Genomic DNA, 230686 nt, shown 5'->3' with positions numbered 1-230686 from the left:
GCGGCGCAGCGTCTCGCGAAGGGCGTCGGCGGACGACAGGCGGGGCTTGGCCGCCGCGTGGACGACCGCGTCCACCCAGCCCTCGACGAGCGCGAGAGCCGTCTCCAGGCGGGCCAGAGCGGCCTTCTGCTCGGGGGTGTCCTCCGGCTGGAACATGCCCTGCTGGAGCGCTTCCTGAAGCTGCTCAGGGTTCTGCGGGTCGAGCTGGCCGACCACGTCCTCCAGCTTGGCCGTGTCGACCTTGATGCCGCGCGCATAGCCCTCGACCGCGCCGAACAGGTGCGAGCGCAGCCACGGCACGTGGGCGAAGAGCCGCTGGTGGGCGGCCTCGCGCAGTGCGAGATAGAGCCGGACCTCGTCCTGGGCGATGCCCAGGTCCTTGCCGAACGCCTCGACGTTCACCGGAAGGAGGGCGGCCTTGCCGGCCGGGCCGAGCGGCAGGCCGATGTCGGTGGAGCCGACGACCTCGCCCGCGAGCACGCCCACGGCCTGGCCGATCTGCTGGCCGAACATGGCGCCGCCCATGGAGCGCATCATCCCGATCAGCGGGCCCGCCATGGCCTGCATCTCCTCGGGCAGCACGTCACCCATGGCCAGGCCCACGCGCTCGGCGACCGGGTCGACCAGTTCCTTCCACACCGGCAGGGTCGCCTCGACCCACTCGGCGCGGCTCCAGGCCACGGCCACACCCGAGCCGGACGGCAGCGACGTCGCGTCGTCCAGCCACAGGTCGGCGAGGCGGACCGCCTCCTCGACCGCCCCGCGCTCGGCGGGGCCGACGCTGGCGTCCTTGGTGCCGTCCGACGTCCCCCGGGAGACCGTCTGGCGGGCGATGTCCTTGGCCATGTCCCAGTTCACCGGCCCGCCCTCGTACGAGAGCATCTGGCCGAGCTGCTGGAACGCGGCGCCCAGGTCGTTGGGATTCATCGAGCCGAACATCGCGGCGAACGGGTTGTCACCACCGGGGCCGCCCGCGCCGGGCAGACCTCCGAAGCCGAATGGGTTCCCAGGGCCACCACCTGCACCCTGTCCCCCTCCGGGGCTGTCCTTCTTCTTGCCCTCGTCGCCGTTCTCCGGCTCCTCCGGCGGAAGGCCGAATCCGAATGGGGTGTCACTCACGGGATTCCTCGGCTCGTCAGGCCGCCGGTACTGTTCCGGCGGCGGCTGCCTTACAACACCACCCAGCGTAGACACCGTGACGGGATCGGGCCTCAGTGCTTCGCCGACTCATGGCCTGCGGCAGGATGGATGCCACCTGGTACGTACGCGTCATTCGCGTACCTACTGAAGACAACCGCTGGAGACGCCTGGTGAGTTCCCCAGATCCACAGGTTCGCGCAGCGCGAAACCTTTCTACCCCGGCCCCCGTCCGAGGGCCCGTGGTCGCCGTCACCGGCGCCGCGTCCGGCGTGGGCGCGCTCCTCACCGAGCGCCTGGCCGCGTCCGAGGAGATCAAGCAGGTCGTCGCCATCGACGAGCGCCGGGGCGAGTGCGCCGCGGCGCAGTGGCACATCCTGGACGTGCGGGATCCGGCCATCGCGGAGAAGCTGCGGGGCGCGGACGTCGTCGTGCACCTCGCGCTCGATCTCGACCTGGAGACCGACGCCGCGGCCCGTACGGCGTACAACGTACGCGGCACGCAGACCGTGCTGACCGCCGCCGCGGCGGCCGGCGTCCACCGTGTCGTGCTCTGCACGTCGGCGATGGTCTACGGAGCGCTGTCCGACAACGAACTGCCCCTCTCCGAAGACGCCGAATTGCGCGCCACCGCGGAGGCGACCGGCGTCGGCGACCTCCTGGAGGTCGAGCGACTCGCCCGGCGCGCGCCGAAGGCCCACCCCGGTCTGAACGTCACCGTGGTGCGGCCCGCCGTCCTGGTGGGCGGCACGGACACCGCGCTCACGCGGTACTTCGAGTCGCCCCGGCTGCTCGTGGTGGCGGGCTCGCGCCCGGCCTGGCAGTTCTGCCACGTCGAGGACCTGTGCAGCGCCCTGGAGTACGCCGTCCTGGAGAAGGTCGAGGGGGAGCTGGCCGTCGGCTGCGACGGATGGCTGGAGCAGGAAGAGGTCGAGGAGCTCAGCGAGATCCGGCGCATGGAGCTGCCCTCGACGGTGGCCCTCGGTGCGGCGGCCCGGCTGCACCGGATCGGTCTCACTCCGTCTCCGGCCGGTGACCTCGCGTACACGATGTACCCGTGGGTGGTCAGCGTCAGTCGGCTGCACGACGCCGGATGGCGGCCTCAGTGGACCAACGAGGAGGTGCTCGCGGAGCTCCTCGAGGAGGTCGCGGGGCGCCGGACCGTGGCGGGACGCCGGCTCGGCCGCAAGGACGCGACGGCCGCGGGTGCCGCCGGTGCGACGGTCGCGCTCCTTGGCGCGGCGGCGGTGGTGCGACGCGCGCGGAAGGCGCGGCGCAGGATCTGAGACTCACCGCGGACCTGTAGAGAGCTCCAACGCGGCACGCGCGCGTGCCGGGCGAAAGCGCTATTCCGTGATGTCCGTGCCGTGCGGCACCATGGCCGCATGGCACGCACCACGAACGACCACCCCGGCGAGCAGGCCGCACAGGACCCGATCCGGCTCCTGGCGATCCGCGACGCACCGCTCTCCCTGGACGAGGTCTTCCGGGCCGTCGGCGACGACGCGGCGGGGGGAACGGCGCTCTTCGTGGGGACCGTGCGCAATCACGACGGCGGAGCGGACGTCGACGAGCTCGGCTACTCCACGCACCCGACGGCCGAGGCCGAGATGCGCCGGGTGGCCGAGAAGGTCGTCGCCGAATTCCCGGTCCGCGCCCTGGCCGCCGTGCACCGCGTCGGCGACCTGGCGGTGGGCGACCTCGCGGTCGTCGTGGCCGTCTCCTGTCCGCACCGCGCGGAGGCCTTCGCCGCCTGCCGCAAGCTGATCGACGACCTCAAGCACGAGGTGCCGATCTGGAAGCACCAGCGTTTCTCGGACGGGAAGGAGGAGTGGGTCGGCGCCTGCTGACCCACTGCTCCCCGGCGTGGAGCCAGTTGGCCCAAGAGCCTCCGGTTGCGTAACCCGACCCCTGGCGTGAGCGTTGACGAAGCGGATGGTTAATCTGCTGATCTGTCAGTTGTGCTCGCTCAAGGGGTCGGGAGGTCGACATGGCGTCACTCGCCTGGTTGCTGATTCCGTTTGCGGCAGCTGTCGGTGGGGGTCTCTGGGCAGGCTGGGCGGCGCGTAACCGCCGGTCCGGCAAGACCGGGGACAACAACGAACTCAACGGCTACGCGGCCTTCCGCGAGGCGATGGAGAAGTCCCGCACCGGCACGTGACCCCGCGGGCCCGCGGCCGGCGAAAGGCCCGCCGGCCCCGTACGGACTGGCCCCAGCGGTGCACTGACAGGCAGGTCCCGTACTGTCGTTCCATGCCACGCCGCACCGCGACGATGCTCGCCTCCACCCTGATGCTGATCGCGCTGCTCTGCGCCGGAGTCCTCATCAAAGTGCCGTACTCGGTGATGTCCCCGGGCCCCACGGTGAACACCCTCGGCGACCACGGCGGCGAGCCGGTGCTGCAGATCTCCGGCCACAAGACCTACCCGACGTCCGGTCACCTCAACATGACCACGGTCCGGGTCACCAGCGCCGACTACAACATGAACATCGCGGAGGCCGTGTACGGCTGGCTGGCCCACGACAACATCGTGGTGCCGCACGAGACCCTCTACCCGAACGGCAAGACCGAGCAGCAGTCGAGCCAGGAGAATGCCGAGGAGTTCAGCCAGTCCCAGGAAGCCGCCAAGGTCGCGGCGCTGGGGGAACTGGACATCCCGGTCAAATCCCAGGTCGTCGTCTCCACGGTCTTCAAGGACAGCCCCGCCGAGGGCAAGCTCCACGCGGGTGACGTCATCAGGAAGGTCGACGGCAAGCCCGTGAAGGAGATGACGGACGTCTCCAAGCTGGTCACCAAGCACAAGCCCGGCCAGGACGTCGTCTTCAGCCTGGTGCCCGTCAAGGAGGCGGCCGCCGCGGAGAAGGCGGGCAAGGAGCCGACCCGGACGGAAGACGTCAAGATCACCACGGAGAAGGCGAAGGACGGCCGGGCGGTCGTCGGCATCGAGGCGGGAACCGATCACACGTTCCCCTTCACCATCGACATCAAGCTCGCCGACGTGGGCGGCCCCAGCGCCGGCCTGATGTTCGCGCTCGGCATCGTGGACAAGCTGACCCCCGGCGACCTCACCGGCGGCAATTTCGTGGCAGGCACCGGCACCATCGAGGTCGACGGCAAGGTCGGCCCGATCGGCGGCATCCAGATGAAGACGGTCGGCGCGCGCGCCAAGGGCGCCGAGTACTTCCTGACGCCGAAGGACAACTGCGCCACCGCCGCCGAGGACGTCCCGGACGGGCTCACGCTGGTCAAGGTGGACACCATCGACGACGCCGTCGACGCCCTCAAGGACATCCGCAAGGGCGACACCGCCGACCTGCCGCAGTGCACGGTGAAGAAGTAGCGGACGCACGTACGCGGGTGGGGGCGCCCCCACCCGCGTACGCGGACCGTCAGTCGGCGAACGTGGCCGACAGCGCCTCCGCGAGCCCCGGAACCAGGTCGGCACCGGTGAGGACCTCGGTCGGCGAGTCCTTCTCGCGCAGCCGCAGGGCGGACTCGCGCGCACCGTCACGGAGCACCGCGACCGTCATGCGGACCTCCTGGCGGTCGGGGTGCTCGGACACCCACTTCGCGAGCTCGGCCTCGCCGAGCCCGTCGGGGACCGACGTCTCCGCGGACGGCGGAAGCATCAGGCGCTCCACCGTGAGGGCGCAGCCCGCCACGGCGTCCGGCCAGGCGATGGTGCCGAGGAACTCGTCCAGCGGCTTGCCCGCCGGGATCTCCTCCTGCTCGATGGGGGTCAGACCGGGTTCTTCGGGGGAATTGTCGAGGCCGAGCTGAGTGGCGAGGCCGGGTTCTTGGGTACGCAGTCGCGCCGTGTCGACGAGCGCGAAGAGGCGCGCGGGCTGGTCCCAGCCGAGGCCGGACGCGTACTCGTCGATCTCGAGCACGGCACGGGTGAGGGGGCTCGCTGCCATGGGAGTGTTGGACATGGTCACAATCCTGCCTCGTTAGTCCCGAGAAACGGGAACCGAGTAAAGCGTAGGTAAGTTGCATAGGTGTGGGTCCACGATCACAGGGCCCTGACGGACCAACAGAATCAACATCGAACTTCGAGGTGCGCACCTTGGCTTTCCAGATGCCGGACCGCGGCGGAGGCCCGACGGGGCCACGGATCAGAGTGGGCCGACCGTCCCGTCGCGTCCGGACCCTGCTCATGACACTGGGCATCCTGGCTGTACTCGCCATGGTGTTCGTCATGTTCGCGGGGTTCTGGACGGACTGGCTCTGGTACCGCTCGGTGAACTATTCGTCGGTCTTCACGACGACCCTGTGGACCAAGATCGGCCTGTTCTTCGTCTTCGGCCTCCTGATGGCGGCCGCGGTCGGCCTGAACATCTGGCTGGCGCACCGGCTGCGCCCGCCGCTGAGCGCCATGTCGATGGAGCAGCAGAGCCTCGACCGGTACCGCATGAGCATCGCGCCGTACAAGAAGTGGCTGCTGCTCGGCATCGCGACGCTCGTCGGCCTGATCGCGGGCGCGTCGGCCGCGGGCCAGTGGCGCACGTGGCTCCTGTGGGTGAACGGCGTCTCCTTCGGCCAGAAGGACCCGCAGTTCAAGCTGGACGTGTCGTTCTTCGCGTTCGACCTTCCCTGGTACCGCTTCCTGCTCGGCTTCGGCTTCGCGGCCACGGTGCTGTCCCTGATCGCCGCCGCCCTGACCCACTACCTGTACGGCGGGCTGCGCATCACCAGCCCCGGCGCACGGGCCACGGCCGCGTCCACGGGGCACCTGTCGGTGCTCCTCGGCGTCTTCGTGACGCTCAAGGCCGTGGCGTACTGGCTCGACCGGTACGGCCTCGCCGTGAAGTCCAGTGACTTCAAGGCGACGGGCGACTGGACGGGTCTTCGCTACGTGGACGCGAACGCGTACCTGCCGGCGAAGACCATCCTGTTCTGCATCGCCGTCATCTGCGCCCTGCTCTTCTTCGGGACGCTGTGGCGGCGCACCTGGCAGCTGCCGGTCATCGGCTTCGGTCTGATGGTCCTTTCCGCCATCCTCATCGGCGGTCTGTACCCCGCGATCGTGCAGAAGTTCCAGGTCTCGCCGAACGAGCAGGCCAAGGAAGCGCCGTACATCAAGAAGAACATCAAGGCGACGCGCGACGCGTACGGCATCAACGGAGTGAAGCCCGAGGACTACAAGGGCGCGGGCAAGGCCGACGAGGACCCCAAGAAGAAGCGCGAGGACGCGGACTCGGCAGCCAACTACCGGCTGAACGACCCGAACATCGTCTCGCCGACGTTCCAGCAGCTGGAGCAGGAGCGCGAGTACTACCGCTTCCCGACGACCCTGGACGTGGACCGCTACAACGGCCAGGACACCATCGTCGGTCTGCGTGAGCTCAGCCTCGACAAGCTCGAGAAGCGCAACTGGATCAACGACCACTTCGCCTACACCCACGGGTACGGCATGGTCACGGCCAAGGGCACGGAGACCAAGAAGGGCTCCAAGGGCGCCCCGGACTTCACGAACTACGGCCTGCCGACCGCCGGCAACCTCGGCGAGTACGAACAGCGGATCTACTACGGCGAGAAGACCACCCAGTACTCGATCGTCGGCGGGCCCCAGAAGGAGCTCGACTACGAAGAGGACGGCGGCGGCCAGAAGACCTACAGCTACAAGGGCGACAGCGGGGTCAACCTCTCGAACCCGATCAACCGCGCCGCCTACGCGGTCTCCTTCGGAGAGCCGCAGATGCTGTACTCGGGCGCGATCGGCGAGGGGTCGCGGATCCTCTACAACCGCACTCCGAAGGAGCGCGTCGAGTCGGTGGCGCCGTGGCTGACCATCGACGGCGACACCTACCCGACCGTGGTCAACGGCAGGATCCAGTGGGTCGTCGACGCCTACACGACCAGCAACGGCTATCCGTACGCGTCGCGGACCACGCTCGGCGACACGACGGCGGACTCGCTCTCCGAGTCCGACGACCAGCGCGCCGTGGTGGCCCAGCAGAACCAGGTCAACTACATCCGCAACTCCGTGAAGGCGACCGTCGACGCGTACACCGGAGAGGTCAAGCTCTACACCTGGGACGAGAAGGACCCCGTCCTGAAGACCTGGAAGAAGGCGTTCCCGGACACCGTCAAGGACAAGGGCGATATCCCCAAGGCCCTGATGGACCACCTGCGCTACCCCCAGGACATGTTCAAGGTGCAGCGCGAGCTCCTGACGCTCTACCACGTCACGGACGCCGGCCAGTTCTACAACGCGAGTGACGCCTGGCAGGTGCCGAACGACCCGACGAAGAAGGACAACAGCGCGGTACCGCCGTACTACTTGTCCATGAAGGCGCCGGGCCAGGCGCAGCAGCAGTTCTCGCTGACGACGACGTTCACCCCCAGCGGGCGCCCGAACCTGCGCGCCTTCATGACGGTCGACGCCGACGCCACGAGCAAGAACTTCGGCACGATGAAGCTGCTGAGAGTCACGGGCGACGTGGACGGCCCGGAACAGGTCCAGAACAAGCTGAACTCGATGACGGAGGTCGGCAACTTCGTCCGGGACATGAAGGGCGCCGACTCCGACGTCCTGTACGGAAACCTGCTGACCGTGCCTCTGGACGACGGGTTCCTCTACGTCGAGCCCGTGTATGTCCAGGGACGTAAATCGGCGTATCCGCTCCTGAAGAAGGTGGCGGTGTCGTACGGCACGGAGACCGCGTTCGCGGACTCCCTGAGCGACGGCCTCAACCAGGTCTTCGGCGCCGACGGGACCACCAAGCCACCGGCCGACGACACGGACGGCACGGACGAGCCGACCGAGCCGCCCAAGTCGAGCGACCCGACGGTGCAGGCGGCCCTGGACGACGCCCAGACGGCGTTCGAGGACGGGCAGCAGGCGCTGAAGGACGGCGACTGGGAGGCCTACGGCAAGGCGCAGGAGAAGCTCGAGGAGTCCCTCCAGCGTGCCGAGGACGCCCAGGCCAAGGCGGCCGAGGACGGCGACAAGAAGGGCGACAAGAACGCCGACGCCGACAAGAGCGCGGACAAGGACGCGGACAAGAGCGGTGACGGGGACGCGTCCGGGGACGGCGACAAGAAGGGCGGCTGACCAGCGGCGAAACACCTCCCCGCGCCGTGGTACGGTTACATCACAACGGCGCGGGGTGGAGCAGCTCGGTAGCTCGCTGGGCTCATAACCCAGAGGTCGCAGGTTCAAATCCTGTCCCCGCTACTAGAAGACGAAGGCCCGGATCCTTATCGGATCCGGGCCTTCGTCGTGTGTGTCCGGGGCTGTCGCGGCCGTGCGCTGGTCTGTGCGAACCGTGCTCCGCGCGGGGGGAGTTGGGAAATCTGTGTTTGACTTATCTCTCTGTGGGCATGTCGACAAAACGCTGAAGTGACCTCACTGGCTGCGGTATACCAGGTGTACCCAGGTTGCAGGTGGTGCGACGATGGACGTTATGGGGGACAAGGCAACTCTGTTGGAGACAGGGCGGTTTGTGCAGCCGGCCGACCGGGAGGATCCCGGGGCGGCCGCCGAGGAGTTGCGCCATCGGCTGGCCGCCGAGGCCGGAGACGTCGACGCGATGAGCGTCCTCGGAAGCCTTCTGCTGCGCCGCGGTGATCTCGACGGGGCCGAATCTCTGCTGCGCGCGGCGACCGCCGAGGGCGACCGCGCCGCCGCCAACAACCTCGGAGTCCTCCTGCACCAGCGCGGGTACGCCGACGAGGCCGCCGGCTGGTGGCGGGTCGCCGCCGTCGCCGGTTCCGCCGCGGCGGCGCACGCGCTCGGACGCCACCACCGCGAGCGCGGCGACGAGCCCGCCGCGGAGTACTGGCTGCGGCAGTCCGCCGAGCAGGGCCACGCCCTGGGCGCGTACGCCCTCGCCGATCTTCTGGAGCACCGCGGTGACGTCGGCGCCGAGCGCTGGATGCGGGCATCGGCCGAGCGCGGTCACCGCGAGGCCGCGTACCGCATCGCGCGCGCCCTGGACCGGCGTGCCACGGCCGAGCGCGCGGACACCAGGACCCCCGCGAAGGCCGACGCCGAAGGCGCACGTTCCGCCGCCGCCGAGGCCGAGCAGTGGTATCGCCAGGCCGCCGCGCGCGGACACCGGCGGGCCGCGCTGCACCTCGGCGCGATCCTGGAGCAGCGCGGCGAGCTGAAGGAGGCGGGACGCTGGTACCTGAACTCCGCGAAGGACGGAGAGGCCCGTGCCGCCTGCGCCCTCGGCTTCCTGCTGCGTGACGCGGGCGACGAGGAGAGCGCCGCCACGTGGTGGCTGAAAGCGGCCAGGGACGGCGACGGCAACGCCGCGAACGCCCTGGGCGCGCTGCACGCCGAGCGCGGCGAGACCCAGACCGCCGAGCGGTGGTACAGGGCCGCCATGGACGCGGGGGACGTGAACGGCGCGTACAACCTCGGCCTGCTCTGTGCCGAACAGGGGCGGACCACGCAGGCCGACCAGTGGTACAGGCGTGCCGCGTACGCCGGTCACCGCGAGGCCGCCAACGCCCTTGCCGTGCTGCTGCTCCAGGGCGGCGACGCGGCGGGCGCCGAGCCGTGGTTCTCCAAGGCCGCCGAGGCGGGCAGCGTGGACGCGGCCTTCAACCTCGGGATTCTCTACGCGTCCCGTGACGACGACGACTCGGCCCTGCCCTGGTACGAGCGTGCGGCCGCCGCCGGGCACACCGAGGCCGCGCTCCAGGTCGGCACGGCGCGGCTGCGGGAGGGCGACGAGCAGGAGGCCGAGCGGCATCTGCGGTGCGCGGCGGGCGGCGGCAGCGCGGAGGCGGCGTACCGCCTCGGCACGGTGCTCGACGCGCGGCGGTCCGCCGCGGGCCCGCCCGCGCTCGGGGAGCCCGCCGCGGAGAAGACCGAGTGCGAGGAGTGGTACGAGCGGGCCGCACAGCAGGGGCATCGGCGTGCGCAGGTGCGGGTCGGGATGCTGGCCGCGGGGCGCGGGGATGTCGTCGAGGCGGCTCGGTGGTACCGCCTCGCGGCGGACGCGGGGAGCCGGAACGGGGCGTTCAATCTGGGATTGCTGCTTGCGCGTGAGGGCAGTGAGCCCGAGGCGGCGCTGTGGTGGACGCGGGCCGCTGACGCCGGGCACGGGCGTGCGGCTCTGCGGCTTGCGCTGCTTTACGCTCGGCGCGGGCAGCTGGTCGAGGGGCAGCGGTGGGCGTCCCGTGCCGTGGAGCTGGGGCCGGCTGAGGTTTCGGAGCGGGCGGCGCGGTTGCGCGAAGCGCTTCAGCAGGAGCTGACTGCTTAGCCCCTGCTGGTTCCCCTGGGGCAGCTGCGCCACGCCTGCGCTTGTGCCGGCTTGCTGTCGCGGGGCGGGGGCGGGTGCGGCTCGGTGGGTGGGCACAGCAGGCGGGCGGAACGGATTTGCGCTGGTCGTTGCGATTGACGTACGGTTGCAACACAACGGCGCGGGGTGGAGCAGCTCGGTAGCTCGCTGGGCTCATAACCCAGAGGTCGCAGGTTCAAATCCTGTCCCCGCTACTAAAGGCCAGAGGCCGGGAAGCATCAGCTTCCCGGCCTCTGGTGTATGTCCGGCAGCTATCCCTTGCGGCCCACCGCCTCCTCGTGCAGCTTGTGGCTCACCGCCGGGCCTGAGCTGAAGCTCTACGCCCCCGCGCAGCTCGGGCACGTGCCCCTGTACGTGACGTCCGCGCCCTCGATCGTGAAGCCGAAGCGTTCCGAGTCGGGGAGGCTGCTCAGCGGGTTGCCCGTGGGGTGGACGTCGCGGATCGTGCCGCACTGCGCGCACACCAGGTGCTGGTGAGGGCGGTGGGCGTTCGGGTCATACCGCTTGGCCCTGCGGTCCGTCGAGACTTCGAGGACCTCGCCGAGGGTCACCAGCTCGCCCAGGGTGTTGTAGACGGTCGCCCGGGAGATCTCGGGGAGCTTGTCCACGGCGCGGGCGTGCACCTCGTCCGCGGTCAGGTGTACGTGATCCCCGTCGAGGACCTCGGCCACGACGCGTCGCTGCGCGGTCATGCGCCAGCCGCGTCCGCGCAGGCGTTCCAACAGGTCGCTCATGAAAACCAGCCTAGCAGGCGAAGAGGCTAACTCCCGACCCTGTGTGACTTTGGATATTTACTTGACTTAGACAATGTCTATCGTAGGATCAGATTCAGCGGAGGCCGGGGCACCGGCCGAAGCCAGGGGCAACGCCTAAGGACAGGACTTGCAGGAAATGACGCAGGAGGCGCACGTGACGCAGGGACCGCTCACCACGGAGGCCGGAGCCCCGGTCGCCGACAACCAGCAAAGCGAGACCGCGGGCCTCGGCGGACCGGTGCTCGTGCAGGACCAGCTCCTCCTGGAGAAGCTCGCCCACTTCAACCGCGAGCGCATCCCGGAGCGCGTCGTGCACGCCCGCGGCGCGGGTGCGTACGGCACCTTCACGCTCACCCGTGACGTCTCGCAGTGGACGCGGGCCAAGTTCCTCTCCGAGGTCGGCAAGCAGACCGAGACGTTCCTGCGTTTCTCGACCGTGGCGGGCAACCTCGGTGCGGCCGACGCGGTGCGCGACCCGCGCGGCTGGGCGCTGAAGTTCTACACCGAAGAGGGCAACTACGACCTCGTCGGCAACAACACCCCGGTCTTCTTCATCCGGGACGCCATCAAGTTCCCCGACTTCATCCACACCCAGAAGCGGGACCCGTACACGGGCTCGCAGGAGGCGGACAACGTCTGGGACTTCTGGGGCCTCAGCCCGGAGAGCACCCACCAGGTGACCTGGCTCTTCGGCGACCGCGGCATCCCCGCCTCGTACCGCCACATGGACGGCTTCGGATCGCACACGTTCCAGTGGAACAACGAGGCCGGCGAGGTCTTCTGGGTCAAGTACCACTTCAAGACCGACCAGGGCATCAAGAACCTCACCCAGGACGAGGCCAACAAGCTCGCCGGTGAGGACCCCGACTCCCACCAGCGCGATCTGCGCGAGTCGATCGAGCGCGGCGAGTTCCCGTCCTGGACCGTGCAGGTGCAGATCATGCCCGCGGCGGACGCGGTGACCTACCGCTTCAACCCGTTCGACCTCACCAAGGTGTGGCCGCACGCGGACTACCCGCCGATCGAGATCGGCAAGCTGGAGCTCAACCGCAACCCGGAGAACGTCTTCGCCGAGGTCGAGCAGTCCATCTTCAGCCCCGCCCACTTCGTGCCCGGCATCGGCCCGTCCCCGGACAAGATGCTCCAGGGCCGTCTCTTCGCGTACGGCGACGCCCACCGCTACCGCGTCGGCATCAACGCCGACCACCTGCCGGTGAACCGCCCGCACGCCACCGAGGCGCGCACCAACTCCCGTGACGGCTTCCTGTACGACGGCCGCCACAAGGGCGCGAAGAACTACGAGCCGAACAGCTTCGGCGGGCCCTTCCAGACGGACCGGCCGCTCTGGCAGCCCGTCCCCGTCACCGGTGCCACCGGCAACCACGAGACGCCCCGGCACGCCGAGGACAACGACTTCGTGCAGGCGGGCAACCTCTACCGCCTGATGTCCGAGGACGAGAAGGGGCGCCTGATCGACAATCTGTCGGGCTTCCTCGCCAAGGTCTCGCGCGAGGACATCGTGGAGCGCGCCATCGACAACTTCCGCCAGGCGGACGGTGACTTCGGCAAGCGCCTCGAAGCCGCGGTCCAGGCCCTTCGCGGCTGAGATCGCTTGCCGTAGGGAGAAAGGCGGGCCGGGCCCCTTCGGGTCCGGCCCGCCTTTCGTTCACGCGGTGAGGCTCGGCACGCCGCTCCTGCCCGGTGCCCAGCAGCGGATGATGTCGCGGACCGAGACGATGCCGGCGGGTTCGTTGTCCTCCAGGACGATCAGGTGCCGGAAGCCGCCGTGCGACATGGCGTCGGCCGCTTCCTCCAGGGTCCAGGACGGGGTGGCGAAGACGACTTCGGTCGTGGTGTGGGTGCCCGCGGTCTCGGTGTCGGGGTTCTGCCCGAGGCCCAGCGAGATGAGGACGTCGCGCTCGGTCAGGATTCCTAGGGCGGTGTCGGCGTCGAGGACGACGGCCGCGCCGACGCGGCGCGTCGACATCAGCCTGGCCGCCTGGCGCAGTGTGTGGGCGGGACCGATGGTGAGGACCATCGTGCTCATGGCGTCGCGGACGAGCATGGGCTTGAGCCACCTCCTGAGTGGACCGCAAGAGAAGCGATTCACAAGTTCACAAGTGGGGGGACTCTCAGAGTCGCAGCCATGCGGGTCGTCAACAAGGGGGCGCGTGCTGCCGGTTCAGGGCGTGTGCGTGGAGGGACGCGCGGGGGCGTGCGCCTCAGTAGCGCTGGTTGAGGTAGCCGAGCAGCTCGTCGTGGAGCAGGCCGTTCGACGCGGCCGCGTTGCCGCTGTGCGGGCCCGGAGCGCCGTCGAGGCCGGTGAAGGTGCCGCCCGCCTCGGTCACGATGATCGCGGTCGCCGCCATGTCCCAGAGCGAGAGCTCGGGCTCGGCGCAGATGTCGACCGACCCCTCGGCGACCATCATGTACGGCCAGAAGTCGCCGTACCCGCGGGTGCGCCAGACCGCGCGCGTGAGGTCCATGAACCCGTCGAGGCGGCCCTGCTCCTCCCAGCCCGTGAGCGAGGAGTACGCGAAGGACGCGTCCTGGAGCCGTGCCACCTTCGAGGCGTGCAGCCTGGTCGCGGAGGTCAGGCTGCGTCCGGTGTACGCGCCGGCGCCCTTCGCGGCCCACCAGCGCCGCCCGAGCGCGGGCGCCGACACGACACCCACCACCGGCTGGTAGCCCCCTTCGCCCGCCTCCATCAGGGAGATCAGCGTGGCCCAGACCGGCACTCCGCGTACGTAGTTCTTGGTGCCGTCGATCGGGTCGATCACCCAGCGGCGCGGCCCCGTGCCCTCGACGCCGAACTCCTCGCCGAGGATCGCGTCGCGCGGCCGTCCCCGCTTGAGGTTCGACCGGATCAGCTCCTCGGCCGATTTGTCCGCCTCGCTCACCGGCGTCATGTCCGGCTTGGTCTCGACCTTCAGGTCGAGGGCCTTGAACCGGTCCATCGTCGCGGCGTCGGCGGCGTCCGCGAGGACGTGGGCGAGACGCAGATCATCGTGGTAGTCGGGCATGAGTGAACAGTATCGATCCCGTTGTGGCTGAGCCACAGCGCCGTATGTCCGCGTCATCGCGGGACATGACGTATCCCGTGCGAGGTCGCGCCGGAGCTATTGACACCGCCTCCGAGCACGTCAACGCTGGCCGCAGAGCCGCTTCGGCCCCGGGAGGCGACGATGCCTGCAGCACGGGAATCCTTACTGGACGCGGCCGCCACGGCGCTGGCACGCCGGCCGTGGCCAGCAGTCCGCATGGTCGATGTCGCGGCCACCGCCGGGGTGTCCCGGCAGACGCTCTACAACGAGTTCGGCAGCAAGGACGGCCTTGCCCGCGCCCTGCTCCGGCGCGAGAGCGACGCCTATCTGCACGGCGTGGAGAGCGCGTTGGCCGTCGAGGGCGGTCCGGTGGACCGGCTCGCCGCCGTGAGCGCCTGGACGATCGCCGCCGCGCGCGGGAACGAACTCACGCGCGCCATGCTCACCGGCTGCTGGGGCGAACGCCTGCCCGCGCCGACCAGGCCGGGAGTCTCCGCGTCGCCCGTACCGGCACAGCGTCGCGCGGACGCGGGCGTCCCGTCGCCCGCCGAACTGCTCGCCCTCGTCCGGGACAAGGCGGTGAACGCGCTCGACGGCAGGGCCCGGCCGAAGGACACGGAGGAGTTGGCCTTGGCGTGCGAGAGCGCCGTGCGGATGGCGTTGTCGTACGTCGTCGCGCCCTCGCCCGCGGGCGAGGATGCCGTGGAGCTGGTACGAGGGGTCCTCGGGCGCTGGACCGGCGCCTGAAAGGTCCCCGTCGACGGCCCCTGAGGGGCCCGCGTCACCGGCGGGTCAGTGCGCCGAGCCCGACAGTTGGAGGCCGATGACGCCGGCGATCACCAGCGTGATGGAGACGATCTTGAGCGTGGAGACCACGTCGCCGAGGAAAACCATTCCGTAGATCGCGGTGCCCGCGGCGCCGATGCCCGTCCAGACCGCGTACGCCGGACCCACGTCGAGCTTGCGCAGCGCGAGTGTGAGCAGACCGAAGCTGCCGAGGGCGAACGCCGCGAAGGTGATCGTCGGCCAGAGCCGGGTGAAGCCGTGCGAGAGCTTGAGGCAGACCGCGAAACCGGTCTCCAGGAACCCCGCGACGATGACCAGCAGCCACGCCATGTATCTGCCTCCCGCATCTGTACGTCCGGTGACCGCTTCGCCTCGCTTGGTACGGGCTTGGCGCAGGCTTGGTGCGATTATGCCTTTGCCGCGCCGCCCAGGGCGCAAACAACGGTGAGGTCAGTCGCCCTCGCGTCGCTCACGGGTCGCCAGGAGCCTGCGCAGCGAGTAAAGACGCGCGGGGTCCGCGTGTCCCTCCGCCACCCACGCGTCGAGAGCGCAGTCGGGCTCGTCGTGGCTGCACGCGCGCGGACACTCCTCCGTCCCCGGCACCAGGTCGGGGAAGGCGAGGATGACGCGGGACGGGTCGACGTGGTGCAGGCCGAAGGAGCGCACGCCGGGCGTGTCGACCACCCAGCCGCCGGACGAGCCCGCCAGCGGCAGCGCGAGCGCCGACGTGGTGGTGTGCCGGCCGCGGCCCGTGACGGCGTTGACGTGCCCGGTGCTGCGCCTGCGCTCCTCCGGGACCAGGGCGTTGACCAGCGTCGTCTTGCCCACACCGGAGTGCCCCACGAACGCGGTGATCTTGCCGTCGAGCACCTCGTGCACCCGGGCGAGCTCCGCGTCGTCGGTGAACTCCTCGCGGCTGGTGACGACGTAGGGCATGTCGAGCGTGGAGTAGGTCTCCAGGATCTTGTCGGCGGACGCCAGGTCGGACTTGGTCAGGACGAGGAGCGGGGTGAGACCGCCGTCGTACGCCGCCACGATGCAGCGGTCGATCAGGCGCGTGCGCGGCTCCGGGTCGGCGAGGGCGGTGACGATGGCCAGCTGGTCGGCGTTGGCGACGACCACCCGCTCGTACGGGTCGTCGTCGTCGGCCGTCCGCCGCAGGACCGACGTGCGCGGCGAGATGCGCACGATGCGCGCGAGGGTGTCCTTCTTGCCGGAGAGATCACCGACGAGCGAGACGCGGTCGCCCACCACGGCGGCCTTGCGGCCCAGTTCGCGGGCCTTCATGGCCATCACGATCCGGTCGTCGACCAGGACGGTCAGGCGGCCACGGTCGACGGTGAGGACCATGCCGTCCGACGCGTCCTCGTGCTTGGGCCTGATGTGGGTGCGCGGGCGGTTGCCCTTGCGGTTGGGGCGGACGCGGATGTCGTCCTCGTCGGGGTTCTTTCCGTAGCGGCGCATGTTCTGGTTCCGCCCGTCAGTTCCCGAGCATTCCGGTCCAGAGGTCGGGGAAGTCGGGCAGCGTCTTCGCCGTCGTCGCGACGTTCTCGATCTGCACGTCCTCCACGGCCAGGCCGATGATGGCGCCTGCGGTGGCCATGCGGTGGTCGTCGTACGTGTGGAAGACCCCGCCGTGCAGTCGGCGCGGCCGGATGTGCAGGCCGTCGGCGGTCTCGGTGACGTCGCCGCCGAGACCGTTGATCTCCTTGGTGAGGGCCGCGAGGCGGTCCGTCTCGTGCAGTCGCAGGTGGGCGACGCCGCGCAGGGTCGAGGGGGAGTCGGCGAGGGCCGCGACGGCCGCGATGCCGGGGGTGAGTTCGCCGACCTCGCTCAGGTCCACGTCGATGCCGTGGATCGAGCCGGAGCCGGTGAACACGAGACCCTGCGCGGTCAGTTCACAGGAACCGCCCATCTCGGTGAAGATCTCCCGCAGCTTGTCGCCGGGCTGTGTGGTGTGCGCGGGCCAGTCCGGGATCGTCACCCGGCCGCCGGTCACAAGGGCGGCGGCCAGGAACGGCTGGGCGTTGGAGAGGTCAGGCTCGACGGTCAGATCGCGGCCGAGCAGGGCGCCGGGGGTGACCCGCCACACGTTCGGCTCGCCGCCCGACTCCGGGGTGTCCACCTGGGCGCCGACCGCGCGGAGCATGTCGACGGTCATCCGGATGTGCGGCATGGAGGGCAGGGCGGAGCCGGTGTGACGCACCTCGACACCCTGGTTGAAGCGCGGGCCCGAGAGCAGCAGGGCGCTGACGAACTGGGAGGACGAGGAGGCGTCGATCTCGACCGGGCCGCCGTCGAGGGCACCGCCGCCGTGCACGGTCAGCGGCAGCGCGCCGCGACCATCGTCGTCGATACGGGCGCCGAGCGCGCGCAGGGCGTCGATCACGCCGTGCAGCGGACGCTCGTACGAACGGGGGTCGCCGTCGAAGCGGATCGCGCCGTCGGCGAGGGCGGCGACCGGGGGCAGGAAGCGCATGACCGTGCCGGCGTTGCCGACGTCGACCGTGGCGGGACCGTGCAGGCCGGAGGGGATGATCCGCCAGGCCTCGCCGGAGCCGTCCGGGCCGACGCCTTCCTCGATGCCGACGCCGAGTGCGCGCAGGGCGCCCGCCATCAGCAGAGTGTCGCGCGAGCGCAGCGGTCGGCGCAGCCAGCCGGGCTCGGCGGCGAGGGCGGCGAGGACGAGGCCGCGGTTGGTGACCGATTTGGACCCGGGCACATGGACCGTCGCGGCGACGGCTCCGCTCGCGTGCGGGGCTGGCCAGAGGGTGTCGTGCGCTGGGTTTACGGTCATGCCCAACACTTTAGTGGCTCACGGTTACGGCGCAGGCGCGCTGCTCAGAGGCCGAGCAGCCAGCGCCCGCCGCCTATCAGTGAGCACAGTGAGACGGCGTGGAAGAGGAAGAGCCACATCCCCGCGGGGACGTGCGTGAGCCGGGAGAGCTGGTCCGCGTCCGAGTCGCCCGCACCGCCGCGCCTGCGCTTGGACTGGAGCTCGAAGGCCGGACGTACGCCGCCCAGGAGCAGGAACCACACCGCCGCGTACGCGAACGCCGCCTGCACCTGCGAGCTGGTCAGCCAGGAGACGAGCAGGAAGGTGCCGCCGGTGATGATCATGGTGAGGGCGCCGTACGCGTTCCGGATCATGACGAGCATCACGAGGAGCAGTGCCGTCGCGATCCACAGGAACGCCGTGATGTGGTCGGCGGCCAGGAGTGCGGCGCCCGCCAGGCCGAGCAGGGGCGGCGCGGTGTAGCCCGATGCCGCGGTGAGGATCATGCCGAGACCGGTGGGCTTGCCGCGGGAGACGGTCAGGCCGCTGGTGTCGGAGTGCAGCCGGATGCCGTCGAGGCGGCGGCCGGTGAGCAGGGCGACCAGGCCGTGGCCGCCCTCGTGCGCGATGGTGATGGCGTTGCGGGCGACCCGCCAGATGCCGTGCGGGACGACGACGGCGAGGGCGACGAGGCCGGTGGCGATCACCAGCCACTCGTCGGGGGCCGCCTGCGTGCCGAAGACCCGGTCCCAGAGGTCGGTCAGGCTGGCGTTCGCGGTGACTTCCGTTGCGTGGGCCATTGTCTGGACCGGCTCCTCTGGTCGTACGGGGTCTGGCAGTCTGGCACGTATGTGCGGACGGTATGCATCGAGTCGTAGGCCCGAGGATCTCGCGGGAATTTTCGAGATCGAGAAGTGGGAGCCGGAGGAGGCGCTGGCGCCCGACTTCAACGTGGCTCCCACGAAGGAGGTCTACGCGGTCCTCGACCGTCCTGTGAAAGACGCGGAAGACCCCCGCCCGGTTCGCCAGCTGCGCACGCTCAAGTGGGGGCTCGTCCCGTCCTGGTCCAAGACGCCCGAGGGCGGCGCCCGGATGATCAACGCCCGCGCGGAGACCGTCCACGAGAAGCCCTCGTACCGCCGGGCCTTCGCCACCCGCCGCTGCGTCATCCCGGCCGACGGCTACTACGAGTGGGTCACCGGCACCGGCGAGCGGGAACTCGAGGTCGAGGGCAAGAAGAAGCGCCCCCGCAAGCAGCCGTACTTCGTGACGCCCGCCGACGGCTCGGTCTTCGCGATGGCGGGGCTGTACGAGTTCTGGCGCGACAAGACGCTCCCCGACGAGCACCCCCTCGCCTGGTGGGTGACGTGCACGGTGATCACCACGGAGGCGGAGACCGCGCCCCTCGCCGTCGCCCCGGAGGAAGGCCCGCGCTCGCTGCACGACATCCATCCGCGGATGCCCCTGATGCTGACGCCGGACCGCTGGGACGCCTGGCTGGACCCGTCGCGCACGGACCCCGAGGACCTGCGGACGCTCCTGGAGCCCCCGCCGCACGGCCTGATGCGGGCCTACCCGGTGTCGACGGCCGTCAGCAACGTCCGCAACAACGGGCCGGAGCTGCTCAAGGAGCTGGACGGCCCCGAAGAGGGCACACTCTTCTGACGTGACCAAGAGCGAGATCGTCGAGACCGACGCCGGTGAGGCACGCATCACCTGGCACCCCGCCCCGAAGGGCAAGGCCCGCATGGTGCTCGCCGTGAGCCACGGCGCAGGCGGCGGCATCGAGGCCCGTGATCTGCGGGCCATCGCCGCCGCTCTGCCGGCGCACGGCGTCACTGTCGCCCTCGTGGAGCAGCCCTGGCGTGTGGCGGGCAAGAAGCTGGCGCCCGCGCCGAAGACGCTGGACGTGGGCTGGCGCGGCCTGTGGCCCGCTGTGGCGAAGCCCGGCCTCCCGGTGATCGCGGGCGGCCGCAGCGCCGGAGCCCGCGTCGCGTGCCGCACCGCCACCGAACTGGGCGCCGCCGCCGTGCTCGCCCTCAGCTTCCCCCTGCACCCTCCGGGCAAGCCGGAGAAGTCCCGCGCGGACGAGCTCCTCGGCGCCGGGGTGCCGACCCTCGTCGTGCAGGGCGGCAACGACCCCTTCGGGAAGCCCGCCGAGTTCCCCGCGGGGACGTACGAGCTGGTGGAGGTTCCCCACGGCGATCATGGCTTCGCTATTCCCAAACGCGCCGGCACCGGGGAGGCCGAAGCCATGACGCTCATCACGGACGGTGTCACGCGGTGGGCGGGAATGTTGGATGCGTGACCTCTGTTGTGCCGAACAGAAGCTAAACGCTGTTGGTACGAGAGGAAGTCAGCCGCATGGGTTCGACCATCTGCCCGGCTCGCTCCAGCGCCCCTGACCTGGAATGGACGGTGCTGAGCGCGCCCAAGGCCGCCCCTGTTCGGGCGGCGGCGGGACCGGATCGTCGTCTATCCTCCGATTCGAGTGGGACTGCTTTCGGTTCCATCACGTCTTTGGAGGAGGTGGGTCCGGTCACTGGGACCGACGCAGAGGCCGAGCACGGCCAGGCGGAGCGACCCGACGGAGGCGCCGAGACATCGGCGGAGCGCACGGCCCGCTTCGAGCGGGACGCCCTGGGCTTCCTCGACCAGATGTACTCGGCGGCGCTGCGCATGACGCGCAACCCGGCGGACGCGGAGGACCTGGTGCAGGAGACCTACGCCAAGGCGTACGCGTCGTTCCACCAGTTCCGTGAGGGCACCAACCTCAAGGCCTGGCTGTACCGCATCCTCACCAACACGTTCATCAACTCGTACCGCAAGAAGCAGCGCGAGCCCCAGCGCAGCGCCGCCGAGGAGATCGAGGACTGGCAGCTCGCGCGTGCCGAGTCGCACATGTCCACCGGTCTGCGCTCGGCCGAGTCGCAGGCGCTCGACCACCTGCCGGACTCGGACGTGAAGTCCGCCCTCCAGGCGATCCCCGAGGAATTCCGCATCGCCGTCTATCTCGCCGATGTCGAGGGCTTTGCGTACAAGGAGATCGCGGACATTATGGGGACACCCATCGGTACGGTGATGTCCCGGTTGCACCGCGGCCGTCGCCAACTGCGCGGCATGCTCGAGGACTACGCCCGTGACCGCGGCCTCGTCCCCGCCGGCGCCGCCTCAGAGTCGTCGAACGAAGCGAAAGGCTCAGGCTCATGAGCTGCGGAGAGCCGCACGAGACGGATTGCAGTGAAGTCCTGGACCATCTGTACGAGTTCCTGGACCACGAGATGCCGGACAGCGACTGCACCAAGTTCGAGACGCACTTCGAGGAGTGCTCTCCGTGCCTGGAGAAGTACGGCCTGGAGCAGGCGGTCAAGAAGCTCGTGAAGCGCTGTTGCGGTCAGGACGACGTGCCGACGGATCTGCGTGCCAAGGTCATGGGCCGCATCGATCTGATCCGTTCGGGTGAGGCCGTTCCCGAGCACGACGTGACCGTGGAGACGGTGACCGCCGAAGGCGGTGTGCAGGCCACGGGCCTGCGGGCCAAGGAAGCCTGAGCGCACGGTAGTTGGACGGCGGCAGGTCGTGACGGAAGTCCGTCACGACCTGCTTTTTTCTGTTCGCCTTCACTCGTACGTGCCAACTTTCGCCGGGGGCGCTCGGAGCGGGGGGCGGCCGTTCTAGTCTCCGGACGTGTCACGGGGGGACACGGGGACACGGGGGAGGAGACAGTGCCATGCGGTCCATCGCTCCATGGGCTCGGGCCTACATCCTGTGCGTCGCCCTGGCCGGTGCCGCCTGCGCCGCGCCCGCCCTGACCTCGCACACGCAGTGGGGCGCGCTCGGGCTCCTCGCCGGGCTCTACGCGGGATGCGAGCAGGCCTCGCGGTGCCGGGTCATCGGCCGCCGCGGACCGAACGGCCTCGGCACCTTCTTCCCCGTCCTGCTCGCCGCCGTCTTCCTGCTGCCGCCGGCCGCGGCCGCGCTCGTCGCGGCGCCGGGAGCGCTGCTCGCCGGCGTCGAGCGACGTCCCCGATGGGTGCGCAAGGTCTGGCGCGCGGCCCAACTCGCCGTGGCCGCCTGGGTGTCGGCGCGGGTGTACGGAGGGCTCGGCGGGCTCGACGCGGTGGCCGCGCCCGATTTCCCGTACGCGCTGCTGCCCGCGGGAGCGGCCGTCGTCGCCTTCTCCGCCGTACTGACCGTCCTGGACGGCGGCATCCTGGCCACCGCGGAACGCGTGCCGGTACAGACCGCCTGGCGCGGCCTGTTCCTGCGGTCGTTCGCGCCGGTCGCCGTGCACGGCCTCGCCGGCCTGATGATGGCGGTCCTCTGGCGCAGTCCGTACGGGCCGCTCGCCGCGCTGCTCGTACTGCTTCCGATGGGCATCTCCTGCTGGGTCTTCGCGCAGTACCACCGGCAGCGGGCCGCCCACCAGGCCACGATCCGGGCGCTCGTGCAGGCCGTCGACATCAAGGACCGGTACACCCGCGGGCACAGCGAGCGCGTGGGGCACGCCTCCGTGCTGATCGCGCGGGAGCTGGAGATGGCGGACGAGAGGGTGGAGAGCCTGCGGTTCGCCGGAATCCTGCACGACGTCGGCAAACTCGGCGTACCGACCCGGCTGCTGCGCAAGGACGGGCCGCTGACCCCCGAGGAGCGGCGCGTCATCGAGCTGCATCCCGAGTACGGACACGAGATGGTCCGGGGCATCGGCTTCCTCGGAGAGGCGCGGGCGGCGATCCTGCACCACCACGAGCGGATGGACGGCAGCGGGTACCCCTACGGGCTCGTGGGGCAGCAGATTCCGGAGTTCGCGCGGGTGGTGGCCGTCGCGGACGCGTTCGACGCCATGACGTCCACCAGGTCCTATCGCCGGGGCCGGCCCGTCGCCGCCGCTCTGGCCGAGCTCTCCAAATGCGCGGGGTCCCAGTTCGACCCCGCGATGGTCGCGGCGTTGCAGCGGGCCCTCGACCGGCACGGGTGGCACCCGGCGGTCACCTCGGACACCGCCGGGGTGGTCCCCGGGCCCCGCCTCGGGGCGTCCGGTGTTCCCGCTGCCCCCGGGGCGGGGACGCGGTGAGCGCCGCTCTGCGCGGGGGAGACCCCGGTCGCCGTGCGGAACGCCTGCCCGCGACGGTGAGCGTCCTCGTCTACGGCTCCGCCGGGATTCTCACCCTCCTCGCCCTCTGCTGGACCCTCTGGCACGGCGTGGCCGAAGGCGGGGTCGCGCTTGCCTTCGGCGGGCTCGTGGCCGTGGGGGAACTGGCCCGCCTCGGGGCCGGAGGGAGAGACCGGGAGCCCGCGCCGCTCGGAGCGGCGGGCGCGCTCGCCTACGCCCTGCTCGGGGAGGTCGGCGGGCGGCCCACGCACCACGGCGTGCTCCAGGTGATCGCCGTCGTGGTCGCCGCCGCGCTCGTCGGTGCCGTACCGCACGTGGCGCTCGGCAGGGGCTGCGCCCGCGACCACGTGGCGCGGCGCGTCCTCACGGTCGGCTTCGCCGCCGCCTGCTTCCAACCGCTCTACAACGCGGGGAAGCTGGAGGATTGGGTGGGGCACGGGCCGGGCTTCGCCGTCGTCATCGTCGCGCTGCTCGTCCTGACTGCCCTCTGCGACGCGGTGCTCGCCGCCGCCATGGCGTACGCCCGCACCCTTCCCCATGGCCGCAAGGGCACGGGAGGCGCCCCCATGCCCTTCGGGCCGATCCTGAAGAACGAGCTGCGGGCCATGCTCGGCATCGGTTCCGCCGTCTGCGCCACGGGGGCCGTGATGGCGCTCGCGGTCGCGGTGGCGGGGCTCTGGGCGCTGCCCGTGTTCAGCCTGCCGCTGCTCCTGACCCAGCTGTCCTTCGGGCGGTACGCGGCCGTGCGGACCACCTACCGGCAGACCATCGCCTCGCTGGCCAGGTCCACCGAGATCGCCGGATACACCCCGCAGGGCCACGCGCGCCGCGTCGCCGCGCTCAGCAGCGCCGTCGGGCGTGAGCTGGGTCTCTCCCCGCCCGACCTCGCCGTCCTGGAGCACGCGGCACTCATGCACGACATCGGGCAGCTCTCCCTCGTCGACCCGATGCCCGCGGGCGCGACCGCGGCTCTGCCGGAAGCGGAACAGCGGCGGATCGCGCTGCTCGGGGGCGCCGTCGTGCGTCAGACGGGGGTGAACGGCGACGTCGCCGTGGTCGTGGAGCGGCAGGCGGACCCGTATCGCGAGCAGCCGCTCACCGCCCGTATCGTGCGTGCAGCCAACGCGTACGACGAGATGGCCAGGGGAGAAGGTCCGGGAGGCCCTCTCAACGCCCTGGAGCGGCTGCGGCTCGGTACCGGCCGCGACTACCAGCCCGAAGTCGTGGAAGCCCTGGCTCGGGTGCTTTCGCGGGGCGGTCATAGCTTGCCGCCGGTTGGGTAACCCATGGGTAATGAGCGGCCGTCCGACCGTACGTGGTTGGATGCGAAGAGGGCCCTCAGGGCACATCGGAACGCAGGAACTCAAGTACCGGCAGGCGGGAATCGTGAGGATCTTCGGCAAGGGACGGCACCGGCCCTCCGCCTCATGGCGGCAGGCCACCGACCGCGCCTTCACGCTGATCGGCGACGGGCGGTACGAGGACGCGGGCGCGCTGCTTACCCGCGCGGCGGATCTCGAGCCGTGGCTCTCGGAGTCCTGGTTCAATCTCGCGCTGCTCCACAAGTTCCGGCACGACTGGGAGCAGGCGCGTGCCGCGGGCCTTCGGGCCGTCGCGCTGCTCGACCGGTCGGCCGGCGCCCCCGACTGGTGGAACGTGGGCATCGCCGCCACCGCCCTTCAGGACTGGCCGCTCGCCCGGCGCGCCTGGCAGGCCTATGGCCTGCGGGTTCCCGGCGGCGTCGCCGCATCGGGGGAGCCCACGGGCATGGACCTGGGCAGCGCCGCCGTGCGCCTTTCGCCCGAGGGGGAGGCCGAGGTGGTGTGGGGGCGCAGGCTGGACCCCGCCCGCGTCGAGGTGCTCTCCATCCCGCTGCCCTCCTCCGGGCGCCGCTGGGGCGAGGTCGTGCTGCACGACGGCGTCCCGCACGGCGAGCGGACGACGGGGGCCGGGGACTCGTATCCCGTCTTCGACGAGATCGAGCTGTGGGCGCCCTCACCGGTCCCCACCTGGGTGGTCCTCCTGGAGGCCGCCACCGAGGACGACCGCAACGCCCTGGAGAGACTCGCGGCGGACGCGGGCTTCGCGGCGGAGGACTGGTCCTCGTCCGTGCGGCTGCTCTGCCGGATGTGCTCCGAGAGTCGCATGCCGAGCGACGAGGGCGACGGCGAGCACCTGGACCCGCACGACCACAGCGAGCCGGGTCACCCCGGGCCGCTCGGCCACCGCAGTCCCGGCGCCCTGTGGGTGCCCGAGCGCGAGTGCGGCATCGCGGCGCCCGCCGCACTGGTGCGCGGGCTGCTCGACGGCTGGGTCGCGGACAGCCCGGACTCCCGTGACTGGCGGGATCTGGAAGAGGTCTGCTGACTCCTGGCCGTAGGCTGTACCGGCACATCTCTCGTGGTTTCCCAGGAAGGCGTACGTCGGACAATGGCGCAGGACACTGAGCAGCAGGCCTCGGGCGGGGTCCTCCCCGTGGACGACGAGGGCTTCGTCATCGACACGGAGGACTGCGAGGAGCGGGAGACGGCCTGGCGCGAGCGCGGCACGTCCCGGCCCATCACGGTCGTCGGCAACCCCGTGCTGCACAAGGAGTGCAAGGACGTCACCGCCTTCGACGCCGAGCTCGAGCAGCTCGTCGCCGACATGTTCGCCAGCCAGCGGACCGCCGAGGGCGTGGGCCTGGCCGCCAACCAGATCGGCGTCGACCTGAAGGTCTTCGTCTACGACTGCATGGACGACGAGGGCAAGCGGCACGTCGGCGTGGTCTGCAACCCCGTGGTGCGCGACCTGCCCGCGGAGCGGCGCCGCCTGGACGACTCGAACGAGGGCTGCCTCTCCGTGCCCACGGCCTACGCCGAGCTGGCCCGCCCGGACTACGCCGAGGTGACCGGGCAGGACGAGAGGGGCAACCCCGTCAAGGTGCGGGGCACCGGCTACTTCTCGCGCTGCCTCCAGCACGAGACCGACCACCTGTACGGCTACCTCTACATCGACCGCCTCTCCAAGCGCGACCGCAAGGACGCGCTGCGGCAGATGGAAGAGGGCACCCCGCGCTACCCGGTCGTCTCGAACGACTGAGACCACCCCAGACACGCGCGCACCGCGAGCCACCTGCGGCCCCCTGACGGCAACTCCCTGCCGTCCGGGGGCCGTTCGCATTGACCGGTCAGTTGTGCGAGCAAAACAGGCTTGTGATGATCCATAATCAGTCACACAGGGGGACTTTTTCGGCGTTGGGGGGTAGTGAATGGCGCAAATCTGTTCCCTGAACGGTCAGTTGTGGTGCTGAATGGAAAGCGCGGGGAAACGCAACGGCGCGCGCCCGGTACGGCGGGAGGGGCGTGCGTCGCCAGGCGGCTGAGAGGGGCTCGTTCGTGCCTGCATATTCATTTGGCACTTCACCGACACAGCCACAGACACCGGCGGTCTCCGTGCCGCCGGCGTTGGCACTCCCGGTGATCGAGGCAGATTTTCCACGACGGCTACATCCGTATTGGCCGAAGCTTCAGGAAAAGTCCAGGACATGGCTGCGCGAAATGCGACTCATGCCCCCGGACAAGGTGGAGCGCTACGCCGACAGCCTGTGCTACACGGACCTGGTGGCCGGCTACTACATTGGCGCGCCGGATGAGTTGCTCAGCGCGATAGCCGACCTCAGCAGTTGGTTCTTCGCGTGGGACGACCGGCACGACCGCGACTCGGTGCACGGCAGGGCGGTGCAGTGGCGGCGCCTGTGCCGGGGCCTGCACGAGACGCTCCGGGCGCCCCGGCAGCAACTGCACCACCGTGACCCGCTGGTCGCGGGGTTCGCCGACTGTGTCCTCAGGTTGTACTCGCAGCTCGGTCCCAGCTGGAACGCCCGGTTCGCCCGGCACTTCCACAGCGTGATCGAGGCGTACGACCAGGAGTTCAGGAATCGTAGGACCGGCACGGTCCCGACGGTCGAGGCCTACATCGAGCTGCGCAGGCTGACGTTCGCGCACTGGGCGTGGATCGACCTGCTCGAACCCACGGCGCGGTACGAGCTGCCGAGGGAGGTGCGGAAGCATCCGGCGTACCGGCGGGCCGCGCTCGCCACGCAGGACTTCTCCGCCTGGTACAACGACCTGTGCTCACTCCCCAAAGAACTCGCGGGAGATGAGCTGCACAATCTCGGGATCAGTCTGATCCAGCACGAGGGGCTTTCGCTCGAAGAAGCCGTTGCGGAAGTGCACCGCCGGGTTACCCGATGCATATCGGATTTCCTCGCGGCGGAAAAGGACGTACTGCGGCTCGCTGGTCAGCTGGCGGACGGAAGTGTGCAGGGAAAGAAACTCTCGGACGCGGTGAAATCCTGCGTCTTCAACATGCGGAACTGGTTCTCTTCCGTGTACTGGTTCCATCATGAATCCGGCCGCTATCGGGTGGACAGCTGGGACGACCGATCGATTCCTCCGTACGTGAGTGACGTGGGGATCAGCGAAACAGGAATCAGTGACGTGGCCGAAATTGAATTGGTAGGTGAGGAATGAGCGTCGAATCCGTCATACCCGCGACAACTCCCCCGCTCGTCAGCGGCGGCGCCCCGCTCATCGGCCATGCCTGGAATCTCGTGCGCGACCCACTCGGCTTCTTCGCCGCACTGCGGGACCACGGTGATCTCGTACGCATCAGGCTGGGGCCCAAGACGGCGTACGCGGTCTGCGACCCCGAGTTGGTCGGGCAACTGCTGCGGAGCCCCGACTACATCGTCGGAGGGCCGCTCTGGGACACCCTGGAGGTCCTCCTCGGCAAGGGCGTAGCGACCAGCAACGGCAAGGTGCACCGGCGGCAGCGGCGCATGATGCAGCCCGCGTTCAAGCGCGAGCGGATCGCGGACTACGCCAAGGTGATGGAGGAGGAAGCCCGCGCCACGGCCGCACGCTGGGGTCCGGGCGAGACGGTGGACATCGGCTCCGAGATGTTCCGCACGGCCGTGCGCGTCATCTCGCGCTCGCTCCTGGAGGTCGAGGCGATCGGCGAGAAGGCGGACCGCATCGCCGAGGCGCTGCACACCGTCTTCGAGGGCCTCTACCGGCGGATGGTCCTCTCGGTCGGGCCGCTGTACCGCGTGCCGACCCAGGGCAACCGGCGCTTCCAGAGCGCGCTCGCCGATCTGCACGCCGTGGTCGACGAGATCATCGCGGCCGGCCGGGCGGAGGGTTCGGACCGGGACGACCTATTGGCCGAAATGCTTCGGGCGCGCGATGAATCGGGGCAGCCGCTCAGCGATCAAGAAGTCCACGACCATGTGGTCTCCCTCATCGTGGCGGGCGCCGAGAATATCGCGTCGACCCTGGCGTGGACGTTCCATCTGCTGGCCGAGCACCCCGAGCAGGAAAGGCGATTGGTTGAAGAGGTAAATTCCGTCGCGCCGGACCGGGAGATCACATTCGGCGACCTGAAGGACCTGCCGCACACGCGAAATGTCGTCACCGAGGCCATGCGCATACAGCCGGCCGCCTGGATATTCACTCGCCGGTCGGTCGGCGAAACCACCCTCGGCGGCTATCGCATTCCGGCCGACGCCGACATCGTGTACAGCGTGTACGCGATGCAGCGCGATCCGCGTTCCTTCGAGCAACATCTTCGGTTCGACCCGGACCGCTGGAATCCGGAACGTGCGCAAGACGTGCCGGAGTTCGCGATGATGCCGTTCGGTACCGGTAACCGCAAGTGCCCGGGAGACCATTTCAGCCTGGCCGAACTCGCCATCATCCTGGCGACGGTGGCCCCGAAGTGGCACCTGGCACCGGTCGCGGAGACCGACGCGGACACGAAGATCGGCATCACCCTGCAGCCGAAGAAGCTCGTTCTGCGGGCCGAGCGGCGCTGACGGCCGCTGGACCGCGGAAGGTGCGGCGATAGGCGTTCGGTGTGGTGCCGAGCGCCCGCAGGAACTGGTGGCGCATCGCCGCGGCGTTGCCGAAACCGGCGCGCCCGGCGATGGCGTCCACCGTCTCGTCCGAACCCTCCAGCAACTCCTGGGCCAGCAGCACCCGCTGTCGCAGAAGCCAGCGGTAGGGCGTGGTGCCCGTCTCCTGCTGGAAGCGGCGGGCGAAGGTGCGCGGCGACATGTGCGCGCGCTCGGCGAGCCGCTCGACCGTGATGTCCTCCGCGTCCAGATGGCGCTCCATCCAGGCGAGGACCCCGCCCACGGTGTCGCACTGCGTGCGCGGCAGGGGCCGCGCCACGAACTGGGCCTGTCCGCCGTCACGGTGGGGCGGAACGACCATGCGCCGTGCGATGGCGTTGCCGACCTCGATGCCGTGCTCCTGGCGCACGATGTGCAGGCAGGCGTCGATCCCGGCGGCGGTGCCCGCCGACGTGATGACCGGGCCCTCGTCCACGTACAGGACGTCGGGCTCGACTCTGGCGCGCGGATACCGCACCGCGAGCTCCGTGGAGTGCCGCCAGTGGACGGCACAGCGGCGGCCGTCGAGCAGCCCCGCGGCGCCGAGCACGAAGACGCCGGAGCAGACGGACAGGACGCGGGCCCCGCGGTCCACCGCGCGGCGCAGGGCGGCAAGCAGCTCCTGCGGAAAGTCGCGCTGTGCGAACGACTGACCTGCGGGAACAGCGATGAGATCGGCTTCTTCGAGCCGGTCGAGGCCATACCGCGTGGTGATCGTGAACCCCGCGTGATTGCTCAGGGCTCCGCTCTCCCCGGCGACCACCGCGAAGTCGTACACGGGCAGTCCCGCCTCGCTCCGGTCGAGGCCGAACACCTCGCAGACGACGCCGAGTTCGAAGGGATTCACGCCGTCGAGCAGCACGACGGCCACGTTTCTCAGCATGCTCGCCAGTGTGCCGCAGGGCTGGCAGTAAGTCGATGGTGTGTGGCAGTCCTGCCACTGCCGCGTCGGTCCGGTGCGCAGGACAGTAAGGGACATGAACGCAATCCTCGATTACGCGACCGTCCTGACCGTCCTCCTCCTGCTGGCCGCACCCTCGCTCGTCGGGTACGTCCACGACCGCCGGATCGACCGCGAGCTGCGGGAGGCGGCGACCGCCGCCGCCCGCAGCCCCGAGAGGCTAGAACTCGTCGTCGAAGGAGACCGAACCCTCGACCGCGACCTGGTAGGCCGAAGGACGCCGCTCGAAGAAGTTGGTCAGCTCCTGGACACCCTGGAGTTCCATGAACGAGAACGGGTTTGACGAGCCGTAGACCGGCGCGAACCCGAGCCGCTGGAGCCGCTGGTCGGCGACGCACTGAAGGTACTCGCGCATGGAGTCGGTGTTCATGCCGGGCAGGCCCTCACCGCAGAGGTCGCGCGCGAACTGCAGCTCGGCCTCGACGGCCTCCTTGAGCATGTCCGTGACCTGCGTCTGGAGCGCGTCGTCGAAGAGCTCCGGCTCCTCCTTGCGGACGGTGTCGACGACGTCGAAGGCGAAGCTCATGTGCATCGTCTCGTCACGGAACACCCAGTTCGTGCCGGTCGCGAGTCCGTGCAGCAGACCGCGCGAGCGGAACCAGTAGACGTAGGCGAAGGCACCGTAGAAGAAGAGGCCCTCGATGCACGCGGCGAAGCAGATCAGGTTCAGCAGGAAGCGGCGCCGGTCCGCCTGCGTCTCCAGGCGCTCCAGCTTCTCGACCGAGTCCATCCACTTGAAGCAGAACTCGGCCTTCTCGCGGATGGAGGGGATCTCCTCGACCGCGTCGAATGCCGCCGCGCGGTCCTCCGGGTCGGGCAGATAGGTGTCGAGCAGCGTCAGATAGAACTGGACGTGCACGGCCTCCTCGAAGAGCTGGCGGCTCAGGTAGAGCCGGGCCTCGGGGGAGTTGATGTGCTTGTAGAGCGTGAGCACCAGGTTGTTGGAGACGATCGAGTCGCCGGTCGCGAAGAACGCGACGAGGCGGCCGATCATGTGCTGCTCGCCGGGCGACAGCTTGGCGAGGTCGGCGACGTCCGAGTGGAGGTCGACCTCCTCCACGGTCCAGGTGTTCTTGATCGCGTCCCGGTAGCGCTCGTAGAAGTCGGGGTAGCGCATGGGACGCAGGGTCAGCTCGAAGCCCGGGTCGAGCAGGTTCTTCTCGCTGTTGGTCGTGGAGCTCATTACTGGCAGGCCTCGCAGGACTCGGGGTTTTCCAGGGAGCAGGCGACGGCTTCTTCGGCCGTGGCCTGCGCGGGTACGGGGGCGGCGGGAGCGGGTTCGGCTTCGGCGGTCTTGCCGGCCGCCGCGCGGGCGATGCGGGTCGCCGGGCGCGAACGCAGGTAGTACGTGGTCTTCAGGCCCTGCTGCCAGGCGTAGGCGTACATCGAGGAGAGCTTGCCGATGGTCGGCGTCTCCAGGAACAGGTTCAGGGACTGTGCCTGGTCCAGGAACGGCGTACGCGCGGCGGCCATGTCGATCAGACCGCGCTGCGGGATCTCCCACGCGGTGCGGTACAGCTCGCGCACCTCGGCGGGAATCCAGCCGAAGCCCTGCACGGAGCCGTTGGCCTCGCGCAGCGCCTCGCGGGTCTGCGCGTCCCACACGCCGAGGCGTTTGAGCTCCTCCACCAGGTAGGCGTTGACCTGGAGGAACTCACCGCTCAGCGTCTCGCGCTTGAAGAGGTTGGAGACCTGCGGCTCGATGCACTCGTAGACGCCCGCGATGGACGCGATCGTGGCGGTCGGCGCGATGGCGAGGAGCAGCGAGTTGCGCATGCCGGTCACGGCGATGCGTTCCCGCAGAGCGGCCCAGCGCTCCGGCCAGGTCAGCTCGACGCCGTAGTGGTCGGGGTGCAGGACGCCGCGCGCGGTGCGGGTCTTCTCCCAGGCGGGCAGGGGGCCACTGCGCTCGGCGAGGTCGGCGGAGGCCTCGTACGCGGCGAGCATGATGCGCTCGGCGATGCGCGTCGAGAGCGCACGGGCGGCGGGGGAGTCGAAGGGCAGCTTCAGCCGGAAGAAGACGTCCTGGAGACCCATCGCGCCCAGGCCGACCGGCCGCCACCGGGCGTTCGACTTACCGGCCTGCTCGGTCGGGTAGAAGTTGATGTCGACCACGCGGTCGAGGAAGGTGACGGCGGTGCGGACGGTCTCGTCGAGCCGCTCCCAGTCGATGTCACCGGCGGCCGTGTCCACGAACGCGCCGAGGTTCACCGAACCCAGGTTGCAGACGGCCGTCTCGCCGTCGTCCGTGACCTCCAGGATCTCCGTGCAGAGGTTGGAGGAGTGGACGGTGTGGCCGGGCTCCGCCGTCTGGTTGGCGGTGCGGTTGGCGGCGTCCTTGAACGTCATCCAGCCGTTGCCGGTCTGCGCGAGGGTGCGCATCATGCGGCCGTACAGGTCGCGGGCCGGGATGGTCTTGCGGGCGAGCCCGGCGGCCTCGGCCTTGCGGTAGGCGGCGTCGAACTCCTCGCCCCACAGGTCCACGAACTCGGGCACGTCGGCCGGCGAGAACAGCGACCAGTCCTGGTCGGCGGCGACCCGGCGCATGAACTCGTCCGGAATCCAGTGCGCGAGGTTGAGGTTGTGCGTGCGGCGCTGGTCCTCGCCGGTGTTGTCGCGCAGCTCAAGGAATTCCTCGATGTCGGAGTGCCAGGTCTCCAGGTAGACCGCGGCCGCGCCCTTGCGCCGCCCGCCCTGGTTGACGGCGGCGACGGAGGCGTCCAGCGTCTTCAGGAACGGAACGATGCCGTTGGAGTGCCCGTTCGTGCCGCGGATCAGCGAACCGCGGGCACGGATGCGGGAGTACGAGAGGCCGATGCCGCCCGCGTGCTTGGAGAGGCGCGCGACCTGGTGGTAGCGGTCGTAGATGGAGTCCAGCTCGTCCAGCGGGGAGTCGAGGAGGTAGCAGGAGGACATCTGCGGGTGGCGGGTGCCGGAGTTGAAGAGTGTCGGCGAGGACGGCAGGTAGTCCAGGCGGCTCATCAGGCGGTACAGGGAGGCGACCTCGTCCACCGAACGCGTGCTGTCGTCCTCGGCCAGACCGCTCGCGACGCGCAGCATGAAGTGCTGCGGGGTCTCGATGACGTGCCGGGTGATCGGGTGGCGCAGCAGGTAACGGCTGTGCAGGGTACGCAGTCCGAAGTAGCCGAAGCGGAAGTCGGCGCCGTCCTCGATGGCGGCGTCCACGAGACTGTCGAGGCGCTCGGCGTGATCGGCGACGAACGCGGCGGTACGGTCCGCGATCAGCCCCTCGCGGTGCCCGACGGCCACCGAGTCGGAGAAGCCGCGTACGCCCTGCGACGCGGCCTCGTCCCGGATCGAGAGGGTGAGGAGCCTGGCCGCCAGCTGCGAGTACGTCGGGTCCTCGGAGATGAGCCCGGCGGCAGCCTCCGTCGCCAGCTCCCGCAGCTCCGTCACGTCGGCCCTGGCCGAGCGGCCCCGCAGCGCGGCGGCGGCGACCCGGCCGGGGTCGGCGTCGGGGAGATCGGCGGTGAGTTCGGTCAGGGTGCGCAGCAGCGCGGTCCCCGGGCCGTCGCCGGTCTGCTGGCCGTCGCCGGTCTGCTGACCGTCGGTGGCCTGCCGGCCGTCGGTGGTCTGCGCTGACGCAGGTTCGGCTGGCGCGATGGTCACGTGGAGCACTCCCTCGCTCGGCTCAGGGCCTTGGGGAGGGGTGAGTGACACACGGGGGCCCGCCCCGGGCAGGGCTGCGCTCCGCGTCCACCAGCCCATTCCACGAGGCCCGGACGTCGTCGGCGCCCGTACCGGTCGGAACGGGCGCGCTGTCGGCAGGTCCTCGGACTCACGAGCACGACAAATGCGCACTCATACACCGTTGCGGGACAGTTCCGGACTTGCACCGGATTCCCCTGCGGCGACAGCGAGCACGAGCATACATCTTGTGCTGGCTCTGGGAGTCGGCCCCACATCTTGTGTCGGCGCGTGTATCCCCTAGGGTGGCGCCGAACTGATGGGCGACCAGGGGGAGACGGCGTGCGAGGGCGAGTCGCGGGCTGTGCCGCGTTGTCGCTGGTGCTGCTCACGGGGTGCGGGGACGGCGGCGCGAAGGCGGAGACGAAGCCCGCGCGGCCCCCGACCACGGCGGCCGGAGTCGACGGAGAGGCGGATCCCGGCAAGGTCTTCACGGACGGCGAGCTGAAGGCGGCGCTGCTCCCCGCGAAGGCGATCGGGGCGAGGGCCAGGGCGTACGACGTGACGTCCGGCCCCTCCAATCCGTACCAGGGGGGCGGTGACTGGGGCACCTGTGAGCCCGGCAAGGAGGCGCACGAGCAGCTGCTGCGCTTGCGGGGGCCCAGCGCGAGCCACACCGTGCGCCCGTTTCCCGGGGCGGTCGAGGACGAGCATCCCTACGTCCACGAGTCCCTGCTCTCCATGACCGCCGAGCAAGCCGGGCGCCACATCGAATTGCGCCGGCAGCTCAACAAGGCGTGCCCCCGCGTCACCGTCGACACCGACGCGGCCCCCGTCGAGGAGCACCACGTGGCCGAGAGGTTGCCGGATCTCGGAGACGAGGCACTCCTGGAGACCTCACGGACCGAGGGCGGCGACGAGTACGACGGCAGCCTTCCGCGCTACGACGTCGAGGTGCGGGTCGGCGGAGTGCTCGTCAGGGTGTCCGCGGGGACCGACAAGGACCTGACGCTCACGTCCGCCGCCCGGGCCGCGGCCAGGGTCCGCACGGAGCTCCACCGGGCCGGGTGAGCCCCACGCACGACAGCGGGCCGCCGGATTCCTCCGGCGGCCCGCGTCACGCACTTACAGGAACAGACTCAGTGCCCGCCCGGCGCTCCCGCCGTGGCCGGCGGCAGCTCCTCGACGACGCCGGGGTCGCCGACGTCCGCCGTGTAGTCGCCGGGGGAGGTCTCGTCGATGCCGTCAGGGGCCTTCATGGCGCGCAGGACGAAGGTGAGGACCACGGTGACCACCACGTTCAGGACGAACGCCGTGAGGCCGATGTAGCCGATCTCGCCGATGCCGGGGATCTCCTTGGACGAGCCGCCGAAGTGCTTCTGCGTCGGCGAGGCGACACCGTACGCGGCGACCGTTCCGTAGACCATGCCGACCGCCCAGCCCGCGAGCAGTGCCCAGCGGTGGAACCACCGGGTGAACAAGCCGCCGACCAGCGCGGGCATCGTCTGCAGGATCCAGATGCCGCCCAGGAGCTGGAAGTTGATCGCGACCGTCTTGTCCATGGTGAGGACGAAGGCGAGCGCGCCGACCTTCACCAGGAGCGAGACCAGCTTGGAGACCTTCGTCTCCTGCTCGGGCGTCGCGTCCGGCTTGAGGAAGTCCTTGTAGATGTTCCTGGTGAAGAGGTTCGCCGCGGCGATGGACATGATGGCGGCCGGGACGAGCGCGCCGATGCCGATCGCCGCGAACGCGACGCCGGTGAACCAGTCGGGGAACATGTTCTCGAACAGCTGCGGGATCGCCAGCTGGCCGTTCTCGACCTTGACCCCGGCCGCGATCGCCATGAAGCCGAGCAACGCGAGCAGACCCAGCATCAGGGAGTAGAGCGGCAGGATCGTGGTGTTGCGGCGGATCACGTCGCGGCTCTTGGAGGAGAGCGTCGCGGTGATCGAGTGCGGGTACATGAACAGCGCGAGCGCCGAGCCGAGCGCGAGCGTGGCGTAGGTCCACTGCCCGGTGTGCCCCGGCGCGAGACCCGCGACGGGCTTGCCCGCCGCTTCGTTGGCCGCCGAGAACTTGTCGTTCGCCGCCTGGAAGATGCTGTCGAAGCCGCCGAGCTTGATCGGGATGTAGATGATCGCGACGGCGATGACGAGGTAGATCAGACCGTCCTTCACGAACGCGATCAGCGCGGGGGCGCGCAGACCCGACGAGTACGTGTACGCGGCGAGCACCGCGAACGCGATCAGGAGCGGCAGGTCCTTGATGAACCAGTTCGTGTCGGGACCGCCGCCGACGCCCATGACGTCGAGCACGGCCTGGATGCCGACCAGTTGGAGCGCGATGTACGGCATCGTGGCGAGGATGCCGGTGACCGCGACGGCCAGGGAGAGCCCCTTCGAGCCGAAGCGTCCGCGCACGAAGTCGGAGGTGGTCACGTACCCGTGCTTGTGCGAGACGGACCACAGGCGCGGCAGGAAGGTGAAGATCAGCGGGTAGACGAGGATCGTGTACGGCACGGCGAAGAAGCCGGCCGCGCCCGCCGCGTAGATCGCCGCCGGGACGGCCACGAAGGTGTACGCCGTGTAGAGGTCGCCGCCGAGCAGGAACCACGTGACCCAGGTGCCGAACGAACGGCCGCCGAGGCCCCATTCGTCCAGGCTCTCGGTCTCGGCCTTGCGCCAGCGCGCGGCCAGGAAGCCCATCGCAGTGACGGCGGCGAAGAAGAAGATGAAGACGGCGAGGGCGATGCCGTTGACGCCGCCCGTGTCCGCTGCGAGCACGTTCATCGGGTCGCACCCCCCTGGCCCTGCTCGGCCTTGCGGGCGCGCTGGTCACGCTGCCACAGCTTGTAAGCGATCATGGTGAGACCGGTGGAGACGAGCACCCACAGCATCTGGTACCAGTAGAAGAACGGGATGCCTATGAAGGTCGGGTCGATCTTCGCGTAGGAGCTCACCCAGAGCATCGCCACGAACGGCGCGACGAGACACAGGGCAATGACCACGCGGACCGGCGTGATCACCGGTCTGCTCACTTCAGGCGCATCTGACACTTCGCGGCTCCGCTCCCTCGCTTATCCCACCTTTAACGTGCGGGAAATCTAAGCGAGAGGATTGATCTATGGAACCCCTGTCCGGATACCGGACGAGCCCGAAGTCCCTGCTCAGCAGCAGCGGAACCCCTGCCGGGGATCCGCCTCCTGCCGGTCCGTCCGCATCCGCTCGAACTCCCGCCGAGAAGGGATGGATGTACCGGGATGCGTCTTCCGCGTATGGGCGACGTAGCGGTCGTACGCGGACTCGTCGGTCAACTCCCGTGCGTACCACCGCACCCAGCGCAGTCCGCGGAGCACCCACGTCATGACGGGACCCGCTCGTCTCCGGAGTCCCTCGCGGCCGCCGCGGCCAGTTCCGCCTTCTCCTCCTTGGTGGCGATGAGCCCGGCGGGCGCCGTCAGCTTCGACTCCACGTACTTGGCCTCGCTGAGCTTCGACGACTGGGGGTTGCGGATGTGCTTCACGCAGATCCGGGCCGCGTCCGCGATCACGACGACGATGAGCAGGGCGAGCGCGGCCGAGAGGACGCCGTCCACCGTGGAGTTGGTGACGACGGTGTGCATGTCGTCCATGGACTTGGCGGGCGGCAGGATCTTGCCGTCGTCGATCGCGTCCCGGTAGATCGAGCGCTGCTTGAAGAAGCCGACGCGCGGATCGCTGGAGAACACCTTCTGCCAGCTCGCGGTGAGCGTCACCGTGGCGTCCCAGGCGAGCGGAACGCCGGTGATCCAGGCCCACTTCAGGCGCCCGGACTTCACCAGGAGCGTGGTGCAGACGGCGAGCGCGACCGCGGCCAGGAGCTGGTTGGAGATGCCGAAGATCGGGAAGAGCTGGTTGATCCCGCCGAGCGGCTCGTGGACGCCCACCCACAGGAAGTAGCCCCACAGGCCGGTGACGACCGCGCTCGTGATGATGAGCCCCGGCTTCCAGCTGACCTTCTTGAAGGGCTTGTAGACGTTCCCGAGCATGTCCTGGAGCATGAAGCGGCCCACGCGCGTGCCCGCGTCGAGCGCGGTCAGGATGAACAGCGCCTCAAACATGATCGCGAAGTGGTACCAGAACGCCTTCATGGAGTCGCCGGTGACCTTCGAGAAGATCTCGGAGACGCCGACCGCGAGGGTGGGCGCGCCGCCGGTGCGCGAGAGCAGCGAGGACTCCTCGACGTTCTTGGCGGCCTGCGCGAGGTCCTCGGGGGAGATGGAGTAACCGAAGTTCGCGACCGCCTGCGATGCGGCCTGGACGTTGTCCCCGATGACGCCGGCGGGCGCGTTCATCGCGAAGTAGAGCCCGGGGTCGATGACGCTCGCCGCCACGAGCGCCATGACCGCGACGGACGACTCCATCAGCATGGAGCCGTAGCCGATCATCCGGACCTGCGTCTCCTTCTGCACCATCTTCGGCGTCGTGCCCGACGAGATCAGCGCGTGGAAGCCGGACAGGGCCCCGCAGGCGATGGTGATGAAGACGAAGGGGAAGAGCGACCCGGCGAAGACGGGCCCGTCGCCGCGCGAGGCGAAGTCGGTCACCGGGTCCATCTTGAGCGTCGGCAGCGTGAAGACGACGCCGAGCGCGAGCAGCAGGATCGTGCCGATCTTCATGAAGGTGGAGAGGTAGTCACGCGGCGCGAGCAGCATCCACACCGGCAGGATCGATGCGATGAATCCGTACGCCACCAGCCAGATGACCAGCGTCGACGGCGCGAGCGTGAACGTCTCGGCGAGGGACGACTCGGCGACCCAGCGCCCGGCGACGAGCGCGAGGAGCAGCAGCGTGATCCCGATGAGGGAGACCTCGCTGACCCGCCCTGGCCGCAGGATCCGCAGGTAGAAGCCCATGAAGAGCGCGATGGGGATGGTCATCGCGATGGAGAAGGTGCCCCACGGCGAGTCGGCGAGCGCGTTGACGATGACGAGGGCGAGCACCCCGAGCAGGATGATCATGATGGCGAACGCGGCCAGCAGCGCGGCGGCCCCGCCGAAGGGGCCGATCTCCTCGCGTGCCATCTGGCCGAGCGACTTGCCGTCGCGCCGCGTGGAGAAGAAGAGGACGACCATGTCCTGCACGGCGCCCGCGAAGATCACCCCGACGATGATCCAGATCGTGCCCGGCAGGTACCCCATCTGCGCGGCCAGTACGGGCCCCACCAGCGGACCGGCGCCCGCGATCGCCGCGAAGTGGTGGCCGAGCAGGACGCGCCGGTCGGTCGGGTGGAAGTCGATGCCGTTGTTCAGGCGCTCGGCCGGGGTGGCCCGGTTCTTGTCGACCTTCAGGACCCGGTCGACGATGAATTTGGAGTAGAAGCGATAGGCGATGGCGTACGAGCCCAGGGCCGCGGCCACCATCCAGGCCGCCGACACCTCTTCGTCGCGCGCGAGCGCGAGCACGGCCCAGCCCGCGGCGCCCACGAGGGCGACGAGGGTCCAGATGACGATGGATCGGGGATTCGCTGTGCGCACAGGCTCGCCTTCCCGTTCATCATGCGATGACGGGAGGAACGTAGAGCAGCACGGTTCCCCGGCGCCAGACCCCGGAAGAGTCCTTTGAGGGGAGTGGGTCAGTCGGTGGGGCGCTTGAGGCGTGCCACGAACTTGTAGCGGTCGCCGCGGTAGACCGAGCGGACCCACTCCACCGGCTGACCGCCGCCGTCCAGGGAGTGCCGCGACAGGAGCAGCATCGGCAGGCCCACGTCGGTGCCGAGCAGACCGGCCTCGCGGGGGGTGGCGAGGGAGGTCTCGATCGTCTCCTCGGCCTCGGCGAGATGGACGTCGTAGACCTCGGCGAGCGCGGTGTAGAGCGAGGTGTACTTGACCAGGGAGCGGCGCAGGGCGGGGAAGCGTTTCGCCGAGAGGTGCGTCGTCTCGATGGCCATGGCCTCGCCGTTGGCCAGGCGCAGCCGCTCGATCCTGAGCACCCGGCCGCCGGCACTTATGTCGAGCAGCCCGGCGAGGGTGTCGTCGGCGGTGATGTAGCCGATGTCCAGGAGCTGTGAGGTGGGTTCCAGGCCCTGGGCCCGCATGTCCTCGGTGTACGAGGTGAGTTGCAGCGCCTGGGAGACCTTGGGCTTGGCCACGAAGGTGCCCTTGCCCTGGATCCGCTCCAGGCGGCCCTCGACGACCAGTTCCTGGAGGGCCTGGCGGACCGTGGTGCGCGAGGTGTCGAACTCGGCGGCCAGTGTGCGCTCAGGGGGGACCGGGGTGCCGGGCGGCAGCGTCTCCGTCATGTCGAGCAAGTGCCGCTTCAGGCGGTAGTACTTGGGCACGCGCGCGGTGCGGCCGACGGCCGGGGACGCGCCCGCGTCGGTTCCCGGACTGCCTGCTTCGGTGTCCATGCTCCCACCCGTCTCCCGGCCGCCACCCCTCAACGACGCGCTGCGCGCGGCACGCTGGTTCGGCTCCTGTGCTGCTGCCGTCACCGGCTCCTCCGTCTGTCGCGGCTCACATGGTGGCACGTACCGGGCCGGGCTTACCGTGCCCGCTCAGGTGTCGGTCCGGTAACGGACCTGAGAGCCCTTCTTATACACCCTTGACACCCCTAAAGGTCTAGGCCAAGCTCCCCGTACTGGTCTACACCATTAAAGACCAGGTTCCAGTCCCACGGGCAGATCTCGGTCCATTTGGTCGCTGCGGGTGGGGGGTTGACTGGCGCATCCCTTGAGGAGGGTGACGTGAAGCGCAAGCTCATAGCGGCCATCGGTGTCGCGGGCATGTTGGTCTCGATCGCGGCCTGTGGCAGCGACGACAAGGACGACGCGAAGACCGGGGCGGACGGCTTCAAGGGGGAGACCCTGACGCTCTGGGCGATGGACGGCTCCACGCCCGACGGCTGGACCAAGGACGTCAAGGCCGCCTTCGAGAAGAAGACCGGCGCCAAGCTGAAGCTCGAAGTCCAGCAGTGGAACGGCATCCAGCAGAAGCTGACCACCGCGCTCTCCGAGGAGAACCCGCCGGACGTCTTCGAGATCGGCAACACCCAGACCGCCGCGTACGCCAAGACCGGCGGACTCGCGGAGCTCGGCGACCTGAAGGAAGGGGTCGGCGCCGACTGGACCGAGTCGATCAACACTTCCTCGGTCGTGGACGGCAAGCAGTACGCCGCCCCGTGGTTCGTCCTGAACCGCGTCGTGATCTACAACAAGAAGGTCTGGGCCGACGCCGGCATCAAGGACACCCCCAAGACCCGCGCCGAGTTCCTCAAGGACCTCAAGACGATCGGCTCCAAGACCGAGGCCGAGCCGATCTACCTGCCGGGCCAGAACTGGTACCACTTCGTCGGCCTGACCATCGGTGAGGGCGCCGAGCTGGTCAAGAAGGACGGCGACAAGTACGTCTCCAACCTGAGCGACCCCAAGGTCGCCAAGGCCATGAAGACGTACAAGCAGTTCGCGGACCTCTCCAAGGCCCCCAAGAACAAGGACGAGGCCACCCCGCAGCAGGCCGAGGTCTTCGCCAAGGGCAAGACCGGCGCCTTCATCGGCATGAGCTGGGAGGCCGCGACCGCGATCAAGGCCAACCCGAAGATCGAGAAGGACATCGGCTACTTCACGATCCCCGGCGCCACCGCCGACAAGCCCGAGGGCGTCTTCCTCGGCGGCTCGAACCTCGCCGTCGCCGCGACCAGCAAGAAGCAGGAGCTCGCCAAGGAGTTCCTGAAGATCGCGCTGTCGGACAAGTACGAGGGCGCGCTCGCCAAGGAAAGCGGCGTCATCCCGAACAAGCAGGCCCTGGAGTCCAACCTCAAGGGCAACCCGGCCGCCGAGGCCGCGGCGCCCGCCACCGCCGGCGGCGGCACGACCCCGCTGATCCCGGAGTGGGCCGCGGTGGAGAACCCGCCGAACCCGATCAAGAACTACATGACCGCGGTGCTCAACGGTAAGTCCAACGACGAGGCCGCCGAGCAGGTCGAGGGCGAGCTCAACAAGCGCCTGTCGCAGAAGCAGTAAGGACGCGCTCCTGCCGGGGTTCCCGGGTCCGGGGTCGGTGACGACCCCGGACCCCGTGCCCCGGCTCAGCGCTGCGTTCCGCGATGCCCACGAAAGAGATGGCGAAGCATGACCGTGCAGACCGAACGGCCGCCCTCCGGCCCGACGGAGGATCTGAAATCGGACAAACGGCCGGCGGATCCGGGTAAGCCCCGCACGGGGGCCCGGTCGCTCGCCCCCTACCTGCTCCTGCTCCCCGCGCTCGCGGCCACCCTGCTGTTCCTCGGCTGGCCGCTGGTCAACAACGGGATCCTGTCGTTCCAGAACCTCAACATGAGGCAGTTCATCCTCCACCTCACGGAGTGGAACGGGATCGACAATTACAAGGAGGTCCTCAGCGGGGCGGACTTCTGGCGGGTCACCGGCCGCTCGATCGCGTTCACCGCGGTCAACGTCGCACTGATCATGGTGATCGGCACCCTGATAGGCCTGCTGCTCGCACGGCTCGGCAAGCGGATGCGGACGTTCCTCCTGGTCGGTCTCGTACTCGCCTGGGCCATGCCGGTCATCGCGGCCACGACCGTCTACCAGTGGCTGTTCGCCCAGCGCTTCGGCGTCGTCAACTGGGTCCTCGACAAGGCCGGCTGGCACTCGATGGCCGACTACGACTGGATGGGCAGCCAGTACTCCACGTTCTTCGTGGTCATCGTGCTGATCGTCTGGATGTCCGTCCCCTTCGTGGCGATCAACCTGTACGCCGCGACGACGGTGATCCCCAAGGAGCTCTACGAGGCCGCGTCGCTCGACGGCGCCGGAGCCTGGAAGGGCTTCACGAACGTCACGCTGCCCTATCTGCGCCCCTTCCTCTACGCGACTACGTTCCTTGAGATCATCTGGGTCTTCAAGGCGTTCGCGCAGGTCATGGCGCTCAACGAGGGCGGCCCCGACCGGCTCACCGAGATCCTGCCCGTCTACGCCTACATCGAGGGCATGGGCAACCAGCACTTCGGCATGGGTGCGGCCATCGCGCTGCTCACCATCGTCATCCTGCTGGCCCTGACCGCCTTCTACCTGCGGATCGTGCTCAAGCAAGAGGAGGACGAGCTGTGACGCGCACTGCTTCGTCGAGGTTTCGCCGCATCTGGCCCAACGCGGTGGCCGTCGTACTCTTCGTCGTCCTCGTCTTCCCGGTCTACTGGATGTTCGCCACGGCCTTCAAGCCGACCGGCGACATCATCAGCGAGAACCCGGTGTGGATCCCGACCGACGTGACGTTCGAGCACTTCAAGACGGCCGTGAACGCCGACCACTTCTGGACGATGGTCGGCAATTCCCTCACCGTCACGCTGCTCGCCGTGGTGTTCTCGCTGATCATCGGCCTCGCGTCGGCGTTCGCGCTCGCCCGGATGCGGTTCAAGGGCCGCAAGGGCTTCATCATCGGCTTCATGCTGGCCCAGATGGCGCCCTGGGAAGTCATGGTCATCGCGATCTACATCATCGTGCGTGACGCCGACATGCTGAACAGCCTGATTCCGCTCACCCTCTTCTACATGGTGATGATCCTGCCCTTCACGCTCCTGACGCTGCGCGGCTTCGTCGCCGCGGTGCCGCGCGAGCTCGAGGAGTCGGCGATGGTCGACGGCTGTACCCGGATGCAGGCGTTCCGCCGGGTGATCCTGCCGCTGCTCGCGCCGGGCCTGATGTCCACCTCGCTCTTCGGCTTCATCACCGCCTGGAACGAATTCCCGCTCGTCCTTGTCCTCAACAAGGAGGCGGAGGCCAAGACGCTTCCCGTCTGGCTGTCCGGCTTCCAGACCGCCTTCGGCGACGACTGGGGCGCCACCATGGCCGCCGCCTCGCTCTTCGCCGTCCCGATCTTCGTCCTCTTCGTCTTCCTGCAGCGCAGGGCCGTCAGCGGTCTGACCGACGGTGCCGTGAAGGGATAACCGCCATATGACGACACTCACCAGCCCCACCGACACTCTGACCCGCAACGCCCTGACTGTGCTGCAGCCCGGCTTCGTCGGGACCAGCGCGCCGGACTGGCTGCTCCGCAGGATCGGCGAAGGGCTCGCCTCGGTCGGCCTCTTCGGCCGCAACATCGCCTCGCCCGAACAGCTGGCCGCACTTACGGCGCAGTTGCGCGCCGAGTGCGACGACGTCCTGGTCGCCATCGACGAGGAGGGCGGTGACGTGACCCGCCTGGAGGTCCGCTCCGGCTCCTCCTTCCCCGGCAACCACGCGCTCGGCGCGGTCGACGACACGGAGCTCACCCGTGACGTGGCCGCCGAGCTGGGCCGCCGGCTCGCCGCGTGCGGCGTCAACCTCAACTGGGCGCCGTCCGCCGACGTCAATTCCAACCCGGACAACCCCGTCATCGGCGTACGCTCCTTCGGCTCGGACCCGCTCCTGGTGGCCCGGCACACCGCCGCGTACGTCGAGGGGCTGCAGTCCGCCGGCGTCGCGGCCTGCACCAAGCACTTCCCCGGGCACGGCGACACCGCGGTCGACTCGCACCACGCCGTGCCGCGCATCGGTGTCGACCCCGAGGTGCTCCGGGCACGTGACCTCGCGCCGTTCCGGGCCGCGATCGCCGCGGGCTCGCGCGCCGTGATGAGCGCCCACATCCTCGTCCCGTCCCTGGACGCGGAGTACCCGGCGACGCTCTCGCGCCGCATCCTGACGGGCATCCTGCGCGAGGAACTGGGCTACGACGGCCTGATCGTCACCGACGGCATGGAGATGCAGGCCATCTCCGCCACGTACGGCATCGAACGCGGCAGCGTCCTCGCCATCGCCGCGGGCGCCGACGCGATCTGCGTGGGCGGCGGTCTCGCGGACGACGACACGGTGCTGCGGCTGCGTGACGCGCTGGTCGGGGCCGTCCGCTCGGGCGAGCTCTCCGAGGAGCGCCTCGCCGACGCGGCCACGCGCGTACGGGCGCTTGCCCACTGGACTTCGGTGTCGGGCGCGGCCGAGCGTTCGGGGGGCGCGCCCGGCACCGAGATCGGCCTGGTCGCGGCCCGCCGCGCCCTGACGGTCACCCGGGGCGAGTCCTACACGGCGCCGCTCACCGAAGCGCCGTTCGTCGCGGCCTTCACCCCGATGGCCAACATCGCGGTGGGGGACGAGACCCCGTGGGGCGTGGCCGCCGAACTGGCCCGCCTGCTCCCGGGCACGGAGACGGGCAGCTTCACGGGTGCCGACGCCGGTGCGCTGGCCCTCGCGGAGGCGGGGGAGCGGCGCGTCGTGGCCGTGGTCCGCGACGCCCACCGCCACGCGTGGATGACGGAGGCCCTGAACACGCTCCTGTCCGCCCGCCCCGACACGATCGTGGTCGAAATGGGCGTCCCCCAGTCACCCCCGACGGGCTCCCTCCACATCGCGACGCACGGCGCGGCAAGGGTCTGCGGCCTGGCGGCGGCGGAGGTCATCACGGGGGCGTAGGAAGCGCCCCGTAAGGGGCGCGGGGAACTGCGCGATCAGCCCCCACGCACCCGCGGAGAAACAACAAACGGAAGGTGCCGGGCGCCCCAGTAAAAGGGGCACCCGGCACCTTCGCGCAACCTACAGACCCTGCCAATCAGGCTTCGCCGCATACGTGGCCCGGAAGTACTCCCCGAGCTTCAGCTTGGACGCAGCCGCCTCGTCCACGACGACCGTCGCATGCGGGTGCAACTGCAGAGCCGAGGCCGGAACCACCGCGGCCACGGGACCCTCCACCGTCGCGGCCACCGCGTCCGCCTTGCCCTCACCCGTGGCGAGCAGCACCAGATGCCGGGCCTCCAGGATCGTCCCGATCCCCTGGGTGATCACGTGGTGCGGGACCTGCTCGATGTCCCCGTCGAAGAAGCGCGCGTTGTCCACCCGCGTCTGCTCCGTCAGCGTCTTGATGCGCGTACGCGAGGCGAGCGAGGAGCACGGTTCGTTGAACCCGATGTGCCCGTCGGTGCCGATCCCGAGGAGCTGGAGATCCACACCGCCGGCCGCCGCGAGCGCCTTGTCGTACGCATCGCAGGCGGCCTGGACGTCCTTGGCGGTGCCGTCGGGCCCCATGAAGGACTTCTCGTCGAGCCCCAGCGGCTCGACGACCTCGCGCAGCACCACGGAGCGATAGGACTCGGGGTGCCCGGCGGGCAGCCCCACGTACTCGTCGAGCTGGCAGATCCGCGCCCGCGAGGCATCCACGGCACCGGAGGCGACCTTCGCGGCAAGGGCTTCGTAGATGGGCAGCGGGGTGGATCCGGTGGCGACACCGAGCAGGGCGTCAGGCTTGCGGCGCACCAAGGCGGCCATGGCCTCCGCGATGAGCTCGCCGCCTGCCTTGGCGTCCGGGACGATGACAACTTCCACGCTGGGCCTGCCGATCTGGAGAGGGGACTCACGGAGTCAATGTGGTATAGACCAATCTAGCAGAGCCGGCCCGCCTCCGCCCGGAGAGAGAAAGAGACGACAACAAACATCTGCCGACGCGTAGACACAGGTGAATGGTCTAGTCCACAATGCGTTGGTAAAGCATCCGTCCTTCCCGCACAGGAGGGCGGACCGAGGAGCCGGCACTCTCTGCCCTGACCGTGTCGGATCCTCCGACCGGCCGTCCGGTACCGCACATTCCGGTGGTCGGTGTTCCTGAAGGGCTGCGGTGCCGTGGGCGGGTTGAGGGTCCCGTCCTGGCGCCGCGGCTCGTCGGGAAGGCGCCGGGGCCCGCCGCGAATCTCCCGGAGCGGCCCCGCCGGACCCGCCAGGTACGCTCGCACACGTGCCCTCCATGAACGACCTCGTCCGCCAGCACACCGCTCTCGGTGACTCCGATCTCGAGTGGCTGCACCTGCTGGTCTCGGAGTGGCAACTGCTCTCCGACCTCTCCTTCGCCGACCTCGTGCTGTGGGTTCCCACCCGCGACGGCACCCGCTATGTCTCCGTGGCGCAGATGCGGCCCAACACCGGCCCCACCTCCTACCAGGACGACATGGTCGGCCACCTCGTCCCGCGCGGCCGGCGCCCGCTGCTCGACGCCGCCCTGGACGAGGGCCGCATCGTGCGCGAGGGCGACCCCGAGTGGCGCGAGGAGGTCCCGGTGCGGGTCGAGTCCATTCCCGTACGCAGGGAAGGACGCGTCCTGGGTGTCATCGCCCGCAACACGAACCTGCTCACGGTGCGCACTCCTTCGCGCCTCGAACTGACCTACCTCCAGTCGGCGTCCGACTTGGCCCAGATGATCGCCGCCGGCTCCTTCCCGTTCCCCGGCCAGCAGGTCGACATGGACGCGTCCCCGCGCGTGGGCGACGGCCTGCTCCGCCTCGACGCCGACGGCATCGTCCAGTACGCGTCACCGAACGCGCTGTCGGCCTACCACCGCCTCGGCCTCGCCGCCGACCTGGTCGGCCACCACCTCGGCACGGCGACGGCCGAACTCGCCCCGTCCCGCGGCCCGGTGGACGAGGCGCTGGCCAAGGTCGCCAGCGGCTGGGCGCCCCGCGAGTTCGAGATCGAGGGCGGTGACGGAGTGATCCAGCTCCGCGCGATCCCGCTCAAGCCCAAGGGCCCGCGGATCGGTTCGCTCGTACTGCTGCGCGACGTCACCGAACTGCGTCGCCGGGAGCGGGAGTTGATCACCAAGGACGCGACCATCCGGGAGATCCACCACCGGGTGAAGAACAACCTCCAGACGGTGGCCGCTCTCCTTCGCCTCCAGGCGCGCCGCATCGACTCCGTCACCGGCCGTGAAGCTCTCGAAGAGGCCGTGCGCCGCGTGGGTTCGATCGCGATCGTGCACGAGACGCTGTCCCAGAATCTGGACGAGCGCGTGGAGTTCGACGAGATCGCCGACCGCGTCCTCGCGATGGTCGCCGAGATCTCGCCCGGCAAGGTCACCGGCCGGCGTACCGGACGCTTCGGCATCCTGGACGCCGAGGTCGCGACCCCGCTCTCGATGGTCCTCACCGAGGTCCTGCAGAACGCCCTGGAGCACGGCTTCCAGGAAGGCGACACCGGCACGGTCGAGGTCTCCGCCGTACGCGGCGGCACCAGCAAGGACGGGCGTCTCCTCATCACCGTCCAGGACGACGGCGTCGGTCTGCCCGAGGGCTTCGATCCGCACCGCTCGGGCAACCTCGGCCTGCAGATCGTCCGCACCCTGGTCGAGGGCGAGATGGGCGGCACGTTCGACATGGTCCGGGCTCCGGAGCGCGGCACACAGGTCGTCCTCGACATCCCGGTACGCGGCGACAAATAGCGCACTCGCGTACGAGAGATCGCGAGCGCTCACGAGAACTCGCGGACGGAAACACCGCATACGCAAAGCAGTGAGCCCCGGACCTAAGTGGTCCGGGGCTCACTGCTCACGTTGCGTTGCGCATCGGGGGTACTGCGCGGCTGCGGCTCGGGGGCGGGAGATGCGTACTCGCTGTACGCGCCGCCGGGCTCAGGCTCGTGGGGGGCGTGAGCGTCAGGCGCTGGCCTGGCGTGCACGGTTGCGAGCGGCGCGGCGCTTCATTGCACGGCGCTCGTCCTCGCTGAGGCCACCCCAGACGCCGGAGTCCTGGCCGGACTCGAGCGCCCACTGCAGGCACTGCTCCATGACGGGGCAGCGGCGGCAGACGGCCTTGGCTTCCTCGATCTGCAGCAGCGCAGGACCGGTGTTGCCGATGGGGAAGAAGAGCTCGGGGTCTTCCTCGCGGCAAACGGCGTTGTGACGCCAGTCCATGGCTGCTACCTCTCCTTGGTATTACATGCAAGTTGCTTGTGAATGTGAACGCTTTCACGAATCCCTCGACAACGGAAGGGACTTCCGTCACAAACGCGACGATGTCCTATGTGTTGAGGAGGGGGTTCTGGCTCTCTGTGGGGCCGATGTTGCGGGCCGTCCCGATCGCCATGTAGAGATTCGCAAACCTCGGCGGCGGATACAACCCCTTCCGGGAAGTTTTTTTTGATTCCTCAGTGTCGACTGGGTCACAGCCGTACTTCCATGGGGTGGAGCCTGGCCTAAACGTTCGAGTGAAAGGACTTTGGGCCCTTCTACTCACACAATCACACGCAGTGCACGGCGTACGCCTGTGAACGTCACGCTCGTGCGCAGTCCCAGGTGGTCGCCGTCCATCTGAAGGGGCAGCGGCACCTTCGAATGCAAGGTGAAGTCGGTGAGGTCATGGAGCGTAACCGCGTGCTTGCCGTGAGGTCCGCGATCGGGCGTCGAGGTCAGGAGCTGGGTGCCGTAACGGGCCACCGCGCCGGTGGACAGCTTGCTCAGTCCGAGCACATCGAGGCCGGTGTCGAAGGAGGCCCGCGGGGACGCGTACATCGGACGATTGCCCAGGTAGGTGTAGGGAGAGGTGTTGCAGACTATGGAGAGCACGAGGTCGGTCACCGGGTCCTCGCCGGCCCGCTCCAGCGTGATCATCCCGTGTCTGCGGTGCGGCTCGTCGAGGAACTGACGGAACACCTGGCGCAAATAAAGCGCGTGGGTGGACCGCTTGCCGCGTTCCCTCTGCTGTTCGACCCGGCCCACCACTCCGGCGTCGAAACCGAAGCCCGCGGCGAACGTGAACCAGCGCGCGGGGACCGCTTCGTCCTCCGTGCCGGGCGTTCCCGACACCCGGCCCAGGCTCACCGTGCGTTCGCTTCCCTCACGCAGCGCGTCGAGCAGGGCGCCGGTCGCCTCCACGGCGTCGTTGGGCAGACCCAGGGCGCGGGCGAAGACATTCGTGGAGCCGCCGGGGACGACCGCCAGGCGGGGCAGCCGGTCCGGGTCGGGCCCGTTGTGCAGCAGGCCGTTGACGACTTCGTTGACGGTGCCGTCCCCGCCGAGTGCGACGACGAGCTCGATGTCCTTGCTCTCCGCCGCCTGTCTGCCGAGGTCCCGGGCGTGACCGCGGTACTCCGTGGTGACCGCCTCGAGTTTCATCTCGCTCGCCAGCGCATGAATCAGTACGTCACGCGTGCGCGCGCTGGTGGTGGTTGCCGCCGGGTTGACCACAAGAAGTGCACGCATGCGAAGCAGGGTACCTAGCTGTCCTGAACTGGCCTAGACCGAGGGGGTCGGACCGGGGGCCGGTCCGCGGACACGCACAGCTACCCTGCAAGGGTGAGTACTGAGCGGAACCCCACCCCCGAAGCCCCGGAAACCGGCCCGCGGCCCGGACGTCTGACGGCCGCGGCGGCCCTCGCCGCGCTGGAGGGCGTCGCGCTCATCGCCGCCGGTGTCTACATGCTCGTCATGGGTCTCGCGGGTGATCCCGACAACCCGGAACAGGCCACCACGGGCGGCGTCACGCTGATCGTCCTCGCGCTGCTGCCGCTGCTCGCCGCCCGCGGCCTCCTGCTCCGCCGCGGCTGGAGCCGGGGGCCCGCGATCATCACGCAGATCATGGCGCTTCCGGTGGCCTGGCAGCTGTTGCAGGCCGACAGCATGGCCATCCCGGCCGGTATCGCGCTCGCCGCCGTCGCGGTGGCCGCGCTCGTCCTGCTGGTCAATCCCGCCACCACCGAGGCCCTCGGCATCCGGGGGCCGGGGAACGCACAGGACGGCGGGAAGTAGCCGTCCGGCACCAGACGTCCCGAAGGAGCAGGCCCGGAGGGGCGGCCTGCTCCTTCGTCACTCCTCGACGAGGAGCTTCTCGCGCAGCTGCGCGAGTGTGCGGGCGAGGAGCCGGGAGACGTGCATCTGGGAGATGCCGACCTCCTGGGCGATCTGCGACTGCGTCATGTTTCCGAAGAACCGCAGCAGCAGGATGCGCTTCTCGCGCGGTGGAAGGTCTTCCAGGAGCGGTTTGAGGGACTCCCTGTACTCGACGCCCTCCAGGGCCTCGTCCTCCGCGCCCAGGGTGTCGGCGACCGCCGGGGACTCGTCGTCCGTGTCCGGGACGTCCAGGGACAGCGTGGAGTACGCGTTGGCGGACTCCAGACCCTCAAGGACCTCCTCTTCGGAGATGGCCAGCTTCTCCGCGAGCTCGTGCACCGTGGGGGAGCGGCCGTGCTGCTGGGAGAGCTCGGCGGTCGCCGTGGTCAGGGCGAGCCTGAGCTCCTGGAGGCGACGCGGCACTCTGACCGCCCACCCCTTGTCACGGAAGTGCCGCTTGATCTCGCCGACGACCGTGGGTGTCGCGTACGTGGAGAACTCGACGCCGCGCTCCGGGTCGAAGCGGTCCACGGACTTGATCAGGCCGATGGTGGCGACCTGCGTGAGGTCGTCGAGGGGCTCGCCGCGGTTGCGGAAGCGGCGGGCCAGGTGCTCGACGAGCGGCAGGTGCATGCGGACCAGCTTGTTGCGCAGCTCGGCGTACGCGGCGCTGCCGTTCTCCAGGGTGCGCAGCTCGATGAACATCGCGCGTGCGCCGCTGCGGTCCTGCGGATCGTGCCGGGTGTGCTGACGCTCACCGTGTTCGCTCATGTATCCCGCCCGTTGCGCGCCGCCCCGGGCGGAGGGCTTGGCGCGCTCCTCCAGGGCGGTCGGCTCTGTCTGCTCCGACGCATCGGCCACGGTCGGCGGGCCCGGCTGCTCCGGATCCTCCGGGTGCGGCCTGGCCTGCTGCTCGGGGATGCCTGTGAGCGCCGGCTCCACCGGAGCGTCGCGCCCCGTCATCGGCGTTCCTCCCCGACCAGGGGGCAGATCCCGTGTGCCGCGCTCTTCCTCCCGCACCGGCCCCTCCCCGTCCCTCACGCCGGCCCGGGTCCCGCGCCGCGCTTCTTGTAGAGGCTGATCGAGACGGTGTTGTCCTCCGCCACGGAGGAGTCGACCTGACCCGCGAGGGCGGACAGCACTGTCCAGGCGAAGGTGTCCCGTTCCGGGGCCCGGCCGTCGGTGGTCGGCGCCGAGACGGTCACCTCCAGCGAGTCGTCGACGAGCCGGAAGACGCAGCTGAGCACCGAACCCGGCACGGCCTGCTGGAGCAGGATCGCGCAGGCCTCGTCGACCGCGATGCGCAGGTCCTCGATCTCGTCGAGAGTGAAGTCCAAACGCGCCGCGAGACCGGCCGTGGCCGTACGCAGCACCGACAGGTAGGCACCCGCAGCCGGAAGGCGGACCTCGACGAAGTCCTGATTCCCGGGCTCGCCTGCGATCTGGGACACCCTCACCTCCAAGGTGGTACAAGCACTTTCGGGGCTCCAGGTCCGCCGTCAGACGGCGGTCCGGACTGCGTCACACGGGTAACGCACCACGTAGTTCTGCGGTGACGCTACCGCGCTCCCCAGTTACGTGTCCCGGGGACCCCGCTCCGTTGCTGTCACTCATAGTAAGCCTAAGGGTACGGAGAGTGGCTAGGGGTCTCGCGGTCCCAATTGGAGAGTACGGGCGCCGGGTTGACGTACCCAGGCGTCAGACGATCGAACCGTCCACGAAGCACCAACGCCAGCTCTCACCCGGTTCGAAGGTCCTCATGACCGCATGCCCGGTGTCCTTGAAGTGCTCCGTCGCGTGCCGGAAGGGCGAGGAGTCGCAGCAGCCCACATGCCCGCAGTCCAGGCACAGCCGCAGTTGCACCGGGTGACTGCCGGCGGCCAGGCACTCGACGCAGGTCTCGCTCAGCGGCGCTGGTTCGGGGTGCGGCAGCGTTGCCACATGCGGGCACTCGTTCATGATTGCCAGGTTACGACGGGATCGCGTATCGCGGAGGGCCTGACCCATGGACGTACTGCCCCTGGTGGCACTGATCGCGGCGAGTGCCGCCGTGGCCGGAGCCGCGCGCCGGACACCGGTGCCCGCGCCGCTGCTCCTCGTCGCGGCGGGACTCGTCGCCGCGTACGTGCCGGGGGTCCCGGACTACCACCTGGACCCGCACATCGTGCTGCCGCTGATCCTGCCGCCCCTGCTGCACACCGCGGCCCTGGAGAGCTCGTACCTCGACCTGCGCGCCAACATCAGACCCGTGGCGCTGCTCTCGGTCGGCTACACGCTGTTCGCGACCCTCGCCGTCGGGTATCTCGCGTATCTGCTGATCCCCGATCTGCCGCTGACCGCGGCCCTGGTCCTCGGGGCCGTGATCGCGCCGCCGGACGCGGTGGCGGCCACGGCCATCGCGCGGAAGGTGGGGCTGCCGTCGCGGATCACCACGATCCTCCAGGGCGAGTCGCTGGTGAACGACGCGACCGCGATCACCGCCTACAAGGTCGCCCTGGCGGCGGCGGTCGGCGAGGGCGCGAGCTGGGGCGGCGGGATCAGGGAGTTCCTGGTGGCCGCGGTAGGCGGCGTCGGTGTCGGGCTGGTTCTGATGGTGCCCCTGCACTGGCTGCGGCGGCACATGAAGGAGGCGATGCTGCAGAACACCCTCTCCTTGCTGATCCCCTTCGTCGCGTACGCGGCCGCCGAGCAGGTCGGGGCCTCCGGAGTGCTCGCCGTGGTCGTCGTCGCCCTGTTCCTCGGGCACCGCTCCTGGGAGGTCGACTTCGAGACACGGCTCCAGGAGGCCGCCGTGTGGAAGGTGGTCGCGTTCATCCTGGAGTCGGCGGTCTTCGCGCTCATCGGCCTGCAACTGCCGCTCGTGGTCGAGGGACTCGGCGAGTACGGCGGCCCGCAGGTCACCTGGTACGCCCTGGGTGTCTTCTTCTTCGTCGTGCTCGCGCGCTTCGTGTGGTCGTATCCGGCCACCTATCTGCCTCGGATGCTGTCGAAGCGCATCAAGGAGCGCGAGAACGACATGGACTGGCGGCGGCCGCTGATCGTCAGCTGGGCCGGGATGCGCGGGGTGGTGTCGCTGGCGATCGCCTTCTCCATCCCGCTCGTCATGGACGACGGGGAGCCGTTTCCGGCGCGCGACCTCGTGCTGTTCCTGACGTTCACCACGGTGATCGGGACGCTGGTCGTGCAGGGGCTCTCGCTGCCGTGGCTCATCCGGGTCCTGAAACTGCCGGGGCGGGACGCGCAGGCGCAGACGCTCGCGGAGGCGCAGGCGCAGAACGCCGCCTCGCAGGCCGCGGAGCGGCGGGTGGACGAACTCATGGAGGACGAGCGCAATCGCCTCCCGCAGCCCCTCCAGGACCGCCTGCGCACCGTCCTCGAGCGGCGCCGCAACTCCGTGTGGGAACGGCTCGGTCAGTCCAACCCGGTGACGGGGGAGTCCGCCGACGACACCTACCGCAGGCTCGCCAGGGAGGCGATCGCGGCGGAGCGGGAGGTGTTCGTGACGATGCGCGACGAGCGGCGCATCGACGACGAGATGATGCGGACGCTGCTGCGGAAGCTGGACCTGGAGGAGGCGGCGGCCTACCGGGAGGTCGAGGACTGAGCCTCGGGGGCCGCCGGTTCCGTCGCGGTGATCACGGCGGTGACCCTGGTGCCGGGCGGAAACGCGCCCTCTTCGGAGAGGGCCGTCAGCGCGTACAGGAGCTTGGCCACGTAGACGCGCTCCACGGAGAGGCCGTGCCGGTCCTCGAAGTCGTTTGCGAACGCGGTGAGTTCGGGCGGCGTGCGGGCGTAGCCGCCGAAGTGGAAGCGTTCGTCCAGGTGCCAGTTGGCGGTGGGGGCGCCGAGGGCCCGCTCTTGCAGCGCCCGTATGTCGGGGCCGAGGAAGCCGCCCTTGAGCACGGGTATGCCGAGCGCGCGCTGGTCCGGGGCGAGGCCCGCCGCCATTCCGGCCAGGGTGCCGCCGGTACCGCAGGCCACGGCCGCCGTGTCCGTACGGTCGCGCAGCTCCTCGCCCAGGGCCGTGCAGCCCCTTACGGCCAGGGCGTTGCTGCCGCCTTCGGGGATGACGTAGGGGTTCTCGGCGCCCGACGCGCGCACGAGGGAGGCCAGGATCTCCGGATCGGTCTTCCTGCGGTAGGCCGACCGGTCGACGAAGTACAGGCGCATCCCGTCGGCCGCGCATTGCGTCAGCGACGGGTTCAGGGGGCGCCCGGCGAGTTCGTCGCCGCGGACCAGGCCGACGGTCTCCATGCCGAGGAGGCGGCCCGCCGCGGCGGTCGCCCTGAGGTGGTTGGAGTAGGCGCCGCCGAACGTCAGCAGGGTCCTGTGGCCCGCTGCGACGGCGGCGTCCAGGTTCAGGAAGAGCTTGCGGTACTTGTTGCCCGGCAGGTCGGGATGGATCAGGTCGTCCCGCTTGAGGGCGAGGGTGACCCCGTGCCGCGAGAACCGCTCGTCCCGGAGCTCCTGGAGCGGGGACGGGAGCCGCGGGCGCGGGGTGGTCGGCGGGGTGGTGCTCACCCCGCCATTCTGCCCGGCACCGTGCCGGCGGGCACGGGCGCGGGTCTGTCTGCGCGAGGCGCTCCCCGGTCTGCGTGAGGCGCCCCTCGGCCTACTTGAGGCGCTCCTCGATGCGTGCCCGCATGGACTTCATGGTGAAGCCCCTGGGATCCACCTTGCCCGGCTGCCACTCCAGGTGGCCGATCACCGAGCGCTGGGTCCAGCCGTGATGGCGGCAGACGGCCGCCGAGACCCTCTCGATCGCGTCCAGCTGCGCCTCGGGCCAGGGATCCTCGCCGTCGCCGAGGTTCTCGCACTCGAAGCCGTAGAAGTGGCGGTTTCCGTCGGTGTTCGCTTCGTTGTCCGGCGGGAGCGCCTTCTCGGCGATGACCGCGCGCAGGACGTCGTCGTCGCCGTTGCCCGCGTGGTTGGCGCGGCCGTAACCGACGAGGTGGACGCGGCCGTCCTTGGTGATGACGCCGTGACAGAGCGGGCCGGGCAGCGAGGGGTGCCCCTCGCGGCAGATCTCCACCGTCCGCTCGCTGCCCGAGGTGACCGTGTGGTGGATCACGATGCCGTGTACGGGGCCCCACGGGCCCTTGTGGTTGCGGTTGTGATGACGCCAGTCGCCGACTTCGACGACCGTCACACCTTCGTCCTTGAGCGCAGCGAGGAACTTGCTCGCGGACATGGGTGGGGCCATGGCCGACTCCTTTGCGGAGCACGACGGCCGCCGGTCGCGCACCGTCTTGTACGCCGCTTTTACCCGCACCGACGGTGCCCGGACCAGCCGTTCGGAGTTATTCCGTGACTGTTCGGGCACCGTGCGAGCCGATTTCGTCAGCCGCGGTGATCGCCGCCGTGCAGGAACGCGTCGCCGTTCGTGGCGATGTGGGCCTCGAGTGCCTGAAGTGCCTGCTGAGTGGCCTGAGGGGTGCCCTCGCCGTGCTGCTGCGCGTAATACGCCGCGCCCAGCTTCTTCAGGAGATCTCCGCCCGTGCGCTGCGCCTGGACCTCGTCGATCTTCTGCTTGCCCTGGGTGAGTCCGCGCTGCGCCTGTTCCTTGGCGCGATCCAGGAAGCCTGCCATTGCTGTCTCCTACGGATTGGTGCGGAGTGGTGCATATCGGTACAGATGCTATCCGTCGTCGTGTCTTGTTCAACGGGTGCGCGGATCTTGGGGTTCCCCGGGCTCGCGGGCGGATGCCCCGTCTACGCGTGATCCAACCCCGCTCGTTTGTGTAATGGCGCGAACACTCTGAGTGCTGGAAGGGTTGTCGGCGCACATCAGCGCTTGAGCGGGAGGCAGTGGAAATGTCGGTAGGCGAAGAGGTCCGTGCGGAGCAGGCCGAGCCGCAGCAGAGCTTGGGCACATCAGCCGCGCGGAATCTGGCCACCACCACCAAGTCCGTGCCGCAGATGCAGGAGATCAGCTCGCGCTGGCTCCTGCGGACGCTGCCGTGGGTGCAGGTGCAGGGCGGCACGTACCGGGTGAACCGGAGGCTGAGCTACGCGGTCGGGGACGGCCGCGTGACGTTCGTGAAGACCGGGGACCGGGTGCAGGTCATCCCCGCGGAACTCGGCGAGCTGCCGGTCTTCAGGGACTACGAGGACGCCGATGTCCTGGGAGAGCTGGCCCAGCGCTGCCAGCAGCGCGAGTTCGCTCCGGGCGCGGTCATCACCTCGTTCGGCAGCCAGGCCGACGAGGTGTTCCTGCTCGCGCACGGCAGGGTCGAGAAGATCGGCACCGGTCCGTACGGCGACGACACGGTCCTCGGCTCCCTCGCCGACGGCTCGTACTTCGGCGAGCAGGCACTGCTCGACCCCGAGGCCATCTGGGAGTACACGACACGAGCGGTGACCGCGTGCACCGTGCTCACGCTGCCACGCCAGGACCTGGAGCAGGTCGCGGAACGCACGGACTCGCTGCGCGAGCACCTGCAGCGGCTGCGGGCCATCCCGGCCCAGCGGACGAACAACTACGGAGAGGCGCCCATCGACCTCTCCGCGGGACACGTCGGCGAAGCAGTTCTGCCGGGCACCTACGTCGACTACGAAGCGGCCCCCCGTGAGTACGAACTGAGCGTCGCCCAGACCGTCCTGCGCGTCCACACGCGCGTGGCCGACCTCTACAACCAGCCGATGAACCAGACCGAGCAGCAGTTGCGGCTGACGGTCGAGGCGCTCAAGGAGCGCCAGGAGCACGAGCTGATCAACAACCGCGAGTTCGGGCTGCTCAACAACTGCGAGTACGACCAGCGGCTGCAGCCGCACGACGGTGTGCCGGGCCCGGACGACATGGACGAGCTGCTCAGCCGCAGGCGGGGATCGAAGCTCTTCCTGGCCCACCCGCGGGCGATCTCGGCGTTCGGCCGCGAGCTCAACAAGCGCGGGCTCGTGCCGGAGACCATCGAGATGGCGGGCAGCCGCATCCCCACCTGGCGCGGGGTGCCGATCTTCCCGTGCAACAAGATCCCGGTCAGCGACGCCCGCACCACCTCGATCATCTGCATGCGTACGGGGGAGGAGGAGCAGGGCGTAGTAGGCCTGCACCAGACCGGCATCCCGGACGAGATCGAGCCGAGTCTCTCCGTGCGCTTCATGGGGATCAGCGAGCAGGCGATCATGTCGTACCTCGTGTCGACGTACTACTCGGCGGCGGTCCTCGTGCCGGACGCCCTCGGCATCTTGGAGAACGTCGAGATCGGCCGCTGGCAGTGAGCCCGTGTCTGTGGGCGCGCTGCCGGGTACACCCCATGCGTACGCGCCCACAGGCCCAGGAAACGCCACCGTCCGCATCCTCCCCGGGGTGAGTTAATGACGGACACGACGACGGACATGACGGAGAGGGCGCAAGGCCCCGCCGAACAGAGGCCCACCGCAGAGTTCGAGGCCCACGACCAGCACGGAGGGTACGAGGCGTCCGAAGCGGCGGAGCTCCTGACAGCGGCGCGGCTGAGCGTCGACCCGGAGGTGCGCAGGGCGGTCGACTCGCTGCCCGGCGGGATGCGCCGCATCGCGCGCTATCACTTCGGCTGGGAACACGCGGACGGCACACCGGCGGCCGGGCACGCGGGCAAGGCGATCAGGCCCGCGCTGGTGCTCGCCGCGGTGCGGGCGCTCGGCGGGGAGCAGGCCATGGCCGTCCGGGCCGCGGCGGCAGTGGAGCTGACCCACAACTTCACGCTGCTGCACGACGACGTCATGGACCGCGACCCCACCCGCAGACACCGGGCCACCGCCTGGACCGTGTTCGGCGAAGCCGACGCGATCCTCGCCGGTGACGCGTTGCAGGCGCTCGCGCAGCGGCTGCTCGCCGAGGACCCGCACCCCGGGGCGGGCGAGGCGGCGGCCCGGCTCGCCGCCTGCGTGGTGGAGCTCTGCGCGGGCCAGCACGCGGACAGCACCTTCGAACGGCGCGGTCCGGGCGAGGTCACGCTCGACGAGTGCCTCGCCATGGCCGAGGCCAAGACGGGTGCGCTGCTCGGCTGCGCCTGCGCGCTCGGCGCGCTGTACGCGGGCGCGCGGCGCAGCGAGGTGGAGGCGCTCGACGGGTTCGGCCGCGAGGCGGGGCTCGCCTTCCAGCTCATCGACGACGTGATCGGCATCTGGGGCGACCCGGGGCACACCGGGAAGCCCGCCCGTGCCGACCTCGCGGCCCGCAAGAAGTCCCTGCCGGTGGTCGCGGCGCTGGCTTCGGGCACCCGGGCCGCCGCCGACCTTGCCGAGTTGTACGGACGTCCGGCGCCCGGCTCCGAGAGCGACGGCGACCTGGAGCGCATCGCGCACGCCGTAGAGGCGGCCGGCGGCAAGGACTGGGCGCTGATGCAGGCGGCCGACCGGATGTCCCGCGCGCTCAACCAACTCTCCCGCGCGGTGCCCGTCCCGGAGGCGGCCGGCAGCCTGCTGGCGCTCGCGGAGTTCGTGACGCGGCGTACGTACTGAACACGGCATGACCGACGAGCCCCGCACCCCCGAGATCCGGTCAGGGTGCGGGGCTCGCCCGTGTGCCGTGGCCGGATCACCTAGGCTGCACCCGACACAACCGGTTGCGGATCGCGAGCAGTTGAGCGTGACCGAGGGGCAGGTCGAGGGGCTGAAGGGGCGGCTGTGGGCGTAGTGATCCGGCGGGCCGGGGAGAGCGACAGGGCGGACGTGGTCCGGTTGCTCGACGAGGCGTTCCAGGACGATCCGGTGAGCGGTTGGGTCTTCCCCGGCGACGAGCACCGCCGCCGCAGGCACGGAGCCCTGATGGAAGCCTTCCTCGACCTCGCCCTGAGCCAGGGCTTCGTCGACATCACACAGGACGGCGCGGCCGTCGCGCTGTGGTGGTCCGTCCCCGCCGGCGAGGACGAGGGCGGAGAAGAGGGGCCCGCGCAGCTGCGCGCGGCCGTCGACCCGGACAACGCGCGGGTCGAGGAGATAGGCCGGATCACCGGCGAGGCGCACCCGACCGACCGGCCCCACCAGTACCTGCACATGATCGGTGTGCGCCCCGGGCGGCAGGGCGAAGGGCTCGGCACGGCACTGATCGAGTCCGTGCTCGAACGGTGCGACCGGGAGGGGCTGCACGCCTATCTGGAGGCGAGCAACAGCCGCAGCCGCGCGCTGTACACACGGCTCGGATTCCACTTCACTGGAAATGCCATCGATCTGCCGGACGGCCCGCAGCTGTGGCCCATGTGGCGAGAGCCCCGGCCCTTTGTCACACCCTGTGGCGGGCCCGGCGAATTCGCATAGGGTCCGCATAGGGTCTTCGCAGCATCGCTGTGTTGTCCGTAGACACACCGAAGGGGGGAGGCGCGCCTCATGTCCCGCGAAATGATTCGAGAAGTGTCCGGTGATACGTCCCGCGAACGACTTCTGGCGGAGGCGTTCGTGGAGGTGGCCGACTCCTTGAACGGCGATTTCGATGTCGCCGCGTTCCTGCAGAGCCTTGCCGTGCGCTGCGTGGAACTGCTCGGAGTCTCGGCCGCGGGCGTCCTGCTGGCCGACGCGGGGGGCGAGTTGCGGCTCGTCGCCGCGTCCGGCGAGCACGCCTGGGTGCTCGATCTGTTTGCCCTGCAGCAGGAACAGGGGCCGTGCCTTGACTGCTACCGCTCGGGCACGGCGCACACGAACATCGCCCTCGGCGGCCTGGAGGCGACCACCGCGTGGCCGCAGTTCTCGCTGCGCGCCAGGGAAGCGGGCTACGAGATGACGCAGGTGCTTCCCCTGGGGCAGGGTGAACAGGTACTCGGCACGCTGAATCTGTTCCAGGCGAAGCCGCGGGTGCTGAGTCATGACGAGGTCGCGCTCGCCCAGGCCCTCGCCGATGTCGCGGCGATCACGATCGTCCAGCGGCGTTCCCTGGAGAAGAGCGAGGCGGAGCGCGGCCAGTTGCAGGAGGCCCTCACCAGCCGGATCGCCATCGAGCAGGCCAAGGGCGTGCTGGCGGAGCGGTGGGGGTGCACGGTCGACGAGGCCTTCGGGGCCCTGCGGCGCCACGCGCGGGCGAACCGGCTGCGGCTCGCGGAATGCGCGCGGCAGGTGGTGGAGGGGGAACTCGACACGGAGGGCATCCGCCGGGTGTGACGCGGCGGTACAGGCGTTCGTCTACTTCGTCGCCGTGTCTATCCGGCCCGCGCCGCCCGCCATATTCTCGACGTATGGGCAGCGATGGGCGCCGGTCCGGCCCCCGCCCGCAGAGCGAGCCGGTGTGCGCGACCTGCGGACGGCCTGTCGGTACGGCCATCAAGCGGCGCAAGACGTTCGGGGTGTTCGTCCCGGTGTGGGGACCTGGCCCGTGCCGCAACCCGCTGTGCGACGCGTGTGTCGAGGAAGTCGAAGAGCGCGGCAGGCATGGAACGCACGGAGCGCATGGAGCGTACGGAAAGCGCGGTAAGCGCCCGAGGCGAGGCGTGCGTGAAGGGCGCGGAGATGTCGCGGCGACAGAGGGCGCGGCGACGGAGGCCGCTGCGATCGGAGCCGCTGCCGCAGCCGATGACGCCGTAGCCGAAGTGGCAGCAGCGGAAGAAGCCGCAGCCGCAGCAAAGGCCGCCACAGAGGCCGCCACAGAGGCTGCGCCGGATCGCTCCGAGGACGACTGAGGTACACACACCCGTCAGCGATGGCGCGCGTCCGAAGCGGCGGCGCCCACCCGTAGTGGCCATGGTGCACACCCGCATCACAAGAAGCAGTGGACAGTTGCATCATGGGCGCATGGACATGACCGAGCTTGACGAACTGCCGTCGGCCGTTGATGCCGATCGGCTCCTTGCCCTCGCCGACGGCCATCACGCGCGTACCGCACGGCCCCTCGGCGTCCGGCACGCTCGCCCCGCCGATCTCCCCCGCATCGTGGAACTCGTCGCCGAGCATGCCGCGTACGAGAAGGGCACCCCGCCCGCGCCCGGTCTCGACCGGCGTCTTCATGCCCTGCTCTTCGAGGTAGCGGACCCGCGTCTGCGTTGTCTGGTGGCCGAACTGAGCGACGGCGAGGTCGTCGGGTACGCCACGTGTGCGCCGGAGGTTTCCACCTGGGACGGTGCCGAGTATCTGCACATGGACTGCCTCTTCCTGCGTGACGGGCACCGGGGCCTCGGGCTCGGCGAGCGGCTGATGGACGCGGTGGCCACGGAGGCCCGTCGCCTCGGCCTCGCCGAGGTCCAGTGGCAGACGCCCGCGTGGAACGAGGGCGCCATCCGCTTCTACGACCGCATCGGCGCCGACGCCAAGGAGAAGCTGCGCTTCACCTGGCAGGTGCCGGCGCAGCCGCCGCAGCCGCTGCCCTTCGACGCCGTGCTCACCGACCTCGACGGCGTGATCCGCTTCTACGACATGTCGGAGATGGAGGCGATGGAGCGCGACGCCGGTCTCCCGCACGGCAGCACCGCCGAGATCGCCTTCGCGCCCGAGACCGATCTGCCCCTGATGCTCGGGCACACGGGCAAGGAGGAGTGGGTGGAGGCGATAGCCCGCGGCCTCGCGGACCGCGTGCCGTACGAGCGCGGCCACGCCCTGGGGACCGCGCTCGCCGGGGCCGCGTTCTCCGCCGACGCGACCGTGGTCGATCTCCTCCGGCGGGCCCGCGCGCACCTGCACGTGGCGCTCGTGACGAACGCGACCCCCTGGCTCGACGACGACCTGGCCGAACTCGGCATCGCGGACCTCGCGCACACCGTCGTCGGCAGCGCCGATGTCGGCGTCGTCAAGCCGGACCGCCGGATCTACGAGATCGCCCTGGAGCGGGCCGGGGTCCCCGCCGAGCGCTGCCTGTTCGTGGACGACCGCAAGGAGAACGTGGACGCGGCGGTCGCACTCGGCATGGTGGGGCTCCACTACACGGGACCCGACGACCTGCGCGAGGCGCTGGCACCGGTGCTCGGCCGGGACTGACCCCGCGGCGGGCCGTCACACCGTCCAGCGCCCGCCCCGCATCAACTCCCGCCCCGCCAGCTCGTCGGCCTCGCGCCAGGCCTGGATCCGCTGCGGAGTGATGCGGAAGTAGGTGTACAGGGTGTCGAGCTTGCTCGGGTCGAAGCCCGTCCGCTCGGCGAAGGCGTCAAGGTCCTCGCGGGTCAACTCGCCGTCGGCGAGGGCACGTACGGTCCCTTCGATCATGATGACGTCGCGGGTCGGCCCGACGCCGATCCGCGCTCTGCCCGAGGCCCGCAGGTTGCGGCCGGTGACGCTGGCGTCCGGAGTGGCCACCAGCAAGCTCTCGCTCTCGCCCTCCCACCGGAAGGACAGCGGGACCAGGTACGGGGCCCCGCCGTCCGGGTCGGCCGTCGCCACCCACGCGTCCACGTCGTGGGTGAGCCGGTGCAGGGTGTCGCGCTTGCGCTGCTCGGGCGTGCGGGGACCCGTCGTCTGCGTGCTCATCGCTGTTCTCCTCCGAATTTCCGAGTGGCCGAGTTTCCGAGTGACCAACTGGGCTTAGTCGTGCGGGATTTCGTTCGTCACGTCTCTGACACCTCCCGGCGAGGGAACGTGACCGGTGGACCATAATTCACCCGGCCTCAGCGCCTGACACCCGCCACCTCCCGCAGGTACTCCTTGCGGCAGAGCGGATTACGGTCGGTGCGCGGTCGGTTCGGGGGCTCGCCCGGGACCGGCTGGTACCGCTCGAAGGCGGACTCCAGCTCGCCCTCTCCGCGCGTCAGCGAGGGCAGCAGCTGTTCCAGCTCGTGCACGCGGGCGGCCGGGATCTCGCCCTCGACGAGGTACGAGGAGCCGTGTGCCGTCTGGGTGTGCGGCACCGCGCGCAGCCTGGAGAGCACGGGCAGGAGCTGCCCGAACACGTCGTCCGGGACGCTGAGCCCGAAACGGTGCAGCGGCTCGCGCACCTCGGTGCCCGCCCGCCGTAGCGCGCTCAGCAGGACCAGCGGGGTCAGCTGCCGGAAGTCTCCGGCCGTGCTCGACATGCTCTTGTCGAAGGTGCCGTGCGCGTGGCTCTGCCGCGGCCAGTAACCGGAGTGCGTCATGGTGACGACGCAGTCGCCGACCTCCCACCCGTGCACCCCCTGGAGCAGCGTCTCCCGCACGCTCTCCTCGACGGCACGGAAGAACGCGTACGGCATCGAACCGAGCTCCACCTCCAGGCGGAACTGCACGCCGGAATCCGGCGGTCCGGGATCGACACGCAGCCCGACGGTGGCCAGGAAGGGGTTGTCGTCCTTGTCGATGATCTCGTACGCGGACCCGCTGCCCGTCACGCGCTCCACGCAGATGGTGGTGGTCTCGCGGAACGTGACGTCGATCCCGTACTCGTCGAGGAGGGTCGCCTGGATGACCTCCTTCTGGACCTCGCCGTACAGCGACACGTACACCTCCTGGCGCAGATCGTCCTGCCGCAGGTTGATCAGCGGGTCCTGCTCGGCGAGCTGGGCGAGCGCGAGATGCAGCGCGCCCCTGTCACCGGGCCTGACGGGGACGACGACGGTCTCCAGGGTGGGCGGCGAGAAGTGGTGCTGTCCGGCCGCGCCCCTTCGCGCCTTCGCGTGCGGTACGCCGACGACATCGCCGATCCGGATGTCGCCGAGCCCCCACAACTTCCCGATCTGCCCGGCGGAGACACCCTCGCGCGCGGCGGCGGACCCGCGGTCGAAGACGCTGACCGCGGTGACCTTGCCCTCGCGTCCGCCGCCGAACGGCAGCCGGTCCCGCGTGCGGACCGTCCCCGCGAACATCCGCACGTAGGCGACCTTCTCCCCGGCGTCCCCGCGCTCGACCTTGAACACGGTGCCGGACACGGGATCACCGGCGCGCGGCGTCCCGTTCTCGGAGGGCAGCAACTCCCGGATTCCCGCCATCAGTGCGCCGATTCCGGCGCCGGTGGCGGCCGAGCCGAAGAACACCGGGTGGACGAGTGCCTGCCCGGTCTGCGTGCCGAGCGCGGCGCGCAGCCGCCCGGGGGAGAGGCCCGCCTCGTCGTCGACGTACGCGGAGAGCAGGGCGTCGTCGTGCGCGGCGAGTACGTCGACGAGGCGGGCGGTGAAGGCGGGATCACCGGCGGCGTAGGGCACGAAGGCCCCGTCGCGGGTGCCGGGGGCGGTGACCGTGCCCATGGGCACGATGTCCGGCACGAGCCGCCGCGCGATGCCGCGCAGCGTTTGGTCGTAGCGGGCCCCGCGGCGGTCGATCTTGTTCACGAAAATGATCGTGGGGATGCGCAGCCGCCGCAGCGTCCGCATGAGCACCCGGGTCTGCGCCTGGACGCCCTCGACGGCGGAGATGACGAGTACGGCGCCGTCGAGCACGCTCAGCACCCGTTCCACCTCGGCGATGAAGTCCGGGTGGCCGGGGGTGTCGATGAGATTGACGGTGACGTCGTCGACGGCGAAGGAGACGACGGCGGATTTGATCGTGATCCCGCGCTGCCGTTCCAGGGCGAGTGAGTCGGTCCGGGTGGTTCCCGCATCGACGCGACCGATCTCGTCGATGACACCGGCGGCGTGCAGGAGCCGCTCGGTCAGACTGGTCTTCCCGGCGTCAACATGCGCCAGGATCCCCAGGTTCAGGGTGTTGGACGTGCTCGACGTATGCACGGAGTGTCATGTCCTCTGGGTCGATGGCGATTCCCTTCTGGCCGGACATGAACAAACGGCGCATTGCGTCTCCTCGACTGGTCTAGGCGTACGGAGAGTGCAGCAGGGCCGGTCCGCGCGGGCAACTGATTTATCCGGCGGCGCGACGGCACGGAGGGCGGCTAGCCTCCCGTGTCATGCTCACCGCCGCACTCGCGTTCGCGGGCGTCGCCGCGATCATCAACGTCACGCCGGGCCTGGACACGCTCCTGGTCCTGCGCACTTCCGTGGCCCACGGCCGGGACGGCGGCTTCGCCGCGGCGCTCGGCATCCTCACCGGCTGCCTGGCCTGGGGCATGGCGACGGCGATCGGCCTGACGGCGCTGCTCACGGCCTCGCATCTCGCGTACGACGCCCTGCGCATCGGGGGCGCCGTCTACCTGGCATGGCTGGGCGGCACGGCGCTGTGGCGCGCACGCCGCCGGGCGGAGAAGGAGCCGGCGCGGGCGCAGGGCGACGAGTCGGCCGAACCGGCGGCGCCCCGGGACCGCTGGGCGGCCTTCCGCGCGGGGCTCGGCACGAACCTGCTCAACCCCAAGGCCGGGCTGTTCTACATGAGCCTGATCCCGCAGTTCATCCCCGCGGGCGCACCGGTCTTCGGCACGACACTGCTGCTCACGGCGATCGACCTCGTCGAACTCGCCCTCTGGTACTGGATCGTCACCTACGCGGCCGCCGCCCTCGGCGAGCGCATCCGCCGGCCGGCCTTCCGCCGCCGCCTGGAACAGCTCAGCGGGGTGGCGTTCCTGGGCTTCGCCGCGAACCTGGCCGTGCACGACCGGGCCTGAGGCCGGGGCAGGCCGGGGCAGGCAGGGGCAGGCAGGGGCAGAGAATGCCGAAAGCACCCGGCTCCGCGCGGATGCCGGGTGCTTTCGTCCGTACCGAAGGACTGAAGGGCTGGAGGTCAGGCCTTCTTGGTCTCCCAGAAGATCTTGTCGATCTGGGCGATGTAGTCCAGCGCCTTCTGGCCCGTGGCCGGGTCCGACGAGCCCTTGGCGGCCGAGAGGGCCTTGAGGGTGTCGTTCACCAGCTGGTGCAGCTCCGGGTACTTCTCGAAGTGCGGGGGCTTGAAGTAGTCGCTCCAGAGCACCGACACGTGGTGCTTGGCGAGCTCCGCGCGCTGCTCCTTGATGCCGATGGCGCGCGTCTGGAACTGCGCGTCGTCGTTGCCGGCCATCTTCTCCTGGACGGCCTTGACCGACTCCGCCTCGATGCGGGCCTGAGCCGGGTCGTACACACCGCAGGGCAGGTCGCAGTGGGCGCTGACCTTTACCTTGGGGGCAAACAGGCGGGAAAGCATGCAGCGGTCCTTCCTCGTGATCGTCTTCTCAGGTGGGACATTACTCCGTGAGAGACCTGTTTTCGCGAGTGCCCCCATGGGCTTAGGTCAAAAGTCCAGGGCCAGACTGATACTCGTGGAGGATAGAACCGGGGAGGTGCCGGTGATGCCGGAGCTGTCGCAGGAGAGCGAACGGAGAAGGGCCGTCGTGCCGTTGGGCGCCGCAGAGGTGACCGGCCCGTCGATGGTGCCCACGCTTTACCACGGTGACCGTCTGGTGGTGCATTGGGGCGCACGGGTCCGAGCGGGTGACGTGGTGGTGCTACGCCATCCGTTCCAGCAGGACCTGCTGGTGGTGAAGCGCGCGGCCGAGCGGCGCGAGGGCGGCTGGTGGGTGCTCGGGGACAACGCGTACGCGGGAGGGGACAGCACGGACTACGGCACGGTGCCCGAGGAACTCGTCCTGGGGAAGGTGCGGTTCCGCTACCGCCCGCCCCGGTTCGCGTCCGGTCAGCGCTCGCCGTTCGCCCTGCTGCGCTGGGCCGTCTCGGCGGCGCGGCCCGTGCTGGCCGACCGGTCCGTCTCCAGGCGCTTGCGGGCGCGGTAGGCGGCGACATTGGCGCGGGTCGCGCAGCGGTCCGAGCAGTAGCGTCGGGAGCGGTTCGTCGACGTGTCGAGATAGGCGTTGCGGCACGGCGCTGCCTCGCACAGGCCGAGACGGTCGACGCCGTGTTCGGTGAGGTGGAAGGCGAGGCCCATCGCGGCGATCGCGGCGTACCCGGACGTGGCGTTAGAGGGGTGGTCCGCGAGGTGCATGTGCCACAGCGGGTTGCCGTTGTCGTCGCGGTCGTCGTGCCCCGAGATCTGCGGGCTGACCGGGAACTCCATGAGCAGTGAGTTCAGCAGGGAGACCGCGAGGGTCTCGTCGCCGCCGTCGGCCGCTTCGAAGACCGCCCTGAGCCTGGCCCGCACCGAGCGGAAGCGGGTGACGTCGGAGTCCGTGGCGCGACGGGCTGCCTGCGAACTCCCTCCGAACAGCGCCCGGACGGCCTCGACCGACGTCAGCGTGTCCTTGTTGCGACCCGGCTCCTCGCTGTTGACCAGACGTACGGCGTAGTCCGAGTAATAGGCCAGTTCCACTTGTAGTCCTTACGAGGGCGGGCTATCTTCGTCAAGCGTGTGAGTAACGGCTGCGCGTGCTTCGAGGGTATTACAAGAGCGTATTGGGTACGGGAGGACTTCTGATGACGGAAACGGTGTCCGGAACCGACTGGCGCGCCTGGCAGGACAGCTGGGACCGGCAGCAGGAGTGGTATCTGCCCGACCGCGAGGAGCGGTTCCGGGTCATGCTGGACATGGTCGAGGCCGTCGTCGGCACCGAGCCGCGCGTCCTCGACCTCGCGTGCGGTACGGGGAGTATTACGGACCGGCTGCTCAAGAGGTTCCCGAACGCGGTCAGCACGGGCGTCGACCTCGACCCCGCGCTGCTCGCCATCGCCGAGGGCACCTTCGCCGGTGACGACCGCGTCACGTTCGTCACCGCGGACCTCAAGGACCCCGGCTGGGCGTCCCAGCTCCCGTACGACTCGTACGACGCGGTCCTGACCGCCACCGCCCTGCACTGGCTGCACAGTGAGTCCCTCACCGCCCTCTACGGCCAGATCGCGGGCGTCGTGCGCGACGGCGGCGTCTTCATGAACGCCGACCACATGCCCGACCCCGCGACCCCCCGTCTGAACGACGCCGACCGTGCCCAGCGGCACGCCCGCATGGACCGGGCCAAGGCCGAGGGTGCCGTGGACTGGCGGGAATGGTGGCAGCTCGCCGCCAAGGACCCGGTCCTCGCCGAACCCACCGCCAAGCGCTTCGAGATCTACGGCGAGCACGCGGACGGCGATACCCCGTCGCCCGAGTGGCACGCGCGCACGCTGCGCGACGCGGGCTTCGGCGAGGCGCGGACGGTGTGGTCCTCGCCCTCCGACGCGATGGTGCTCGGCCTCAAGTAGCGGCAACACGAAGGGGCGGTACGGATCCGGAATCCGTACCGCCCCTTCCGCTCGATCGCGTGTTACAGCACCTTCGACAGGAACGACTGCGTCCGCTCGTGCCGCGGGTTCGTCAGGACCTCGCGCGGGTGGCCGGACTCGACCACCACGCCCTCGTCCATGAAGACGAGGCTGTCGCCGACCTCGCGCGCGAAGCCCATCTCGTGCGTGACGACGATCATCGTCATGCCGGACTCCGCGAGGTCGCGCATGACGTCGAGCACGTCACCCACCAGCTCCGGGTCGAGCGCCGATGTCGGCTCGTCGAAGAGCATCAGCTTCGGCTCCATCGCGAGCGCGCGGGCGATGGCCACGCGCTGCTGCTGGCCGCCCGAGAGCTGCGAGGGGTAGTTCTTCGCCTTGTCGGCCAGGCCGACGCGCTCGAGGAGCTGGCCGGCGCGCTCCCTCGCCGCCGACTTCGTCTCGCCCTTGACCTGGACCGGCGCCTCCATGACGTTCTCGATCGCCGTCAGGTGCGGGAAGAGGTTGAAGCGCTGAAAGACCATGCCGATGTCCCGGCGCTTGAGGGCGACTTCGCTGTCCTTGAGCTCGTACAGCTTGTCTCCCTTCTGCCGGTAGCCGACCAGTTCGCCGTCGACGTAGAGCCGTCCGGCGTTGATCTTCTCCAGGTGGTTGATGCAGCGCAGGAACGTCGACTTGCCGGAGCCCGACGGGCCGATGAGGCAGAAGACCTCACCCGACTTGACCTCCAGGTCGATGCCCTTGAGGACCTCGACGCTGCCGAAGGACTTGTGGACGCCCTCGGACTTCACCATGGCGGTGGTCATTAGCGCACCCCCGAACGGTTGCCGAGCGACAGCATGTTGGCCTTGATCTTCTGGAACGGAGTGGCGGGCAGGGTGCGCGACGAACCGCGCGCGTAATAGCGCTCCAGGTAGTACTGACCGACGCTGAGGATCGACGTCATGATCAGGTACCAGCACGCCGCGAGCAGCAGGGTCTCCACCGTCGCGCCGGACGAGGTGCCGATGTCCTGGGCGTACCGCAGGAGCTCGTAGTACTGGACGGCCGCGACCAGCGAGGTCGTCTTCAGCATGTTGATGACTTCGTTGCCCGTCGGCGGCACGACCACGCGCATCGCCTGCGGCAGCACGATCCGGCGCAGCGTCTTGCCGTGGCTCATGCCGAGCGCGTGCGACGCCTCGGTCTGGCCCTCGTCGACCGAGAGCAGACCGGCGCGGCAGATCTCCGCCATGTACGCGGCCTCGTTGAGACCGAGGCCGAGCAGCGCCGTCAGGAACGGCGTCATGAAGTCCGACCACTCGTCCTTGTAGACGGGGCCGAGGTTCACGTAGTCGAAGACGAAGCCGAGGTTGAACCAGACGAAGAGCTGGACCAGGACCGGCGTACCGCGGAAGAACCAGATGTAGAACCAGGCGATCGACGACGTGACCGGGTTCCGCGACATCCGCATCACGGAGAGGATGACGCCGCCGACCACGCCGATGAGCATCGACAGGGCGGTCAGGATCAGCGTCTCGCGGACGCCGCGCAGGATGCGGTCGTCGAAGAAGTTGTCGGGAATCGCGTTCCAGTTGATGTCGCCCTGGGAGAACGCGTAGACGATCGCGCCGAGCGCCGCGATGGCGGCAACCGCGGCGACGTACCGGCCGTAGTGCCGGACGGGGATGGCCCTGATGGCCTCGGGGCGGGAGGACGGTGGAGTGTCCTCCGGCCCCTTCTTGGAGATGTCGGTAGTCACAGGAGTGGCCTTTCAGCGACGGGTCGCGGTCACTTGCCGCCGTTGATCTTGGCTGCCTCGACCGCGCCGTCCTCGACGCCCCACTTCGCGATGATCTTGTCGTACTCGCCGTTCTTGATGATCGCGTCGAGTGCGGCCTTGATCGCGTCGCGCAGCTCCGGGTTCTTCTTGGAGATCGCGATGCCGTACGGGGCGGCCTCGACCTGCTCGCCGACCAGCTGGAAGTCCTTGCCGCCGCCCGAGGTCTTCACCGCGTACGCGGCGACCGGGAAGTCCGAGGAGCCCGCGTCCGCGCCGCCGGAGCGCAGCCGGGTCTGGGCCTGCTGGTCGTTGTCGAAGGACTCGATGGCGATCTTCTTGCCGCTCTTGCACTTCTTCGACTCGGCCTTGGCCAGGTCGTGCGAGACGGTGCCGCGCTGGACGACGATCTTCTTGCCGCAGAGGTCGCCCCAGGTCTTGATGCCCTGGTCGTCGCCCTTCTTGGTGTAGATCGAGACGCCGGCCGTGAAGTAGTCGACGAAGTCGACGCCCTCGCCGATCTTCTTGCCGGTCTCCTCGTCGACGCCCTCCTGGCGGTTCTTGGTGTCGGTCATGGCCGACATCGCGAGGTCGTAGCGCTTGGAGCGCAGGCCGCCGAGCAGGGTGTCGAAGGTGCCGTTGTCGAACTGGAACTCCACGCCGAGCTGCTTGCCGAGCGCGTCGCCGAGATCGGGGTCGATGCCGACGGTCTTGCCCGACTTGTCCTTGAACTCGACGGGCGGGTACGCGATGTCCGAACCGACCTTGATGACGCCCGCGTCGCGGATGTCCTTGGGCAGCTTGTCGGCGAGCGGCGCGTTGCTCACCTTCTCGCTGCCCTCGTCCTTGCTCTTGGTCTGGTCACCGCAGCCGGTGAGCAGCACCGCTCCGGCGACCGCGATCGCGCCGACCGTGGCCATCCGGGACTTAGCGGACTTACCGGCGGTGGTACGACGGATGAAGCGTGCGGTCATGAGGGTCCTCCGGCGGATGAGGGAGTTGCCGAGCGGTCGTGCACACACCTTCGGGTGTCGCGACCTCGTGTGATGACGGCATCTTGCCATTCGGACCGTCCGATTCTGGGTGCCGGTGATGTCAAAATCGGATAACGGGTGATCCCCGAACCCAGACAGGCCGGGACAACAGGGCCGTACCGGCGGGGAACGAAGTACCGCTATTTGAGATCTTCCGTGAATCTCGGGGCAATCTCGCGATGTGGACCGGCTGGGATCGCACTTCGGGAAATTCTTGTGGGACCACTACAAGGACCGAGCGCAGCTGAGGTAACCAATCCCACTCGCCCGCCCCCGCCGCCGTCAGGTAGAAAGGTGCGTTACACCCCTCATCCGGGGCTCGGAGCGCGTGTGCGGCGCGCTCGCGTGTCTGTACCTCCCTCCGCCGACAGGCGGGGCACAGACGCGGTGCCCGCCCACTTCTCAACCAGGAGTGGACACCCTCAACTGATGATTTAAGACTTAAGGGGTCAGACAAGTGGCAGCGGAGATCGTCAATCCTCGCAGCGACAGCGATACCGGTCACGAAGGCGAAGAAGAGCCCTTCGATCCGGCGTTCGCGCTGCACCGTGGCGGCAAGATGGCCGTCGAGGCCACCGTGCCGGTGCGGGACAAGGACGACCTGTCCCTGGCTTACACGCCCGGCGTCGCGAAAGTGTGCACCGCGATCGCCGAGCAGCCGGAGCTGGTGAACGACTACACATGGAAGTCGAACGTCGTGGCCGTGGTCACCGACGGCACGGCCGTGCTCGGTCTCGGTGACATCGGTCCCGAGGCCTCCCTCCCCGTGATGGAGGGCAAGGCCATTTTGTTCAAGCAGTTCGGCGGCGTGGACGCGGTGCCGATCGCGCTCGCGACGACGGACGCGGACGAGATCGTCGACACCGTGGTGCGGCTCGCGCCGTCTTTCGGCGGCGTCAACCTCGAGGACATCTCGGCTCCGCGCTGCTTCGAGATCGAGCGCAAGCTCCAGGAGCGGCTCGACATTCCCGTCTTCCACGACGACCAGCACGGCACGGCGGTCGTGACGCTGGCCGCGCTGCGCAACGCCGCGCGGCTGACCGGCCGCACGCTCGGCGAGCTGCGTGCCGTGATCTCCGGTGCGGGTGCGGCCGGTGTCGCCATCGCCAAGTTCCTCCTCGAGGCGGGCCTCGGCGATGTGGCGGTCGCGGACCGCAAGGGTGTCGTGAGCCGTGACCGGGACGACCTCACCCCGGTCAAGCGTGAGCTCGCGGAGATCACCAACAAGGCCGGGCTCAGCGGTTCGCTGGAGAGCGCCCTCGCGGGTGCGGACGTCTTCATCGGCGTCTCGGGCGGCACCGTCCCCGAGCCCGCGGTCGCCTCCATGGCCCCGAACTCCTTCGTGTTCGCCATGGCCAACCCGAACCCCGAGGTGCACCCGGACATCGCCCACAAGTACGCGGCGGTCGTCGCGACGGGGCGTTCGGACTACCCGAACCAGATCAACAACGTGCTCGCGTTCCCCGGCATCTTCGCGGGCGCGCTCCAGGTCCGGGCCTCGCGGATCACCGAGACGATGAAGATCGCCGCGGCTGAGGCGCTGGCCGGTGTGGTGGGCGACGAGCTCTCCGCCGACTACGTGATTCCCTCGCCGTTCGACGAGCGGGTCGCACCGGCCGTGACGGCGGCTGTCGCGGCGGCCGCTCGCGCGGAGGGTGTGGCTCGCCGCTGAGCGGTGCGCCGCACGGCGTGACCCGCGCCCCCGTCTCGTACGCACGTGTTGTGTACGGGGCGGGGGCGCGGCGCGTGTCACGTCGCGGGGTTGTGTCGCGGGGCGGTGTGTGTCGCGGGGTGGGGCGGCGCGTGTCACATTCGTGCGTGGTTACGTACCGGCAGGCCCGCGGCCTATCGTCGCCACATGTTCGCCGCATACGCCGCCCGCATCGACCGTGACCAGCCGCTCAGTGGCCTTGAGTTGGGGGAGCGCCCCGCCCCCGACGCCAGGACCGGCTGGTCGACGGTGAAGGTCCGGGCCGCCTCCCTCAACCATCACGACCTGTGGTCCCTGCGCGGGGTCGGCCTCCCGGAGGGGAGGCTGCCGATGATCCTCGGCTGTGACGCCGCGGGCATCGACGAGGACGGCAACGAGGTCGTCCTGCACTCCGTCATCGGCCAGACCGGGTACGGGGTCGACGTCGGCGAGGGCCGCTCGATCCTCACCGAGAAGTACCAGGGGACGTTCGCCGAGCAGGTCTCCGTGCCCACCTGGAACCTGCTGCCGAAGCCCAAGGAGCTGTCGTTCGCCGAGGCGGCCTGTCTGCCGACCGCGTGGCTGACCGCGTACCGCATGCTCTTCACCAACGCCGGTGTGCGACCCGGCGATTCGGTCCTCGTCCAGGGCGCCGGCGGCGGGGTCGCGACCGCCGCGATCGTGCTCGGCAAGGCCGCGGGGCTCCGGGTCTTCGCCACGAGCCGCGACGAGGCCAAGCGCAAGCGGGCCATCGAACTGGGCGCGGTGGAGGCCGTCGAGTCCGGCGCGCGGCTGCCGCAGCGGGTGGACGCCGTCATCGAGACGGTGGGCGCCGCGACGTGGTCGCACTCCGTCAAGTCCCTCAAGCCGGGCGGCACCCTGGTGATCTCGGGTGCGACCAGCGGGGACCGCCCCTCGCACGCGGAGCTGACGCGGGTCTTCTTCTTGGAGCTGAAGATCGTCGGCTCGACGATGGGGTCCAAGGACGAACTGGAGGACCTGCTCTCCTTCTGCGCCGCCACCGGCGTACGTCCCGTCATCGACGAGGTGCTGCCCCTCGACCGGGCGCGCGAGGGCTTCGAGCGCCTGGAGTCCGGCGACCTGTTCGGGAAGATCGTGCTCGAGGCCGGATGACCGGAGGCCGCCGGACGCGGGTGCCGGCGGCGCCGCTCACACATCACGGATGTCAACTTTGATTGACACCCGCTCCTTGTCAACGTAAGTTGACATGCATGACCGAAGCTACGGATCTCGCCGAGCGTGCGGGTGACCGTGACCCACGAGTAGGGCTGCGGGCCGTCTCCGCGCTGCGGAGGCTGGTGGAGCAGTTGGAGGCCGTGCAGGTGCGCAGTGCGCGCCTGCAGGGCTGGTCGTGGCAGGGGATCGCCGCGGAACTCGGAGTGAGCAGGCAGGCCGTGCACAAGAAGTACGGGAGGCAGTGATGTTCGAGCGGTTCACGAAGGACGCCCGCGCCGTGGTCAAGGGTGCGGTGGTCCACGCCGAGAGCGAGGGCGCGGGGTCGGTGGACGACGGGCACATGCTGCTCGCCCTGCTCGACCGTGAGGCGAGCAGGGCGTCCTTCGCCCTGGCCTCGCTCGGGGCCACGCGCCGCCGGGGCTCGATCGAGGACGCGCTGGGCGAGACACGGCGCCGCGGAGGCCTTTCGCAGGCCGACACGGCGGCCCTTGCCGAGCTCGGCATCGACATCTCCGAGATCGTCTCCCGCGTCGAGGAGGCCCACGGCGTGGGCGCGTTGGCGGGCGGACGCTGGGCCGGGCACGGGGCCGGACACACCGGCGGGCGCAAGGCGGGGCGCTCGGTCCGCAACTGGACCGCGCACCGGCCCTTCACCCGCGAGGCCAAGGACACCCTGGTGCGGTCCCTGCGCATCGCCACCGCCCACCGGGACCGGCACATCGGCGACGAGCACATCCTGTTCGCCCTGACCGTCCGCCCCGGCCCCGTCGGCGAGGTCCTTGCCGACCACGGCGTGACGCACGAGTCGGTGGAGAGGGTCCTGTACGGCGGGGGCGCCGGACAGGCGTGACGGGAGATTTACCTGCCGGGCGGCTCCCCGCCCGTTGGCCGCTCCCGTCGGTGCCTCCTCGTCGGTGCCTCCTGTTGGCGTCTCCTGTTGGTGCCTCCTGTCGGCCGCTGATGTCAGGGCTGCGGTGTGTGCAGCGTCGCGGCGATGTGGGCTGCGGCCGATGACAAGTGGCGGCGGGTTTCGCGGAGTTGTTCCTCGGACACTCCGTGGTCGCGGGCCGCGTCACGGATGTCGTCGCGGAAGCGGTCGAGGAGGCGGTCCAGGTCGCGGGCAGGGTTGCCGGTGAAGTCCTCGTCCGCCCACTCCGGGACATACTCCGTGGGAACCGCGTCCTCGCGGGCGGCCGTGAACTTGGGCTCCTCCCCGGCGGAGCCGGTGCCCTTGCGGCCGAAGTCCTTGCCCCCGGCCGCGGCGTTCTTGCCGAACTCGCTGAACTCCTTGGCCAGTTCCGTCAGGCCCTCACGGACCCCCGTCGGCCAGTCGCCCCGGGTGAAGTGGTCCTGCACCTGGTCCTGGACGCGCCGTGCGATGCGCTGGACCTCCTCCTGCGCCTGGGCGCGCGCGGACTCCTGCGCGTCCTGCGCCTGACGGCGGGCGCGCTGGGCGTCCTCACGGGCCCTGCGGGTCTCGTCCTTCGCGCGCCGCGCCTGCTCCTTCCACTCCTGCTTGGCGCGCTTGAACTCCTCCTTGGCCTGGCGCCAGCCCTCCTTGTCGCCCCAGGAGCCGTCGAAGAAGTCGGCGGGATCGGGGAAGGGCCTGCCGGAGCCGGCGCCGGCGCCGCTCTTGCCCTCGGCCGTGCCACCGGACGCGCGCGCCTCCTTGGCCGCCTCCCGCATCTCACGGCGGAGCTCACCCGCCGCGCCCCGCACGCCGTCCCGGATCTCGGCGGCGAGCTCGGCGACGGAATCGCGGATCTCCAGCTCCAGATCGGCCAGCTCGCCGCTGCGGTCGGCCAGTTCGGCCCGGCCGGCGTCCGTGATGGCGTACACCTTGCGGCCGCCCTCGGTGGTGTGGGTGACCAGGCCCTCGGCCTCCAGCTTGGCCAGGCGGGGGTAGACCGTGCCCGCCGAAGGTGCGTAGAGCCCCTGGAAGCGCTCCTCCAGGAGGCGGATCACCTCATAGCCGTGGCGCGGAGCCTCGTCGAGGAGTTTGAGCAGGTACAGGCGCAGTCGGCCGTGGGCGAACACGGGGGCCATCTCAGAGCACCTTCTTGTCGGTCGGGGTGGCGTCTTCGGTCGGGGGAGTGTCCTCGGGCGAGGCGGCCGGTGGTGCCTCGCCGAACGGATCTTCCTCCGTCGGGGGCCTGCGCAGCAGCGCTATGGAGCCCGAGACCGTCGTCGCCTTCAGCTTTCCGCTGCCCGAGCCAAGCCGGCCGGTGATCTTCTTCGCGCCCCACTGGCCGCTGACCCGCAGATCCTCGAACGCGTTGGACACCGAACCGCTGGCGGTGTTCGCCTCCACGTCCGCGTCCGTCGGGTGCGGCAGCCGGATGGCGATCTCGCCCGAGACGCTCGTCAGGGCGATGTCGGTCGGGGCGCCCGTCGTGTCGAGGTCCACGATCATCGAGCCGCCCACCGAATCGGCCCGAACGGAGGAGCCCGCGCCCTCGAAGACCGTCAGATCCCCGGAGACGGAGTGGAAGCGCAGATCGCCGGTGATGCCCTGGGCCTCGATGTTGCCCGAGACGGTCTCGGCGCGGACCTGCCCGGAGAGTCCCACGAGGGTCGTGTCCCCGGTGACGCCCCTGACCTCCGTGCGCCCCTCGATCCCCGAGACCACGGCGCCCGCCCCGACCACGCCCACCTCGACACGGGTGCCCGCGGGGACCGCCAGGGAGATCACCGCGCTGCGGCGCCAGCCCTTGGGGTCGAGCCACTTGAGGAAGCCCTTCCAGGGCAGGTCGTCATATGCGACGGAGAGGGTGCCGTCCGACTGGGTGACCGTCAGCGGCGGCCCCTCGATCTCGGAGACCTCGAGCCGGGCGGAAACTTCGTCGGTGCCCACGACGTTCACCGTTCCGTTGACGACGCGCACGTGCAGCGTCGACACAGGGGCGTCGAACGTGAGCTTCTGGGGCTCGGCGACAGACCACTCTGACATCGGACTTACCTCCTAGAGCGGGCTGGGTGACGAACAGGCAACGCGCCATATCGCGTCTCTGCTACACACGATATATCGCGGTCACGGAAAGTCAAGACACCCGTGCTTCTGTGCGCTGAACGCGGTGATTTGTCCTAGCGTGGGGCCATGTCGTCCGAAGCTGTCGAACACGCCGCCGGTGCGCTCCTGCTCTGCCGGGCCGACCCCGATGTGGTCGAGCCCGTCGCCCGCCTGATGCGCGAACGGATGCTGCTGGCTCCGGCCGGCCACGAGTGGAGCGTGCTCGTGCCCGAGGGCAAGCCCTGGTTGCACGGCGACGAACCGGTGGACCGGGTGCTCACCGGGTGGGCCACCGCGCTCGCCGTCGGATCGACCTGGCCGGTGCTCGCGCTGTGGTGGGACTCGGACCGCTCCGGCTGCACGCTCGCCGCGGGCTTCCGGCGCACCGTCGAATACGTATGGCTGGCGAACGGCACTCCCGTCGGCGAGGACGAGGCGCTGCGCACCTTCGCCGCCCGGCTCGGGCTCGACCCCGTCCTGGACGTGCAGGCCCTGGAGCAGTTGGGGCGACCCGACCCGGAGGCCGACGCCCGGGCCCGGCTCGTCGCACTGCTGGCCGTCCTCGCGCGGGCAGGGGTGGCGCTGCCGGCCGGGGTGAGTCCTGGCGAGCCCGCCGACCGGCTGCGTGCGGTGGCGCGGGTGGCGCCGGGCGTGCGGGAGGTCGAGTGGTCGGGCTGGCGGGACGCCGTACGGGCGGAGCTGGACGTCGTCGAACAGGGGCCCTTGGGTCCGTGGCTGCGGGGCCGCAGGGCTCGCGCGCTGGCCGGGGCGCAGATGGTCGCCGGGCTGCCGCTCGCGGCCTGGGCGGTGTGGCGGCGCAGCGGCGGCTGGGCCGCGGCGGGAGCTCTCCTCCTGGTACACGGCTCGCTGGGGCTCGCGTACGACAGGGTACGAGCGGCCGGCGGCGGCTTCGGGCGAGGCTGAGCCACTCGCGACGGCTCGCACCGCGTCCGTAGCGCCCACACGGTCTCAGTAGCGCCAGCACCGCCTCAGCGGCCCCCACCTCGCCTCAGCAGCACGCGACCCCCGCCCCGCTCACCAAGCAAACCCCGCCCTACTCGTCCTCGTCCTCGTCGTCCAACCGGGCCAGCCAGGTCGCGAGGCGCTCGACCGGGACCTCGAAGTCGGGGTTGAGGTCCACGAAGGTGCGGAGCTGCTCGGCGAGCCACTCGAAGGTGACCTCCTCCTCGCCGCGCCGCTTCTCCAGCTCCTCGATGCCACGGTCGGTGAAGTACAAGACAGGCTCCGCGATTCAAGAACGACTGACGAGCGATGTGCTCAGGACATTCAGGATAAGCCGATACGCAGGCGGGCCCGGCCCCGGGTGTCAAGCACTCGGGGCCGGGCCCACCTGCGTACGAACCGCTCGGGGCTTACGCCTCGAAGACCTCGCGCAGGAGCTGTTCCTGCTCCTGCTCGTGGCGCTTCTTCGAGCCGACCGCCGGGGACGAGCCATGCGGCCGCGAGATGCGGCGCAGGCGCTCGCCGTGCGGGATGTCCGCGCCGACCGCCAGGTCCAGGTGGTCGATGAGGTTGAGGGCGATGAAGGGCCACGCGCCCTGGTTCGCCGGCTCCTCCTGCGCCCACAGGTACTTCTCGGCGTTCGGGTACTTCGCGATCTCCGCCTGGAGCTCGGCACCCGGCAGCGGGTACAGGCGCTCGATGCGGATGATCGCGGTGTCCGTGACCTCGCGCTTCTTCCGCTCGGCCTCAAGGTCGTAGTACAGCTTGCCGGAGCAGAAGACGACCTTGCGGACCGCCGACGCCTCGACCGACTCGTCGCCGATGACCGGGCGGAAGCCGCCCGACGTGAACTCCTCCGTCTTCGAGGCCGCGGCCTTGAGGCGCAGCATCGACTTCGGGGTGAAGACCACCAGCGGCTTGTGGTGCGGGTTGTGCACCTGCCACCGCAGGAGGTGGAAGTAGTTCGACGGCAGGGTCGGCATCGCGACCGTCATGTTGTTCTGCGCGCACAGCTGGAGGAAGCGCTCGATGCGGGCGGACGAGTGGTCCGGGCCCTGGCCCTCGTAGCCGTGCGGCAGGAGCAGCGTGACACCGGAGTGCTGGTTCCACTTCTGCTCGGCGGCCGAGATGTACTCGTCCACCACCGTCTGCGCGCCGTTGACGAAGTCACCGAACTGCGCTTCCCACATGACGAGCGACTCGGGACGGGCCAGCGAGTAGCCGTACTCGAAGCCCATGACCGCGTACTCGGAGAGGAGCGAGTCGTAGACGTTGTAGCGAGCCTGGTCCTCGGAGAGGTACAGGAGCGGCGTGAAGTCCTCGCCCGTCTCGCGGTCGATGAGGACCGCGTGACGCTGGCCGAACGTGCCACGACGCGAGTCCTGGCCCGACAGGCGGACCGGCGTGCCCTCCAGGAGCAGCGAACCGATGGCGAGAGTCTCGCCCATGCCCCAGTCGATCGTGTCTTCCTCGACCATCGACGCGCGGCGCTGCAGCTGCGGCAGCAGACGCGGGTGGACGGTGACCCGGTCGGGGATGTTGACCTGCGACTCGGCGATCCGCTTGACGACTTCCTGGGTGATCGACGTGTCGACGTTCACCGGGAACTCGGCCTCGGGGGCCGGGACCTCGGCCTCGGCGGGCTGCGAGATGGCCTCGCGGACCTCCGTGAAGACCTTCTCCAGCTGCCCCTGGAAGTCCTGCAGGGCCTGCTCGGCCTCTTCCAGGGTGATGTCGCCGCGACCGATGAGGGACTCGGTGTAGAGCTTGCGCACCGAGCGCTTCTTGTCGATCAGGTCGTACATCAGCGGCTGCGTGAACGCCGGGTTGTCCGACTCGTTGTGACCGCGGCGGCGGTAGCAGATGAGGTCGATCACGACGTCCTTGTTGAACGCCTGACGGAACTCGAACGCGAGCCGCGCGATGCGGACGACGGCCTCGGGGTCGTCGCCGTTTACGTGGAAGATCGGCGCCTCGATCATGCGGGCCACGTCGGTGGCGTACATGGAGGAGCGCGACGACTCCGGGGCGGCGGTGAAGCCGACCTGGTTGTTGATGACGATGTGGACCGTGCCGCCCGTGCGGTAGCCGCGCAGCTGCGACATGTTGAGCGTCTCGGCGACCACACCCTGGCCCGCGAAGGCCGCGTCACCGTGCAGGGCGACGGGCAGGACCGTGAAGTCCGTGCCGCCCTTGTTGATGATGTCCTGCTTGGCGCGGGTGATGCCCTCGATGACCGGGTCGACCGTCTCCAGGTGGGACGGGTTCGCGGCGAGCGAGACCTTGATCTGCTCGCCGTCCAGGCCGGTGAAGGTGCCCTCGGCGCCCAGGTGGTACTTCACGTCGCCGGAGCCGTGCATGGACTTGGGGTCCATGTTGCCCTCGAACTCGCGGAAGATCTGGGCGTACGACTTGCCCACGATGTTCGCGAGGACGTTCAGCCGGCCGCGGTGGGCCATGCCGATGACGACCTCGTCCAGACGCGACTCGGCGGCGCTGTCGATGACGGCGTCGAGCAGCGGGATGACGGACTCGCCGCCCTCCAGGGAGAAGCGCTTCTGCCCGACGTACTTCGTCTGGAGGAACGTCTCAAAGGCCTCGGCGGCGTTCAGCCGGCGCAGGATGCGCAGCTGCTCCTCGCGCTCGGGCTTCGTGGCGTGGGTGCGCTCGATGCGGTCCTGGAGCCACTTGCGCTGCTTCGGGTCCTGGATGTGCATGAACTCGATGCCGGTGGTGCGGCAGTACGAGTCGCGCAGGACGCCGAGGACGTCGCGCAGCTTCATCATCGACTTGCCGGCGAAGCCGCCGACCGCGAACTCGCGCTCCAGGTCCCACAGGGTGAGGCCGTGCTCGGTGATGTCCAGGTCGGGGTGCTTGCGCTGCTTGTACTCCAGCGGGTCCGTGTCGGCCATGACGTGGCCGCGGACGCGGTAGGAGTGGATCAGCTCGAAGACGCGGGCGGCCTTCGTGACGTCGTCGTCGTGCGAGGCGTCGATGTCCTTGAGCCAGCGGACCGGCTCGTACGGGATGCGCAGCGCCTTGAAGATCTCGTCGTAGAAGTCGTTCTCGCCGAGCAGCAGGTTCGCGACGATCCGCAGGAACTCACCGGAGGCGGCGCCCTGGATCACCCGGTGGTCGTAGGTCGACGTGAGCGTCATGACCTTCGAGATGCCGAGCTTGTTCAGGGTGTCCTGGGAGGTGCCCTGGAACTCCGCGGGGTAGTCCATCGAGCCGACGCCCATGATGACCGACTGTCCGGGCATCAGGCGGGGGACCGAGTGGACGGTGCCGAGGCCGCCGGGGTTGGTCAGCGAGACCGTGACGCCGGTGAAGTCGTCCATGCCGAGCTTGCCGTCGCGTGCGCGGCGGACGATGTCCTCGTAGGCCTGCCAGAACTCGAAGAAGTTCAGCGTCTCGGCCTTCTTGATGCCCGCGACGACCAGCTGGCGGTCGCCGTTGGGCTTCACGAGGTCGATGGCGAGGCCGAAGTTCACGTGCTCCGGCTTGACCAGCGTCGGCTTGCCGTCCTTCTGCACGAAGGAGTAGTTCATCGACGGCATGGCCTTGATGGCCTGCACCATCGCGTACCCGATGAGGTGCGTGAAGGAGATCTTCCCGCCGCGGGCGCGCTTGAGGTGGTTGTTGATGACGATGCGGTTGTCGAAGAGCAGCTTCACCGGGACCGCGCGGACCGACGTCGCCGTCGGGACCTCCACGGAGGCGTTCATGTTCTTCGCGACCGCGGCGGCGGGGCCGCGCAGCGTCACGTACTCGGGTCCTGCCGGGGCTTCCTCGGCAGGGGCCGCGGGCTCCGCCTTGGCGGCGGGCTTCGCGGCCGCGGGCTTGGCGGCGGGGGCCGGAGCGGCGGCCGCGGGCTTCGCGGCCGGAGCCGCGGGCGCGGCAGGCGCGGCGGGGGCCGCGGGCGCGGCCGGAGCGGCTGCGGGTGCGGCGGGAGTCGCGGGGGACGTGGTGGCCGCAGCCCCCGCGGCTGCGTCACCCGCCGGCTTTGCCGGGGCGGCAGGTGACGCGCTCGCTCCCGGCTTGTAGTCGGCGAAGAAGTCCCACCAGGCTCGGTCGACCGAGTTCGGGTCCTGGAGGTACTGCTGATAGATCTCGTCGACGAGCCACTCATTGGGACCGAAGGCCGCAGCAGGGCTCTTGCCTTGCCCGTCTTGGTCGGTCGAGATGCTCGAGCTACTGGGGGACTGTGACGACACGGCGGTAACCGCCCTCTTCCGCTTCACAAGGTGATGGACAGCGGGAATTAAGGCTACGCCTCCATTGCCGCCAGGTGCAGACCGGCCCCGTCATCCGTCGCGTAAGTCACACCGGACGGAAGGTTTTGGCGGCAGAAATGGCGGGAAACAAGCGAGGTTCCGCAACGCGAGATGGCCGCGCGGGCTCTGCCCTGCGCGGCGGCTTCACCCGAGCGCGCTTTCCGATGCGCCCGCGAATCGCTTCCGATTCGAACCCTACGTCAACCTCGTACGTCGGGCAGGCCCGGAAGGGTGACCTGGATGCGGCACCCGCGAGGGGATTCGGCCACGCCGATGTGCCCGCCGTGCAGATCGACGGCCCAGCGCGCGATGGCGAGACCGAGCCCGGTTCCGCCGTCGCTGCCCGGCCCCTGCGGGGGGCTGTTCGTGTGGCTGCCGCGGTTGAAGCGCTCGAAGACCCGGTGCCACTCCGACTGGGGGATGCCGGGGCCCTCGTCGAGGACCTCCAGGTCCAGGGACTCGGGGTAGAGGCCGCGACGGGCGCGCACGGTGACGCGGCCGTGCGGCGGGCTGTGCTTGACCGCGTTGTCGATGAGGTTGGCCACGACCTGGTGCAGGCGCTCGGCGTCCGCGTGCGCGGTCAGTTCCGGCGGTGTGACGTCCAGGTGCAGATGCACGTCCGTGCGCGTGTGGCTGCCGGAGCCCGACGCGATGCCCGCGCGGGCGGAGGAGACCATGTTGGCCTCCTTCAGGACGCCCGACAGGTAGGGCCACACCTCGAAGCGGCGGGCCCGCAGCGGTACGACGCCGTTGTCCAGGCGGGAGAGGTCGAGCAGGGTCTCCACGAGACGCCCGAGCCGCTCCGTCTGCTTCAGGGCCGTGCGCATGGTCTCCGGGTCGGCGGCGGAGACTCCGTCGACGACGTTCTCCAGGACCGCGCGCAGGCCCGCGATGGGGGTGCGCAGCTCGTGCGAGACGTTGGCGACCAGCTCCTTGCGCTGCTGGTCCTGGGCCTCCAGGTCGTCCGCCATGCGGTTGATCGTGGTGGCCACGTCGCCCAGTTCGTCGCGGCGGTCGGCGCCGCGCACCCGGCGCGTGTAGTCGCCGTGGGAGACGGCGCGCGCGACGGAGTTCATCTCGTCGAGCGGCGCGGTGAGGCTGTGGGCCACGAACTGCGTGATGAGCAGCGTGGCGATCACCGAGAAGACCGTGATGAACCGCAGCTCGGTCTGCGTCTTCATGGCCACCATCAGCAGACCGGTGGTGATGAAGACCGAGACGACGACCAGCGTGCCGAGCTTGGTCTTGATGGAGAAGGGCCGCAGCCCGCCGAAGGGACCACTCATCGGACGGCCCGCCTCACGGGGTCGGGGTCTCCAGGGCGTAACCGACGCCGTGCACCGTGCGGATCCGCTCGGCGCCGATCTTCCGGCGCAGCGCCTTGATGTGGCTGTCCACGGTCCGGGTGCCCGACGCGTCCGCCCAGTCCCACACCTCGGCGAGCAGCTGCTCGCGCGAGAGCACCGCGCGCGGGGTGTTGGCCAGGCAGACCAGGAGGTCGAACTCCGTCGGCGTCAGGTGCACGTCCTCGCTGCGGACCCGCACGCGCCGCTGGGCGTGGTCGATCTCCAGCTCGCCGAGCCGCAGGATCCCGCTGCGCGGCGTGGTGGCGGCGAGCGCGGCCCGCTCGACCCTGCGCAGCAGGACGTGCACGCGGGCCGCGAGCTCCCGCATGGAGAACGGCTTGGTCATGTAGTCGTCGGCGCCTACGCCGAGCCCGACCAGCATGTCCGTCTCGTCGTCGCGGGCCGTCAGCATGAGGACGGGAACCGGACGCTGGGCCTGCACCCGACGGCACACTTCGAGCCCGTCGAAGCCCGGCAGCATGATGTCCAGGATCAGCAGATCGGGCTGCCAAGCCTGCGCGGTGTCGACCGCCGAAGGACCGTCCATCGCCGTTTGCACTACGAAACCCTCGGCCCGTAGCCGGGCGGCGATGGCGTCGACGATCGTCGGGTCGTCCTCGACCACCAGAACCCGGCGCTGGGCGCCCGGCATCGCCGCCGTCGCACCGTTGTGGGAGGTGTGTGTCTGCTCCATCGCCCGCCCCTGACACTGATCGCTTGTGTTCGGTCAGCAGAGTACGGGTCGCGAAGGCACCTCGGCTACGCAGCCCTTACGCCGAGATGAACCACGTCCGGTACGCCTCGGGCAACGGCGATCTCTTCCGTCCGTACCGACTGGAATCCGGCATTCCGTAGAGCGTCGTCGAAAGCGGACGACGGTTTGGCGGACCACACGGCGAGCACTCCGCCCGGGTTGAGGCGGGCCTGACAGGCCACCAGACCGGCTGGAGAATAGAGGGAGTTGTTGCCCTCCGTCACCGTCCAGTCCGGGCCGTTGTCGATGTCCAGACAGAGCGCGTCGTACGTCCGCGCCGGGCCGGCGGCGGAGTCCGCGCCGGACAGATGCGCCAGGAGATCTGTGTGCAGGATCTCGGTACGCGGATCGGCGAGTGCCCGGCCGGAGAGCTCGGCGAAAGGGGCGTCCGCGCCCGCGCTGTGCCAGTCGATGACGGCCTGCTCCCGCTCCACGACGGTGATCCGGCCCCAGCGCGGGTCGGCGGCGGCGTGGGCCAGGGAGAAGCCGACTCCCAGGCCGCCGATGAGGAGCCCGGGACGCGGGCGGCCGTCCAGGGCGTCGTACGCCGCGTCGACGAGCAGCCGCTCCGAGCGGCCGTCCGAGGTGTCCATGAGGAAACAGCCGTTGGCGATGATCTGCAGAAGCGCACCGTGGCGCCGCAGTACGACCTCGCCGTACGGCCCCTCGCGCCGGTCGATGACGACGGGAGCGGTGGTCTGGGTGTGCATGAACGCCAGCGTATGGGTGTGGGCCGGGAGCCGTGGGCAGACTCTGGATGTGCGGGTCGCGACCCCGGACGCAGCTGTGACCTGTGAGGTTGTTGTGATTCCTGTCTCATGTGGCTCGGATCATGGACAGTGTCCGAAAAGTCGGCCGAGGGTGGTGGAGTGAACAGAAGGAGTGCCGCAGCGTGAACCGGAGTGCGTCGGCTGCCCCCGGGACCCCCGATGAGGCCGCCGGGACAACCGAACCCGGCCTCGCCGTCATCCCGTGCCAGCGGGAACGCCGGGGGGACGCGGCTCTCGCCGGACGCCCGAAAGCGTGTGCGTCGACGGGTGAGGTCACCGCCGACCGGGGCCGTGCGCGCGCCCCGGGCCGCCTTCGCCCCTGGCGCCTGCTGCCGACTCCCACCGGCACGCCCTTCACGTTCGGCTACGCCGCGATCCTCGCCCTGACCTCCCTCCTGGCGCAGTACGCGGACCCGGCGCTGATCCACGCCCTGCACCGGCACTCCAGCACGGACGTGGCGCACCTGACGCAGGAGCCGTTCCTCGTCCTGGTGGCCAGCGCGCTGTGGATCGCGGGCGGCATCGCCTCGCCGTACGCGATCGGCTTCCTGCTGGTGCTCACGGCCCTGGAGCGCCGCATCGGGCCGCTGCGCACGGCCGGTGTCTTCCTGCTCGGCCATGTCGTGGCGACCCTCGCGACCGAGGTCCCGGTCGGCCTTTCGGTGCTCGCGGGCCGGCTGCCCGACAGCTCCCTGCACCGCCTCGACTACGGGATCAGCTTCGGCGTCGCGGCGAGCGTCGGCGCACTCGCCGGGCTCTTCAGGCCGTGGCTGCGGTGGCTGGTGCTCGCGGGGTTCGGCGGCATGCTGGTCGACGACCTCATCGCGTTCTCGGACCCGATGACGAACTGGGGCCATCTCCTTGCCCTGACGATCGGTGTCGCCACATGGCCGCTGCTGCGGCGCCGTCCGCACGCGTCCGAGTGACCACGGCTGATACCTCGTACAGAGCGATCGCTCATAGCGAACATCCCCGGGGAACATTCATGGACTCACGAGCATTGAGTCCACATAGCTCAACTTGAATGCCGAAGGGGAGATCATGGCTTCTGAGTCCACAGCGTCCACACCACTCACGCTGCCCGTGCTGCCGCTCGACGACGAGGTTGTCCTGCCCGGCATGGTGGTTCCGTTCGACCTGTCCGATGCCGATGTGCGTGCCGCCGTGGAGGCAGCCCAGGCAGACGCGCGCTCCCGTGGGGGCAGCAAGCCGCAGGTCCTTCTTGTTCCGCGCATCGACGGGACGTACGCCGCGACCGGCGTCCTCGGCACCGTCGAGCAGGTCGGGCGCCTCTCCGACGGCGACCCCGGCGCCCTGATCCGCGGCCGTTCGCGCGTGCGGATCGGTGCCGGGACGACCGGCACCGGTGCCGCGCTCTGGGTGGAGGGGACCAAGGTCGACGAGACCGTGCCCGACCCGCTGCCCGGCGCTGTCACCGAGCTGGTCAAGGAGTACAAGGCCCTTGCCACCAGCTGGCTGAAGAAGCGTGGTGCCTGGCAGGTCGTCGACCGCGTCACGCAGATCGACGACGTCGCCGCGCTCGCCGACAATTCCGGTTACTCGCCCTTCCTCTCCACCGAGCAGAAGATCGAGCTCCTGGAGACCGCTGACCCGATCGCCCGCCTGAAGCTCGCCACCGAGCAGCTGCGCGAGCACCTCGCCGAGCAGGACGTCGCCGAGTCCATCGCCAAGGACGTACAGGAAGGCGTCGACAAGCAGCAGCGCGAGTTCCTGCTTCGCCGCCAGCTCGACGCCGTGCGCAAGGAACTGCGCGAGATCAACGGTGAGAAGGACGGTGAGGAGTCCGACGACTACCGCACCCGCGTCGAGGCCGCCGACCTCCCCGAGAACGTCCGCGAGGCCGCCCTCAAGGAAGTCGACAAGCTGGAGCGCTCCAGCGACCAGTCGCCCGAGGGCTCCTGGATCAGGACCTGGCTGGACACCGTCCTGGAACTGCCCTGGAACGAACGGACCGAGGACGAGTACGACATCAAGGGCGCCCAGAGCATCCTCGACGCCGAGCACGCGGGCCTGGAGGACGTGAAGGAGCGCATCACCGAGTACCTCGCGGTGCGCAAGCGGCGCGCCGACCGCGGTCTCGGCGTCGTCGGCGGCCGTCGCGGCGGCGCGGTCCTCGCCCTGGTGGGCCCTCCGGGCGTCGGCAAGACCTCGCTCGGCGAATCCGTCGCGCACGCCATGGGCCGCAAGTTCGTGCGGGTCGCGCTCGGCGGCGTACGCGACGAGGCGGAGATCCGCGGACACCGTCGTACGTACGTCGGGGCCCTGCCCGGCCGCATCGTGCGGGCCATCAAGGAGGCCGGGTCCATGAACCCGGTCGTGCTCCTCGACGAGATCGACAAGGTGGGCTCAGACTTCCGGGGCGACCCGGCGGCGGCGCTCCTCGAAGTCCTCGACCCGGCGCAGAACCACACCTTCCGCGACCACTACCTGGAGGTCGAGCTCGACCTGAGCGACGTGGTCTTCCTGGCCACGGCGAACGTGCTCGAATCCATCCCGGAGGCCCTGCTCGACCGCATGGAGCTGGTGCGCCTCGACGGATACACCGAGGACGAGAAGATCGTCATCGCCCGTGACCACCTCCTCCCGCGCCAGCTGGAGCGGGCCGGTCTGGAGACGGACGAGGTGACCCTGGACGAGAGCGCGCTGCGCAAGCTCGCGGGGGAGTACACCCGGGAAGCGGGCGTACGGAACCTGGAGCGGTCCGTCGCGCGGCTGCTGCGCAAGGTCGCGGCGAAGCACGAACTGGGCGAGCAGGAGTTGCCCTTCACCATCGGCGAGGACGATCTGCGCGGTCTGATCGGGCGCCCGCACCACGTGCCCGAGTCGGCGCAGGACCCGGCCGAGCGGCGCACGGCGGTGCCGGGCGTGGCGACCGGGCTCGCGGTCACCGGCGCGGGAGGCGACGTCCTCTTCGTGGAGGCGTCGCTCGCCGACCCGGAGACCGGCGCGGCCGGCCTGACCCTCACCGGTCAGCTGGGCGACGTGATGAAGGAGTCCGCGCAGATCGCGCTCTCCTTCCTGCGCTCGCGCGGCGCCGAACTGGAGCTGCCCGTCGCCGACCTGAAGGAACGCGGCGTGCACATCCACTTCCCGGCGGGCGCGGTCCCCAAGGACGGGCCGAGCGCGGGCGTCACCATGACGACCGCCCTCGCGTCGCTGCTCAGCGGCCGTCTTGTCCGTACGGACGTGGCCATGACCGGTGAGGTCTCGCTGACCGGGCGCGTCCTGCCGATCGGCGGCGTGAAGCAGAAGCTGCTCGCCGCGCACCGCGCCGGGATCACCACGGTGATCATCCCGAAGCGGAACGAGGCCGACCTGGACGACGTCCCGGCGGAGATCCTTCAGAAGCTGGACGTGCACCCGGTGACGGACGTCCGCCAGGTGCTCGACCTGGCCCTGACCGAGGCCGAGGTGAGGATTCCGGCCGCCGCGTGACGGAGGCGGCCGGTGTGTATTGAGGGCCCGGACCCCGCAGGGGGTTCCGGGCCCTCGTGCGCACGGGGAGTGCTCAGCCGGTGGCGAGCGCCTTGACCCTGTCGAGTGCGCCGTTGAACTTGTTGTGGTCCCCGACCGTCGGGCCCGTCGAGGTGTACTGCCACATCGTGTGGAAGCCCCATCCGGCGGGCAGCTCGCCCGGCGAGGTGTTGTAACGGGCGATCCAGAGCGGGTTGTTGGCGGCGAAACCGCCGTAGTTGCCGGTGCACTGCTTCCACCAGCTGGTCGCGGTGTAGATCACCGCGTCGCGTCCGGTGCGCGCCTTGTACTGGTTCAGGAAGTCACGGATCCAGGTGACCATCGCGGACTGGGACTTGCCGAAGCAGGCCGCCCCGTACGGATTCCACTCGATGTCGAGCGCGCCGGGCAGCGTCCTGCCGTCGCGGGACCAGCCGCCGCCGTTGTCCACGAAGTAGTTGGCCTGCGTGGCGCCGCTCGTCGTGTCGGGAGTGGCGAAGTGGTAGGCGCCGCGGATCATGCCCACGTTGTACGAGCCGTTGTACTGCTGGGCGAAGTAGGGGTTCTTGTAGTACGTGCCCTCGGTGGCCTTCACGTAGGACCACTTCACACCGCTGTTCCAGAGCGTCGACCAGGCGACGTTGCCCTGGTGGCTGCTGACGTCGACGCCCTCGGTCTGTACGGCGTCACCGGAGGGCGGCAGACCGCCCTGCCCGTCGTGCTCGATGACGCCCTGGCCCATGCGGGCCGTGCCGCGGGCCGGTATGTCGTCGCCGTCGGCGGCCTGTGCGGCGCCCGGCAGCGTGAGGAGGAGGGAGAGGGCGGAGAGGACTGAGAGCAGGATTCCGGCCGCCGACCAGCGGGAGCGGCGGGGTGTTCCGGGTCTGTGCACGGGCATGTGCGTGCCTCCGTAGGCCTCGATTGAGCTCGTCGGAGCTCGTGGGGGGACCTGGCGACTTGTTCGTGGTGTGAACATGTCACGAAGGACGCTACGCACGTAGACCCGTGCCCGGGAAGGGGGTCCGGTACCTGCCGTTGGTCTACTCCAGCGGCGGTGTCCGCTCAGTGGCGCCACGGGGCGTTACGAAATACTGGTCGAGCTGCGGCGATGGGCCGACGCGGGCCTCTGCCGCCGTGCGGGGCGGAAAAAACTGCCTGATCCGGAAAGAAAGCGTGCCATGGGTGCTGAAGTGCACGAGGGCGAGAACCACGGTGGAGCCGACGTGAACGGGGAGCGGGAGGACGTGCGAGGGGCGGGCGTGGAGCGGCTCGTCGACCGCGAGTTCCTCTCCCTGGAGCGGGAGTTGACGCTGCTCCTGCGCCGGGCGCGGGCCTCGTCCGGCGAGATGGCGCGCCAGGTCCACCCCGACCTGGAGCCCGCCGCGTACGGCCTCCTGGTCTGCCTCGACGACTCGGGTCCGCAGCGGGCCACGGAGCTCGCCGCGTTCATCGGCGTCGGCAAGGCGACGATGAGCCGGCAGTTGCGGGCGCTGGAGGAGCTCGGCCTCGTGGCCAGGGAGCCGGACCCCGCGGACGGCCGGGCCTGGCTCGTCCACCTCACGGAGGAGGGCGGGAGGCGGTTTCGTACGGTGCGTGCGGGGCGGCGGGAGCGGTACGTGCGGAAGCTGGCGGGGTGGGATCGGGCGGAGGTGGCGGAGCTTGCCCGCTTGCTGCGGCAGCTGAACGAGTCGCCGGAGTCTTGAGGGGGCCGGCCTGTTCCTGGCGGGGGCGCCCTGTTCCTGGCGGGGGCGCCCTGTTGGCTGCGGGTGCGCGGTGGTTGCTCGCGCAGTTCCCCGCGCCCCTTGCGGGGCTGCCTGTCGTTTGTCGGCTGCGGGGGGTGTGTGGTTGCTCGCGCCGTTCCTCGCGCCCCTTGCGGGGCGCCAGGGCCCCCGAAGGGGCGCGGGGAACTGCGCGGCCAGCCACCACGTGCCCGCAGGCAAAGCGGCACAGCAGGCGGCAGCCTCCCTCACAGCTCCGCGTAAACGACAGCCGCGTCGTCATGTCGCTTGCCGCGGGGATGTGCCGTGCCCTCGGGGTCCGACCGTTCCAGCTCGCGTACCCGGTCCACCAGGCGCTGCGGCCCGTCCTTGCGGAGCAGTTCGAAGCACTCCGTCCAGTCGCCCTGGCGGAACACCTCGACCCAGCGGCCGACCCCGTCCGTCAGGGCGGCCACCGCCGACACCTCCGTACGGGGCGAGGTGCCGGTGACCGCCCGTGCCGCCGCCGACGGGTCCGCGGCGGCGGTGAAGAAACCGTCCTCGGCGTTTCGCAGGGCCTCCACGGCGGCGCCGTACACCCGGCCCGCGGCCGCGCGTTCGGCGGAGCCGAGCGGCAGTGCGCGCACCGCGGCGCGCAGCTCGCCGATCCTCGGCGGCAGCCCCGTGAGGCGTTCGTCGAGCACCGGCGTGACCCGGCCGTCCGGGCCCGCGACGAGGAGCGCGGAGTCGGACAGGACCAGGTGTTCGACCTGTTCGGCGTCCCAACGCACCAACACCACCGTTGCCTGAGGGGTGCGCGGGTGAGAAAGGTCACAGGTCCGGCGATGGGCGTCGGCGGTGCGCGTGATCGCCGCCGCGAGGATCTCGGGGAGCGTCATATCCCGCCGTGAAACGGACAGTTCCCCCAGCGCACCCCCGAGCCGCGCGGTGAACCACGGGACGGAATGCAGACAGCCGACGTCGCCGCCAGGCGGAGTCACGCCGTCCAGGAGGATGAGTGATCCGCCCTGTCCGGATGCGGGAAGCATGACCGCCGCGTAGTCCTCGTTGGGGCGTGCCGGGTCTCCGGGCTCGGTGGCGAGTTCAATGCGCATCCGGCCAGTCTGCACGAGGCCTTCACAAGGTCGGCCGGGGGCCGCGAAACAGGCGGGAGTCGGCCCCGGACCAGCAGGTCAGGCGCCGGATTTCAGTCGGAATGATCGCTTCCGGCGGCGTGTGGCGGCGAATCCTGCCAAAGCCTGCGGTCGACGTCCAACCGGCGCTCCGCGGACGGGACTTTCGGGCCGGGCCGGGACTTGCTCCCCAACTCCCCGCCGATGTTCACTCCTTCGGGTGGCCAGGCATGTGATGCACGACTGCCACCCATCGGCACTGGAAGGGTCTGGAGCCGTACCGGGGGGCTCGTGCGTTGACGAATCGTCACCCGGGCCCATGGGCAGACGAAAAACAAGAATGCGAGCACCGGTGCAGAAGATGCGGCCTGGGCGCAAGGGCAAGCAGACGGCTTCCGAAGGAGCCACGCCGGGCGCGACCACTCCTACAGAGCGCTCGCCCGAGCATGCGGCGACAGAGAACCCGGCGGCCGAGGGCACGGCAGCCGAGGGCGCAGCGGCCGGGAACCCGGTGGGAGCGCACAACGCCCCCGGCGCGACGGCGCCTGACGGCCCGAAGCCCGCCGAGGCCCCGACCGGCTCCGCGGAGAACCCCGCCGACGCAGGCCCCCCGAAGCCCGCCAAGTCCTCGGCTCCCGCCAAGGCCAAGTCCGTCAACTCCAAGCCCACCGCCCGCGTACGCAATCGGCTGATCGTCGCCGTCGCGGTCGTGGCCGCGGCGATCGCCGGAGCCGGAGCGCCCGCCGTCGTCGCCGCCTCCGGGCAGCTGAGCGACGCGCAGCGGCTGGTGACCCTCGCCGAGCAGACCCAGAACGCCGTGTCGCTGAGCCACTCGCTGGCCGACGAGCGTGACGAGGTCACCTCCTTCATCGCGGCGGGCCGACCGCAGGGCCAGGGGCTCTCCGAGAGCCGCAGCGCCCGCGTCGACCGCCAGGTCGACGAGCTGCGCACGGCCGACGCCCCGGCGGGCCTGCGCAAGGACCTCGCCGACATCGGTGCCGTACGCAGAGCGGCGCTCACCGGCAAGGGCAGTGCTCTGGAAGCCCACACCGCGTACACGGCCGTCATCACCGAACTGCACGGCCTCACCCGCGAACTCGCCGAGCAGACCCCGCCCCGGGCCGGCTCCGGCGCCTACGCCCTCGCCGACCTCGACCACGCCGTCGAACAGGCGGCGAGCGCCCGCGGCCTGCTCCTCGCCGCTCTCGCCGTCCCCCGCTCCACGGAGACGAGCACCGCCGTCGACCCCGTCACCGGCCTGCCCACCACCGTGGTCGACGAGTCCCCCGCCGCGGGCCGGGCCCGCGACGGCCTCAGCGCCGCGGGCCAGCAGGCCCACGTCCGCGAACAGGCCGCCGTCGCCGACTTCCGGGACGCGGCGACGGACGCCGCGCGAGGCACGTACGACTCGACGGTCACGGGCAGCGAGGTGACGACGGCGGAGAAGTACCTCTCCCGTCTCACCGACCAGCCCACGCTCTCCACCGCCGAACGCGGCTACGACCGCAAGAAGCTCGACACCGCGCTCTCCGCCCGCATCGAGATGATGCGCGGCGCCGAGTCCGCGCTCACCGTGCAGCGCACCAAGGACCTCGCCAAGCTGCGCGACGACGACGTGACGGCCCTGGAGATCCGCGTCGCGCTCATCGGCGTCACGCTGCTCGTCGCGGTCGGCGTCTCCATGGCGATGGCCCGCAGCCTGACCCGCCCGCTCGCCGTCCTGCGCATCGGCTCGGCCCGCCTGGCCACCGAGCCCGCGCCGCAGGAGCCGATCCGCTTCACCGGCCGCGACGACGAGTTCGCCCAGGTCGTACGGTCCGTCAACGCGCTGCACGAGCACGCGGCCGCCCTCACCGAGCGCCTGACCACGCTCGAAGCCGACCGCAAGCACCTCATCGGCAAGCGGCAGTCCATGGCCGACGAGCGCGACGCGCTGCGCGCCGAACTGACCGAGGCCGCCGCCCACCTGGAGCGGGTGCGGCAGTCCATCCACGGCACGTTCGTGAACCTGGCCCTGCGCACCCTCGGCCTGGTGGAGCGGCAGCTCGCCGTCATCGAGAACCTGGAGGAGCGCGAGCAGGACCCCGACCGCCTCGCCACGCTCTTCAAGCTCGACCACTTCGCCACGGTCATGCGCCGGCACAGCGAGAACCTCCTGGTCCTCGCCGGTGCCGAGCACGGCCACCAGCACCCCGGCCCCGTCCCGCTCGTCGACGTCGTACGCGCCGCCGTCAGCGAGATCGAGCGGTACGAGCGGGTGCGTATCGCCACGCTGCCGCCGCACGCGCACGTCGCGGGCTTCGCCGCGGACGACATCAGCCACCTGGTCGCCGAGCTCCTGGAGAACGCGACCTCGTTCTCGCCGCCGGACGCCTCCGTCGAGGTCTCCGGCTGGCTCCTGGAGAGCGGCGAGGTCATGCTCTCCGTGCAGGACGAGGGGATAGGCGTCACGCCGGACCGCATGGACGAGCTCAACTCCCGCCTCGCGGAGTTCCGTCCGGACGACGCGTACGACCAGGAGAGCGGGGACGGGCTCGGCCTCGGTCTCTACGTCGTGGCCCGGCTCGCCGCGCGGCACGGGGCGCGGGTGCGGCTGCGCGAGCAGAAGCAGGGCGGCATCGCGGCCGTCGTGGTCCTGCCGAAGCCGATCCTGGCCGCGGCGCCCGCGGTGGGAGCGCCGCCGGTCGGTGTGCCCGTGGCCGGCGCCGCGCCCGCCCTGCACCTTCCGGGCTCGGAAGCGGAGGCCAACTCCAATGTGCTGCCGGGGCGCTCGGCGCTGTCCGCCGACGCGGGGGCTGCCGACGCGGGAGCTGCCGAGGATCCGCTGATCGCGGCTGCGGAGCACGCGGTGCGGGAAGCCGACGCGGAGCCGGCGGCCGAGGCTGACGCCGAGGTCGAGGCTGCCCCCGAGGTCGAGGCTGCCCCCGAGGTCGACGCCGACCCCGGGGCTTCGCCTGAGACGACCATGGAGCTGACCCTTCCGCCAGTCCCCGAGGAAGAGCCCGCCCCCAAGTGGGAGCGCGTCACCGACAAGGGCCTTCCCAAGCGCACGCCCAAGATCACCGCACCGGGACCCGCCGTGCCCAAGGCGCGCAGCGGCTCCGTCGACGCCGAAGCGCTGCGCAAGCGCCTCGGCGGCTTCCACCAGGGAGCCATCAGCGGCCGCCGCGACGTGGAGGCCGAGCTGAACGAAAGCACCGCCGAAGACACAAAAACCACAGGCACCACAGGCACCACAGAGACCGCAGAGACCGCAGAGACCGCGGATTCCGAAAACAACATGGGGGACACAGTCGAGGAGGCAAGTAGTTGACTGCGCCCATGCGCTCACCCGGCTCTTCCGCAGGAAGCAGTAAGTCCGCCACCGGTGAGAGAACCGTCGGGTTCGGACTGAGCAGCGAAGCCCGCAACCTGCACTGGCTGCTCACCAACCTCGTCGAGGAGGTGCCGGGTCTGCTTTCGGTCGCGGTGGTCTCCTCCGACGGACTGCTCCTGCTCTCCTCCGACCCCGCACGGAACAACGAACAGGCGGTCGACAACAGTTCGGGCCCCAGGGGATCGAGCGCGGACCTCGCCACCATCGTGTCCGGCCTCGGCTCCCTGTGCATCGGCGCCGGCAAGCTGATGGACGCGGGAGCGGTCAAGCAGACCGTCGTCGCCATGGAGGAGGGCAGCCTCTTCGTGATGTCGATCAGCGACGGCTCGCTGCTCGGCGTGCACGCCACCCCGGACTGCGACATGAGCGTCGTCGCGTACCACATGGCGCTCTTCGTCGGCCGCGCCGGGCATGTCCTCACCCCCGAACTCCGCAGTGAGCTGCGCCAGTCGATGGAGAGCGTCCGATGAGCAGTAAGCCCGGCAAGCTGCCCCAGCGGGGCGGCGATCGCAAACCCTCGCGCGTACGCCCGTACTCGCTCACCGGGGGCCGCACCCGCTTCGGTCACGTCCTGCTCGTCGAGACGTTCGTGGCCGCTCTCGAAGCCCCCGAGGAGCGCCGTGAGCTGCCGCAGGGCAACGCCATCGCCCGTGTCATGCCGGAGATGCGGGCCATCGTCGAGATCTGCCGCCGGATGCGTACGGTCGCGGAGATCGCCGCGCTCCTGAAGATGCCGCTCGGCGTGGTCCGCGTCCTCATCAGCGACCTCGCAGACCAGGGAAAGATCCGCGTGTACGGAACGGGCCACGGCCCGGGACAGCCGGACCGCGCACTGCTGGAAAGGGTGCTCAGTGGGCTCCGCCGTCTCTGACCTGCGTATCCCGGGCCCCGACCCGGACGAGAACCTCCAAGCCTGGCAGACGGACCGCAGCCGGGCCCCTATCGCGACGAAGATCGTGGTGGCGGGCGGCTTCGGCGTCGGCAAGACGACCCTGGTCACCGCCGTCTCCGAGATCACGCCTCTCCAGACGGAGGCGCTGATGACGCAGGCGAGCGAGGACACGGACGACCTCACGTCGACCCCGGACAAGACCACGACCACGGTCGCCATGGACTTCGGCCGGATCACGCTCGACGACGACCTCGTGCTCTACCTCTTCGGTACGCCGGGCCAGCAGCGCTTCTGGTTCATGTGGGACGACCTGGTGCGCGGCGCGATCGGCGCCGTCGTCCTCGCCGACACCCGCAGGCTGCCCGACTGCTTCCCCGCGCTCGACTACTTCGAGAGCTGCGGCCTGCCGTACATCGTGGCCGTCAACCACTTCGACGGGACCGAGGAGTTCGAGCCCGCGGACGTCCGGGAGGCGCTGACGATCTCGCCGCACATACCGGTGCTGATCATGGACGCGAGGCAGCGGATCTCGGTGATCGAGTCGCTGCTCTCGCTGGTGGGCCACGCCCTCGCAGCAACCCCCGAATAGCTTTAACCTTAAGCTTTTCAGCACGTAGGAGAAGACGCCGCATGCGGAAGATACTCGTCGTCGGAGCCGGTCAGGCCGGGCTCCAGATAGCTCTCGGACTCCAGTCGCAGGGTTACGAGGTCACCCTGATGTCCAACCGCACGGCGGACGAGGTCCGGTCCGGCCGTGTGATGTCCACGCAGTGCATGTTCCACACGGCGCTGCAGCACGAGCGCGACCTCCAGCTGAACTTCTGGGAGTCGCAGGCCCCGAAGATCGAGGGCCTCGGCGTCTCGGTCGCGGGCCCCGACTCCTCCCGCGCCGTCGACTGGGTCGGCAAGCTGGACGGCTTCGCCCAGTCCGTCGACCAGCGCGTGAAGATGGCGGGCTGGATGGAGACGTTCGCGCAGCGGGGCGGCCAGCTGGTCATCCACGGCGCCGCGGTCTCCGACCTCGACTACTTCTCCCGTACGTACGACCTGGTGCTCGTCTCGGCGGGCAAGGGCGAGCTGGTCTCGATGTTCGAGCGGGACGCCTCGCGCTCCCCGTACGACGCGCCGCAGCGTGCGCTGTCCGTCGCGTACGTCCACGGGATGGGGCCGCGGCCCGAGCACCCCGAGTTCGACGCGGTGCGGTGCAACCTGGTGCCGGGTGTGGGCGAGCTCTTCGTCATGCCGACCTTCACGACGTCCGGGCGCGCGGACATCCTGTTCTGGGAGGGCGTGCCGGGCGGTCCGCTCGACGTCTTCAAGGGGATCAAGGACCCCTCCGAGCACCTGGCGCTGACGCTGGAGCTCATGGAGAAGTTCACGCCGTGGGAGTACGCGCGGGCGACCAAGGTCGAGCTGACGGACGCGGGCGGCACGCTGTCCGGCCGTTACGCGCCGACGGTGCGCAAGCCGATCGGCCGGCTGCCGGGCGGCGGCCTCGTCCTCGGTGTCGCGGACGTGGTGGTCGCCAACGACCCGATCACGGGCCAGGGTTCCAACTCGGCGTCGAAGTGCGCGGCGTCGTACCTCTCCTCGATCGTCTCGCACGGCGACAAGCCGTTCGACGAGGAGTGGATGCAGTCCGCGTTCGACCGCTACTGGGAGACGGCGCAGCACGTCACCAAGTGGACGAACGCGATGCTGTCGCCGCCGCCGGAGCACGTCCTGAACCTGATCGGCGCCGCGGGTCAGCTCCAGCCGGCCGCGGACCGCTTCGCGAACGGCTTCAACGACCCGGCGGACTTCGAGAACTTCTTCTACGAGCCCGAGAAGACGAACGCGTACCTGACCGGACTCGCGGGCTAGTCGCCGTGACCGGTGCGCCGGGCGGCTCAGCTGCCGCCCGGCGCCGGTTGTCCCTACTCCCGCGGAGCCTTCGACTCCCCGTACCCCGCGTCCTCGCCCTTGCGGGCCCCGCGGGGCAGCTTCGGGGGTACGTAGTTCTTCATCGGCTTGGCCGAGGGGTCCGGGCGTACCGCGCCGAGGAGCGGGTTCGAGGCGATGGGGGAGACCTTCACCCGGCTTCCGGGGCGCGGGGCCTGGATCACCATGCCGTCGCCCAGGTACAGCGCCACGTGCGTGGCCTTGGGGAAGTAGACGATCAGGTCGCCGGGGCGCAGCTTCCGCAGCGAGACCCGCCGCAGCTGCGCCCACTGCTCCTGTGACGTGCGGGGGATGTCCTTGCCCGCCTTGGCCCACGCCTTCGAGGTGAGTCCCGAGCAGTCGAAGGACTTGGGCCCTTCCGCGCCCCACTTGTACGGCTTGCCGATCTGCTTCACGGCGTAGCCGAGCGCCGTCTCGCCCTTCCGGGAGGGCGCGCGGGTCGGTGCGGACCCCGGTGACCCCGCGGCCCCGCTCAGCGAGCCCGAGTCCAGGAACTTCCGCTGCGCTGCCGCCATCCCCTCCTCCTCGGCGCGTTCGAGCTCCGCCAGTTGATCCGAGCTCAGTGAGGCGAGCAGTTCCTCGACCTCCTTCAGCTGCTCCTTGACCGCGTCCCGCGCGTCCTTCTGCTCGGCGGCGAGGGCGACTTGGGTCTCCAGGGCGCTCTCGGCGTCGGCCGCGAGCGTCGCCGCCGTCTGCTCGCCGCCGACGAGCCGGTCCAGCGTCGCGGCGCGCTCCGCGGCCACCCGGCCGAGCACATGCCCCTGGTCGACGGCCTGCTGCGGGTTGCGCGCGAGGAGCAGGCGTACGTAGGGGGAGATCTCCGTGGTGCCCTGGTACTGCTGCCGGGCGAAGAGGCCCGCCTCGCCCTTGCCGTCGCGCACCGAGGTCCGGGCGCGGGCCAGGCCGCGATTCAGGCGCTTGACCTCGGCGCGCTGCGCCTTCAGCTTCTCCGCGGTCGCGTTGTACGTCTCCGTCGACTCCTCGGCCTTCCGGTACAGCTCCTGAAGGTCCGTCAGGAGTTCGGAGACCGGTCGCCCGGTGGCGTCGTCGGGCTCCGGGACGGCGTACGCCGGCGAAGTCGTCGCCAGCAACGCACCGACCGCGGCTCCCGTACCGACCCACCGCAGCAGCCTGCCTGACATGCCATCACCTCCGGTGCGCGGCGGCACGTCCGCCCGCACCGCGAGCATCAGCCGCCCCGGCGCGGGCCGCCTGCGGAAGGTGCGCGGGTTGGCGCAATGGGATCACTCGTCCAGGGCGCCACGGCGCGCCGCCCTTGCCCCGCCGCGGACCGGGCCCGGACGCGGACAGGGGGCGCGGACCCGGCAGCGCTCAGGCCGCCCCGCCGCCCGGCTTCGACCACGGCCACTTGAGCCCGGGCCCGGCCTTGTCGCCCTCGGGGTCGTACTCGTACCTCCAGCCCTGGTGCAGCCCGAGCCGCTTGCCCGGGGCCTTGGCCACCCGGCGGTACACGAGCACGGTCGCGGGGCCGCCCGCCTCGTCCGGCACCGGGACCCGGTAGACCTTCGGGGGGTGGCCGGTCGGGCCGAGCAGGATGGGCAGTACGCGGCCGTCCAGGGGGCCACCCACGAAGGGGGTGTCTTCGCTCTTCACCCGGCCAGTGTCACAGCAGGCGGCTGCCGTACGTCACAGCAGGTGCGCCGCGTCGCTCACGACGGGAAGGACACTGCGGGCCAGCGAGCCCGCGGGGCCGTCCGGCGTCTCCAGGGCCAGCGCCACCCGTACCGCCTCCGCGGCCTGCGGGTCGCGGCCCGCGGAGGCCACAAGGACCGCCATGAACTGCTCGACGAGCCAGTCCCGCAGCTCGTCGAGCGGCGGCTGCTTCTCCTCGTCGAGCCAGATCAGGGACGCCGCCTCGACGGAGGTGATCCACATCCGCACCGTCATCCGCAGCCGCGGGCCCGTGGCGCCGACGACCTCCAGGTGGGCCAGGATGTGCTCGGCGGCCGTCCTGCGCACCTCGTCCACGATGGCGGTCGTCCGCGAGGTCTCCACGACGCTGCCGCCCTGGAGCAGCGCGCTGAACCCCGCGTCGTGCTGGTCCACGAAGGCGAGGTAGCGGTCGAGCGCGTTGGCGAGGCGCCGGGTGAGCGGACCCTCCGGCGGCTCGGCGAAGCACTGCTCCAGCTCGTCGGCGGCGGAGCGCAGCGCGGCCTCGTACAACTGCTGCTTGCCGCCGGGGAAGTAGCGGTAGACGAGGGGCCGGGAGACGCCGGCCGCCTCCGCCACGTCGTCGAGGGAGACCTCGTCGGGTGCGCGCACCGCGAAGAGGGACAGGGCGGCCTCCTTGAGCTGCCGCTGCCGCTCTTCGACACTGAGGCGCCGGTACGCACGGGTGGGAGCAGGCGAGGTCATGCCCCGCAGCGTATCCGCCCTTTCGAACAGGCGCCCCGGAACGCTGCGTACCCTCTTCGCTACGCCAGGAGTCCGGAGCTCTTCCACAGCCGCCGTCCGGCGCCCCGCAGGACGCCTATGTCGTCGAGGAAGTCGGTGAGGCGCTTGGCTCCCGTCTGCATGACCTCGCGGCGGTGGGGGCTCGCCTTGACCTCGGCCATGGCGCGGCGCTTGTCCAGGCCGACGTTCGTGTAGACCTCGGGATTGATGAAGGCGACGGAGAAGACGCGGGCGAACTCGCCGGAGGTGAGGCGGGTGAACTCCTGCGACCAGCGCGGCGCGGTCACCATCTGGCGGCGCAGCTCCTCGCGGGCGTACCGCACATGGCGTGCCTCCTCCACGACGTGGATCCGCGTGACGCCGCGCACGAGGGTCTGGACGCGCTCGTCCGGGAACGTCAGGCGCTGCATCCAGTCGAGGATCTCCTCGCCGAGCAGCGTCGCCGTGAACGAACCGGGCGTCGTCGAGATGGTCTTGAAGAGCCGGCCGAGATTCCGGTGCACGGCGCTGACCGGGTAGTACGGCGTGTCCCCGCGCGTGATCAGGCGCGCGAACATCTTCGAGTGCCGGCACTCGTCCTCGATCTCGGTCAGGGCGTACCGCACGTGCGCGCTCGTGGCGGGTTTGTCGTAGATGTGCCGTACGAGCAGCTGCATCAGGATCAGTTCGAACCAGATGCCGAGGGAGGCGAGCGCCGCGGCCTCGTGCTGGGAGAGGGCGATGCGCTGGTCCTCGCTCATCCGCCGCCACATCGGTGTGCCGTAGAGGGAGACCAGTTCCGGGGGCCAGAACCATTTGCCCGGCTCGAAGGGCGCCTCCCAGTCCAGCTCCTTGTCGGGGTCGAAGGAGTGCTTGGCGGAGGAGTCGAGGAGCCGCTCGGCCACCCGCTCCCGGTCCTTGAGCGCTCCCAGCGCGTCCCGCAGCCCTTCGATCGCCGCGTCCTCCGTGGTGCTCGTCATGCCTCTGCCCCTGCCTCGTCGTCAGAGTTACCGGCGGTCACCAATTATGAGACTGCTTGTCAGCAAGGCCGTCAATCCCTTGTGCGCGACTTGTTGACCGGGCGTCTACGACCGTGTGAGCCTGCCAACTGTCAACGGGTACAAGGCAGTCGAAAAGCAGCACGAGGCGAGTACGGAGAGCCCGAGGCCATATCCTAGGAGCCGTCAGTGTCCACTCATGAGCTGTACACACACGCCCCCGGCGAGACCACCTGGCAGATACCGGCGACCGGCGCGGCCCGCTTCAGCTGGGAGTACGACGAGGGCCGTGACCGGCTGCTCGCCCTCTACCAGAAGGGCAAGGACAAGCAGTGGGACGGCGCCAAGCGCATCGCCTGGGACCTGGAGGTCGACCCGTACGACCCCCTCGGCACCCCCGACGAGTCCATGTCGCTCTACGGCACCCGGCACTGGGACAAGATGACCGACCGGGACAAGGGCGAGCTGCGCAAGCACTACGCCTCCTGGCAGTTCAGCCAGTTCCTGCACGGCGAGCAGGGCGCGATGGTGTGCGCGGCCCGCATCGTCGAATCCGTCCCCGACCTCGACGCGAAGTTCTACTCCGCGACCCAGACCATGGACGAGGCGCGGCACGCGGAGGTCTACGGCCGCTTCCTGCACGACAAGATCGGCATGCTCTACCCGATCAACGACAACCTCAAGTCGCTGCTCGGCGACACCCTGCGCGACTCCCGCTGGGACATGCCCTACCTCGGCATGCAGGTCCTCATCGAGGGCCTCGCGCTCGCCGCCTTCGGCATGATCCGCGACACCACGGACAAGCCGCTGCCCAAGCAGATCCTCGCCTACGTCATGCAGGACGAGGCCCGGCACGTGGCCTTCGGCCGCATGGCCCTGCGCGACTACTACAAACAGCTCTCCGACGCGGAACTGCGCGAGCGCGAGGAATTCGTCATCGAGGGCTGCTACCTGATGCGCGACCGGCTGCGCGGCGTCGAGGTCCTGGAGAACTTCGGCATCCCGAAGGCGGAGGCCGAGGAGTGCAGCGAGAACTCCGAGTTCCTGGCCCTGTTCCGGCAGCTGCTCTTCAGCCGCATCGTGCCCTGCGTCAAGGACATCGGCCTGTGGGGCAAGCGGCTCCAGGAGGCGTACGTCGACATGGGCGTCTTCGAGATGGGCAACGCCAACCTCGACCAGTTGATGGCGCAGGACGAGGAGATCGCCGAGAAGCTGGACGCCGAGCGCTTCGCGGCCGAGGAGGGCGCACGGGTGGCGGAGGTCGAGGACATGATCGCCGCCGGTGAGGGGAGGTAGGTCCGGCCGCGGTCAGGAACCCGCGAGCACGGCCTCCATCACCGCCTTCGCCACCGGCGCCGCACTGCCGCCGCCGCTGATGTCGCCCCGGTCCGCCGCCGCGTCCTCGACCACCACGGCCACCGCGACCGACGGCTGCGCCTCGCCGGACTTCTGGGCCCAGGAGATGAACCAGGCGTAGGGCGTGCCGGAGTTGTCGATGCCGTGCTGGGCCGTGCCCGTCTTGCCGCCGACCGTCGCGCCGGGGATCGCCGCGTTGCCGCCGGTGCCCTCCTCGACGACGCCCGTCATCAGCTCCCGCAACTGCATCGCCGTGGCCGGGTTCATCGCCCGGTGCAGGGAGCTGGTGCCCGTCTTGCGCACCACGTCACCGTCGTCGGTCGTCGTCTCGTCCACCAGCTGCGGGGACTCGACCGAACCGCCGTTCGCCACCGCCGCCGCGACCATCGCCATCTGCAACGGCGTCGCCCTCGTGTCGTACTGGCCGATCGAGGAGAGCGCCAGCTGCGCGGAGTCCATGGACGTGTCGAAGTTGCTCGCCGCCACCGACGACGGGATCTTCAGGCCGCCGTCGTTGAAGCCGAAGTTCTCCGCCGTGCCCAGCATGTCGCTCAGGCCGGTGTCCGCGCCCAGCTTGGCGAAGACCGTGTTGCAGGACCACTCGAAGGCGTAGCGCAAAGACGCGTTCTTGCAGCCCTCGACCTCGTTCGTCAGCCGCGTGCTCGTGCCGGGCAGCGTGTACGGGGCGGGGGACTTGGTGTCGGCGTCCAGGTCCGTGACCGTGCCGGAGTCCAGCGCCGCCGCCGCAGTCACCACCTTGAACGTCGACCCCGGCGGGTATGTCTGGCGGATCGCCCGGTTCAGCATCGGCTTGTCGGCGCTGGCGTTCAGCGAGGCCCAGGACCGCGCCACCGAAGCGCTGGTCCCCGAGAGCCGCTCGGGATCGTACGAAGGGGTGCTGACCAGGGCGAGGATCTTCCCGGTCGACGGCTCGACCGCGGCGACGGCGCCCTTCTTGCCGCCGAGCCCCGCGTACGCGGCCTGCTGCGCCGCGGCCCTGATCGTGGTGCGCACCTGTCCGCCGGGGTTCCGGGTGCGGCTGACGTCGTTCCACAGGGGGAGCGGGGCGAGCATCGGATCGGTGCCGGAGAGGATGTCGTCCTCGGCGTTCTCCAGGAGGGTCGTGCCGTAGACCTGCGAGGCATAACCGGTCACCGGGGCGTACAACGGCCCGTTCCTGTACGTGCGTTCATGGCGAAGCTGCTCCCCGGTGTCCCTGGACCCGGTGACCGGGCGGCCGTCGACCATGATGTCGCCGCGCGGCTGGCCGAAGCGCGCGATGGCCTGGCGGCGGTTGGCGGGGTTGTCGTCGAGAGACCCGGACTGCACGACCTGGACGCGGGTCGCGTTGACGAGCAGGGCGATGAGCAGCAGCGCGCAGAAGGCGGCGACATGCCGGATGGTGGCGCTCCCTGGTCGAGCGAGGCCGAGAGCCCGGGGGATCGTCACGCCGCCGCCCCCACGGCTCCCACCGGCTGGCTGCGTGCCGAGTCGCTGACCCGGATGAGCAGCGCCACGATGATCCAGTTCGTGACGACCGAGGAGCCGCCCTGCGCGAGGAAGGGCATCGCCATGCCGGTCAGCGGGATGAGCCCCATCACCCCGCCCGCGATCACGAACACCTGGAGCGCGACGATCGAGGCGAGCCCGACGGCGAGCAGCCGCCCGAAGGAGTCCCGCAGGGCGAGCCCCGCACGGTAGCCGCGCTCCACCAGAAGCGCGTAAAGCAGGAAGATCGCCGAGAGCCCCGCGAGGCCGAGCTCCTCGCCCGCCGTCGCCAGGATGAAGTCGGACTTGGCGGCGAAGCCGATGAGGATGGAGTGCCCGAGGCCGAGCCCGGTGCCGAGCATCCCGCCGGCCGCGAAGGCGAAGAGCGACTGCGCCAGTTGGTTGGGGCCCTCGCCTGCGTCGATGGAGGCGAAGGGATGCAACCAGTCCTCGACCCGGCCGTGCACATGCGGTTCGAGCGAGCCCACCGCGAACGCGCCGACCCCGGCGAGCACCAGACCGACCGCGATCCAGCCGATGCGCCCCGTCGCGACGTACAGCAGGATCACGAAGAGCCCGAAGAACAGCAGCGAGGTGCCCAGATCGCGCTCCAGGACGAGCACGCCCACGCTGAGCAGCCAGATCGCGACGATCGGCCCGAGCGCGCGCCCGGTCGGCAGCTGGAGCTTCGTCAGCTTCCAGACCGTACGGCCGGTGTACGCGAGAGCGCTGCGGTTGGCGGAGAGATAGCTGGCGAAGAAGATCGCGAGCAGGATCTTCGCGAACTCGCCCGGCTGGATGGAGAGTCCGCCGGCCCTGATCCAGATCCGGGCGCCGTTCACGGCCGGGAAGAAGATCGGCACGATCATCAGGACCAGCGCGGCGACGACGCAGATGTACGCGTATCGCTGGAGGACCCGGTGGTCGCGCAGGACGAGCACGACGCCGATGAAGAGCGCCACGCCGACGGTGGACCAGACGAGTTGCGTGGGCGCCGCCTCGTCGCCCGGGGTCTCCAGGTCGAGCCGGTAGATCAGGACGAGTCCGAGGCCGTTGAGGAGCACGGCGATCGGCAGGAGCAGCGGATCGGCGTACGGCGCGCGGAAGCGGACCGCGAGATGCGCGAGGAGGGCGAGCACGCCGAGCCCGGCGCCGTAACCGGCGGCGCCGGGCGGGACGGTGCCGTTCTTGGCGAGACCGACGTCGCAGTAGCCGTACACCGAGAGCAGGACGGCCACGACGATCAGGACGGCTTCGGTGCCACGGCGCCGGGGTACGCGGACAGCGGGTACGGAAGGGGGCGCCGCTGCTGTTCCGGTCATGCTCCGGAACGTAGCAAGCGATAGCCCCTGATGTCCGCTTATGTCACCGTGCTGGTGAGGCGTCAGCGCCGCTGCGCCGCCGGTCCGGGCGAGGCGTCAGCACCAGCGGGGCGCGGGCCCGATGTTGGCGATGTAGTGCGCGGCGCCCCAGGCCCAGGTGCCGTTGGTCAGCAGGTACCAGCGGTTGTTGCCGCTCACGCGGCTGCCGGTCGTCTTGCAGTAGATGGAGACGACCTTGCCGTGCGGCACGCTGCGCACCACGCGGCTGCCACGCGTGGGGGCGGTGCGCAGCAGCAGTCCGCCCTTGGCGGTGACGCGGCCCTTGTAGACGCGCGGGTTGTTGTTGGCGTCGTCGGCGGCGACGGCGGAGGGAGCGGTGAGGGTGAGGGCGGCGAGTGCGCCGCCGGCGACGAGTATGCCGAGCCGGGTGCCGGTCGCGGTGGGCCGAAGGGACATCGGGGTCTCCTCTGGGGAAGGCGGATGCGATGCGGCTCCGCAACCCCGGAGTAGGGGCCATAGGCCGCAATTCACACTAAAATCGGCACGCTGGGCGCGCAAAAGGTCACGCGGCGTCAAACCGCCCCTCAAGCCGTCCCGTCGGAGCCTCTGCCGCCGTCCCCCGCCGTCTCCTCGCGCGGCAGCGTCAGCGTCGCCACCGCCCCGCCGTCCGGCGCGTTCGTGAACGTGAGCCGTGCGCCGAGGACCGCCGTCTGGCCCAGCGCGATCGTCAGACCGAGCCCGTGCCCCCGCGACGTCCCCTCCGTACGGAACCGCTGCGGCCCGTGTTCCACCAGGTAGTCCGGGTATCCGTCGCCGTGGTCGCGCACCGAGACCACGGGCCCGTCGACGGTGAGCACGATGGGCGGCCGGCCGTGCTTCTCCGCGTTGGCGATGAGATTTCCGAGCACCCGCTCCAGGCGCCGCCGGTCGGTCAGCACGCAGACATCGCGTACGACGACCAGCTCGGCACCGACTCCCGAACCCCGCGCCGCGCGCTCGGCCAGTGGGGCGAGATGGTGGTCGTCCAGGTCCACGCGCTCGCTCTTCGCGTCGAGCCGCGAGATCTCCAGCAGGTCCTCGGTGAGGGTGCGCAGGGCGGCGACCCGGTCGCGCACCAGCTCCGTGGGGCGCCCCGGCGGCAGCAGCTCGGCCGCGGCGTGCAGGCCGGTCAGCGGCGTGCGCAGCTCGTGCGCCACGTCCGCGGTGAACCGCTGCTCGCTCTGCAGCTTGCCCTGCAAAGAGGACGCCATCGTGTCGAGGGCGCCGGAGACCGCCGCCACCTCGTCCTGGCTGCGGGACGGCTCGCGGGTGCGCGGATCGTTCACGCGGGCGTCGAGATCGCCCGCGCTGATCCGGCGCGCCACCCGCGCCGTCTGGTGCAGGCGCCGTGTCACCCGCGTCACGGCGAACGCCCCGACCAGGAGCGTCGCCCCGATCGCGAGGACGGACGAGCCGAGGATCGCCCGGTCGAGTCCGTCGATGGTGCGGGCGCCCTGGGCGTAGTCCACCTGGACGGCGATGGCGCGCCGGTCCGTGGTGGGCCCCGCGGCCCACATCGTCGGCCGCGAGTCCTGCGCTGCGACCATCGTCCCGCGCTCCCCGCCCACCGCGAGGTCGCGCAGCCGCGAGGGAAGCCCCGCCGGGTCGATCCCCGCGCCGGGGCCCAGATCGTCGCCCGCCTCGTACGCCTCGGTGGCGTCGTCGAGCCGGGAGAGGGCCTGGTCGCGGGCCTGCCCCACGGTCTGGTTGGTCACCGAGACATGGACGAGGGCGCCGAGCAGCGCGGCGAGCGCGCAGCACATGACGGTGATGAAGACCGCGGCCTTCCAGGTCAGCGTCGCCGTCCAGGCGGGGAGCCGCGGCCCGCGCGGCAGCCGGTGGCTCACGGGAGCTCACTCGCCGAAGGGGCGGGGCGGACACTGGCCGCGGGCTCGGGCTTGCGGGACGGCCCCCGCGACGGCTTGCCCGAGGACGCGTTCGGGGAACGGACGATCTCGTCGGTCGTCGGCAGCATGGTCTTCTGATGGGAGTCCCAGGACCAGACCGTGCGGTACTCGTACCCCTGCATGCCCGAAACGGCGCGGACTATCACCTCGTGCCCCGCGAGCTCGACGCCGAGCACCGCGTCCCCCATCTCCATGATCTGCGTGAGCTGCTTCTTCTCCAGGGCGTAGGCGCGGATGTCGAGGTTCTCGGCGTGCCCCTCGGCAAGGCGGATCCCGACGATGAGGTCGTCCTTGCCGTCGCCGGTGAGATCGCGGTAGTAGGCGTCGAGCACGGGGCACTTGCCGTCGCCGCTGTCACCGCTCTGGCCGGTACGGCCGGTGTCGCACGCGTCGAGCTGCCGCGCGGTCTGCTTGTAGATCGCGTCGGAACGGCTGTACATCCCCGGATTCTCGTCGAAATCGGCCTTGGCGACGGCCACGGGATTCACCTTGCGCAGATCCCCGTCCGGCACGCTCACGCCCTTGACCGGCAGGCTCTCTATCGTGCCGTAGTCCTCGGCGGGCGCGGACGGGGGCGGCAGCTTCGGCCACAAGCGGGTGGGTGCCTCGGCGGTGGGCGTCGTGCCCGCGCCGCGCAGATCGCCCGGGTCGCCGCAGCCGCCGGCCAGCAGGGCCGCGGACAGGACGAGGCCCGCTGCGAGCGCGGGACGGCTGCGGTGCACTGCACTCCTGCCTGCCGGCAAAGCGGCCACGGGGGCGGCTCGGCTGCGGCGCGAGGTTCGGTCACGGCGCCGCGGGTCCGGCTGCGGCGCGAGATGGACGTAGAGAATGATGTGGTCGGTGCGTCGGTCGCCCGTACACCTTATGGGGGTGGAAGTTCTTTTTGCCCACCTGCGATCGCGGGCACCTCGAACGTCGCGGTACTCCCGCCCGCTCGCGGCACTTCGATCTCGCCCCCCATTCTCACCTCCGCCGCGTTCTTCGTCGGCCAGGGCCCCTTCGCGGCGTCGTCGCGGATGGCTCAACTTCTCTCCGCGGCGCACGGGTTCTTGCCCCGGGCATGTCCTTGCTGCTCCCATGGTCCGTGGGGTGATGGTGCATGAGCGGATTGCGCGTCATACCGGCCTGGCGGCACGGGCAGGAGCGGCTGTACGTCTGCCTCGCGGACGGCAGGAGCCTCGCGTGGTACGAGAGGGATTCGTCCCGCGTGAACCTGCTGAGCGAGGAGCACAGAGAGGCCGTCCTGCGCGCCCTGGCCCCCTTCATGACCGGCGGTTTCTCGGTGGGTCCGCCGCCCGTCCCCACCCCCGCCGAGCTGGCCCGCCTCGCACTCCACCCGGATGACGACCTGGCCCCGAACCGCCCCGGCGAGGCCCTCCTGATCGCCCTCGACCGCGACCCGGCCCCCGCCCGCCGGTTACGCGCCGACCCGCGGCAGCGCGCGCTCGCCGCCGAGCAGGCCATCGGCGAGGTGCTCGACGGCCTCGAAGGCGCGGGCTGGCACACCCTGCACTCGGTGCCGCTGCCGGGCGGCGCCCGCATGCACCACCTCCTGATCGGCCCCGGTGGCCTGTTCGCCGTCCACGCCCTCTCTGCCCGCAAGCAGCGGGTCCGCGTCGCCGACCCGATGATCGCGGTCGGCCGCGCGGACCCGCGTCCACTCCTGAGGGAGATCCGCGCCGGCGCCGACCGGGCGTCCTTCGCGCTGACGGCCGAGATCCGCCCGGTCCTCGCCCTCCACGGCGCGACGGACGTCGACGTCACCGCACCGCCGCGCGAGGTGCGGATCGTGCGCGACGCCGAGGTGGCGGCCGTCGCGGCCACCGGCGGCGTGCTGAAACCGGCCGATGTGGAGGCGCTGCACGCGATGGCACGCGACCGGCGTACGTGGCTGCGGGCCTAGCCCGCCGTCACAGGTTGTCGCCCCAGCCGCCCTGGATCATGGTCTGGAACGCCCAGGCGCCGCCCCGCTTCAGCAGGATGTCGGCGTAGCGCAACTGCTGCGTCTCGCCGTTCGCGGTCATCACCGAGTCGGTGAAGACCACGGCCATGGCGGGGGAGAGGAAGACGGGCGTACGCGTGGACTCGAAGGTGATGTCCTCGCTCCCGTCCCCCATCACGTGCGTCATGGTCGCGACGAACTGCTCCCGGTCCCACTGCGCGGAGCGCCCGTCGCCCGCGGAGTCGTCGCTGACCAGGTTGAGCGGGAAGACGGCCAGGTCGGCCATGCGCTCCACGTCGCGCCGTGCGCTGTGTGCGTCGTACTCGGCGAACCAGGCGGCCAGGCTCGCGCGGTCCTCGTCGGTCGGGACGTATCCGGTCTCGGGCAGAAGGGTCATGCAGGCTCCTCGTCAATGCCGGGCGAGTAGGGCTAATCAACTTTGACCACTGTGTGGCGCACGGAGAAAGGTATGCTCGATCAAGCAGCTAGTCAAACTTGATTAGCTGTGATGCCGGTCACGTACGCGGAACGCACGCTGCGGGGCAGCCGGCTCAGCGGAACCGGACGACCACCGCCGTGGCGTGCCGGGTCGTGTTCTGCCGCACCTCCACCGTGACGGGCGGCTCGGCCGGCAGAGCGGCGTACGTGACCTCGCCGATCCCGATGGCGGTCGCGGTGCCTTCGCCCCTGGCCTCCGGCAGCGCGGCCCCGGCCGCCGTCCGCAGCGCTGGGCCGAGCGGCGACGACACCACGGGCGTGCCGTCCCCCGGCAGGACGAGCACCAGCGCCTGCGGGCGTGCCCTGCTCCCGGTGAACCCCACGACCACCGCGTCCCGCGTATCGCTGTGCCGCAGCTTCAGCCAGGCGCGGGCGCCGCCCCGGTAGGTCCCGTCAAGGCGCTTGATCACAAGACCCTCGATGCCGGTGGCGGGCAGGGTCTCGTACCAGGTCAGGGCCAGTTCGCGATCGGTCGTCATCGGTACGGGCTGAAGCGGCGGGCCGAGCGGTTCGAGGATGTGTACGAGGCGTGCGCGCCGCTCCTCGTAGGGCAGGGCGCGGCAGTCCTCGCCCCGGTCGGCGAGCAGATCGAAGGAGGCGTACGACGCGGGGAGCGTGCGCGCGAGGTGCGTGGCGTGCGCGCGGGTGCCGGCGGCGCGGCGCTGGACGGCGGCGAAGTCGATGCGGCCACCGGACCAGACGACCACCTCCCCGTCCAGCACGGTTCCGTCCGGCAGCTGCTTCGCGGCCTCGGCGAGATCAGGGAACGCGGCGGTGACGAGGCGCCCGGAACGGGCCTGCAACCGCACGCGATGTCCGTCGGCGAAGACGATCAGACGGTGCCCGTCGAACTTCGGCTCGTACGCCCAGCCGTCGCCCTGCGGCAGCGCGGTGACGGATTCGGCGAGGGCGGCCCGGAGAGGCGGGGTGATCATGCCCCGGCCTTGCGGGGGAGGGGGCGGGCCCGGCCCGGATCGGTGAGCGGCGCCAGCAGATCCCCGTACTCCTCCAGGCGCGTCGCGATGTCGCCCGCCAGGAAGACGAGCTCGGCCGGGTCGCCGCACGCCTCCACCTCCTCCCAGGTCACGGGGGCGGAGACGGCCGGTTCGGCGCGGGCGCGGAGGGTGTAGGGAGTGGCGGTCGTCTTCGACGCGGAGTTCTGGCTGAAGTCGACGAAGACCTTGCCGGGGCGCAGGCTGCGCGTCATCCGGTGGACGACCAGCCCGGGCAGCTCGGCTTCGGCCTCCTTGGCGAGCTCCTTCGCGTACGAGGTGACCTGCTCGGAGGGTGTCCGTTCCAGGGGGCAGAGCAGATGCAGCCCCTTGGACCCGGAGGTCTTCGCGTAGACGTCGAGGCCGTCCGCCTCAAGCCGCTCGCGCAGCCAGAGGCCCGCCCGGCAGCACTCGACGATGGTGGCGGGCGGGCCCGGATCGAGGTCCAGGACGAGACGGTCGGCCATGGCGGGTGCGTCCGCCTGCCACTGCGGGGTGTGGAACTCGGTCACGAGATTGGCCGCCCACATCAGGGAGGCCAGATCGTCCACGACGATCTGGCGGACGTCTCCCTCCGAACGCGGTACGTCGGCGGTGTGCACCCAGTCGGGTGCCCCCGGCGGCACGTTCTTGGCGAAGAACTGCTGGCCGTCCGGTCCGTCCGGGAAACGGAGGAAGGAGACGGGCCGGTTGCGCAGATGGGTGAGGAGGGCGTCGGCGGTACTGGCGTAGTAGTGCAGCATCTCGCCCTTGGTGAAGCCGGACGCTGTGTAGAGGACCTTGTCGAGATTGCTGAGGGCCAGCCGCCGCCCCTCCACCTCGGTGATCGGCGTCATACGATGAGACTCCCACGAATACGGACGAATCACCCTAAACCTGGGCTCGACTGCTGAGAGGTGCCTGACGTGCGATCCATATGGAACGGTGCGATCTCCTTCGGCCTGGTCAGCATCCCCGTCAAGCTCATGAACGCCACCGAGAACCACTCGGTCTCCTTCCGGCAGATCCATGTGGAGGACGGCGGCCGGGTCCGCTACCGCAAGGTGTGCGAGCTGGAGGAGCGGGAGGTGCCGTCCGCCGAGATAGGCAAGGGGTACGAGGACGCGGACGGCTCGATCATCCCGATCACGGATGAGGATCTGGCGGCGCTGCCGATTCCGACGGCCAAGACGATCGAGATCGTCGCCTTCGTGCCGACGGACCGTATCGATCCGATGCAGATGGACACGGCGTACTACTTGTCGGTCAACGGAGTGCCCGCGACGAAGCCGTACACGCTGCTGCGGGAGGCGCTGAAGCGGAGCGGCAAGGTGGCGGTCGCCAGGTACGCGCTACGGGGCCGGGAGCGGCTCGGGATGCTGCGGGTGGTGGACGACGTGATCGCGATGCACGGCCTGCTGTGGCCCGACGAGATCCGTACGTCGGAGGGCGTGGCCCCGGAATCCGAGGTCAGGGTGCGGGACGCGGAACTGGACCTGGCGGACGCCCTGATGGACACGCTGGGGGAGGTCGACATGGCCTCCCTCCACGACGACTACCGCGCGGCGGTGGAGGAACTCGTCACCGCCAAGGCCGAGGGCGCGACCCCCGCGGCACCGGCGGAGGGCGCGGACACGGAGGGCGGCAAGGTGATCGACCTGATGGCCGCGCTGGAGAACAGCGTCCGGGCGGCGAAGTCGGGCGCGGGGGGCGGGGAGGACGGAGAGGTGGCGAAGGTGACGTCGCTGAAGGGCAGAAAGGCGACGGGGAAGAAGACGGCGGCGAAGAAGGCGCCGGCGAACAAGACGGCAGCCAAGAAGACGACGGCAAAGAAGACGCCGACGAAGAAGCCGACGAAGAAATCGACGGCGAAGAAGACGACGGCGGCGAAGAGAACTTCCTCGGCATAGGCGGTGCCGGCGGACGCCCCGGCACCGCGGGTACCCCCACGTGGCGCCCCCTGGCTCGCCCCGCCGCCCGCCCCCGGCGAACCTGAGGAAATGACTCAGGACAAGGGCAAGGACAACAACTACCGCCCGGTGGTCTTCAGGGACCGCTCGGCGGGCTACGCCTTCCTCACCCGCTCCACCGCGGAAAGCAACGAGACCATCGAGTGGGACGACGGCGAGACGTACCCCCTGGTGGACGTGGAGATCTCCTCCGAGAGCCACCCCTTCTACACGGGCAGGGCCCGAATGGTGGACTCCGAGGGCCAGGTGGCCAAGTTCGAGCGCCGCTTCGGCGACCAGACACCCCCGCCCGCCCCCGAGTGACGAAGCCACGCCACGCCGCGTAAGGCGGCAGAAGTGGCAGGAGGCCACCGGCGGCCCGACGATATCCGTAGAACCATGATCACAAGAAGGCGGCGGGCATGACCGACGGCACGACCGATCTCCAGGCTCTGGCGGCAGAGGCGTACATCTACGGCTACCCGATGGTGCGCAACCTCGACGAGGTCGACCGCCTCGCCCGCAAGGGCATGGGCTCGGTGCCTCCCGCGCCGGCCAACGAGTTCAGCCACGGCAGCAGGCTCGCGGACCCCGCCGTCCCCGCCGCGGACGCCGACCGCGACACCCTCTGTTCGATCGCGCACCTGGACCTGTCGGGCGGAGCCCTGCTCCTGACCGTGCCGGACACCGGCGGCCGCTACTACGTCCTGCAGTTCGTGGACGCGTGGACCAACAACTTCGCGTACGTGGGCCGCCGCGCGACCGGCACGGGCGAGGCCAGCTACCTGCTCACCCCGCCCGGCTGGGACGAGGAAGTCCCTCCGGGCGCGACCCGGATCTCCGTGCCGACCGACGCTGCGGTGATCGTGGGCCGGTGGGCCTGCGCGGGACCGGACGACGTGGCGGCGGTGCGAGCACTCCAGGAGGACACACTCCTGGAGCCGTACTGGACGGCCACCGAGGAGCCCCGCGGCCTGCCGACCCACACGTACATCTCCGACGACGAACCGGCACTGCTCTTCTACGAGAAGCTCCGGACCAGGATGGCGGCCTTCCCGCCGGCACCGGCGGAGGCGACGTACCAGCAACGCTTCGCCCCCCTGGGCCTGCTGGACGCCGAGAGCCCGTACACACACCCCGGGCCGGAGCTCGCCGAGGCACTGCGCGAAGGACTCGCCGAAGGCAACGCGAAAATCGAGCACGCGGCAAGCGAAGAGGCCGCCGAGGGCCGGGACGGCGGGCGGCCGGGCGACCACGCCCACGACTACAACGCCGACCACTTCGAGGTGGGCACCCTCAAAGACCCGGAGTGGATCCGCACGGACCGCGACTCGGCCCGCCTGCTGCGCGCCGTATCGGCCCACACCGCGCTCTGGGGCATGCACGGCTACGAAACGGCGTACGCGACGGCACGGACCGACGCGGAGGGCCTCTCGGCGGCGGGCGGCCGGAGTTAGCCCGCGATCAACGGGCCGGAGTACTCGCCTGCGAGCTTCCAGGTCCCGTGCACGACGCAGCGATCCTTGGGAATCTTCTGGATGGTCACCTTGGAGTCGCTGCGATCGAGAACGAGCTGCAGCGTCATTCCCTGCTCGTCACGCACATCTATGCGCGGCGCGTCCGAGGAAAAATCCTGCACACCGAGACCTCTGACGGCGGAGACCAGCGCCATCGGAATCTCGACCAGCTCATAGACCAGGGTGCCGGGCGCACTCCGGAGCTTGAAAGCCCGAAGCACGATCCACCGCTGAACGGCACCCAGGAACTCCTCGAACAGCCTCATCGTGCCGTCGTACCGCATACGCGCCGACCGGCAGTCCTGAATCCAGGCGGCTTCGCTGAGCTTCGAGGTGTGCAGCTCATGGAGCTTGATGCCTTTGGCGCTGGTGCTCTTCGCCGAAATCTGATCACCGTTGACCCGGAGGTCCCAGAACCGAGTCGTCTTGCTCGGCGCCAATTCAACGGTCATTCCCTCGACGAGACAGGAGGCCGCGAGTGCGTTCTCGAACGCCAGCCGGTCGAGGGGGGTGGTGTGGGTGCCGTGATGGGCCTGCAAGCGGGCTTTGAACTCGGCGGAGAAAGCATCAGAGACAAGATCGCTCTGCGGATTGATGAACTCATCGATCGGCCGCAGCATCGAATCGACGATATTGCGTATCTGCCGAAGCTGGGCCTCGTCGCACTCGCCGAGCAGGGAGTACGCGTCTTTGGCGTCGGCGGATCCCCGGACCTGCGCGACCACACGCCGCACGACATGCACTTGAGGATCGTCGAGCTGCGCAACGTCCGCCATCAGGTGATCCAGTGCCACACTATTCATCGCGGTCCTTCGTGGAGAACTCAGGCGGCTACGAATTCGGGGGCCTGCCGGCCGATCGACTGACCGGTGACGGCAGTGTCGATCTCCCGAATGTCATCGGGCCGCAGATGGGTCCCCGGCAGGATGAGATCGCTGACGCTCGGTCGCTCCCCGGTCAGGATCCAGCGGCAGACGGAAGCGAGCTGGTAGCTGACGAGGGGCGGGACGGCGTCGCCGATGTGCCGGTACTTGTTGCTGAGGCTGGTTCCGTCGAATTTGTAGTCACGCGGGAACCCGTTGAGAATCCCGAGCTCTCGCACGGAGCACAGGCGGTCTTCCGTGGGGTGGGAATAGCGTCCGTTGCCGACGTGCGCGCACTCTCGCTTGATGGTGGGCGCGGGCCGATCCCAGGCCATGCGTCCGTAGACGTCCGGGAAACTCCCGAAGTCTCCCTTGGCCACGGACTTGACCATGGCAGGGGTAAGGAAGTCATTCCCGCCCTGGACGTTCAGAAGATCCCGCCAGGACCCTCCGTCATGGGGAATCTTCTGCAGACGTCCGAGCGTCGCGGCGGAATGGAAGCTCGGGGAGGCGTGCGCGTCGTCCGAGGGATGTGCTTCACCGGCGTTGATGACGGGAATCCCGTCGAGTGCGCGCCGCACGGTGGTGGCTTCCGGGACCAGAGAGCGACCGGCCCACGCGTCTTCGAGCGTACGGAGGTCATATCCCGCGGCGACGGCGATGACGAGCGCCCGCTCGCGGACCTGCGGAAGGCCGAACTTGTTCAGCACGTGATTCTGGGCATGCACGGTATAACCCCGCGCTTCGAGATCCCCCTTGAGAACCTCGAAATGATGGGCCCACCGCCCCTGAAGAAGCTCTCTGGCATTCTCCATGACAAGAATCTTGGGCTGAAAAGCGTCGACGAATACGATGGTGCGGCCGACGAGGCTGTTCCTCTTGTCGTCCGCGAGATGATTCTTGGCATTGGTCCGGGAGAATCCGGTGCACGGGGGGCAGGCCGACAGGACATCGATCGGCGAGGTAATTCCCATGGACCGCCGCAGCGATTCGGGATCGACGGTCCCCAAATCGGTTTCGACCGGCGCGATTCCCATGTTGGATTCATAGGTGGTGTTGCAGGCCAGGGAACCCTTGGGGCTGCTCGGCTTTCCCAGCTGGGCGTCGGCCGCCCCGATCACTTCGAAGGCGGGGTGAGCATGGAATCCAAAGCTCATTCCGCCGCCCCCGGAGAAGAGGTCGACAACCTTGTAGGCCGTCGGTTCTGGGGTAGTTGGTACGGCATCGTCCTTGATGATGTCGGTTTGACTACCCACAGCAAGCCTCCTGATGATCAGGCGAAAACCCTAGCACCACCGGCATCTCGAATGCCGTTTTCCTCCCGGCCGAGGGGGGCTTGAGGAGGGCCTTCAGGGCAGTCTTGAGGACAGCAAAAAGAGCGGGAGTCAGTGAGACTGACTCCCGCTCTCTTCTCTCGGCATCCGCCCTGGTCAGCGCTTGATCTCTGCTGATCCTCGGCGAGTGCCCCCGGCAGGATTCGAACCTGCGCACACGGCTCCGGAGGCCGTTGCTCTATCCCCTGAGCTACGGGGGCGTGTCAGCGCGGGTTGCGCGGCGACGGGTAGAACCCTACCAGCTCTGAACGGCTCCCCATGAACAGGTATTTCCGCACTCCCTGGCCGCGGGGGCCGCCGCATCCGCACCCCCCGTCACAGAGGTCGGGCCCGGCTGCCCGCACGGGGCGGAAGTGGGGAAAACCCGGACGCGGCGGTGGGCGCGGACCTACTCTCGAGTTGTGTCAGGCGTGTCCGGCCGCGTGCTTGTTGTGGACGACAACAAGGTCATCCGGCAACTGATCAGGGTCAATCTCGAGCTGGAGGGCTTCGAGGTCGTGACCGCGGCCGACGGTGCCGAATGCCTGGACGTCGTGAACCAGGTCAGACCCGATGTCGTCACCCTGGACGTGGTCATGCCCCGCCTCGACGGGCTGCGGGCCGCCGCACGACTCCGCTCCGACCCGCGGACCCGCCACCTGCCCATCGTCATCGTCAGCGCCTGCACTCAGTACGAGGTCGAGGGCGGCCTGGAGGTAGGGGTGGACGCGTTCTTGGCCAAGCCCTTCGAACCCACCGAACTGGTCGGCATCGTACGGCAGTTGATGGAACGCGGTAGCGGCGGCGAGAGCGGGCACGGCGCCCTCGACAGTGAACGCGGCGCCGCCGGAGAGACCGAGCGCGCGGGCCGCCCCGGCGGCTGAACGGCAACCGACTCAGCGGTCTGAGCGGTCTGAGCCGAGCGCGTGCGGGGCGCCTCCGGCGGTTGAGCGGACCGCCCCGACTAGCTCCGGCACCAGACCAACCCACACCCGATGCCAGTCTCCAATCCCCGCCGGCCTCCGGCAGGGGCAGCCTTGACCCAGCTGCCACAGGCCCCCGGCACGGTTGCCCTCGCTCGGTCGCCGCCGGCCCCCACACCCCCCACCCGTCCACATCCCGGACCATCCGGGAAACCGGGTCGCGTCTCCACCCCCCTCCTCCCATACGCTTGACCCGTGACCCCCGTCGAGCTCTCCCGCACCGTGCTGCGCGCCATGCGTGGTGCCGTTGCTGACGGGGAGCTCAGTGGGCTGGGTGACCTCGGGGAGCAGGAGGGTGAGGGCGTGGCCCGGAGGGTCGTCGTCGAGCGGCCCCGGGCCGGTGGGTGCGGGGACTACGCCACCAACGTCGCCCTCCAGGTCGCCCGAGCCGCCGGACGCTCGCCCCTCCAGGTAGCCGAAGTGCTGTCCCCGCGTCTCGCCGGGGAGCCCGGCATCGCGGCCATCGACATCACCGGGCCCGGTTTCCTCAACATCACCCTCGACCGAGGCGACAGCGGCGCCGGCGGCGGACTCGTACGTGACGTCCTCGCCCGCGGCGCCCGCTACGGACACGCCCGGCCCGGCACCGCCGGCCCCCACCAGCTCCACTTCCCCCGCGAAGTCCGCGCCGCCGTCCTCGCCGACTCCCTGCGCCGTATCCTCGTCGCCCGCGGCGCCCTCGTGCGGAGTACCTGCGAGGAGGCCCCCGACGCAGGATGGGCGCATCTCGGGGTGCGGGTGGACGCGTACGGGAAGCCGCCCGCCCCGCTCAAGACACTCCGGCCCGTCCCCGCCCCGGCCGACCCCGCCTTCCTCGGCCGCGACGCGGCCCGCTGGGCCCTCCTCGTTCCCGCCGCCCACGACCGGCCCCGCATCAGCGAGGAGCACCTGGTCCAGCGCGCGAGCAACCCCCTCTTCCGCGTGCGGTACGCCTACTCCCGCGCCCGCGCCCTCACCCGTAACGCCGCCGCCCTCGGCTTCACCGGCACCCCCGGCGACATAACCGGACCGGACGCACGCGACCTCATCGACGCCCTGGCCGCCCACCCCCGCGTCCTGGCCGCCGCCGCCCGGCACCACGCGCCCGACCGGCTCGCCCGGCACCTCGTCGTCACCGCCGATGCCCTCCTCGCCTTCCAGCCGGCCGTACTGCCGCTCGGCGACGAGAAACCCTCGGCCGCCCACCGCGCCCGGCTCGCGCTCGCCGAAGCCGCCGGGACGGTGCTCGCAGGCGGCCTGTCCCTGCTCGGCATCAGCGCCCCCGAGTACTTGTGACACGTACAGACGTGAATGAAGTGAGAGAGACGAACGCGACATGAGCCGTTCCGCACACCCCGCCGGGCCCCGCCACGCCGACGTACTGCCCGAGGGGCACTACACCGCCCCGGCCGATGACCTGAACACCCTCGACCCCAAGGTCTGGGCGCAGACCGTCGGCCGCAACGCCGACGGTGTCGTCACCGTCGGCGGGATCGAGGTGACCCGGCTCGCCGAGGAGTTCGGCACCCCCGCCTACTTCCTCGACGAGGCCGACTTCCGCGCCCGCTGCCACGCCTGGCGCGGCGCCTTCGGCTCCGACGCCGATGTCTTCTACGCCGGCAAGGCCTTCCTCTCGCGTGCCGTCGTGCGGTGGCTGCACGAGGAAGGGCTCAACCTGGACGTGTGCAGCGGCGGCGAGCTCACCACCGCTCTCGCCGCCGGCATGCCCGCCGACCGCATCGCCTTCCACGGCAACAACAAGACCGAGGACGAGATCCACCGGGCCATCGAAGCCGGAGTCGGGCGCATCGTCCTCGACTCCTTCCAGGAGATCGTGCGCGTCGCGCACATCGCCGACCGGCTCGGCGTCCGCCAGCGCGTGCAGATCCGTGTGACCGTCGGCGTCGAGGCCCACACCCACGAGTTCATCGCCACCGCCCACGAGGACCAGAAGTTCGGCATCGCCCTTGCCGGGGGACAGGCCGCCGAGGCCGTGCGCAGGGCCCTCAAGCTGGACGGGCTCGAACTCATCGGGGTGCACTCGCACATCGGGTCGCAGATCTTCGACATGGCCGGATTCGAGGTCTCCGCGCGGCGCGTCGTGCAGCTGCTCGCCGAGATCCGCGACGAGCACGGCGTCGAGCTGCCCGAGATCGACCTCGGCGGCGGGCTCGGCATCGCCTACACCTCCGAGGACGACCCCCGCGAGCCGCACGAGATCGCCAAGGCGCTCAGCGAGATCGTCACGCGTGAGTGCGAGGCCGCCGATCTGCGGACGCCCCGTATCTCCGTCGAGCCCGGCCGCGCCATCGTCGGCCCCACCGCCTTCACCCTCTACGAAGTCGGTACGGTCAAGCCGCTCGAAGGACTGCGTACGTACGTCTCCGTCGACGGCGGCATGTCCGACAACATCCGTACCGCGCTCTACGACGCCGAGTACAGCGTCGCGCTCGTCTCGCGTGAGTCGGATGCCGAGCCCATGCTCGTCCGCGTCGTCGGCAAGCACTGCGAGAGCGGCGACATCGTGGTGAAGGACGCGTTCCTGCCGGCGGACCTGGCGCCGGGTGATCTGATCGCGGTGCCCGCGACAGGCGCGTACTGCCGCTCCATGGCGAGCAACTACAACCACGCCCTGCGTCCGCCGGTGGTCGCCGTGCGCGACGGAGAGGCGCGGGTCATCGTCCGGCGCGAGACGGAGGAAGATCTCCTGCGTCTTGATGTCGGCTGAGGAAAAATCGGCCGGGAAACGGCCGCCGGCAGAGTATCGGCCAGTGAAATACTTGTCTCGCCATCCGGACAGTAGATGGAAACCGCGAACCCGTGGGTGAGACTGGTCCCAACGTAGAAGTACGAGAAGTGAGGTCGGATGATGCGTACGCGTCCGCTGAAGGTGGCGCTGCTGGGCTGTGGGGTTGTCGGCTCAGAGGTGGCGCGCATCATGACGACGCACGCCGCCGACCTCACGGCCCGGATCGGCGCCCCGGTGGAACTCGCCGGGGTGGCCGTCCGCCGTCCGTCGAAGGTGCGGGACGGAATCGATCCCTCACTGGTCACCACGGACGCGACCGCGCTGGTCAAACGCGGTGACATTGATGTCGTGGTCGAGGTCATCGGCGGCATCGAGCCCGCCAGGACCCTCATCACCACCGCCTTCGAGCACGGCGCGTCCGTCGTCTCCGCCAACAAGGCGCTCATCGCGCAGGACGGCGCCGCGCTGCACGCCGCCGCCGAGGAGCACGGGCGGGACCTTTACTACGAAGCCGCCGTCGCCGGTGCCATCCCGCTCATCAGGCCGCTGCGGGAGTCCCTGGTCGGGGACAAGGTGAACCGCGTTCTCGGCATCGTGAACGGCACCACCAACTTCATCCTCGACGCCATGGACACCACCGGCGCCGGCTACCAGGAAGCCCTCGACGAGGCCACCGCGCTCGGGTACGCGGAAGCCGACCCGACCGCCGACGTCGAAGGCTTCGACGCCGCCGCCAAGGCCGCGATCCTCGCCGGCATCGCCTTCCACACGCGGGTGCGCCTCGACGACGTCTACCGCGAGGGCATGACCGAGGTCACCGGCGCCGACTTCGCGTCCGCGAAGCGCATGGGCTGCACCATCAAGCTGCTCGCCATCTGCGAGCGGGCCGCCGACGGCGGTTCCGTCACCGCGCGCGTGCACCCGGCGATGATTCCGCTCAGCCATCCGCTCGCGTCGGTCCGCGAGGCGTACAACGCGGTCTTCGTGGAAGCGGAGGCCGCGGGTCAGCTCATGTTCTACGGCCCCGGAGCGGGCGGTTCCCCCACCGCGTCGGCCGTGCTCGGCGACCTCGTCGCCGTCTGCCGCAACAAGCTCGCCGAAGCCACCGGGCCCGGCGAATCCGCGTACACCCAGCTGCCCGTGGGCTCCATGGGCGAGGTCGTCACGCGCTACCACATCAGCCTCGACGTGGCCGACAAGCCGGGTGTCCTCGCCCAGGTCGCGACGGTCTTCGCCGAGCACGGCGTATCGATCGATACGGTCCGTCAGACGGGCAAGGACGGCGAGGCATCCCTCGTCGTCGTCACCCACCGCGCGCCCGACGCCGCCCTCAGCGGCACCGTCGAGGCGCTGCGGAATCTCGACACCGTGCGTGGTGTCGCCAGCATCATGCGGGTTGAAGGGGAGTAGTCAGCAATGACCCACCAATGGCGCGGAATCATCGAGGAGTACCGGGACCGTCTTCCCGTCTCCGCCACGACTCCGGTCGTGACGCTCCGCGAGGGCGGCACGCCGCTCGTGCCCGCGCAGGTGCTCTCCGAGCGCACGGGCTGCGAGGTGCATCTCAAGGTCGAGGGCGCCAACCCGACCGGGTCCTTCAAGGACCGCGGCATGACGATGGCGATCACGAAGGCCAAGGAGGAGGGCGCCAAGGCCGTCATCTGCGCCTCCACCGGCAACACGTCGGCCTCGGCCGCCGCCTACGCCGTACGCGCGGGAATGGTCTGCGCGGTGCTGGTGCCGCAGGGCAAGATCGCGCTCGGCAAGATGGGCCAGGCGCTCGTCTACGGCTCGAAGATCCTCCAGGTCGACGGCAACTTCGACGACTGCCTGAACCTCGCCCGCGCCCTCTCCGAGAACTACCCGGTGGCGCTGGTCAATTCGGTGAACCCGTTCCGCATCGAGGGCCAGAAGACCGCCTCGTTCGAGATCGTGGACGCGCTCGGCGACGCCCCCGACATCCACGTCCTGCCGGTGGGCAACGCGGGCAACATCACGGCCTATTGGAAGGGCTACAAGGAGTACGCCGCCGACTCGGTCTCGACGCGCACTCCCCGCATGTGGGGCTTCCAGGCTTCCGGTTCCGCGCCCATCGTGCGCGGCGAGATCGTCAAGGACCCGTCGACGATCGCCACCGCGATTCGCATCGGCAACCCCGCGTCGTGGCAGCACGCGCTCGACGCGCGCGACGAGTCGCACGGCTTCATCGACGAGGTGACGGACCGTGAGATCCTGCGCGCCTACAAGCTGTTGGCGTCCCAGGAGGGTGTCTTCGTCGAGCCGGCGTCGGCCGCTTCCGTCGCCGGTCTGCTGAAGGCGGCCGAGCAGGGCAAGGTCGACAAGGGCCAGCGCATCGTCTGCACCGTCACCGGAAACGGACTCAAGGACCCGGACTGGGCCGTCGCCGGCGCACCGCAGCCGGTCACGGTCCCGGTCGACTCGGCCGCCGCCGCCGAACGCCTCGGTCTGGCATAACGCTCGTGGCCGGGGTATCCGCAGGGGTGGGACGGGCATAACCGCAGCAGTACGGCGGGCATAACCGTCCGGAAAACCCGCAACTCCGCACAGGGGGTGCACAGGGGGCTTACGACACGCATCGTGCGCCTCCTGTGCGCCCTATGTCGCCACAGAACCTTCCTTCGATAGGCTGTACCGAACCCGCCCCGCCGCATATGCCGCGGTGCTGCCGCAGAGCGGCCTTCGGGTAGTGCCTCATCACGTGGCAAGTCCTCAAAAGATCGCAGCTCAAGGAGAGTCATCGAGCGATGGCCGGTCCCGCGTTCCGCGCCGCCGCCGTCCGGGTGCGCGTCCCCGCCACCAGCGCCAACCTCGGCCCGGGCTTCGACGCCCTCGGCCTGTCGCTGGGTCTGTACGACGACGTCGTCGTGCGGGTGGCCGACTCCGGACTGAACATCGACATCGCAGGTGAGGGCAGCGAAACGCTCCCGCGCGACGAGTCGCATCTGCTGGTTCGTTCCCTGCGCACCGCCTTCGACCTGCTCGGCGGACAGCCGCGCGGCCTCGAAATCGTCTGCGCCAACCGCATTCCGCACGGCCGGGGCCTCGGCTCCTCGTCCGCCGCCATCTGCGCGGGCATCGTCGCCGCGCGCGCCGTGACCATAGGCGGCGACACCCGGCTCGACGACAACGCCCTGCTTGAACTCGCCACCGAGATCGAGGGCCACCCCGACAACGTCGCCGCCTGTCTGCTCGGCGGCTTCACGCTCTCCTGGATGGACGGGGGAGCGGCCAGGGCGATCAGGATGGACCCCGCCGAATCCATCGTTCCGGTGGTCTTCGTACCCGGAAAGCCCGTGCTCACCGAGACGGCGCGCGGACTGCTCCCGCGCACCGTCCCGCACGTCGACGCCGCCACCAACGCGGGCCGTGCCGCGCTGCTCGTAGAGGCCCTGACCAGGCGCCCCGAGCTGCTGCTTCCCGCCACCGAGGACCGGCTCCACCAGGAGTACCGCGCGCCCGCCATGCCGGAGAGCGCCGCCCTGGTCGAGCGCCTGCGCGCGGACGGTGTCCCGGCGATGATCTCCGGCGCCGGACCCACGGTCCTAGCGCTGGCCGATGAGAGTGCGGCGGACAAGGTCGCACGCCTCGCGGGCGAGGGCTGGGCGGCCAACCGTCTGGCGCTCGACGCGACCGGTGCGAGCGTGCTGCCGCTTGCGCCTTGACACCTGATAGCCGGATTTGGAGAGGGGGAATGTTTGTTGGATCCGGTAGTGTTAACCTCAAGTCTGCACCCGACCCCACCATGGCGAGGTGCTTCGTGTCCCCGTCCGGGACATCCATCCTTCCGGGAGCCTCCCAAACTGCTCTGTGCCCCGCACTGAGCAGTGCCGAGCACGCTCCGGAACCGGCGTGACCGAGCCGAGTGACACCGCACATCAGTGGCACCTCACCGGGACTCGCCATCACCAGTGAATTCTTCCGCCGCGCGTTGGCGGACCACCGCCCCGGCACGGTCCACACACCAAAGGACCTCCGGACAGCACAACCGGTCGCCGAGCCAGACAGGCCGACGTCCGCTCCAGGGAAGGACCCTTCGTGAGCGACACCACCGATCTGATGGGCGTGACTGCCGACACGCCCGCCACGGACGCCTCTGCGGCGCCTGCCACCGGTGCTTCGGCCGGGTCCCGGCGGCGCCGCGGCACCGGCCTCGATGGCATGGTGCTGGCGGAACTGCAGCAGGTCGCATCCGGCCTCGGTATCAAGGGCACCGCGCGGATGCGCAAGAGCCAGCTGATCGAGGTCATCAAGGAGGCGCAGGCCGGGGGCGGCGCCCCCGCGAAGAGTGCCGCGTCCTCCGCTTCGCCGGCCGAGGCCGAGACGAAGCCCAAGCGCCGCGCCACCTCGAAGGCCCGGACGGGCGAAGACAACGCCGCCAACGCCGCCAACGCCGACAACGCCGCCAACGCAGCGAGCTCGACGGGCGCCGACAAGGCCGCCAAGGCGAGCAAGGCCGCCAAGGCCGAGCAGCCCGCCGCCAAGGCCGAAGAGGCCGCCCAGCAGCAGATCGACATCCCGGGCCAGCCCGCGGGTGCCGACAAGGGCGAGCGCCGTGGCCGTCGCCGTGCCACCGCCGACGCGGGCAGCCCCGAGACGGTCGTCGCCGAGGCGAAGGGCGAGCCGAAGAACGACGGCAAGAACGACGCCAAGAACGACGGCCGGAACGATGCCAGGTCGGACGCGCCGGCCGAGGCCAAGGGCGACGGCTCCGGCGACAACAGCGCCGAAGGGCGCCGTGACCGCCAGGGCCGCGACCGCCAGGGCCGTGGCCGTGACCGCGACCGCCGTGGCAACAAGGGCGACGACCAGCAGGGCGGAAACCGTCAGCAGGGCGGCGGCCGGCAGGACCGCGGTGACCGTCAGGACCGCGGCGACCGCCAGCAGCGGGACCAGCGCGACAACGGACCGCAGGACGACTTCGACGACGAGGCGGGTGGCCGCCGCGGCCGCCGCGGGCGTTACCGCGACCGCCGCGGCCGTCGTGGCCGCGACGAGTTCGGCGGAGCGAACGAGCCGCAGGTCGCCGACGACGACGTACTGATCCCCGTCGCGGGCATCCTGGACATCCTCGACAACTACGCGTTCATCCGTACGTCGGGCTACCTCCCGGGCCCGAACGACGTGTACGTCTCGCTCGCCCAGGTCCGCAAGAACGGTCTGCGCAAGGGTGACCACGTCACCGGCGCCGTCCGCCAGCCCAAGGACGGCGAGCGCCGCGAGAAGTTCAACGCGCTCGTCCGCCTCGACTCGGCGAACGGCATGGCGGCCGAGTCCGGGCGCGGTCGGCCGGAATTCAACAAGCTGACGCCTCTGTACCCCCAGGACCGGCTCCGTCTGGAGACCGACCCGGGCGTGCTGACCACCCGCATCATCGACCTCGTGTCGCCGATCGGTAAGGGCCAGCGCGGTCTGATCGTGGCTCCGCCGAAGACCGGCAAGACCATGATCATGCAGGCGGTCGCCAACGCGATCACCACGAACAGCCCCGAGTGCCACCTGATGGTCGTCCTGGTCGACGAGCGTCCGGAAGAGGTCACCGACATGCAGCGGTCGGTGAAGGGCGAGGTCATCTCCTCGACCTTCGACCGTCCGGCCGAGGACCACACCACGGTCGCGGAGCTGGCCATCGAGCGCGCCAAGCGTCTCGTCGAGCTCGGCCACGACGTGGTCGTGCTCCTCGACTCCATCACCCGTCTGGGCCGTGCGTACAACCTGGCGGCCCCGGCCTCCGGCCGCATCCTGTCCGGTGGTGTCGACTCGACCGCGCTCTACCCGCCGAAGCGCTTCTTCGGTGCGGCGCGCAACATCGAGGACGGCGGCTCGCTGACCATCCTCGCGACCGCGCTCGTCGACACCGGTTCGCGCATGGACGAGGTGATCTTCGAGGAGTTCAAGGGCACCGGCAACATGGAGCTCAAGCTCGACCGGAAGCTCTCGGACAAGCGCATCTTCCCGGCGGTGGACGTCGACGCGTCCTCCACCCGCAAGGAAGAGATCCTGCTCAACAGCGAAGAGCTGGCGATCGTCTGGAAGCTGCGCCGGGTGCTGCACGCGCTCGACTCGCAGCAGGCCATCGAGCTGCTTCTCGACAAGATGAAGCAGACGAAGTCGAACGCCGAGTTCCTCATGCAGATCGCGAAGACGACCCCGACGCCGGGCAACGGCAACGACTAGTCCTCGCTCTTCTCGCAGCCAAAGGGCCGCCCCCGTCGCACGACGGGGGCGGCCCTTTGCGCTGATCGTGTCGGCGCGGCCCCTGGACGCCTCCTGAATGACCTTGGCCACACGCCTAAGAAATCCTTACGGTCACGGGCAGTAGCCTCGCGCGGGTAAAAACCGCAGGTGAGAAGCGGGTAGGGCGGGGCAGGAGTGCACGATGCGTCACATGTGTGCGCCGGGGCGCTCACAAAGCGCTGTGCAACCCTTCTTTCGGTTTCCACGTCTGACAAGTGACGACAAACCACGCCTGACCCTGAAAGCAGGGGGTACCCGACCCGGACGAGGACTGAGGAGCACATGACCGACCAGAGCGCACCCGCGGCTACGGCGGCACCCAAACGCTCCCGGGGTGGTGGCGGTCGGCGTCGTAAGCCGCGCGAGAAGCGCAGCAAGGTCCTCGTCGTCACCGCGTGGACCGCGGCATCGGTGGTCGTCCTCGGCGGTACGGGCCTCGGCTTCGTGTACTTCAAGCTCAACGGCAACATCAAGGGCGTCGACATCAACCAGGCGCTCGGCACCGACCGCCCCGAGGACGTCGACAACGGCTCCCAGGACATCCTCGTCCTCGGCTCCGACTCGCGCTCCGGCGACAACGCCAAGTACGGCAAGGACGAGGGCGCCGCCCGCTCGGACACGGCGATGGTCGTGCACGTGAACAAGGGCCACAAGACGGCCAGCGTCGTCTCGATACCTCGCGACACCCTCATAACCCGCCCCGAGTGCGCCACGGACGAGGGCGAGAGGGACCCGGGCGGCCAGCGGCAGATGTTCAACACGGCGTACGAGGTCGGCGGACCCGCCTGTGCCGTCAAGACCGTGGAGAAGATGTCCGGCATCCGGATGGACCACTACCTGGAAGTGGACTTCACGGGCTTCAAGAAGCTCATCAACACCCTCGGCGGCGTCGAGATCACCACCAAGAAGGCGATCAACGACAAGGACAGCCACCTCAACCTCAAGGCCGGCACGCACCAGCTCACCGGCGAGCAGGCCCTCGGCCTCGTCCGCACCCGGCACGGCGTCGGCGACGGCAGCGACCTCGGCCGCATCCAGTTGCAGCAGGCCTTCATCAAGGCCCTGATCAACCAGGTCAAGGACGTCGGCGTCTTCAGCAACCCGAAGAAGCTCTTCGACCTCGCGGACGACGCGACCAGCGCCGTCACCACCGACTCCGACCTGAACGACGTCAAGAGCCTCGCGGGCTTCGCGAGCGGCCTCAAGGGCATCGGCGCGGGCGACATGAAGATGGTGACGCTCCCCGTCCAGTACGACCCCGCGGACCTCAACCGCGTACTTCCCCTGGAGAAGGCCGACCAGCAGGTCTGGGACGCGCTCAAGGCCGACAAGCCGATCCCCAAGTCCGCCACCGAGAAGTCGGCCGGCGACAAGGGCGACGCGAGCGATGTCGTGAGCAGCCACTGACCGCTGCCGCGAGCAGCCGCTGACCGCTTCGGGAGCAGCCGCTGACCGCTTCGGGAGCCCGCCGGGAATAGAACAGAGCCCACCCCGGTTTGGGCAGATGCGACCGGTCCTGGCAGACTGGTGCGTCGGCCCCGGTTCACGTACGAGCAATCCGCGCGTACGACCCGGCGCCCTCCCGAAACTAGGAGACACCTTGAAGCGCGAAATCCACCCCGAGTACGTCGAGACCCAGGTCAGCTGCACCTGTGGCGCGTCGTTCACCACCCGCAGCACGATCTCCAGCGGCACCGTCCGTGCCGAGGTCTGCTCCGAGTGCCACCCGTTCTACACGGGCAAGCAGAAGATCCTCGACACCGGTGGCCGTGTGGCCCGCTTCGAGGCCCGCTTCGGCAAGGCCGCAGGCTCCGCCAACAAGTAGCGAGCCACTGCGCCGGTCTTCGGCCGCCCCCGGGAGGGAGCGGTTGGGACCGGCGCTTTGCCGTCTGACGCAAGCGCCCGTCTGACGCAAGCGCCCGTCTGACGCAAGCGCCCGTCTGACGCAAGCGCCGTCTGATGCAGCGCCGTCCGACGGCGAACGCCGTGCCGTGCGGAACCATGTCGCGTAGAACCTTCGCGTAGAAAGCTCAGGAGACCCCGATGTTCGAGGCGGTCGAGGAACTGATCGGCGAGCACGCCGATCTGGAGACAAGGCTCGCGGACCCCTCGGTCCACGCCGACCAGGCCAACGCGCGCAAGCTCAACAAGCGCTATGCCGAGCTGACCCCGATCGTCTCGACGTACCGCGCCTGGAAGCAGAGCGGCGAGGACATCGCGACGGCCCGTGAACTGGCCGCGGAGGACCCGGAGTTCGCCGCCGAGGTCAAGGACATGGAGAAGCAGCGCGAGGAGCTCACCGAGAAGCTGCGGCTCCTCCTGGTGCCCCGCGACCCCAGCGACGACAAGGACGTCATCCTCGAGGTCAAGGCGGGCGCGGGCGGCGACGAGTCGGCGCTCTTCGCCGGCGACCTCCTGCGCATGTATCTGCGGTACGCGGAGCGCGTCGGCTGGAAGACCGAGATCATCGACGCCACCGAGTCCGAGCTCGGCGGCTACAAGGACGTCCAGGTCGCCGTGAAGACCAAGGGCGGCAACGGCGCGACCGAGCCCGGCCAGGGCGTCTGGGCGCGCCTGAAGTACGAGGGCGGTGTGCACCGTGTGCAGCGCGTGCCCTCCACCGAGTCGCAGGGCCGCATCCACACCTCCGCGGCTGGCGTCCTGGTGACGCCGGAGGCCGAGGAGGTCGACGTCGAGATCCACGCGAACGACCTGCGCATCGACGTCTACCGCTCGTCCGGCCCCGGCGGCCAGTCGGTCAACACCACCGACTCCGCGGTGCGCATCACGCACCTGCCCACCGGCGTCGTGGCCTCCTGCCAGAACGAGAAGAGTCAGCTGCAGAACAAGGAGCAGGCGATGCGTATCCTGCGCTCCAGGCTCCTTGCCGCGGCTCAGGAGGAAGCGGAGAAGGAGGCGGCGGACGCCCGTCGCAGCCAGGTCCGCACCGTCGACCGCTCCGAGAAGATCCGGACGTACAACTACCCGGAAAACCGGATCTCGGACCACCGCGTCGGCTTCAAGGCGTACAACTTGGACCAGGTGCTCGACGGGGATCTCGACGCGGTCATCCAGGCCTGCGTCGACGCGGACTCCGCCGCCAAGCTCGCGGCAGCCTGAGCCACGACCGCACCCGCCCATCGCTCAGCACAGCCCCGGAGGACCAGCGTGAACCTGCTGCTCGCGGAAGTGGCCCAGGCCACCCAGCGGCTGGCCGACGCCGGCGTACCCTCGCCGCGCAACGACGCGGAGGAGCTTGCCGCTTTCGTGCACGGCGTGAAGCGGGGCGAGCTGCACTCCGTCAAGGACTCGGACTTCGACGCCCGCTACTGGGAGACGATCGCGCGCCGCGAGGCCCGCGAGCCGCTCCAGCACATCACCGGGCGCGCCTTCTTCCGTTACCTCGAACTCCAGGTGGGGCCCGGTGTCTTCGTGCCGCGGCCCGAGACCGAGTCGGTCGTCGGCTGGGCCATAGACGCCGTGCGCGCGATGGACGTCGTCGAGCCGCTCATCGTCGATCTCTGCACGGGTTCCGGCGCCATCGCCCTGGCCATGGCGCAGGAGGTCCCGCGCTCGCGCGTGCACGCCGTGGAGCTCTCCGAGGACGCCCTGAAGTGGACGCGGAAGAACGTCGAGGGGTCCAGGGTCAAGCTCTCCCGGGGCGACGCGCGTGACGCCCTTCCGGAGCTCGACGGCCAGGTCGACCTCCTCATCTCGAACCCGCCGTACATCCCGCTCACCGAGTGGGAGTACGTCGCTCCGGAAGCCCGCGACTACGACCCGGAACTGTCGCTCTTCTCCGGCGAGGACGGCCTCGACCTGATCCGCGGCATCGAGCGCACCGCCCACCGCCTCCTTCGGCCCGGCGGCGTCGTCGTCATCGAGCACGCCGACACCCAGGGCGGCCAGGTCCCGTGGATCTTCACCGAGGAGCGGGGCTGGGCCGACGCGGCCGACCACCCTGACCTCAACAACAGGCCGAGGTTCGCGACCGCCCGCAAGGCGATGCCGTGACCACCACACCCACTTCATCTCAGCAGTACGTGTACGAGGAGGCCCGCTGATGGCACGGCGATACGACACCAACGACGCGACCGACCGGACGACCGGTCTGCGCGAGGCCGCGTCGGCCGTCCGCCGTGGCGAGCTGGTCGTGCTGCCCACCGACACCGTCTACGGCATCGGTGCCGACGCCTTCACCCCGGAGGCGTGTGCCGATCTGCTCGACGCCAAGGGCCGCGGCCGCAACATGCCCACGCCCGTCCTCATCGGCTCCCCGAACACGCTGCACGGCCTGGTCACCGACTTCTCCGAGTCGGCCTGGGAGCTCGTCGACGCCTTCTGGCCCGGTGCGCTGACCCTGGTCGCCAAGCAGCAGCCCTCGCTCCAGTGGGACCTCGGGGACACCCGCGGGACCGTCGCGATCCGGATGCCGCTGCACCCCGTCGCCATCGAACTGCTCACCGAGGTCGGCCCCATGGCCGTCTCGTCGGCCAACCTCACGGGGCACCCCGCTCCGGAGGACTGTGACGCCGCGCAGGAGATGCTGGGTGACTCCGTCTCCGTGTACCTGGACGGCGGCAAGACGCCGGGCATCGTTCCCTCCTCGATCGTGGACGTCACCGGGAAGGTGCCGGTACTGCTGCGCGCCGGTGCCCTGGACGCGGAGGAGCTCCGCAAGGTGGTACCCGACCTCGAGGTGGCGAATTGACAGCCCCTGAGACGGGGCGTGGCATAGCGGCTTATCCCGATTCGTTCCGCATCCTCCACGTCAGCACCGGCAATGTGTGCCGCTCGCCGATCACCGAGCGGCTGACCAGGCATGCCCTGGCCGACCGCCTGGGTGATCCCTTCACCGGCGGCCTGATCGTGGAGAGCGCGGGCACCTGGGGACACGAAGGCGCCCCCATGGAGACGAACGCGGAGGCGGTGCTCGCCGACTTCGGCGCGGACGCCTCCGGCTTCAAAGGGCGCGAGCTTCTCGACGAGCACGTCATCCGCGCGGACCTCGTCCTGACGGCGACCCGCGACCACCGGGCGCAGGTCATCTCGATGGGCCACTCGGCGGGGCTTCGCACCTTCACGCTCAAGGAGTTCACGCGGCTTGTGCGGGCCATAGATCCGGCGACGCTGCCCGACCCCGACGGAGGCGTCGTCGAGCGGGCCAGGGCCCTGGTGAGGGCCGCCGCGGCACTGCGTGGCTGGCTCCTGGCGCCCACCGCCGAGGCGGACGAGGTGTACGACCCCTACGGCGCTCCGCTGCCCTTCTTCCGCTCGGTGGGAGACGAGATCAATGAGGCGCTCGATCCCGTGGTGACGGCGCTGACGGGTGTGCGGGCCAAGGCGTAGAACCGGAGTAGAACCGGAACAGTCCTGACGCCGCGCGGGCGCGGTGTGGCGGGCCTACATTGGAGGGACCCTCACCCCTCGCGAGGCCCGGAGCCCAACATGCCGGTCGGCACCGCACTCACCGCCGCCTCGACGGCGCCCGCTGACTTCGCCGCGCTGCGCCGCGCGGATCCCCAGATGGCGGAGATCCTCCTCGCCGAGCAGGAACGCCAGGCCTCCTGCCTGCAGCTCATCGCGGCCGAGAACTTCTCCTCGCCCGCCGTGCTCGCGGCCCTGGGCTCCCCGCTCGCCAACAAGTACGCCGAGGGCTACCCCGGCGCCCGCCACCACGGCGGCTGCGAGCTGGTGGACGTCGCCGAGCGCATCGCCGTCGACCGCGCCAAGGCCCTCTTCGGCGCCGAGCACGCCAACGTGCAGCCGCACTCCGGCTCCTCCGCGGTCCTGGCCGCGTACGCCGCTCTGCTGTGCCCCGGCGACACCGTCCTCGCCATGGGCCTGCCGTACGGCGGCCACCTCACGCACGGCTCGCCGTCGAACTTCTCGGGGCGCTGGTTCGACTTCGTGGGCTACGGCGTCGACGCGGAGAGCGGCCTCATCGACTACGACCAGGTCAGCACCCTCGCCCGTACGCACCGGCCGAAGGCGATCGTCTGCGGCTCCATCGCCTATCCCCGGCACATCGACTACGCGGCCTTCCGCGACATCGCCGACGACGTGGGCGCGTACCTCATCGCCGACGCGGCCCACCCGATCGGCCTGATCGCCGGGGGAGCGGCCCCCAGCCCCGTTCCGTACGCCGACGTCGTGTGCGCCACGACGCACAAGGTGCTCCGCGGCCCGCGCGGCGGCCTGATCCTGTGCGGCACGGAGCTGGCATCCCGCATCGACCGCGCCGTGTTCCCGTTCACGCAGGGCGGCGCGCAGATGCACACGATCGCCGCCAAGGCCGTCGCGTTCGGCGAGGCGGAGACCCCGGCCTTCACCGCCTACGCCCACCAGGTCGTCACCAACGCCCGCGTCCTCGCCCGGGCGCTCGCCGCCGCGGGCTGTGCGATCACCACCGGCGGAACCGACACGCACCTGATCCTCGCCGACCCCGCGCCCCTGGGCACCGACGCGCACACGGCCCGCGGCAGACTCGCGGCCTGCGGCCTCGTCCTCGACACATGCGCCCTGCCGTACACCGACGGCCGCGGCCTGCGACTCGGCACGGCGGCCGTGACCACGCAGGGCATGGGGGACGCGGAGATGGTACGGATCGCGGGCCTCTTCGCCGACGCGGTACGCGACCAATCCAGCGGCGCGACGGACCCGAAGGTACGAGAGGAAGTGCGTGAACTCGTGGGCAGATTTCCGCCGTATCCGGCCTAGGTCGGGGTAGAGGCGTCGGGGGAAGGCACGTACTCGTGCAACCATCGTCGCTACCCGGAAGTCCCCAACCATATGCACGCAGAGCTAGGGTGTGGGGCTGAGATGGCCAGCGATACCTGTGGGGAAGCCCGTGCGTGAATACCTGCTGACGCTCTGCATCACGGCCGCGGTGACTTACCTGCTGACCGGCCCGGTGCGGAAGTTCGCGATCGTGGCCGGCGCCATGCCGGAGATCCGCGCTCGCGACGTGCACCGGGAGCCCACGCCCCGGCTCGGCGGGATCGCGATGTTCTTCGGGCTCTGCGCGGGTCTCCTCGTCGCCGACCACCTGCCCAATCTGAGCGACCTCTTCGAGCGCTCCAACGAACCGCGCGCGCTGCTCTCCGGTGCCGCGCTGATCTGGCTGATCGGCGTCCTGGACGACAAGTTCGAAATCGACGCCCTGATCAAGCTGGGCGGCCAGATGATCGCCGCGGGCGTCATGGTCCTCCAGGGCCTGACCATCCTGTGGATCCCGGTGCCGGGCTACGGCATGGTCCTCCTCGACCAGGGCCAGGGCACGCTCCTGACGGTCGCCCTCGTCGTCATCACCATCAACGCGGTCAACTTCGTGGACGGCCTCGACGGTCTGGCCGCGGGCATGGTGTGCATCGCGGCGGCGGCGTTCTTCCTGTACGCCTACCGCCTCTGGTACGGCTACGGCATCGAGGCCGCGGCCCCCGCGACCCTCTTCGCCGCGATCCTGATCGGCATGTGCCTGGGCTTCCTGCCGCACAACATCCATCCCGCCCGGATCTTCATGGGGGACTCGGGCTCGATGCTGATCGGCCTGGTCCTCGCGGCGGGGGCGATCTCCGCCACGGGGCAGATCGACGGCGACGCCCTGAAGCTGAACTTCGGCGGCACCCGCGACGCCACGCACGCGATGCTCCCGGTCTTCATCCCGCTCCTGATGCCCCTGACGATCATCGCCATCCCGTTCGCCGACCTGGTCCTCGCGATCGTCCGGCGTACGTGGAACGGCAAGTCGCCGTTCGCGGCGGACCGCGGCCACCTCCACCACCGCCTCCTGGAGATCGGCCACTCCCACAGCCGTGCGGTGCTGATCATGTACTTCTGGTCGGCGCTCATCGGCTTCGGCACGGTCGCCTACTCGGTGCACTCGGCCAGCATGTGGATCCTCTTCGCGATCGTCGCCCTGAGCGCGGTCGGTCTGGTGCTGCTCCTGCTGCCGCGCTACACCCCGCACGTCCCGCGCTGGGCCGAGTCCTTCGTGCCGCCGCGCTACCGGCGGAGCAAGGACGGTGCCGCCGACGTCTCCGCGACCGACGGGGCGGATGCGACGGACGAGCGGGACGATGCGGATGCTGCGACGGGCGAGCGTCCTCCGGTAGGAACGGACGTCAACGGAGCGACGGCCGTGGGCACCCGCTCGCGCTTCGAGGATCGGCGCAAGGCCGGCTCGTCGAGCTGAGCGCCCCCGCCAAACTTGCCCAATACCAGACAAGTCGCCTCGCTGAGTGCACAGACGCGCGGATTAACTCTCATGTGTGACAGCGAGCACACCTACCAGGTAAAGACCTCATCAAATAGTTTGTGATACCGTTCACGAAACCAGGGGATAGAGCCGAAGGACCGTAGTGCGACGGTCTATACGGCCCGAGGGACACTCTCGACCCCGGACTACGCTCGTCCATGACGACACCCTGCCCCCATCAGTAAGCGGAGCGCCGCCATGCCGTCTCAAGACACCCGAACACTCCTGCAATCCGCCGTACCTACCGCTGCCGTGGGCGCCGTCGTCGCCGTGGTCAGTGGTGTGGTGGCGGGTGGCAAGGGGGCGCTCGGGGCGGTCATCGGCACGTTGGTGGTCATTGCCTTCATGGGGCTCGGGATGTTCGTACTTCAGCGAACGGCGAAATCGTTCCCGCAGCTGTTCCAGGCGATGGGCATGATGCTCTACGTCGCCCAACTTCTGCTGTTGCTCATCTTCATGGCGCTTTTCAAGGACACGACTCTCTTCAACCCGAAGGCCTTCGCCTTCGGGCTTGTGGTGGGCACTGTCGTATGGATGGCGAGCCAGGCCCGCGCGTACATGAAGGCCAAGATCCTTTACGTCGAACCCGACTCCGAGCAGAAGGACAAGCCGGAGAAGTCGGGGTCCTCGACGTGAAGGGTAGGGCCGGGATAAATGGCCGTTCGAGATGCTGCTATCGTCCGGTGCCAACTGCGGCACTGCCGGCGCGGGCATCTGAGCTGACGCCTGCACGATCGCGAGGCTCGATGCCTGAACGCCGCGCCCACATCCGAAACACCAGTCTGGTGCCGAACCGCGGCTGCGCGCCGCGCCGACACGACAACGAGGTTGCCGTACCTATGCGTCACGCCGAAGGAGCCCGCGGTGAGTGCTGACCAAACTGAGCTCGCCTTTGACTGGAGCTGTCGGATCATGTCCGACAACGGCTGTGGCTTCCCGGCTCCGGGCCTGCACTCGTTCCTTTTCAAGCCGATCTTCACGGTCGGCGGGTTCGAGTTCAACAAGGTCATGCTGCTCGCCCTGCTGACCACGCTCGTTGTCATCACCTTCTTCTACGCCGCGTTCGGCAAGGCGAAGGTCGTTCCGGGCAAGCTGCAGCTGGCGGCCGAGGCCGGTTACGACTTCGTACGTCGCGGGATCGTCTACGAGACGATGGGGAAGAAGGACGGCGAGAAGTACGTCCCCCTCATGGTCTCGCTGTTCTTCTTCATCTGGATCATGAACATCTGGTCGGTCATCCCGTTGACCCAGTTCCCGGTGTCCTCGATCTTCGCGTACCCCGTGGTCCTCGCGCTCATCGTGTACCTCATCTGGGTGCCGCTCACGTTCAAGACGCACGGCTTCGTCGGCGGCTGGAAGAACATCACCGGCTACGACAACTCGCTGGGCCCGATCAAGTGGCTCGTGTCGTTCATCGAGTTCTTCTCGAACTTGCTCGTGCGTCCCTTCACGCACGCCGTGCGACTCTTCGCCAACATGTTCGCCGGTCACCTGATGCTGGTGATGTTCACCGTCGCCTCCTGGTACCTGCTGAACAGCTGGTTGATCCCGGCCGCCGGTGTCTCCTTCGTGATGACCATGGCCATGATCCTCTTCGAACTCTTCGTGCAGGCCGTTCAGGCGTACGTCTTCGTGCTGCTTGCCTGCTCGTACCTCCAGGGCGCTCTCGCCAAGCAGCACTGAGCACCCGCTCCACAACCCCCTAAGCGCCCGGTGGCCAACCCCCACCGGTCCATGAAAGAGAAGGAAGTAACGGCATGTCCGCGACTCTCGAACTCGCCGCCGTCACCGGTGACATCAAGGCCCTCGGCTCCATCGGCTACGGTCTCGCGGCCATCGGCCCCGGCATCGGCGTCGGCATCGTCTTCGGTAAGGGCACCGAGGCCCTCGCCCGTCAGCCCGAAGCGGCCGGCCTGATCCGTGCGAACCAGATCCTCGGCTTCGCCTTCTGTGAGGCCCTCGCCCTCATCGGCATCGTCATGCCGTTCGTCTACGGCTCCTGATCGCCAAAGACGATTAGCCCCGTTCGACGAAAGGCAATGATGTGATCGCCAACCTGGTACAGCTGGCGGCCGAGCACGCGGAGGAGCAGAACCCGCTCATTCCGCCGGGTCCCGAGCTGCTCGTCGGCGCCATCGCCTTCGCCATCGTCTTCTTCTTCTTCTGGAAGAAGCTCCTCCCGAACATCAACAAGGTTCTGGAAGAGCGCCGGGAGGCGATCGAAGGCGGTATCGAGAAGGCCGAGGCCGCTCAGACCGAGGCCCAGAGCGTGCTCGAGCAGTACAAGGCTCAGCTCGCCGAGGCCCGGCACGAGGCCGCGCGTCTGCGCCAGGAGGCGCAGGAGCAGGGCGCCCAGCTCATCGCCGAGATGCGTGCCGAAGGCCAGCGTCAGCGCGAGGAGATCGTGGCCGCCGGTCACGCGCAGCTCGCCGCCGACCGCAAGGCCGCCGCGCAGTCGCTGCGTCAGGACGTGGGCCAGCTGGCCACCGACCTGGCCGGCAAGCTCGTCGGCGAGTCCCTCGAGGACTCCGCCCGGCAGAGCCGCACCATCGACCGTTTCCTCGACGGACTCGATGAGACTGCGGCGAAGGCCGAGGCTGCTCGATGACAGCGCACGGAGCCAGCCGCGAGGCCCTCGCGGCCGCGCGCGAGCGTCTCGACGCGCTGATCGACAACACCTCGGTGGACGTACGGCAGCTCGCCGACGAGCTCGCCTCGGTGACCGCGCTGTTCAACCGCGAGGTCTCGCTGCGCCGGGTCCTGACCGACCCGTCGCAGTCCGGTGAGGCCAAGGCCGAGCTCGCCGGGCGGCTGCTCGCCGGGCAGGTGGGCGGCGAGACCGCCGACCTGGTGGCCGGTCTGGTCCGCTCGCGCTGGTCGCAGTCGCGTGACCTGGTGGATGCCCTGGAGCAGCTCACCAACCTCGCCGACCTGACCAGTGCGCAGAAGGCCGGCGCGCTGGACGACGTGGAGGACGAGCTCTTCCGGTTCGGCCGGATCGTCGCCTCGAACACCGGGCTACGGTCCGCGCTGACCGACCGCGCCGCCTCCGGTGCCGCCAAGGGCGAGCTGCTGCGCAGCCTGCTCGGCGGTCGGACCAACGAGGTCACGGAGCGGCTCGTCGAGCGCCTTGTGACCGCGCCCCGTGGACGTAGCCTGGAAGGTGGACTCGAGTCCCTCTCCAAGCTGGCCGCGGACCGCAGGGACCGCATGGTCGCCGTCGTCACTTCGGCTGTTCCGCTTTCGGACCGGCAGAAGCAGCGCCTCGGTGACGCCCTGGCGAAGATCTACGGCCGCCAGATGCACCTGAACCTCGAAGTGGACCCCGCGGTCCTCGGCGGGATCACGGTGCAGGTCGGCGACGAGATCATCAACGGCAGCATCGCGGACCGCCTCGAGGACGCGCACCGCCGCATGGCGGGCTAGCAGTAACGCAGAACGTTGTAATTACGGCCCTAGTTGGGCCGTGCAGAGGATTCACCTCTTACTTGGGGGGAGTCCCCAGACCCCCAAAGTGAAACTTCGGGCCCAACAAGGAGAGCAGGGAACCCAGATGGCGGAGCTCACGATCCGGCCGGAGGAGATCCGGGACGCACTGGAGAACTTTGTCCAGGCGTACAAGCCGGACGCGGCCTCGCGCGAGGAGGTCGGTTCGGTCAGCGTTGCCGGTGACGGCATCGCGAAGGTCGAGGGCCTCCCCTCGGCCATGGCCAACGAGCTGCTGAAGTTCGAGGACGGCACCCTCGGTCTCGCCCTCAACCTTGAGGAGCGCGAGATCGGCGCCGTCGTCCTCGGCGAGTTCAGCGGCATCGAAGAGGGCCAGCCGGTCACCCGTACCGGCGAGGTCCTGTCCGTCGCGGTGGGCGAGGGTTACCTCGGCCGCGTCGTCGACCCGCTCGGCACCCCGATCGACGGCCTCGGCGAGATCGAGACGTCCGGACGCCGCGCCCTCGAGCTGCAGGCCCCCACGGTCATGGACCGCAAGTCGGTGCACGAGCCGATGGAGACCGGCTACAAGGCCGTCGACGCCATGACCCCGATCGGCCGTGGCCAGCGTCAGCTGATCATCGGCGACCGCCAGACGGGTAAGACCGCCCTGGCCGTCGACACGATCATCAACCAGCGCGACAACTGGCGCTCGGGCGACGTGAACAAGCAGGTGCGCTGCATCTACGTCGCCGTCGGTCAGAAGGGTTCCACCATCGCCTCCGTGCGCGGTGCCCTCGAAGAGGCCGGCGCGCTCGAGTACACGACCATCGTCGCCGCCCCGGCGTCCGACCCGGCGGGCTTCAAGTACCTGGCGCCCTACACCGGCTCGGCCATCGGCCAGCAGTGGATGTACGAGGGCAAGCACGTCCTCATCATCTTCGACGACCTCTCGAAGCAGGCCGACGCCTACCGCGCCGTGTCCCTGCTGCTCCGCCGCCCGCCGGGGCGCGAGGCCTACCCGGGTGACGTCTTCTACCTGCACTCGCGTCTGCTCGAGCGCTGCGCGAAGCTCTCGGACGAGATGGGCAAGGGCTCGATGACGGGTCTCCCGATCGTCGAGACCAAGGCGAACGACGTGTCGGCGTTCATTCCGACCAACGTCATCTCCATCACCGACGGCCAGTGCTTCCTGGAGTCCGACCTGTTCAACGCCGGTCAGCGTCCGGCCCTGAACGTCGGTATCTCGGTCTCCCGTGTCGGTGGCTCCGCCCAGCACAAGGCGATCCGCCAGGTCTCCGGCCGTCTGCGCGTGGACCTCGCCCAGTTCCGTGAGCTCGAGGCGTTCGCCGCCTTCGGTTCCGACCTGGACGCCGCCTCGAAGGCTTCCCTCGAGCGCGGTCAGCGCATGGTCGAGCTGCTCAAGCAGGCTCAGTACCAGCCGATGGCCACCGAGGACCAGGTCATCTCCATCTGGGCCGGCACCACGGGCCGCATGGACGAGGTTCCGGTCGCCGACATCCGGCGCTTCGAGCGCGAGCTGCTCGACTACCTGCACCGCAAGGAGCAGGGCCTGATGACCTCCATCAAGGAGGGCGGCAAGATGTCCGACGACACGATCACGGCCATCGCCGACGCCGTCGCCGAGTTCAAGAAGCAGTTCGAGACCTCGGACGGCAAGCTGCTCGGCGAGGACGCTCCGGCTGCCGTCGACGCGTCCAAGTGACGACGGAAGGGACCTGACTCATGGGAGCCCAGCTCCGGGTCTACAAGCGTCGCATCAAATCCGTCACCGCGACCAAGAAGATCACCAAGGCGATGGAGATGATCGCCGCCTCGCGTGTCGTCAAGGCACAGCGCAAGGTGACCGCCTCCACTCCGTACGCGACCGAGCTCACGCGCGCGGTCACCGCGGTGGCCACGGGTGCCAACGACAAGCACCCGCTGACCACCGAGGCCGAGGCACCGACCCGGGCCGCTGTTCTGCTCCTCTCGAGCGACCGCGGTCTGGCCGGCGCCTTCAACTCCAACGCCATCAAGGCGGCGGAGAAGCTCACCAAGCAGTTGCAGGACGCGGGCAGGGAGGTCGACACGTACATCGTCGGCCGCCGTGGCATCGCGCACTACAACTTCCGTGAGCGGAAGATCGCCGGGCAGTGGACGGGCTTCACGGATGCCCCTTCCTACGCGGACGCCAAGACGATCGCCGCGCCCCTGATCGAGGCCATCGAGACGGACTCGGCCGAGGGCGGCGTGGATGAACTCCACATCGTCTACACCGAGTTCATCTCGATGATGACGCAGGAAGCAGCCGGTGACCGGCTGCTCCCGCTCAGCCTCGACAAGGTCGCGGAAGAGGCGGGCACGACGGACGAGGCCCGCCCGTTGTACGACTTCGAGCCGTCGGCGGAGGACGTTCTTGACGCCCTGCTGCCGCGCTACGTCGAGAGCCGTATCTACAACGCGCTGCTCCAGTCGGCTGCTTCCAAGCACGCCGCCACGCGCCGCGCGATGAAGTCGGCGACCGACAACGCGGGTGACCTGATCAACGCGCTCACCCGTTCTGCCAACGCGGCCCGCCAGGCCGAAATCACCCAGGAAATCAGCGAGATCGTCGGTGGTGCCAGCGCCCTGGCCGACGCTTCTGCGGGGAGTGACAAGTAATGACGACCACTGTTGATACGGCCGTTGCCACGGGCCGCGTCGCCCGGGTGATCGGCCCGGTCGTCGACGTGGAGTTCCCCGTCGACGCGATGCCGGACATCTACAACGCGCTTCACGTCGAGGTGGCCGACCCGGCCAAGGACGGCGAGAAGAAGACGCTGACGCTCGAGGTCGCCCAGCACCTCGGTGACGGCATCATCCGCGCCATCTCGATGCAGCCCACCGACGGTCTGGTCCGCCAGGCCGCGGTGACCGACACGGGTACGGGCATCACCGTCCCCGTCGGTGACATCACCAAGGGCAAGGTGTTCAACACCCTCGGCGCGATCCTGAACCACCCCGAGGCCGAGGCCGACGTCACCGAGCGCTGGCCGATCCACCGCAAGGCCCCGGCCTTCGACCAGCTCGAGTCCAAGACCGAGATGTTCGAGACCGGCCTGAAGGTCGTCGACCTTCTCACCCCGTACGTCAAGGGTGGAAAGATCGGTCTGTTCGGTGGTGCGGGCGTCGGCAAGACCGTCCTCATCCAGGAAATGATCATGCGTGTGGCCAAGCTGCACGAGGGCGTTTCCGTGTTCGCCGGTGTCGGCGAGCGCACCCGTGAGGGCAACGACCTCATCGACGAGATGGAAGAGTCGGGCGTTCTGGACAAGACCGCCCTGGTCTTCGGCCAGATGGACGAGCCGCCGGGCACGCGTCTGCGTGTCGCCCTGGCCGGTCTGACCATGGCGGAGTACTTCCGCGATGTGCAGAAGCAGGACGTGCTGTTCTTCATCGACAACATCTTCCGCTTCACGCAGGCCGGTTCCGAGGTCTCGACCCTGCTCGGCCGTATGCCCTCCGCGGTGGGCTACCAGCCGAACCTGGCCGACGAGATGGGCCTCCTCCAGGAGCGCATCACCTCGACGCGTGGTCACTCGATCACCTCGATGCAGGCGATCTACGTCCCCGCGGACGACCTGACCGACCCGGCCCCGGCCACCACGTTCGCCCACCTCGACGCGACGACGGTTCTCTCCCGTCCGATCTCCGAGAAGGGCATCTACCCGGCCGTGGACCCGCTGGACTCCACGTCCCGCATCCTGGACCCGCGCTACATCGCGCAGGACCACTACGACGCCGCCATGCGCGTCAAGGGAATCCTGCAGAAGTACAAGGACCTCCAGGACATCATCGCGATTCTCGGCATCGACGAGCTCAGCGAGGAGGACAAGCTGGTCGTCCAGCGTGCCCGCCGCGTCGAGCGCTTCCTGTCGCAGAACACCCACGCGGCCAAGCAGTTCACCGGCCTGGACGGTTCGGACGTACCGCTCGACGAGTCGATCGCCGCGTTCAACTCGATCATCGACGGTGAGTACGACCACTTCCCCGAGCAGGCGTTCTTCATGTGCGGTGGCATCGAGGACCTCAAGGCGAAGGCCAAGGAGCTCGGCGTCTCCTGAGTCCGTGACTCACGGGAGGGGTGGGCGAGTCCCACCCCTCCTGATACGCCCACTAGAATTTGACCCAACACCCGGCGAAGCCGCCGGGTGGTGACCCGAGGAGCCACCCTTGGCTGCTGAGCTGCATGTCGAGCTGGTCGCCGCGGACCGCAGTGTCTGGTCCGGCGAGGCCACCCTGGTCGTCGCGCGCACCACGTCCGGCGACATCGGCGTCATGCCCGGTCACCAGCCGCTGCTCGGTGTGCTGGAGTCGGGCCCGGTGACCATTCGTACGAGTGACGGCAACACTGTCGTCGCTGCCGTCCACGGAGGATTCATCTCCTTCGCGGACAACAAGCTGTCGCTGCTTGCTGAGATCGTCGAGCTGTCGGACGAGATCGATGTACAGCGTGCGGAGCGGGCGCTCGAGCGCGCGAAGTCGGAGGCCGACGCCTCCGCCGAGCGTCGCGCGGACGTCCGACTGCGGGCGGTTTCGTCGCGCTGAAACCGGCGCGACGGCGTTGACGTGACTCAGCCGCGGCCAGGTCCGGAGTAATCCGGACCGGGTCGCGGCTGAGGCAATGCGGGTGCAATTCTGTTGGTCCGTTTCGAAGAGGCGAGGAGGTCGGTGCCGATGATCCTCACTCTGCTCGTGTGCGGACTCGTGTTGGTCGTTCTGGTGTTGGTGGGGCTCTTCGTCTTCGGACTGCGCCGCCGGCTCATCCAGCGCTCCGGCGGCACCTTCGATTGCAGTCTGCGCTGGAACGCCCCGGAGAAGGGCGAGACCTCCGGCAAGGGCTGGGGGTACGGGGTCGCCCGCTACAACGGCGACCGCATCGAGTGGTACCGCGTCTTCTCGTACGCTCCCCGCCCCCGGCGGACCCTGGAGCGTTCGGCCATCGAGGTCGTCGACCGGCGCGCGCCGGACGGCGAGGAGGAACTCGCGCTGCTCTCCGACGCGATCGTCCTCGGCTGTCTGCACCGCGGCGTCCGCCTGGAGCTGGCGATGGGCGAGGACGCGCTCACCGGTTTCCTGGCGTGGCTGGAGGCGGCGCCTCCGGGCCAGCGGGTCAACGTGGCGTAGATACCCGAAGGCATGAAGAAGCCGGGGAGAACAGGGGGCGTACCTGTTCTCCCCGGCTTCGTCTCGGGGTGGGTTACTTCAGACCGTCATTGATGGCGGACACCAACTCGCCGTTGGTGGTGTCACCGCTGAACTCCCAGAAGAACGCGCCTCCCAGGCCCTGCTGCTTCGACCAGGCCATCTTGCTCTTGACCGTGGCGGGGGTGTCGTACGACCACCAGTTGGTGCCGCAGTGGGCGTAGGCCGTGCCGGCGATGGTGCCGTTGGCGGGGCAGGAGTTCTTCAGGACCTTGTAGTCCTCGATGCCCGCTTCGTACGTGCCCTGTGCGGCGCCGGTCGCCGTGCCGCCCGGCTCCTTCTGCGTGACGCCGGTCCAGCCGCGGCCGTAGAAGCCGATGCCGAGCAGGAGCTTGGCGGCGGGAACGCCCTTCGCCTTCAGCTTCGTGATCGCGTCGGCGGAGTTGAAGCCCTCCTGCGGGATGCCGGGGTAGGAGGTGAGCGGGGAGTGCGGGGCCGTCGGGCCCTTGGCCGCCCAGCCGCCGAAGAAGTCGTACGTCATCACGTTGTACCAGTCGGCGTACTGCGAGGCGCCGCCGTAGTCGGCCGCGTCGATCTTGCCGCCGCTCGATCCGTCGGCGGTGATCGCGGCGGTGACCAGGGCGTCCTTGCCGAACTCGGTGCGGAACGCCTGCATCATGTTCTTCATCGAGGCGGGGCCGCTGGTGTCACAGGTCAGGCCGCAGGCGTTGGGGTACTCCCAGTCCAGGTCGATGCCGTCGAAGACGTCGGCCCAGCGCGGGTCCTCCACCAGGTCGTGGCAGGACTTGGCGAAGGCCGCCGGGTTCTTCATCGCGTCGGTGAAGCCGCCGGACCAGGTCCAGCCGCCGAAGGACCACAGGACCTTGAGGTTCGGGTGCTTGGCCTTGAGCTTGCGCAGCTGGTTGAAGTTGCCGCGCAGCGGCTGGTCCCAGGTGTCGGCCTTGCCGTCGACGGACTGGTCGGCGGTGTAGGCCTTGTCGTAGTCGGCGTAGGCGTCGCCGATCGTGCACTTGCCGCCCTGGACGTTGCCGAAGGCGTAGTTGATGTGCGTGATCTTGGAGGCGGAGGCCGAGGTGTCGATGTTCTTCACGTGGTAGTTGCGGCCGTAGACGCCCCACTGGGTGAAGTAGCCGAGCTTGACCTTGTCACCCGGGCCGGGGCCGGGGTCGGTGTCGCCCGTGGTGCGCACCTTGACGGCGCCGGAGGCCGGTCCGGTCTGGTCCGCGGTGTCGCGGGCCTGGACCGTGTACGAGTAGTCGGTGCCGGCGGTGAGGCCGCTGTCGGCGTACGTGGTGCCGGTGACCGTCGCGACCTTGGCGCCGTCGCGCAGGACGTCGTAGTTCTTGACGCCCTTGTCGTCGGTGGCGGCCTTCCAGGAGAGCTTCGCCGAGGTGTTGGTGATGTCGGACGCGGTGGGGGTGCCCGGGGCCGACGGGGGGTTGTCGCCGGGGACGCTGCCGCCGTCACAACTGGCGCCGTTGAGCGTGCAGTTGGACGGTGAGCCGGGGCCCGAGCCGTTGAAGCCGAAGGAGACCGAGGCGCCGGGGGCGAGCGTCCCGTTCCAGCCGAGGTTCTTGGCGGTCCAGCGGTTGCCGGAATTGGTGACGGTGGCGTCCCAGGCGGACGTCACCTTGGTGCCGGAGGGGAAGTCCCACTCGACGTTCCAGGAGCTTATGGAGGTGGTTCCGGTGTTCTTGACGGTCCACTTGCCCTCGAAGCCGTTGCCCCAGTCCTGGGTCTTGGCGTAGGTGGCGGTGGCCGCGGGGGCGGCTTCCGGCGCGGCTTCGGCGGGAGCGCCGAGTGCGACCAGGGTGGCGAGCGGGAGCAGCAGGGTGGTGAAGCCTGCCACGGCTCTGTGTCTGAAGCGCAAGGTGCGCAAGGTGTGCTCCTCGGGTGAGATCCGGGGGTCATAGGGGGTGGATCCCTGCGCCGCCCGTGAGCACCTGGAACACGTGGGGGGAGTGCTCACCGCAGTGCGGTGAGAATAGAAAGGTCTGGACCAGCGGTCAAGAGGTCTGAACCATTGGCCGGATCGAACCGGTCCGGTGCACCGGCCCGGGCGTCACACGCCCAACTCCTGAGCGAGGACCGCGGCTTGCACCCTGCTGCGCAGTTCGAGCTTGCCGAGCAGTCGGCTGACGTGGGTCTTCACCGTCGCCTCCGCCATGGTCAGACGGACCGCGATCTCGGCGTTCGACAGTCCTTCGCCGAGGCACGCGAGCACCTCGCGCTCGCGCCGGGTGAGGGTGTCGAGGATGGCGGGATCGGGTCCGTTCTCGCGGCGCACCGTCCTCATGGTCCGCGGGGCGGCGAACTCCGCGATGAGCCGCCGGGTGACGGCCGGGGCGATCAGACCCTCGCCGCGGCCGACCGTACGGACCGCCTCCAGGAGGTCCTTGGCCTCGGTGTTCTTCAGGAGGAACCCCGACGCGCCCGCGCGCAGTGCCCCGAAGACGTACTCGTCGAGGTCGAAGGTGGTCAGGACGAGCACGTCCGAGAGCCCGTCGGCGACGACCTGACGGGTCGCCGAGACCCCGTCGAGGCGTGGCATCTGGATGTCCATGAGCACCAGATCCGGGCGCAGTTCACGGGCGAGCGCCACCGCCTGCTCACCGTCCGACGCCTCGCCGACCACCTCGATGTCCGGCGCGCTGCGCAGGATCAGGACGAGCCCGGCCCGTACGGCGGACTGGTCCTCGGCGACGAGCACTCGGATCATTCGGTCACTCCTTCGTCGATGGGGTCGAGGTCCGAGGGGGCGACGGGCAGGGTCGCGTGTACGTTCCACACCTTCCCGTCGCCGGAGTCGGCGCTGCCCTCGGGCCCCGAGTCGAAGGTGCCGCCGAGCAGTTCGGTGCGCTCGCGCATGCCGACGAGGCCGGCTCCGGAGCCCGGTGCGCGGGGGCCCGCCGGAGAACCGTACGGGCTGCTCACGCGCACTTCGAGGGCGCGCCGCCGTTGAGTGAGCGTCACCGTCACCGGGCCGGGCGATGCGTGCTTCAGCGCGTTGGTCAGGGACTCCTGGATGATGCGGTACGCCGCGAGCTCGACCGGGGCGGGGAGCTTGGAGCTGTCCGGGGAGCGGGTGTCGTCCAGGGTGACGTCCAGACCATTGGTGCGCGCGTTGCCGATCAGGGCGCCGAGGCCGTCCAGGGTGGGTGAGGCCGTCGGCGCCCCGTCGTCGCTGGGGTCGCGGAGGATCCCGATGAGGCGGCGCATCTCGGCGAGTCCCTCGACGCTGTTCTCGCGGATGACGGAGAGCGCGTCCTTGGTGGTCTTCGGGTCGTCGAGGGAGAGCGCGGCCGTGGAGTGGATGGCGATCGCCGAGAGGTGATTGGCGACCATGTCGTGCAGTTCGCGGGCCATGCGGGCGCGCTCGGCGGTGATCGCCTGCACGCGGTCCATCTCGGCGAGCAGCGCGGTCTGTTCGGCCCGCAGGCGGGCGGTGCCCGCGGCCTCGCGGTGGGTGCGCACGAGGACGCCGGTGGTCGCGGGGGCGAAGGAGACCAGGGCCGTGACGACACCGATGAGGACGGCCTCCGGCTCGCGCAGCCAGGCGAGGAAGCCGATCGTCACCGCCACCGTGATCAGCCCGGTGGTGACGGGAATGCGCCGGGCGGCGGCCGGAGTCCCGTACACCACGGCCGCGTACATGATGTCCGTGAACATCATGACCGACGCCAGATTGCCCGCGGTGAACTGATCGGCGACCAGGGCGATGGTGCCGATGACCAGCGCGGTCTGCGGTCTGCTCCGGCGCAGCAGTTCGAGTCCGGCGAGGACGAAGAGGGGGACCAGGGCCCAGGTGGCGCCGAGCGGCCGGTCCGCCTGCATGTGAAGGCCGAGCCCCCACAGCGCGAGCCCGGCGAGCACGCTGCACACGGCGATCTGTACGTCGACGCGGTGCGGGCGGGGGAGGGGCAGGGCCATGCGTCCATCCAACACGGCGCGCCGGGGCAGTGCGTGATCCGGAAGGAGGAACCGCGCGCTACATCGAAGGATGCAGTGTCACTTCGTCACTGGCGACGATGATCCGGGACCGGTCCGCGGGGAGCCTGGAAAGGTGACCGAGAGGAGCGAACCGTGATCGTCACGCTGATCATCATCTGCGAGGTCGGATTCTGGGTACTGCTGGCCGGCGGCCTCGCCCTGCGGTACGCGGCGAAGATGCCGCGCGCGAGCGTCGCGGTGCTGCTGTGCGAGCCGCTTCTGGAGGTCGTGCTCTTCGTCGTCACCGCGATCGACCTGAAGAACGGCGCGGAGCCGGACTGGAAGCACGGCCTGGCCGCCGTCTACATCGGCTACTCCATCGCGCTCGGCCACTACACGATCAAGTGGGTGGACGTCCGCGTCGCCCACCGGTTCGCGGGCGGTCCGCCGCCCGTCAAGCTCTACGGCATGGCCCGCGCGATCGACGAGTGGAAGATAGCCGCCCGCTGGATCCTCGCCGGTCTGATCGCGATGGCGCTGCTGCAGGGGGCGGCCTGGTACGTGGGCGACGACGGCGACACCGACTCACTGCGGATGTGGCAGCAGAGGATGCTGTGGCTGATCGGCATCAACGTGATCATCGCGGCGACCTACACGGTCTTCCCGAAGAAGGCGCCGGCGGTGCGGGACGGCGAGGAGAGGCCGAGCTCCCTGAGCAAGCTCTAGCGCTCGCCGCCCGGCACCCACAGCACGTCGCCGACCTCCTTGTTCGCCGAACGAGCCAGGATGAACAGGAGGTCGGACAGCCGGTTCAGGTACGTCGCCGTCAGCGGATTCATGACGTCACCGTGCACCTCGAAGGCCGCCCACGTGGACCGCTCCGCCCGCCGCACCACTGTGCACGCCTGATGCAGCAGCGCCGCGCCCGGCGTGCCGCCCGGAAGGATGAAGCTGCGGAGCTTCTCGAGGTCGTCGAGGAAGCGGTCGCAGTCCGCCTCCAGCTTGTCGATGTAGGACTGCTCGACGCGCAGCGGCGGGTACTTCGGGTCCTCCACGACCGGCGTGGACAGGTCGGCGCCCACGTCGAAGAGGTCGTTCTGGACCCGGACCAGGACCTTCACGACCGCTTCGTCGAGCTGTCCGAGCGCGATCGCGGTGCCGATCGCGGCGTTGGCCTCGTTGGCGTCGGCGTACGCGGAGATCCGCAGATCGGTCTTGGCGGTGCGGCTCATGTCGCCGAGGGCGGTCGTGCCCTGGTCGCCGGTCCTGGTGTAGATGCGCGTCAGATTGACCATGGGGCCAGCCTAGTTACGCGCCCGCCCTGCGGAAGACACGTGTGCCGACCGTCACGGCCACGAGGGTGAGCGCGGCGGCCATCAGGACGCCGTACAGCATGGCCGTACTCGCGTACTCGCCCACGTAGGCGGCGCGCACCGCGTCCACGAGATAGCGAAACGGCATGAAGTGCGAGAGCACGTCGAGCCAGCCCGGCGCGAGCGCCATCGGCAGCATCAGGCCGGAGAGCAGCATCGAGGGCATGCTGACCGCGTTGATGACGGGGCCGAACTCGTGCGGCTTGGAGACGAGCAGGGCGAGCGCGTACGAGAGCGACGCGAGGACGACGGTGAGGACGCCCACGAACGCGAAGCCGATGAGGATGCCGGCGAGCGGCGCCCGCAGCCCCATCGCCACGGCCGCGAGGACGAGCAGCACCGCCTGGAAGACGAAGAGCGCCGCATCGCGCAGCACCCGCCCGAGCAGCAGCGCGAGCCGGCTGACCGGCGTCACCCGCATCCGCTCGACCACGCCGAACTGCTTCTCGATGATGATCGCGAACCCGCTGTACGAGGCCCCGAACAGGCCGAGTTGGAGCAGCAGTCCCGGCACGAGCACCTGCCAGGAGTCACCGCGCGAGCCGAGCGGCAGGTCGGTCAGGAGCGGGCCGAAGAAGAGCAGGTAGAGCAGCGGCATCAGGACGCCGAAGAGGATCTGGAACTTGGAGCGCAGGGTCTGGCGGGCGTACCGCCCGAAGATCAGCGCGGTGTCGGAGAGAAACGCAGACATGGGTGAGGTCCTGGGGGTGGGGGTGGGAGAGGTGCGGGGTCAGACGGCGACCGGCGCCGTGTCCTCGGGGGCGAGGTCGCGGCCGGTGACGGCGAGGAAGGTGTCCTGGAGAGAGGCGTCGATCGAGCCGCCGTAGCGGAGCTTGAGCGCGCTCGGCGTGCCCTCGGCGACCACGACGCCCTTGTCGATGACGACGAGGCGGTCGCAGAGCGCGTCGGCCTCGTCGAGGTAGTGGGTGGTCAGGACGACGGTGGTGCCGTGGTCGTCGCGCAGCCGCCGCACGAGCGCCCACAGGTCGGCCCTGCTGCCCGGGTCGAGCCCGGTGGTCGGTTCGTCGAGGAAGAGCACCTCGGGCCGGTGCATCAGGCCCATGGCGACGTCGAGCCGCCGCCGCTGGCCGCCGGAGAGGGTCGCGCACTTGTGGTCGAGGAGGTCGGAGAGGTCCAGGTCCGCGGCGAGCTCCCGCGCCCTGGCTTCGGCCCGAGGCTTCGTCAGGCGGTACAGGCGGCCCTGGGTGACCAGCTCCTCGCGTACGGAGACGTTGGGGTCGACGCCGCCGGACTGGGCGACGTACCCGATCTTGCGCCGAACGGCGGCCGGGTCGCGGGCCAGGTCGGTGCCCGCGACGGTGGCGGCGCCGCCGGTGGGCGGCAGGAGCGTGGTGAGCATGCGCAGCGTCGTCGTCTTGCCCGCGCCGTTCGGTCCGAGGAAGCCGAGGATCTCGCCGGGGGCGACGGTCAGGTCGATGCCGCGCACGGCCTCGACGGTGCCGCGTTTGGTCCGGAAGGTCCGGGTGAGTCCGGCCGTGCTGATGATTGCCATGGCGCCCACAAAAACAGAGTCGCTTAAATTTTGCAATGCCACCAAGTTTTGGGCTCACTCAAGTTTTCAGTCGCCCTAGCCAGTGGTCGTAGGGTGGGGGCATGGCTGAAGGACTCAGGGAGCGCAAGAAGCGGCAGACCAAGCAGCGGATCTCGGACGTCGCGACGGGGCTCTTCCTGGAGCGCGGCTTCGTCACGGTGACCGTCGCGGAGGTCGCGGAAGCCGCGGACGTCTCCGTGAACACGGTCTACAACTACTTCCCGGTCAAGGAGGACCTCTTCCTCGACCGGGGCGAGGCCGTCGTCGACCGGCTCTCCGGGTACGTGCGCGGCCGCCGGCCGGGGGAGTCCGCGGCCGGAGCCGTCCTGCGCGCGCTGCGCGCGGACGTCGAGGGCGTCTCGCCGCACGTCGGGCTGTTCCCGGGCTGGGCCGACTTCATGAAGGTCATCACCGAGGCGCATGCCCTGCGCTCCCGGCTCTGGGAGATCCAGCAGCAGGCGCTCGGACAGCTCACGAAGACCCTCGCCGAGGAGGCGGGGGCCGACGAGGGCGACCCCATGCCCGGCCTGATCGCGGGTCAGCTCTCCTGGATCCACGGCACGCTCATGGCCTGGATCGGCGACGAGATGACCAAGCGCCGCAAGCCCGCGGAAGTGTCGCGCGACGCGCTCGTCCTGCTCGACGAGATGGAGGGCCTGCTCGGCGAGAAGGTCCTCAACTACGCGGTACGGGGCGATGGATGACCCGTGTGACGCGTACCGGTGTGATGTCCGTCATCTGAGACGTGACGCGCGTCTCTTCACGGCCACAGGCGCGCTCACGACCGCTAACGTGCGCCGAAGAGGCAAACGTAAACAGCGTGTAAGCCAGGCGTGATAAGCGGTAGGGGAGTCGGAACAGTGGCACGGAAGCTCGCCGTCATCGGTGCCGGACTCATGGGGTCCGGTATCGCTCAGGTCTCCGCCCAGGCGGGCTGGGACGTCGTTCTGCGCGACGTCACCGATGAGGCCCTGACCCGTGGCACCGACGGGATCAAGGCGTCGTACGACAAGTTCGTGAGCAAGGGCAAGCTCGCCGCCGAGGACGCCGAGGCGGCGCTCGGGCGCATCACGACGAGCACCGACATGGACGCCGTCGCTGACGCGGACATCGTCGTCGAGGCCGTCTTCGAGAAGCTCGAGGTCAAGCACGAGATCTTCCGTACGCTCGACAAGATCGTGCGCGACGACGCCGTGCTCGCTTCGAACACCTCTGCCATTCCGATCACGAAGATCGCCGCCGTGACGGACCGTCCGGAACGGGTCGTGGGCGCGCACTTCTTCTCGCCGGTGCCGATGATGCAGCTGTGCGAACTCGTGCGCGGCTACAAGACCAGTGACGAAACCCTCGCCCGTACAAGGGAGTTCGCCGAGTCCGTCGGCAAGACCTGCATCGTCGTGAACCGCGACGTCGCCGGCTTTGTGACGACCCGTCTGATCTCGGCGCTCGTCGTCGAGGCCGCGAAGCTCTACGAGTCGGGCGTCGCCACCGCCGAGGACATCGACATCGCCTGCAAGCTCGGCTTCGGGCACGCCATGGGACCGCTCGCGACCGCCGACCTGACGGGCGTCGACATCCTGCTGCACGCCACGAGCAACATCTACACGGAGTCCCAGGACGAGAAGTTCGCGCCGCCCGAGCTGATGCGCCGGATGGTTGACGCCGGTGACATCGGGCGCAAGAGCGGGCAGGGCTTCTACAAGCACTGACGTCCCTCCTCCTTTGCGGGGTCACCCCTCGGAGTGAATTCGGTATCGGTTCGCTTACAGACGGCAACTTCCTTGCCCATGCGGCAGTCAGTTGCAGTGACATACGCAGACGGCTTACGGAACAGACGTCACAGGAAACTCAGCACTCTCGGGGAGCGCATATGCACATCAGGGGCGACCAGGCCCAGCTGGTCGTCGGGGGACGCCTCGACGTACGCAGCGCGGCGGACGCCCGAACGGTCCTGCACTCGGCCGTCGACGACGGCGCCGGTGACCTGGTGCTCGACCTGTCCGAACTCGACTCGTGGGACGCCACGGGACTCGGCGTCATCATGGGCGCGCACCGGCGCGCGGGACGATGCGGACGCCGGCTCGTGCTGCGCAGTGTGCCGCCGCAGATGCAGCGCCTGCTCGTCGCCACCCGACTGCACCGGATTCTCGCCATCGAGGGTGGCATTGGGGTGGAATCACTGCCCCGCGTGTGATTCCGGAGAGTTCCCGGATCGATTCCGGCGAGCTCCCGGCGAGCTTCCGGAGAGCTTTTGGAGTGCGACGCGTCACACGCACAATCCTCACGAAGCTGTGACGTCTCGGACGGCGCGGTACCCCGCCCGTTCGGAGATACTGGCGAAGGTCTAGGGTTCGGACGCCCACCGTCATGACGAAGACAGACGCCCGAGCGGGGGCACCGGACCAGAAGCGACAGCGCAGTGTGCACAAGGCCGGAGGGGGCTGTGTACACGACGCATCTGGGGGGCTTTGACCATGGACCCGATGAACCGGGGACCGGAAGAGTACGGCCAGGACGACATCAACGACGACGACTCCGCGCGTTCCGCACGGCCGCCGCGCGATCCGCTGACACCCGACTTCGGGCAGCCCGCGCCCACGCTGGCCCGCACCGTCCAGCTCGTGTCGGGCGACTTCCTGCTCACCGTGAACCCCGTCGACGGCAGCGAGATCGAACCCTGCCCGCCGGGCGAGCGGCCCGCACGCCCCGTCAAGCGCACCGCGGCCGAGCGTGCCGAGCTGCGCCGCGCTTCGGCGCCGCCCGTGCCGCCGGGACCCGCCCTCCCCCGGATGCCGCTGCTCGAGCGGCAGGAGGAGCGCGAGCGGCTCGTGCGCCTGCTCGCACGCGGGCGCTCGGTACGGCTCACAGGCCCCGCGGGCTCCGGGCGCACGTCGCTCCTGAACGCCGTCGCCGAGGACTGCGCCGACCTCGCACCGGACGGCGTCATCCGGCTCTCCGGCTATCACAAGACGCCCGGCGAACTGCTCCAGGACCTCTTCAACGTGGTCTACAACGCCCCGCTGCACCGCCCCGACCGCGCCCTGCTGCTCGAACTCGTCCACGAGATCGGCGCGGTCGTCGTCCTGGACGACCTGGAGTTCGGCGCGGCGGCCCTGGAGGAGCTGCTCGACGCCACTCCCGAGTGCGCCTTCCTGCTCTCCGCCACCCCCGACGTCACGGCGCCGTCACCCGACTCGCACCTTGAAGAGGTCTTCCTCGGCGGCCTCGGCCGCGGCGGCAGCCTGGAACTCCTGGAGCGCGCCGTCGGCCGCGTCCTCACGGACGACGAGGCGGGCTGGGCGGGCGACCTCTGGTTTGAGTCGGAGGGGCTGCCCCTGCGCTTCGTCCAGGCGGGCGCCCTGCTGCGCCAGCGCGACCAGCTGCGCGCCGACCCGAACGCCTTCGACGAGTACGGCTACTACGCCGACGCCCCGGTCGACGCGCCCTTCGGCGCCGAGGACCACGACGTACCGCTTCCCTCGCTCGCCGACGGGGCGGCGCCCGTGGCGCTGCTCGCCTCCCGGCTGAGCCCCTCGGCGCGCACCACGCTCCGGTTCGCCGTCGCGCTCGGCGGAGAGCTGCCGCACCAGGCGCATCTGCCCGCCCTCGTGGGCGACACCCACGCGGACGCGGCCCTCTCCGAACTGGTCTCCGCCGCGCTCGTCACCGCGGTCGGCTCGCACTACCGGCTGGCCGCCGGGGTGCGCACCCAGCTCGAGGCCTCCGGGTACGCCGACGACACCGCCGAGCGCGCCCAGAGCGCCGCCCAGCACTACGCCTGGTGGGCAGGGCACCCCTCGGTCGGCCCGGAGCGGGTCGTGGCCGAGGCGGACGCCGTCCTCGCCGCGCTCGGCGTCCTGGTCGCGGGCCAGGACAGCGCCGCCGTGCTGCTCGCCCGTACGGCCGCTCCGGCCTTCGCGGGCGGGCTCGACTGGGGCGCCTGGGAGCGTGCCCTGCGGTCGGGCCAGGAGGCGGCGCGGACCGCGGGCGAGGTCGCCGAGGAGGCGTACTTCCACCACGAGCTCGGCATCCTCGCGCTCTGCGGCGGACAGCTCGACCGGGCCCGCGCCGAGCTTGAGGCGTCCATCGGCCTGCGCGGCGCGCTCGCCGACAAGCGGGGCATGATCGCGGGCCGCAGGGCGCTCGCCCTGGTCGCCGACCGCTCGGGCGGCGTGCTGTCCGGCGCGAGCCCGGCGGCGGGCGAAGAGCTGCCCGAAGCCCGGCACGAGGAGTCGGCCTCACCGCCCGGCGGCGTGCCGGCGGCGTTCGCGCTGCCCGCACCGCCCCCCGAGCCCGAGACCCTGGTCACCCGCAACGCCTCGCCCGCCGCGGGAGCGGGCCCGGCACCGACCCGCCGCTCCATCGTCAGCGGCACCCGGCGCAACCTCGTGGCGGCGGGCGCGGGAGCCCTCCTCGCCGCAGTGCTCGGCACCGTCGTGACCCTCGGCGCGACGTCCGACAACAACGACAACCCGCCCGACAAGGTCAAGACGGAGCAGTCGGCGAGCGAGGACCAGGACGACGACGGCCTGACCGCCGACAAGCCCGCGCAGGACTCGACGAGCCGCCCGGACGACGACGGCGCGGACAACATCCCCGGTACGGCGGACGACGGAACGCCCGGCGGGAGCGGCGAACCGACCGGCGAGCCGAGCGACAGCGGCAAGCCGTCCGACGACACCTCGGACAAGCCGTCCGACAAGCCGACGACGAAGCCGCCGACCACGAAGCCGCCCACGACCAAGCCGCCGACCACGAAACCGCCGACGACCAAGCCGCCCACGACGAAGCCGCCGACGACCCCTCCGCCGACGACCACGGATCCGACGCCGGACCCGCCGTCCTCCCCGGACACGTCGGACTCGGCCGGCGGACCCGCGAGCAGCAGCGCGATGAGCAGCCCGGCGACGAGCGAGAGCGCGTCGACGATCTGACGTGCACAAGTGTGAGGGGGCCGGGTCCACCAGGACCCGGCCCCCTCACCCGTACAACTCCCGGATTCTCAGAACAGCCGCAGCTTGTCGTCCTCGATGCCGCGCAGCGCGTTGTAGTCCAGGACCGTGCAGCCGATGCCACGGTCCGTGGCGAGCACGCGGGCCTGCGGCTTGATCTCCTGGGCGGCGAAGATGCCCTTGACGGGGGCCAGGTGCGGGTCGCGGTTCAACAGCTCGAGGTAGCGGGTGAGTTGCTCGACGCCGTCGATCTCGCCGCGCCGCTTGATCTCCACCGCGACGGTCTGCCCGTCGGCGTCGCGGCAGAGGATGTCCACCGGGCCGATCGCCGTCATGTACTCGCGCCGGATCAGTGAGTAGCCCTCGCCGAGCGTCTCGATCCGGTCGGCGAGCAGCTCCTGGAGATGTGCTTCCACGCCGTCCTTGATGAGGCCCGGATCGACGCCCAGTTCGTGCGAGGAGTCGTGCAGGATCTCTTCCATCGTGATGATGAGCTTCTCGCCCCCCTTGTTCACGACGGTCCAGACACCCTCGTCGTCCCCCGTCCCCTCCTTCAAGGTGCAGGGCGGGGACATCCAGTTGAGGGGTTTGTAGGCCCGGTCGTCCGCGTGGATCGAGACACTGCCGTCCGCCTTCACAAGGATCAGGCGGGGGGCCGACGGGAGATGGGCTGTGAGCCTGCCCGCGTAATCCACGGAGCATCGGGCAATGACGAGACGCATGGGGCGCAACGCTACTCGACCCCGGAGGGTGCGCGCGATTCCTCCGTCGATACCCCTGTTCGATCCTGGCCGGTTATGTTCCCAATCTCCTGGTGCAGCGCGGATCCGATGCTTAACGTATAAGCAGGAGGTCGTCGTGCGTGCACGCTGCGTGTGCGGGCTCCTTCCCTGTCCGTGAGCCCCCGCTCCCCGGGGGCGCGAGAGGAGAACCCATGTCGCTCGACGTCTCACCGGCGCTGTTGGAACAGGCCGAGCGAGGCGAGGTCGATGAAGCGGAATTCGTCGACTGCGTCCGGACCTCCCTGCCTTATGCATGGGAGATGATCAGCTCCCTGGTGGCTCAGCTGAAGGTCGACGGCGGCGAGTTCGCCGACAACCAGACGCCGCCTCCGAACGAGCAGGCACGCGGCCAGCTCCTGCGGGCGCTGGCGAGTGACGCGATTCGCGGCGCTCTTCAGCGCCACTTCGGAGTGCGTCTCGCATTCCAGAACTGCCACCGCGTGGCCGTGTTCCCGCTGGACTCGTCCGTGGACGACCGGCTCGCCCGGTTCACCTCGATCCGCGGCCAGTTGCTCAACCAGTCGCCCACGTTGCGGGACTGCTGACTCCTTGTGCTGCCGCTCCGTACGCGGGAGGTGTTCTAGTACCGGAGCGGCAGCTCCCCGCCCAGCGGATCAGCCGAGCTGGGGCAGCACTTCGGCGCCCAGCCTCCGGACGTTCTCCTCGGTCGTCGCCAGATCCCCCGAGCCCTCGACGAGCAGCGCGAAGCGAGTGATCCCCGTGCGCTCCGAGGTCGCCGCGATGCGATCGGCGCAGAGCTGCGGAGTGCCCACCGGATGCAGTCCGCAGAGCAGCTCGGTGTACGCGAGCGGGTCCCGCATCGTTCGCGCACGGCCGTCGACCGTGACATGAGCCTCCAGGCCCTCCTTGAGCCACCCCGGCATCGCCTTCTGCAGCGTCTCGGCCGCGTCCAGGCGCCGGTCCGCGATCTGGGCGACCCCGGCGGAGACGTGTGCGGCCCAGTGGACTTCTTCCGGCGTACGCCCCACGGCGCGTGCGTGCCTCCGCCACAACGCCACCATTTCGGCCTTCTCCTCGTCGCCGACGTGCATGCCGAGCAGCATCGGCAGACCGCGTTCCGCCGCGAGCCGCACGCTGGCCGGCGACGTACAGGCGACGATCACCTCGGGCTCGCCGGCCGTCTCCCCGGCATCCTCGGCCGAGCCGGTCAGCGCCTCCTGCGGCCGCGGCACCACGGCGACCTCACGGAAGGAGAAACGATCCGCGTCGCTCGCGACCCGGGGCTCGCGCAGCCACCGCAGCAGCAGGTCGAGTGATTCCGGGAAGCCCTTCTCGTACGCGTCGAGGCCGGCCCCGAAGACCTCCAGGTCCACCCAGGGGCCGCCGCGCCCGACCCCCAGCGAGAAGCGTCCGCCGGACGTCAGGTGCAGCAGCGCCGCCTGCTCGCCCAGGGCGACCGGATGCACGGTCGGCAGGACACTCACGGCGGTGCCGACGCGGATGCGCCGCGTACGCCCGAGAAGGAGCGCGGCGAGGGTCACGGCGGACGGACACGTGCCGTACGGCACGAAGTGGTGTTCGGCGAGCCAGACCGAGTCCAGACCCGCCTCCTCGGCCACCTCGGCGGACCGCACCGCACGGTGCAGCGCTTCTCCCTGCCCCTGTCCGGGGAACTGGGCGGCCAGAACAAAACTACCTACACGCATCGCACTTCCTGCCTCCTTGGCGCCGACGCAGGCACTCCCCCTACGGGCAACAACGCATGACACGTGCCAAAGGCACGGCTTGGCATGAAGATTGACGGATTTTCTGCGAAATGCAGGGGGGATCTGTGGGGGTTCGTACGGTGCGCCTACCCCCGCGGGCTCCGCGTAGGCTGGACGCACCCCGACTCCCGTACATCCCGTGAGGTGTCTCGTGTCCCCGCGTCGCAACCGCCCGAAGGGCGCCGGAGAATACGGCCCTCGCACGGAAGCGGAACCCTCGGGCCGCTACGGCGGCTTCCAGTCCACCGAGAGCTGGCAGGGCGAGCAGTGGAGCCTGCGCCATGTCGCGGGCGCGAGCGCGGCCGGCAAGACCTACCGCTGCCCCGGCTGCGACCAGGAGATCCCGTCCGGCGTCGCACACGTGGTGGCCTGGCCCGAGCACTCGGGAGTGGAGATGCGCAGACACTGGCACAAGGCCTGCTGGAACGCGAAGGACCGCCGCACCACGCGGGTGCAGCGGTCCCGTAACGCGCCGAGGTACTGAGCCGCTAGACGTCGCGCTTCTCCAGAAGGGCGAAGGCGCCGGCGATCGCGGCCACCGTCACGCCGACGAGCAGGAGCAACTGCGAGGTGCCGCCGCCCTCGCCGTCCATCTCGAAGATCTTGGCGAGCGAGTTGATGGCGTTGTAGTCCATCATCTTCTCGCCGAGCGGGCGCGTGCCCTCGGAGATCATCAGGAACACGGGCAGGATCGCGGGCACCAGGACCACGCCGAGCATCGCGGTGATCGCACCCGCCGAGTGGCGCAGCATCGATCCTGCGGCGAGCGCGAGGACGCCCAGGAGCGAGACATAGAGCCCGCCCTTGAGGACCGTGCCCGACCAGTCGACGTCGCCCGCCTCGGGGCCGCTGTGCATCCCCGACGTCATCAGGCCCACCAGCAGGATGGAGCCCGCGGAGACGACGAAGGCGATCACGAAGAAGATCAGGATCTTGGCGGCGAGCACGCGGTAGCGCTGCGGGGATGCCGTGAACGTCGTACGGATCATGCCCGTGCCGTACTCGGACGAGGTCACCAGGACGCCGAGCGTGATCAGGCAGATCTGGCCGAGCACGAGACCGAAGAACGCCGGGATCGTGAACGGCACGTCCGCGTAGTCCCTGTCCTGCGTCTGTCCGGCCACGAGCAGGCCGATGCCGACGACCAGGAGGAAGAAGACGCCGAGGGTCCACATCGTCGAGCGGACCGACTTGATCTTCGTCCACTCGGAGGCGAGGGCGTTGCCGAGGTGGGTCTTCCTGACCGGGATCGGCGAGGTGTAGGCGTTGTTCATCGCCTGCTGCCACGCGGAGGGCGGTGCGGGGGCGGCCGGCGGGGGAGCCATCGGGGCACCGCCCGGCGGCACAGGGCCACCCTGCGGGACGGGGGCGCCCTGCGGCGCGGGTGCGTATGCCTGCGGAGGTGCCTGCTGGGGCTGCGCCTGCGGCTGGGGAGTCGGAGGCGTGGTCATCGGGGGTCCTCGCTGTCTCGCTTGGTCATGTCGGGAGCGGGGGCGGAGGCGGGCGCCTGCGGGGGTGCGGCCGCGTACGGGTTCGGGGTGCCCGGCGGGGGGCCCTGCGGCGCGCCAGGGGCCCCCGGCGCTCCCTGCGGCGCTCCCTGCGGCATCGCGAACGGCTGGCCGCCCTGCTGGGGCGGCGGCGGTGCGTACCACCCCGGCTGGCCCTGTCCCGGCACCGGCATCTGCTGCTGCGGCATCGCGCCCGGCGGCAGCTGCTGCTGGAGGCCCGCGCGCTGGTCGACGGTCGAGCGGTAGTCGACGGCGCCCTGCGTCATCCGCATGTACGCCTCTTCCAGCGAGGCCTGGTGCGGGGAGAGCTCCCAGACGCGGACGTCCGCGTCGTGCGCGAGGTCGCTGATGCGGGGGAGCGGAAGGCCGGTCACGCGCAGCGCGCCGTCCTGCTCGGGCATGACCTGGCCGCCGGCCTCGCTCAGCGCGGCGGACAGCTTCTCGCGCTGCTGCACATCGCCTTCCGGCGTACGCACCCGGGCGAAGTCGGCGGAGTTGTGCGAGATGAAGTCCTTGACGCTCATGTCCGCGAGCAGCTGACCCCGGCCGATCACGATCAGGTGCTCGGCGGTGAGGGCCATCTCGCTCATGAGGTGCGAGGAGACGAAGACCGTACGGCCCTCGGCGGCGAGCGACTTCATCAGGTTCCTCACCCAGAGGATGCCCTCGGGGTCGAGGCCGTTGACCGGCTCGTCGAAGAGCAGCACCTGCGGGTCGCCGAGGAGCGCCGCCGCGATGCCGAGCCGCTGGCCCATGCCGAGGGAGAAGCCCTTCGAGCGCTTCTTCGCCACTTCCTGGAGGCCCACGACGCCGAGCACCTCGTCGACCCGGCGGGCCGGGATGCCGGAGAGCTGCGCGAGGCACAGGAGGTGGTTGCGCGCGTGCCGGCCGCCGTGCACCGCCTTGGCGTCGAGCAGGGCGCCGACCTGGCGGGGGGCGTTGGGGAGCTTGCGGTACGGGTAGCCGCCGATCGTCACCTGGCCCGTGGTGGGTTGGTCGAGCCCGAGGATCATGCGCATGGTCGTCGACTTGCCGGAGCCGTTCGGGCCCAGGAAGCCGGTGACCGTGCCGGGCCGCACCTGAAAGGAAAGGTTGTACACGGCTGTCTTGGCGCCGTAGCGCTTCGTCAGGCCGACTGCCTCGATCATTCTCCGCACCCATCGAATGGTTCAGGACGTCGGGGCACACGCCCCCGTAAGGGTTAGGAGGATAACGGGGAGCTGACGGTTCCGGCCAAAGCCAAGTGCTGCATCTTTTCGGGGGGTGACCCGGGGCTCCGGGCATCCGTCAGAGCCCGGCCGCTCCACCTGCTTACGGCAGCAGGCCCGGCCGCCGCAGGACCCAGCTCTCCTCGCCGAAGATCCGGGTCCCGGATTCGCGCACCGCACGGTCGGCGGCGGCCTTGCGCACCCAGCTCGCGGGATCGGGGCCGAGCAGCTCCCGCAGGCGCGGTGACCCCGCCAGCAGCGAGGCGAGCAGCGTGGCCTGGTGGCCGCCGCCGCGCCGGGGCTCTCCGGCGCCGGAAACCGTGAGGACGCCGCGCGCGCTGACGTAGAGGAACGCGCCGCCGAGCGGTTCTCCGGACGGCAGGGTCATGGCGAAGTCGTCGCCCGGCAGGAGCACCCGCCGGTAGTTGGGGAACTCCGTCTCGTCGACCGCCCCGAACTGATCCTCGTCGAGCCAGCTCACGACGAGGGTGGTCTCGGCCGCCGGGTCGTCGCGGTAAGGCGCCGCCGCCACGTACCCGGCCCGCCCGATGTGCGCCGAGCAGCCCACGGCGATACCGCGCACCCGCACCGGGACCATCGGCACGGCGGCGGGGATGCCGCGCCGGACCAGCTTGTACGCGACCTGGGCGGGGGAGGCGTTCGACCCGACGGCGATGACGGGGTGCCTGCGGCCGACGGGCGCCAGGCCCCGCTCGCCGAGCACGGCGTCGAGCGCCTGCCCCGCCACGGTCCACCGCCCGAGCGGCAGCGGACGCACACCGAGGGGGAGCAGCTCGTCGCCGGTCAGGAGGGCGGGCCAGGGAGCGGGGCGACCGGGATAGGCCAGCGGTTGCAGCGCGGGCACGACGTCGAGGCCGAGCGAGACGAGACTCCGGCCCCGCGCCATACCTGCCTCCCCGCGAGCTACGCGTCGCGCTTCTTCAGCAGGGCGTAGCCGCCGATCAGCGCCACCACGACCCACAGCACCATGATCGCGAGCCCGCCCCAGGGCCCGTACGGGCTGTCGTCGTCCAGGGGCGTCTTCACCTGCATGATCTTGCTGCCCGCCTGGTCGGGGAGGAAACGCCCGATCTTCTTCGTCGCGGAGACGTTGCCGAGGATGCTGGAGATCAGGAAGAAGAACGGCATCAGGATGCCGAGCGACAGCATCGGACTGCGCAGCATCATCGCGACGCCCATCGAGAACATCGCGATGAGCGTCATGTAGAGCCCGCCGCCGATCACCGCGCGCAGCACGCCCGGATCGCTGATCAGCGCCTTGTGCTCGCCGAGCATCGCCTGCCCGAGGAAGAACGAGATGAAGCTCGTGACCAGGCCCACCACCAGGGCGAGCAGGGTGGCGACCGCGACCTTGCTCGCCATGAAGGTCGCGCGCTGCGGGACCGCGGAGAGCGAGGTGCGGATCATGCCGGTGCTGTACTCGTTCGAGACGACGAGCACTCCGAAGACGATCATCGCGAGCTGGCCGAGGCTCGTACCGGCGAAGCTGGTGAAGGTCGGGTCGAACACCCGGCGGTCCTGGGCGTTGAGGCTGTCGTAGTCGTTCTTCGCCAGGATGCTGATCAACAGGCCGAGCCCGACCGTGACGACCAGGGCGAGACCGAGCGTCCACACGGTCGACGAGACCGAGCGGATCTTGGTCCACTCCGACTTCAGTACCTGCGTCGCGGCCATCGCTCAGGACCTCTTCCTCTGCTGCTGCCAGCCCGCGCCCCAGTCCCCGCCCTGGCCGGGAGGCGGCGGGGCGGCGCCGGAACCCGCGTGATCGGCGTGCGCGTGATACTCCACCGACTCCGCGGTGAGCCGCATGAAGGCCTCCTCCAGGGAGGCCTGCTGGGGGCTCAGTTCGTGGAGGACGAGCTGATGGCGGGCGGCGAGCTCGCCGAGATCCTCCGACGGGGTGCCGTCGACCTCGAACGTGCCGTTGCCCGCCTCGACGACGGTGACGCCCTCCTGGTGCAGCACGTCGAGGAGGCGCTCGCGCTGCGGAGTGCGCAGTCGGACGTACGAGCGTGAGTTCTGGCGGATGAAGTCCGCCATGGAGGTGTCGGCGAGGAGCCGGCCCTGCCCGATGACGACGAGATGGTCGGCGGTCAGCGCCATTTCACTCATCAGGTGGGAGGAGACGAAGACCGTGCGGCCCTGCGAGGCGAGGGACTTCATCAGATTGCGGATCCAGTGGATGCCCTCGGGGTCGAGCCCGTTGACCGGCTCGTCGAACATCAGGATCTCGGGGTCGCCGAGCAACGCGCCCGCGATGCCGAGCCGCTGGCCCATGCCGAGCGAGAACCCCTTCGCCTTCTTCCCGGCGACCTGCGTCAAGCCCACCGTGTCGAGGACCTCGTGGACGCGGGCGCGCGGAATGCCGTTGCTCTGCGCGAGGCACAGGAGGTGGTTGAAGGCGCTGCGCCCGCCGTGCATGGCCTTGGCGTCGAGCAGGGCGCCGATGTACTTGAGGGGGTCCTTCAGCTGGGCGTACCGCTTGCCGTCGATCCGGGCGGCGCCCGCCGTGGGGTTGTCGAGCCCGAGCATCATGCGCATCGTCGTGGACTTGCCCGCCCCGTTCGGCCCGAGGAAGCCGGTGACGATGCCCGGATGCACGGTGAAGGTGAGGTTGTTGACGGCCATTTTCTCGCCGTACCGCTTGGTCAGCCCCTCGAGCTCGATCATGCGGCCACGCTAAAACGGGACAGAGCCCCCTGCCACTTGACAGAGGGCCCCGTCAGGGGCGCGGGGAACTGCGCGACCAGCCACAACCGGCCCGCAGTGTCCCAACAGCCTTATCGCGTCTGCTGAGCCGGAACCCCGCGGGAGACCGGCTCGTCCTCGGCAGGCGAACCGGCGGCAGCCACCGCCGCACCCGTGAGGGTGGCCAGCATCTCGCGCACGTTGGTGAGCTGAGCGTTGATCGAGTCCCGGCGGTTGGTGAGCGCCGCGAGCTCGCGCTCGGACTCGCTCCGGATCCGGTCCGCCTTGGCGTTGGCATCGGCGACGATGTCCTCGGCCTGGCGCTGAGCGGTCTCCACCGTCTGGCGAGCGCGGCGCTCGGCGTCCGTGCGGAGCTTCTCGGCCTCGAGACGGAGCTGCTCGGCGCGGTGCTCGATCTCCGCGAGGCGCTTCTCGGCCTTGGCCTGACGCGAGGCCAGGTCACGCTCCGACTGCTCGCGGCGCTTGGCGAGGTTCGTCTCGAAGTCGGCCGCGGCCTGGGCGGCCTTGGCGCGGGTCTCCTCGAAGAGGGCGTCCGCCTCCTCACGCTTCTGCTGGGCGTCCTTCTGAGCCTCGCTGCGCAGCGCGCCCGCTTCGCCCTTGGCCTTCTCGACGATCCGGACGCCCTCGTCCTCAGCCTTGGCCTTGCGCTCGGCCGCGAACGACTCGGCGTCGTTGCGCACCTGCTGGGCCGCCGACTCGGCGAGCTCGCGGTGCTGCTCGGCTGCGCGACGGGCCTCCTCGCGCAGGTCCTTCGCCTCCTCCTCGGCGAGGCGGAGGATCTTCTCGACGCGCGCGCCCAGGCCCGCGTAAGACGGTTCGGCGTCGGCTACCTGCGCCTGCGCGTTCTGCGTCTCGAGGTGGAGCTCCTCAATGCGCTTTTCCAGAGCAGTGATACGAGCAAGAGCGCTGTCACGGTCGGAGACGAGCTTGGAGATACGTTCGTCCACCTGAGCGCGGTCGTACCCACGCCGCACAAGCTCGAAGCCGTAGGGGGAAGTGTCGCTCATGGGGTTCCTGTCGAATGAGACCGGTGAGGTGATAGGGGAATCCTAGGGGTCCAAGCGGCGTGTCATCGAGCGGATGCCCGTTTGATCTGGAGAATGACACCCCTTTTGAGTGGCTAACCGCCGGAGCACTTGCCAGGGACAGTGCCGAAGGTCCTTACAAAGCACGCCGGAAGTTCATTTGGCTAGCCTTCAGACGGCTTGCCACCCGATCGAGTTGACCCCGCGGCTGCACCGGCCTTGACTCCGCCATCCTTCGCACCGGCGATCGGCGGAGCCTCAAAAGACTCCAACGCCTCCAGCACGTCCTGGACACGGGAAATCTCGGCGTTGATGTCCTCCCGGCGCCGCACCAGGACTTCGAGCTCGCGTTTCCCCTCGTCAACCGTACGCTCTGCCTCTGCCTGCGCCTCGGCCTTGACGCGCTCGGCGTCCCGTACCAGCTCGGCGACCTTCGTCTCGGCCTCCTTGAGCAGCGCCTCGGCCCGCTTCACGGCCGAGATCCGCACCTTGCCGGCCTCGGAACTCGCGTCCGACACCAGCTCCTTGGCCTTCGCCTCCGCCTCGGCGAGCTGCTCCTCCGCGGCCTTCACCAGGGCGTCGCAGCGTTCACCGGCGGACTTCATCGCCTCGGCGGACTCGCGGCGCGCACGCTCGTGCAGCTCCTCGATCTCGGCGGTCAGGCGGTCACGCTGCTCCTCGGAGCGCTCCCGTATGGCCGTCGCGTCCCTGCGGGCGCCGACGAGCAGTTCGTCCGCGTCCTTACGTGCCTTCTCCACCGCGGAGTTGCCCTCGACCGTGGCCTCGGTGATCAGGCGGTCGGCTTCCGTGCGCGCGGCCCCGACCATCGTGTCGGCCTGCGCCTCCGCGTCCGTGGTGGCCTTGAGCGCCTTCTCCCGGGCGTCGGACGTCAGCTTCTCGGCCTCGGCCACCGCCTCCGTGATGAGCGCGTCGACCTGCTCGGCCGCCTCGGAGCGACGCTTGTTGGCCGCCTGGCGCGCCTCGTCCAGGGTGCGTTCGGCCTCGTCCCGCGCCTGCGTGGTGAGCCGCTCGGCCTCGGCCGCCGCCTCCGCCTTGACGCGCTCGGCCTCGGACCGGATGCGCTCGGCGTGCTGCTGGGCGGAGCCGACCGTCTCCGCCGCGTCCGCGCGAAGCCGCTCGGCGTCGCCCGTCGCGTCCGAGATGAGCTTCTCGGCCTTGGCCACCGACTCCGAGCGCAGCCGCTCGGCCTCCGAAGCCGTCTCGCCGCGCAGCCGCTCGGCCTCCGCGGCGGTCTCTGCCTTGAGCCGCTCGGCCTCGGCGATCGTCTCGTTCTGCAGCCGCTCCGCCTCGCTGCGCGCCTCGCCGATCAACTGGTCGGCCTGGCTCGCCGCGTCGCTGCGGATGCGGTTGGCGTCCTCACGGGCGTCGGCGCGCGTGCGGGACGCGTCCTGCTCGGCCGTCGCGATCGCGTCCGATGCCTCGGTGCGCGAACGCTGGGCATACTCGGAAGCGTCCGAACGCAGCCGCTCGGCCTCCGCGATCGCCTCCGAAACGGTGCGCTCGGCAAGGGACTTGGCGGCCTCGGTCTCCTCGCTCGCCTCGCGCCGGGCGCGGGCCGCGTCCTCCTTGGCGCGCTCCCGCTCGGCGTACGCGTCGGAGCGGACGCGGTCCGCCTCCTCCTGCGCCTCGGTCCGGGTGCGCTCCGCCGCGTGCTCGGCGGCGCTGCGCAGGCCCGCGATCTCCTCCTGCGCCGCTTCCTGCAGGCCCGCCACGGAGTCCCGTACGGTCTGCGCGGTCTGCTCGGCGCTGGAGACCATCTCGGTCGCCCTGCGGTCGGCCTCCTCGACCAGGCGGACGGCCTCGGCCTGGGCCTCTTCGACGCGCTTGCGGGCGGAGGCGAGGAGCTCCTCGCTCTGCTCGCGGGCCCGCTCGCGCTCCTGGTCGGCCTCCGCGCGCGCGGAATTGAGGGTCTCCTCGGCCTCTCGGCGGCGCCTCGCGGCCTCCTCCTGGGCGGCGGCGAGTGCCTCGGCGGCCTCCGTGCCCACCCGCTCGGCGGCGGCGGCGGCCTCCGAGCGCAGCCGGTCGGCCGACTCCTGGGCCTCGGTCTTGAGCCGCTCGGCCTCGGCGGCGGCGTCCGAACGCAGCCGCACGGCGACGTTCTCGCCCTCGGCGCGCGCCTGCGAGGCGTCGGCCGCGGCCTCCGTGCGCAGCCGCTCGGCCTCGGTCTCGGCCTGCGACTGAAGGGCGCGGATCCGCTCGGCGGACTCCGCGCGGAGGCGGTCCGTCTCGTCCGCGGCCTCCTTGCGGATGCGCTCGGCCTCGGCGCGGGCGTCGGTCAGCGCCTGCTCGGCGGAGGCCAGCCGCTCCTCGGCCTCCGTGTGCAGGCGCGCCAGCTCGTCGGCGGCCTCGGCCTGACGTGCCGCTATCGCCCGCTCGGTCTCCTCACGCAGGGCACGCGCGGCCTCCTCGGCCTCGGCCTTCGTGGCCTCGGCCTGCTCGGCGGCCTCCTCGCGGTGCCGCTCGGCCTCCCCGCGGGTGCGCTCCAGGGTCTCCTCGGCCTGCTTGCGCAGGGACGTGGCGCGCTCGATGGCCTCGGTGCGCGTCCGCTCGCTGTCGGCGCCGGCCGCCGACCGCAGCTCGTCCGCGTCGGCCTTCGCTTTGGCGAGCAGCTCCTCGGCGGACTTGGCCGCCTCCTCGATCTGCTGGACGGCCTCGCGCCGGGCCTCGCCGCGGATCCGCTCACCCTCGGTGACCGCGTCGGCCCGCAGCTGCTCGGCCTCGCCGCGCAGCCTGCGCGCCTCCTCCTGCAGCTCGACGGTCTTGGCGCGGTACTCCTTGGTGTCGTCCTTCGCCGTGCCCTTGAGCTGCTCGGCGATGTCGTGCGCCTCGGCACGCAGCCGGTCCGCCTCGGCCTCGGCCTCGCCGCGGATCCGCTCGGCCTCCTCGGTGGCGGCCTTCGTCGTCTCCTTGGCGTCCTTGGACGCCTTGTCGAGTACGTCCTCCGCGGTGCGGGCCGCCTTGGCGAGCTGGCCCGCGGTCTCCTCGGCGGTGATCGTGCGCGCCTTCTCGGCGGCTTCCTTGATCAGCTTCTCGGCCTCGGCGCGGGCGTCGGCGACGAGTTGCTCGGCCTCGGCCTTGGTGGCCTCGGCCTCCTTCGTGGCCTCCCCGACCAGACGGGCGACCTGCTCCTTGGCGGTGCGCGTGCGCTGTTCGTTGGCGCCCTCGGCGGCCGACAACTGCTTGGACGCCAGTTCCTTGGCATCGGCGAGGACCTTGTCCGCCTCGGCACGCGCCTCGCGCAGCGCCGTCTCGGCCTCCGCCATGCGCTGCTCGGCGGCCCGGCTCGCCTCGGTCGCCTGGCGGCGCGCCTGTTCGGACTCGGTGGCCGTGGTGGAGCGCAGCTGCTCCGCGTGGTCGGTGGCCTCCTGCGCCTGCGTGGACGCGGCGTTCAGGAGGCGCTCGGCGTCCGTGCGGGCCCGGCGCAAAATCGTCTCGGCCTCGGCGCGGGCCGCCTCGGCGTCGCTCGACAGGCGCTGGCGGGCCTCCTCGGCCACGCGCTCGGCCTCGGCGCGGGCGGCGGCGAGGGCCTGATCGGCCTCGGCGCGCGACTCGTCGAGCAGGCGGCGCGCCTGCTGCTCCGTGCGCGCCCTCAGCTGCTCGGCCCACGCCACGTTCTCGTTGACGTGCGACTCGACGGTCTGGCGGCGCTCGGACAGCTCCTGGTCGAGCTGCTGACGGCGTGACACCGCCTCGGCGTGCAGCTCGGACTGGAGCCTGGCCTGCTGCTCGGCGTGCTCCTGGAGGATCCGCTGGGTCTGCGCACGGGCGTCGCGCAGCTCCCGCTCGGCGTCCTGGCGCAGCTGATCGGCCTGGATCTGGGCGTTACGGAGCAACTGCTCGGCCTGGTAGCCGATGTCCGCGCCGTCGTAGGCGGGGCGGGACGCGAGGTTACGGCGCGCCTCGTGCAGCTTGGCGCGCAACACCTCGACCTGGTAGCCGAGGTCTTCGGCGTGCTGAACAGCCTTCTCTCGCTCGGTCTTCAGCCGGTCCATCTCGGCCTCGAACCGCGAAAGATGGTCCGTCTCAGCCCGCGAGCTCTCTTGGCGTTCGTAGCCCCGCACTGCGCGGTCCCATCCTTCCCCAAGCTCTCAACTTCGTTCGAGCAGGGGAGACCCCACTCCAAGCTCTCACTGCGCCCAAGTAGGGGAGACCCCACTCCAAGCCCTCACTGCGCCCAAGTAGGGGGGAACCCCACTTCGGTCGCCGGGCCCTGTCCATCCGCCGAACGGGGCCCACGGGGAATGGTGTCAGATCAACAGCGGAGCGTGGGCTGCTGCCCTGATGCTCGTCCCCCGAAACCCGGACCCCGGCAAGCGGCCGCCCAGCGTACGGACGACCGGCCGCCCATACTTCGGACGGCCGCCCCCAACCCTACCGGCCCAAGTATGCGGAGGTCAGTGCTCCGGTGACTCCTGAGCGGCCGAAGTGACCAGTTCGGTCAGTACACCGTGACAGTCCTTGGGGTGCAGGAAGGTGATGCGGGATCCCATGGATCCGATCCGGGGCTCCTCATAAAGGACACGTACGCCCTTTTCCTTGACGGCCGCGGCGTCGCCGTCGACATCCGCGGTGCCGAAGGCGATGTGGTGCACTCCTTCGCCGTTCTTCGCCAGCCATTTGCCCACGGCGGAATCGTCGCGGGTGGGCTCCAGAAGTTGCAGGTAGGAGGCGCCGCCGTCGCTCGTCTCATTGATCTTCAGCATGGCCTCGCGCACGCCCTGCTCTTCGTTGACTTCGGTGTGGAACACCGTGAAGCCATAAGTCTCCCGGTAGAACTCGACGGTCTTGTCCAGGTCGAAACAGGCGATCCCGATGTGATCGATTCGCGTCAGCATGATTTAAGTGCAGCCCTTCCGGCGGTGATTACGCAACGTGCGCGCGATCACACCGGAGGCCCGGTGACGCGCGGCGTACCGCTCAGTACATTCAAGTAAACCCTCATTAACTCCTCCTCCCAAGGGGCCGTGGCACATGTCTGGAACGACCGGTACCACCTCAGTGATCGTCGCGGGCGCTCGAACGCCCATGGGCCGCCTGCTCGGCTCCCTGAAGTCCTTCTCCGGCGCCGACCTGGGCGGGTTCGCGATCAAGGCCGCGCTCGACCGGGCCGGCATCGGCGGCGACCAGGTGCAGTACGTGATCATGGGGCAGGTCCTCACGGCCGGGGCAGGGCAGATCCCGGCACGTCAGGCCGCCGTCAAGGCGGGCATCCCGATGAACGTCCCCGCGCTCACCGTCAACAAGGTGTGCCTCTCCGGGCTCGACGCGATCGCGCTCGCCGACCAGCTGATCCGCGCGGGCGAGTTCGAGGTCGTCGTCGCCGGCGGCCAGGAGTCGATGACGAACGCGCCGCACCTCCTGCCGAAGTCGCGCGAGGGCTACAAGTACGGCGCCATCGAGATGATCGACTCCATGGCGTACGACGGTCTGACCGACTCCACCGAGAACATCGCCATGGGCGAGTCCACGGAGAAGCACAACACCCGCCTCGGCATCGCGCGCCCCGAGCAGGACGAGATCGCCGCCGCCTCCCACCAGCGCGCGTCCGCCGCCCAGAAGAACGGCATCTTCGAGGCCGAGATCACCCCGGTCGAGATCCCGCAGCGCAAGGGCGACCCGGTCCTGTTCTCGCAGGACGAGGGCATCCGCGGCGAGACGACCGCCGAGTCGCTCGGCAAGCTGCGCCCGGCCTTCACCAAGGACGGCACGATCACGGCGGGTACGTCCTCGCAGATCTCCGACGGTGCGGCGGCGGTCGTGGTGATGTCCAAGGCCAAGGCCCTCGAGCTCGGCCTGGACTGGATCGCCGAGATCGGGGCGCACGGCAACGTGGCCGGCCCGGACAACTCGCTCCAGTCGCAGCCGTCGAACGCTATCCGGCACGCGCTGAAGAAGGAGGGCCTGGACGTCGAGGACCTCGACCTGATCGAGATCAACGAGGCCTTCGCCGCGGTCGCGGTGCAGTCAATGAAGGACCTCGGAGTCTCCTCGGAAAAGGTGAACGTCAACGGCGGTGCCATCGCCCTGGGTCATCCGATCGGGATGTCCGGCGCACGTGTCGTCCTGCACCTGGCCCTCGAACTGAAGCGGCGCGGCGGCGGCGTGGGCGCGGCCGCGCTGTGCGGTGGCGGCGGGCAGGGTGACGCGCTGATCGTGAAGGTGGCGAAGGGCTGACGCGTTTCGCGCGCACGCTTTTCCCCGACCCGGAAACGTTTTGTTTCCCCGACCCGGAAACGTCTTGGAACGGAGCTGTCTGACATGCAGGACGTCCCCTCCCTGGTGGCCCAGGCCCGCGAGGGCAGGCCGCGGGCCGTGGCCCGGCTGATCTCACTGGTCGAGGGGGCGTCACCGCAGCTCCGCGAGGTCATGGCGGCGCTGGCTCCGCTGGCGGGGCACGCGTACGTGGTGGGCCTCACGGGGTCGCCCGGTGTCGGCAAGTCGACTTCGACGTCGGCGCTGGTGTCCGCGTACCGCCGGGCGGGCAAGCGGGTCGGCGTCCTCGCCGTCGACCCGTCGTCCCCGTTCTCCGGGGGCGCGCTGCTCGGCGACCGGGTCCGGATGTCGGAGCACGCGTCCGACCCCGGGGTCTACATCCGCTCCATGGCGACGCGCGGCCACCTCGGCGGCCTCGCGTGGTCGGCGCCGCAGGCGATCCGGGTGCTCGACGCCGCGGGCTGCGACGTGATCCTGGTGGAAACGGTCGGGGTCGGCCAGTCCGAGGTGGAGATCGCCTCGCAGGCGGACACGTCGGTGGTGCTGCTCGCGCCCGGCATGGGCGACGGTATCCAGGCGGCGAAGGCCGGAATCCTGGAGATCGGCGATGTGTACGTGGTCAACAAGGCGGACCGGGACGGTGCGGACGCGACCGCGCGCGAGCTGAACCACATGCTGGGGCTCGGGGAGTCCCGCGAGGCGGGGGACTGGCGCCCGCCCATCGTGAAGACGGTGGCCGCGCGGGGCGAGGGGACCGACGAGGTCGTCGAAGCCCTGGAGAAGCACCGGGCCTGGATGGAGGAGCGGGGGGTCCTGGGGGAGCGCAGGGCCGCGCGGGCCGCGCGCGAGGTGGAGACCATCGCGGTGACGGCTTTGCGGGAGCGTATCGCTGATCTCCACGGCGATGCGCGGCTCTCCGCTCTCGCGGAGCGGATCGTCGCCGGGGAGCTTGATCCGTACTCGGCGGCGGACGAGCTTGTGGAGTCGTTGACGGTGGGGGCGGCGCCCTCCGGGGGTTAGCGGGGGGTGTCTGCTTGGCCTGTGCGGGTGCGGGCTGGGCGTTGGGTCTGCTTGCTCTGCGTCGGGGGCGCCGGACCAGACGCCGCTGCGCGGCGATTCTCTCCCGCCCACCCACCCGATGACTCGGGGTAATCGGGTGGGTGGGCGGGAAAACTCCGTCGCGCAGCGACGGTCCAGGCAGTTGCACCAGCAAGCAACCCGGCATCGCACCCCCCGCGTGGCAACGCGCCGCCCCCGCAGGGCATTCCTGCGGGGGCGGCGCATGTCGTGGGTCAGGGGAACGCCGCGCGAATTAGTCGTCGGAGTCGTTGTCGTCCGCGTCGTCCTCATCGTCGCGGCTGTCCGACTTGTCCGCCGTGACCTTGCCCGACTGCGCGTCGACCTTCCAGTCGGACTCCGCGCCCTTGCCGGAGGCCGTCTCTGCCTCCCAGGCCGTGGCCGTGCCGTCGTCGTCCAGGTCCACGGAGGTCACCGTGCCCTTGGCGGCGGCGGCCTTCGCCGCGTCCTCGGCGTTGACGGAGGCACCCTTCAGGGCCGCGGCGACCCGCTTCGCGTCGCCGTCGTCGTCCTTCTCGGTGTGCGAGCCGAGCACCTTGCCGGTGCCGGGGTCGACCTGGACGCTGTGCCACGTGTCGCCCTTGAGCAGGTCGACGTCCCAGACCAGGCCGCCGTTGTCCTCGTCGTCGAGCTCGGCGGAGACCGCCGTGCCGGACGAGTCGGCCAGCGCCGCCTTGATAGCGTCCGCGGCCGTCACCTTGGCGGCCTTCGCCTCGGCGCTGTTCTCCTTGGCGTCGTCCCGGTCATCGTTCCGGTCGTCGGCGCGGTCGTCGTCGTACCGGTCGTCGTCACGGTCGTTGTCCTTCAGCTGAACGCTCGACTTCTTCGCGGCGGCCGACGAGTCGTCGTCGCCGGTGGCAGCGAGTGCTGTCGCCGTACCGCCCCCGGCGAGGGCCAGGGCTGCGACGGTGGCGATGACGATGTTGCGCTTCATGAGGGGGTCCTCCCGAGTCGGTGGCCTGCGGCCGGTGGGCCGCTGCCGTTCGCTTTCGACAAGAACCAATCTGGCTGAGTGACCCTGAAGCCAGCCTGAAGCCACCTGAAGAACTCTTCAGGTTCGCTCTGGGACCCTGAACGCATGCGCCTGTTGATCGTGGAGGACGAAAAGCGGCTCGCCCTGTCGCTCGCCAAGGGACTTACGGCCGAGGGCTACGCCGTGGACGTCGTGCACGACGGCGTCGACGGACTACACCGGGCGAGCGAGGGTACGTACGACTTGGTCATCCTCGACATCATGCTGCCCGGCATGAACGGCTACCGGGTCTGCTCCACCCTCCGCGCCGCGGGACACGACGTACCGATCCTGATGCTCACGGCAAAGGACGGGGAGTACGACGAGGCCGAGGGGCTCGATACGGGCGCCGACGACTACCTCACCAAGCCCTTCTCGTACGTCGTGCTCGTGGCCCGCGTGAAGGCGATCCTGCGCCGGCGCGGCAACGGGGGGCCTTCTCCCGTTCACGTCCTCGGTGAACTGAAAGTGGACACCGCGGCGCGCCGTGTCTTCCGCACCCAGGACACAGCAGACACAGAAGACACCGAAGTGGCGCTCACCGCCAAAGAGTTCGCCGTGCTCGAACAGCTGCTGCTGCGGGCCGGCGAGGTGGTCTCCAAGGGCGACATCCTCGAACACGTCTGGGACTTCGCCTACGAGGGCGACCCCAACATCGTCGAGGTGTACATCAGCGCCCTGCGGCGCAAGCTCGGGGCGCCGCTGATCAAGACGGTGCGCGGCGCCGGATACCGCCTGGAGACCCCCCGATGAAGCGCTTCTTCAGTTCCGTACGGGCCCGCGCCACGCTCGGCGCCAGTCTCGTCGTAGCCGTCGCGCTCGTCGTCGCGGGGGCCGCCGTGCTGCTCTCGCTGCGCGACAGCCTGACCGACCAGGCGAGCGGCCAGGCCGAGTCGGCCGCCCGCGGGGTGGCCTCGCAGCTCGCGGGGAACACGGCGTACGGCGATCTGGACCTGGACGACGAGGACCACCCGGTCCAGATCGTCGACGGCGACGGACGGCTCGTCGCCGCCACCGAGGATCTTCAGCGCATCAGCGGTACGGGCGTCGGCGCCGTGAAGCCCGGCCCCGCGTCGTCCGCGCCCCCGAAGAGCGACGGCGATGACGACGCCGACAGCGAGAGCGAGGCGCCCGAGTTCGGGGAGGTCTCCGACGACGACCCGCGTGTCACCACCGGCTCCGCCACCGTCGACGGCGAGACGGCGGACTACCGCTTCGCCGAGGTGGAGGTGTCCACCGACAAGAAGGGCGACCTCACCGTCTACGCGGGCGCGTCGCTCGCCGCGCAGCAGAGCGCGGTGTCCACGGCGCTGACGTCCATGCTCATCGGCTTCCCCCTGCTCCTGGCGGTGATCGCCGGCGTGACCTGGCTGGTGACGCGCCGCGCCCTGCGCCCGGTGGACGCGATCCGCTCCGAGATGGCGGCGATCACCGCGTCCGAGGACCTCGCGCGCCGCGTGCCCGAACCGGACACGCACGACGAGATCGCCCGCCTCGCCACGACCACGAACGAGACCCTCGCCGCGCTGCAGACGTCGGTCGAGCGCCAGCGCCGCTTCGTGGCCGACGCCTCGCACGAACTGCGCAGCCCCATCGCCTCCCTGCGCACGCAGCTCGAAGTGGGCGCGGCGCACCCGGAGTTGCTGGACGTGGAGGGCGCGGTCGAGGACACCGTTCGGCTGCAGGAGCTGGCCGCCGACCTGCTGCTCCTCGCCCGTCTGGACGCGGGCGAGAGGCCGGGCGAAGGACGTGTGGACCTGGCGGCCCTGGCCCGCGAGGAGCTCTCGCAGCGCACCAGGGACCGCGCCGACGTCCGTATGGACCTGAAGAACGCCGAGGTCGCCGGATCGCGGAGCCAGCTGGCGCGCGTGCTCGGCAATCTGGTGAACAACGCGCAGCGCCACGCGAGCTCGCACGTCACGGTCTCCACCCGCGCCGACGGCGGTTGGGCGGTCCTGGAGGTCGCCGACGACGGAGACGGTGTGCCGCAGGACGAACGCGACCGGATCTTCGAGCGCTTCGTCCGCCTCGACGACGCCCGCACCAGGGATGACGGCGGGGCGGGCCTGGGCCTCGCCATCGCGCGCGACGTCGCCGCGCGGCACGGCGGGACCCTGACGGTCCGGGAGGCCCCCGGCGGGGGAGCGCTCTTCGAACTCAGGGTGCCGGCCGCTTCTTCCCGGTGAGGGTCAGGGCTTGCCCCGCTGGGCGCGGAGGTGTTCCGCGATCGGGGTCAGGGCCTTGTGGAGCTCGCCGAGCGCCTCGGGCGAGATGAGGTCGACGAAGTGCCGCCGGACGGAGTCCACGTGGTGCGGGGCGACCCGCTGCATGGTCTCCATGCCCTCGTCCGTGAGGACGGTGTAGAGCCCCCGCCGGTCGGACTCGCAGTTCTCCCTGCGCACCAGGCCCGCGTTCTCCATGCGGGTGATCTGATGGGACAGGCGGCTCTTCGACTGCAGTGTGGCGGCCGCGAGGTCGCTCATACGCATCCGCTTCTCTTCCGATTCGGAGAGATGCACGAGGATGTCGTAGTCGTTCATGGTCAGGTTGAACGGCTGGAGGTCTTTCTCGAGCTGATAGGTCAGCATCCTGTTGACCTCCACGTGGGTGCGCCAGGCGCACTGTTCCTCGTTGGTCAGCCACTGCGGGGCCGTATCGGTCTCCATGGAATCGATTCTACCTAAGAAGTTGAAAGGTGAACGAATGTCGGTGTGTGACGCGCGCCTCTTACCCTCAGGTGGAGAGGGGCACAGACGTTCGCCGTCACACTCCGCAGACTACCGCTCACAGGCCGAAGCGACGCTGGAGGTCCCCCAGTTGTCCGGGAAGGCGCGGTTGCCCCGGCTGCTGCCCGCGTTGTCCGTGCTGACCCGGTGCGCCCTGACCGCCCGGCACTCCCGCCTGCTGCGGCAGCGCGCCCGTCGCCTGCTCGGCCATGAGCGCCTCCGAGGACTGCAGGAGCACCGTGCCCGCCCCCACGAACTCGAACTGATGCTCCTCACCTGAGGTTCCGCCGATCCCGGTCAGCGCCCGCACGCCTCCGATGACTCCGGTCAGATATCCGTGGTCGTAGTGATGGCAGGGCGAAGGGCAGTCCGCCCAGCCCACCAGGGCCTGCGGGTCCACCCGGATCGGCGGTTCCATGAAGACCACCGGGCCGTTCGACGCGGCCACGAACTTTCCGGTCCCGATCAGGGTCAGGAAGCCCGGCACGATGGACTGCTTCAGCGCGAGAGTTGGCTGAAAAGCGAGGAGGTTGCCCGAGCGAATGGTCAGGTTGCCGTCTTCGAGGTCGTACGAATTCACGTCGAAGGCCCGGTCGGCGAGGAGCATCTTGCCCTGGCCCTCGGCCACCACCCAGTCGCTCGCGTGCAGGGGCGAATGGAAACTCGTGCGCACCAGGCGGTCCAGGCGGCCGTGGCCGATGCCGTTGAACTCGATCGACCCGTAATAGGCGATCATCTTCCCCTTCTGCAGGAACCACTGGCTGCCCCTGAGCTCCACGCAGAAGGTGTACGCGTTCACGCTGTCGTCGCTCGGCAGCGACATCGGGTCGAGGGGCGCGGGCGCTCCCGCGGGCATCGAGGGGTTCCCAGCGGGGTTCACAGCTTCTCCTCCGACGCCTGGACGTACACCGCACCGCTGCCGGACAGTTCGAGCTGGAAGGCCTCGCCCGAGCCCCGCCCCACCATGTCGCGCCAGCCGAGCGCCGTGGAGAGTTTGTTGCGCACGTCGCCGTGGTGCGCCACATACGCCTGCGGGTCGACGTGCACCGGGCGCTGCGGGGTGATCGGCACCTCGATGACGCCGCCGTGCGCCATGACGGCGACCGAGCCCTGGCCCTTGAGCGTGGTGGTGAAGAGGCCCTGCCCCGTGACCTGGCCGCGCACCATGCCCATGACGCCGCCCTGCGAGCCCATGAACATCGTGCCCTGCTGGAGCGTCCCGTCGAAGGCGAGCAGCCGGTCCGCCTCCACGTAGAGGGTGTCCCCGGAGAGGGTGATCACCTGGATGTGGTGGCCGCCGTGCCCGAAGAGGACGGTGCCGGTGGGGGTACCTCCCTGGTCATCAAGACCTTGGGGGACCTCCACCGTCATCAGGGGCGTCGCCTCGTTGGCCACGCGGCGCCCGATCATGGAGGCCAGGCCGCCCTGACCGCCCTGGATGTTGGGCGTGAAGGTGACATCTCCCTTGTAGGCGAGCATGGCGCCGCGCTGGCTGAACAGGCGCTGGCCCGGCAGGATCGTCGCTTCGACCATCTTCGAGTTGATCTCCCGGAAGGGCATGTCAGACGTCCCCCGCGATCGTCGTCCGCTCGCTCGGCTGGACGTAGACAAGGCCCTCGCCCTCGAAGCGGATCTGGAAGGCCTCGCCGCCGCCCTCGCCGAGCAGCGTACGGAAAGTGACGCCCGACTGGAGGTTCTGGCGGAGGTCCCCCTGATGCGCGACATACGCCCCCGGGTCCACCGTCAGCGGATACTGCCTGCTCACGCGCAGCACCACCGCCGGCCCTTCGGACATGATCGCCGCTTGGCCCGAGCCCTCCACGGTCGTGGTGAACAGGCCGTTGCCCTGCGAGGCGCCGCGGACGCCGGTGAAGTGGGTGCCGGTGCGCAGGCCCGCGTCCGTGCACAGCAGATTGCCGGCCTCGACGAAGAGCTTCTCGCCGTGCAGCGACACGAGATTGATCTCGGTGGCCCGGTCCGCGAACCAGCAGGTGCCATGCCCCTTCACCTCCATCACCGTCATCTGCTCGCCGGTGAGGCGGCGGGTCACCATGCCCCGGACGCCCTCGCCGCCGCCGGTCATCTTCTTGAAGGCCATCTGGCCGTCGTACGCGACCATCGAGCCGTTCTTCGCCTTGACGGCGTCGCCGGACATGTCCACGGCGAGCACCCTGCTGCCTTGCAGTCGGAACGTTGCCACGCATCGACGGTAGCCGTCGGATATGGGGTCGGAACAGGGCATCGGCCCCTGAGCGAACCCCGAGAACACCCCGATGTCACAATGGGGGTCGCTTGTGCGCGCATTCACAAGATCCATGCCGCCGAGCGGCCCGCCCCCTCGCTCCCGCCTCACACCGAAGGTGATCCGTGGACATCAAGACCGCTTCCGCACTCCGCCGCCTCCGTCTGGTCTCGGCCCCCGAGGCCGTCTCCTTCCTGCTCCTGATCATCTGCTCGGTGCTCAAGCGGACCACGGAGTTCAACGCCGTGCCGGTGATGGGCATGGTCCACGGCGTGCTCTTCGTCCTGTACGTGCTCTTCTGGCTCGACGCCTGGAACCGCACGAAGTGGGACGTGAAGACGGCCGCCCTCTACTTCATCCTCTCCGTCCTGCCGACCGGCGGTTTCTTCGCCGACCGGAAGCTGAAGCGTGAGGCCGAGGCCGCCGTGATCGCCTCGCGCGCCCGCCGCGAAGGGGTCGTCAGCGCATGATCGTCGCCTTCTCCGTGACCCCGCTGGGCGTCGGCGAGGACGTGGGCGAGTACGTCGCCGACGCGGTCCGTGTCGTCCGAGAGTCGGGCCTGCCCAACCGGACCGACGCGATGTTCACCTCCGTCGAGGGCGAGTGGGACGAGGTGATGGACGTCGTCAAGCGCGCCGTCGCCGCGGTCGAGGCGCGGGCGCCGCGGGTCTCCGTCGTCATGAAGGCGGACATCCGCCCCGGAGTGACGGACGGGATGACGTCGAAGGTCGAGACGGTGGAACGCCACCTCGCCGAGTAGCGGCCCCCGTACGACGGCCCCGTGTCGCGATCCACACGTCGCGAGCCCCGTACCGCGAGCCCCCGTACCGCGATCCCCGTACCGCGCTTCCGTACGGCCGAGAGCCCCCGCCGGTCACCGACCGGCGGGGGCTTTTTCCTGCCCTGCGACCCGGCGGCCCCGCAACTCCAGCCAAATCGCTCAGGGTAAAACCGCTCGCACGGACGCGTCTGGTTCGACACGCCGCGAAAACTCCACTTCTGTATGGGTATCGGCCGATTCGTATCTGAACCTGCCGGAGCCAGATCACCCACGACCTGGAGGCGCTGTGCGGCCGGAGGGCTACGACTACGACACCCACAGCACACTCGCCGGTCCGCTCACCGAGCCGGCCGACGGCGACCGCTATCGGGTGCGGTACACCAAGCTTCTCTCCGGCGAGCCGCACCGAATACGGGCCGTCTTCCTGATGACGCTCGCGCCCGTCCTCACCGGCCTCCTGCTCGTGTACCTCGTGTGGCCGACCCACTGGACCAGGCGCGAGGGCGCCGACCGCTGGCTCGTCGGTCTCGACATCACGATGCTGGTGGCGATCGGCCTGATCGAGCTCTTCATGCTCGTCAACGTCATCTCGATCGCCCACGCGACGATGGTGGCGAGGGACCCGGTACCGGTCACCCCAGAACCCGGCACCCGCGTCGCCTTCCTCACGACGTACGTACCGGGCAAGGAACCCCTCGGCATGGTCCGCGCCACCCTCGAAGGGGCAACGCGGATACAGCACACCGGCCCCCTGGACGTCTGGCTCCTGGACGAGGGCGACAACGACGAGGCGAAGGCGCTCTGCGCAGAACTCGGCGTACGCCACTTCACCCGCAAGGGCGTCCCCGAGTGGAACCGCGAGAAGGGTGTCCACAAGGCCCGCACCAAGCACGGCAACTACAACGCCTGGCTCGCGATGCACGGCGGCGACTACGACTTCTTCGCCTCCGTGGACACCGATCACGTGCCGCTGCCCAACTTCCTGGAGCGGATGATGGGCTACTTCCGGGACGAGGACGTGGCGTTCGTCGTCGGACCCCAGGTGTACGGGAACTACGACAGCCCCGTCACCAAGGCCGCCGAGTCCCAGCAGTTCCTCTTCCACGCCCTGATCCAGCGCGCGGGCAACTGCTACCGCGCTCCCATGTTCGTCGGCACCAACAACGTCGTACGCATCAAGGCGCTCCGCCAGGTCGGGGGCCTGTACGACTCCATCACCGAGGACATGGCGACCGGCTTCGAGCTGCACCGCCACAAGAACCCCGCCACCAAACGCCACTGGAGGTCGGTCTACACCCCGGACGTGCTCGCCGTCGGCGAGGGCCCCGCTTCCTGGACGGACTTCTTCACCCAGCAACTGCGCTGGTCGCGCGGGACGTACGAGACGCTGTTCAAGCAGTTCTGGAAGGCACCGTTCACGATGCCGCCCGGCCGTCTCTTCTCGTACACGATGATGCTCGTCTACTACCCGATGACGGCCGTCAACTGGCTGCTCGGCGTGCTGAGCTGCGTCCTCTTCCTCTGGTTCGGCGCGTCCGGCACCCAGGTCGCCGCATCCGTCTGGCTGATGCTCTACAGCGATGCGGCGGCGCTCCAGATCGGCCTCTACCTCTGGAACCGCCGTCACAACGTCTCCCCGCACGAACCGGAGGGCTCCGGAGGCCTGGCGGGCATGGCGATGTCCGCGCTCTCCGCGCCCATCTACGCCAAATCGCTCGGCGCCGCCCTGGTGCGCCGCCCGAGCCGCTTCGTGGTCACGCCCAAGGGCGGCGACGCCAGCCCCGACCGGGTGCTCACCTTCCGGATCCACCTCTTCTGGGCGGCCGTCCTCTCCAGTTCGCTGGTCGCCTCCTTCGTGCTCGGCCACACCCACGTGGCGATGCGCACCTGGGCCTTCCTCGCCCTGGCCATCTCGCTCGCACCGATAGCCATCTGGAGCTTCTCGCTGCTCCGGGAGGACCGGGCACGCAAGGCGCGCGGCGAGGTCCGCAGCCGGGCGCGGCAGCGCGGCAGGCAGGACGCGGAACGCCCGGCAGCCCCGGGCACGGCGGAGGGCGAGCCGGAGCCGGCGTTCGCCACCGGTACGACGACTGGAGGTAACTGACCCATGGCTTACCGGCCCTCCAAGCGGACCAAGAAGACACTCCTCGGCGTCGGCGCGGGTGCACTGCTCGTCGGACTCAACGCACCGGCGGCGCTCTCCTTCGCCGAGGAGAAGTACCACGCGTACAAGATCGCCCAGCCCGCCTACAAGAAGAAGTTCGGCTCCTGGAAGCAGATCGGCATCCCCGAGGAGTTCCGCACCAACGCCATCCACGCCGCGCTCCTGCACACCGGCAAGGTCCTGATCGTCGCGGGCTCCGGGAACGAACAGAAGAAGTTCGACAAGGGATCGTTCGACACGATCCTCTGGGACCCGAAGAAGGACACCTTCAAGAAGGTCGCCACGCCGGAGGACTTCTTCTGTTCCGGCCACGCCCAGCTCCCCGACGGCCGCCTCCTGGTGGCCGGCGGTACGGCCCGCTACGAACTCCTGGACGGCGAGGTCAACCGCGCCGGCGGCGGCATGCGCGTCAAGAACGAGAACCCCGACAAGCCCATCATCCTCAAGAAGGGCACCCGCTTCCGCTCGCCGTCGGGTGTCGAGTACGTGAGCAAGTTCGACGTCAAGGTCCCCAAGGCCAAGCGGGACTACGAGATCACGTACACCAAGTCTGGTGCGATGAAGCCCTGGAAGACCAAGGTCAAGGCGAGCGAGGCACGCGTCTTCGTGGAAGGCGCGGGGGACGGCGAGGCGTTCGTCACCAAGAAGTCCGCGCAGTACGAGATCGAGGGCCTGACCGGCAAGGAAGCGGACAACGCCTACGGGATCGCCGAGAAGATCACCATGGACAAGCAGGACTTCCAGGGGATCAGGGCGGCGTACGAGTTCGACCCCAAGGCCGAGAAGTACGTTCCCGTGGAGCCCATGGAGAAGGCCCGCTGGTACCCGACGCTCGTCGGCCTCGACGACGGCAAGGTGCTCGCGGTCTCCGGCCTCGACGACGTGGGCATGATCGACCCCGGCGACAACGAGATCTACGACCCGAAGACCAAGAAGTGGACCGAAGGACCCAAGCGCTACTTCCCGACCTATCCCGCGCTCTTCCTCACCAAGGGCGGCAAGCTCTTCTACCCGGCGTCGAACGCGGGCTACGGGCCCGCGGACAAGGGCCGCGACCCCGGCCTCTGGGACCTGAAGACCAACAAGTTCCAGAAGATCCCCGGCCTCGTCGACCTCGACCAGACCGAGACGTCCGCCTCCGTCCTGCTGCCCCCGGCGCAGGACCAGAAGGTGATGATCCTGGGCGGCGGGGGCGTCGGCGAGTCCGAGAAGGCGACCCCGCGCACCGCCGTGGTCGACCTCAAGGAGGACAGCCCCGCCTTCAGGACAGGGCCGGACCTTCCGCAGGGCACCCGCTATCTGAACAGCGTGATCCTGCCGGACGACTCGGTGTTCACGTCCAACGGCTCCAAGGACTACCGCGGCCGCGGCGGGAGCAACATCCTCAAGGCGCAGTTCTACGACCCCAAGAGCAACAGCTTCCGCGCGGCGGCAGACCCCGTGGTGGGCCGCAACTACCACTCCGAGGCGCTGCTCCTGCCCGACGGACGGGTCGTCACCTTCGGCTCCGACCCGCTCTACGACGACCGGCAGAACACCAAGCTCGGCCACTTCGAGCAGCGCATGGAGGTCTTCACGCCGCCCACGCTGCACAAGGCCGGGCAGAACCGCCCGGTCCTGGGCGAGGGCCCGGAGGAGCTCGCCGCCGACGGACGGGCGACGTTCCGCACCGAGCACCCGGGGAAGATCGCGTCGGCCCGTCTGATGCGCCCCAGCGCGGTCACGCACACGACGGACGTCGAGCAGCGGTCGATCGCCCTCGGCGTCACCAAGGGCAAGGGCGAAGTGACCGTGGACGTCCCCCGGCAGGACACCGCCCTGGTGCCGCCGGGCTGGTACATGCTGTTCGTGACGGACCGGGACGGCGCCTCGTCGGAGGCGAAGTGGATCCACGTGGGGTAGCCGGGTCTACGTGAGGTGGCCGGATCCGCGTGGGGCGGCCGGCTCCGCGTGGGGCGGCCGGAACCCCGTGCGCCGTGCGGTCAGGCGGCCTTGGCGTTGCGCGCGAGACCGAGCGCGTAGTCGGGCCACCACTGGCCCGCCGCCGGGCCGCCCCTGCACGGGCCGTCCGAGTCGCCGGGCCGCTTGATCCACAGGGCCGCGTCGAGGAGCGCGTCACCGGTCTTGTCCGTGGGCGGGGTGCCGAGGCCGCGCCCCGGCGGATTGCACCAGGCGTCCTCGCGGTCACCGGCGAGCGGGCCCTTGCCGTTGCGGCTGGTGTCCATCACGAAGTGCTTGCCGCCGATCGTCCCCGAGAGGCTGCGGCCGTACGTCTTGATGGTCTCGTCGCTCTGGAAGTTCGACACGTTCAGCGAGAAGCCGTCCGCCCGCGCGATCCCGGCCTGTGTGAGCGGTTCGGTGAGCTTGTCCGGCTGGTCGATCCACCCCGGATTGCCCGCGTCCAGATAGACCTTCACCCGGGGCTGCCGCTTGAGCCGCTCGATCGCCTCGGAGAGCAGTGAGTAGCGCTCGGAGTGGTACTCGGCGGGGGTGCAGCCGTCCACGATGTGCGCGATGGCGTCCGGCTCCAGGACGACGACCGCGGACCTGTCGCCGATCGTGCCGGCGAACTCGTCGATCCACTGCCGGTAGAAGTCCGGGCTCTGGGCGCCGCCCGCGGAGTGCTGGCCGCAGTCGCGGTGCGGGATGTTGTACGCGACGAGTACGGCGGTGCGGCCGGCTTGCTCGGCGCCGTCGACGGCCGCCTTGACGTCCGGGGCCGGGTCGTCGCCCGCCGGCCACACCGCCATGGGCTGCTCGGAGATCCGCTTCAGCGTCTGGGCGTCCTGCGTGCGGCCCTCCTGCTCCCACTGCTCGACCTGCCGGGCGGCGGAGCTCTCCGGGTCCACCCAGAAGGCGCTCTGCGGGGCTTTCCTGGCGGCGTCGGTGGTGGGGCCGGCCTCGGCGGCCGTCCTCTCCTTGCCCTTCGCGCCGGAGTCGGCGGAGCACCCTGCCGTGAGCCCGAGGGCCGTGACGGCCGTGAGTGCGGTGAACGTACGGAGCAGCCGGTGCATCCAGCCCCCTTGAGCGACGGGTGAGCGGCAATCGTTACATAACGGACCAATCGCCCATGGTTACGACACCGGATGCCGTCACCCCGTCAGCTGCCGCCGCCCGCCAGCGCGATGCCGAGCGGGGTGCGTTCGTAGAGCACCTGGTGCCCGTACCGCCGCGAGACAAGCAGCCCGGCGCCCCGCAGGGCGCCGAGGTGCGCCGAGACGGACGAGGGGGCGAGCCCGAGCCGATGCGCGAGCGCCGACGTGGTGGCCGGGGCGGCGAGCGCGGCCAGGACCCTCGCCCTGCCCCGCCCCAGAAGCCGCACGAGCGCCTCGGACGTCTGGTCGCTCGGCTCCGTCCAGAGGCCGGCGATGCCGCGGGCGGGATAGACCAGGGTCGGCTGCCAGGGCGGTTCGTGGCCGCCGACCACGTCCGGCCAGGCGAACACGCTGGGCATCAGGACGAGGCCCTGCCCGGCCAGATGCCGCACGTGGTCGTCCCGCCGCGCGACGGTCAGTGTCTCCGCGACCCAGGTGAACCTCGGGTCGAGCTCGGCGACCAGCGCGCCCAGGCCGATCTCCGCGAGCCGCCGCGAATGGAAGGCGACGTCCGCCTCCAGGAGTGCGCGCAGCCGCGGCCAGTCCGGCTCGACGAGGGCGTGCCAGGCGGCTTCCACGGCATCGGCGAGAACCCGTACCGCACGCGCGGGATCGGCGAGCAGCGTCCGGCCCAGCGGGGACGCGGCGGCCCCCGCGGTGCAGGCGAGCGCCCGCGCCAGCTCGTCCCGCGCGGCCTCGGGGTCGGCCGCGCGCACGGCCGCGATCTCCTCCTCGAAGGTGGCGGCCGGGCCGATGGGGGGAGGGCCGATGAAGTCCGGGGTGTAGCCGCGCTGCGGCATGAGCAGCCACAGCGCCCCGAGTTCGAGCCCGGCGCCCGCCCCGCGTATCCGCCGCAGCCACTGGGGGTGGTACCCGTGCCGGTCGGGCCGCTTCAGGGTGCGCACGGCTTCCTGCGTCTCCCACAGGGGCGAGACGGCGAACCGGCACCGCAAGAGATCGTCCGGCCCGAAATGCAACCGGTTCGGCACGCCCCCACCCCCATGATTCGCCCGCAACCGAAACTCTAGGGCGAGGGGCACGCGCGCGTGCAGGGTGCGGGCATGCCCGAAGAGAACCCCACTACCCCTGAACCCGCTACCCCTGAACCCGCCACCCCTGGATCCGGCGCTCCCGAGCCCAGCGCCCCCGAACCCACCGGCTACCTCCGCCTCTTCACGATCCGCGAGTTCCGCGCCGTCTTCCTCGCGCACGCCTTCTCGCTGCTCGGCGTCGTCGTCAGCGAGGTCGCGCTCACCGTGCTCGTCTACGGGCTCACCGGGTCACCGCTGCTCAGCGCGCTCACCTTCGCGCTCGGGATGCTGCCCTACCTCGTGGGCGGAACCCTGCTGTCCGGGATCGCCGACCGGTTTCCGCCGCGGCGGGTGCTCGTGCTGTGCGACGTGGTGTGTGCCGGGTGCGCCGCCCTCATGGCCCTGCCGGCCACGCCCGTCTTCGCGCTGCTCGCGCTGCGGTGCGTCGTCGCCGCCGTATCGCCCGTGTTCAACGGGACGCGGATGGCCACCCTCACCGACATCCTCGGCGAAGGCGACCTGTTCGTCCTCGGGCGTTCCCTGCTCCGGATCGTCTCGCAGAGCTCCGTGCTCGTCGGGTTCGGGCTCGGCGGCGTCCTGCTCACCGTCGTCCCGCCGCGCGGGGCGCTCCTCATCACCGTCTGTACGTTCGCCGTCTCCGCGCTGCTCCTGCGGTGCGGGACGCAGCGCAGGCCCGCGCGCGGGGGCGCCGGGGCCGCACTGGTCAAGTACTCGCTCAGCGGTACCCGGCAGGTGCTCCGCGACCGGCGGATCAGGGCGCTGCTGCTCCTCCTGTGGGCGCCGCCCATGTTCATGGTCGCCCCGGAGGCGCTCGCCGCCCCGTACGCGGACCAAATCGGCGTCGGCGTCGCGGGCGTCGGGCTCCTGATGTGCGCGCTGCCGGTCGGCACGATCGCGGCGGAGCTGTACGCCGGGTCCGCGCTCTCCGCGAGCACGCGGGCCCGTATCGCCCTGCCGCTCGCCTCGTGCACGCTTCTGCCGCTCACGGTGTACGCCGTCACGCCCGGCCTCGTGTGGGCGATGCTCGCCCTCGCGCTCGCCGGCGCCGGATCCGCGTACACGCTGGGCGTCGACCGGTGGTTCGTCGACGCGGTGCCGCCGGAGCTGCGCGGGCGGGCCATGACCGTGCACACGGCGGGGCTCATGACGATCCAGGGGGTCGGCATGGCGCTCGCCGGGCTCGCGGCGGAGTTCGTCGCGGTGAGCGCCGTCGTCACGGCGGCGGGCGTCATCGGCACGGTCTGCTGCCTCGCCCTGGCGGCCGAGGTCCGCGCCACGCACCGCAAGGCGGCCCGCTGCGCGAGCGACGGTCCGCGGGAAGAATCGACCGAACTGCGAGACGGGGCTGACCACCATGTGACCGGCGGGTAAGGTCTTTGGCGTGCCGAAGCCGCTCAGCCTTCCCTTCGATCCCATCGCCCGCGCCGACGAGCTCTGGAAGCAGCGCTGGGGATCCGTACCGGCCATGGGTGCGATCACCTCGATCATGCGGGCGCACCAGATCCTGCTCGGCGAGGTCGACGCGGTCGTCAAGCCGTACGGACTGACCTTCGCGCGGTACGAGGCGCTGGTCCTGCTCACGTTCTCGCAGGCGGGCGAGTTGCCGATGTCCAAGATCGGCGAGCGTCTGATGGTGCACCCCACGTCCGTCACCAACACCGTCGACCGCCTGGTCAAGTCCGGCCTCGTCGACAAGCGCCCCAACCCGAACGACGGACGCGGCACGCTCGCCTCCATCACGGAGAAGGGCCGCGAGGTCGTCGAGTCGGCCACCCGCGAGCTGATGGCCATGGACTTCGGGCTCGGTGTCTACGACGCCGAGGAGTGCGCCGAGATCTTCGCGATGCTGCGGCCCCTGCGGGTGGCGGCGGAGGATTTCGACGAGCAGTAGCGGTTTTCCGTTCCGGTCGTGCCGGGGCCGCCCGAAGATCGCGCAAAACGGGCCGATACGCTCGTAGGCATGAAGCGATCCGTGCTGACCCGTTACCGGGTGATGGCCTACGTCACCGCCGTCATGCTGCTCGTGCTGTGCACCTGCATGATCTTCAAGTACGGCTTCGACACGGGCGAGGGGCTGACGCTTGTCGTCTCCCAGGTCCACGGCGTGCTCTACATCATCTACCTGATCTTCGCCTTCGACCTGGGCTCCAAGGCGAAGTGGCCGTTCGGCAAGCTGCTCTGGGTGCTGGTCTCGGGCACGATCCCGACGGCCGCGTTCTTCGTCGAGCGCAAGGTCGTGCGTGAGGTCGAGCCGCTGATCGTCGACGGCTCCCCGGCCACCGCGAAGGCGTAACCGCACCGCCACGGAGAGACCCGTGGCGGTCAGCCATCGACATTTACTAGGACGTCCAAGTAAATTCGAAGGTATGGACGCTGATGCCATCGAGGAGGGCCGCCGTCGCTGGCAGGCCCGGTACGACACCGCGAAGAAGCGCGACGCGGATTTCACCACGCTCTCCGGCGATCCGGTCGAGCCGGTCTACGGGCCGCGGCCCGGGGACACGTACGAGGGTTTCGAGCGGATCGGATGGCCCGGCGAATACCCCTTCACCCGCGGACTGCACGCCACCGGCTACCGCGGCCGGACCTGGACCATCCGCCAGTTCGCCGGCTTCGGCAACGCCGAGCAGACGAACGAGCGCTACAAGATGATCCTGGCCAACGGCGGCGGCGGTCTCTCCGTGGCCTTCGACATGCCGACCCTGATGGGCCGGGACTCCGACGAGCCCCAGTCCCTCGGCGAGGTCGGGCACTGCGGGGTCGCCATCGACTCGGCCGCCGACATGGAGGTCCTGTTCCAGGACATCCCCCTCGGTGACGTCACGACGTCGATGACGATCTCCGGGCCCGCCGTCCCCGTCTTCTGCATGTACCTGGTCGCCGCCGAGCGGCAGGGCATCGACCCGGCCGTCCTGAACGGCACGCTCCAGACGGACATCTTCAAGGAGTACATCGCGCAGAAGGAGTGGCTCTTCCAGCCCGAGCCGCACCTGCGCCTCATCGGCGACCTGATGGAGCACTGCGCGCGCGACATCCCCGCGTACAAGCCCCTCTCGGTCTCCGGCTACCACATCCGCGAGGCCGGGGCGACGGCCGCGCAGGAACTCGCGTACACCCTCGCGGACGGTTTCGGGTACGTCGAGCTCGGCCTGAGCCGCGGCATGGACGTGGACGTCTTCGCCCCCGGCCTCAGCTTCTTCTTCGACGCGCACCTGGACTTCTTCGAGGAGATCGCCAAGTTCCGTGCCGCGCGCCGCATCTGGGCCCGCTGGATGCGGGACGTGTACGGCGCGCGGACCGACAAGGCCCAGTGGCTGCGCTTCCACACGCAGACCGCGGGTGTCTCGCTCACCGCCCAGCAGCCCTACAACAACGTCGTACGCACCGCTGTCGAGGCCCTCTCCGCGGTCCTCGGCGGCACGAACTCCCTGCACACGAACGCCCTCGACGAGACCCTCGCCCTGCCCAGCGAGCAGGCCGCCGAGATCGCGCTGCGCACGCAGCAGGTGCTCATGGAGGAGACGGGCGTCGCGAACGTCGCGGACCCGCTCGGCGGCTCCTGGTACGTGGAGCAGCTCACCGACCGCATCGAGGCCGACGCCGAGAAGATCTTCGAGCAGATCAAGGAGCGGGGGCGCCGCGCCCACCCGGACGGGCAGCACCCGATCGGGCCGATCACCTCGGGCATCCTGCGGGGCATCGAGGACGGCTGGTTCACCGGCGAGATCGCCGAGTCGGCGTTCCAGTACCAGCAGGCCCTGGAGAAGGGCGACAAGCGCGTGGTGGGCGTCAACGTCCACCACGGGTCCGTGACCGGCGACCTGGAGATCCTGCGGGTCTCTCACGAGGTCGAGCGTGAGCAGGTCAAGGTCCTCGGCGCTCGCCGCTCGGCGCGGGACGACGCGCGGGTCCGGGCCTCGCTCGATGCGATGGTTGCGGCTGCGCGGGACGGGTCGAACATGATCGGCCCCATGCTGGAGGCGGTCCGTGCGGAGGCCACCCTCGGGGAGATCTGTGGTGTCCTGCGGGACGAGTGGGGGATCTACACCGAACCGCCGGGGTTCTAGCTCGGGTGCTTTAGGCGCGTGGGGATCTGCGGGGCCATTGTGGCTGGTCGCGCAGTTCCCCGCGCCCCTTAAAGGCCCGTCGTGGCTGGTCGTGCCCGCGCGGCGGAGCCGCATGTGTCACAGTCCCGCGCCCCTGAAGGGGCGCCCGCCGGAGTTCGGCTGAAAGTTGTTGGTGTCAGATGCAAGGAGCTGGGTAGGCGCGCGCTCGCGTCAGTCCCTCCTGCCCCTGGAGTCACCCTGTGTCACCCGTGAGCCTGCCCGGCCCCACTCGTACCGCTGTGATCGCCATCGGAGCCGCCACCGTCACCCTGCTCGGCGCGCTGACGGTGTACGGCTCGGGTGAGGTCAGTGCGAGCCCGCCGGCGGAGCCCAAGGTGCAGGACACCTTCGACTCGCTCGGCCCCGCCGTGCACGCGGCGAAGCTCTCGAACGGCCGGACGGCCCACTACTCCGACACGGGGAACAAGAAGGGCAAGCCCGTCCTCTTCATAGGCGGCACCGGCACGAGCGCCCGCGCCGCGCACATGACGGACTTCTTCCGTTCGACGCGCGAGGACCTCGGCCTGCGCCTCATCTCCGTCGAGCGCAACGGCTTCGGCGACACGGAGTACGACGAGAAGCTCGGCAAGGCGGACTTCGCCGACGACACCCTCGAAGTACTCGACAAGCTCGGCGTGGACGACGTCAGCGTGATCGCCATCTCGGGCGGCGGCCCCTACGCGGCGGAGCTCGCCGGGCGCGCCCCCGAGCGCGTATCGGCCCTGCACCTCGCGGCGGCCCTGCCGCCCTACGGCGCGAAGCCCGAGTACTGCTCGATGTCCGACGACGCACTCGCCGACACCGTGAAGGACTCCATCAAGGACCCGCGCAAGTGGTGGGCCTTCCCGGACGACAGCCCCGTCAAGTCGATACCGGGCTTCGCCGACACGGCGTACGAGGAAGGCGCGCGGACCTACAACCAGCGCGGCCAGCAGGCCGACCCCGCGCCGCAGGTGCACGAGCAGAAGCTGTACTGCGGGCGTCCGGGCCCGGATCTGTCGAAGCTCGACGCGCCCGTCTACCTCTACGGCGGCGAGAAGGACACGACGGTGCCGCCGGCGACCCTCAAGACCTGGCAGGACGCGCTGCCCGGCAAGGCGAAGGTGCGGACGTACGCGGACTCCGGGCACGACGTGCAGTACCGCCACTGGGACCAGATCCTGGTCGACCTGGCCGGGCACGGCGACCGTACGGTCATCTGCCGCGGCAAACACACGCGCGTCCTGCCCGCCGACGAGGCCGACCGGCTCCTCGCGAAGGGCGCCAAGGGCAAGGCGACGCTGGGCAGCTGCGCCTGGAAGAACAACTAGCCGGGCGGCGTCAGCCTGAACAGCGCGCCCCCGCCCGGCGCCCCCTCCGCCGTGAGTTCCGCTCCGTGCGCGTGGGCGATCTGGCGGGCCATCGCGAGACCGAGGCCCGAGCCCGGCAGGGCGCGGGCCTTCTCGGCACGGTAGAAGCGGTCGAAGACGTACGGCAGGTCCTCCGCCGCGATGCCGGGTCCGTGGTCGCGGACCGTCAGGCCGGCGGGGGAGAGGGAGACCTCCACGGGCGTGCCCGGCGGGCTGAACTTGGCCGCGTTGTCCACCAGGTTGGTGACGAGGCGGGACAGCCGTGCCGGGACACCGGGGAAGCTCAGGGCCTCGGCGTCCGGCGTCACGTGCAGCGTGAACGGCACCTGCGGCCAGTGGCCGCGCGCCGCGTCCACGACGTGGGCGACCAGGGGAGCGAGCCGCACCTCCTCAAGGAGGGGCTGCGGCTCCTCGTCGCGTGCCAGCTCGATCAGGTCGTTGACCATGCCGGTGACCTCGCGGAGCTGGCGTGCGAGGGCGCCGGACGCCCGCTCGCGCTGCGTGTCGGTCAACCGGTCGGCGCGGGCGAGGAGTTCGGCGTTCGTACGCAGCGCGGTCAACGGAGTGCGCAGCTCGTGCGAGGCGTCGGCGACCAGGCGCCGTTGTGCGGTGACCGACTTCTCCAGCTCGGCCAGCATCGCGTTGAACGACGCCGCGAGCCGGGTCACCTCGTCCTCGCCGCCCGGCGGACCCGGCGGCAGCTCGATGCGGTGGCGGGCGTCACGCGTCGCCGCGATGCGTTCCGCGGTGGCGGTGAGGCGGGCGACCGGGGCGAGGCCGGTGCGCGAGACCCAGTAGCCGCCGAGCCCCGACAGGAGCACGCCGGCGCCGCCCACCGCGGACAGGAGCCCCGCGGCCTGCCGCACGCCGCGCTCGGCGATGTCGGCGCGCAAAGCCACCTGCACGGCGTCACCCTTGCCGTAGTGGGTGGTGTACATCCGGGTCGGCCGCCCGTGCAGCGTGAGGCTCGTGTAGTACGGCGCCGCCTGCCCCTTCGCGACCTCCCGCGTGGACGCGGCCACCGGCAGCAGATACGGCTTCGCGGGGTCGTCCGCGGGGTCGGCGGGGACGATCTGCGAACAGGCGGGGGCGCCCAGATAGCGGCACTCGCCCGTGACGACGCCCGGCTCGTCGTCGAAGTTCCGCTGCTGCGCGATGAGGGTCGCCGACTGGGTGAGGTTCTGGTCGAGCTGCTGGTAGAGCTTGTAGCGGATGACGAGGAACGCGGCCACGCACACCCCGACCGCGACAAGGGCGACGGCCGCCGCCGCGGCGAGCGCCAGCCGGGTGCGCAGCGGGCGCCTGCGCCGCCACCGGGCGCCGAGCCTGCGCCGGGCGCTCACGGGCTGCCGAGCCGGTAGCCGACGCCGTGCACGGTGTGCACGAGGCGCGGCTCGCCGCCCGCCTCCAGCTTGCGGCGCAGGTAACCGACGTACACGGCGAGGGAGTTGGAGTCGGGCCCGAAGTCGCGTCCCCAGACCGACTCCTGGATGAGCTCGCGCGGAAGGACCTGCCCCGCGTTGCGCAGGAGCAGTTCGAGCAGGGTGAACTCGGTGCGGCTGAACTCGACCGAGCGGTGGCCGCGGCGGCCGGTACGGGTCGACGGGTCCAGGACCAGATCGCCGTACGAGAGGTCGTCGCCCTCGGCGGGGGAGTGCGGCCCGGGGGCCGCGCGGCGCAGCAGGGCGCGGACGCGGGCGACGAGCTCGTCGAGGGCGAAGGGCTTCACCAGATAGTCGTCGGCGCCCGCGTCGAGGCCGTCGACGCGCTCGCTGACGGAGCCGAGGGCGGTGAGCACGAGGACCGGCGTGCGGTCGCCGAGGGCGCGCATCTGACGGCAGACGGCGAGGCCGTCCATGACCGGCATCATCACGTCCAGAACCACGAGGTCCGGCTCCCAGCGGGCGATGGCGCCGAGCGCGCGGCTGCCGTCCTCGGCGCCGCGCACCAGGTGCCCCTCGATCGTGAGACCGTCCTCGACCGCCGCCCGGACCTCGGGGTCGTCGTCGACGACGAGGATCTTGGCGGGCGGCGGGCCGCCGCCGGTCACGGGTGGGCCCGGCCTGCTCGGGAAACTCATGGACCCAAGGTGCCAAACGCGGCTCTTAAAACCCTCTTAGACCTGCTCGTGATGCTCCATTGCCATGCGAACACCCGATATGCGAATTCCCGGGGGAGCGGCGCGTGCTCCCCGGGCCGGGGCCCGCGCTCCTCTCTCCGTCGTCATCGGCGCGGGCGGCACCGGCGGGCACATCTATCCGGGGCTCGCCCTCGCCGATGCCCTGCGGCGGGCCGTGCCGGGCGCGGTCGTCTCCTTCGTCGGCACGGAACGGGGTCTCGAGACCCGGCTGATACCGGACGCCGGATACCGCCTCCACACCGTCGACATGATCCCGTTCGACCCGTCCCTCGGCGCCAGGCGGTTCCTGCTGCCCGCCGCCTTGGTGAAGTCCGGCGCCCAGTGCCGGGCGATCCTGCGGGAACAGGGCGCGCAGGTCGCCGTCGGGATGGGCGGTTACCCCAGCGCTCCCGTCATCGTCGGCGCCAGGATGGCCGGCCTCCCGAGCCTCATCCACGAGTCCAACGCCGTCCCCGGCCGCGCCAACCGTTTCGCGGCCCGCCTCACCCCGAACATCGCCGTCGCCTTCGACCGCAGCCGGAAGCATCTGCCGGGCGGCGAGCACGCGTACACCACCGGGATGCCCATCGCGGCGCCGCTCGCCGCGCTCGACCGGGGCGCGCTGCGGGCCGAGGCCCGCCGGGAGTTCGGGGTGCCGCAGGGAGCCCGGCTGCTGCTCTTCAACGGCGGCAGCCTCGGCGCGGCCCGGCTCACCGAGGCGGCCGTGGGGCTCGCGGAGCGCTGGCGGCACCGCGACGACGTACAGCTCCTCATCAAGACCGGGCCCGCGGCCCTCGACGAGACGCGGCGACGCCTTACGGAGGCGGGCGTGGAGGCGACGGCTCGCGCCGTTCCCTACCTGGACCGGATGGACCTCGCGTACGCCGCCGCCGACCTGGTCGTCTGCCGTGCCGGTTCGGCGACGGTCGCCGAACTCGCCGCCACGGGCGTCCCGGCCGTCCTCGTCCCCTACCCGCACGCCCCCGGCGACCACCAGACCCACAACGCGCGGGTCCTGTCCGACGCGGGCGCGGGGCTGCTCCTCCCCGACGGCGAGACGACGGCGGCGCGGCTCGCCGAACTCGTCGGACCGCTGCTCGCCGATCCGGCGCGGCTCGCCGCGATGAGCGGGGCGGCCGATCCGGGCCCGCACGCGCGGGCCGCCGACCTGCTGGCCGCGCGGGTCATCGAACTCACCCACCTCACCCCGCACTTGGAGTACGCATGAGCAGCAACGACGGCACCTTCAGCTGGGCGGGCCGCACGGTCCTGGTCACCGGGGCGGAGGGCTTCATCGGCTCGACGCTCGTCGATCTGCTCCTGGAACAGGGGGCGAAGGTCCGCGCCTTCGTGCACTACAAGCCGTACGGGGAGAAGGGGCACCTCGCCCATCTCCTCGGGGACCCGCGGGTCGAGATGCTCGCGGGCGACGTACGGGACGCGGGGCGCGTGATGGACGCGGTGGCGGGCTGCGACACGGTCTTCCACCTGGCCGCGCTGATCGGCATCCCCTACTCGTACGACTCACCGGGGGCATACGTCCAGACGAACGTCGTCGGCACCGAGAACGTCGCGGAGGCGTGCGGGCGGCACTCGGTACGGCGGCTCGTCCACACGTCCACGAGCGAGGTGTACGGGACGGCACTGACGGCACCCATCAGCGAGGACCACCCCCTCCAGCCCCAATCCCCGTACTCCGCGTCGAAGATCGGCGCCGACATGATGGCGCTGTCCCACTTCCACGCCTTCGAGCTGCCGGTGACGGTGGTACGGCCCTTCAACACGTACGGTCCGCGGCAGTCGGCCCGTGCGGTGATCCCCACGATCCTCGCCCAACTGCACTCCGGTGCGCGGGAGATCAAGCTGGGCTCGCTGACGCCCACGCGGGACTTCACGTACGTGACGGACACCGCGCGCGGCTTCATGGCGCTCGCGGCGTGCGAGGAGGCTCTCGGGCATGCGGTGAACCTCGGGGTGGGGCGGGAGATATCCGTCGGTGACCTGGCGGAGGCGTTGATCGCGGCGTCCGGCCGCGAGGCGGAGGTGGTCGTCGACCCGTCCCGCCTGCGGCCCTCGGGCAGCGAGGTGCGGCGGCTGCTTTCGGACAACTCCAGGGCGCGAGCTTGGACGGGCTGGAGCCCGTCGGTTTCCTTGGGCGAGGGCTTGCGGCGGACGTCCGCGTGGGTCGCGGAGAACCTCCATCTCTTCCCCGCCGACCGCTACCAGGTCTGAGCAGCTTCACTTGCGGGGCTGGTGGGGGCCTTGTCCCGCTGCCTGCGGGTTGGTGGGGCGGTCCCTTGTCCCGCTGCCGGCTGGTGGGGCGTGCCTTGTCTCGCTGCCTGCGGGTTGGTGGGGCATCCCCTGTCCCGCCGCCTGCGGGTTGGTGGGGCGTGCCCTGTCCTGCCGCCTGCGCTGGTGGGGCTGTCCCCTGTCCCGCCACCTGCGGGCTGGTGGGCGTCCCCTGTCCCGCCGCTTCGCGGCGGATGTCTCCCGCCCACCCACCCGATCACCCCGGATCACGGGTGGGTGGGTGGGGACAATCCGCCGCGAAGCGGCGGGACAGGACCGGCTGAATCGCACCCGCACCCGCATCGGCAGCGCAGCCGCAGCGCTAAGCGGCAGGGAGGGGGCCGCTGAAGGCCCCCGGCCAGTCAAGGCCGGGACGTAGCCGCAGCCAACCCCCCGAGCAAGAGCAACGTAAAGCGGTGGGCCCACTCCTCGTCCACCGGCTCCGCGCTGACCAGAGCGCGGTGGACCACCGCGCCGGCGATGACGTCGAAGATGAGGTCGGCCGTGTGACCCGCGGCGGCGGGGTCCGGCTCCGGGGGGAGTTCACCCCGCTCCTGCGCCCGCTTCCGCCCCGCGAGGACCAACCGCTTCTGGCGGTCCACGATCGACGTACGGATCCGCTCGCGCAGCGGCTCGTCCGACGTCGACTCGGCGACCACCGCCATCAGCGCGGTCTTCGTCTCCGGACGGCCCAGCAGCGCCGCGAACTGGAGCACCACGCCCTCGATGTCCGCGGCCAGGCTGCCGCGGTCCGGCAGTTCGAGCTCGTCGAAGAGTTCCGCCACCGCGTCCACGACCAGCTCGCTCTTGCCCGCCCAGCGCCGGTAGAGCGTCGTCTTGGCCACGCCCGCGCGGGCGGCCACGTCGCCGAGGGTCAGCTTGGACCAGCCGAGATCGACCAGGGCCTGACGGGTCGACTCCAGGATCGCGGTGTCCGCCGCCGCGTTGCGGGGACGGCCGCCGGTGCGGGCGGAAGGGGGGATGCGGCTCTGCATCCCGTGACCATACCGGCCAGTACGGAGCGGGCCGGAGCCGTTACGACCTGCGGCGAGTGAGGCAGATCACCGACATTCGCGCAGGCCCGCCGCCCACGCGGCAGTCCATGGCAGTTACGCTACGACTCGTAGCGAAAGAGATGTGGGCGGGACGAACGGCAACTCCTCGGCGCCCACGCTCTTTCGCCGGGTGACAACCACAGCGACACCACAGCGACACGTAGCCACACCAGAGCGACAAGCACCGGCAACAGGGTGGGGACCCTGCGCCGACAACCATCGGTCCTCCTCGGGACCTTGGCGCCACGGCCGTCCGCGGCCCCGCAATCCGGCGGGGGGCTTCGGACGGGCGCGGTTCCCGTACGGCTTGGGGGAGGATGTACTTATGCAGCCACGGAACATGTCCATGAGCGGAGTCGTCGACCTCGCCGCCGTGAAGGCGGCCCAGGAGGCCAAGGCGAAGGCGGAGCAGGCGCGCGCCGAAGCGGCCAGGCAGGGCGGGGGCTCGGTGCCCGGCGTCTCTCCGTCGAGTCTCGTCATCGACGTCGACGAGGCCGGTTTCGAGCGCGAGGTCCTGCAGCGTTCCACCGAAGTGCCCGTCGTCATCGACTTCTGGGCCGAGTGGTGCGAGCCGTGCAAGCAGCTGAGCCCGCTGCTCGAAGGCCTCGCGCGGGAGTACAACGGCCGTTTCGTCCTCGCCAAGATCGACGTGGACGCCAATCAGATGTTGATGCAGCAGTTCGGGGTCCAGGGGATCCCGGCGGTCTTCGCGGTGGTGGCCGGACAGGCCCTGCCGCTCTTCCAGGGCGCGGCCCCGGTGGAGCAGATCCGCCAGACCCTGGATCAGCTGATCCAGGTGGGCGAGGAGCGCTTCGGCCTGACCGGTCTCGTCGTGGACCCGGACGCCGGGGGCGGGGAGCAGCAGGAGGCCGCGGTCGCCGAGGTGCCCGCGGGCCCGTACGACGCCTTGCTCGAAGCCGCTGTCCAGGCGCTCGACGCGGGTGACCTGGCCGGCGCCGTCCAGGCGTACCGCAATGTGCTGGGCGACGACCCGGGCAACACGGAGGCCAAGCTCGGCCTCGCCCAGGCCGAACTGCTCCAGCGCGTGCAGGGTCTGGACGCCCAGCAGGTCCGCAAGGACGCCGCCGACCGTCCCGAGGACGTGGCCGCGCAGATCGCCGCCGCCGACCTGGACCTGGTGGGTGGCCATGTGGAGGACGCCTTCGGGCGGCTCATCGAAACGGTCAGGCGCACGGCGGGCGACGACCGGAACGCCGCGCGGGTGCGGCTGCTCGAACTCCTCGAAGTGGTCGGCTCCGACGACCCGCGGGTGACCGCGGCCCGCACGCAGCTCGCGCGGGTGCTTTTCTGAGCGACCCCGGTCGGCTCGACTGATCAGGCTGTTCGCCCCTTCGCGGGCCGTTCGCTGACCAGTCCCTAAACGCTGGGGCTTGTGATGCCCGAGTGAAAATTCGCCGTTCAGGTGTCACAGTGGCCGCGCTTTACCAAAACTTGGTAAACGCGGCCACTGTTACTTGGAGTAAGTCCAGGTCAGGTTTCTGTCCTGGTGTGTCCTTCAACATCCCGGTCTGTTCTTGGCCATGGATGCACCGTCCGTGCCCGACCGATACCGGGCGGTCGTGCTTCGGTTATCGCGCCGTTACTAGCGAGTAACGAACCCCCTTGTGCGGGGGACGAGAATGCACCACGATCGGCGACGCTCGGTCCAATAAACCCGCAGCCCGGAAGCCAGCCGGGCGCGGGGTTTCTGGGTCCCCACCGAGCAGACCGGAGACACCCCGTCGCCGGTCTAGGACAGGGGGGTCTCTGCCGTCCGGCAGGGCCTGTCCGGCAGGTTGTGCGTGTCGCGTGCGACCAGTGGTTGTCGCTCGGGGGTGATCGCCGGTGAGTGGCGCGATGAGCGCCTCCCATGCGGGCGCTCTCCTTCCCGAGGACGTAGCGCTTCTCCCATCCCTGCCCGGCTGAGCCGCCCTAACGGGGCAGTCAGGGCCGGAGATGTACGTCCGAGAAGGAGGAAAGTCATGGAGTCCGTGGCTCGTGGCGGAACCAGATGGAAGCGGTTCGCCGTAGTCATGGTGCCGAGCGTCGCGGCGACTGCCGCGATAGGCGTGGCCCTCTCGCAGGGTGCACTCGCGGCATCGTTCAGTGTGTCCGGTCAGCAGTTCAAGGTGACTGCCGACCAGCTCGACGGTACGGGTTTCGTCCAGTACGGGGCGCTTGACAGCGGCAAGTCGGGTAACCACCCGGTCGCCGTCGTCGGCCTCGAATCGGCCAAGATCACCAACCTGTGTCAGTCCGTCGTCGTTCCGGTCCCCGTCTTCGGCGATGTGTCGATGACCCTGAAGGCCGGCGCCAAGGGTGGCCCGCGGGTCGAGGCGAAGAAGCTTTACATCGACGCCGATGATCTGCAGGCCGACGCGACGTTCACCAACGTGGACATCGGCGTCTCGGTCGACCGCACCACCAAGGGCCCTGGTCCGTCGAAGGGCGACAAGTACGCCCCGGACTCGTTCGCGCAGCAGGCTGACAAGGTGCGTTTCACCGACGTCAAGCAGCGTGCGTGGGCGACCACCGCCGGCACCTTCAAGCTCTCTGGCCTGGGCATGTCGGTCAAGAAGGGCAAGCACGAGTGCTACTGAGGCAACTGATGCCTTAGCAGCGGCACTTCTTGCGAAACACGGCCGGGCGCGGGGGCGCGACGGATCTCGAAACTCACACCGTCCCCGTGCCCGAATCCGCAGGACACACAGAACCAACGCCATTCCCCGAGGAGCTGTACGACATGAGCGCCGAAGCGCAAGTGGGACTGGGCGACAAGCTCGGCCGGATGCGCCGATCGTTCCGAGGGTGGCGCGGTCAGCGCCCGTTCTGGGGTGGTCTGCTGACATTGCTCGGCGGCATCCCGATCATGTACTTCCCGTACGCGAACCTCACGCTCGGCACGATGACGATCCGGATGGCGACGACCGCCGGTGCCGGTTCGCTGATCATCGGCGTCCTGCTTGTCGTGCTCGGCCTGACCATGTGGTTCCAGCCGCACTCCAGGATCTTCGCGGGCGTCGCGGCGATCCTGCTCGCCCTCGTATCTCTGGTGGTCTCCAACTTCGGTGGCTTCGTCATCGGCTTCCTGCTCGCCCTGACCGGTGGTGCCCTCGGCATCTCCTGGGCGGCGGCCAAGCCGGCGAAGAAGTCCGCGAAGGAGCGGACCGACAGCTCCGACATCGGGGCGCCGGAGCCCGCGGCCGCGGGGGCCGCGAACGGGGTGAGCGGCACTACGGACGATCTGTCAGGAACGAGCCCGGACAACGGGACGAACGGGAGGCACCGTGCCGGCTGACGAGGTGCACCATGAGGACTCCGCGGGGCCGCCCCGCGCGAGATCCGGGCCGCGCCACGCGGCACCCAGAAAGCCGCTCCTGACCCGCCTGCACGTACCGGCGGGCAAGGCGATAGCCATCGCGGCCATGCCGACCGCAGTCCTCATGGGCATGGGCCTCACCCCCCAGCTCGCGCAGGCCAAGCCGCTGCCGAAGAACCCCTTCCAGGACGGCCCGTGCGTCACGGCGCCGGACGACGCCTCCAAGGACGCCGAGAAGGCTGCCGAGGAGAAGGCGGAGAAGGAGAAGGCCGAGCAGGAGAAAGCCGAGCAGGAGAAGGCCGACAAGAGCGGCAAGGACGACTCCGGCAAGGCCACCGCCGAGCCGACGCCCTCGCCCTCCGCCGGTGACAAGGCGGGCTCGGACCCTGACGGCTCTGGCAGCCCCGACGGCTCTGACAGCTCCGACACAGCCGAGCCGACCCCGTCGGAATCCGAGGACAAGGCCGAGGAGCCCGCTCCGGAGCCCTCCGAGACCAAGAACCCGCTCGACCCGCTGGGTGTCGGAGACGCGCTCAAGGACATCTTCACGCCCGACGAGAAGGAGTCCGCGAGCCCGACGCCGACCCCCTCCGCCTCGGAGGAGGGTGAATCCTCGGAGTCCTCCGGGACCTCAGGGTCCGAGGAGTCCGGCAAGGACCCGGTCAAGGACACCGTCGACGACGTCACCAAGCCCGTCGAGGACACCGTCGACGGGGTCAAGGACGGCGTCGAGGACGGTGCCGACAAGGCCGAGGACGAGGTCGACAAGGCCAAGGAGGACGCCGAGAAGGCGGCCGACGAGGCTGCGGAGAAGGCCAAGGAAGAGGCCGAGGACCCGATGGCGCCGGACGAGAACGGCAAGAAGCCGTTCCCGTGCGTGGTCGAGAAGAAGGTCGACGGAAAGGCCGAGCAGACGCCCGCGCCGATCCCGAACCAGCCGTGGCACCTGGAAGCCAGCTCCCTGACCCTCAAGGGCGCGGACTACCAGGGCGTCGTGAACCTGACGATGCCCAACGGCGAGACCAAGCAGTCCCTGAAGTACGTCGTCGACAGCACCGACATCGGCGACCTGCATCAGATCGTCGACGGCCCGGCCGGCAAGAAGTACCACGTGCAGGCCGAGAAGGGCTCCACGTCCACCATCCGTGACGGCAAGACGACGATGTATACCGAGAGCATCTCGGGCAAGCTCTTCGGGCTGATCCCGATCACGTTCGACCCGGAGCACCCGCCGCCCCTGAACATCCCGCTGATCTACTTCACGGACGTGAAGGTCAAGCAGGCGGGCCAGTTCGGCGGCAACCTGCACATCCCCGGTCTGCGCCAGACGATCACCGACTGATCTGCACCGCTGATCTGCACCGCTGATCTCACCGCCGATCTTCACCGGGAGCCGCAAAGCGCTGAGGGCGCCCCCTGCCACAGGGGGCGCCCTCAGTGTCGTATCAGGGCATGTCAGCTGCCCAGGTGGTGCACCCGCACCATGTTCGTGGTGCCGGGGACGCCGGGGGGCGACCCCGCCGTGATGATCACGGTGTCGCCGTCGTTGAAGCGGTTCAGCTTGACCAGTTCGGCGTCGACGAGGTCGACCATCGCGTCGGTGTTGTCGACGTGCGGCACGACGTACGAGTCCACGCCCCAGCTCAGGGTGAGCTGGTTGCGGGTCGCCTGGTCGGTGGTGAAGGCCAGGATCGGCTGGGCCGCGCGGTAGCGGGACAGTCGGCGGGCCGTGTCACCGGACTGCGTGAAGGCGATCAGCGCCTCGCCGCCCAGGAAGTCCGCGATCTCGCACGCGGCACGGGCCACGGAACCACCCTGCGTACGCGGCTTCTTGCCGGGCACGAGCGGCTGGAGACCCTTGGAGAGCAGCTCGCCCTCGGCCGCCTGGACGATCTTCGACATCGTCTTGACGGTCTCGATCGGGTACGCGCCCACGGACGACTCGGCGGACAGCATGACCGCGTCCGCGCCGTCCAGGATCGCGTTGGCGACGTCGGACGCCTCGGCGCGCGTGGGGCGCGAGTTGGTGATCATCGACTCCATCATCTGGGTCGCGACGATCACCGGCTTGGCGTTGCGGCGGCACATCTCCACGAGGCGCTTCTGCACCATCGGGACCTTTTCGAGCGGGTACTCGACGGCCAGGTCACCACGGGCGACCATGACGGCGTCGAAGGCCGCGACGACGCCCTCCATGTTGGCGACGGCCTGCGGCTTCTCCACCTTGGCGATGACGGGGACCCGGCGGCCCTCCTCGTCCATCACCTTGTGGACGTCCTTCACGTCGGCGGCGTCGCGCACGAAGGACAGGGCGACCATGTCGCAGCCCATCTTCAGCGCGAAGCGCAGGTCCTCGATGTCCTTCTCGGAGAGCGCGGGCACGTTCACGGCCGCGCCGGGCAGGTTGATGCCCTTGTGGTCGGAGATGACACCGCCCTCGACGACGATCGTCTTCACCTGCGGCCCGCTCACCTCGACGACGCGCAGCTCGACGTTGCCGTCGTTGATCAGGATCTGGTCGCCCTTGGAGACGTCACCGGGCAGACCCTTGTACGTGGTGCCGCAGATGGACTTGTCGCCGGGGACGTCCTCGGTGGTGATGGTGAACTCGTCACCGCGCACCAGCTCGACGGGACCCTCGGCGAAGGTCTCCAGGCGGATCTTCGGACCCTGCAGGTCGGCGAGGACGCCGACGGCACGGCCGGTCTTGTCGGCAGCGGCACGGACGCGGTCGTACCGCCCCTGGTGCTCGGCGTGCGTGCCGTGGCTGAAGTTGAAGCGGGCCACATTCATGCCGGCCTCGATCAGCGAGACGAGCTGCTCTTCGGAGTCGACGGCGGGGCCCAGCGTGCAGACGATTTTGGAACGGCGCATAGGGGCGATCCTATCGGTTTGTTTCGCTACGGAATATTCCGTCTGGTGGAATCTACAAATGGGCGGAACTGCGCTCAGGCGTTGCGGTGCTTAATTCCCGTGAATTGCGGTTATGACGGGTTCCCGACCAGCGAGTACGTCTGCTGCGCGATCTCCAGCTCCTCGTCGGTGGGTACGACGGCGACCGCGACCCGTGCGTATTCCGGTGAGATCAGCCGGGCCTCGTCGGAACGTACGGCGTTGAGTTCTCCGTCGACCGCGAGCCCCAGCTCCTCCAGGCCCGCGACGGCAGCCTCCCGTACCGGCGCCGCGTTCTCACCGACCCCCGCCGTGAAAGCGACGGCGTCCACCCGGCCGAGCACCGCGTAATAGGCGCCGATGTACTTCTTCAGCCGGTGGATGTAGATGTCGAAGGCGAGCGAAGCGGCCTGGTCGCCGTCGTCGATCCGGCGCCGGATCTCCCGCATGTCGTTCTCGCCGCAGAGTCCCACCAGACCGCTCTTCTTGTTGAGCAGGGCGTCGACCTCGTCGATCGACATCCCGCCGACGCGGGCCAGGTGGAAGACGACCGCCGGGTCCACGTCACCGGAACGGGTACCCATCACGAGCCCCTCAAGCGGCGTCAGCCCCATCGATGTGTCCACGCATCGCCCGCCCCGCACGGCACTGGCGGAAGCGCCGTTGCCCAGGTGCAGCACGATGACGTTCACGTCCTCCGGCGCCTTGCCGAGGAGCCACGCGGTCTTGCGGGACACGTACGCGTGGGACGTGCCGTGGAAGCCGTAGCGCCGCACGCGGTGCTGGTCGGCGGTGGCCACGTCGATCGCGTAGCGCGCCGCGGACTCCGGCATCGTGGTGTGGAACGCCGTGTCGAAGACGGCGACCTGGGGGAGATCGGGGCGCAGGGCCTGTGCCGTACGGATGCCGGTGATGTTGGCCGGGTTGTGCAGCGGCGCCACCGGCACGAGGCGCTCGATCTCCGTGAGCACCTCGTCCGTGATGACGGTGGGCTCGGTGAACTTCAGGCCGCCGTGCACCACACGGTGCCCGATCGCGGCGAGGTCGGGGGAGTCCAGGCCGAGCCCGTCGGCGGACAGCTCGGCGGAGACCGCCTTCAGGGCGGCCTCGTGGTCGGCGATGGGCTCCTCGCGCTCACGCTCCTCGCCGCCTCCCGACAGCGGGGTGTGCTTGAGCCGTGAGGTCGCCTCGCCGATGCGCTCGACCAGGCCGACCGCGAGACGGGAGCTGTCGCGCATGTCGAGCAGCTGGTACTTCACCGACGAGGAGCCGGAGTTGAGGACGAGGACGCGGGTGGCGCTCACAGGAGAAATGCTTTCTGTAGACGTCATACGGAGGGGGCGGCGGCGGTCGGCCCCTGGGCCTGGATCGCGGTGATCACGACGGTGTTCACGATGTCCTGCACGAGAGCGCCGCGCGACAGGTCGTTGACCGGCTTGCGCAGACCCTGGAGGACCGGGCCGACGGCGATCGCGCCGGCCGAGCGCTGGACGGCCTTGTACGTGTTGTTGCCGGTGTTCAGGTCCGGGAAGATCAGCACGCTGGCCTGCCCCGCGACCTCCGAGTCCGGCAGCTTCGTCGCCGCGACCGTGGGCTCCACGGCGGCGTCGTACTGGATCGGGCCCTCGATCTTCAGGTCCCCGCGGCTCCTGCGCACCAGCTCGGTCGCCTCGCGGACCTTGTCGACGTCGGCGCCCGACCCGGACGTACCCGTCGAGTACGAGAGCATCGCGATCCGCGGCTCCACGCCGAACTGCTCGGCGGTGGCCGCCGCCTGCACGGCGATGTCGGCCAGCTGCTCGGCGTTCGGGTCCGGGTTCACGGCGCAGTCGCCGTACACGAGCACCTTGTCGGCCAGGCACATGAAGAAGACGGAGCTGACGATCGAGGCGTCGGGCTTGGTCTTGATGATCTCGAACGCGGGTCGGATCGTGGCGGCCGTGGAGTGCACGGAGCCCGACACCATGCCGTCGGCGAAACCGCCCTGCACCATCAGGGTGCCGAAGTAGTTCACGTCGGAGACGACGTCGTACGCGAGCTCCACGGTGACGCCCTTGTGGGCGCGCAGCTCGGCGTACTCGGTGGCGAACGCGTCACGGAGCTGCGAGGTCCTGGGGTCGATGAGCTGCGAGTCGGCGAGGTCGACGCCGAGGTCCGCGGCCTTCTTGCGGATCTGCTCGACGGGGCCGAGCAGCGTCAGATCGCAGACGCCGCGGCGCAGGAGCACATCGGCGGCGCGCAGAACGCGCTCCTCGGTGCCCTCGGGCAGGACGACGCGGCGCTTGTCGGAGCGGGCCTGCTCCAGGAGCTTGTGCTCGAACATCATCGGCGTGACGCGGTCGCTGCTGGGGGCCTGTACGCGGCTGCGCAGGCCCGCCGTGTCCACGTACCGCTCGAAGAGCCCGAGGGCCGTCTCCGCCTTGCGGGGCGTGGCGGCGTTCAACTTCCCCTCCAGGGCGAAGAGTTCGCCCGCGGTGGGGAAGGAGCCGCCGGAGACGGCGATGACCGGGGTGCCGGGCGCCAGCCGGTCGGCGAGCTTCAGGATCTCCTCGCCGGGCTGTTCGTTGAGGGTGAGCAGGACGCCCGCGATGGGCGGCGTACCGGCGCTGTGCGCGGCGAGGGAGCCCACGACGAGGTCGGCGCGGTCGCCGGGGGTGACCACCAGGCAGCCCGGCGTCAGGGCGTTCAGGAAGTTCGGCAGCATCGCGCCGCCGAAGACGAAGTCGAGCGCGTCACGGGCGAGCCCCGCGTCGTCGCCGAGCACGACACGGCCGCCGAGCGCGTGGGTGATCTGGGCGACCGTGGGGGCGGCGAGGGCGGGCTCGTCCGGCAGGACGTAGCTGGGCACGGGGAGCCCGGCGAGGCTGTCGGCGATCTCGTCGCGGTCGGCGGGCGCCACCCGGTTGGTGACCATCGCGAGGACGTCGCAGCCCAGGCTCTCGTACGCCCGGTAGGCGTTGCGCGTCTCGGCGCGGACGGACTCGGCGGTCTGGTTCTTGCCGCCGACGACGGCTATTACCGAGGCGCCGAACTCGTTCGCGAGCCGGGCGTTGAGGGACAGCTCGTCCGGGAGCTGGGTGTCGGCGAAGTCGGTGCCGAGCACGAGGACGACCTCGTAGTCCCTGGCCACCCGGTGAAAACGGTCGACGAGCCGGGAGACCAGCTCGTCGGTGCCCTGTTCCGCCTGGATGGCGGAGGCCTCGTGGTAATCCATGCCGTAGCCGGACGAGGCGTCCTGCGCGAGCCGGTAGCGGGCGCGGAGAAGATCGAAGAGACGATCCGGCCCGTCATGGACGAGCGGCCTGAAGACCCCCACGCGGTCGACCTGGCGGGTCAGGAGCTCCATGACTCCCAGCTCGATGACCTGGCGGCCGTCGCCCCGGTCGATCCCGGTCACGTACACGCTGCGCGTCACGCGTGCTCTCCCCTTCTTCGCTGGCTCTCTGGCCGGCTCTCTGAACCGGCTCTTCCGACCGGCTCGGGGCTGAGGGCCTCAAGCCTGGACAAATGACCCGATATGGTTGCCGTGCCCTCTTGACAATACCTCTGCGGCTGGCTAGGTCGCCCGCCGGACAAGGGCCCGGTTCAGCGGGCCTCAAGCCCTTCTCCCCAGGATTGGGCGGAGCAGCCGTGAGACGGGGGAGCCCTGTGGCAAAACGGGGTACCCGATGTGTGCGCGGCGACTGGTTCGCGGCCATGGAACAATCGGACCGGCTCACACGCATCAACAGCGAGCAGGAGACACAGCACGATGCGCATCGGAATTCTCACCGCAGGCGGCGACTGCCCCGGCCTCAACGCTGTGATCCGGTCGGTCGTGCACCGAGCCGTGACGCACTACGGCGACGAGGTCATCGGTTTCGAGGACGGTTACGCGGGTCTGCTCGACGGCCGCTACCGCTCCCTCGGCCTCAACGAGGTCAGCGGCATCCTGGCCCGTGGCGGAACGATTCTCGGCTCCTCCCGCCTGGAGCGCGACCGCTTCCGCGCGGCCTGCGAGGACGCGGCCGCACTCGCCAAGGAGATCGGCTTCGACGCCCTGATCCCCATCGGCGGCGAGGGCACGCTCACCGCCGCGAAGATGCTGTCGGACGCGGGCCTGCCGGTCGTGGGCGTCCCGAAGACGATCGACAACGACATCTCCTCCACGGACCGCACCTTCGGCTTCGACACCGCGGTGGGCGTGGCCACGGAGGCCATGGACCGCCTCAAGACGACGGCCGAGTCCCACCAGCGCGTGATGGTCGTCGAGGTCATGGGCCGCCACGCGGGCTGGATCGCCCTGGAGTCGGGCATGGCGGGCGGCGCGCACGGCATCTGCCTCCCCGAGCGCCCCTTCGACCCCGCTGACCTGGTCAAACTGGTCGAGGAGCGGTTCTCGCGCGGCAAGAAGTTCGCGGTGATCTGCGTCGCCGAGGGCGCCCACCCGCAGGAGGGCACCATGAATTACGGCGTCGGCGCCATCGACCAGTTCGGCCACGAGCGCTTCCAGGGCATCGGTACGGCGCTCGCGTTCGAGCTGGAGACCCGCCTCGGCAAGGAGGCCAAGCCGGTCATCCTCGGCCACGTCCAGCGCGGCGGCACCCCGACGGCGTACGACCGCGTACTCGCCACCCGCTTCGGCTGGCACGCGGTGGAGGCGGTGCACCGCGGCGACTTCGGCCGCATGACGGCGCTGCGGGGCACGGACATCACGATGGTGCCGCTCGCGGAGGCGGTCACGGAGCTGAAGACGGTGCCGAAGGACCGGATGGACGAGGCGGAGTCGGTCTTCTAGGGGGTCCGCCGCCTTCTCCGGGGGTTTCGCCGGGCGGGCGGGCGGCCGGGGTTCACCCCGTGCCGCCGCTGCCCGTACCCCGCACCTGAGTCCAGAAGTGCTCCAGGATCTTGTCCAAGTAGTCCTTGCCCGCGCTCCCCGAGGCATCCGCCCCGGCGCCGCCGCCCCAGCTGAGCGTCCGCACCATGCGTGACTGGTAGTCGGCGTGCAACTGCTGGAGCACGTCTTCGATGTGCCGCTTGGGCACGGGCAGCAACTTGCTGACGGGCCGGACGTACCCCTGCCAGCGGCTGGTCACGGCGCTGCGCAGCAGTTCGGCGAGGTCGTCGGCGCGTCCGATGACGGTGATGAAGTCGGGCAGCGGGAGCTGCAGCACCTCGGCGAGGGCGGCGGACTGCCGCTCGTTGCCGCGCCAGGTGTCGGTCTCCTCCATCCGCAGATAGGCCTGGATCTCCACCCCGCATCCCCGGGCCACGTCCTCGGGCGCGAGCCCACGCGCGAGCCGGTGCTCGCGCAGGGTGGTCGCGGCGCCCATGAGCTCCCCCGGAGAGCACCACAGGGTCCCCGCCAGGGCGGTGAGCTCGGCGGAGGTGGGCGAGGCGAGCCCGCGCTCCCAGGCGGCGATGGTTTCGGGGGTGATGTAGGTGAGCCCATAACTGGCCCGCATCCCGTAGGCGACATGCCCATGAGCCATCCCGAGGGCTTCACGAAGACGCCGGGCGGCGGGGAAGTCGAACGGGGGAGTGGGCTGGTGCGGTGACGGCTGGCTGGGTTGCACGGGCACACCGTATGGGCGCGGGGGGCCGGCGACTACGGTGCGTTCATACGAGGTTGCGGATTGGTGTGATGCTACGGGTGGTGGTTCCCACGTGTCAGCCGCTCTGCGGACGGTTCACGTCGACGGAGATCCGCACCCCGGAGCTGGAAGCGAAAACGGCCTGCTCATCCGGATCGCCCGGCGTCGGGTCCTTGTCCAAGTCAAGGACATGCCAATCCGCCGGACGATCCCCCGCCATACCGCAACCCCCGACTTGTTGTGCCGTCGTCTATCGGTTGATGGACTGGACTTCCTCGACCACGACCTCTTGGTCCGCGCCGAACTCTCCGTCAGGGAGTTCTTGCGGTTCGTTCACGCCGGTGCCGGTCCAGCTGATCTTCCAGGTGACCGTTGCCTTGAGCGGGTACGAGCCGTCGCCGGACGAGCGGAGGTACCTCACGCCGCAGGGCGGGTCCTCATCGGACTTGCCCTTGGCGTACGGTTCGCCGATTTTGCCGTCCTTGATGGGGCAGGCACCGGAGGAGGGGTAGGTTTCGGCGTCCTTGGTGCCGGGGTCGATCTTGAGGGAGATCGGTTCGGCGGTGGTCGTCGCCTCGATGTCGAGCACGGGGACCCTGGCCGTCACCGACACCGGCTTGAACTCCTTGTCGTCCAACCAGGCCCAGGTCGGCAGGTTGACCTTCGTCTCCCCCTCCGGAGCGAGGGTCACCTCGGTGCCGGGTACGCGGACTTCGGCGTACGCGAGCTGCGCGAGGATCTCGGGAGTGATGGCTTCGGGGGTGTCCGCCGGGGGCGGGTCGCCGTTGTCGACCCAGAAGGTGGGTTTGTCACAGGAGTCCCAGCCGGGCGGGTAGCTGTCGTTGGCGAAGGACGTCCACCAGTAGCCCTTCCCTGCCTTGTCCAGGTTGAAGTCCTTGTACGGCTCACCCTGCACGTACCGCTTGCGCTGCTCCAAGTCCCACTCATGGCCGGTCGACTCGGCCTGCCAGATCGGCTCGACGTACTTCTTGAACTGGGCGGGGGTGTACTTGGGGGCGTACCAGCAGGGAGGCGGGGCCCAGTTCGTGGCAGGGGTCACGGCGCCGGTCTTGGGACCTGTCCCGTTCTTGGAGCGGTCGTAGACGATGCCGGAGGCGGTGGCTGTGGCCTTTCCGTCGCCTCCCGACTCAGTCGGGCCTTCGGCGCCCCCATTGGTGCTCCCGCCGTTGCCGTAGCCCGCCCATGCCTGCCCCGAGGCGAACAGGGACGAGGCCACGGCTATAGCCATGACAACAGCTATCTGCTTCGGTCTCACGACGACTGGCATGCGGCACTCCCGCGCTCAGATGTTGTCTGCTCGGTGATCCAGACGCCTTGCTTGTTGAGGTGCAGGCGGCTGCTGTAGACGACCAGGTCGTCCTTCGACGGGGATGTCACATCTGTCTTCCCCGTCTTGAGGCTCTTGTTGAACGCCTTGCCCTGGTCCTCGCAGTAGACGAGGGCTGCCTTATTGCCGCCTGTGACGTCTACCCTGGCGTTATAGAAGCGCTTCGTACCGGTGATCCGGTTCTTGAAGTCGATGAATTCCTTGATGAACTTCTGGCTCCCGGCGGCCGCCTCGCCCTCGGAGTAGTAGCGGTAGGACTTGTGGAGCGCGTCCTGTTCGGCGATGGCCATGTCGACGGCCTTGACGTACTGCTCGGTGTCGGAGAGGACAGCATCCTTGCTCTCGTCACCGGTCTTGGACCATTCGAACTTGTAGTGGAGATCCGATGGCAGCTTGATTTCTGGGCGTTCGGCGTCCGTCGCCTTCGAAGCGCTCGGCGAGGGCGTCTTCTTCGCCTCCTGCCCGGCTCCAGCGATCTTGTCGCTGTCCTTGGACTCGTCGTCACTGCTGCCGCAGGAAGCGAGCAGCAGAGCCGCAGACATTGCGAGCGCCGGCGTCGCGAGACGGAGAGGGCGGTTCACTTTCGGCTCCTGGTGAGGGTGGGAGTTAGCGCGAGCTAAGTACGGTAGTGCGAGCTGATCGGCGGCACCAGAGAGGTATCTGACGATGAATGGGGCGTGAGGTGCCTATCCCGGTGAATACGGGCGGTCCGTAAGTCGGTCCACGGCTCGTGCAGTGGTTTGCGGGCCCACAGTGGGGCGAGTTCGGTCTTGGGTCATTGCCATACGCGACGACGGGACAGGGGTTGTTGGTTGCATCCCGAGGGCGTTCCAGGCGGTGGATCAACCGTTCCCGCGCCCGAGTCGGACTCGATTGCGATGGCCACGAAGGCGCGCCCCGCCCCCGTCGAGTCGTGCGCGAGCGTCTCCAGGGTGGCTTGCTCCTAGTTGTTGGCCGGACGCAGCCACGGGGCCACGTATCGGGTTCCGAGCTGTACCGCGACCACTCCCTCGAAACGCAGGTCCAGGCACGTGCTTTCGGTGTTCTCTGGAGCCGAACGGAACAGGAGTTGGGAGTGGCCCACTCCGCAGCGCCACATTCGGAACGTGCGCGGTGAATGGAAATGCAAGCTTCAACCCTCGATGCGGGAGACGGAGCGGGTAGTCATGGATCTTGAGGCCTATATGGAGCGCGCTCGCGTCGGGCCCTGTTTTGTCTGTGCCTTTCTTGCCGGGGACCCCGGCTACGCCCATCACACCGTCTATGAGGACGACGACCACATCGCGTTCCTCGACCGGTGGCCCACCCTCCCCGGAAAAGTCCTCGTCGCGCCCAAGGACCATGTCGAGCACGTCGTCCGGGAGTTGGATGAAGCGGCCTACACCCGGCTCATGCGCGTCGTGCGTAAGGTCGCCCTCGCCGTCGAGTACGTCTTCGACTCCGAGCGGACTTACCTGTACTCCCTCGGCAGCCAGGAAGGCAACAGCCACCTCCACTGGCACATCGCCGCCCTGCCGCCCGGAGTGCCTTACGCCGAGCAGCAGTTCCACGTCCTGATGACCGAGACTGCCGGCGTTCTGGACGTGCCGCCGGATGAGATGGCCGAGCTCGCGGCCCGGCTTCGGGACGCCGTCCGGCCCTAGGATCGCACCGCGTCACTGCTTCGTGGGCTCGTACTTCTTGTCCACCTTGCCGATCTCGGTCCACCCTTCCTCGCCCCGGCTGTCGATCCACACCGGACGTTCCCTCGCGGAGCGGCCCCTCTCGAAGGAGACCTCGTCGATGACGCCGTTGACGGAGACGTTCTGGATCTCGCGGTCCAGGGTGTGCCGGAGCGAGGACGCCGAGGCATCGGCGGGAAGTTTCTTCAGCGCGGCGCCCAGGGCCAGGGCTCCGTCGTACAGCTCGTCGTTTCCGCGCGCGGGGAGGTTGTCGCCGGGTTCACCGGTGTAGTTGCGGGTGCGCAGGACGCCGTCGGGGGTGGTCTTGTCCTGTGCCTCGGCCGTGGCCCGCTCCTCGGAGTCCTCGCAGATGCCGGCCGAGTCGCCCTCCGAGATGACGGGCCCCGAGAAACCGTCCGCCCTGAGCTTCCCGGCCCACGTGGTCACACCCGCCGCTGTGGGCAGTACGACCGCTTCAGCCCGTGCCTTGTCGACAAGACCCGGGATCTGCGACGGCTTCACGTCGGAAAGGCTCGTCTTCAGCGTCTTGACGGTCATGCCCGTCTCGCGCAAAGCGGTACCCATGCCGTCCGAACGGTCCGCCCAGACGGTGTCCTCGGCCACCAGCACCCGGCGTGCCTTCGTCTGCGTGAGGAGGTACTGCGCCATCGCCTCGCCCTGCCGCTCCTCGTCCGGGGGTATCGCGAACTGCGCACCGGCGAAGGCGACTTCGGAGCAGGTGGCGATCTCGGGCAGGAACGCCTCGTCCGTGTCGTGCACCCAGGCGAAGTCGGTGGTGTCACCGATGACGGCGAGCATGTCCGGGTGCTTGGCGAGCAGCTTGCGCGTCGGCATGTCCGGGTCGGCGGCCAGCGGTACGAGTCGGAAGCGGTCGCCGCTCTTGGCGCCGAGCGTCTCGGCGAAGGCGGACTCGACGGTGCGCCGCTGCTGCGTCGTGAACTGCTTGAACTCCCCTTCCTCGTACTCGTCGGCGGCGTTCCTCGCGCCGACGTGCTCGTAGCTGTGGGCGACGCCGATCTCGTAGACGGTCGGGGTGGTGTTCTTGCCGCCGGATGTGGTCTCGGTGTCCGGTGCGGCGAGGGAGCGTATGCCGAGGCCCGTCGGGACGCTGACGGCCAGTACGAGTGCTGTGGTGATCAGTACGCGCTTGGGTGAGCGGTGCCGGGGGGCGGGGGACGGGGGTGCGTGCTTGCTTACGGAGCTGGTTGCGGCCGGTTGGGTGCGGGCGTTCGCGATCTGTGCCATCGGGCGCCGATCGTGCGCGTCCCCCACGCGGACGGTCGGCGGGTGGTCCGCCGGGCCCGTCTCGGTCGCCGTGGCTCCGCTGTCCGGGAGCCGGTCCCGCGGCTCCGGGGAAGGGCCCGGCTCCTGCGGCCCCCGCGGCAGCGAAAGCCCCCGCCCCGCCGCCACAATCCGCTCAAGCGCTAGCCCCGCGTCCGCAGGTCGGTCGGCGGGGTCCTTCGCCAGGAGATCGAGGACGATGCGCTCCACCGGCGCCGTCACCTCGGCCCGTGCTCGCGACGGCGGCAGCGGTGCGTCGTTGACGTGGTTGTACATGACGCCGGCCGCCGAGCCGGTGAACGGCGGGTGCCCGACGAGGAGTTCGTAGAGGACGCAGCCGAGCGCGTAGAGGTCGGTGCGTCCGTCGCCCGGCTCCTGCCGGAATCGTTCCGGCGCCAGATACGGCACGCTGCCGAACGGCAGCTGTCCCGTCCGCGTGAGGCGCGAGTCGCCCGCGACCCGCTCCGTGAACGTCGCGATACCGAAGTCGACGACCTTGGCGGTGCCGTCCTGCGCGATCATCACGTTGCCCGGCTTGATGTCGCGGTGCACGACACCCGCCGAGTGCGCGGCATCCAGGGCGCGGCAGACGTCCGCCGCCCAGCGCAGGGCGTCCGCCACCGGCACCCGGACATTCTCGCGCAGCACCTGGTCGAGCGAGCGGCCCTGCACGAGGGCCATCACCAGGTACGGGGTGCCGTCGTCGGTGCCGTGATCGTGGACGGCGACGATGTACGGGCTGTCCAGCGAGGCCGCCGCGAGGGCTTCGAGGCGGAACCGGGCCAGGAGTTGCTCCTGCTCGCTCTCGCCACCGCCACCGTCACCGCCATCGTCCGCGACAGCCGACGGTACGAGGAGCTTGATCGCCACCTCGCGACCCAGGCTCCGGTCGCGGGCCCGCCACACCTCGCCCATGCCGCCCGCGCCGATCCGTTCGGTCAGCTCGTACCGGTCGTTCAGCAAGCGCCCCCGCATATGCCCTCCCTCGGCCCCACCCGCAGACCCGGTGATCCTAGCCAGCGGGACGAGCGGCCGGAGTGGGGCGGGCGGCAGGGCGCGGGGCGGCTGCCGAAGCGCGGCACGTCAGCCCTTCACCGCACCTCCCAGCGCGAACCCCCCGCCCAGCTTCCGCGAGATGAGGACGTACAGCAGGATCACCGGCGTCGAGTAGATGATCGAGAACGCCGCAAGCTGGCCGTAGACGACCGTGCCCTTGTTGCCGAAGAAGTCATTGATGCTCACCGACGCCGGCATCTGCTCGGGGGTCAGGAGCAGCATGAAGGGGACGAAGAAGTTGCCCCACATCATCACGAAGGAGAAGACGGTCACCACCGCGACGCCCGGGCCCATCAGCGGGAGCACGATCCGCAGCAGCGACTGGAACGACGACGCGCCGTCCGTCCACGCCGCCTCCTCAAGCTCCTTCGGGACACCGTCCATGAAGTTCTTCATCAGCCAGATGGCGAAGGGGAGTTGGGACGCGGCGAAGAAGAAGATCGTGCCCTGCATCGTGTCGATCAGGTCGACCTGCACGAACAGCGCGTACACCGGGACCATGATCGCCGTGATCGGCAGGCTCGTCGCGAAGAGGATCGTCAGCATGAACGGCCGGTTCAGGCGGGACTTGAAGCGGGAGAGCGGGTACGCGGCGAGCGCCGCGCAGACGACGGTCAGGAGCGTGCCGCCGCCGCACAGCAGCAGGCTGTTGAGCAGGGGCGTGAAGGTGATCTCGGGGGTCAGGACCGCGTCGTAGTTGTCCAGGGTGATGCCGTCGGGGACCTTCACCTTGAGGTCGGCCTTGGTGTCGAGCGAGGAGAGGATCACCCAGGCCAGGGGGAGTACGAAGGCGGCGGCGACCACGAGCAGGCCCGCGTCCGCCGCGAGGCGCCGGCTCGTGCGGCGCGAACGCAGGCTCCTGTTGGACGAACCCGAGTCCCCCCTGGCGGACGGACTCGGTTGCCTGCCGGGCGACTTGACGGTGTTGGCTGACACTCAGACCTCCGTGCGGAGCAGGCGCATGTAGACGAGTGAGAAGAGTGAGCCGACGACCAGGAGCAGCAGCGCCACCGCCGTGCCGTAACCGATCATGCTCTTCTGGAAGGCCTGCTCGTACATGAACAGGGGGAGGGTCTGGCTGCGGTTTCCCGGGCCGCCTCGCGTCATCACCCAGATCAGGCCGAAGACGGAGAGGGTCTGCAGGGTGTTCAGCATCAGGTTCGTGCCGATGGAGCGGCGGATCATCGGGAGCGTGATGTGCCACATGCGGCGCCAGCCGCCCGCGCCGTCCACCTCGGCCGCCTCGGTGATCTCCTTGGGGATCTCGTTAAGGGCCGCCGAGTAGACCAGCATCGAGAACGCCGTACCCCGCCACACGTTGGCGAACGACACCGCCAGGATCGGCAGCGTGTACATCCAGTTCTGGGACGGGAGATGCAGGAAGTCCAGGACCGTGTTCAGGGTGCCTTCGCGGCGGAAGAACGCGTACAGGAGGAAGGCCGCCACCACCTCGGGCAGCACCCATGCCGTGATCACGATCGCGCCGGTGAGCGTGCGTACCGGCTTGGAGGCGCGCTGCATCAGGGACGCGAGGGCGAGGCCGATGGTGTTCTGGCCGATGAGCGACGACACGACCGTGAAGACCAGCGTCAGCCAGACCGCGTTGAGGAACGCCTCGTCGCCGAAGGCCTTACGGAAGTTGTCGAACCCGACGAAGCTCGACTCCGCCTGGCCGGTGAGCTGGAGGTCGGTGAAGGCGATGTAGGCGCAGTAGCCGATCGGTCCGGCGAGGAACAGGAGCAGGAGGATCACGGCGGGGGAGACGGGCAGCGCGCGGGACAGCGCCCGGCCCGTCAGCTTGGAGCGGGACGGGGGCCGCGACGGGCGCGGGACGCCCGGGCCCGGAACGGTCTTCGCGATGTCGCCGGGCCCGGCGGGGGGTGCGGTGGTCACCTCGGGCTCTCACTTCCCTTGCGTACGGTCGGCTGTGCGCGCGGGGCGGGACGCGTCGGGGCCCGCCCCGCCCCACGACGTACCGCGGCTATTTCTCGATGACCTCGCCGTCCGTCGCGGCCTTGACCTCTTCGTCATACCCGCTCGCCGCGTCGGCCACCGAACCGTCGCCCGTGGTGACCTTCTCCATGGCCTCCTGCACCGCGGTGGAGACCTTCGGGTACGCCGGGTACGCGGGGCGGTAGTGCGTCGAGGGCACCAGGTCGGTGAAGAACTTCAGGCCGGGCTGCGCCTTGAGGTACGCCGGGTCTTCCGCGACGTCCTTGCGGACCGCGATGCCCGAGTTGGCCACGTACCACTTCTGGGCGTTCGCCTTGGTCTGCATCTGCTCGATGAACTTGAAGGCCAGGTCCGGGTTGGACGCCTTGGCCGGGATCGCCCAGGTCCAGCCGCCGGACATGCTCACCTTGCCGGGCGCCTCGCCGTTCTGCGTCGGCATGTGGGCCAGGCCCAGCTTCTTCGACCACTGGGGCCACTCGTGCCCCGCGCCCTTGCCCCAGTCCTGCGGCAGCCAGGAGCCGTCGAGGTTGATGCCGAGCTTGTCCTCGGGGAGCAGTTCGCCGCGGACCCGGGTGGCGAAGTTCGGGTCCAGGGCGTCGGTGACGTCCGGGCCGAGCTTCTCCTTGAAGACGGTCTCGACGAACTCCAGGGAGTCCTTGAAACCCTGGCTGCCGGTGACCCACTTCTTGGACTTCGGGTCGTACATCGGGTCCTGGCCCGTGCCGTACAGGAGCATCTCCATGCCCTGCATGGTGGCCGCCTCGCCCGCGGGCTTGCCCGTGTAGACGTTCATGGGGGTGACGCCCGGCACCTTCTTCTTGATCGTCCGGGCCGCGTCCAGGATCTCGTCCCACGACTTGGGCTGCCAGTCGGCGGGCAGACCTGCCTTCTTGAAGATGCCCTTGCTGAACCACAGGCCGCGGGTGTCGGTGCCGTCCGGGACGCCGTACGTCTTGCCGTCCGCCGCCTTCGCGGCCGACTTGGACGTACCGATGAACTGGTCCCAGTCCTTCCACTTGTCCAGGTAGGGGTCGAGCGGCTTCAGGTACCCGCTGGTGATGTCCGAGTTGATGAGGAAGGTGTCCTCGTAGACCAGGTCCGGCGCGGTCTTCGGGGAGCGCATCATCTGCTGGAGCTTCGTGTAGTACTCGGAGTCCGGCGCCTTGATCGGCACCAGTTTCACCTTCTTGCCGGGGTTCTCCTTCTCGAACTGCTTCTTGATGTCCGCCAGATAGGTGTCCATGACCTTGATCTGGTTGTCCGTGGACTGTTTGAAGGAGACCTTCACGGTGTCCGGATCGTCGCCGGAGTCCCCGCCGCACGCGGTCAGGGTGCCGGCCGCGACCAGGGCGGTGACGAGGAGCAGAGGGGCGGTGGGGCGCACGGGCACGACCTCCTACTGGCCGACGCGGCTGGGTTACCACGCAGGGCGCAACGCTGGGCTGCCCGGTGAACGTAAGGGCGGTCTCGGAGCAAGGTCAATGCCCGTGCGGCGCCCCTTGTCAGCAACGTGACAACGTTGTTATTGGCAGCGGCGACGAGGCGTTACCTGTGGGTCTGCAGGCTGCCAATCGGCTTACCTGGAAAGGTGCTTGGGGCCGGGTGGCGTGTCAGGTCGCCGACGTCAGCCAGCGGTACACGTATTCCGGGCGGCCCACGTGGCCGTACTGCGGGGTGCGGGTGGCGCGGGCCGTGGTGACCAGGTGTTCGAGGTAGCGGCGCGCGGTGATGCGGGAGATGCCCACCGTCTCGGCGGCGGCAGCGGCGGTGACGCCCTCGGGGGGCGCGTCACGCAGGGTGCGGGTCACTCTCTCCAGGGTGGGGCCGCTGAGCCCTTTGGGCAGAGCGGCGGGGCTCGGCGCGCGGAGGGTGGCCAGGGCGCGGTCCACCTCGTCCTGGCCGGTGGCCTCGCCCGCGGCGGTGCGGAATTCGGCGTAGCGGGTGAGGCGGTCGCGCAGGGTGGCGAAGGTGAAGGGCTTCAGTACGTACTGGACGACGCCGAGCGAGACGCCCTCGCGTACGACCGCCAGGTCACGGGCCGACGTGACGGCGATGACGTCCGCGCGGTGACCGGCGGCGCGCAGGGTGCGGGCCAGCTGGAGGCCGTGGCCGTCGGGGAGATGGAGGTCGAGGAGGAGCAGATCCACCTCGGTCCGGTCCAGGGCCCGTTTCGCCTCGGCGGCACTGTGTGCCTTCCCGGTGGCCCGGAAGCCCGGCACCCGGTTCACGTAGAGCACGTGCGCGTCCGCGGCCACGGGATCGTCCTCGACGACCAGGACCCGAATCGGCTCTGTCACTTGGTGCCTCCGTCTGCTGCGTCCGAGGGGGCGGACGCCTGGTCACCGGGACGGGGCGCGGGGGGCGCCTTGTCGTCGGTGCGGGGGGTCGTGGTGGCCGTGGCAGCGGCATCCGGCGTGGTGGACGCTTGGTCACCGGCATCCGGCGTCGCGGCGTCCGTGGAAGCGGCGCCCGGCCCAGCGGGAGCCACGGAAGCGGCGCCCGGCCGCGCGGACGTCTCGTCACCAGCGCCCGGCCCAGCGGGAGCCACGGAAGCGGCGCCCGGCCCAGCGGGAGCCACGGAAGCGGCGCCCGGCCGCGCGGACGTCTCGTCACCAGCGCCCGGCCCAGCGGGAGCCCCGGATGCGGTGTCCGGCGCCGCGGGAGCCCCGGATGCGGCGCCCGGCCCAGCGGGAGCCACGGAAGCGGCGCCCGGCCGCGCGGAGACCCCGGAAGCGGCGTTCGTCCGCAAGCGGACCTCGAATTCCGCGCCGCCCCCCGGAGCCTCCCGTATCTCCAGTGTCCCCTCGTGCTTCGTCACCGTCTGGTGGACCAGTGCCAGGCCCAGGCCCCGGCCCGACGTGGCCTTCGTGGACCAACCGCGCTGGAAGACCGCCTCCGCGTGTACGGGGTCCACGCCGGGGCCCGTGTCCGATACCCGCAGCGTCAGTCCCGTCCCGTCCGCGCGTGCCGTCACCGTCACGCGGGCCGCGTGGGAGCCCTGTGCCGCGTCCACCGCGTTGTCGATCAGGTTGCCCAGGACCGTCACCAGGTCGCGCGCGGGCAGCTCCGGCGGCAGCATGCCGTCGTCGATGCTGCTGTCGGCGGAGACGACGAGCTCCACGCCGTGCTCGTTCGCCTGGGCCGCCTTGCCCAGGAGCAGGGCCGCGAGGACCGGCTCGCTCACCGCCGCGACGACCTGGTCCGTCAGCGCCTGGGCGAGTTCGAGCTCGGCCGTGGCGAAGTCGACCGCCTCGTCCGCGCGGCCCAGCTCGATGAGGGAGACCACCGTGTGCAGGCGGTTCGCCGCCTCGTGGGCCTGCGAACGCAGGGCGCGCGTGAAGCCGCGCTCCGAGTCCAGCTCACCGGTGAGGGCCTGCAACTCGGTGTGGTCGCGCAGGGTGACCACCGTGCCCCGGCGCTCACCGCTCGACACCGGCGACGTGTTCACGACGACCACCCGGTCCGCCGTCAGATGCAGCTCGTCGACGCGCGGCTCGGCCGCGAGCAGCGCGCCCGTCAGCGGCACCGGCAGGCCGAGCTCGGCGACGTTCCGGCCGACCAGGCCGCCCGAGACACCGAGCAGCTCGCGCCCGCCGTCGTTGATGAGGGCGATGCGCCGCTGCCCGTCCAGCATCAGCAACCCCTCGCGCACCGCGTGCAGCGCCGCCTCGTGGTAGTCGTGCATACGGCTCAGCTCGGCGGCGTTCATGCCGTGGGTGTGGCGGCGCAGGCGTGCGTTGATCACGTAGGTGCCGACACCGCCCAGCGCGAGCGCGCCCGCCGCGACGCCGAGCAGCGCGAGCAGCTGGTCGCGCGCCGTCTCACTGATCTCCTCGATGGTGATGCCCGCGCTGACCAGGCCGGTGATGCGGCCACTGCCGTCAGCGGCCCTGATCGGCGTGACCACGCGTACGGACGGGCCCAGCGTCCCCGTGTAGATCTCGGTGAAGGTCCGGCCCCGCAGCGCCTCCGCCCGGTGGCCGAGGAAGCGCTCGCCGATCTGCTCCTTGTCGGGGTGCGTCCAGCGGATGCCGCCCTTGTCCATGATCGTGACGAAGTCGACCCCGGTGTGGTGCAGCACGTCGGTCGCGTACGGCTGGAGGGTCCTCGTCGGATCCCGGCCGCGCACGGCCTCGCGTACCGAAGGAGAGTCCGCCACCGCCCTCGCCGCGGCCGTCGCCTGGCGGCGCGCGCCCTCCTCGGCCTGCTGCCGGTCGCTCAGGAACGTGAACAGTGCACATCCGGCCACCACCACGGTGACCAGGACGATCTGCATCGCGAAGAGCTGCCCGGCGAGGCTGCGCGGCCGGGGCGGGCGGGCGAGGGACATGGTGCAAGTCTGCCTGGCCGTATAAGCGCGAACTAAATGAACGTAAGGGTGACCGCCCTCACAGGGCGAGAGATAGTCACCCGAGATCCGCCTGCCCAGGACGTGAGCCGCACGCACTGGCCGAAAACGCCGACGTAGTCGTTCAAGGAGGGCCCTCGTGGCCGACACCACCGACAGCCAGGTGGCAAAGGCTCCCGCAGCCAAACGGGACCGCACCCACTACCTGTACATCGCAGTCATCATCGCCGTGGTCCTCGGTATCGGTGTCGGACTGCTCTTCCCCGACTTCGCCACGGAGCTCAAGCCGCTCGGCACCGGCTTCGTGAACCTGATCAAGATGATGATCTCGCCCATCATCTTCTGCACGATCGTCCTGGGCGTCGGCTCGGTCCGCAAGGCCGCCAAGGTCGGCAAGGTCGGCGGCCTCGCACTCGCGTACTTCGTCGCGATGTCCGTCGTCGCGCTCGCCATCGGCCTGATCGTCGGCAACATCCTGCACCCGGGCTCCGGCATGGACATCACGGACTCCGAGAAGGGCGCGGGCCACGACGCGGCCGAAGAGGCGAACAAGGGTCTCGTCGACTTCGCGCTCGGCATCATCCCGAAGACGCTCGTCTCCGCCTTCACCGAGGGCGAGGTGCTGCAGACGCTGCTCGTCGCGCTGCTGGTGGGCTTCGCGCTGCAGGCCATGGGCCGCTCCGGTGAGCCGATCCTGCGCGGCATCGGGCACATCCAGAAGCTGGTCTTCCGCGTGCTCGCCATGATCATGTGGGCCGCCCCGATCGGCGCGTTCGGCGCGATGGCGGCGGTGGTCGGCGAGACCGGTACGGACGCCCTGAAGGCGCTTGCCACGATCATGATCGGGTTCTACGTCACCTGCGCGCTGTTCATCCTCATCGTGCTCGGCACGCTGCTTCGCCTGGTGACCGGCGTCAACCTCTTCAAGCTCCTGAAGTACCTGGGCCGCGAGTTCCTGCTCATCCTCTCCACCTCCTCGTCCGAGTCCGCCCTTCCGCGGCTCATCGCGAAGATGGAGCACCTGGGCGTCAGCCGCCCGGTCGTCGGCATCACCGTCCCGACGGGCTACTCCTTCAACCTCGACGGCACGATGATCTACCTGACCATGTCGTCGCTCTTCATCGCCGAGGCGATGGACCAGCCGCTCGGCGTCGGCGAGCAGATCTCCCTGCTCCTGTTCATGATGATCGCGTCCAAGGGCGCGGCGGGCGTCTCCGGTTCGGGCATCGCGGTCCTCGCCAGCGGTCTCCAGTCGCACAAGCCGGCCCTGGTGGACGGTGTCGGCCTGATCATCGGCGTCGACCGCTTCATGAGCGAGGCGCGCGCCCTGACCAACTTCGCGGGCAACGCGGTGGCGACGCTCCTGATCGGTACGTGGACCAAGGAGGTCGACCGGCAGCGGGTCGACGACGTCCTCGCGGGACGGCTGCCGTTCGACGAGAAGACGCTGCTCGACGACGGCGCCTCCGAGTCCGGGACGGTGGGCCCAGAGGGCGCTGACGGCGCAGACGGCGCTGACGGCGTGCCCTCGCAGCCGGAGAGCAGCGAGAAGAAGTCAGTGACGGCCTAGCCGTCGGCCACCGGCTCGGTGGCGAGTGAGGCGGGCGGGCCCACCACGGTCGGAAGGGTGACCGTGGTGGGCCCGCCCGCTTTCTCCGTGCCGGATAGCCTCAAGGTCAGCGACTCAGCGACTCAGCAACTCAGCAAGACAGCAACTCAGCAAGGCCACGGGGATACGGGATACGGGGAAGGGGGGCGGGGTCCCATGGGCAACAAGCCGAGGCGAGCCGCCATCGGGGAAATGTGGATCAACTGCCAGGTCTGCAAGGGGGATCTGTTCCGCGACCGGGAGGTCAAGCTCAACAGCTCCGGCATGGAGCTCATGAACCTGGCGTGGGCCAACGAGTCGGCGACCGGACTCATCTGCTGGAGCTGCGGCTACGTCCACCTCTTCGTGAACCGCGAGATCCGGATGTACCGGGTGGACAAGTGAAGCCGGAAGAGCGCGCGCAGCCGACGCGGGGGAGCGACTGCCTCGCCTGCGACCTCGCCGACGGCACCGCCCCCCTGCTCGGCGGCACACTGCTGCGCACGGCGCACTGGACCGTCGAGCACTGCGTCGGCCCGCTCGGCACCGGCACGCTCATCGTCAAGCCGCTGCGCCACATCACCGGCGTACACGAGATGAACGCGGATGAGAGTGCCGAACTCGGGCCGCTGCTGACCCGGGTGACCTCCGCCCTGCGCGCGGCGGTCGGCGACGAGTGCGAGCAGGTCTACGTCTGCCTCTGGTCCCACGCCGGTCGCGTGCCCGGCCACATCCACTTCGTGGTGCAGCCCGCCCGTACGTCCGACATCGACCGTCACGGCAACGCGTACGGACCTGCCCTCCAAGCGGCGATGTTCGCGACGGGCGAGGAACCGGAGCCGGGCGAGGTGGAGGAATTCTGCACGCGTGTGAGGCATGCGTTCGCAGAGCATTCGGCCATCTAGGTGGGCCCGTGCGCAAACTGTTGACTGTTGTTCAAACCTGCCAGTAACTTCAGCGTTGTACCACCAAGAACCGCCGAAAGCCGCTGAAGCCTGCCCAAAACCCCCACGCAGCAAGGCTGTTGGCGCCCGCGGCTTGATCGCTCCTCGCCGGGACTGACCCCCCATCGGATTCAAAGGAGACTCCAGATGGTGATCCGCGCACGCGCCCGCACCAGCCCTCAGGCCTTCACCCGCACCCGCAGCCGCGCCCGCACCCTCTCCCTCCGCGTCGCAGCCGCCCTCGCCGCCGTCGGAACCGCCACTCTCGGCCTGGCCGCGGCGCCGGCCCAAGCGACCGGCAGCAGCGGCGAACCGCTCGACTACGTGGCCCTCGGCGACAGCTACAGCGCCGGATCCGGCGTCCTGCCCCTCGACGTGACCGCACCGCTTCTCTGCGCGCGCTCGACGGCCAACTACCCGCACATCGTGGCCAACCGCACCGGCGCCAAGCTCACCGACGTGACCTGCGGCGGAGCCCAGACCAAGGACTTCGCGGGCTCGCAGTACCCCGGCGTCGCCCCGCAGCTCGACGCGGTCAAGGCAGACACCGACGTGGTGACGCTGACCATCGGCGGCAACGACAACAACACCTTCATCGGCGCGATTCTGGCCTGCGGCAGCGCAGGCGTGCTCTCCGGCGGCAAGGGCAGCCCCTGCAAGGACGCCAACGGGGACAAGTTCACCGAGGAGATCGACGCCAATACGTATCCCGCGCTGAAGAAGGCTCTGCGGGACATCAAGGCCAAGGCCCCGAACGCCCGTATCGGCATCCTCGGCTACCCGTGGATCGTCCCGGCCAAGGCCGACCCCACCTGCTTCGCCAAGATGCCGATCGCCACCGGAGACGTCCCCTATCTGCGGGATCTTCAGGCCCACTTGAACGGAGCCGTGCAGCGCGCCGCCTCCGAGACGGGCGCCACGTACGTCGACCTGTCCGCCGCGTCGGAGGGGCACGACGCCTGCAAGCCGAAGGGCACCCGCTGGATCGAGCCCGTGCTCTTCGGCACGAACTTCGTCCCGGTGCACCCGAACGCCCACGGCGAGGCAAGGATGGCCGACCAGGCCATCGGCGTACTCAAACTGGGCTGACCGGCAAGCTGGACTGACCGGCCTGTCTCGTACGGTAGCTGGGTGACCGTGCCGCCGAACGCCGACTTCTGGTTCGACCCCGTATGCCCGTACACCTGGCTCGCCTCGCGGTGGCTCCGCGAGGTGGAGCGGGTGCGGGACGTCACCGTGCGGTGGCGCGTGATGAGCCTGTCGGTGCTGAACGAACACCTCGACGTCGACCCCGAGGACCCCGGTGGCGAGTGGGGCGACTACATGCGGGCGCCGGGCCGGGTCTGCGCGGCCGTGGACGAGCGGTACGGGAACGACGCGCTGGGGACGTATCTCGACGCGCTCGGGGTCCGGCTGCACGAGCGCGGAGAGTGGGACGGCATCGAGCCGGCGCTCGCCGACGCGGGACTGCCCGCGGAGCTCGCGTCGGTGGCCTGGACGCAGGAGTACGACGCCGCCGTACGGGCCTCTCACCGCCAGGGCCTCGCGCTGGTCGGCCCCGAGGTCGGCACGCCGGTGCTCTCCGTACGGGGAGTCGGCGCGGTCTTCGGCCCGGTCGTCTCGCCCGCGCCGAAAGGAGAGGCGGCGGGGCGGCTGTGGGACGGGGTGGTCCTGATGGCGGGCACACCGGACTTCTACGAGCTCAAGCGGCCGTACGGCGAGCCGTCCTTCGGCTGAGACGGCCGCCCAACTCCCCCCGCATGCTTACCTTTTCGTAAGTACCTGACTAAATAGTCGGTACTTGTGAGCAAGTGGGCGCCCGTCAAGCATGGTCGTCATGACGAACCAGAGCCACACCTCCTCAGCCGCTCCCGCCGATACCACTACCTCCGTCACTGTCCTCGGCCTCGGCGCCATGGGGCAGGCACTCGCCGGCGCTTTTCTCGATGCCGGACACCCCACCACCGTCTGGAACCGCACGCCCGGCAAGGGCGAGGACCTGGTCGCCAGGGGCGCCACGCGCGCCGCCACCGCGGGCGACGCGGTCCGCGCCTCGGACCTGGTGGTCGTCTGCCTCTACGACTACGACGTGTCGCGGGCCGTGCTCGGCCCGATCGCCGCGGACCTGTCGGGTCGCGTCCTGGTCAACCTCACGTCGGACACCCCGGAGCGCTCGCGCGAGGCCGCCGCCTGGGCCGCCGAGCAGGGCATCGACTACCTGGACGGCGCGATCATGGTGCCGGTCACGGTGATCGGCACCGCCGACGCGCTGCTCTTCCACAGCGGACCGAAGTCCGTGTACGAGAGGCACGCGAGCACGCTCAAGGCGCTCGGCGGCAACACCGTGCACCTGGGCGAGGACCACGGTCTCGCGGCCGTCTACGACAACGCCCTGCTCGACTTCTTCTGGACGAGCATGTCCGGTCTCGTGCACGCGTTCGCGCTTGCCGGGGCGGACGGCGTGAAGGGAGCGGATCTCGCCCCCTACCTGAGCGCGCTGCTCTCCATCTTCCCGCCGGCCATCGAGTCGACGGCGATCGAGGTCGACTCCGGCGAGTATCCGGGCGAACAGGCCCCGCTCGTCACGGAGGCCGCCAACGTCGACCACATCATCCACGCCTCCGAACACCGGGGTCTCGACGTGGAGTCCCTCAACGGCATCAAGGCCGTCCTGGACCGGGCCATCGCCAAGGGGCACGGCGCGGACGGCTGGACGGCCATCATCGAGTCCGTCCGCGCGCCCGAACCGGCGCACTGACCGATCCGGACCGGCGCACTGGCCTTGACGCCCACGTCAAGGATTACCGTCGTACGCATGCGCATCGGCGAACTTGCGGAGCGGGCCGGCACCACCACGCGGACGCTTCGGTACTACGAGTCAAGGGGGCTGCTGCCCGCTCGTCGCAGCGGCAACGGCTATCGCACCTACGACGAGGACGACGTGCGTCTCCTTGAGCAGATCAGGACCCTTCAGGACTTCGGGTTCGAGCTGGAGGAGACGCGGCCGTTCGTGGAGTGCCTGCGTTCGGGGCATCCGGCGGGCGACTCCTGTCCCGCGTCACTGGACGTGTACCGCCGCAAGCTGGCTGAACTCGACGCGCTGATAAGCGAGTTGAGTGCGGTGCGGGAACAGGTGGGCGCGCAGCTGGTGCGCGCCGAGGCAGCGGTTCCGGGGGGTCCGGACCCGCAGTGCGAGCTGACGGGCTAGAGGGAGCGCGGACATGGGAATGGTCAAGGCGGACGGCGTGGCCGAGGTGACGGACACGGACTTCGAGGGAGAGGTGCTCAAGGCGGAGCTGCCCGTGCTCGTGGAGTTCGGCGCGGAGTGGTGCGGTCCTTGCCGGCAGCTCGCGCCGGTGCTCGGCGAGATAGCGCGCGAGGAGGCGGACCGGCTGAAGATCGTGCAGGTGGACGTGGACAGCAGCCCGCAGACGGCGATCGCGTACAACATTCTCTCGGTGCCGTCCCTGCTGGTGTTCCGCAACGGTGAGCCGGTGAAGTCCATGGTGGGCGCCCGACCCAAGCGCAAGCTCCTCGCCGACCTCGCCGAGGCCGACGTGCTCTGACGCAGAGAAGCCGTACGCGGAAAGAGAAATACCCCGGACGAATTGACGTCCGGGGTATTTCTTCGCGTATATTGGATCCTTTCGCGACCCCTTGCCCATTTGGGCAGAACGGAATCGCGAGAATCTGTATAAGAGCACTGTAACTGGCGAGGGGCTGAATTGTCAACCGAGGAATTGCGGGAAGAGCAGCAATTCGTCTCCGGGCTGTACGCGCGCCTCGACGCGCTGCGCGAGGAGGCGCAAGCCGCCGTGCAGGCGTCGTTGACGCAGGTCGGCAACGGTCTGCAGGCCAGGCTTGAGCGTGACGTCCTGGTGGCCGAGCGGTCCGGACTGCTGGCCGCCTTCAACGCGGGAGAGAACGGCCTCTGCTTCGGGAGGCTCGAATTCCGCGACGGCCGGGATCACCACATCGGACGCATCGGAATCCGCGCGTCCGACGTCGAGCGCACCCCGCTCGTGATCGATTGGCGTGCCGAAGTCGCGCGCCCCTTCTATCTCGCGACCGGGCATACGCCGATGGGGCTCCGCCGGCGCAGGCACATCACCACTCAGGGCCGCGACGTGACGGCCCTGCACGACGAGATCCTCGATCTCGGCGACACCACCCGCACCGGACACGAGGGCGCGAACGCCGACGAGGTGCTGCTCGCCGCGCTCGACTCGGCCCGCACCGGGCGCATGCACGACATCGTGCAGACCATCCAGGCCGAGCAGGACCGCATCATCCGGGCCCCGCACCACGGCGTCATGGTCGTCGAGGGCGGCCCCGGCACCGGCAAGACGGTCGTGGCGCTGCACCGCGCCGCGTTCCTCCTGTACGCCCACCGCCGGCTGCTCGCCAAGCGCGCGGTCCTGATCGTCGGCCCGAACCCCGCCTTCCTCGGCTACATCAGCGAGGTCCTGCCCGCGCTCGGCGAGACCGGCGTGCTCCTTTCGACGGTCGGCGAGCTGTTCCCCGGTGTGAGCGCGACCGGGACCGACACCCCCGAGGCAGCCGAGGTGAAGGGCCGCGCGGAGATGGCGGACGTGCTCGCCGCCGCCCTGCGCGACCGGCAGCAGACCCCCGAGCCCGGAGCCCCGATCGTCATCGAGCACGACGACGGCGACCTGATCCTGGACTGGACGATCGCACACGAGGCGCGCGAGGCGGCCCGTGAGGCGGACGTCCCGCACAACCTCGGCCGGCCGCACTTCGCCTTCCGCGTGATCGACATGCTCACCGAGCAGCTGGCCGAACGGCTCGGCGCCGACCCGTACGGCGGCCCGAACTTCCTCGGCCCCGACGACATCGCCCAGCTCGGCAAGGCGATCGCCGCGAGCCCCGAGGTGCACGCGGCCATCGAGGAGCTGTGGCCGCAGCTCACCCCTGAGGGCTTCCTCGCGGACTTCCTGGAGGAGCCGACGCACCTCGCGGACAAGGACGCCGACCTGGTGCGGCGCCCGCGCGGTGCCGCGTGGACGGCCGCCGATGTCCCGCTGCTCGACGAGGCCGCCGAACTGCTCGGCAACGACGACAGCGCGGCGCGGGCGAGGGCGGAGGCGGAGCGGGCCAAGCAGATCGCGTACGCACAGGGCGTGCTCGATGTCTCGTACGCCTCTCGGACCTACGAGTTCGAGGACAAGGACGATGAGGAATCAGAGGTCCTGCTCGCGCACGACATCATCGACGCCGAGCGCATGGCCGAGCGCCAGGAGGAGGAAGACCACCGCAGCGCCGCCGAGCGCGCGGCGGCGGACCGGACCTGGGCGTTCGGGCACATCATCGTGGACGAGGCGCAGGAGCTCTCCGCCATGGCCTGGCGGCTGCTCATGCGGCGCTGCCCGACGCGTTCGATGACGCTGGTCGGTGACCCCGCGCAGACGGCGGAGGCCGGTGGCTGCGGCTCCTGGGAGGCGATCCTCGCCCCGTACGTCGAGGACCGCTGGGAGTACAACCGGCTCGGCGTGAACTACCGCACGCCGCAGGAGATCATGGACGTGGCGGCCGAGGTGCCCCGCGTCGAGCACCCCGGCTTCGAGCCGCCGAGTTCGGTGCGGTCCACCGGTGTGCTCCCGTGGGCGCACCGCACGGACGACCTCGCCGCGGCCGTCGCCGACGCGGTGGCGGCCGAGGCGCGGGACGAGGGCCGCCTCGCGGTGATCGCCCCTCGCGAGCTGCATGCTCGGCTCGCCGCACAGCTCCCCGGTGTGACGGCCGGGGAGGCCCCGGACCTGACGCGGTCGGTCGTACTGATCGATCCGCGTCAGGCGAAGGGCCTGGAGTTCGACACGGTTCTGGTCGTGGAGCCCGGCAGCTACGGCGCGAGCGACCTGTACGTGGCCCTCACCCGGGCCACGCAGCGCCTCGGCATCCTGCACGCGCGGGAGCTGCCGGTGGCGCTCAAGCAGGTCGCAGCCACACCGTGGCCAGCGGCGGCAGGGTGAGGCGCAGGGACGCGGGGCGGCCGTGCGACGCCACCGGCTCGGTCTTGACCGGGTCCGGGTTGGTGACGCCGCCGCCGCCGTAGCGGGCCTCGTCCGTGTTCAGGATCTCGTGCCAGGCGGTGAACTCGCCCGGCACGCCCAGGCGGTACTCGTGCCGCACCACCGGTGAGAAGTTCGAGACGGCCAGGAGCGGCGCGCCGGTCGCGTTCCCGGCCTCCTCGTCGGCGTAGCGCAGGAACGCGAACACGTTGTCCTCGGCCGCGTCGCCGTCCACCCAGGCGAAGCCGCCGGGGTCCGTGTCGCGCTGCCACAGGGACGGCTCGCGGCGGTAGACGGTGTTGAGGTCGCGCACGAGGTCGCGCACGCCCCGGTGATCGGCCTCGGCACCGTACGCGGGATCGAGCAGCCACCAGTCCGGGCCGTGCCCCTCCGCCCACTCGGCGCCCTGGGCGAACTCCTGGCCCATGAAGATGAGCTGCTTGCCGGGGTGGGCCCACATGAAGCCGAGGTAGGCGCGGTGGTTGGCGCGCTGCTGCCACCAGTCGCCGGGCATCTTGGAGACCAGGGACCGCTTGCCGTGGACGACCTCGTCGTGCGAGATCGGCAGGACGTAGTTCTCGCTGTACGCGTACACCATCGAGAACGTCATCTCGTTGTGGTGGAACTTGCGGTGCACCGGCTCCTTCGACACATAGTCGAGCGAGTCGTGCATCCACCCCATGTTCCACTTCAGGCCGAAGCCGAGCCCGCCGAAGCCGCCGGGGCCCTCGTGGTGCGTCGCGCGGGTCACGCCGTCCCAGGCCGTGGACTCCTCGGCGATGGTGACGACGCCGGGGGCGCGGCGGTAGACGGTGGCGTTCATCTCCTGGAGGAAGGCGACGGCGTCGAGGTTCTCGCGGCCCCCGTGCACGTTCGGGGTCCACTCGCCGTGCTCGCGCGAGTAGTCGAGGTACAGCATCGAGGCGACGGCGTCCACGCGCAGGCCGTCGATGTGGAACTCCTCGCACCAGTAAGTGGCGTTCGCGACAAGGAAGTTGCGCACCTCCTTGCGGCCGTAGTCGAACTCCAGGGTGCCCCAGTCGGGGTGCGCGGCCCGGCCCGGGTCCTCGTGCTCGTACAGGGTGCGCCCGTCGAACTCCGCGAGGGCCCAGTCGTCGCGCGGGAAGTGCGCGGGCACCCAGTCCATCAGGACGCCGATGCCCGCGCCGTGCAGCGCGTCGACGAGGAACTTGAAGTCGTCGGGCGTGCCGAGACGCGCGGTCGGCGCGTAGAAACCGGTGACCTGGTAGCCCCAGGAGCCGCCGAAGGGGTGCTCGGCGACCGGCATCAGCTCGACATGCGTGAACCCCAGGTCGGCCACGTACGCGGGCAGCTGCTCGGCCAGCTGACGATACGTCAGTCCGGGCCGCCAGGAGGCCAGATGGAGCTCGTACACCGAGAACGGCGCCTGGTGGACGGGCACCTCCGCCCTGCGCTCAAGCCACCGGGCGTCATGCCACTCGTGATGCGACTCGTGCACGACGGAGGAGTTCGCGGGCGGGGTCTCCGTGCGGCGGGCCAGCGGGTCGGCGCGCAGCGTCTTCGAGCCGTCGGGCCGCGTGATCTCGTATTTGTAGAGCTCGCCCTCGCCGACCGACGGCACGAACAGCTCCCATACGCCGCTGCCGCCGAGAGAGCGCATCGGGAAGCCGGCGCCGTCCCAGAAGTTGAAGCTCCCCACCACGCGCACGCCGAGAGCGTTGGGCGCCCACACCGTGAACCGTGTCCCCGTCGCTCCCTCGTGCACCATCGGGCGTGAACCGAGGGCGTGCCACAGCTGCTCGTGCCGGCCCTCGCCGATCAGATGCAGATCGAACTCGCCGAGCGAGGGCAGGAAGCGGTACGCGTCGTGGATCTCCAGCTCGGCGTCGTCGTACGTGATGAGCAGCCGGTAGTCACCGGGGACCTCCCGCAGCGGAAGCACCCCGGAGAAGAACCCGTCCCCGTCGTCCTGCAACTCGGCCCGCAGATCCTTGGCGACCACGGTGACGGAGCGCGCGTACGGCCGCAGGGCGCGGAAGGCGATGCCCTCGCGCACGACGTGGGCGCCGAGCACCGCGTGCGGGTCGTGGTGCGTGCCGCCGAGCAGCCGGGCCCGGTCGGCGGGGGGAACGGGCGACGCGGGGCGGCTGCTGCTCTTGCGCTGCTTCTGCCGGGGCGGCACGGGTGCCCGGCCTGCGGGCTCCGGCTTCCGCCTGCTCTTCTTGCTGGCCTCGTCGGACGGTTTGCGCGGCTGCGAGCGGGGGGTCACGGGGGAGCCTCCTGGGCGATGGGCGGGTCAGTGCTGTTCGGTGGCGGGGCCGTTCGTGGCGAGGCGCTTGACCGCGGAGAGGGGGACGGGGAGCCAGTCGGGGCGGTGACGGGCCTCGTAGAGGACTTCGTAGACCGCCTTGTCCGTTTCGTAGGCACGCATCAGGACCGGGTCCATGCGCGGGTCGCGGCCCGCGACCTCCGCGTATCCCGTGCAGTACGCCGCCCGGCAGTCGCCCGCCCACTGTGGCGCCCACGGCTCCCGCGAGCGCGCCGCGTAGTCGAAGGAGCGGAGCATGCCCGCCACGTCGCGCACCGGCGGCTGCGGCATCCTGCGTTCGGACAGCGGCCGGGAGGGCTCGCCCTCGAAGTCGATGAGCGACCACTCCCCGGCGGGCGAGCGCAGGCACTGTCCCAGGTGCAGGTCCCCGTGGATGCGCTGCGCCGTCCACGTGCCCTCGCCGCGGCCCAGGTCGGCGAGCGCCTCGAACGTCGTGCGCAGGGCGGGGGCGTACGGTCGCAGGGCCGGCACCGCCTTGGCCGCGGCATCCAGGCGGCCGGTCATGCCCTCGGCGATCAGCTCCATCTGGGCGTGGCCGAGCGTGACGGCGGGCAGCGCGCGGGCGAGCGCCAGATGCACCTCGGCCGTCGCACGCCCGAGAGCCCGCGCCTCGCCGCTGAAGTCCCGGTCGGCCGCGAGCTCCCGCAGGGCAAGCTCCCAGCCGTCGGCGGTGCCCTTCAGGTAGGGCTGGAGCACGCCGAGTACGTTCGCCTCGTCCCCGACGTCCGCCAGGAACCAGGCGGCGGGGGCCGGCACCCGGGCGCAGCGCTCGCGGGCCAGCATCAGCGGCAGTTCCAGGTCCGGGTTGACGCCGGGCACGATGCGGCGGAACAGCTTCAGGATGAACGTGTCCCCGTACACGAGCGAGGAGTTGGACTGCTCCGCTCCCAGCACGCGCGGTGCGAGGCCGTCGTCTATGTCCTTGCGCGGGTCCCGCTCGAAGCGCAGCTTGCCGATGCGCGCCTGCATCCGCAGGGCTTCAAGGAGGAAACCGGACATACGGGTGTCGTGCAGCGCTTCGTAGACGGTGTACCCGGCGAGCGGGCCCTGCGTCACATGGCCTATCAGCGCGGGCGCCAGCCGTGGCGGCAGCTCGCGCCGTGCGCCGACGAGGAGCTGATAGCAGTCCGGGGGCAGCGTGGGCGAGCCGCCGGCAAGCCCCGGCACCAGCGGCTGGCGCACCTGTATGAGCAGGTGCAGGAAGCCTGACTCAGCGGTGGGAGGCAGCAGTTCGGTCGCGCTGACCAGGTTGAAGTCGCTGATCGGGCGGCCCTTGCCCGCGAACCAGCGTTGTCGTGGCAGCCACGCGCGCAGCAGCGGATCGAGCGAGGCGAGCAGCGCGTCCGCGGTGATGCCCGGGCGGGTGACGGCTTCCGACATGGCGTCGCGTCCTTTCCGCGGTGCGGACAGGGGTGAGTGCGGGAGTGCCGGTCGTGCGGGAGAGTTCCCGGGGCGGGGCGGTGGAAACCGCCCCGCGCGGGAGTAGCAGGGGTGGAGCCTACGCCGGATCCTTGCGCAGCCGGAACCAGTAGAAGCCATGTCCGGCCAGGGTGAGCAGGTAGGGCAGCTCGCCGATGGCGGGAAAGCGCACCCCGCCGATCAGCTCGACCGGGTGGCGGCCGTTGAAGGTCTGCAGGTCGAGTTCGGTGGGCTGGGCGAAGC

General features: G+C 70.0%; 211 protein-coding genes, 3 tRNA genes, 1 pseudogene and 1 riboswitch (1 of these 216 cut by a window edge). Of the genes and pseudogenes, 117 read left to right on the top strand and 98 right to left on the bottom strand.

Going from position 1 to position 230686, the window contains the following annotated elements; all coding sequences use genetic code 11:
* Positions 1-1119: the 5' portion of a zinc-dependent metalloprotease gene (locus tag IE226_RS16835; RefSeq protein ID WP_190082042.1), read on the bottom strand. 327 nt of this gene lie to the left of the window's left edge; only the first 1119 of its 1446 coding nucleotides appear in the window; the start codon lies at positions 1117-1119; the stop codon falls past the left edge of the window.
* Positions 1120-1310: 191 nt separating this feature from the next.
* On the opposite strand from IE226_RS16835, the gene IE226_RS16830 reads away from it, so the two are divergent.
* The 4 genes from IE226_RS16830 to IE226_RS16815 all read left to right on the top strand — a co-directional run bounded on the left by IE226_RS16830 (position 1311) and on the right by IE226_RS16815 (position 4479).
* On the top strand, positions 1311-2423 hold the full coding sequence (locus IE226_RS16830; RefSeq protein ID WP_190082041.1) for an SDR family oxidoreductase: 1113 nt from the start codon (positions 1311-1313) through the stop codon (positions 2421-2423).
* A 99-nt stretch (positions 2424-2522) separates the two neighbouring features.
* A complete protein-coding gene (locus tag IE226_RS16825; protein WP_190082040.1) occupies positions 2523-2987 on the top strand; it encodes a molybdenum cofactor biosynthesis protein MoaE in 465 nt (154 codons plus the stop codon).
* A 140-nt stretch (positions 2988-3127) separates the two neighbouring features.
* Positions 3128-3298 carry a hypothetical protein gene (locus IE226_RS16820; RefSeq protein WP_190082039.1) on the top strand — a complete coding sequence of 57 codons (171 nt, stop codon included), beginning with the start codon at positions 3128-3130 and terminating at the stop codon, positions 3296-3298.
* A 92-nt stretch (positions 3299-3390) separates the two neighbouring features.
* Entirely contained in the window at positions 3391-4479 is a 1089-nt protein-coding gene (locus tag IE226_RS16815) for a YlbL family protein (protein ID WP_190082038.1), read from the top strand.
* Between the two features lie 49 nt (positions 4480-4528).
* Here the strand turns inward: IE226_RS16815 and IE226_RS16810 are convergent, their stop codons facing one another.
* Positions 4529-5071, bottom strand: coding sequence for a PPA1309 family protein (locus tag IE226_RS16810; protein WP_190082037.1), 543 nt, complete (start codon positions 5069-5071; stop codon positions 4529-4531).
* A gap of 146 nt (positions 5072-5217) precedes the next feature.
* Between IE226_RS16810 and IE226_RS16805 the strand changes: the two genes are divergently transcribed.
* The 4 genes from IE226_RS16805 to IE226_RS16790 all read left to right on the top strand — a co-directional run bounded on the left by IE226_RS16805 (position 5218) and on the right by IE226_RS16790 (position 10593).
* On the top strand, positions 5218-8196 hold the full coding sequence (locus IE226_RS16805; protein WP_190082190.1) for a UPF0182 family membrane protein: 2979 nt from the start codon (positions 5218-5220) through the stop codon (positions 8194-8196).
* A gap of 49 nt (positions 8197-8245) precedes the next feature.
* A tRNA-Met gene (locus IE226_RS16800) sits at positions 8246-8319 on the top strand.
* A gap of 220 nt (positions 8320-8539) precedes the next feature.
* Positions 8540-10360 carry a tetratricopeptide repeat protein gene (locus IE226_RS16795; protein ID WP_190082036.1) on the top strand — a complete coding sequence of 607 codons (1821 nt, stop codon included), beginning with the start codon at positions 8540-8542 and terminating at the stop codon, positions 10358-10360.
* 159 nt (positions 10361-10519) lie between these two features.
* Positions 10520-10593, top strand: a tRNA-Met gene (locus IE226_RS16790).
* A 123-nt stretch (positions 10594-10716) separates the two neighbouring features.
* Here IE226_RS16790 and IE226_RS16785 read toward each other — a convergent pair.
* Positions 10717-11133 (bottom strand): Fur family transcriptional regulator, encoded by a 417-nt coding sequence (locus tag IE226_RS16785; RefSeq protein ID WP_190082035.1) that lies wholly within the window; start codon positions 11131-11133, stop codon positions 10717-10719.
* 157 nt (positions 11134-11290) lie between these two features.
* Here IE226_RS16785 and IE226_RS16780 point away from each other — a divergent pair, with 157 nt between their 5' ends.
* Positions 11291-12760, top strand: a complete 1470-nt coding sequence (locus IE226_RS16780; protein WP_190082189.1) for a catalase — start codon at positions 11291-11293, stop codon at positions 12758-12760.
* Positions 12761-12820: 60 nt separating this feature from the next.
* Here IE226_RS16780 and IE226_RS16775 read toward each other — a convergent pair whose 3' ends face one another.
* Both IE226_RS16775 and hisN read right to left on the bottom strand, forming a co-directional pair.
* Positions 12821-13219 (bottom strand): CBS domain-containing protein, encoded by a 399-nt coding sequence (locus tag IE226_RS16775; protein ID WP_190082034.1) that lies wholly within the window; start codon positions 13217-13219, stop codon positions 12821-12823.
* Positions 13220-13376: 157 nt separating this feature from the next.
* Positions 13377-14177, bottom strand: a complete 801-nt coding sequence (gene hisN, locus IE226_RS16770) for a histidinol-phosphatase (protein ID WP_190082033.1) — start codon at positions 14175-14177, stop codon at positions 13377-13379.
* A 162-nt stretch (positions 14178-14339) separates the two neighbouring features.
* On the opposite strand from hisN, the gene IE226_RS16765 reads away from it, so the two are divergent.
* Positions 14340-14945, top strand: coding sequence for a TetR/AcrR family transcriptional regulator (locus IE226_RS16765; protein ID WP_190082032.1), 606 nt, complete (start codon positions 14340-14342; stop codon positions 14943-14945).
* Between the two features lie 45 nt (positions 14946-14990).
* Here the strand turns inward: IE226_RS16765 and IE226_RS16760 are convergent, their stop codons facing one another.
* The 4 genes from IE226_RS16760 to IE226_RS16745 form a co-directional block, all read right to left on the bottom strand.
* Complete coding sequence (locus tag IE226_RS16760; RefSeq protein WP_190082031.1) at positions 14991-15314, bottom strand: DMT family transporter; 324 nt, start codon at positions 15312-15314, stop codon at positions 14991-14993.
* A gap of 120 nt (positions 15315-15434) precedes the next feature.
* The gene (gene rsgA / locus IE226_RS16755) at positions 15435-16448 is read right to left on the bottom strand and encodes a ribosome small subunit-dependent GTPase A (RefSeq protein WP_190082030.1); all 1014 of its coding nucleotides are present in this window, start codon (positions 16446-16448) and stop codon (positions 15435-15437) included.
* Positions 16449-16464: 16 nt separating this feature from the next.
* The gene (aroA, locus tag IE226_RS16750; protein WP_190082029.1) at positions 16465-17781 is read right to left on the bottom strand and encodes a 3-phosphoshikimate 1-carboxyvinyltransferase; all 1317 of its coding nucleotides are present in this window, start codon (positions 17779-17781) and stop codon (positions 16465-16467) included.
* Between the two features lie 44 nt (positions 17782-17825).
* Positions 17826-18560 carry a M50 family metallopeptidase gene (locus IE226_RS16745; RefSeq protein ID WP_190082028.1) on the bottom strand — a complete coding sequence of 245 codons (735 nt, stop codon included), beginning with the start codon at positions 18558-18560 and terminating at the stop codon, positions 17826-17828.
* A gap of 49 nt (positions 18561-18609) precedes the next feature.
* Here IE226_RS16745 and IE226_RS16740 point away from each other — a divergent pair, with 49 nt between their 5' ends.
* The 10 genes from IE226_RS16740 (at position 18610) to IE226_RS16695 (ending at position 28730) form a co-directional block, all read left to right on the top strand.
* Positions 18610-19425 carry an SOS response-associated peptidase gene (locus IE226_RS16740; protein ID WP_190082027.1) on the top strand — a complete coding sequence of 272 codons (816 nt, stop codon included), beginning with the start codon at positions 18610-18612 and terminating at the stop codon, positions 19423-19425.
* Position 19426: 1 nt separating this feature from the next.
* Positions 19427-20068, top strand: coding sequence for an alpha/beta hydrolase family protein (locus tag IE226_RS16735; RefSeq protein ID WP_190082026.1), 642 nt, complete (start codon positions 19427-19429; stop codon positions 20066-20068).
* Positions 20069-20289: 221 nt separating this feature from the next.
* Entirely contained in the window at positions 20290-20970 is a 681-nt protein-coding gene (locus IE226_RS16730; protein WP_190082025.1) for a sigma-70 family RNA polymerase sigma factor, read from the top strand.
* Positions 20967-21311, top strand: coding sequence for a mycothiol system anti-sigma-R factor (gene rsrA / locus IE226_RS16725; RefSeq protein WP_190082024.1), 345 nt, complete (start codon positions 20967-20969; stop codon positions 21309-21311). The genes IE226_RS16730 and rsrA overlap by 4 nt, the downstream gene beginning before the upstream one ends.
* Positions 21312-21490: 179 nt before the next feature.
* The gene (locus tag IE226_RS16720; protein ID WP_190082023.1) at positions 21491-22834 is read left to right on the top strand and encodes an HD-GYP domain-containing protein; all 1344 of its coding nucleotides are present in this window, start codon (positions 21491-21493) and stop codon (positions 22832-22834) included.
* Entirely contained in the window at positions 22831-24156 is a 1326-nt protein-coding gene (locus IE226_RS16715) for an HD-GYP domain-containing protein (RefSeq protein WP_373306965.1), read from the top strand. The genes IE226_RS16720 and IE226_RS16715 overlap by 4 nt, the downstream gene beginning before the upstream one ends.
* Before the next feature lie 103 nt (positions 24157-24259).
* Positions 24260-25240 (top strand): tetratricopeptide repeat protein, encoded by a 981-nt coding sequence (locus tag IE226_RS16710; protein WP_190082022.1) that lies wholly within the window; start codon positions 24260-24262, stop codon positions 25238-25240.
* Positions 25241-25303: 63 nt separating this feature from the next.
* Positions 25304-25954, top strand: coding sequence for a peptide deformylase (gene def / locus IE226_RS16705; protein WP_190082021.1), 651 nt, complete (start codon positions 25304-25306; stop codon positions 25952-25954).
* Between the two features lie 296 nt (positions 25955-26250).
* Positions 26251-27387 carry an epi-isozizaene synthase gene (gene cyc1 / locus IE226_RS16700; RefSeq protein WP_229871080.1) on the top strand — a complete coding sequence of 379 codons (1137 nt, stop codon included), beginning with the start codon at positions 26251-26253 and terminating at the stop codon, positions 27385-27387.
* Positions 27384-28730, top strand: coding sequence for a bifunctional albaflavenone monooxygenase/terpene synthase (locus tag IE226_RS16695; protein ID WP_190082019.1), 1347 nt, complete (start codon positions 27384-27386; stop codon positions 28728-28730). Before cyc1 ends, IE226_RS16695 begins: the two co-directional genes overlap by 4 nt.
* Here IE226_RS16695 and IE226_RS16690 read toward each other — a convergent pair.
* The 3 genes from IE226_RS16690 to IE226_RS16680 form a co-directional block, all read right to left on the bottom strand.
* Positions 28684-29691 (bottom strand): helix-turn-helix domain-containing protein, encoded by a 1008-nt coding sequence (locus IE226_RS16690; protein WP_190082018.1) that lies wholly within the window; start codon positions 29689-29691, stop codon positions 28684-28686. The two genes, IE226_RS16695 and IE226_RS16690, sit on opposite strands and share 47 nt — an antisense overlap.
* 238 nt (positions 29692-29929) lie before the next feature.
* On the bottom strand, positions 29930-30952 hold the full coding sequence (locus tag IE226_RS16685; RefSeq protein ID WP_190082017.1) for a ribonucleotide-diphosphate reductase subunit beta: 1023 nt from the start codon (positions 30950-30952) through the stop codon (positions 29930-29932).
* On the bottom strand, positions 30952-33399 hold the full coding sequence (locus IE226_RS16680; RefSeq protein ID WP_190082016.1) for a ribonucleoside-diphosphate reductase subunit alpha: 2448 nt from the start codon (positions 33397-33399) through the stop codon (positions 30952-30954). Before IE226_RS16680 ends, IE226_RS16685 begins: the two co-directional genes overlap by 1 nt.
* Before the next feature lie 137 nt (positions 33400-33536).
* A riboswitch (cobalamin riboswitch) is annotated at positions 33537-33660 on the bottom strand.
* Between the two features lie 99 nt (positions 33661-33759).
* On the opposite strand from IE226_RS16680, the gene IE226_RS16675 reads away from it, so the two are divergent.
* Positions 33760-34488: a hypothetical protein gene (locus tag IE226_RS16675; protein WP_190082015.1), complete on the top strand. Its 729-nt coding sequence runs from the start codon at positions 33760-33762 to the stop codon at positions 34486-34488.
* A 68-nt stretch (positions 34489-34556) separates the two neighbouring features.
* On the opposite strand, the gene mctP is transcribed toward IE226_RS16675, so the two are convergent.
* From mctP to IE226_RS16650, 5 genes are all read right to left on the bottom strand, one after another.
* A complete protein-coding gene (gene mctP, locus IE226_RS16670; RefSeq protein ID WP_190082014.1) occupies positions 34557-36206 on the bottom strand; it encodes a monocarboxylate uptake permease MctP in 1650 nt (549 codons plus the stop codon).
* Entirely contained in the window at positions 36203-36472 is a 270-nt protein-coding gene (locus IE226_RS16665; protein WP_190082013.1) for a DUF3311 domain-containing protein, read from the bottom strand. The genes mctP and IE226_RS16665 overlap by 4 nt, the downstream gene beginning before the upstream one ends.
* Positions 36473-36583: 111 nt before the next feature.
* Entirely contained in the window at positions 36584-36781 is a 198-nt protein-coding gene (locus tag IE226_RS16660; protein ID WP_190082012.1) for a YbdD/YjiX family protein, read from the bottom strand.
* On the bottom strand, positions 36778-38931 hold the full coding sequence (locus tag IE226_RS16655; RefSeq protein WP_190082011.1) for a carbon starvation CstA family protein: 2154 nt from the start codon (positions 38929-38931) through the stop codon (positions 36778-36780). The genes IE226_RS16660 and IE226_RS16655 overlap by 4 nt, the downstream gene beginning before the upstream one ends.
* A 98-nt stretch (positions 38932-39029) precedes the next feature.
* The gene (locus tag IE226_RS16650) at positions 39030-39803 is read right to left on the bottom strand and encodes a GntR family transcriptional regulator (RefSeq protein ID WP_190082010.1); all 774 of its coding nucleotides are present in this window, start codon (positions 39801-39803) and stop codon (positions 39030-39032) included.
* A gap of 336 nt (positions 39804-40139) precedes the next feature.
* Between IE226_RS16650 and IE226_RS16645 the strand changes: the two genes are divergently transcribed.
* From IE226_RS16645 to IE226_RS16630, 4 genes are all read left to right on the top strand, one after another.
* The gene (locus IE226_RS16645; protein WP_190082009.1) at positions 40140-41414 is read left to right on the top strand and encodes an extracellular solute-binding protein; all 1275 of its coding nucleotides are present in this window, start codon (positions 40140-40142) and stop codon (positions 41412-41414) included.
* Positions 41415-41522: 108 nt separating this feature from the next.
* A complete protein-coding gene (locus IE226_RS16640; RefSeq protein WP_190082008.1) occupies positions 41523-42503 on the top strand; it encodes a carbohydrate ABC transporter permease in 981 nt (326 codons plus the stop codon).
* Between the two features lie 29 nt (positions 42504-42532).
* Positions 42533-43339 carry a carbohydrate ABC transporter permease gene (locus IE226_RS16635; protein WP_190082187.1) on the top strand — a complete coding sequence of 269 codons (807 nt, stop codon included), beginning with the start codon at positions 42533-42535 and terminating at the stop codon, positions 43337-43339.
* Between the two features lie 7 nt (positions 43340-43346).
* Positions 43347-44840 (top strand): glycoside hydrolase family 3 protein, encoded by a 1494-nt coding sequence (locus tag IE226_RS16630; RefSeq protein WP_190082007.1) that lies wholly within the window; start codon positions 43347-43349, stop codon positions 44838-44840.
* Between the two features lie 120 nt (positions 44841-44960).
* Here the strand turns inward: IE226_RS16630 and nagB are convergent, their stop codons facing one another.
* On the bottom strand, positions 44961-45746 hold the full coding sequence (nagB, locus tag IE226_RS16625) for a glucosamine-6-phosphate deaminase (protein ID WP_190082006.1): 786 nt from the start codon (positions 45744-45746) through the stop codon (positions 44961-44963).
* 415 nt (positions 45747-46161) lie between these two features.
* Here nagB and IE226_RS16620 point away from each other — a divergent pair, with 415 nt between their 5' ends.
* A complete protein-coding gene (locus tag IE226_RS16620; protein WP_190082186.1) occupies positions 46162-47628 on the top strand; it encodes a sensor histidine kinase in 1467 nt (488 codons plus the stop codon).
* A 213-nt stretch (positions 47629-47841) separates the two neighbouring features.
* Here IE226_RS16620 and IE226_RS16615 read toward each other — a convergent pair whose 3' ends face one another.
* Together IE226_RS16615 and IE226_RS16610 are read right to left on the bottom strand one after the other, a co-directional pair.
* Positions 47842-48099: a WhiB family transcriptional regulator gene (locus IE226_RS16615; RefSeq protein ID WP_016639615.1), complete on the bottom strand. Its 258-nt coding sequence runs from the start codon at positions 48097-48099 to the stop codon at positions 47842-47844.
* A gap of 318 nt (positions 48100-48417) precedes the next feature.
* Entirely contained in the window at positions 48418-49386 is a 969-nt protein-coding gene (locus tag IE226_RS16610) for a diacylglycerol/lipid kinase family protein (RefSeq protein WP_190082005.1), read from the bottom strand.
* Between the two features lie 93 nt (positions 49387-49479).
* Between IE226_RS16610 and IE226_RS16605 the strand changes: the two genes are divergently transcribed.
* Positions 49480-49932 (top strand): hypothetical protein, encoded by a 453-nt coding sequence (locus IE226_RS16605; RefSeq protein ID WP_190082004.1) that lies wholly within the window; start codon positions 49480-49482, stop codon positions 49930-49932.
* A gap of 57 nt (positions 49933-49989) precedes the next feature.
* Here the strand turns inward: IE226_RS16605 and IE226_RS16600 are convergent, their stop codons facing one another.
* The 3 genes from IE226_RS16600 to IE226_RS16590 form a co-directional block, all read right to left on the bottom strand.
* Complete coding sequence (locus tag IE226_RS16600; RefSeq protein WP_190082003.1) at positions 49990-51054, bottom strand: RNA polymerase sigma factor SigF; 1065 nt, start codon at positions 51052-51054, stop codon at positions 49990-49992.
* Positions 51051-51464: an ATP-binding protein gene (locus IE226_RS16595; RefSeq protein ID WP_135332116.1), complete on the bottom strand. Its 414-nt coding sequence runs from the start codon at positions 51462-51464 to the stop codon at positions 51051-51053. Before IE226_RS16595 ends, IE226_RS16600 begins: the two co-directional genes overlap by 4 nt.
* A 247-nt stretch (positions 51465-51711) precedes the next feature.
* On the bottom strand, positions 51712-51972 hold the full coding sequence (locus IE226_RS16590) for a UBP-type zinc finger domain-containing protein (protein WP_190082002.1): 261 nt from the start codon (positions 51970-51972) through the stop codon (positions 51712-51714).
* 46 nt (positions 51973-52018) lie between these two features.
* Between IE226_RS16590 and IE226_RS16585 the strand changes: the two genes are divergently transcribed.
* On the top strand, positions 52019-53617 hold the full coding sequence (locus IE226_RS16585) for a Na+/H+ antiporter (RefSeq protein ID WP_190082001.1): 1599 nt from the start codon (positions 52019-52021) through the stop codon (positions 53615-53617).
* On the opposite strand, the gene IE226_RS16580 is transcribed toward IE226_RS16585, so the two are convergent.
* The 3 genes from IE226_RS16580 to IE226_RS16570 all read right to left on the bottom strand — a co-directional run bounded on the left by IE226_RS16580 (position 53596) and on the right by IE226_RS16570 (position 55602).
* Positions 53596-54534: a 1-aminocyclopropane-1-carboxylate deaminase/D-cysteine desulfhydrase gene (locus IE226_RS16580; protein WP_190082000.1), complete on the bottom strand. Its 939-nt coding sequence runs from the start codon at positions 54532-54534 to the stop codon at positions 53596-53598. The two genes, IE226_RS16585 and IE226_RS16580, sit on opposite strands and share 22 nt — an antisense overlap.
* A gap of 91 nt (positions 54535-54625) precedes the next feature.
* Positions 54626-55216 carry an N-acetylmuramoyl-L-alanine amidase gene (locus IE226_RS16575; protein WP_190081999.1) on the bottom strand — a complete coding sequence of 197 codons (591 nt, stop codon included), beginning with the start codon at positions 55214-55216 and terminating at the stop codon, positions 54626-54628.
* Positions 55217-55353: 137 nt separating this feature from the next.
* Positions 55354-55602, bottom strand: coding sequence for a hypothetical protein (locus IE226_RS16570; protein ID WP_190081998.1), 249 nt, complete (start codon positions 55600-55602; stop codon positions 55354-55356).
* A 224-nt stretch (positions 55603-55826) separates the two neighbouring features.
* Between IE226_RS16570 and IE226_RS16565 the strand changes: the two genes are divergently transcribed.
* The 6 genes and pseudogenes from IE226_RS16565 to IE226_RS45225 all read left to right on the top strand — a co-directional run bounded on the left by IE226_RS16565 (position 55827) and on the right by IE226_RS45225 (position 61889).
* Positions 55827-57233, top strand: coding sequence for a family 2B encapsulin nanocompartment shell protein (locus tag IE226_RS16565; RefSeq protein ID WP_190081997.1), 1407 nt, complete (start codon positions 55827-55829; stop codon positions 57231-57233).
* 96 nt (positions 57234-57329) lie between these two features.
* Positions 57330-58457, top strand: coding sequence for a family 2 encapsulin nanocompartment cargo protein polyprenyl transferase (locus IE226_RS16560; RefSeq protein WP_190081996.1), 1128 nt, complete (start codon positions 57330-57332; stop codon positions 58455-58457).
* A gap of 165 nt (positions 58458-58622) precedes the next feature.
* Positions 58623-59252, top strand: a complete 630-nt coding sequence (locus IE226_RS16555) for a GNAT family N-acetyltransferase (RefSeq protein WP_190081995.1) — start codon at positions 58623-58625, stop codon at positions 59250-59252.
* A gap of 93 nt (positions 59253-59345) precedes the next feature.
* Positions 59346-60086: a GAF and ANTAR domain-containing protein gene (locus tag IE226_RS16550; protein WP_229871076.1), complete on the top strand. Its 741-nt coding sequence runs from the start codon at positions 59346-59348 to the stop codon at positions 60084-60086.
* 576 nt (positions 60087-60662) lie between these two features.
* Positions 60663-61208: pseudogene (locus tag IE226_RS45230) on the top strand (GNAT family N-acetyltransferase); the annotation flags it as partial.
* A gap of 45 nt (positions 61209-61253) precedes the next feature.
* Entirely contained in the window at positions 61254-61889 is a 636-nt protein-coding gene (locus tag IE226_RS45225; protein WP_373306978.1) for an HAD-IA family hydrolase, read from the top strand.
* Between the two features lie 15 nt (positions 61890-61904).
* On the opposite strand, the gene IE226_RS16540 is transcribed toward IE226_RS45225, so the two are convergent.
* Both IE226_RS16540 and IE226_RS16535 read right to left on the bottom strand, forming a co-directional pair.
* Complete coding sequence (locus IE226_RS16540) at positions 61905-62375, bottom strand: pyridoxamine 5'-phosphate oxidase family protein (protein WP_190081994.1); 471 nt, start codon at positions 62373-62375, stop codon at positions 61905-61907.
* 137 nt (positions 62376-62512) lie between these two features.
* The gene (locus tag IE226_RS16535) at positions 62513-64513 is read right to left on the bottom strand and encodes a GTP-binding protein (protein WP_190082183.1); all 2001 of its coding nucleotides are present in this window, start codon (positions 64511-64513) and stop codon (positions 62513-62515) included.
* A 203-nt stretch (positions 64514-64716) separates the two neighbouring features.
* Here IE226_RS16535 and IE226_RS16530 point away from each other — a divergent pair, with 203 nt between their 5' ends.
* A complete protein-coding gene (locus IE226_RS16530) occupies positions 64717-65367 on the top strand; it encodes a LysE family translocator (protein ID WP_190081993.1) in 651 nt (216 codons plus the stop codon).
* A gap of 116 nt (positions 65368-65483) precedes the next feature.
* Here the strand turns inward: IE226_RS16530 and sodN are convergent, their stop codons facing one another.
* The gene (gene sodN, locus IE226_RS16525) at positions 65484-65879 is read right to left on the bottom strand and encodes a superoxide dismutase, Ni (protein ID WP_190081992.1); all 396 of its coding nucleotides are present in this window, start codon (positions 65877-65879) and stop codon (positions 65484-65486) included.
* Between the two features lie 145 nt (positions 65880-66024).
* Here sodN and sodX point away from each other — a divergent pair, with 145 nt between their 5' ends.
* Positions 66025-66465 carry a nickel-type superoxide dismutase maturation protease gene (sodX, locus tag IE226_RS16520; protein WP_190082182.1) on the top strand — a complete coding sequence of 147 codons (441 nt, stop codon included), beginning with the start codon at positions 66025-66027 and terminating at the stop codon, positions 66463-66465.
* Here the strand turns inward: sodX and IE226_RS16515 are convergent.
* Positions 66369-66998: a CGNR zinc finger domain-containing protein gene (locus tag IE226_RS16515; protein ID WP_190081991.1), complete on the bottom strand. Its 630-nt coding sequence runs from the start codon at positions 66996-66998 to the stop codon at positions 66369-66371. The genes sodX and IE226_RS16515 overlap by 97 nt on opposite strands.
* A gap of 104 nt (positions 66999-67102) precedes the next feature.
* Here IE226_RS16515 and IE226_RS16510 point away from each other — a divergent pair, with 104 nt between their 5' ends.
* Positions 67103-67864 carry a class I SAM-dependent methyltransferase gene (locus IE226_RS16510; protein ID WP_190081990.1) on the top strand — a complete coding sequence of 254 codons (762 nt, stop codon included), beginning with the start codon at positions 67103-67105 and terminating at the stop codon, positions 67862-67864.
* A gap of 62 nt (positions 67865-67926) precedes the next feature.
* On the opposite strand, the gene IE226_RS16505 is transcribed toward IE226_RS16510, so the two are convergent.
* Genes IE226_RS16505 through IE226_RS16495 form a run of 3 tightly spaced genes read right to left on the bottom strand, consistent with a single transcriptional unit; the run spans position 67927 to position 70618 of the window.
* Positions 67927-68679, bottom strand: coding sequence for an amino acid ABC transporter ATP-binding protein (locus IE226_RS16505; protein WP_190082181.1), 753 nt, complete (start codon positions 68677-68679; stop codon positions 67927-67929).
* Positions 68680-68690: 11 nt separating this feature from the next.
* Entirely contained in the window at positions 68691-69626 is a 936-nt protein-coding gene (locus tag IE226_RS16500) for an amino acid ABC transporter permease (RefSeq protein WP_190081989.1), read from the bottom strand.
* Positions 69627-69655: 29 nt separating this feature from the next.
* Entirely contained in the window at positions 69656-70618 is a 963-nt protein-coding gene (locus tag IE226_RS16495; RefSeq protein WP_190081988.1) for an ABC transporter substrate-binding protein, read from the bottom strand.
* 517 nt (positions 70619-71135) lie between these two features.
* Between IE226_RS16495 and IE226_RS16490 the strand changes: the two genes are divergently transcribed.
* The 4 genes from IE226_RS16490 to IE226_RS16475 all read left to right on the top strand — a co-directional run bounded on the left by IE226_RS16490 (position 71136) and on the right by IE226_RS16475 (position 74415).
* Entirely contained in the window at positions 71136-72350 is a 1215-nt protein-coding gene (locus IE226_RS16490) for an NAD(P)-dependent malic enzyme (protein WP_190081987.1), read from the top strand.
* 186 nt (positions 72351-72536) lie between these two features.
* Positions 72537-73502: a zinc-binding dehydrogenase gene (locus tag IE226_RS16485; protein ID WP_190081986.1), complete on the top strand. Its 966-nt coding sequence runs from the start codon at positions 72537-72539 to the stop codon at positions 73500-73502.
* Between the two features lie 98 nt (positions 73503-73600).
* Positions 73601-73810, top strand: a complete 210-nt coding sequence (locus IE226_RS16480) for a helix-turn-helix domain-containing protein (RefSeq protein WP_190081985.1) — start codon at positions 73601-73603, stop codon at positions 73808-73810.
* Complete coding sequence (locus IE226_RS16475; RefSeq protein ID WP_190081984.1) at positions 73810-74415, top strand: Clp protease N-terminal domain-containing protein; 606 nt, start codon at positions 73810-73812, stop codon at positions 74413-74415. The genes IE226_RS16480 and IE226_RS16475 overlap by 1 nt, the downstream gene beginning before the upstream one ends.
* A gap of 113 nt (positions 74416-74528) precedes the next feature.
* Here the strand turns inward: IE226_RS16475 and IE226_RS16470 are convergent, their stop codons facing one another.
* Both IE226_RS16470 and IE226_RS16465 read right to left on the bottom strand, forming a co-directional pair.
* A complete protein-coding gene (locus tag IE226_RS16470; protein WP_190081983.1) occupies positions 74529-75611 on the bottom strand; it encodes a PadR family transcriptional regulator in 1083 nt (360 codons plus the stop codon).
* A 1-nt stretch (position 75612) separates the two neighbouring features.
* A complete protein-coding gene (locus tag IE226_RS16465) occupies positions 75613-76515 on the bottom strand; it encodes a DUF4097 family beta strand repeat-containing protein (RefSeq protein ID WP_190081982.1) in 903 nt (300 codons plus the stop codon).
* 147 nt (positions 76516-76662) lie between these two features.
* On the opposite strand from IE226_RS16465, the gene IE226_RS16460 reads away from it, so the two are divergent.
* A complete protein-coding gene (locus IE226_RS16460) occupies positions 76663-77499 on the top strand; it encodes a hypothetical protein (RefSeq protein WP_190081981.1) in 837 nt (278 codons plus the stop codon).
* 130 nt (positions 77500-77629) lie between these two features.
* Here IE226_RS16460 and IE226_RS16455 read toward each other — a convergent pair whose 3' ends face one another.
* From IE226_RS16455 to IE226_RS16435, 5 genes are all read right to left on the bottom strand, one after another.
* Positions 77630-77812, bottom strand: a complete 183-nt coding sequence (locus tag IE226_RS16455) for a DUF6104 family protein (RefSeq protein ID WP_003961784.1) — start codon at positions 77810-77812, stop codon at positions 77630-77632.
* Between the two features lie 136 nt (positions 77813-77948).
* On the bottom strand, positions 77949-81755 hold the full coding sequence (locus IE226_RS16450; RefSeq protein ID WP_190081980.1) for a multifunctional oxoglutarate decarboxylase/oxoglutarate dehydrogenase thiamine pyrophosphate-binding subunit/dihydrolipoyllysine-residue succinyltransferase subunit: 3807 nt from the start codon (positions 81753-81755) through the stop codon (positions 77949-77951).
* 260 nt (positions 81756-82015) lie between these two features.
* The gene (locus IE226_RS16445; protein WP_190081979.1) at positions 82016-83101 is read right to left on the bottom strand and encodes a HAMP domain-containing sensor histidine kinase; all 1086 of its coding nucleotides are present in this window, start codon (positions 83099-83101) and stop codon (positions 82016-82018) included.
* Between the two features lie 13 nt (positions 83102-83114).
* Positions 83115-83855, bottom strand: coding sequence for a response regulator transcription factor (locus IE226_RS16440; RefSeq protein ID WP_190081978.1), 741 nt, complete (start codon positions 83853-83855; stop codon positions 83115-83117).
* 65 nt (positions 83856-83920) lie between these two features.
* On the bottom strand, positions 83921-84625 hold the full coding sequence (locus IE226_RS16435) for a spermidine synthase family protein (protein ID WP_190081977.1): 705 nt from the start codon (positions 84623-84625) through the stop codon (positions 83921-83923).
* A gap of 182 nt (positions 84626-84807) precedes the next feature.
* On the opposite strand from IE226_RS16435, the gene IE226_RS16430 reads away from it, so the two are divergent.
* Positions 84808-85611: a rhomboid-like protein gene (locus tag IE226_RS16430; protein WP_229871069.1), complete on the top strand. Its 804-nt coding sequence runs from the start codon at positions 84808-84810 to the stop codon at positions 85609-85611.
* A gap of 115 nt (positions 85612-85726) precedes the next feature.
* Positions 85727-88141 (top strand): endopeptidase La, encoded by a 2415-nt coding sequence (gene lon, locus IE226_RS16425; protein WP_190081975.1) that lies wholly within the window; start codon positions 85727-85729, stop codon positions 88139-88141.
* Between the two features lie 73 nt (positions 88142-88214).
* Here the strand turns inward: lon and IE226_RS16420 are convergent, their stop codons facing one another.
* Positions 88215-89057 (bottom strand): lysozyme, encoded by an 843-nt coding sequence (locus tag IE226_RS16420; protein WP_190081974.1) that lies wholly within the window; start codon positions 89055-89057, stop codon positions 88215-88217.
* 280 nt (positions 89058-89337) lie between these two features.
* Between IE226_RS16420 and IE226_RS16415 the strand changes: the two genes are divergently transcribed.
* Positions 89338-89862 carry a MarR family winged helix-turn-helix transcriptional regulator gene (locus tag IE226_RS16415; protein WP_190081973.1) on the top strand — a complete coding sequence of 175 codons (525 nt, stop codon included), beginning with the start codon at positions 89338-89340 and terminating at the stop codon, positions 89860-89862.
* Positions 89863-90125: 263 nt separating this feature from the next.
* Here the strand turns inward: IE226_RS16415 and IE226_RS16410 are convergent, their stop codons facing one another.
* A complete protein-coding gene (locus IE226_RS16410) occupies positions 90126-90971 on the bottom strand; it encodes a protein phosphatase 2C domain-containing protein (RefSeq protein ID WP_190081972.1) in 846 nt (281 codons plus the stop codon).
* A 379-nt stretch (positions 90972-91350) separates the two neighbouring features.
* Here IE226_RS16410 and IE226_RS16405 point away from each other — a divergent pair, with 379 nt between their 5' ends.
* The 5 genes from IE226_RS16405 to IE226_RS16385 are packed head-to-tail and all read left to right on the top strand — an operon-like array spanning position 91351 to position 97120.
* Positions 91351-94302: a sensor histidine kinase gene (locus IE226_RS16405; protein WP_190082180.1), complete on the top strand. Its 2952-nt coding sequence runs from the start codon at positions 91351-91353 to the stop codon at positions 94300-94302.
* On the top strand, positions 94299-94835 hold the full coding sequence (locus IE226_RS16400) for a roadblock/LC7 domain-containing protein (RefSeq protein WP_373306964.1): 537 nt from the start codon (positions 94299-94301) through the stop codon (positions 94833-94835). The genes IE226_RS16405 and IE226_RS16400 overlap by 4 nt, the downstream gene beginning before the upstream one ends.
* Positions 94832-95236, top strand: coding sequence for a DUF742 domain-containing protein (locus IE226_RS16395; RefSeq protein WP_190081970.1), 405 nt, complete (start codon positions 94832-94834; stop codon positions 95234-95236). The genes IE226_RS16400 and IE226_RS16395 overlap by 4 nt, the downstream gene beginning before the upstream one ends.
* Positions 95217-95846 (top strand): GTP-binding protein, encoded by a 630-nt coding sequence (locus IE226_RS16390; RefSeq protein WP_190081969.1) that lies wholly within the window; start codon positions 95217-95219, stop codon positions 95844-95846. Before IE226_RS16395 ends, IE226_RS16390 begins: the two co-directional genes overlap by 20 nt.
* Before the next feature lie 41 nt (positions 95847-95887).
* Positions 95888-97120: a styrene monooxygenase/indole monooxygenase family protein gene (locus tag IE226_RS16385; protein WP_190081968.1), complete on the top strand. Its 1233-nt coding sequence runs from the start codon at positions 95888-95890 to the stop codon at positions 97118-97120.
* 53 nt (positions 97121-97173) lie between these two features.
* Here the strand turns inward: IE226_RS16385 and IE226_RS16380 are convergent, their stop codons facing one another.
* The 4 genes from IE226_RS16380 to IE226_RS16365 all read right to left on the bottom strand — a co-directional run bounded on the left by IE226_RS16380 (position 97174) and on the right by IE226_RS16365 (position 100572).
* Entirely contained in the window at positions 97174-98340 is a 1167-nt protein-coding gene (locus IE226_RS16380; protein ID WP_190081967.1) for a C40 family peptidase, read from the bottom strand.
* A gap of 190 nt (positions 98341-98530) precedes the next feature.
* Positions 98531-98812 carry a DUF8847 domain-containing protein gene (locus IE226_RS16375; protein ID WP_190081966.1) on the bottom strand — a complete coding sequence of 94 codons (282 nt, stop codon included), beginning with the start codon at positions 98810-98812 and terminating at the stop codon, positions 98531-98533.
* A gap of 33 nt (positions 98813-98845) precedes the next feature.
* Entirely contained in the window at positions 98846-99574 is a 729-nt protein-coding gene (locus IE226_RS16370) for a TetR/AcrR family transcriptional regulator (protein ID WP_190081965.1), read from the bottom strand.
* 59 nt (positions 99575-99633) lie between these two features.
* The gene (locus IE226_RS16365; RefSeq protein WP_190081964.1) at positions 99634-100572 is read right to left on the bottom strand and encodes an AurF N-oxygenase family protein; all 939 of its coding nucleotides are present in this window, start codon (positions 100570-100572) and stop codon (positions 99634-99636) included.
* A 207-nt stretch (positions 100573-100779) separates the two neighbouring features.
* Here IE226_RS16365 and IE226_RS16360 point away from each other — a divergent pair, with 207 nt between their 5' ends.
* A complete protein-coding gene (locus IE226_RS16360) occupies positions 100780-101886 on the top strand; it encodes a ferritin-like domain-containing protein (RefSeq protein WP_190081963.1) in 1107 nt (368 codons plus the stop codon).
* 12 nt (positions 101887-101898) lie between these two features.
* On the opposite strand, the gene IE226_RS16355 is transcribed toward IE226_RS16360, so the two are convergent.
* The 5 genes from IE226_RS16355 to IE226_RS16335 all read right to left on the bottom strand — a co-directional run bounded on the left by IE226_RS16355 (position 101899) and on the right by IE226_RS16335 (position 107424).
* Positions 101899-103395 carry a penicillin-binding transpeptidase domain-containing protein gene (locus IE226_RS16355; protein WP_229871061.1) on the bottom strand — a complete coding sequence of 499 codons (1497 nt, stop codon included), beginning with the start codon at positions 103393-103395 and terminating at the stop codon, positions 101899-101901.
* A complete protein-coding gene (locus tag IE226_RS16350) occupies positions 103392-104756 on the bottom strand; it encodes an FtsW/RodA/SpoVE family cell cycle protein (protein WP_190081962.1) in 1365 nt (454 codons plus the stop codon). Before IE226_RS16350 ends, IE226_RS16355 begins: the two co-directional genes overlap by 4 nt.
* A 96-nt stretch (positions 104757-104852) precedes the next feature.
* Positions 104853-105212 carry an SH3 domain-containing protein gene (locus IE226_RS16345; protein ID WP_190081961.1) on the bottom strand — a complete coding sequence of 120 codons (360 nt, stop codon included), beginning with the start codon at positions 105210-105212 and terminating at the stop codon, positions 104853-104855.
* 128 nt (positions 105213-105340) lie between these two features.
* A complete protein-coding gene (locus IE226_RS16340) occupies positions 105341-106558 on the bottom strand; it encodes an ATP-binding protein (RefSeq protein ID WP_190082178.1) in 1218 nt (405 codons plus the stop codon).
* An 80-nt stretch (positions 106559-106638) separates the two neighbouring features.
* Complete coding sequence (locus IE226_RS16335; RefSeq protein WP_190081960.1) at positions 106639-107424, bottom strand: hypothetical protein; 786 nt, start codon at positions 107422-107424, stop codon at positions 106639-106641.
* Positions 107425-107801: 377 nt separating this feature from the next.
* Between IE226_RS16335 and IE226_RS16330 the strand changes: the two genes are divergently transcribed.
* Complete coding sequence (locus tag IE226_RS16330) at positions 107802-108605, top strand: nuclease-related domain-containing protein (protein ID WP_190081959.1); 804 nt, start codon at positions 107802-107804, stop codon at positions 108603-108605.
* A gap of 7 nt (positions 108606-108612) precedes the next feature.
* On the opposite strand, the gene IE226_RS16325 is transcribed toward IE226_RS16330, so the two are convergent.
* The 3 genes from IE226_RS16325 to ligD all read right to left on the bottom strand — a co-directional run bounded on the left by IE226_RS16325 (position 108613) and on the right by ligD (position 110970).
* Positions 108613-109041, bottom strand: coding sequence for a DUF4440 domain-containing protein (locus IE226_RS16325; RefSeq protein WP_190081958.1), 429 nt, complete (start codon positions 109039-109041; stop codon positions 108613-108615).
* 154 nt (positions 109042-109195) lie between these two features.
* Entirely contained in the window at positions 109196-110077 is an 882-nt protein-coding gene (locus IE226_RS16320) for an ATP-dependent DNA ligase (RefSeq protein WP_190081957.1), read from the bottom strand.
* Entirely contained in the window at positions 110074-110970 is an 897-nt protein-coding gene (gene ligD, locus IE226_RS16315) for a non-homologous end-joining DNA ligase (RefSeq protein WP_190081956.1), read from the bottom strand. The genes IE226_RS16320 and ligD overlap by 4 nt, the downstream gene beginning before the upstream one ends.
* A gap of 69 nt (positions 110971-111039) precedes the next feature.
* Between ligD and ku the strand changes: the two genes are divergently transcribed.
* The 3 genes from ku (at position 111040) to IE226_RS16300 (ending at position 113519) form a co-directional block, all read left to right on the top strand.
* Positions 111040-112023 carry a non-homologous end joining protein Ku gene (ku, locus tag IE226_RS16310; protein WP_190081955.1) on the top strand — a complete coding sequence of 328 codons (984 nt, stop codon included), beginning with the start codon at positions 111040-111042 and terminating at the stop codon, positions 112021-112023.
* A 90-nt stretch (positions 112024-112113) separates the two neighbouring features.
* Positions 112114-112386, top strand: coding sequence for a type B 50S ribosomal protein L31 (locus tag IE226_RS16305; RefSeq protein ID WP_190081954.1), 273 nt, complete (start codon positions 112114-112116; stop codon positions 112384-112386).
* Between the two features lie 98 nt (positions 112387-112484).
* Positions 112485-113519 (top strand): DUF1254 domain-containing protein, encoded by a 1035-nt coding sequence (locus tag IE226_RS16300; protein WP_190081953.1) that lies wholly within the window; start codon positions 112485-112487, stop codon positions 113517-113519.
* On the opposite strand, the gene IE226_RS16295 is transcribed toward IE226_RS16300, so the two are convergent.
* The 3 genes from IE226_RS16295 to IE226_RS16285 all read right to left on the bottom strand — a co-directional run bounded on the left by IE226_RS16295 (position 113516) and on the right by IE226_RS16285 (position 115976).
* Entirely contained in the window at positions 113516-114382 is an 867-nt protein-coding gene (locus IE226_RS16295; RefSeq protein WP_190081952.1) for a hypothetical protein, read from the bottom strand. The two genes, IE226_RS16300 and IE226_RS16295, sit on opposite strands and share 4 nt — an antisense overlap.
* A gap of 20 nt (positions 114383-114402) precedes the next feature.
* Entirely contained in the window at positions 114403-115698 is a 1296-nt protein-coding gene (locus IE226_RS16290; RefSeq protein WP_229871050.1) for a DNA cytosine methyltransferase, read from the bottom strand.
* Between the two features lie 206 nt (positions 115699-115904).
* Positions 115905-115976: transfer RNA gene (locus IE226_RS16285), tRNA-Arg, on the bottom strand.
* A 153-nt stretch (positions 115977-116129) separates the two neighbouring features.
* Between IE226_RS16285 and IE226_RS16280 the strand changes: the two genes are divergently transcribed.
* From IE226_RS16280 to IE226_RS16160, 25 genes are all read left to right on the top strand, one after another.
* Positions 116130-116639, top strand: coding sequence for a response regulator (locus tag IE226_RS16280; protein ID WP_190081951.1), 510 nt, complete (start codon positions 116130-116132; stop codon positions 116637-116639).
* A gap of 294 nt (positions 116640-116933) precedes the next feature.
* Complete coding sequence (nrtL, locus tag IE226_RS16275; RefSeq protein ID WP_190081950.1) at positions 116934-118013, top strand: ArgS-related anticodon-binding protein NrtL; 1080 nt, start codon at positions 116934-116936, stop codon at positions 118011-118013.
* Positions 118014-118053: 40 nt separating this feature from the next.
* Complete coding sequence (gene lysA / locus IE226_RS16270; RefSeq protein ID WP_190081949.1) at positions 118054-119445, top strand: diaminopimelate decarboxylase; 1392 nt, start codon at positions 118054-118056, stop codon at positions 119443-119445.
* Between the two features lie 141 nt (positions 119446-119586).
* Positions 119587-120876: a homoserine dehydrogenase gene (locus tag IE226_RS16265; RefSeq protein WP_190082176.1), complete on the top strand. Its 1290-nt coding sequence runs from the start codon at positions 119587-119589 to the stop codon at positions 120874-120876.
* Positions 120877-120882: 6 nt separating this feature from the next.
* The gene (gene thrC, locus IE226_RS16260) at positions 120883-121941 is read left to right on the top strand and encodes a threonine synthase (protein ID WP_190081948.1); all 1059 of its coding nucleotides are present in this window, start codon (positions 120883-120885) and stop codon (positions 121939-121941) included.
* Positions 121942-122231: 290 nt separating this feature from the next.
* Entirely contained in the window at positions 122232-123149 is a 918-nt protein-coding gene (gene thrB / locus IE226_RS16255; RefSeq protein WP_190081947.1) for a homoserine kinase, read from the top strand.
* 373 nt (positions 123150-123522) lie between these two features.
* Positions 123523-125661, top strand: a complete 2139-nt coding sequence (gene rho, locus IE226_RS16250) for a transcription termination factor Rho (RefSeq protein WP_190081946.1) — start codon at positions 123523-123525, stop codon at positions 125659-125661.
* A gap of 342 nt (positions 125662-126003) precedes the next feature.
* Entirely contained in the window at positions 126004-127128 is a 1125-nt protein-coding gene (locus IE226_RS16245) for an LCP family protein (protein ID WP_190081945.1), read from the top strand.
* A gap of 193 nt (positions 127129-127321) precedes the next feature.
* Positions 127322-127546 carry a 50S ribosomal protein L31 gene (gene rpmE / locus IE226_RS16240; protein ID WP_190081944.1) on the top strand — a complete coding sequence of 75 codons (225 nt, stop codon included), beginning with the start codon at positions 127322-127324 and terminating at the stop codon, positions 127544-127546.
* A gap of 218 nt (positions 127547-127764) precedes the next feature.
* Positions 127765-128841 (top strand): peptide chain release factor 1, encoded by a 1077-nt coding sequence (gene prfA / locus IE226_RS16235; protein WP_190081943.1) that lies wholly within the window; start codon positions 127765-127767, stop codon positions 128839-128841.
* Between the two features lie 48 nt (positions 128842-128889).
* Complete coding sequence (gene prmC / locus IE226_RS16230; RefSeq protein ID WP_190081942.1) at positions 128890-129735, top strand: peptide chain release factor N(5)-glutamine methyltransferase; 846 nt, start codon at positions 128890-128892, stop codon at positions 129733-129735.
* A 49-nt stretch (positions 129736-129784) separates the two neighbouring features.
* Complete coding sequence (locus IE226_RS16225; RefSeq protein WP_190081941.1) at positions 129785-130432, top strand: L-threonylcarbamoyladenylate synthase; 648 nt, start codon at positions 129785-129787, stop codon at positions 130430-130432.
* Positions 130429-131070, top strand: coding sequence for an arsenate reductase/protein-tyrosine-phosphatase family protein (locus tag IE226_RS16220; RefSeq protein WP_160507229.1), 642 nt, complete (start codon positions 130429-130431; stop codon positions 131068-131070). The genes IE226_RS16225 and IE226_RS16220 overlap by 4 nt, the downstream gene beginning before the upstream one ends.
* Before the next feature lie 99 nt (positions 131071-131169).
* Complete coding sequence (glyA, locus tag IE226_RS16215) at positions 131170-132441, top strand: serine hydroxymethyltransferase (RefSeq protein ID WP_190081940.1); 1272 nt, start codon at positions 131170-131172, stop codon at positions 132439-132441.
* A gap of 130 nt (positions 132442-132571) precedes the next feature.
* Complete coding sequence (locus IE226_RS16210; protein ID WP_190081939.1) at positions 132572-133915, top strand: MraY family glycosyltransferase; 1344 nt, start codon at positions 132572-132574, stop codon at positions 133913-133915.
* A gap of 261 nt (positions 133916-134176) precedes the next feature.
* Positions 134177-134614, top strand: a complete 438-nt coding sequence (locus IE226_RS16205) for a Cg1360 family ATP-synthase-associated protein (RefSeq protein ID WP_190081938.1) — start codon at positions 134177-134179, stop codon at positions 134612-134614.
* A 228-nt stretch (positions 134615-134842) separates the two neighbouring features.
* Complete coding sequence (atpB, locus tag IE226_RS16200; protein WP_506417421.1) at positions 134843-135661, top strand: F0F1 ATP synthase subunit A; 819 nt, start codon at positions 134843-134845, stop codon at positions 135659-135661.
* A gap of 74 nt (positions 135662-135735) precedes the next feature.
* The gene (atpE, locus tag IE226_RS16195; RefSeq protein WP_190081937.1) at positions 135736-135981 is read left to right on the top strand and encodes an ATP synthase F0 subunit C; all 246 of its coding nucleotides are present in this window, start codon (positions 135736-135738) and stop codon (positions 135979-135981) included.
* A gap of 41 nt (positions 135982-136022) precedes the next feature.
* Positions 136023-136586 (top strand): F0F1 ATP synthase subunit B, encoded by a 564-nt coding sequence (locus tag IE226_RS16190; protein ID WP_190081936.1) that lies wholly within the window; start codon positions 136023-136025, stop codon positions 136584-136586.
* Positions 136583-137404, top strand: coding sequence for a F0F1 ATP synthase subunit delta (locus IE226_RS16185; protein ID WP_190081935.1), 822 nt, complete (start codon positions 136583-136585; stop codon positions 137402-137404). Before IE226_RS16190 ends, IE226_RS16185 begins: the two co-directional genes overlap by 4 nt.
* Before the next feature lie 127 nt (positions 137405-137531).
* Complete coding sequence (gene atpA, locus IE226_RS16180) at positions 137532-139130, top strand: F0F1 ATP synthase subunit alpha (protein ID WP_190081934.1); 1599 nt, start codon at positions 137532-137534, stop codon at positions 139128-139130.
* A gap of 20 nt (positions 139131-139150) precedes the next feature.
* Positions 139151-140068, top strand: a complete 918-nt coding sequence (locus IE226_RS16175) for a F0F1 ATP synthase subunit gamma (protein WP_190081933.1) — start codon at positions 139151-139153, stop codon at positions 140066-140068.
* Positions 140068-141510 carry a F0F1 ATP synthase subunit beta gene (gene atpD / locus IE226_RS16170; RefSeq protein WP_190081932.1) on the top strand — a complete coding sequence of 481 codons (1443 nt, stop codon included), beginning with the start codon at positions 140068-140070 and terminating at the stop codon, positions 141508-141510. Before IE226_RS16175 ends, atpD begins: the two co-directional genes overlap by 1 nt.
* 109 nt (positions 141511-141619) lie before the next feature.
* The gene (locus IE226_RS16165) at positions 141620-141994 is read left to right on the top strand and encodes a F0F1 ATP synthase subunit epsilon (protein ID WP_160507238.1); all 375 of its coding nucleotides are present in this window, start codon (positions 141620-141622) and stop codon (positions 141992-141994) included.
* 129 nt (positions 141995-142123) lie between these two features.
* The gene (locus IE226_RS16160; protein WP_190081931.1) at positions 142124-142573 is read left to right on the top strand and encodes a DUF2550 domain-containing protein; all 450 of its coding nucleotides are present in this window, start codon (positions 142124-142126) and stop codon (positions 142571-142573) included.
* Positions 142574-142646: 73 nt separating this feature from the next.
* Here IE226_RS16160 and IE226_RS16155 read toward each other — a convergent pair whose 3' ends face one another.
* The 3 genes from IE226_RS16155 to IE226_RS16145 form a co-directional block, all read right to left on the bottom strand.
* A complete protein-coding gene (locus IE226_RS16155) occupies positions 142647-144482 on the bottom strand; it encodes a glycoside hydrolase family 18 chitinase (protein ID WP_190081930.1) in 1836 nt (611 codons plus the stop codon).
* A 192-nt stretch (positions 144483-144674) separates the two neighbouring features.
* Entirely contained in the window at positions 144675-145331 is a 657-nt protein-coding gene (locus IE226_RS16150) for a response regulator (RefSeq protein WP_190081929.1), read from the bottom strand.
* Positions 145328-146542 (bottom strand): sensor histidine kinase, encoded by a 1215-nt coding sequence (locus tag IE226_RS16145; RefSeq protein ID WP_190081928.1) that lies wholly within the window; start codon positions 146540-146542, stop codon positions 145328-145330. The genes IE226_RS16150 and IE226_RS16145 overlap by 4 nt, the downstream gene beginning before the upstream one ends.
* Positions 146543-146695: 153 nt before the next feature.
* On the opposite strand from IE226_RS16145, the gene IE226_RS16140 reads away from it, so the two are divergent.
* Positions 146696-147268 (top strand): hypothetical protein, encoded by a 573-nt coding sequence (locus IE226_RS16140; RefSeq protein WP_190081927.1) that lies wholly within the window; start codon positions 146696-146698, stop codon positions 147266-147268.
* Here IE226_RS16140 and IE226_RS16135 read toward each other — a convergent pair.
* The 3 genes from IE226_RS16135 to IE226_RS16125 are packed head-to-tail and all read right to left on the bottom strand — an operon-like array spanning position 147265 to position 149428.
* A complete protein-coding gene (locus tag IE226_RS16135; RefSeq protein ID WP_190081926.1) occupies positions 147265-147837 on the bottom strand; it encodes a cob(I)yrinic acid a,c-diamide adenosyltransferase in 573 nt (190 codons plus the stop codon). The two genes, IE226_RS16140 and IE226_RS16135, sit on opposite strands and share 4 nt — an antisense overlap.
* A 13-nt stretch (positions 147838-147850) precedes the next feature.
* A complete protein-coding gene (locus tag IE226_RS16130; protein ID WP_190081925.1) occupies positions 147851-148606 on the bottom strand; it encodes an ABC transporter permease in 756 nt (251 codons plus the stop codon).
* A gap of 39 nt (positions 148607-148645) precedes the next feature.
* Positions 148646-149428 (bottom strand): ABC transporter ATP-binding protein, encoded by a 783-nt coding sequence (locus tag IE226_RS16125; RefSeq protein ID WP_190081924.1) that lies wholly within the window; start codon positions 149426-149428, stop codon positions 148646-148648.
* A gap of 101 nt (positions 149429-149529) precedes the next feature.
* On the opposite strand from IE226_RS16125, the gene IE226_RS16120 reads away from it, so the two are divergent.
* From IE226_RS16120 to IE226_RS16105, 4 genes are all read left to right on the top strand, one after another.
* Positions 149530-150171: a TetR/AcrR family transcriptional regulator gene (locus tag IE226_RS16120; protein WP_190081923.1), complete on the top strand. Its 642-nt coding sequence runs from the start codon at positions 149530-149532 to the stop codon at positions 150169-150171.
* Positions 150172-150327: 156 nt separating this feature from the next.
* Positions 150328-151176 (top strand): 3-hydroxyacyl-CoA dehydrogenase family protein, encoded by an 849-nt coding sequence (locus IE226_RS16115; protein WP_190081922.1) that lies wholly within the window; start codon positions 150328-150330, stop codon positions 151174-151176.
* Positions 151177-151337: 161 nt separating this feature from the next.
* Complete coding sequence (locus tag IE226_RS16110) at positions 151338-151661, top strand: STAS domain-containing protein (protein WP_160507247.1); 324 nt, start codon at positions 151338-151340, stop codon at positions 151659-151661.
* 280 nt (positions 151662-151941) lie between these two features.
* On the top strand, positions 151942-154401 hold the full coding sequence (locus tag IE226_RS16105; protein WP_190081921.1) for an ATP-binding protein: 2460 nt from the start codon (positions 151942-151944) through the stop codon (positions 154399-154401).
* Between the two features lie 68 nt (positions 154402-154469).
* Here IE226_RS16105 and nucS read toward each other — a convergent pair whose 3' ends face one another.
* A complete protein-coding gene (nucS, locus tag IE226_RS16100) occupies positions 154470-155141 on the bottom strand; it encodes an endonuclease NucS (RefSeq protein ID WP_190081920.1) in 672 nt (223 codons plus the stop codon).
* Between the two features lie 212 nt (positions 155142-155353).
* On the opposite strand from nucS, the gene IE226_RS16095 reads away from it, so the two are divergent.
* Positions 155354-155746 (top strand): SCO5389 family protein, encoded by a 393-nt coding sequence (locus IE226_RS16095; protein WP_190081919.1) that lies wholly within the window; start codon positions 155354-155356, stop codon positions 155744-155746.
* Positions 155747-155815: 69 nt separating this feature from the next.
* Here the strand turns inward: IE226_RS16095 and IE226_RS16090 are convergent, their stop codons facing one another.
* A complete protein-coding gene (locus IE226_RS16090; RefSeq protein WP_190081918.1) occupies positions 155816-156868 on the bottom strand; it encodes an LLM class flavin-dependent oxidoreductase in 1053 nt (350 codons plus the stop codon).
* Between the two features lie 211 nt (positions 156869-157079).
* Here IE226_RS16090 and IE226_RS16085 point away from each other — a divergent pair, with 211 nt between their 5' ends.
* The gene (locus IE226_RS16085) at positions 157080-157412 is read left to right on the top strand and encodes an Rv1322 family protein (RefSeq protein ID WP_190081917.1); all 333 of its coding nucleotides are present in this window, start codon (positions 157080-157082) and stop codon (positions 157410-157412) included.
* A gap of 4 nt (positions 157413-157416) precedes the next feature.
* Here IE226_RS16085 and IE226_RS16080 read toward each other — a convergent pair whose 3' ends face one another.
* From IE226_RS16080 to mce, 8 genes are all read right to left on the bottom strand, one after another.
* Positions 157417-158253 (bottom strand): ABC transporter permease, encoded by an 837-nt coding sequence (locus IE226_RS16080; protein WP_373306976.1) that lies wholly within the window; start codon positions 158251-158253, stop codon positions 157417-157419.
* A gap of 122 nt (positions 158254-158375) precedes the next feature.
* Complete coding sequence (locus IE226_RS16075; RefSeq protein ID WP_190081916.1) at positions 158376-159584, bottom strand: ABC transporter ATP-binding protein; 1209 nt, start codon at positions 159582-159584, stop codon at positions 158376-158378.
* Between the two features lie 163 nt (positions 159585-159747).
* Positions 159748-160551 carry a hypothetical protein gene (locus IE226_RS16070; protein WP_190081915.1) on the bottom strand — a complete coding sequence of 268 codons (804 nt, stop codon included), beginning with the start codon at positions 160549-160551 and terminating at the stop codon, positions 159748-159750.
* A 17-nt stretch (positions 160552-160568) separates the two neighbouring features.
* Positions 160569-161339, bottom strand: coding sequence for an ABC transporter permease (locus IE226_RS16065; RefSeq protein WP_190081914.1), 771 nt, complete (start codon positions 161337-161339; stop codon positions 160569-160571).
* A 3-nt stretch (positions 161340-161342) separates the two neighbouring features.
* Positions 161343-162335, bottom strand: a complete 993-nt coding sequence (locus tag IE226_RS16060) for an ABC transporter ATP-binding protein (RefSeq protein WP_190081913.1) — start codon at positions 162333-162335, stop codon at positions 161343-161345.
* Between the two features lie 110 nt (positions 162336-162445).
* On the bottom strand, positions 162446-163381 hold the full coding sequence (locus tag IE226_RS16055; RefSeq protein ID WP_190081912.1) for a coiled-coil domain-containing protein: 936 nt from the start codon (positions 163379-163381) through the stop codon (positions 162446-162448).
* Between the two features lie 182 nt (positions 163382-163563).
* Positions 163564-167481 carry a polarized growth protein Scy gene (gene scy / locus IE226_RS16050; RefSeq protein ID WP_190081911.1) on the bottom strand — a complete coding sequence of 1306 codons (3918 nt, stop codon included), beginning with the start codon at positions 167479-167481 and terminating at the stop codon, positions 163564-163566.
* Positions 167482-167814: 333 nt separating this feature from the next.
* Positions 167815-168255 (bottom strand): methylmalonyl-CoA epimerase, encoded by a 441-nt coding sequence (mce, locus tag IE226_RS16045; protein WP_190081910.1) that lies wholly within the window; start codon positions 168253-168255, stop codon positions 167815-167817.
* A gap of 136 nt (positions 168256-168391) precedes the next feature.
* On the opposite strand from mce, the gene IE226_RS16040 reads away from it, so the two are divergent.
* Complete coding sequence (locus IE226_RS16040; protein ID WP_190081909.1) at positions 168392-169594, top strand: acetyl-CoA C-acetyltransferase; 1203 nt, start codon at positions 168392-168394, stop codon at positions 169592-169594.
* Between the two features lie 84 nt (positions 169595-169678).
* Positions 169679-170653, top strand: coding sequence for a methylmalonyl Co-A mutase-associated GTPase MeaB (gene meaB / locus IE226_RS16035; RefSeq protein ID WP_190081908.1), 975 nt, complete (start codon positions 169679-169681; stop codon positions 170651-170653).
* Positions 170654-170945: 292 nt separating this feature from the next.
* On the opposite strand, the gene IE226_RS16030 is transcribed toward meaB, so the two are convergent.
* Positions 170946-171644, bottom strand: a complete 699-nt coding sequence (locus tag IE226_RS16030) for a PepSY domain-containing protein (protein ID WP_190081907.1) — start codon at positions 171642-171644, stop codon at positions 170946-170948.
* Between the two features lie 144 nt (positions 171645-171788).
* Between IE226_RS16030 and IE226_RS16025 the strand changes: the two genes are divergently transcribed.
* Positions 171789-172475, top strand: coding sequence for a response regulator transcription factor (locus tag IE226_RS16025; RefSeq protein ID WP_190081906.1), 687 nt, complete (start codon positions 171789-171791; stop codon positions 172473-172475).
* Positions 172472-173908 carry a sensor histidine kinase gene (locus IE226_RS16020; RefSeq protein ID WP_190081905.1) on the top strand — a complete coding sequence of 479 codons (1437 nt, stop codon included), beginning with the start codon at positions 172472-172474 and terminating at the stop codon, positions 173906-173908. Before IE226_RS16025 ends, IE226_RS16020 begins: the two co-directional genes overlap by 4 nt.
* A gap of 3 nt (positions 173909-173911) precedes the next feature.
* On the opposite strand, the gene IE226_RS16015 is transcribed toward IE226_RS16020, so the two are convergent.
* The 4 genes from IE226_RS16015 to IE226_RS16000 form a co-directional block, all read right to left on the bottom strand.
* Positions 173912-174388, bottom strand: a complete 477-nt coding sequence (locus tag IE226_RS16015; protein WP_190081904.1) for a MarR family winged helix-turn-helix transcriptional regulator — start codon at positions 174386-174388, stop codon at positions 173912-173914.
* Positions 174389-174506: 118 nt separating this feature from the next.
* The gene (locus IE226_RS16010; protein ID WP_190082173.1) at positions 174507-175304 is read right to left on the bottom strand and encodes an AIM24 family protein; all 798 of its coding nucleotides are present in this window, start codon (positions 175302-175304) and stop codon (positions 174507-174509) included.
* Positions 175305-175324: 20 nt separating this feature from the next.
* Entirely contained in the window at positions 175325-176008 is a 684-nt protein-coding gene (locus IE226_RS16005; protein ID WP_190081903.1) for an AIM24 family protein, read from the bottom strand.
* Position 176009: 1 nt separating this feature from the next.
* Positions 176010-176690 carry an AIM24 family protein gene (locus tag IE226_RS16000; protein WP_190081902.1) on the bottom strand — a complete coding sequence of 227 codons (681 nt, stop codon included), beginning with the start codon at positions 176688-176690 and terminating at the stop codon, positions 176010-176012.
* 125 nt (positions 176691-176815) lie between these two features.
* Between IE226_RS16000 and IE226_RS15995 the strand changes: the two genes are divergently transcribed.
* From IE226_RS15995 to glxA, 4 genes are all read left to right on the top strand, one after another.
* Positions 176816-177160 carry a DUF3817 domain-containing protein gene (locus tag IE226_RS15995; RefSeq protein ID WP_190081901.1) on the top strand — a complete coding sequence of 115 codons (345 nt, stop codon included), beginning with the start codon at positions 176816-176818 and terminating at the stop codon, positions 177158-177160.
* Positions 177157-177450, top strand: coding sequence for an MTH1187 family thiamine-binding protein (locus tag IE226_RS15990; RefSeq protein WP_190081900.1), 294 nt, complete (start codon positions 177157-177159; stop codon positions 177448-177450). Before IE226_RS15995 ends, IE226_RS15990 begins: the two co-directional genes overlap by 4 nt.
* Before the next feature lie 307 nt (positions 177451-177757).
* Entirely contained in the window at positions 177758-179575 is a 1818-nt protein-coding gene (locus IE226_RS15985; RefSeq protein ID WP_190081899.1) for a glycosyltransferase family 2 protein, read from the top strand.
* 3 nt (positions 179576-179578) lie between these two features.
* A complete protein-coding gene (glxA, locus tag IE226_RS15980; protein ID WP_190081898.1) occupies positions 179579-181537 on the top strand; it encodes a radical copper oxidase GlxA in 1959 nt (652 codons plus the stop codon).
* Positions 181538-181617: 80 nt separating this feature from the next.
* Here glxA and IE226_RS15975 read toward each other — a convergent pair whose 3' ends face one another.
* Both IE226_RS15975 and IE226_RS15970 read right to left on the bottom strand, forming a co-directional pair.
* Positions 181618-182649 carry a glycoside hydrolase family 6 protein gene (locus IE226_RS15975; RefSeq protein ID WP_190081897.1) on the bottom strand — a complete coding sequence of 344 codons (1032 nt, stop codon included), beginning with the start codon at positions 182647-182649 and terminating at the stop codon, positions 181618-181620.
* 86 nt (positions 182650-182735) lie between these two features.
* Positions 182736-183719: an ArsR/SmtB family transcription factor gene (locus IE226_RS15970; RefSeq protein WP_190081896.1), complete on the bottom strand. Its 984-nt coding sequence runs from the start codon at positions 183717-183719 to the stop codon at positions 182736-182738.
* Positions 183720-183791: 72 nt separating this feature from the next.
* Between IE226_RS15970 and IE226_RS15965 the strand changes: the two genes are divergently transcribed.
* From IE226_RS15965 to IE226_RS15945, 5 genes are all read left to right on the top strand, one after another.
* The gene (locus tag IE226_RS15965) at positions 183792-185153 is read left to right on the top strand and encodes an MFS transporter (protein WP_190081895.1); all 1362 of its coding nucleotides are present in this window, start codon (positions 183792-183794) and stop codon (positions 185151-185153) included.
* A gap of 10 nt (positions 185154-185163) precedes the next feature.
* Positions 185164-185673 carry a MarR family winged helix-turn-helix transcriptional regulator gene (locus tag IE226_RS15960; RefSeq protein ID WP_190081894.1) on the top strand — a complete coding sequence of 170 codons (510 nt, stop codon included), beginning with the start codon at positions 185164-185166 and terminating at the stop codon, positions 185671-185673.
* Positions 185674-185742: 69 nt separating this feature from the next.
* Entirely contained in the window at positions 185743-186075 is a 333-nt protein-coding gene (locus IE226_RS15955) for a DUF3817 domain-containing protein (RefSeq protein WP_190081893.1), read from the top strand.
* Between the two features lie 73 nt (positions 186076-186148).
* Positions 186149-187849 carry a coenzyme B12-dependent isobutyryl-CoA mutase large subunit gene (icmA, locus tag IE226_RS15950; protein WP_190081892.1) on the top strand — a complete coding sequence of 567 codons (1701 nt, stop codon included), beginning with the start codon at positions 186149-186151 and terminating at the stop codon, positions 187847-187849.
* 239 nt (positions 187850-188088) lie between these two features.
* Positions 188089-189198, top strand: a complete 1110-nt coding sequence (locus tag IE226_RS15945; protein WP_229871049.1) for an alpha/beta fold hydrolase — start codon at positions 188089-188091, stop codon at positions 189196-189198.
* On the opposite strand, the gene IE226_RS15940 is transcribed toward IE226_RS15945, so the two are convergent.
* Both IE226_RS15940 and IE226_RS15935 read right to left on the bottom strand, forming a co-directional pair.
* Positions 189195-190580 carry a sensor histidine kinase gene (locus IE226_RS15940; RefSeq protein ID WP_190081891.1) on the bottom strand — a complete coding sequence of 462 codons (1386 nt, stop codon included), beginning with the start codon at positions 190578-190580 and terminating at the stop codon, positions 189195-189197. The genes IE226_RS15945 and IE226_RS15940 overlap by 4 nt on opposite strands.
* On the bottom strand, positions 190577-191317 hold the full coding sequence (locus IE226_RS15935) for a response regulator transcription factor (RefSeq protein ID WP_190081890.1): 741 nt from the start codon (positions 191315-191317) through the stop codon (positions 190577-190579). Before IE226_RS15935 ends, IE226_RS15940 begins: the two co-directional genes overlap by 4 nt.
* Before the next feature lie 64 nt (positions 191318-191381).
* Here IE226_RS15935 and IE226_RS15930 point away from each other — a divergent pair, with 64 nt between their 5' ends.
* Positions 191382-192584 carry a UDP-N-acetylglucosamine--N-acetylmuramyl-(pentapeptide) pyrophosphoryl-undecaprenol N-acetylglucosamine transferase gene (locus IE226_RS15930; RefSeq protein WP_373306962.1) on the top strand — a complete coding sequence of 401 codons (1203 nt, stop codon included), beginning with the start codon at positions 191382-191384 and terminating at the stop codon, positions 192582-192584.
* Positions 192581-193588, top strand: coding sequence for a GDP-mannose 4,6-dehydratase (locus IE226_RS15925; protein WP_190081889.1), 1008 nt, complete (start codon positions 192581-192583; stop codon positions 193586-193588). Before IE226_RS15930 ends, IE226_RS15925 begins: the two co-directional genes overlap by 4 nt.
* 419 nt (positions 193589-194007) lie before the next feature.
* Here the strand turns inward: IE226_RS15925 and IE226_RS15920 are convergent, their stop codons facing one another.
* Positions 194008-194640, bottom strand: a complete 633-nt coding sequence (locus tag IE226_RS15920; protein ID WP_190081888.1) for a TetR/AcrR family transcriptional regulator — start codon at positions 194638-194640, stop codon at positions 194008-194010.
* 385 nt (positions 194641-195025) lie between these two features.
* Here IE226_RS15920 and IE226_RS15915 point away from each other — a divergent pair, with 385 nt between their 5' ends.
* From IE226_RS15915 to IE226_RS15900, 4 genes are all read left to right on the top strand, one after another.
* On the top strand, positions 195026-196012 hold the full coding sequence (locus IE226_RS15915; RefSeq protein ID WP_190081887.1) for a tetratricopeptide repeat protein: 987 nt from the start codon (positions 195026-195028) through the stop codon (positions 196010-196012).
* A gap of 670 nt (positions 196013-196682) precedes the next feature.
* Entirely contained in the window at positions 196683-197300 is a 618-nt protein-coding gene (locus IE226_RS15910; protein ID WP_190081886.1) for a DUF6230 family protein, read from the top strand.
* 143 nt (positions 197301-197443) lie between these two features.
* Positions 197444-197998, top strand: a complete 555-nt coding sequence (locus IE226_RS15905) for a DUF6114 domain-containing protein (protein WP_190081885.1) — start codon at positions 197444-197446, stop codon at positions 197996-197998.
* A complete protein-coding gene (locus IE226_RS15900) occupies positions 197988-199361 on the top strand; it encodes a hypothetical protein (RefSeq protein WP_190081884.1) in 1374 nt (457 codons plus the stop codon). Before IE226_RS15905 ends, IE226_RS15900 begins: the two co-directional genes overlap by 11 nt.
* Positions 199362-199474: 113 nt before the next feature.
* Here IE226_RS15900 and pyk read toward each other — a convergent pair whose 3' ends face one another.
* The 3 genes from pyk to pta form a co-directional block, all read right to left on the bottom strand.
* On the bottom strand, positions 199475-200893 hold the full coding sequence (gene pyk, locus IE226_RS15895) for a pyruvate kinase (protein ID WP_190081883.1): 1419 nt from the start codon (positions 200891-200893) through the stop codon (positions 199475-199477).
* Positions 200894-201003: 110 nt separating this feature from the next.
* On the bottom strand, positions 201004-202215 hold the full coding sequence (locus tag IE226_RS15890; RefSeq protein ID WP_190081882.1) for an acetate kinase: 1212 nt from the start codon (positions 202213-202215) through the stop codon (positions 201004-201006).
* A 23-nt stretch (positions 202216-202238) separates the two neighbouring features.
* A complete protein-coding gene (gene pta / locus IE226_RS15885) occupies positions 202239-204326 on the bottom strand; it encodes a phosphate acetyltransferase (protein ID WP_190081881.1) in 2088 nt (695 codons plus the stop codon).
* 336 nt (positions 204327-204662) lie between these two features.
* Here pta and IE226_RS15880 point away from each other — a divergent pair, with 336 nt between their 5' ends.
* Positions 204663-205688 carry a 6-phosphofructokinase gene (locus IE226_RS15880; RefSeq protein WP_190081880.1) on the top strand — a complete coding sequence of 342 codons (1026 nt, stop codon included), beginning with the start codon at positions 204663-204665 and terminating at the stop codon, positions 205686-205688.
* Between the two features lie 52 nt (positions 205689-205740).
* On the opposite strand, the gene IE226_RS15875 is transcribed toward IE226_RS15880, so the two are convergent.
* The 3 genes from IE226_RS15875 to IE226_RS15865 all read right to left on the bottom strand — a co-directional run bounded on the left by IE226_RS15875 (position 205741) and on the right by IE226_RS15865 (position 208413).
* Positions 205741-206382: a helix-turn-helix domain-containing protein gene (locus tag IE226_RS15875; protein WP_308429482.1), complete on the bottom strand. Its 642-nt coding sequence runs from the start codon at positions 206380-206382 to the stop codon at positions 205741-205743.
* 352 nt (positions 206383-206734) lie between these two features.
* On the bottom strand, positions 206735-207733 hold the full coding sequence (locus IE226_RS15870; RefSeq protein WP_229871047.1) for a hypothetical protein: 999 nt from the start codon (positions 207731-207733) through the stop codon (positions 206735-206737).
* Between the two features lie 23 nt (positions 207734-207756).
* Positions 207757-208413 carry a hypothetical protein gene (locus tag IE226_RS15865; protein ID WP_229871044.1) on the bottom strand — a complete coding sequence of 219 codons (657 nt, stop codon included), beginning with the start codon at positions 208411-208413 and terminating at the stop codon, positions 207757-207759.
* A 585-nt stretch (positions 208414-208998) separates the two neighbouring features.
* Between IE226_RS15865 and IE226_RS15860 the strand changes: the two genes are divergently transcribed.
* Entirely contained in the window at positions 208999-209475 is a 477-nt protein-coding gene (locus tag IE226_RS15860) for an HIT family protein (RefSeq protein WP_190081877.1), read from the top strand.
* 12 nt (positions 209476-209487) lie between these two features.
* On the opposite strand, the gene IE226_RS15855 is transcribed toward IE226_RS15860, so the two are convergent.
* From IE226_RS15855 to IE226_RS15830, 6 genes are all read right to left on the bottom strand, one after another.
* Positions 209488-211770 (bottom strand): serine/threonine-protein kinase, encoded by a 2283-nt coding sequence (locus tag IE226_RS15855; protein ID WP_190081876.1) that lies wholly within the window; start codon positions 211768-211770, stop codon positions 209488-209490.
* Positions 211771-211878: 108 nt separating this feature from the next.
* On the bottom strand, positions 211879-212706 hold the full coding sequence (locus tag IE226_RS15850; protein ID WP_229871115.1) for a carbohydrate ABC transporter permease: 828 nt from the start codon (positions 212704-212706) through the stop codon (positions 211879-211881).
* 81 nt (positions 212707-212787) lie between these two features.
* Positions 212788-213744 (bottom strand): carbohydrate ABC transporter permease, encoded by a 957-nt coding sequence (locus tag IE226_RS15845; protein WP_190081874.1) that lies wholly within the window; start codon positions 213742-213744, stop codon positions 212788-212790.
* Between the two features lie 88 nt (positions 213745-213832).
* Positions 213833-215194 carry an extracellular solute-binding protein gene (locus IE226_RS15840; RefSeq protein ID WP_190081873.1) on the bottom strand — a complete coding sequence of 454 codons (1362 nt, stop codon included), beginning with the start codon at positions 215192-215194 and terminating at the stop codon, positions 213833-213835.
* Between the two features lie 220 nt (positions 215195-215414).
* On the bottom strand, positions 215415-216101 hold the full coding sequence (locus IE226_RS15835) for a response regulator (RefSeq protein ID WP_190081872.1): 687 nt from the start codon (positions 216099-216101) through the stop codon (positions 215415-215417).
* Positions 216098-218134: a sensor histidine kinase gene (locus IE226_RS15830; protein ID WP_190081871.1), complete on the bottom strand. Its 2037-nt coding sequence runs from the start codon at positions 218132-218134 to the stop codon at positions 216098-216100. The genes IE226_RS15835 and IE226_RS15830 overlap by 4 nt, the downstream gene beginning before the upstream one ends.
* A gap of 181 nt (positions 218135-218315) precedes the next feature.
* Between IE226_RS15830 and IE226_RS15825 the strand changes: the two genes are divergently transcribed.
* The 9 genes from IE226_RS15825 (at position 218316) to IE226_RS15785 (ending at position 226674) form a co-directional block, all read left to right on the top strand.
* Positions 218316-219722, top strand: a complete 1407-nt coding sequence (locus tag IE226_RS15825) for a cation:dicarboxylate symporter family transporter (protein WP_229871111.1) — start codon at positions 218316-218318, stop codon at positions 219720-219722.
* 195 nt (positions 219723-219917) lie between these two features.
* A complete protein-coding gene (locus tag IE226_RS15820) occupies positions 219918-220145 on the top strand; it encodes a hypothetical protein (RefSeq protein WP_190081870.1) in 228 nt (75 codons plus the stop codon).
* Positions 220142-220645 (top strand): HIT family protein, encoded by a 504-nt coding sequence (locus IE226_RS15815; protein WP_190081869.1) that lies wholly within the window; start codon positions 220142-220144, stop codon positions 220643-220645. Before IE226_RS15820 ends, IE226_RS15815 begins: the two co-directional genes overlap by 4 nt.
* A gap of 186 nt (positions 220646-220831) precedes the next feature.
* On the top strand, positions 220832-221773 hold the full coding sequence (locus IE226_RS15810; protein WP_190081868.1) for an SGNH/GDSL hydrolase family protein: 942 nt from the start codon (positions 220832-220834) through the stop codon (positions 221771-221773).
* Between the two features lie 42 nt (positions 221774-221815).
* On the top strand, positions 221816-222421 hold the full coding sequence (locus IE226_RS15805) for a mycothiol-dependent nitroreductase Rv2466c family protein (protein ID WP_229871042.1): 606 nt from the start codon (positions 221816-221818) through the stop codon (positions 222419-222421).
* Positions 222422-222521: 100 nt separating this feature from the next.
* Positions 222522-223442, top strand: coding sequence for an NAD(P)-dependent oxidoreductase (locus IE226_RS15800; RefSeq protein WP_229871033.1), 921 nt, complete (start codon positions 222522-222524; stop codon positions 223440-223442).
* 57 nt (positions 223443-223499) lie between these two features.
* Positions 223500-223892, top strand: a complete 393-nt coding sequence (locus IE226_RS15795; RefSeq protein ID WP_190081866.1) for a MerR family transcriptional regulator — start codon at positions 223500-223502, stop codon at positions 223890-223892.
* Between the two features lie 19 nt (positions 223893-223911).
* Positions 223912-224250: a thioredoxin gene (gene trxA, locus IE226_RS15790; RefSeq protein ID WP_308429481.1), complete on the top strand. Its 339-nt coding sequence runs from the start codon at positions 223912-223914 to the stop codon at positions 224248-224250.
* A 159-nt stretch (positions 224251-224409) separates the two neighbouring features.
* Positions 224410-226674, top strand: a complete 2265-nt coding sequence (locus IE226_RS15785) for a HelD family protein (protein WP_190081865.1) — start codon at positions 224410-224412, stop codon at positions 226672-226674.
* On the opposite strand, the gene glgB is transcribed toward IE226_RS15785, so the two are convergent.
* The 3 genes from glgB to IE226_RS15770 form a co-directional block, all read right to left on the bottom strand.
* On the bottom strand, positions 226631-228877 hold the full coding sequence (gene glgB / locus IE226_RS15780; protein WP_229871110.1) for a 1,4-alpha-glucan branching enzyme: 2247 nt from the start codon (positions 228875-228877) through the stop codon (positions 226631-226633). The genes IE226_RS15785 and glgB overlap by 44 nt on opposite strands.
* A 114-nt stretch (positions 228878-228991) precedes the next feature.
* On the bottom strand, positions 228992-230404 hold the full coding sequence (locus IE226_RS15775) for a maltokinase N-terminal cap-like domain-containing protein (protein ID WP_190081863.1): 1413 nt from the start codon (positions 230402-230404) through the stop codon (positions 228992-228994).
* 118 nt (positions 230405-230522) lie between these two features.
* Positions 230523-230686 (bottom strand): alpha-glucosidase C-terminal domain-containing protein (locus IE226_RS15770; protein ID WP_190081862.1); only part of this gene is annotated, 164 nt, incomplete at its 5' end.

This window comes from Streptomyces longisporoflavus, from assembly GCF_014649775.1.
Lineage (GTDB): Bacteria > Actinomycetota > Actinomycetes > Streptomycetales > Streptomycetaceae > Streptomyces > Streptomyces longisporoflavus.
The sequence above is the reverse complement of the archived record's forward strand: the minus strand, read 5'-3'. Positions and strand labels throughout refer to the sequence as shown.

Bases quoted from the DNA above. Each gene is read 5' to 3' on its own strand.
- IE226_RS16825 (WP_190082040.1), top strand. From the start codon at position 2,523: ATGGCACGCACCACGAACGACCACCCCGGCGAGCAGGCCGCACAGGAC.
- IE226_RS16820 (WP_190082039.1), top strand. From the start codon at position 3,128: ATGGCGTCACTCGCCTGGTTGCTGATTCCGTTTGCGGCAGCTGTCGGT.
- IE226_RS16815 (WP_190082038.1), top strand. From the start codon at position 3,391: ATGCCACGCCGCACCGCGACGATGCTCGCCTCCACCCTGATGCTGATC.
- IE226_RS16810 (WP_190082037.1), bottom strand. From the start codon at position 5,071: ATGTCCAACACTCCCATGGCAGCGAGCCCCCTCACCCGTGCCGTGCTC.
- IE226_RS16805 (WP_190082190.1), top strand. From the start codon at position 5,218: ATGCCGGACCGCGGCGGAGGCCCGACGGGGCCACGGATCAGAGTGGGC.
- IE226_RS16795 (WP_190082036.1), top strand. From the start codon at position 8,540: ATGGACGTTATGGGGGACAAGGCAACTCTGTTGGAGACAGGGCGGTTT.
- IE226_RS16785 (WP_190082035.1), bottom strand. From the start codon at position 11,133: ATGAGCGACCTGTTGGAACGCCTGCGCGGACGCGGCTGGCGCATGACC.
- IE226_RS16780 (WP_190082189.1), top strand. From the start codon at position 11,291: ATGACGCAGGAGGCGCACGTGACGCAGGGACCGCTCACCACGGAGGCC.
- IE226_RS16775 (WP_190082034.1), bottom strand. From the start codon at position 13,219: ATGCTCGTCCGCGACGCCATGAGCACGATGGTCCTCACCATCGGTCCC.
- hisN (WP_190082033.1), bottom strand. From the start codon at position 14,177: ATGCCCGACTACCACGATGATCTGCGTCTCGCCCACGTCCTCGCGGAC.
- IE226_RS16765 (WP_190082032.1), top strand. From the start codon at position 14,340: ATGCCTGCAGCACGGGAATCCTTACTGGACGCGGCCGCCACGGCGCTG.
- IE226_RS16760 (WP_190082031.1), bottom strand. From the start codon at position 15,314: ATGGCGTGGCTGCTGGTCATCGTCGCGGGGTTCCTGGAGACCGGTTTC.
- rsgA (WP_190082030.1), bottom strand. From the start codon at position 16,448: ATGCGCCGCTACGGAAAGAACCCCGACGAGGACGACATCCGCGTCCGC.
- aroA (WP_190082029.1), bottom strand. From the start codon at position 17,781: ATGACCGTAAACCCAGCGCACGACACCCTCTGGCCAGCCCCGCACGCG.
- IE226_RS16745 (WP_190082028.1), bottom strand. From the start codon at position 18,560: ATGGCCCACGCAACGGAAGTCACCGCGAACGCCAGCCTGACCGACCTC.
- IE226_RS16740 (WP_190082027.1), top strand. From the start codon at position 18,610: ATGTGCGGACGGTATGCATCGAGTCGTAGGCCCGAGGATCTCGCGGGA.
- rsrA (WP_190082024.1), top strand. From the start codon at position 20,967: ATGAGCTGCGGAGAGCCGCACGAGACGGATTGCAGTGAAGTCCTGGAC.
- IE226_RS16720 (WP_190082023.1), top strand. From the start codon at position 21,491: ATGCGGTCCATCGCTCCATGGGCTCGGGCCTACATCCTGTGCGTCGCC.
- def (WP_190082021.1), top strand. From the start codon at position 25,304: ATGGCGCAGGACACTGAGCAGCAGGCCTCGGGCGGGGTCCTCCCCGTG.
- IE226_RS16695 (WP_190082019.1), top strand. From the start codon at position 27,384: ATGAGCGTCGAATCCGTCATACCCGCGACAACTCCCCCGCTCGTCAGC.
- IE226_RS16690 (WP_190082018.1), bottom strand. From the start codon at position 29,691: ATGCTGAGAAACGTGGCCGTCGTGCTGCTCGACGGCGTGAATCCCTTC.
- IE226_RS16685 (WP_190082017.1), bottom strand. From the start codon at position 30,952: ATGAGCTCCACGACCAACAGCGAGAAGAACCTGCTCGACCCGGGCTTC.
- mctP (WP_190082014.1), bottom strand. From the start codon at position 36,206: ATGAACGTGCTCGCAGCGGACACGGGCGGCGTCAACGGCATCGCCCTC.
- IE226_RS16660 (WP_190082012.1), bottom strand. From the start codon at position 36,781: ATGACGTGGGTGCTCCGCGGACTGCGCTGGGTGCGGTGGTACGCACGG.
- IE226_RS16650 (WP_190082010.1), bottom strand. From the start codon at position 39,803: ATGGACACCGAAGCAGGCAGTCCGGGAACCGACGCGGGCGCGTCCCCG.
- IE226_RS16640 (WP_190082008.1), top strand. From the start codon at position 41,523: ATGACCGTGCAGACCGAACGGCCGCCCTCCGGCCCGACGGAGGATCTG.
- IE226_RS16630 (WP_190082007.1), top strand. From the start codon at position 43,347: ATGACGACACTCACCAGCCCCACCGACACTCTGACCCGCAACGCCCTG.
- IE226_RS16620 (WP_190082186.1), top strand. From the start codon at position 46,162: ATGAACGACCTCGTCCGCCAGCACACCGCTCTCGGTGACTCCGATCTC.
- IE226_RS16615 (WP_016639615.1), bottom strand. From the start codon at position 48,099: ATGGACTGGCGTCACAACGCCGTTTGCCGCGAGGAAGACCCCGAGCTC.
- IE226_RS16610 (WP_190082005.1), bottom strand. From the start codon at position 49,386: ATGCGTGCACTTCTTGTGGTCAACCCGGCGGCAACCACCACCAGCGCG.
- IE226_RS16590 (WP_190082002.1), bottom strand. From the start codon at position 51,972: ATGAACGAGTGCCCGCATGTGGCAACGCTGCCGCACCCCGAACCAGCG.
- IE226_RS16585 (WP_190082001.1), top strand. From the start codon at position 52,019: ATGGACGTACTGCCCCTGGTGGCACTGATCGCGGCGAGTGCCGCCGTG.
- IE226_RS16575 (WP_190081999.1), bottom strand. From the start codon at position 55,216: ATGGCCCCACCCATGTCCGCGAGCAAGTTCCTCGCTGCGCTCAAGGAC.
- IE226_RS16570 (WP_190081998.1), bottom strand. From the start codon at position 55,602: ATGGCAGGCTTCCTGGATCGCGCCAAGGAACAGGCGCAGCGCGGACTC.
- IE226_RS16565 (WP_190081997.1), top strand. From the start codon at position 55,827: ATGTCGGTAGGCGAAGAGGTCCGTGCGGAGCAGGCCGAGCCGCAGCAG.
- IE226_RS16560 (WP_190081996.1), top strand. From the start codon at position 57,330: ATGACGGACACGACGACGGACATGACGGAGAGGGCGCAAGGCCCCGCC.
- IE226_RS16540 (WP_190081994.1), bottom strand. From the start codon at position 62,375: ATGAGCACGCAGACGACGGGTCCCCGCACGCCCGAGCAGCGCAAGCGC.
- IE226_RS16530 (WP_190081993.1), top strand. From the start codon at position 64,717: ATGCTCACCGCCGCACTCGCGTTCGCGGGCGTCGCCGCGATCATCAAC.
- sodN (WP_190081992.1), bottom strand. From the start codon at position 65,879: ATGCTTTCCCGCCTGTTTGCCCCCAAGGTAAAGGTCAGCGCCCACTGC.
- sodX (WP_190082182.1), top strand. From the start codon at position 66,025: ATGCCGGAGCTGTCGCAGGAGAGCGAACGGAGAAGGGCCGTCGTGCCG.
- IE226_RS16510 (WP_190081990.1), top strand. From the start codon at position 67,103: ATGACGGAAACGGTGTCCGGAACCGACTGGCGCGCCTGGCAGGACAGC.
- IE226_RS16505 (WP_190082181.1), bottom strand. From the start codon at position 68,679: ATGGTGAAGTCCGAGGGCGTCCACAAGTCCTTCGGCAGCGTCGAGGTC.
- IE226_RS16495 (WP_190081988.1), bottom strand. From the start codon at position 70,618: ATGACCGCACGCTTCATCCGTCGTACCACCGCCGGTAAGTCCGCTAAG.
- IE226_RS16485 (WP_190081986.1), top strand. From the start codon at position 72,537: ATGTTCGCCGCATACGCCGCCCGCATCGACCGTGACCAGCCGCTCAGT.
- IE226_RS16480 (WP_190081985.1), top strand. From the start codon at position 73,601: ATGACCGAAGCTACGGATCTCGCCGAGCGTGCGGGTGACCGTGACCCA.
- IE226_RS16475 (WP_190081984.1), top strand. From the start codon at position 73,810: ATGTTCGAGCGGTTCACGAAGGACGCCCGCGCCGTGGTCAAGGGTGCG.
- IE226_RS16470 (WP_190081983.1), bottom strand. From the start codon at position 75,611: ATGGCCCCCGTGTTCGCCCACGGCCGACTGCGCCTGTACCTGCTCAAA.
- IE226_RS16465 (WP_190081982.1), bottom strand. From the start codon at position 76,515: ATGTCAGAGTGGTCTGTCGCCGAGCCCCAGAAGCTCACGTTCGACGCC.
- IE226_RS16460 (WP_190081981.1), top strand. From the start codon at position 76,663: ATGTCGTCCGAAGCTGTCGAACACGCCGCCGGTGCGCTCCTGCTCTGC.
- IE226_RS16445 (WP_190081979.1), bottom strand. From the start codon at position 83,101: ATGAGTGGTCCCTTCGGCGGGCTGCGGCCCTTCTCCATCAAGACCAAG.
- IE226_RS16440 (WP_190081978.1), bottom strand. From the start codon at position 83,855: ATGGAGCAGACACACACCTCCCACAACGGTGCGACGGCGGCGATGCCG.
- IE226_RS16435 (WP_190081977.1), bottom strand. From the start codon at position 84,625: ATGCACACCCAGACCACCGCTCCCGTCGTCATCGACCGGCGCGAGGGG.
- lon (WP_190081975.1), top strand. From the start codon at position 85,727: ATGGCTTCTGAGTCCACAGCGTCCACACCACTCACGCTGCCCGTGCTG.
- IE226_RS16420 (WP_190081974.1), bottom strand. From the start codon at position 89,057: ATGCCCGTGCACAGACCCGGAACACCCCGCCGCTCCCGCTGGTCGGCG.
- IE226_RS16415 (WP_190081973.1), top strand. From the start codon at position 89,338: ATGGGTGCTGAAGTGCACGAGGGCGAGAACCACGGTGGAGCCGACGTG.
- IE226_RS16410 (WP_190081972.1), bottom strand. From the start codon at position 90,971: ATGCGCATTGAACTCGCCACCGAGCCCGGAGACCCGGCACGCCCCAAC.
- IE226_RS16405 (WP_190082180.1), top strand. From the start codon at position 91,351: ATGCGGCCTGGGCGCAAGGGCAAGCAGACGGCTTCCGAAGGAGCCACG.
- IE226_RS16395 (WP_190081970.1), top strand. From the start codon at position 94,832: ATGAGCAGTAAGCCCGGCAAGCTGCCCCAGCGGGGCGGCGATCGCAAA.
- IE226_RS16385 (WP_190081968.1), top strand. From the start codon at position 95,888: ATGCGGAAGATACTCGTCGTCGGAGCCGGTCAGGCCGGGCTCCAGATA.
- IE226_RS16380 (WP_190081967.1), bottom strand. From the start codon at position 98,340: ATGTCAGGCAGGCTGCTGCGGTGGGTCGGTACGGGAGCCGCGGTCGGT.
- IE226_RS16370 (WP_190081965.1), bottom strand. From the start codon at position 99,574: ATGACCTCGCCTGCTCCCACCCGTGCGTACCGGCGCCTCAGTGTCGAA.
- IE226_RS16365 (WP_190081964.1), bottom strand. From the start codon at position 100,572: ATGACGAGCACCACGGAGGACGCGGCGATCGAAGGGCTGCGGGACGCG.
- IE226_RS16350 (WP_190081962.1), bottom strand. From the start codon at position 104,756: ATGACCGGAACAGCAGCGGCGCCCCCTTCCGTACCCGCTGTCCGCGTA.
- IE226_RS16345 (WP_190081961.1), bottom strand. From the start codon at position 105,212: ATGTCCCTTCGGCCCACCGCGACCGGCACCCGGCTCGGCATACTCGTC.
- IE226_RS16340 (WP_190082178.1), bottom strand. From the start codon at position 106,558: ATGTGCTGCGCGCTCGCCGCGCTGCTCGGCGCCCTCGTCCATGTCTCG.
- IE226_RS16330 (WP_190081959.1), top strand. From the start codon at position 107,802: ATGAGCGGATTGCGCGTCATACCGGCCTGGCGGCACGGGCAGGAGCGG.
- IE226_RS16325 (WP_190081958.1), bottom strand. From the start codon at position 109,041: ATGACCCTTCTGCCCGAGACCGGATACGTCCCGACCGACGAGGACCGC.
- IE226_RS16320 (WP_190081957.1), bottom strand. From the start codon at position 110,077: ATGATCACCCCGCCTCTCCGGGCCGCCCTCGCCGAATCCGTCACCGCG.
- ligD (WP_190081956.1), bottom strand. From the start codon at position 110,970: ATGACGCCGATCACCGAGGTGGAGGGGCGGCGGCTGGCCCTCAGCAAT.
- IE226_RS16305 (WP_190081954.1), top strand. From the start codon at position 112,114: ATGACTCAGGACAAGGGCAAGGACAACAACTACCGCCCGGTGGTCTTC.
- IE226_RS16300 (WP_190081953.1), top strand. From the start codon at position 112,485: ATGACCGACGGCACGACCGATCTCCAGGCTCTGGCGGCAGAGGCGTAC.
- IE226_RS16295 (WP_190081952.1), bottom strand. From the start codon at position 114,382: ATGAATAGTGTGGCACTGGATCACCTGATGGCGGACGTTGCGCAGCTC.
- lysA (WP_190081949.1), top strand. From the start codon at position 118,054: ATGAGCCGTTCCGCACACCCCGCCGGGCCCCGCCACGCCGACGTACTG.
- IE226_RS16265 (WP_190082176.1), top strand. From the start codon at position 119,587: ATGCGTACGCGTCCGCTGAAGGTGGCGCTGCTGGGCTGTGGGGTTGTC.
- thrC (WP_190081948.1), top strand. From the start codon at position 120,883: ATGACCCACCAATGGCGCGGAATCATCGAGGAGTACCGGGACCGTCTT.
- thrB (WP_190081947.1), top strand. From the start codon at position 122,232: ATGGCCGGTCCCGCGTTCCGCGCCGCCGCCGTCCGGGTGCGCGTCCCC.
- IE226_RS16245 (WP_190081945.1), top strand. From the start codon at position 126,004: ATGACCGACCAGAGCGCACCCGCGGCTACGGCGGCACCCAAACGCTCC.
- prfA (WP_190081943.1), top strand. From the start codon at position 127,765: ATGTTCGAGGCGGTCGAGGAACTGATCGGCGAGCACGCCGATCTGGAG.
- IE226_RS16225 (WP_190081941.1), top strand. From the start codon at position 129,785: ATGGCACGGCGATACGACACCAACGACGCGACCGACCGGACGACCGGT.
- glyA (WP_190081940.1), top strand. From the start codon at position 131,170: ATGCCGGTCGGCACCGCACTCACCGCCGCCTCGACGGCGCCCGCTGAC.
- IE226_RS16205 (WP_190081938.1), top strand. From the start codon at position 134,177: ATGCCGTCTCAAGACACCCGAACACTCCTGCAATCCGCCGTACCTACC.
- atpE (WP_190081937.1), top strand. From the start codon at position 135,736: ATGTCCGCGACTCTCGAACTCGCCGCCGTCACCGGTGACATCAAGGCC.
- IE226_RS16185 (WP_190081935.1), top strand. From the start codon at position 136,583: ATGACAGCGCACGGAGCCAGCCGCGAGGCCCTCGCGGCCGCGCGCGAG.
- atpA (WP_190081934.1), top strand. From the start codon at position 137,532: ATGGCGGAGCTCACGATCCGGCCGGAGGAGATCCGGGACGCACTGGAG.
- IE226_RS16175 (WP_190081933.1), top strand. From the start codon at position 139,151: ATGGGAGCCCAGCTCCGGGTCTACAAGCGTCGCATCAAATCCGTCACC.
- atpD (WP_190081932.1), top strand. From the start codon at position 140,068: ATGACGACCACTGTTGATACGGCCGTTGCCACGGGCCGCGTCGCCCGG.
- IE226_RS16160 (WP_190081931.1), top strand. From the start codon at position 142,124: ATGATCCTCACTCTGCTCGTGTGCGGACTCGTGTTGGTCGTTCTGGTG.
- IE226_RS16150 (WP_190081929.1), bottom strand. From the start codon at position 145,331: ATGATCCGAGTGCTCGTCGCCGAGGACCAGTCCGCCGTACGGGCCGGG.
- IE226_RS16145 (WP_190081928.1), bottom strand. From the start codon at position 146,542: ATGGCCCTGCCCCTCCCCCGCCCGCACCGCGTCGACGTACAGATCGCC.
- IE226_RS16135 (WP_190081926.1), bottom strand. From the start codon at position 147,837: ATGGTCAATCTGACGCGCATCTACACCAGGACCGGCGACCAGGGCACG.
- IE226_RS16130 (WP_190081925.1), bottom strand. From the start codon at position 148,606: ATGTCTGCGTTTCTCTCCGACACCGCGCTGATCTTCGGGCGGTACGCC.
- IE226_RS16125 (WP_190081924.1), bottom strand. From the start codon at position 149,428: ATGGCAATCATCAGCACGGCCGGACTCACCCGGACCTTCCGGACCAAA.
- IE226_RS16120 (WP_190081923.1), top strand. From the start codon at position 149,530: ATGGCTGAAGGACTCAGGGAGCGCAAGAAGCGGCAGACCAAGCAGCGG.
- IE226_RS16110 (WP_160507247.1), top strand. From the start codon at position 151,338: ATGCACATCAGGGGCGACCAGGCCCAGCTGGTCGTCGGGGGACGCCTC.
- IE226_RS16105 (WP_190081921.1), top strand. From the start codon at position 151,942: ATGGACCCGATGAACCGGGGACCGGAAGAGTACGGCCAGGACGACATC.
- nucS (WP_190081920.1), bottom strand. From the start codon at position 155,141: ATGCGTCTCGTCATTGCCCGATGCTCCGTGGATTACGCGGGCAGGCTC.
- IE226_RS16095 (WP_190081919.1), top strand. From the start codon at position 155,354: ATGTCGCTCGACGTCTCACCGGCGCTGTTGGAACAGGCCGAGCGAGGC.
- IE226_RS16090 (WP_190081918.1), bottom strand. From the start codon at position 156,868: ATGCGTGTAGGTAGTTTTGTTCTGGCCGCCCAGTTCCCCGGACAGGGG.
- IE226_RS16080 (WP_373306976.1), bottom strand. From the start codon at position 158,253: ATGGCTCCCCCGCCGGCCGCCCCCGCACCGCCCTCCGCGTGGCAGCAG.
- IE226_RS16075 (WP_190081916.1), bottom strand. From the start codon at position 159,584: ATGATCGAGGCAGTCGGCCTGACGAAGCGCTACGGCGCCAAGACAGCC.
- IE226_RS16070 (WP_190081915.1), bottom strand. From the start codon at position 160,551: ATGGCGCGGGGCCGGAGTCTCGTCTCGCTCGGCCTCGACGTCGTGCCC.
- IE226_RS16065 (WP_190081914.1), bottom strand. From the start codon at position 161,339: ATGGCCGCGACGCAGGTACTGAAGTCGGAGTGGACCAAGATCCGCTCG.
- IE226_RS16060 (WP_190081913.1), bottom strand. From the start codon at position 162,335: ATGATCGAGCTCGAGGGGCTGACCAAGCGGTACGGCGAGAAAATGGCC.
- IE226_RS16055 (WP_190081912.1), bottom strand. From the start codon at position 163,381: ATGAGCGACACTTCCCCCTACGGCTTCGAGCTTGTGCGGCGTGGGTAC.
- mce (WP_190081910.1), bottom strand. From the start codon at position 168,255: ATGCTGACGCGAATCGATCACATCGGGATCGCCTGTTTCGACCTGGAC.
- IE226_RS16040 (WP_190081909.1), top strand. From the start codon at position 168,392: ATGTCTGGAACGACCGGTACCACCTCAGTGATCGTCGCGGGCGCTCGA.
- meaB (WP_190081908.1), top strand. From the start codon at position 169,679: ATGCAGGACGTCCCCTCCCTGGTGGCCCAGGCCCGCGAGGGCAGGCCG.
- IE226_RS16030 (WP_190081907.1), bottom strand. From the start codon at position 171,644: ATGAAGCGCAACATCGTCATCGCCACCGTCGCAGCCCTGGCCCTCGCC.
- IE226_RS16025 (WP_190081906.1), top strand. From the start codon at position 171,789: ATGCGCCTGTTGATCGTGGAGGACGAAAAGCGGCTCGCCCTGTCGCTC.
- IE226_RS16020 (WP_190081905.1), top strand. From the start codon at position 172,472: ATGAAGCGCTTCTTCAGTTCCGTACGGGCCCGCGCCACGCTCGGCGCC.
- IE226_RS16015 (WP_190081904.1), bottom strand. From the start codon at position 174,388: ATGGAGACCGATACGGCCCCGCAGTGGCTGACCAACGAGGAACAGTGC.
- IE226_RS16010 (WP_190082173.1), bottom strand. From the start codon at position 175,304: ATGCCCGCGGGAGCGCCCGCGCCCCTCGACCCGATGTCGCTGCCGAGC.
- IE226_RS16005 (WP_190081903.1), bottom strand. From the start codon at position 176,008: ATGCCCTTCCGGGAGATCAACTCGAAGATGGTCGAAGCGACGATCCTG.
- IE226_RS16000 (WP_190081902.1), bottom strand. From the start codon at position 176,690: ATGCCCTGTTCCGACCCCATATCCGACGGCTACCGTCGATGCGTGGCA.
- IE226_RS15990 (WP_190081900.1), top strand. From the start codon at position 177,157: ATGATCGTCGCCTTCTCCGTGACCCCGCTGGGCGTCGGCGAGGACGTG.
- glxA (WP_190081898.1), top strand. From the start codon at position 179,579: ATGGCTTACCGGCCCTCCAAGCGGACCAAGAAGACACTCCTCGGCGTC.
- IE226_RS15975 (WP_190081897.1), bottom strand. From the start codon at position 182,649: ATGCACCGGCTGCTCCGTACGTTCACCGCACTCACGGCCGTCACGGCC.
- IE226_RS15965 (WP_190081895.1), top strand. From the start codon at position 183,792: ATGCCCGAAGAGAACCCCACTACCCCTGAACCCGCTACCCCTGAACCC.
- IE226_RS15955 (WP_190081893.1), top strand. From the start codon at position 185,743: ATGAAGCGATCCGTGCTGACCCGTTACCGGGTGATGGCCTACGTCACC.
- icmA (WP_190081892.1), top strand. From the start codon at position 186,149: ATGGACGCTGATGCCATCGAGGAGGGCCGCCGTCGCTGGCAGGCCCGG.
- IE226_RS15935 (WP_190081890.1), bottom strand. From the start codon at position 191,317: ATGAGTTTCCCGAGCAGGCCGGGCCCACCCGTGACCGGCGGCGGCCCG.
- IE226_RS15930 (WP_373306962.1), top strand. From the start codon at position 191,382: ATGCGAACACCCGATATGCGAATTCCCGGGGGAGCGGCGCGTGCTCCC.
- IE226_RS15925 (WP_190081889.1), top strand. From the start codon at position 192,581: ATGAGCAGCAACGACGGCACCTTCAGCTGGGCGGGCCGCACGGTCCTG.
- IE226_RS15920 (WP_190081888.1), bottom strand. From the start codon at position 194,640: ATGCAGAGCCGCATCCCCCCTTCCGCCCGCACCGGCGGCCGTCCCCGC.
- IE226_RS15915 (WP_190081887.1), top strand. From the start codon at position 195,026: ATGCAGCCACGGAACATGTCCATGAGCGGAGTCGTCGACCTCGCCGCC.
- IE226_RS15910 (WP_190081886.1), top strand. From the start codon at position 196,683: ATGGAGTCCGTGGCTCGTGGCGGAACCAGATGGAAGCGGTTCGCCGTA.
- IE226_RS15905 (WP_190081885.1), top strand. From the start codon at position 197,444: ATGAGCGCCGAAGCGCAAGTGGGACTGGGCGACAAGCTCGGCCGGATG.
- pyk (WP_190081883.1), bottom strand. From the start codon at position 200,893: ATGCGCCGTTCCAAAATCGTCTGCACGCTGGGCCCCGCCGTCGACTCC.
- IE226_RS15880 (WP_190081880.1), top strand. From the start codon at position 204,663: ATGCGCATCGGAATTCTCACCGCAGGCGGCGACTGCCCCGGCCTCAAC.
- IE226_RS15875 (WP_308429482.1), bottom strand. From the start codon at position 206,382: ATGGCTCATGGGCATGTCGCCTACGGGATGCGGGCCAGTTATGGGCTC.
- IE226_RS15870 (WP_229871047.1), bottom strand. From the start codon at position 207,733: ATGGCTATAGCCGTGGCCTCGTCCCTGTTCGCCTCGGGGCAGGCATGG.
- IE226_RS15860 (WP_190081877.1), top strand. From the start codon at position 208,999: ATGGATCTTGAGGCCTATATGGAGCGCGCTCGCGTCGGGCCCTGTTTT.
- IE226_RS15855 (WP_190081876.1), bottom strand. From the start codon at position 211,770: ATGCGGGGGCGCTTGCTGAACGACCGGTACGAGCTGACCGAACGGATC.
- IE226_RS15830 (WP_190081871.1), bottom strand. From the start codon at position 218,134: ATGTCCCTCGCCCGCCCGCCCCGGCCGCGCAGCCTCGCCGGGCAGCTC.
- IE226_RS15820 (WP_190081870.1), top strand. From the start codon at position 219,918: ATGGGCAACAAGCCGAGGCGAGCCGCCATCGGGGAAATGTGGATCAAC.
- IE226_RS15810 (WP_190081868.1), top strand. From the start codon at position 220,832: ATGGTGATCCGCGCACGCGCCCGCACCAGCCCTCAGGCCTTCACCCGC.
- IE226_RS15800 (WP_229871033.1), top strand. From the start codon at position 222,522: ATGACGAACCAGAGCCACACCTCCTCAGCCGCTCCCGCCGATACCACT.
- IE226_RS15795 (WP_190081866.1), top strand. From the start codon at position 223,500: ATGCGCATCGGCGAACTTGCGGAGCGGGCCGGCACCACCACGCGGACG.
- trxA (WP_308429481.1), top strand. From the start codon at position 223,912: ATGGTCAAGGCGGACGGCGTGGCCGAGGTGACGGACACGGACTTCGAG.
- IE226_RS15775 (WP_190081863.1), bottom strand. From the start codon at position 230,404: ATGTCGGAAGCCGTCACCCGCCCGGGCATCACCGCGGACGCGCTGCTC.